At 46.1% G+C, this 230686-nt stretch carries 181 protein-coding genes, 2 tRNA genes, 1 other RNA gene and 2 pseudogenes (2 of these 186 cut by a window edge); 110 read left to right on the top strand and 76 right to left on the bottom strand.

What is annotated here, in order from left to right; genetic code table 11:
- From F608_RS0126985 to F608_RS0126785, 41 genes and pseudogenes are all read left to right on the top strand, one after another.
- Positions 1-355, top strand: the 3' portion of a protein-coding gene (locus F608_RS0126985; RefSeq protein WP_022668878.1) for an exosortase C-terminal domain/associated protein EpsI. The gene continues 278 nt to the left of window position 1, outside the view; only the last 355 of its 633 coding nucleotides appear in the window; its start codon lies beyond the left edge, outside the window; its stop codon occupies positions 353-355.
- Positions 336-1193 (top strand): exosortase/archaeosortase family protein, encoded by an 858-nt coding sequence (locus tag F608_RS0126980; protein WP_022668877.1) that lies wholly within the window; start codon positions 336-338, stop codon positions 1191-1193. The genes F608_RS0126985 and F608_RS0126980 overlap by 20 nt, the downstream gene beginning before the upstream one ends.
- 14 nt (positions 1194-1207) lie before the next feature.
- A complete protein-coding gene (locus F608_RS0126975) occupies positions 1208-2047 on the top strand; it encodes an XrtA system polysaccharide deacetylase (protein ID WP_244154346.1) in 840 nt (279 codons plus the stop codon).
- A complete protein-coding gene (locus F608_RS0126970; RefSeq protein WP_341833819.1) occupies positions 2041-3069 on the top strand; it encodes a FemAB family XrtA/PEP-CTERM system-associated protein in 1029 nt (342 codons plus the stop codon). Before F608_RS0126975 ends, F608_RS0126970 begins: the two co-directional genes overlap by 7 nt.
- The gene (locus F608_RS0126965) at positions 3066-4268 is read left to right on the top strand and encodes a TIGR03087 family PEP-CTERM/XrtA system glycosyltransferase (protein WP_022668874.1); all 1203 of its coding nucleotides are present in this window, start codon (positions 3066-3068) and stop codon (positions 4266-4268) included. Before F608_RS0126970 ends, F608_RS0126965 begins: the two co-directional genes overlap by 4 nt.
- 9 nt (positions 4269-4277) lie before the next feature.
- Positions 4278-5495 (top strand): TIGR04063 family PEP-CTERM/XrtA system glycosyltransferase, encoded by a 1218-nt coding sequence (locus tag F608_RS0126960; RefSeq protein ID WP_022668873.1) that lies wholly within the window; start codon positions 4278-4280, stop codon positions 5493-5495.
- 18 nt (positions 5496-5513) lie between these two features.
- The gene (locus tag F608_RS37425; protein ID WP_022668872.1) at positions 5514-6497 is read left to right on the top strand and encodes an acyltransferase family protein; all 984 of its coding nucleotides are present in this window, start codon (positions 5514-5516) and stop codon (positions 6495-6497) included.
- 55 nt (positions 6498-6552) lie between these two features.
- Positions 6553-8409 carry an asparagine synthetase B family protein gene (locus F608_RS0126950; RefSeq protein WP_022668871.1) on the top strand — a complete coding sequence of 619 codons (1857 nt, stop codon included), beginning with the start codon at positions 6553-6555 and terminating at the stop codon, positions 8407-8409.
- Positions 8358-9203: a polysaccharide deacetylase family protein gene (locus tag F608_RS33575; RefSeq protein ID WP_022668870.1), complete on the top strand. Its 846-nt coding sequence runs from the start codon at positions 8358-8360 to the stop codon at positions 9201-9203. Before F608_RS0126950 ends, F608_RS33575 begins: the two co-directional genes overlap by 52 nt.
- On the top strand, positions 9164-10399 hold the full coding sequence (locus tag F608_RS0126940) for an NHL repeat-containing protein (protein WP_022668869.1): 1236 nt from the start codon (positions 9164-9166) through the stop codon (positions 10397-10399). Before F608_RS33575 ends, F608_RS0126940 begins: the two co-directional genes overlap by 40 nt.
- Positions 10400-11755, top strand: a complete 1356-nt coding sequence (locus tag F608_RS0126935) for a hypothetical protein (protein ID WP_022668868.1) — start codon at positions 10400-10402, stop codon at positions 11753-11755.
- 9 nt (positions 11756-11764) lie between these two features.
- Positions 11765-13237: a lipopolysaccharide biosynthesis protein gene (locus F608_RS0126930; protein WP_022668867.1), complete on the top strand. Its 1473-nt coding sequence runs from the start codon at positions 11765-11767 to the stop codon at positions 13235-13237.
- A gap of 20 nt (positions 13238-13257) precedes the next feature.
- Positions 13258-15105 (top strand): asparagine synthase-related protein, encoded by a 1848-nt coding sequence (locus F608_RS0126925; protein WP_022668866.1) that lies wholly within the window; start codon positions 13258-13260, stop codon positions 15103-15105.
- Positions 15106-15226: 121 nt separating this feature from the next.
- Positions 15227-16777 (top strand): MBOAT family O-acyltransferase, encoded by a 1551-nt coding sequence (locus F608_RS0126920; RefSeq protein ID WP_022668865.1) that lies wholly within the window; start codon positions 15227-15229, stop codon positions 16775-16777.
- Positions 16778-16810: 33 nt separating this feature from the next.
- Complete coding sequence (locus F608_RS0126915; protein WP_022668864.1) at positions 16811-17761, top strand: glycosyltransferase family 2 protein; 951 nt, start codon at positions 16811-16813, stop codon at positions 17759-17761.
- 98 nt (positions 17762-17859) lie between these two features.
- Complete coding sequence (locus F608_RS0126910) at positions 17860-18738, top strand: IS1595 family transposase (RefSeq protein WP_027363168.1); 879 nt, start codon at positions 17860-17862, stop codon at positions 18736-18738.
- Positions 18739-18846: 108 nt separating this feature from the next.
- Positions 18847-20121 (top strand): hypothetical protein, encoded by a 1275-nt coding sequence (locus F608_RS0126905; RefSeq protein ID WP_153307616.1) that lies wholly within the window; start codon positions 18847-18849, stop codon positions 20119-20121.
- A 52-nt stretch (positions 20122-20173) separates the two neighbouring features.
- Positions 20174-22156 carry an ulvan lysase-like protein gene (locus tag F608_RS33570; RefSeq protein WP_153307615.1) on the top strand — a complete coding sequence of 661 codons (1983 nt, stop codon included), beginning with the start codon at positions 20174-20176 and terminating at the stop codon, positions 22154-22156.
- Between the two features lie 490 nt (positions 22157-22646).
- Positions 22647-23594 (top strand): glycosyltransferase, encoded by a 948-nt coding sequence (locus F608_RS0126890; protein ID WP_027363167.1) that lies wholly within the window; start codon positions 22647-22649, stop codon positions 23592-23594.
- A 6-nt stretch (positions 23595-23600) separates the two neighbouring features.
- Positions 23601-24554 (top strand): glycosyltransferase family 2 protein, encoded by a 954-nt coding sequence (locus F608_RS0126885; RefSeq protein WP_022668859.1) that lies wholly within the window; start codon positions 23601-23603, stop codon positions 24552-24554.
- A 26-nt stretch (positions 24555-24580) separates the two neighbouring features.
- Positions 24581-25585 carry a glycosyltransferase family 2 protein gene (locus tag F608_RS35400; protein ID WP_084681293.1) on the top strand — a complete coding sequence of 335 codons (1005 nt, stop codon included), beginning with the start codon at positions 24581-24583 and terminating at the stop codon, positions 25583-25585.
- Positions 25586-25807: 222 nt separating this feature from the next.
- A complete protein-coding gene (locus tag F608_RS0126875) occupies positions 25808-26776 on the top strand; it encodes an acyltransferase family protein (protein WP_022668857.1) in 969 nt (322 codons plus the stop codon).
- Between the two features lie 183 nt (positions 26777-26959).
- On the top strand, positions 26960-27883 hold the full coding sequence (locus tag F608_RS0126870; RefSeq protein WP_022668856.1) for a sulfotransferase family protein: 924 nt from the start codon (positions 26960-26962) through the stop codon (positions 27881-27883).
- Positions 27884-28006: 123 nt separating this feature from the next.
- Positions 28007-28945, top strand: coding sequence for a sulfotransferase family protein (locus F608_RS0126865; RefSeq protein ID WP_022668855.1), 939 nt, complete (start codon positions 28007-28009; stop codon positions 28943-28945).
- Between the two features lie 32 nt (positions 28946-28977).
- Positions 28978-29802: a sulfotransferase gene (locus F608_RS0126860; RefSeq protein ID WP_022668854.1), complete on the top strand. Its 825-nt coding sequence runs from the start codon at positions 28978-28980 to the stop codon at positions 29800-29802.
- 37 nt (positions 29803-29839) lie between these two features.
- The gene (locus F608_RS0126855; protein ID WP_022668853.1) at positions 29840-31090 is read left to right on the top strand and encodes a hypothetical protein; all 1251 of its coding nucleotides are present in this window, start codon (positions 29840-29842) and stop codon (positions 31088-31090) included.
- 18 nt (positions 31091-31108) lie between these two features.
- Entirely contained in the window at positions 31109-32035 is a 927-nt protein-coding gene (locus F608_RS0126850; RefSeq protein WP_022668852.1) for a glycosyltransferase family 2 protein, read from the top strand.
- A gap of 27 nt (positions 32036-32062) precedes the next feature.
- The gene (locus tag F608_RS0126845) at positions 32063-33229 is read left to right on the top strand and encodes a glycosyltransferase family 4 protein (RefSeq protein ID WP_022668851.1); all 1167 of its coding nucleotides are present in this window, start codon (positions 32063-32065) and stop codon (positions 33227-33229) included.
- Entirely contained in the window at positions 33226-34479 is a 1254-nt protein-coding gene (locus F608_RS33560; protein WP_022668849.1) for a putative O-glycosylation ligase, exosortase A system-associated, read from the top strand. The genes F608_RS0126845 and F608_RS33560 overlap by 4 nt, the downstream gene beginning before the upstream one ends.
- Positions 34476-35690 carry a glycosyltransferase gene (locus F608_RS33555; RefSeq protein ID WP_022668848.1) on the top strand — a complete coding sequence of 405 codons (1215 nt, stop codon included), beginning with the start codon at positions 34476-34478 and terminating at the stop codon, positions 35688-35690. The genes F608_RS33560 and F608_RS33555 overlap by 4 nt, the downstream gene beginning before the upstream one ends.
- The gene (asnB, locus tag F608_RS0126830) at positions 35678-37642 is read left to right on the top strand and encodes an asparagine synthase (glutamine-hydrolyzing) (RefSeq protein ID WP_027363164.1); all 1965 of its coding nucleotides are present in this window, start codon (positions 35678-35680) and stop codon (positions 37640-37642) included. Before F608_RS33555 ends, asnB begins: the two co-directional genes overlap by 13 nt.
- Positions 37642-38832 (top strand): Kelch repeat-containing protein, encoded by a 1191-nt coding sequence (locus F608_RS0126825; protein ID WP_022668845.1) that lies wholly within the window; start codon positions 37642-37644, stop codon positions 38830-38832. The genes asnB and F608_RS0126825 overlap by 1 nt, the downstream gene beginning before the upstream one ends.
- A gap of 3 nt (positions 38833-38835) precedes the next feature.
- On the top strand, positions 38836-42120 hold the full coding sequence (locus F608_RS0126820; protein WP_022668844.1) for an exo-rhamnogalacturonan lyase family protein: 3285 nt from the start codon (positions 38836-38838) through the stop codon (positions 42118-42120).
- Positions 42121-42126: 6 nt separating this feature from the next.
- Positions 42127-43224 carry a glycosyltransferase gene (locus tag F608_RS0126815; protein WP_022668843.1) on the top strand — a complete coding sequence of 366 codons (1098 nt, stop codon included), beginning with the start codon at positions 42127-42129 and terminating at the stop codon, positions 43222-43224.
- The gene (locus F608_RS33550; RefSeq protein ID WP_161626898.1) at positions 43127-45895 is read left to right on the top strand and encodes a hypothetical protein; all 2769 of its coding nucleotides are present in this window, start codon (positions 43127-43129) and stop codon (positions 45893-45895) included. Before F608_RS0126815 ends, F608_RS33550 begins: the two co-directional genes overlap by 98 nt.
- Positions 45874-47265: a VanZ family protein gene (locus F608_RS0126805; protein ID WP_022668840.1), complete on the top strand. Its 1392-nt coding sequence runs from the start codon at positions 45874-45876 to the stop codon at positions 47263-47265. The genes F608_RS33550 and F608_RS0126805 overlap by 22 nt, the downstream gene beginning before the upstream one ends.
- Positions 47255-48610 (top strand): phenylacetate--CoA ligase family protein, encoded by a 1356-nt coding sequence (locus F608_RS0126800; protein ID WP_022668839.1) that lies wholly within the window; start codon positions 47255-47257, stop codon positions 48608-48610. Before F608_RS0126805 ends, F608_RS0126800 begins: the two co-directional genes overlap by 11 nt.
- A gap of 4 nt (positions 48611-48614) precedes the next feature.
- Positions 48615-49931, top strand: coding sequence for a right-handed parallel beta-helix repeat-containing protein (locus tag F608_RS0126795; protein ID WP_153307614.1), 1317 nt, complete (start codon positions 48615-48617; stop codon positions 49929-49931).
- A gap of 15 nt (positions 49932-49946) precedes the next feature.
- Positions 49947-52226, top strand: a complete 2280-nt coding sequence (gene cysS, locus F608_RS0126790) for a cysteine--tRNA ligase (protein WP_022668836.1) — start codon at positions 49947-49949, stop codon at positions 52224-52226.
- Between the two features lie 34 nt (positions 52227-52260).
- A pseudogene (locus F608_RS37225) lies at positions 52261-52614 on the top strand (cyclic nucleotide-binding domain-containing protein); the annotation flags it as partial.
- A gap of 54 nt (positions 52615-52668) precedes the next feature.
- Positions 52669-54231 (top strand): patatin-like phospholipase family protein, encoded by a 1563-nt coding sequence (locus F608_RS0126785; RefSeq protein WP_244154362.1) that lies wholly within the window; start codon positions 52669-52671, stop codon positions 54229-54231.
- A gap of 16 nt (positions 54232-54247) precedes the next feature.
- Here F608_RS0126785 and F608_RS0126780 read toward each other — a convergent pair whose 3' ends face one another.
- Positions 54248-54997: a PEP-CTERM/exosortase system-associated acyltransferase gene (locus F608_RS0126780; RefSeq protein WP_022668834.1), complete on the bottom strand. Its 750-nt coding sequence runs from the start codon at positions 54995-54997 to the stop codon at positions 54248-54250.
- Between the two features lie 528 nt (positions 54998-55525).
- Here F608_RS0126780 and F608_RS0126775 point away from each other — a divergent pair.
- Genes F608_RS0126775 through F608_RS0126760 form a run of 4 tightly spaced genes read left to right on the top strand, consistent with a single transcriptional unit; the run spans position 55526 to position 61869 of the window.
- Positions 55526-57802 carry an efflux RND transporter permease subunit gene (locus tag F608_RS0126775; RefSeq protein ID WP_022668833.1) on the top strand — a complete coding sequence of 759 codons (2277 nt, stop codon included), beginning with the start codon at positions 55526-55528 and terminating at the stop codon, positions 57800-57802.
- Positions 57795-58862, top strand: a complete 1068-nt coding sequence (locus F608_RS0126770; RefSeq protein WP_022668831.1) for an adenine nucleotide alpha hydrolase family protein — start codon at positions 57795-57797, stop codon at positions 58860-58862. The genes F608_RS0126775 and F608_RS0126770 overlap by 8 nt, the downstream gene beginning before the upstream one ends.
- Before the next feature lie 18 nt (positions 58863-58880).
- Positions 58881-60710, top strand: coding sequence for an AMP-binding protein (locus F608_RS33545; RefSeq protein WP_084681291.1), 1830 nt, complete (start codon positions 58881-58883; stop codon positions 60708-60710).
- A 37-nt stretch (positions 60711-60747) separates the two neighbouring features.
- Positions 60748-61869 (top strand): SDR family oxidoreductase, encoded by a 1122-nt coding sequence (locus tag F608_RS0126760; RefSeq protein WP_022668829.1) that lies wholly within the window; start codon positions 60748-60750, stop codon positions 61867-61869.
- 79 nt (positions 61870-61948) lie between these two features.
- Here F608_RS0126760 and F608_RS0126755 read toward each other — a convergent pair whose 3' ends face one another.
- From F608_RS0126755 to F608_RS0126740, 4 genes are all read right to left on the bottom strand, one after another.
- Positions 61949-62944 carry a PEP-CTERM sorting domain-containing protein gene (locus tag F608_RS0126755; RefSeq protein ID WP_022668828.1) on the bottom strand — a complete coding sequence of 332 codons (996 nt, stop codon included), beginning with the start codon at positions 62942-62944 and terminating at the stop codon, positions 61949-61951.
- A 365-nt stretch (positions 62945-63309) separates the two neighbouring features.
- Positions 63310-65205 carry an AMIN domain-containing protein gene (locus F608_RS33540; protein ID WP_022668827.1) on the bottom strand — a complete coding sequence of 632 codons (1896 nt, stop codon included), beginning with the start codon at positions 65203-65205 and terminating at the stop codon, positions 63310-63312.
- 52 nt (positions 65206-65257) lie between these two features.
- Positions 65258-66034, bottom strand: a complete 777-nt coding sequence (locus F608_RS0126745) for an outer membrane lipoprotein-sorting protein (protein WP_022668826.1) — start codon at positions 66032-66034, stop codon at positions 65258-65260.
- Positions 66021-68321, bottom strand: coding sequence for a tetratricopeptide repeat protein (locus tag F608_RS0126740; protein ID WP_022668825.1), 2301 nt, complete (start codon positions 68319-68321; stop codon positions 66021-66023). Before F608_RS0126740 ends, F608_RS0126745 begins: the two co-directional genes overlap by 14 nt.
- Before the next feature lie 617 nt (positions 68322-68938).
- On the opposite strand from F608_RS0126740, the pseudogene tnpA reads away from it, so the two are divergent.
- The 3 genes and pseudogenes from tnpA (at position 68939) to F608_RS0126725 (ending at position 72598) form a co-directional block, all read left to right on the top strand.
- Positions 68939-69366, top strand: a pseudogene (gene tnpA / locus F608_RS34220) (IS200/IS605 family transposase).
- Positions 69367-69497: 131 nt separating this feature from the next.
- Positions 69498-70328, top strand: coding sequence for a hypothetical protein (locus tag F608_RS0126730; RefSeq protein ID WP_022668824.1), 831 nt, complete (start codon positions 69498-69500; stop codon positions 70326-70328).
- Positions 70325-72598 carry a tetratricopeptide repeat protein gene (locus F608_RS0126725; protein WP_022668823.1) on the top strand — a complete coding sequence of 758 codons (2274 nt, stop codon included), beginning with the start codon at positions 70325-70327 and terminating at the stop codon, positions 72596-72598. Before F608_RS0126730 ends, F608_RS0126725 begins: the two co-directional genes overlap by 4 nt.
- An 85-nt stretch (positions 72599-72683) precedes the next feature.
- Here F608_RS0126725 and F608_RS37025 read toward each other — a convergent pair whose 3' ends face one another.
- The 3 genes from F608_RS37025 to F608_RS0126710 all read right to left on the bottom strand — a co-directional run bounded on the left by F608_RS37025 (position 72684) and on the right by F608_RS0126710 (position 76411).
- A complete protein-coding gene (locus tag F608_RS37025) occupies positions 72684-74567 on the bottom strand; it encodes an AAA family ATPase (protein WP_022668822.1) in 1884 nt (627 codons plus the stop codon).
- Positions 74568-74572: 5 nt separating this feature from the next.
- Positions 74573-75727, bottom strand: a complete 1155-nt coding sequence (locus F608_RS0126715; RefSeq protein ID WP_022668821.1) for a hypothetical protein — start codon at positions 75725-75727, stop codon at positions 74573-74575.
- Positions 75728-75841: 114 nt separating this feature from the next.
- Positions 75842-76411, bottom strand: a complete 570-nt coding sequence (locus tag F608_RS0126710) for a hypothetical protein (protein WP_022668820.1) — start codon at positions 76409-76411, stop codon at positions 75842-75844.
- 254 nt (positions 76412-76665) lie between these two features.
- On the opposite strand from F608_RS0126710, the gene F608_RS33530 reads away from it, so the two are divergent.
- The 8 genes from F608_RS33530 to F608_RS0126660 all read left to right on the top strand — a co-directional run bounded on the left by F608_RS33530 (position 76666) and on the right by F608_RS0126660 (position 86710).
- On the top strand, positions 76666-76896 hold the full coding sequence (locus F608_RS33530; protein WP_022668819.1) for a hypothetical protein: 231 nt from the start codon (positions 76666-76668) through the stop codon (positions 76894-76896).
- Positions 76897-77032: 136 nt separating this feature from the next.
- Positions 77033-78622, top strand: a complete 1590-nt coding sequence (locus F608_RS0126695) for a peptide chain release factor 3 (RefSeq protein WP_022668818.1) — start codon at positions 77033-77035, stop codon at positions 78620-78622.
- 215 nt (positions 78623-78837) lie between these two features.
- On the top strand, positions 78838-79929 hold the full coding sequence (serC, locus tag F608_RS0126690; RefSeq protein WP_022668817.1) for a 3-phosphoserine/phosphohydroxythreonine transaminase: 1092 nt from the start codon (positions 78838-78840) through the stop codon (positions 79927-79929).
- Positions 79926-81506 carry a phosphoglycerate dehydrogenase gene (gene serA / locus F608_RS0126685; RefSeq protein ID WP_022668816.1) on the top strand — a complete coding sequence of 527 codons (1581 nt, stop codon included), beginning with the start codon at positions 79926-79928 and terminating at the stop codon, positions 81504-81506. The genes serC and serA overlap by 4 nt, the downstream gene beginning before the upstream one ends.
- Positions 81507-81514: 8 nt before the next feature.
- Positions 81515-85102: a DUF3683 domain-containing protein gene (locus F608_RS0126680; RefSeq protein ID WP_022668815.1), complete on the top strand. Its 3588-nt coding sequence runs from the start codon at positions 81515-81517 to the stop codon at positions 85100-85102.
- A gap of 2 nt (positions 85103-85104) precedes the next feature.
- Positions 85105-85818, top strand: coding sequence for a 16S rRNA (uracil(1498)-N(3))-methyltransferase (locus tag F608_RS0126675; protein WP_022668814.1), 714 nt, complete (start codon positions 85105-85107; stop codon positions 85816-85818).
- Positions 85819-85836: 18 nt separating this feature from the next.
- Complete coding sequence (locus F608_RS36600) at positions 85837-85998, top strand: hypothetical protein (protein ID WP_022668813.1); 162 nt, start codon at positions 85837-85839, stop codon at positions 85996-85998.
- A 223-nt stretch (positions 85999-86221) separates the two neighbouring features.
- The gene (locus F608_RS0126660) at positions 86222-86710 is read left to right on the top strand and encodes a cyclic nucleotide-binding domain-containing protein (protein ID WP_022668809.1); all 489 of its coding nucleotides are present in this window, start codon (positions 86222-86224) and stop codon (positions 86708-86710) included.
- Positions 86711-86897: 187 nt separating this feature from the next.
- On the opposite strand, the gene F608_RS0126655 is transcribed toward F608_RS0126660, so the two are convergent.
- Complete coding sequence (locus F608_RS0126655) at positions 86898-88784, bottom strand: ABC-F family ATP-binding cassette domain-containing protein (protein ID WP_022668807.1); 1887 nt, start codon at positions 88782-88784, stop codon at positions 86898-86900.
- Positions 88785-88806: 22 nt separating this feature from the next.
- Entirely contained in the window at positions 88807-89052 is a 246-nt protein-coding gene (locus tag F608_RS0126650; RefSeq protein ID WP_022668806.1) for a hypothetical protein, read from the bottom strand.
- 243 nt (positions 89053-89295) lie between these two features.
- Between F608_RS0126650 and F608_RS0126645 the strand changes: the two genes are divergently transcribed.
- The 4 genes from F608_RS0126645 (at position 89296) to F608_RS0126630 (ending at position 93322) form a co-directional block, all read left to right on the top strand.
- Complete coding sequence (locus F608_RS0126645) at positions 89296-89712, top strand: secondary thiamine-phosphate synthase enzyme YjbQ (RefSeq protein ID WP_022668805.1); 417 nt, start codon at positions 89296-89298, stop codon at positions 89710-89712.
- Between the two features lie 2 nt (positions 89713-89714).
- The gene (locus F608_RS0126640) at positions 89715-90395 is read left to right on the top strand and encodes a response regulator (RefSeq protein ID WP_022668803.1); all 681 of its coding nucleotides are present in this window, start codon (positions 89715-89717) and stop codon (positions 90393-90395) included.
- Positions 90370-91815 (top strand): sensor histidine kinase, encoded by a 1446-nt coding sequence (locus tag F608_RS0126635; RefSeq protein ID WP_244154345.1) that lies wholly within the window; start codon positions 90370-90372, stop codon positions 91813-91815. Before F608_RS0126640 ends, F608_RS0126635 begins: the two co-directional genes overlap by 26 nt.
- Before the next feature lie 97 nt (positions 91816-91912).
- Complete coding sequence (locus F608_RS0126630; protein WP_022668801.1) at positions 91913-93322, top strand: DegQ family serine endoprotease; 1410 nt, start codon at positions 91913-91915, stop codon at positions 93320-93322.
- Between the two features lie 227 nt (positions 93323-93549).
- Here F608_RS0126630 and F608_RS0126625 read toward each other — a convergent pair.
- Positions 93550-93625 (bottom strand) — tRNA-Ala (locus F608_RS0126625).
- 182 nt (positions 93626-93807) lie between these two features.
- Between F608_RS0126625 and F608_RS0126620 the strand changes: the two genes are divergently transcribed.
- Entirely contained in the window at positions 93808-95700 is a 1893-nt protein-coding gene (locus tag F608_RS0126620) for a peptidylprolyl isomerase (protein ID WP_022668800.1), read from the top strand.
- Positions 95701-95807: 107 nt separating this feature from the next.
- Entirely contained in the window at positions 95808-98708 is a 2901-nt protein-coding gene (locus F608_RS0126615; RefSeq protein ID WP_022668799.1) for a M16 family metallopeptidase, read from the top strand.
- Between the two features lie 91 nt (positions 98709-98799).
- Here F608_RS0126615 and F608_RS0126610 read toward each other — a convergent pair whose 3' ends face one another.
- From F608_RS0126610 to F608_RS0126570, 8 genes are all read right to left on the bottom strand, one after another.
- Complete coding sequence (locus F608_RS0126610) at positions 98800-99216, bottom strand: PilZ domain-containing protein (RefSeq protein WP_022668798.1); 417 nt, start codon at positions 99214-99216, stop codon at positions 98800-98802.
- Between the two features lie 396 nt (positions 99217-99612).
- The gene (locus F608_RS33525) at positions 99613-100089 is read right to left on the bottom strand and encodes a regulatory protein RecX (RefSeq protein WP_022668796.1); all 477 of its coding nucleotides are present in this window, start codon (positions 100087-100089) and stop codon (positions 99613-99615) included.
- Positions 100076-100852 (bottom strand): acyl-[acyl-carrier-protein] thioesterase, encoded by a 777-nt coding sequence (locus F608_RS0126595; RefSeq protein WP_022668795.1) that lies wholly within the window; start codon positions 100850-100852, stop codon positions 100076-100078. Before F608_RS0126595 ends, F608_RS33525 begins: the two co-directional genes overlap by 14 nt.
- A 1-nt stretch (position 100853) precedes the next feature.
- Complete coding sequence (locus tag F608_RS0126590; protein ID WP_084681290.1) at positions 100854-104123, bottom strand: DUF3971 domain-containing protein; 3270 nt, start codon at positions 104121-104123, stop codon at positions 100854-100856.
- A 9-nt stretch (positions 104124-104132) separates the two neighbouring features.
- Entirely contained in the window at positions 104133-106202 is a 2070-nt protein-coding gene (locus F608_RS0126585) for a carboxy terminal-processing peptidase (RefSeq protein WP_022668793.1), read from the bottom strand.
- Positions 106177-107046, bottom strand: coding sequence for a ribosome biogenesis GTPase YlqF (gene ylqF, locus F608_RS0126580; RefSeq protein WP_022668792.1), 870 nt, complete (start codon positions 107044-107046; stop codon positions 106177-106179). Before ylqF ends, F608_RS0126585 begins: the two co-directional genes overlap by 26 nt.
- Complete coding sequence (locus F608_RS0126575) at positions 107043-107297, bottom strand: hypothetical protein (RefSeq protein WP_022668791.1); 255 nt, start codon at positions 107295-107297, stop codon at positions 107043-107045. Before F608_RS0126575 ends, ylqF begins: the two co-directional genes overlap by 4 nt.
- Positions 107298-107306: 9 nt before the next feature.
- The gene (locus tag F608_RS0126570) at positions 107307-108092 is read right to left on the bottom strand and encodes an inositol monophosphatase family protein (protein WP_022668790.1); all 786 of its coding nucleotides are present in this window, start codon (positions 108090-108092) and stop codon (positions 107307-107309) included.
- 226 nt (positions 108093-108318) lie between these two features.
- On the opposite strand from F608_RS0126570, the gene F608_RS0126560 reads away from it, so the two are divergent.
- Complete coding sequence (locus F608_RS0126560) at positions 108319-109434, top strand: lytic transglycosylase domain-containing protein (protein WP_022668788.1); 1116 nt, start codon at positions 108319-108321, stop codon at positions 109432-109434.
- 53 nt (positions 109435-109487) lie between these two features.
- Here the strand turns inward: F608_RS0126560 and F608_RS35395 are convergent, their stop codons facing one another.
- The 3 genes from F608_RS35395 to guaA are packed head-to-tail and all read right to left on the bottom strand — an operon-like array spanning position 109488 to position 113667.
- Entirely contained in the window at positions 109488-111116 is a 1629-nt protein-coding gene (locus F608_RS35395; RefSeq protein WP_022668787.1) for a SidJ-related pseudokinase, read from the bottom strand.
- Positions 111117-111127: 11 nt separating this feature from the next.
- Positions 111128-112078 (bottom strand): hypothetical protein, encoded by a 951-nt coding sequence (locus F608_RS33515; RefSeq protein ID WP_022668786.1) that lies wholly within the window; start codon positions 112076-112078, stop codon positions 111128-111130.
- Positions 112079-112137: 59 nt separating this feature from the next.
- Positions 112138-113667, bottom strand: a complete 1530-nt coding sequence (guaA, locus tag F608_RS0126545) for a glutamine-hydrolyzing GMP synthase (protein WP_027363155.1) — start codon at positions 113665-113667, stop codon at positions 112138-112140.
- 171 nt (positions 113668-113838) lie between these two features.
- Between guaA and efp the strand changes: the two genes are divergently transcribed.
- Positions 113839-114402 (top strand): elongation factor P, encoded by a 564-nt coding sequence (efp, locus tag F608_RS0126540; protein WP_022668784.1) that lies wholly within the window; start codon positions 113839-113841, stop codon positions 114400-114402.
- A 75-nt stretch (positions 114403-114477) separates the two neighbouring features.
- Here the strand turns inward: efp and topA are convergent, their stop codons facing one another.
- The 11 genes from topA to parE form a co-directional block, all read right to left on the bottom strand.
- Positions 114478-116763 (bottom strand): type I DNA topoisomerase, encoded by a 2286-nt coding sequence (gene topA, locus F608_RS0126535; RefSeq protein WP_022668783.1) that lies wholly within the window; start codon positions 116761-116763, stop codon positions 114478-114480.
- 2 nt (positions 116764-116765) lie between these two features.
- On the bottom strand, positions 116766-117848 hold the full coding sequence (gene dprA / locus F608_RS0126530) for a DNA-processing protein DprA (RefSeq protein ID WP_244154344.1): 1083 nt from the start codon (positions 117846-117848) through the stop codon (positions 116766-116768).
- Between the two features lie 60 nt (positions 117849-117908).
- On the bottom strand, positions 117909-118466 hold the full coding sequence (ybgF, locus tag F608_RS33510) for a tol-pal system protein YbgF (RefSeq protein ID WP_161626897.1): 558 nt from the start codon (positions 118464-118466) through the stop codon (positions 117909-117911).
- A gap of 141 nt (positions 118467-118607) precedes the next feature.
- Positions 118608-119642, bottom strand: a complete 1035-nt coding sequence (gene secF, locus F608_RS0126520; RefSeq protein WP_022668780.1) for a protein translocase subunit SecF — start codon at positions 119640-119642, stop codon at positions 118608-118610.
- A gap of 12 nt (positions 119643-119654) precedes the next feature.
- Complete coding sequence (gene secD / locus F608_RS0126515; RefSeq protein ID WP_022668779.1) at positions 119655-121226, bottom strand: protein translocase subunit SecD; 1572 nt, start codon at positions 121224-121226, stop codon at positions 119655-119657.
- 17 nt (positions 121227-121243) lie between these two features.
- A complete protein-coding gene (gene yajC, locus F608_RS0126510) occupies positions 121244-121588 on the bottom strand; it encodes a preprotein translocase subunit YajC (protein ID WP_022668778.1) in 345 nt (114 codons plus the stop codon).
- A 32-nt stretch (positions 121589-121620) separates the two neighbouring features.
- Positions 121621-122436, bottom strand: a complete 816-nt coding sequence (locus F608_RS0126505; protein ID WP_027363154.1) for a hypothetical protein — start codon at positions 122434-122436, stop codon at positions 121621-121623.
- Between the two features lie 109 nt (positions 122437-122545).
- Positions 122546-124009, bottom strand: coding sequence for an Rne/Rng family ribonuclease (locus tag F608_RS0126500; RefSeq protein ID WP_022668776.1), 1464 nt, complete (start codon positions 124007-124009; stop codon positions 122546-122548).
- A gap of 93 nt (positions 124010-124102) precedes the next feature.
- Complete coding sequence (mltF, locus tag F608_RS0126495) at positions 124103-125482, bottom strand: membrane-bound lytic murein transglycosylase MltF (protein ID WP_022668775.1); 1380 nt, start codon at positions 125480-125482, stop codon at positions 124103-124105.
- Between the two features lie 9 nt (positions 125483-125491).
- A complete protein-coding gene (gene parC, locus F608_RS0126490) occupies positions 125492-127777 on the bottom strand; it encodes a DNA topoisomerase IV subunit A (protein ID WP_022668774.1) in 2286 nt (761 codons plus the stop codon).
- Positions 127774-129729, bottom strand: coding sequence for a DNA topoisomerase IV subunit B (parE, locus tag F608_RS0126485; RefSeq protein WP_022668773.1), 1956 nt, complete (start codon positions 129727-129729; stop codon positions 127774-127776). The genes parC and parE overlap by 4 nt, the downstream gene beginning before the upstream one ends.
- 92 nt (positions 129730-129821) lie before the next feature.
- Here parE and F608_RS0126480 point away from each other — a divergent pair, with 92 nt between their 5' ends.
- The 5 genes from F608_RS0126480 (at position 129822) to ssrA (ending at position 136844) form a co-directional block, all read left to right on the top strand.
- The gene (locus tag F608_RS0126480) at positions 129822-133691 is read left to right on the top strand and encodes a class I adenylate cyclase (protein ID WP_022668772.1); all 3870 of its coding nucleotides are present in this window, start codon (positions 129822-129824) and stop codon (positions 133689-133691) included.
- Positions 133692-133901: 210 nt separating this feature from the next.
- Positions 133902-134192, top strand: coding sequence for an HPr family phosphocarrier protein (locus F608_RS0126475; protein WP_022668771.1), 291 nt, complete (start codon positions 133902-133904; stop codon positions 134190-134192).
- Positions 134185-135960: a phosphoenolpyruvate--protein phosphotransferase gene (gene ptsP, locus F608_RS0126470; RefSeq protein ID WP_022668770.1), complete on the top strand. Its 1776-nt coding sequence runs from the start codon at positions 134185-134187 to the stop codon at positions 135958-135960. Before F608_RS0126475 ends, ptsP begins: the two co-directional genes overlap by 8 nt.
- A complete protein-coding gene (gene smpB / locus F608_RS0126465) occupies positions 135957-136424 on the top strand; it encodes an SsrA-binding protein SmpB (protein WP_022668769.1) in 468 nt (155 codons plus the stop codon). The genes ptsP and smpB overlap by 4 nt, the downstream gene beginning before the upstream one ends.
- 63 nt (positions 136425-136487) lie before the next feature.
- Positions 136488-136844, top strand: a transfer-messenger RNA (tmRNA) gene (gene ssrA, locus F608_RS35965).
- Between the two features lie 100 nt (positions 136845-136944).
- On the opposite strand, the gene F608_RS36380 is transcribed toward ssrA, so the two are convergent.
- The 7 genes from F608_RS36380 to F608_RS0126440 form a co-directional block, all read right to left on the bottom strand.
- Positions 136945-137187, bottom strand: a complete 243-nt coding sequence (locus F608_RS36380; protein ID WP_153307613.1) for a hypothetical protein — start codon at positions 137185-137187, stop codon at positions 136945-136947.
- A 94-nt stretch (positions 137188-137281) separates the two neighbouring features.
- Positions 137282-138466, bottom strand: coding sequence for an IS256 family transposase (locus F608_RS0126460; RefSeq protein WP_051148546.1), 1185 nt, complete (start codon positions 138464-138466; stop codon positions 137282-137284).
- Positions 138467-138585: 119 nt separating this feature from the next.
- Complete coding sequence (locus F608_RS35390; RefSeq protein WP_022668768.1) at positions 138586-140919, bottom strand: SIR2 family protein; 2334 nt, start codon at positions 140917-140919, stop codon at positions 138586-138588.
- Between the two features lie 48 nt (positions 140920-140967).
- A complete protein-coding gene (locus F608_RS0126450) occupies positions 140968-141570 on the bottom strand; it encodes a hypothetical protein (protein WP_022668767.1) in 603 nt (200 codons plus the stop codon).
- Between the two features lie 387 nt (positions 141571-141957).
- Positions 141958-142662: a hypothetical protein gene (locus F608_RS36375; RefSeq protein WP_022668766.1), complete on the bottom strand. Its 705-nt coding sequence runs from the start codon at positions 142660-142662 to the stop codon at positions 141958-141960.
- A 176-nt stretch (positions 142663-142838) separates the two neighbouring features.
- A complete protein-coding gene (locus tag F608_RS36370; RefSeq protein WP_153307612.1) occupies positions 142839-143396 on the bottom strand; it encodes a site-specific integrase in 558 nt (185 codons plus the stop codon).
- A 242-nt stretch (positions 143397-143638) separates the two neighbouring features.
- Entirely contained in the window at positions 143639-144958 is a 1320-nt protein-coding gene (locus F608_RS0126440; protein WP_022668763.1) for an MFS transporter, read from the bottom strand.
- 117 nt (positions 144959-145075) lie between these two features.
- On the opposite strand from F608_RS0126440, the gene F608_RS33500 reads away from it, so the two are divergent.
- A complete protein-coding gene (locus F608_RS33500; protein WP_022668762.1) occupies positions 145076-145453 on the top strand; it encodes a peptide chain release factor family protein in 378 nt (125 codons plus the stop codon).
- Here the strand turns inward: F608_RS33500 and F608_RS0126430 are convergent.
- Both F608_RS0126430 and F608_RS0126425 read right to left on the bottom strand, forming a co-directional pair.
- Positions 145440-145727, bottom strand: coding sequence for a DUF503 domain-containing protein (locus tag F608_RS0126430; protein WP_022668761.1), 288 nt, complete (start codon positions 145725-145727; stop codon positions 145440-145442). The two genes, F608_RS33500 and F608_RS0126430, sit on opposite strands and share 14 nt — an antisense overlap.
- A 24-nt stretch (positions 145728-145751) precedes the next feature.
- Positions 145752-146183, bottom strand: coding sequence for a hypothetical protein (locus F608_RS0126425; RefSeq protein ID WP_022668760.1), 432 nt, complete (start codon positions 146181-146183; stop codon positions 145752-145754).
- Between the two features lie 81 nt (positions 146184-146264).
- Between F608_RS0126425 and F608_RS0126420 the strand changes: the two genes are divergently transcribed.
- Positions 146265-147110, top strand: a complete 846-nt coding sequence (locus F608_RS0126420) for a pyruvate, water dikinase regulatory protein (protein ID WP_022668759.1) — start codon at positions 146265-146267, stop codon at positions 147108-147110.
- A 91-nt stretch (positions 147111-147201) separates the two neighbouring features.
- Here F608_RS0126420 and F608_RS0126415 read toward each other — a convergent pair whose 3' ends face one another.
- Positions 147202-147999 carry a CheR family methyltransferase gene (locus F608_RS0126415; RefSeq protein WP_027363150.1) on the bottom strand — a complete coding sequence of 266 codons (798 nt, stop codon included), beginning with the start codon at positions 147997-147999 and terminating at the stop codon, positions 147202-147204.
- A 160-nt stretch (positions 148000-148159) separates the two neighbouring features.
- Between F608_RS0126415 and F608_RS0126410 the strand changes: the two genes are divergently transcribed.
- The 3 genes from F608_RS0126410 (at position 148160) to F608_RS36360 (ending at position 149754) form a co-directional block, all read left to right on the top strand.
- On the top strand, positions 148160-148423 hold the full coding sequence (locus F608_RS0126410; protein WP_153307611.1) for a hypothetical protein: 264 nt from the start codon (positions 148160-148162) through the stop codon (positions 148421-148423).
- Positions 148424-148518: 95 nt separating this feature from the next.
- Complete coding sequence (locus tag F608_RS36365) at positions 148519-149313, top strand: response regulator (protein ID WP_022668756.1); 795 nt, start codon at positions 148519-148521, stop codon at positions 149311-149313.
- A 3-nt stretch (positions 149314-149316) separates the two neighbouring features.
- Positions 149317-149754 carry a hypothetical protein gene (locus F608_RS36360; RefSeq protein ID WP_022668755.1) on the top strand — a complete coding sequence of 146 codons (438 nt, stop codon included), beginning with the start codon at positions 149317-149319 and terminating at the stop codon, positions 149752-149754.
- A gap of 184 nt (positions 149755-149938) precedes the next feature.
- Here the strand turns inward: F608_RS36360 and ppdK are convergent, their stop codons facing one another.
- Positions 149939-152653: a pyruvate, phosphate dikinase gene (ppdK, locus tag F608_RS0126395; RefSeq protein ID WP_022668754.1), complete on the bottom strand. Its 2715-nt coding sequence runs from the start codon at positions 152651-152653 to the stop codon at positions 149939-149941.
- Between the two features lie 180 nt (positions 152654-152833).
- On the opposite strand from ppdK, the gene F608_RS0126390 reads away from it, so the two are divergent.
- From F608_RS0126390 to pilB, 3 genes are read left to right on the top strand one after another with little or no spacing between them, the layout of a single operon-like run.
- On the top strand, positions 152834-154672 hold the full coding sequence (locus F608_RS0126390) for an ABC-F family ATP-binding cassette domain-containing protein (protein WP_022668753.1): 1839 nt from the start codon (positions 152834-152836) through the stop codon (positions 154670-154672).
- 9 nt (positions 154673-154681) lie between these two features.
- Positions 154682-154891, top strand: a complete 210-nt coding sequence (locus tag F608_RS0126385; protein ID WP_022668751.1) for a hypothetical protein — start codon at positions 154682-154684, stop codon at positions 154889-154891.
- A 20-nt stretch (positions 154892-154911) separates the two neighbouring features.
- The gene (gene pilB, locus F608_RS0126380; protein ID WP_022668750.1) at positions 154912-157119 is read left to right on the top strand and encodes a type IV-A pilus assembly ATPase PilB; all 2208 of its coding nucleotides are present in this window, start codon (positions 154912-154914) and stop codon (positions 157117-157119) included.
- A gap of 48 nt (positions 157120-157167) precedes the next feature.
- On the opposite strand, the gene F608_RS0126375 is transcribed toward pilB, so the two are convergent.
- The 3 genes from F608_RS0126375 to F608_RS0126365 all read right to left on the bottom strand — a co-directional run bounded on the left by F608_RS0126375 (position 157168) and on the right by F608_RS0126365 (position 159087).
- Positions 157168-157704: an epoxyqueuosine reductase QueH gene (locus F608_RS0126375; RefSeq protein ID WP_022668749.1), complete on the bottom strand. Its 537-nt coding sequence runs from the start codon at positions 157702-157704 to the stop codon at positions 157168-157170.
- Complete coding sequence (locus F608_RS0126370) at positions 157701-158393, bottom strand: YggS family pyridoxal phosphate-dependent enzyme (protein WP_022668748.1); 693 nt, start codon at positions 158391-158393, stop codon at positions 157701-157703. Before F608_RS0126370 ends, F608_RS0126375 begins: the two co-directional genes overlap by 4 nt.
- A 103-nt stretch (positions 158394-158496) precedes the next feature.
- On the bottom strand, positions 158497-159087 hold the full coding sequence (locus F608_RS0126365) for a Maf family protein (RefSeq protein ID WP_022668747.1): 591 nt from the start codon (positions 159085-159087) through the stop codon (positions 158497-158499).
- Positions 159088-159219: 132 nt separating this feature from the next.
- Between F608_RS0126365 and F608_RS0126360 the strand changes: the two genes are divergently transcribed.
- The 4 genes from F608_RS0126360 to F608_RS0126345 all read left to right on the top strand — a co-directional run bounded on the left by F608_RS0126360 (position 159220) and on the right by F608_RS0126345 (position 164098).
- A tRNA-Leu gene (locus F608_RS0126360) sits at positions 159220-159307 on the top strand.
- A gap of 136 nt (positions 159308-159443) precedes the next feature.
- Positions 159444-160697, top strand: coding sequence for a UDP-N-acetylglucosamine 1-carboxyvinyltransferase (gene murA / locus F608_RS0126355; protein ID WP_022668746.1), 1254 nt, complete (start codon positions 159444-159446; stop codon positions 160695-160697).
- A gap of 129 nt (positions 160698-160826) precedes the next feature.
- Positions 160827-163304, top strand: a complete 2478-nt coding sequence (locus tag F608_RS33495; RefSeq protein ID WP_022668745.1) for a DNA internalization-related competence protein ComEC/Rec2 — start codon at positions 160827-160829, stop codon at positions 163302-163304.
- Positions 163274-164098, top strand: a complete 825-nt coding sequence (locus F608_RS0126345; RefSeq protein WP_022668744.1) for a coiled-coil domain-containing protein — start codon at positions 163274-163276, stop codon at positions 164096-164098. The genes F608_RS33495 and F608_RS0126345 overlap by 31 nt, the downstream gene beginning before the upstream one ends.
- Here F608_RS0126345 and F608_RS0126340 read toward each other — a convergent pair.
- Positions 164068-168288, bottom strand: coding sequence for an acyl-CoA dehydratase activase (locus F608_RS0126340; RefSeq protein WP_022668743.1), 4221 nt, complete (start codon positions 168286-168288; stop codon positions 164068-164070). The two genes, F608_RS0126345 and F608_RS0126340, sit on opposite strands and share 31 nt — an antisense overlap.
- A gap of 2 nt (positions 168289-168290) precedes the next feature.
- Entirely contained in the window at positions 168291-168764 is a 474-nt protein-coding gene (locus F608_RS0126335; protein WP_022668742.1) for a hypothetical protein, read from the bottom strand.
- A gap of 215 nt (positions 168765-168979) precedes the next feature.
- On the opposite strand from F608_RS0126335, the gene F608_RS0126330 reads away from it, so the two are divergent.
- From F608_RS0126330 to F608_RS0126310, 5 genes are read left to right on the top strand one after another with little or no spacing between them, the layout of a single operon-like run.
- Positions 168980-169771 (top strand): MlaE family ABC transporter permease, encoded by a 792-nt coding sequence (locus F608_RS0126330; RefSeq protein WP_022668741.1) that lies wholly within the window; start codon positions 168980-168982, stop codon positions 169769-169771.
- A gap of 4 nt (positions 169772-169775) precedes the next feature.
- Positions 169776-170525 (top strand): ABC transporter ATP-binding protein, encoded by a 750-nt coding sequence (locus F608_RS0126325; protein ID WP_022668740.1) that lies wholly within the window; start codon positions 169776-169778, stop codon positions 170523-170525.
- A gap of 50 nt (positions 170526-170575) precedes the next feature.
- A complete protein-coding gene (mlaD, locus tag F608_RS0126320) occupies positions 170576-171031 on the top strand; it encodes an outer membrane lipid asymmetry maintenance protein MlaD (RefSeq protein WP_022668739.1) in 456 nt (151 codons plus the stop codon).
- Positions 171018-171689: an MlaC/ttg2D family ABC transporter substrate-binding protein gene (locus F608_RS35385; protein ID WP_027363146.1), complete on the top strand. Its 672-nt coding sequence runs from the start codon at positions 171018-171020 to the stop codon at positions 171687-171689. Before mlaD ends, F608_RS35385 begins: the two co-directional genes overlap by 14 nt.
- Positions 171686-172540: an MlaA family lipoprotein gene (locus F608_RS0126310; protein ID WP_022668737.1), complete on the top strand. Its 855-nt coding sequence runs from the start codon at positions 171686-171688 to the stop codon at positions 172538-172540. Before F608_RS35385 ends, F608_RS0126310 begins: the two co-directional genes overlap by 4 nt.
- Positions 172541-172587: 47 nt before the next feature.
- On the opposite strand, the gene F608_RS0126305 is transcribed toward F608_RS0126310, so the two are convergent.
- The 8 genes from F608_RS0126305 to F608_RS0126265 form a co-directional block, all read right to left on the bottom strand.
- Positions 172588-173403, bottom strand: a complete 816-nt coding sequence (locus F608_RS0126305) for a nitrilase-related carbon-nitrogen hydrolase (protein WP_022668736.1) — start codon at positions 173401-173403, stop codon at positions 172588-172590.
- A complete protein-coding gene (gene ahbA, locus F608_RS0126300) occupies positions 173400-173876 on the bottom strand; it encodes a siroheme decarboxylase subunit alpha (protein ID WP_022668734.1) in 477 nt (158 codons plus the stop codon). Before ahbA ends, F608_RS0126305 begins: the two co-directional genes overlap by 4 nt.
- Before the next feature lie 123 nt (positions 173877-173999).
- On the bottom strand, positions 174000-174317 hold the full coding sequence (locus F608_RS0126295) for a TusE/DsrC/DsvC family sulfur relay protein (protein ID WP_022668733.1): 318 nt from the start codon (positions 174315-174317) through the stop codon (positions 174000-174002).
- A gap of 172 nt (positions 174318-174489) precedes the next feature.
- Entirely contained in the window at positions 174490-175335 is an 846-nt protein-coding gene (locus F608_RS0126290) for an FAD/NAD(P)-binding protein (RefSeq protein ID WP_022668732.1), read from the bottom strand.
- Positions 175336-175355: 20 nt separating this feature from the next.
- Positions 175356-176408 (bottom strand): 4Fe-4S dicluster domain-containing protein, encoded by a 1053-nt coding sequence (locus tag F608_RS0126285; RefSeq protein WP_022668731.1) that lies wholly within the window; start codon positions 176406-176408, stop codon positions 175356-175358.
- Between the two features lie 15 nt (positions 176409-176423).
- Positions 176424-177371, bottom strand: coding sequence for a 4Fe-4S dicluster domain-containing protein (locus tag F608_RS0126280; protein WP_022668730.1), 948 nt, complete (start codon positions 177369-177371; stop codon positions 176424-176426).
- Positions 177371-177793 (bottom strand): hydrogenase iron-sulfur subunit, encoded by a 423-nt coding sequence (locus F608_RS36355; protein WP_153307610.1) that lies wholly within the window; start codon positions 177791-177793, stop codon positions 177371-177373. Before F608_RS36355 ends, F608_RS0126280 begins: the two co-directional genes overlap by 1 nt.
- Positions 177794-177807: 14 nt before the next feature.
- Entirely contained in the window at positions 177808-180900 is a 3093-nt protein-coding gene (locus tag F608_RS0126265; RefSeq protein ID WP_153307609.1) for a CoB--CoM heterodisulfide reductase iron-sulfur subunit A family protein, read from the bottom strand.
- 244 nt (positions 180901-181144) lie between these two features.
- Here F608_RS0126265 and miaA point away from each other — a divergent pair, with 244 nt between their 5' ends.
- Entirely contained in the window at positions 181145-182056 is a 912-nt protein-coding gene (miaA, locus tag F608_RS0126255) for a tRNA (adenosine(37)-N6)-dimethylallyltransferase MiaA (RefSeq protein ID WP_022668729.1), read from the top strand.
- A gap of 111 nt (positions 182057-182167) precedes the next feature.
- Positions 182168-183877, top strand: coding sequence for a penicillin-binding protein activator (locus F608_RS35380; protein WP_022668728.1), 1710 nt, complete (start codon positions 182168-182170; stop codon positions 183875-183877).
- A 33-nt stretch (positions 183878-183910) separates the two neighbouring features.
- Here the strand turns inward: F608_RS35380 and F608_RS0126245 are convergent, their stop codons facing one another.
- Together F608_RS0126245 and F608_RS0126240 are read right to left on the bottom strand one after the other, a co-directional pair.
- Positions 183911-185239 carry an ATP-dependent 6-phosphofructokinase gene (locus tag F608_RS0126245; RefSeq protein WP_022668727.1) on the bottom strand — a complete coding sequence of 443 codons (1329 nt, stop codon included), beginning with the start codon at positions 185237-185239 and terminating at the stop codon, positions 183911-183913.
- Positions 185239-186219: a KpsF/GutQ family sugar-phosphate isomerase gene (locus F608_RS0126240; protein ID WP_022668726.1), complete on the bottom strand. Its 981-nt coding sequence runs from the start codon at positions 186217-186219 to the stop codon at positions 185239-185241. The genes F608_RS0126245 and F608_RS0126240 overlap by 1 nt, the downstream gene beginning before the upstream one ends.
- 49 nt (positions 186220-186268) lie before the next feature.
- On the opposite strand from F608_RS0126240, the gene F608_RS36350 reads away from it, so the two are divergent.
- From F608_RS36350 to F608_RS35375, 4 genes are all read left to right on the top strand, one after another.
- On the top strand, positions 186269-186625 hold the full coding sequence (locus F608_RS36350; protein ID WP_153307608.1) for a hypothetical protein: 357 nt from the start codon (positions 186269-186271) through the stop codon (positions 186623-186625).
- Positions 186626-186862: 237 nt separating this feature from the next.
- On the top strand, positions 186863-187144 hold the full coding sequence (locus F608_RS0126230) for a HigA family addiction module antitoxin (RefSeq protein WP_022668724.1): 282 nt from the start codon (positions 186863-186865) through the stop codon (positions 187142-187144).
- Between the two features lie 226 nt (positions 187145-187370).
- Entirely contained in the window at positions 187371-188393 is a 1023-nt protein-coding gene (locus tag F608_RS0126225) for a TolB-like translocation protein (protein ID WP_084681287.1), read from the top strand.
- 255 nt (positions 188394-188648) lie between these two features.
- On the top strand, positions 188649-189365 hold the full coding sequence (locus F608_RS35375) for a LysM peptidoglycan-binding domain-containing protein (protein WP_022668722.1): 717 nt from the start codon (positions 188649-188651) through the stop codon (positions 189363-189365).
- Between the two features lie 9 nt (positions 189366-189374).
- Here F608_RS35375 and F608_RS37260 read toward each other — a convergent pair whose 3' ends face one another.
- From F608_RS37260 to F608_RS0126190, 6 genes are all read right to left on the bottom strand, one after another.
- Positions 189375-189533, bottom strand: coding sequence for a hypothetical protein (locus tag F608_RS37260; RefSeq protein ID WP_341833822.1), 159 nt, complete (start codon positions 189531-189533; stop codon positions 189375-189377).
- A gap of 50 nt (positions 189534-189583) precedes the next feature.
- On the bottom strand, positions 189584-190234 hold the full coding sequence (locus tag F608_RS0126210) for a phosphoribosylanthranilate isomerase (protein WP_022668720.1): 651 nt from the start codon (positions 190232-190234) through the stop codon (positions 189584-189586).
- Positions 190235-190309: 75 nt separating this feature from the next.
- Positions 190310-191107 (bottom strand): indole-3-glycerol phosphate synthase TrpC, encoded by a 798-nt coding sequence (gene trpC / locus F608_RS0126205; protein WP_022668719.1) that lies wholly within the window; start codon positions 191105-191107, stop codon positions 190310-190312.
- Position 191108: 1 nt separating this feature from the next.
- The gene (gene trpD / locus F608_RS0126200) at positions 191109-192128 is read right to left on the bottom strand and encodes an anthranilate phosphoribosyltransferase (RefSeq protein ID WP_022668718.1); all 1020 of its coding nucleotides are present in this window, start codon (positions 192126-192128) and stop codon (positions 191109-191111) included.
- Positions 192129-192134: 6 nt separating this feature from the next.
- Positions 192135-192704, bottom strand: a complete 570-nt coding sequence (locus tag F608_RS0126195) for an anthranilate synthase component II (RefSeq protein ID WP_022668717.1) — start codon at positions 192702-192704, stop codon at positions 192135-192137.
- Between the two features lie 4 nt (positions 192705-192708).
- Entirely contained in the window at positions 192709-194226 is a 1518-nt protein-coding gene (locus F608_RS0126190; protein WP_027363138.1) for an anthranilate synthase component I family protein, read from the bottom strand.
- Positions 194227-194612: 386 nt separating this feature from the next.
- Here F608_RS0126190 and F608_RS0126185 point away from each other — a divergent pair, with 386 nt between their 5' ends.
- Positions 194613-196151 carry a B12-binding domain-containing radical SAM protein gene (locus F608_RS0126185; protein WP_022668715.1) on the top strand — a complete coding sequence of 513 codons (1539 nt, stop codon included), beginning with the start codon at positions 194613-194615 and terminating at the stop codon, positions 196149-196151.
- Complete coding sequence (locus tag F608_RS0126180; RefSeq protein ID WP_022668714.1) at positions 196148-197401, top strand: CinA family nicotinamide mononucleotide deamidase-related protein; 1254 nt, start codon at positions 196148-196150, stop codon at positions 197399-197401. The genes F608_RS0126185 and F608_RS0126180 overlap by 4 nt, the downstream gene beginning before the upstream one ends.
- Here F608_RS0126180 and F608_RS0126175 read toward each other — a convergent pair.
- On the bottom strand, positions 197398-198123 hold the full coding sequence (locus F608_RS0126175; protein ID WP_022668713.1) for an alpha/beta hydrolase: 726 nt from the start codon (positions 198121-198123) through the stop codon (positions 197398-197400). The genes F608_RS0126180 and F608_RS0126175 overlap by 4 nt on opposite strands.
- Before the next feature lie 108 nt (positions 198124-198231).
- On the opposite strand from F608_RS0126175, the gene rlmD reads away from it, so the two are divergent.
- Positions 198232-199626 (top strand): 23S rRNA (uracil(1939)-C(5))-methyltransferase RlmD, encoded by a 1395-nt coding sequence (rlmD, locus tag F608_RS0126170; protein ID WP_022668712.1) that lies wholly within the window; start codon positions 198232-198234, stop codon positions 199624-199626.
- Between the two features lie 40 nt (positions 199627-199666).
- Here the strand turns inward: rlmD and F608_RS0126165 are convergent, their stop codons facing one another.
- On the bottom strand, positions 199667-201562 hold the full coding sequence (locus tag F608_RS0126165) for a bifunctional acetyl-CoA hydrolase/transferase family protein/GNAT family N-acetyltransferase (RefSeq protein WP_033399106.1): 1896 nt from the start codon (positions 201560-201562) through the stop codon (positions 199667-199669).
- A gap of 224 nt (positions 201563-201786) precedes the next feature.
- Between F608_RS0126165 and F608_RS0126160 the strand changes: the two genes are divergently transcribed.
- Positions 201787-202416, top strand: a complete 630-nt coding sequence (locus F608_RS0126160) for a TetR/AcrR family transcriptional regulator (RefSeq protein ID WP_022668710.1) — start codon at positions 201787-201789, stop codon at positions 202414-202416.
- Between the two features lie 21 nt (positions 202417-202437).
- Here the strand turns inward: F608_RS0126160 and F608_RS0126155 are convergent, their stop codons facing one another.
- Both F608_RS0126155 and F608_RS0126150 read right to left on the bottom strand, forming a co-directional pair.
- Complete coding sequence (locus F608_RS0126155; protein ID WP_022668709.1) at positions 202438-202983, bottom strand: hypothetical protein; 546 nt, start codon at positions 202981-202983, stop codon at positions 202438-202440.
- Between the two features lie 295 nt (positions 202984-203278).
- Complete coding sequence (locus tag F608_RS0126150; protein WP_022668708.1) at positions 203279-204271, bottom strand: YhdH/YhfP family quinone oxidoreductase; 993 nt, start codon at positions 204269-204271, stop codon at positions 203279-203281.
- A 547-nt stretch (positions 204272-204818) separates the two neighbouring features.
- Here F608_RS0126150 and F608_RS0126145 point away from each other — a divergent pair.
- From F608_RS0126145 to F608_RS0126115, 7 genes are read left to right on the top strand one after another with little or no spacing between them, the layout of a single operon-like run.
- Positions 204819-205961: a M20/M25/M40 family metallo-hydrolase gene (locus tag F608_RS0126145; protein ID WP_022668707.1), complete on the top strand. Its 1143-nt coding sequence runs from the start codon at positions 204819-204821 to the stop codon at positions 205959-205961.
- The gene (gene larC / locus F608_RS0126140) at positions 205958-207178 is read left to right on the top strand and encodes a nickel pincer cofactor biosynthesis protein LarC (protein WP_022668706.1); all 1221 of its coding nucleotides are present in this window, start codon (positions 205958-205960) and stop codon (positions 207176-207178) included. The genes F608_RS0126145 and larC overlap by 4 nt, the downstream gene beginning before the upstream one ends.
- A 7-nt stretch (positions 207179-207185) precedes the next feature.
- Positions 207186-207665, top strand: a complete 480-nt coding sequence (locus tag F608_RS0126135) for a phosphatidylglycerophosphatase A family protein (protein WP_022668705.1) — start codon at positions 207186-207188, stop codon at positions 207663-207665.
- 24 nt (positions 207666-207689) lie between these two features.
- Positions 207690-208718: a recombinase RecA gene (gene recA, locus F608_RS0126130; protein WP_022668704.1), complete on the top strand. Its 1029-nt coding sequence runs from the start codon at positions 207690-207692 to the stop codon at positions 208716-208718.
- A 28-nt stretch (positions 208719-208746) separates the two neighbouring features.
- Complete coding sequence (gene alaS / locus F608_RS0126125; RefSeq protein ID WP_022668703.1) at positions 208747-211365, top strand: alanine--tRNA ligase; 2619 nt, start codon at positions 208747-208749, stop codon at positions 211363-211365.
- Positions 211362-212390 carry an ABC transporter permease subunit gene (locus F608_RS0126120; RefSeq protein ID WP_022668702.1) on the top strand — a complete coding sequence of 343 codons (1029 nt, stop codon included), beginning with the start codon at positions 211362-211364 and terminating at the stop codon, positions 212388-212390. Before alaS ends, F608_RS0126120 begins: the two co-directional genes overlap by 4 nt.
- A complete protein-coding gene (locus tag F608_RS0126115) occupies positions 212387-213439 on the top strand; it encodes an ABC transporter permease (protein WP_022668701.1) in 1053 nt (350 codons plus the stop codon). Before F608_RS0126120 ends, F608_RS0126115 begins: the two co-directional genes overlap by 4 nt.
- A gap of 78 nt (positions 213440-213517) precedes the next feature.
- On the opposite strand, the gene F608_RS0126110 is transcribed toward F608_RS0126115, so the two are convergent.
- Both F608_RS0126110 and F608_RS0126105 read right to left on the bottom strand, forming a co-directional pair.
- Complete coding sequence (locus F608_RS0126110) at positions 213518-214486, bottom strand: TAXI family TRAP transporter solute-binding subunit (RefSeq protein ID WP_022668700.1); 969 nt, start codon at positions 214484-214486, stop codon at positions 213518-213520.
- Between the two features lie 125 nt (positions 214487-214611).
- Entirely contained in the window at positions 214612-215469 is an 858-nt protein-coding gene (locus F608_RS0126105) for a YitT family protein (RefSeq protein ID WP_022668699.1), read from the bottom strand.
- A 398-nt stretch (positions 215470-215867) separates the two neighbouring features.
- Between F608_RS0126105 and F608_RS33470 the strand changes: the two genes are divergently transcribed.
- The 5 genes from F608_RS33470 to F608_RS0126075 all read left to right on the top strand — a co-directional run bounded on the left by F608_RS33470 (position 215868) and on the right by F608_RS0126075 (position 223457).
- The gene (locus tag F608_RS33470) at positions 215868-216167 is read left to right on the top strand and encodes an antibiotic biosynthesis monooxygenase family protein (protein ID WP_022668696.1); all 300 of its coding nucleotides are present in this window, start codon (positions 215868-215870) and stop codon (positions 216165-216167) included.
- A gap of 198 nt (positions 216168-216365) precedes the next feature.
- Positions 216366-217520 carry an ABC transporter substrate-binding protein gene (locus F608_RS0126090; RefSeq protein ID WP_153307607.1) on the top strand — a complete coding sequence of 385 codons (1155 nt, stop codon included), beginning with the start codon at positions 216366-216368 and terminating at the stop codon, positions 217518-217520.
- Positions 217517-219433, top strand: a complete 1917-nt coding sequence (locus F608_RS33465) for an ATP-binding protein (protein WP_022668694.1) — start codon at positions 217517-217519, stop codon at positions 219431-219433. The genes F608_RS0126090 and F608_RS33465 overlap by 4 nt, the downstream gene beginning before the upstream one ends.
- Complete coding sequence (locus tag F608_RS0126080) at positions 219430-220134, top strand: response regulator (RefSeq protein ID WP_022668693.1); 705 nt, start codon at positions 219430-219432, stop codon at positions 220132-220134. The genes F608_RS33465 and F608_RS0126080 overlap by 4 nt, the downstream gene beginning before the upstream one ends.
- A complete protein-coding gene (locus F608_RS0126075) occupies positions 220134-223457 on the top strand; it encodes an AfsR/SARP family transcriptional regulator (protein ID WP_022668692.1) in 3324 nt (1107 codons plus the stop codon). Before F608_RS0126080 ends, F608_RS0126075 begins: the two co-directional genes overlap by 1 nt.
- Here F608_RS0126075 and F608_RS0126070 read toward each other — a convergent pair.
- The 5 genes from F608_RS0126070 to fdnG all read right to left on the bottom strand — a co-directional run bounded on the left by F608_RS0126070 (position 223454) and on the right by fdnG (position 229476).
- A complete protein-coding gene (locus F608_RS0126070; RefSeq protein WP_022668690.1) occupies positions 223454-224095 on the bottom strand; it encodes a peroxiredoxin in 642 nt (213 codons plus the stop codon). The genes F608_RS0126075 and F608_RS0126070 overlap by 4 nt on opposite strands.
- A gap of 19 nt (positions 224096-224114) precedes the next feature.
- Positions 224115-224672 carry a peroxiredoxin family protein gene (locus tag F608_RS33460; RefSeq protein WP_022668689.1) on the bottom strand — a complete coding sequence of 186 codons (558 nt, stop codon included), beginning with the start codon at positions 224670-224672 and terminating at the stop codon, positions 224115-224117.
- 29 nt (positions 224673-224701) lie between these two features.
- Positions 224702-225592: a formate dehydrogenase accessory protein FdhE gene (locus tag F608_RS0126060; protein ID WP_022668688.1), complete on the bottom strand. Its 891-nt coding sequence runs from the start codon at positions 225590-225592 to the stop codon at positions 224702-224704.
- 66 nt (positions 225593-225658) lie between these two features.
- Positions 225659-226372: a 4Fe-4S dicluster domain-containing protein gene (locus F608_RS0126055; RefSeq protein ID WP_022668687.1), complete on the bottom strand. Its 714-nt coding sequence runs from the start codon at positions 226370-226372 to the stop codon at positions 225659-225661.
- Between the two features lie 14 nt (positions 226373-226386).
- Positions 226387-229476, bottom strand: a complete 3090-nt coding sequence (gene fdnG / locus F608_RS0126050) for a formate dehydrogenase-N subunit alpha (protein WP_084681285.1) — start codon at positions 229474-229476, stop codon at positions 226387-226389.
- A gap of 252 nt (positions 229477-229728) precedes the next feature.
- Between fdnG and F608_RS0126035 the strand changes: the two genes are divergently transcribed.
- Together F608_RS0126035 and F608_RS0126025 are read left to right on the top strand one after the other, a co-directional pair.
- Entirely contained in the window at positions 229729-230382 is a 654-nt protein-coding gene (locus F608_RS0126035; protein ID WP_022668685.1) for a LexA family transcriptional regulator, read from the top strand.
- A gap of 117 nt (positions 230383-230499) precedes the next feature.
- On the top strand, positions 230500-230686 hold the 5' portion of the coding sequence (locus tag F608_RS0126025; RefSeq protein WP_022668683.1) for a hypothetical protein. 113 nt of this gene lie beyond the right edge of the window; only the first 187 of its 300 coding nucleotides appear in the window; the start codon lies at positions 230500-230502; its stop codon lies beyond the right edge, outside the window.

Below are 230686 nucleotides of genomic sequence, written 5' to 3'. Positions count from 1 at the left end.
TATACATTCACCGAAAAACTGCATGCCCGGGGCCGGTTGGAACATTATCGACACCTCAATTGAGAGTGTTCAGATAGATCATGGAAAAAGCGTGAAGGTCATCCGCCTCCTATTGGAAAAAGGGACTGAGAAGCAGTTGGTTCTCTATTGGTTCCAGTCAAGGGGGAGGATTATATCGTCCGAGTATGCACAGAAGATATGGCTGGTAGTTGATTCAATAACCAGACAGCGTACAGACGGTTCTTTTGTCCGTCTTATATCCACTGTAAAAGGAAATGAAAAAAGGACACTTAACCGATTAAAAGATTTTGCAAATATCATTTTTCCGATTCTCAATGAATATATTCCTTCTTGATAAGAATAAATTAGGCCAGCTGTTGATTCTCGTTTTTTGTTTTGTATTTTTATACCAGAAAGCTATTCTCAAGCTTATTTCAGACTGGTCCGTAGACCCTAATTTTTCCCATGGCTTTTTAATTCCATTCGTATCGCTCTATATGGTCTGGTATAAGCAAAATGAAATCAAAGAAATTGCCCAAAAACCTTCTAAGATAGGTATAGCACTCATCGCCTTTGGCATGCTGATTCATCTGGCCGGTAATCTCGGCTCCGAACTTTTCTTAATGCGCTTTTCCATGATCATTACCCTTTCAGGGATGATAATATACTACTTCGGCTTTGGGATGTTTAAAGCCGTTGCTGTACCCGTTTTGTATCTGACCATGATGATTCCCATTCCCTACATTATATGGAATAAAATTGCCTTTCCGCTTCAACTTTTTTCAGCAGAAATATCAAGTCAAGCAATTTATCTGCTCCAAATACCCGTATTCAGGGAGGGCAATATTCTTCACCTGGCAAATACCTCACTTGAAGTGGTTGATGCATGTTCGGGAATCAGATCATTAACATCCCTTCTGGCCCTGACGGGTGCATTTTCATTTCTCTCCCCCTTGAACAGGATCAATAAATGGATACTGTTTCTTTCGGCAATCCCAATCGCTGTTGCCGTTAATGTGATCCGTCTTACCATAACAGGTGCCATGGCAGCATGGATAAGTCCAGAAACTGCTCATGGCTTTCTGCATGATATGTCGGGGTTCGTCATCTTCGGTGCCGCACTGGTTATGGTGTACCTGGTCTTTATTGTTCAAATGCGATTTAAAAAAATGAAACTGCAGACCAAGAATTGAATAGGTTTATTCTATTGACATTTGACGTGGAAGACTGGTTCCAGGTTGAAAATTTTAAGCCGTATATTAAATTTTCGACCTGGAGTTCTTTTGAACTTAGGGTGGCAAACAATACTTTCAAAATCCTTGATCTTTTGGATTCGTTTCCATTCAAACCCAAAGCTACTTTTTTCATTCTAGGGTGGATAGCTCAAAGAGTGCCGGACTTAGTCAAGGAAATCCATAAAAGGGGGCATGAAGTCGCCTCCCACGGCTTTTACCACCATCTGTGCAACGATTTGTCCCCAGAAGAGTTGATCAGGGATTTAAAAAAGAGTAAAGATTTCCTTGAAAGTTTAGTTGGAGAAAAAATCTACGGGTTCAGGGCACCGAGTTTTGTCGTCAGTGACAAGGTACTTGGTTTGATAAAGGCAGCAGGGTACTTTTATGATTCCAGTTTTAATTCTTTTTCCGGCCATGACCGGTATGGCATCATAGATTTGTCTGGAGCAAAAAAACAAGGGGTGCTTTACAGGATAAACTCTGATTTTTGTGAATTGCCGGTCAGTAACCTTGAGATTAAAGGCAGAGTTTTTCCTCTGGGTGGGGGCGGATATTTCAGGCTTCTTCCCTTTTCACTTTTTAAGTTAGGCATGGAATTTGTACTGAAAAAAGATGGAGCCTTTATCTTCTATTCACATCCATGGGAGTATGATCCCAGCCAACCCAGGGTGGAACTGGCAGCGAAAACTTTTAAGTTCAGGCACTATGTAAATCTTCATAAAACCGAGAAAAGACTTAATAAATTGCTCAAAAGCTTTTCCGAACACCGGTTTATAACCTGTAAAGACTATGTCAAAAGGAATTCTTGTTGAAGATTCGACTGGCAGACCCTTCAGAATGTGAAACATGGGATCGCTACGTAATGCAGCATCCCTCAGGGACGGTTTTTCATCTAACTGCCTGGAAAAATGTCATTGAAAAAACATTCGGACATAAGAGTTTCTATTTTCTTGCTGAAAAGGGAAACCGGATACTGGGAATATTGCCGGTTTTTGAAATAAAAAGTCTTTTATTCGGCCATTTTTTTGTGTCTGTCCCATTCGCGGAAATCGGTGGTATCCTTGCGGACAATGTGGAAACAGAACAATTCATTTTTAACCATGCGGTAGGGATGACAGAAGCCAAAAAGGCCCAATACCTGGAAATCAGAAACCGAAGGTCGATTGAAGGACTTAAAACTAAAAGTCTCTATTACAATTTCAGAAAAAACATTTTTCCGGATCATGAGGAAAATTTGAAAGCCATCCCCAGAAAATCACGAGCCATGGTAAGAAATGCCATTAAAAAAAGACTTGTTTCAGAAACCGGACATCATCTGCTACCTGATTTTTACAGAATTCTCGCATTAAACTATCATCGGCTGGGAACACCCATATTTCCTAAAGGTCTGTTTCAAAATTTTCTGAAAGAATATAAGGACCTTGCAGATATCCTCATCGTAAAAACCAGCGAAGGAGATCTTGCAGCAGCGGTTCTTTTCTTTGTTTTCAAGGATCAGATGGTGCCTTATTATGCAGGATCTGACTTTTCATTCAGGCGGTTAGGACCCAATGATTTCATGTACTGGGAACTGATGAAGCTGGCGGTTGAAAAAAAATGCACTATATTTGACTACGGCCGGAGCAAAGAAGGAACCGGTTCTTTCAGCTTTAAAAAACACTGGGGATTCAAACCCGAACCCCTTTCCTACCAGTATCACCTCGTTAAAACGGTCAATATTCCCAATTTAAGCCCTACCAATCCCAGATACCAGAAAAAAATTGAGCTGTGGCAGAAAATGCCCCATTTCATGACAAAATTTATGGGACCTTTTATTTCCAGAAATCTTGTATGACCGAAAAAATATTATATTTGTGCCACCGGATACCCTATCCTCCCAATAAAGGGGATAAGATACGCTCTTTCAACGAAATTAAATTTTTATCAAAAGATCACACCATTGATCTTATTTCTCTGGCTGACGATCCTAATGATTTAAAATATGTACAAGATCTCAAAAAATACTGCCGGAAAGTTAAAGTTTTTTTATTAAATAAAAAGGTTGCAAAAATAAAGGGGATTTTGAGCCTTTTATACGGCAAAAGCATATCCCAAGGATATTTTTATCAAAAAAATTTCCAGAAGAGAGTTGATAAATGGAGTGATTTTGAACAATACGATGCCTTTATTTGTTTTTCGTCGCCAATGGCGGAATATATATTTAAATTAAAAAAAAATCGAAAAGATGTTGCCGGGACACTGATTATGGATTTTTGTGATCTTGATTCGGACAAATGGATCCAGTATGCGCGCAAAACACCATTCCCTTTAAATATAGTCTATAAAAAAGAGGCTTTTCGGCTGTTTGAATTTGAAAAAAAAATTAATAAAATATTCAACAAATCAGTTTTTGTTTCCAAGAAAGAGGCCGCACTTTTTATAAAAAGATATCCTGATGCAAAGGATATTCAGATAATTTCCAATGGAGTTGATTACCAGTATTTTGATGCCGAAAAAATCGAAGTTACACAATCCTTTCCTTCCCCTATGATCGTATTTTCCGGCGCTATGGATTATTATGCAAACATAGACGGAGTTACATGGTTTACCAAAGAAATCCTGACGGAAATAAAAAAAGAAATTCCAAATATTAAATTTTACATTGTCGGCAGCAATCCTGATCCAAGCGTAAAAGCCCTTGAGAAAGATCCCTCGGTCGTTGTTACAGGTTTTGTTGAGGATATCAGAGAGTATTACAAGGCAGCCGACCTGTGTATTATACCATTACGGATTGCCAGAGGAGTTCAAAACAAAGTGCTTGAAGCCATGGCTATGGGAAAAGCGATCATATCAACTTCCCAGGCCGTACAGGGGATCAATCCGGAAGTGAGTCGAGTTATAGAGATTGAGGATGATCCAAAGAGGATCGCTCAGAAAATCATTGTTTTTGTCAACGACCGCGATAAGATCGGGGAAATGGGAAAGGCCGGAATACAATTTGTTTCTCGGTATCACAATTGGCAAGTCAATCTTGAAAGATTATACGAACTATAAGAAGGTTCAATGAAGATTCTCCATATTTTAGATCACAGCTTACCTCTTCACAGCGGTTATACGTTTAGGAGCCAAAATATTTTATTGGCCCAGAAAAAAATGGGATTTCAGCCGATTGTTTTGACATCGCCCAAGCACGAGGAAAGCCTAAAAAAAGAAACAGCTTTAAAAGAGGTAATTAACGGCTTTTCCTATTACAGAACAGGTGTTATCTCGACAGTGAGACTACCCTTTTTTACAGAGTTTAAGCTTATGCATCGTTTGTATAAAAGGATATTAGAGGTAGCAGGGGTTGAAAAGCCGGATTTGATCCACGCCCATTCACCGGTGTTAAACGGTATCCCGGCGATCAGAGCTGCCCGTAAATTGAATATTCCGGTCGTGTACGAAATAAGGGCTTTTTGGGAAGATGCTGCTGTAGACCATGGAACTTACAAAGAAGACTCGTGGAAGTACAGACTGACCAAATTCATAGAAACTTGGGTTTGCAAAAAGGTGGATCATATTTTCATCCTTTGCAACGGCTTAAAAAATGACCTTGTAAAGCGTGGCCTTAGCAATGAGAAAATTACCATTGTTTTCAACGGCATTAATCCGGATGACTTCAAGTCTCCCCTTTCTGATGATCTGTATCTTGATGAATGGAGTGTTCAAAGTAAAAGAGTCATTGGATTTATAGGTTCATTTTATCGATATGAAGGATTGGATCTTTTGATCAAAGCATTTGCCAGGATTTCAGTCCAGTACGAAAATTCTGTTCTTTTACTGGTTGGCGGCGGTGAGATGAAGCAGGAATTGACCCGGCTTGTAAAAGAGCGTAACCTTCAAGATAAAGTAATTATGCCGGGACGAATACCCCATGAAAGGGTGCCCGGCGTGTATGCCATGATCGATATCCTGGTTTACCCCAGATATTCCATGAGGCTAACCGAGCTTGTGACCCCTTTAAAACCCCTTGAAGCCATGGCCATGGGAAAAGCGCTTGTGGCAAGTGATGTAGGCGGGCATTACGAACTGATCAATGACAGGAAAACTGGCCTACTGTTTAAGGCTGGGAATGAGGATTCGCTTGTTGATTCAATATCCGAACTTTTGAACGACATCCGATTAATGGATGCTTTGCAGAATAACGGCGAAAAATGGGTTACAGAACATCATACCTGGAAAAATACCACGTCTGTGTATAAAAGTGAATATAAGTGGGTTCTTGAGAACAATACCGGATAAATAGTAAATAGTATTTTGATGTATTTAAACTATATTCATAATTTCCGTGGAATTGCGATATTGTACATCATTATCATTCACACGATCTCGGCTTTTTCTTGGGAAAAAAATCCTGATATTGAACGAGTGTTAAATATTCTATTGAATAACGGATCAATACTTTTTGTTTTTATTGGCGGATATTTATTCCAGCACTTGTCTTTTAAATACAAATACAAAAAATACCTTACAACTAAATTTCGGTTCGTTGTATTGCCATATCTCGTCTGCTCGGTTCCCGCCATTATCTATTTTGTATGGTTTGAACAAAGGTGGGATGTGCCGGCATGGTATTACAGCTATTCAAAGCCTGTGCAAGTCTGTATATTTTATTTAACCGGAAAGCAACTGATCCCTTATTGGTTCATGTCAATGATTTTTATTTTTTACCTCGTATCTCCCATTTTGATTTGGTCGGATAAGAATAAATCGCTCTATTGGCTGTTACCTTTATGGATAATAATTTCAATGAATATTCACAGAGGATTTTATCCTTATGTGAACTTTGCTCATTTTTTTTCTGTATTTGTACTTGGAATGTTCTTCTGTAGATACAGGAAAAAAACAATGGCAGTATTATCGACTAAACGTTATCTATGCTTGTCAAGTGCACTGATCCTCTGCTTTTATGTGCTTTCCTATATGGAAAGTTACATTGTTTCTGGTTATATCGAAAAACTTATCCTCTGCACGGTTTATCTTTCCTTTCTGTATAAATTTGACAATTTCATACCGCGTGGATTTTCCGTTTTAGCAGACCTGAGTTTTGGCATGTATTTCATACACAGCTATTACATCAGCGTAATAAAGCTGTTGTACAAAAGTAATACAGGTAATTATTTTAGTGGAAATCTTATTAGCTATTTTTCCTTCACTACAGCAATTGTCGTGTTTACTTCCTTAACAGTGTTCCTGGTTAAAAAACCATTAAAGAATTACTCCAGATATGTAATCGGAAGTTGAATTCGTTTTCGGCATCAATGATCAACCCTAACGCAGCATTTCAAAAGAGAATTCCATGAGACCCAAAATACCAAGTGGCGGCTTTATCGCTGCAGTATATAGAGACGGAGTCCCTGACAACATACTCAGGCGGTATGAGACATTAGTAGGCCCGTCTCCTTCAATCTTTAAGGAAAAAGGGTTATTAATGGCAGCATGGCCTGAATTCAAAACCCAGGGAATGTGGTCTGAAAACAATATATGTGTTGCTTATGATTTAAACCTTACAAATGAATCTTTTTTACGGACGCTTTTATCTGAAAATAGCATTGATACTGGAAACCCTGGGAAATTAATTTGGCGGTTATTTAAAAAATATGGTCTTGATTTTATAGACAAACTACGCGGGGCATATGCCTTTGCTGTATGGACCGGCAGCGACTTGATAGTTGTGACCGACTGTTTCGGGATCCGGCCTGTGGTCTATACAAAAAGCGAAAGACATTTTATTGTCGCTTCAAGAATCAGACATCTTCTTCTCGATGAAACTGTATCAAGACAGATTGATCCGGAAGCCATTTACCATTATCTTTTTTTCCAGGCAGTCTGCAGTCCTGTTAGCATCTATAAATCCGTAAATAAACTTGAGCCGGGTAAAGGATTAAAGTTTTCAGGTAATTGCCTAACTTCTTTTGTCCATTATGATATCAAATATCGGCCTGTTAAAAATCGCAGTGAATCCTATTGGACACAAACAATACCGAATGAGGTTGAAAAAGCTGTTCAAGCAAGTGTTCTGGAGCGCTCACATGACAACATAGGCTGTTTTCTCTCCGGCGGAACCGATTCAAGCTCAGTGGCAGGGTATTATTCAAAATTTTCGAAAAATCCTGTAAAAACATTCTCCATCGGATTTGCAGAACCCAAATTCAATGAGCTCGATTTCGCCAGAATTGCTGTAGCCAGGTTCGGTACAGAACAGCATGAGTATTGCGTAACTCCAAAAGATGTTATTGAATTGATGGATCTACTCCCACAGATTTATGATGAGCCTTTTGGGAATGCCTCAGTTTTTCCGGCATATTATTGCGCCAGGCTTGCTAGGGAAAACGGAATTAATATCCTTTTGGGGGGTGATGGCGGTGATGAAATTTTCGGCGGGAATGAAAGATATGTGACTAACCTGATTTTTGAAAAATATTTTTCACTGCCCCGTTTTATTCGATCTGCGATTTTGGAACCGGCGCTATCCAGTCTCCCCTCTATTGGCTTGATTTATAAAGCCAAACAATATGTAAGAAGAGCCAATATGAAAAATCCCCAGCGGTTTTATTCGTACAATCTTCTTGCAGAAAATGACCCAAATTTGATCTTTAGGAAAAGTTTTTTAGAGATGATAGATTTCAACTGCTTTATGAAACTAGCAGAAAAATTATATTCAAGCGATTCACACGCCCATGATACAGACCGGCTTTTGTATATCGATATGAAATTTACCATTACAGATAATGATCTTAGAAAGGTTACACAAATGGTAGAAGCTGCCGGAATTCAGGTCCAGTACCCACTGCTGGACAAAGATCTGGTTGATTTTACCACCACCATTCCTCCTTGTTTAAAGGTAAAGTGGGGAAAAAATCGATATATTTTTAAAAAGGCCATGCAGGGATTCCTGCCCGATAAGATAATCAACAAAAGCAAGCATGGTATGGGACTTCCCATATCTCTCTGGTTTAAAACCAATAAACAGCTGTCCGAAGTCTTATATGATAAATTGTTTTCAGCAAACTGTCGTATCAGGGACTATATAAGTGATAATTTTCTTTCAGAGATAAAAAAGGCTTTCGAAACAAATCAGACCTCCTATTATGGGGATAATTTATGGGTTTTCCTGATATTGGAGGACTGGCTTTCCAGTGTTGGAATGAAGTAATAGCTGTGAAGTTTATTATTCTAATGTACCATATGGTCTCTGAACCAGCGAATAAAAAAGAGGGCAGATTCGTCTGTACGCCTGAATTATTTCGCAGGCAGATTGAATACCTGCATAATAAAAAATTCAATGTAATTTCATTGCCGAACGCTGTTGATGCCCTTAAAGGTGGCAAATATATTCCTCAAAAAACAATTGTAATTACATTCGATGATGGCTATTTAGATACTTATCAAAACGCCTTTCCTGTTTTGCTTGAATTTGGATTTCCGGCTACGGTATTTGTCGTAAGCTCGCTTGTGGGCATGACAAATAATTGGATCGAACCTTCAAGCGGAATAGAGCGGCGTTTATGTAATTGGACCCAGCTCAGAGAAATGATTAAATATGGTATTGATATAGGATCCCATACTTCAACGCATCAGGATTTAACAGCTGTTTCTCTTAAAAATGCCATTGCCGAAATACTTCATCCCAAGCTGGAATTAGAACATCAGCTGTCCAAACCCATTGACTCTTTTGCATATCCCTACGGACGGTTTACCCAGCCAATAAAGCAGGCGGTTATAGAAGCAAATTACCAGTTTGCCTGTTCTACCAAATCTGGCTTCAATAATCATGAAACAGATCCTTTTTTATTACACCGGACTGATATTTTTGGAAGTGATACATTTCATGCTTTTAAGCAGAAGCTTTCATTTGGGATAAATGAATATAGTTTATTTTTCCCCTTTAAGTATTATAGTGACAGAGTATGGGAAAGGTTCAATTTCTTACGAAAATTTTTATCATAATTTGTATTTTTTCGGCTTATGGTCCTGTATCTGCTTCGGATACGAGTTGGGAAAATGAACAATGGGGTATTGCCCCATTTACAGATGTACTGGGCGGAGGTCCGTCAACTGGCCCAGCAGAGCAGGCTATTGGCAGTATATACTCTCTGTGTGCCAGCGACGATGGTTATATTTATGCCGCAGGCGGTCAGTTCATTGATGTGATTACGCCTGAAAAGATGCGGTATCACCTTGCAGGAAACGGAGAGGTCGGCTTCAATGACGGTTTTGCCAGCCGGGCAAAATTTGCGATGGGAATCGGTTCGTACTCTGGTGGCTATAACATTGTCTGCGGTCCATCAGGTGATATTTTCGTTGCGGATAACGGCAATAAAAGAGTTCGTCGTATTTTCAGAGACAAAAACGGTGCTTGGCAGGTAGGCACTTGGGCAGGGGGCGGTGATACAAAATTGGAGTATGGGGAGTCATGCCCTGCGAAGGATTTGAAGATGCGGCGTGTATCAGCAATAGCTGTAGATAAGAAAGGAATTACTACTATTGCCTCTTCAAGTGGTTATTATAGAGTCTCTGCTGATGGAAGCACTGCTTTTCTTGTTGCCAGGTGGCCCCCATCACTATCAACAAGACCTGGAAAGCCACCAAAGCTTAATGTCATGATGGGGGATGCTGATGAAATGGGAAATGTTTATTTTGTTTCCAGAACTCCGGACTTTGTTGTAAAAATTGACGCAGAGGGAAAAGCCGTACATGTCGCCGGAGTTTCATATTATAAAAAAAGAAAGCCTTACCATCTTGGCGACGGACATCCCAAGGATGTATTTTTTGATTCCCCATCTAGTCTTGTTGCTGAGCAGGATGGTTCCGCAGTATATGTGTGCGGAGGAGATGAATATGATATCCGACGTGTGCCTGTAAACGGGGGAACGTATACGGCAACCCTGATTCAGAATGGCCGATGGTATAGAGCCTCTGTACATCCGAACAGATCACGTGGCCCGGCGGTTTTTACACCTGAAAAGCTTGGAAAATTGAAGCCGGATGGAAAACTCAGACTTTTGATGATTTCTCATATGGCCGGCAGAAATAAAGACGGTGAAATATATGGCTTGTTAAAAGACTGGGTTGGGATGACTCAGATAATATCTGGGCAGGGGATGTTGGGTACAAAAATATTTCGTTTGAGCCGAAGGCTTTAAATGCTGAGTAAAATTAACCCTGCGTTCGTATTTTTTATTACAGGGTTATTCCTTTTAACTTTTGATGGAGGGCAAAAGGCGCTTTCTTTTCAGTTTTCCATTGGAAAATCTTTTATACTGACTCCAAGAATGGTTGATACCAGATCCCAATTGTATCCCAGGATCGCCAGCGGCAGTAGTGAAAAATGTATGGTAGTATGGCAGCAGGGAAGAAATTATTTTCAAAGTGAATCTGGTGATATTTATGCTACATTGGTTGACTGCACCGGCAAGCCATATTGTGGTGAGGCGATTTCCATCTGTATGGCCGGAGATAGCCAGGAATTGCCTGAGATCGCTTTTGGGCAGGATAGATATTTAATTGTTTGGCAGGACTTAAGAAATCATAAAGACTGGGACATCTATGGAGTATTTTTAGATCAACAAGGTGGCATGCTTGATAATGGTGAATTCAAAATCTCGACTGGTAAAGGAAGCCAGGCAAAACCCATGGTCACAACCTGCGAGAGAGGATTTTTGATCGTCTGGCAAGGTTATTCAGAGCATTTTTACTCAATTTATGTGGCACTAATAGGTTGGAATGGAAAAATACACTATAATGAAAGGCTGAAATATGAAAATAATGCCTTATATGGTGGAGATCCTGAAATATCCTGCATTGGTGACAAATGTATTTTATCCTGGAATGACGAAAAAAGCTGGAAATCGACATCTATGTCCGGAAGGATGACAGGGCGATTTGCGGCAATTAGTGTACAAGACAACGGTGTTACGATTACAGACTGTCAAAAAGCACCAACATATTTTTTAAAGGGAGGCGGTCGCTTCGCAAAAAGCAGGGAAAAATTCCTTTATTGTATATGGGATAACGGTAAAAGAGGGCAAAGCGTTGCGGTCGCAGCACTGTTTGATCCGGATAAAGCCCTACCAAAAAAAAATTTAAATAAGGAGAAACAAAGACACCTATCTGGATGGAATACCCTGCAAATGATTAGTCTAAATCCTTCCGGAGTTTTTCTTGACAGCCCATTGGATGTAAATTTTTATAGAGGAAATTTTCTGGTTGTGGGCCGGTTGTCAATTTTAAAGCACCCCACGCCACCGTTTCAAATAGTAGGGAAGATTCTTTCTAAAGACGGGATTAAGGAAAACGAGGATTTACTACCGGTTTTACATGATTCCCGGCGGCCTGTTTCGGCACCAACCTTGGCAGATACTGGCAATGGATTGATAATGGTTTGGGAACAGGAAGTTTCACCTGGAAAAAATCGAATAATGTCAAAACAAATTGGTATGGAAAAAAATTCTAATAATATGGTTCCAAGGCAGTCGCTATCCAACAGAAACTCTAAATAAAAAAGCAATATGAAAACGGAAAATTTAGGAGAAAGCATAAAAAGCGGTGTTGTGTGGCAGTACAGCAGGACCGCTTTCAACATCGGTTTTACTCTGGTAACCGGTATTATTCTGGCACGGCTTCTGGACCCTTCGGATTTCGGCCTTTTCGCAGCTGTTACTGCTATAACAAATATTATTACAGCACAGATCAATTTCGGTTGGCCGGCTGCGCTCTTGCGCTCAAAAAAATTGGAAGAACCTTTGTTGAGTTCTGTTTTCTGGATAATGGAGGCAACAGCATTATGCATGCTGGGTGTTATCTGGGGCAGTTCAGCCTATTTAGGGGATTTCTATAATGATCCAAGGTTCATGAGTGTAATGATGCTTTTGGGCGTGAATTTTTTTATCATACCTTTCAATACAATAAATGGATCTATGCTCAGGTGGGATATGCGTTACGCACTTGTCAGCAAGATTACCATGGTTGTATCTTCGACGGGAACCTGCTTGGGCATCATTATGGCGTACTTGGGATTTGGAGTTTATAGCCTAGTATTCTCAGGAATCTTTTCAAGTCTTTTTCTTACTCTCGTGATGGCGTATTTTGCCCCGTGGAAACCTTCTTTTGTATTTTCCTTCACTAATATCAAAAAGCATTTCATGTTTGGATTGAGGCTTCATTTAAACAATACGCTAAATCTTTTTGCAAATAGAGTGGATAATCTTTTAGCAGGAAAACTTGTAGGGATGCAGCTATTGGGAATTTATGTCAAAGCCTTTTCTCTTGGCAGAAAGCCTATTAGCATGCTGGGCGCTAATCTTTACCAGATGTTTTTCACGGCGTTATCCCGAATACGAGAAGACAGCAATCACTCACAGTTGATGTATCAAAAGATGATAATGGCTATTACTTTCGCCGTTTATCTTCCACTTACGATTTTGATATTAACTGGAGATGGTTTAATAATAATACTATATGGTGCAAAATGGGCCGAGGCAATCATCCCAATGAAAATAATGGCTTTTGGGTCATTTGCAGGAGTGATTACAATGATTTCCGGTGCATTCTGTGATTCTCAAAATCTTGTCAGGCAAGAAACAAAAGTTCAAATTTTAAATGTGTTGATGACTATAACTGCAGTCATTGTCGGCTCTAAATGGGGATTGATTGGTATTTCATTGGGAATCGTTATAAAAACTTTTGTTTTGTTCGTTTTAATTAAGAATATATTGACATCGGGAATCGGTATAAAGTGGAGGGATATTGGGCACTCGATATGGCCTAATGTGTGCGCTGCGGTGGGAAGTTATTTTTTAGGGATATTGATACTATCGACTTGGTCTGTGTCTGAAAATTTAGTTTACTTGCTCTTCGTAATTCTAATTTGTTCTATCGTATATTTGGCAATATGGGCGGTTATTGGAATGACAATAAAAAACCATACAGAGATGCAAACGCTATTTACACATTTTAAGACGATGCTGTCAAAGCTACGGTAGGAAGGAAGGAGATTCACAGAATGGTTCAACAATCAGATATAAAATCAACACCATTTTATCCCGGAATTATTCTTATCACAGGCGATTATATTGGAAGTGAGACAGAAAAAAAACTATCACGAATTATTGGAGTGGGGACAGAATCCCGGTATGTTACGAACAGCTTTGAATTGAGGGGGAACATCAAAGGATGGTTGATGAACCGGTCTCAAGAAGAAGGAAGTTTCTACTTAGAAGATAATGATCTCGTTGTTTGGGTTGATGGATATATCAGTGATATTTCAGATATTAAAATGGAATATGATTATTTAAAATATCCAGCCTTTTCGTTGGCAATGCTTTATAAAAAAATTGGGATAGCTTTTTTGCGTCATTTAAAAGGATCATATTCTTTTCTACTAATGGAGCGCAAAACAGAAACTATTCATGTTGTAGTTGACAGGCGCGGGTCTCGACCATACTTTTTTTCTTCCTTAAACAAGCGTAGTCTGTTTTTATCTCCCGACATTGAACTCATCATAAGTTCCAACAAAAATAAATGTAAGATTGATTACTCAAGCGCCTGCGCGTTTATTTCTAGTGGTAGATTTTATGATAGGAAAACCCTTTTTAAAGACATTAAAAAGCTTGGTCAGGCAAAAAATATTACGGTTAATAAAAACGGATTCGAGATCAATAGATACTACACATTAAAGTTCAATGAAAACATAGATATTAATGATAAAAAGGCCCTAGTTGAAAGTTTTGACACCGTTCTTCGAAAAGCTGTAAAAAGAATTTTGTCAGCCACAAAGAATCAATTCTTATTCTTGAGTGGCGGAATCGATTCTAGAGTTGTTTTATCATATCTTCTTTCAGAGAATATAAAAATCCCCGTGGTATCGTTTGGCATGAATGCCGGCCCAAAAGATGACCGTGAGATATCAGAAGCTGTAGCTAAAAAACAAGGTCTTGAATTACTCAAATATGAGTTGGAAATCGAAGATTTTGGAAAATATGCTGAGAAAGTTGTGAAATGGACCGGGAGTATTGTTGAAGTTATAGATTCCCCATCTCTTGTCAACATGTGGAAAGATCTTGGAACCCGCTTTGATACCTTTATAAATGGAGATGAATGTTTCGGATGGAAGCCTTATGTTGATTCCTACGAGAAAGCCTTAAATAGCAATATGATATTTAGAATGAATCAAATGTCCAGATTATGTAGATGGTTAAATAAAAACCATAAAAAAGATATAATCAAAAGGATTGATAACAATATTAATTCTTTAATAAAAAATAATAAAATGCCAGACCCTAATAACACAAAAGATTTATTGTACTATAAAGAAAGACTCTATAATGAAGTAAATGCATTCACGGCACCAAAATTGAAAATTTTTGAACAGGCGCGTCCTTTGATTGATGAAGATGTTATTGATTTTATTTCTGGATTACCTCCGAAATATAGATGCAAAAAAGAATTATATATAAGTTTATTGAAAATTAAGTTTCCGGATTTATTATCACCTGGTTTTGCAGCCAAAACGTCTTTGCCCCAACCCGCACATTATCAGAAATTGTTTGAATACTCAAACGAAAATGCATCTTTTATCAAACAAGAATTATTCGATCATATGAATGATGGTTTGGAGGGAATGTTAGATAGAAAAATTTTTCAGGAAGATGTCAGAGCGATCATTAGCAGAGATAATTTAACTCCTTTATCAAATCGTTGGAATCGATTACCGGGTTTATGGCGCTTAAACTGTTTTCAGTTAGAAAATCGTACGGATCCCATACTCCTAGTTTTGCGCATATTGCAATTGAGTATCTATCTGAATAAAATTAATAACAATATGAGTAAAATAAATTCATATGCTCCGTAAATTTTAAAAAGCCAAAATGAGATCAAAAATAATTTTTGGAGAGATTATGCGTGACAGTGTCTGGACAGGGATGAATAATTCAGTCGTGCAAAGGTCTCGCAATATGTTAGGATGAGCTAAGATGCTATTTAATTCGTATTTTTTTATCATTGTTTTCTTGCCCTTGGCTCTGTTAGTATATCTCAGATTAGAGTCGTCAGGCAAAAATAAGATCAGGCTTGTCTGGCTACTATCAGTCTCATTGTTTTTTTATGGATGGTGGAATCCTGTCTATCTTTTTTTATTGATTGGTTCAATTTTAATAAACTATCTACTAGGAGCTATCCTAAGTGGAAGGTATGTAGAGTTAAAAAGGAATTCCCGTTTCACTATACTCTGCATTGGTGTTGTTTTTAACCTTTTTCTTATTGGATATTTTAAATATTATAATTTTTTTATCAACAGCACCAATTGTATTTTCAATCTTGAAATTTCGAATCAAACAATCATATTGCCTTTGGCAATATCATTTTACACCTTTCAACAAATTGCCTACTTGGTAGATACGTTTCGAGAAGAGACAGACAACCACAACATATTGGAATATTCTGTTTTTGTATCTTTTTTCCCCCAACTGATTGCCGGACCTATCGTTCATCATAAAGAAGTAATGCCTCAGCTTCAAAAATTTCAAAAGAGAAACACAGGGCTTGATTTGTCCGTTGGAATAACAATTTTTTTTATTGGACTTTTCAAGAAAGTTATTCTTGCGGACAATTTTGCATTATTGGCAAATCCAATCTTTGTCACAGCTGAGCAGGGAGGAATATTGAGTTTCTTCCAGGCTTGGAAGGGTGCATTCTCATATTCCCTTCAGCTTTATTTTGATTTTTCGGGTTATTCAGATATGGCGATTGGACTCGCCAGAATGTTTGGCATATATATACCGCTAAACTTTTTTTCACCCTATAAGGCTACCGGTATAATAGATTTTTGGAGGAGATGGCACATTACGCTTTCAAGGTTTTTAAAGAATTACTTATATATTCCATTAGGGGGGAACCGTAGAGGAATTTTTCGAAGGTATATCAACATTCTGATAACAATGCTTTTGGGTGGACTCTGGCATGGTGCGGGATGGACTTTTGTCGTCTGGGGAGGATTACATGGTATCATGTTGATTTTAAATAATATCTTTAGACTAATTTGGAAAAATCCATTACAAACTTTCTGGGCAAAGACGGTGTCCCGTTTTTTCACATTTGTATGTGTGACGTGTGCTTGGGTGTTTTTCCGTTCGGAAACATTCGGTGGCGCAATTGAAATATTCAGGGGGATGCTCAATCTTCCCCATACGCTTCCAGGCAGAATTGGCCCGCTCGAAAAAATACTTGAAACAATAGGATTTACTTTCAATGGTCCCGGGATCTCATTATCTGATTATCTTGCAATTCCATGGCTTTTTACCTGGCTGTGTATTTTGTGGTTTTGGCCTAATACAAGTGAATGGTTGGGGAAATATGAACCGGGTTTAAATTCAGAAAAGTACACACAAATAAATAAAAGTTGGCTCTACTATACAAAAATTCAATGGCAACCTATAAAAATCTGGGGGATTGTACTATCAATAATCGGGTTGACCTCCATTTTAAATCTATCGCGACCTAGTGAATTCTTATATTTTCAGTTCTAAAGAAGTCAGAGGCAAGGAATGATACAGCCATCCATGGATCTCTGTAGTCCGAAAAAAATTTCCATTATAATGCCTTGCTTTAACGCTGAAGCGCATATTGAAGATAGTGTAAAAAGTGTTTTGAATCAAACCTATAAAAACTTTGAATTAATTATTATCGATGACGGCTCCACTGATTCATCGTTGTCGTTGGCTACTGAAATTAAAACAACTGATAATAGAATCAAGGTTATTAACCAAAAAAATAAGGGACCCGGGCCTGCAAGGAATAGAGGGCTTAATGAAGCAAAAGGAGACTACATTGCTTTTCTGGATTCTGACGATTATTGGTCGCCAGACTGCCTTCAAAAACTCGAAAAGGCTCTTTCCTCCAATTTTTCATCACCATATGGCCTTGTATATTGTGGATGGCAGAACATGGGTTTGACTATAGGAAAAAGTCAGCCATACATTCCACCAGATTATAGTTCAGTGGATTTATCTGAACTGTTTTTAGGTGGATGCCGATGGCCCATTCATGCTGCTCTTCTTCACAGGGAATGCATAGAACGGGTTGATGGATTCAACGAGCAGTGGACAAGTTGCATGGATTATGACTTGTGGTTGAGAATGACCCCTTTTTTAAAGGTTGTTCTTGTTCCGGAAGTTCTCGCATTTTACAGACACCATAATTCCGGACAAATAACGAAGAATAGAGCCCTGGTTGCAGAAAATCATTGGAAAGTACAAAAGGATTTTCTCTCACAACGGCCTGAAACGGTCAGGCGGATTGGTAAAGAAAAAATTAATAATCTTGTCTACGGTGAGCTGTTAAGAAGAGGGTTTCTCTCTTATTGGGAACGTGATCTTGATGCATCACATAAAATTTTTAGATTAGTAATGAAAGGGCGTTACGGTAGTCTAAAGGATTGGAAATATATGTTGCCTGCATTACTGCCAATGGGTTTATATAAAAGAATATTTAAACTGTTTAGCATCGATTGATAGTAATAATTTCTTTTTATGGCTCTTAACGATTTTCAGCATTTTGATTATAATCTCTTTATGGTTCAAACAGTTGTAAAAAATAAAGGGGCTTTACTATGAAAATGCCTAAAATGTCTTTGCTTGATTGGCAAAAAAAATATGGAACTGAGACGGCGTGTGCAAAAGCACTGTTCCATGTTCGATGGCCAGAAGGTTTTTATTGTCCTCGTTGCGGATGCAAAAAATCCAGTTACATAACCACAAGAAAAATGCACCAATGTTCGAAGTGTAAATACCATGTCTCTCTGACTACAGGCACTTTGTTCCACTCTACGAATTTGCCGCTGGTAAAGTGGTTCTGGGCAATCTATCTGACCGCCGCTGATAAAGGTGGTATTTCTGCTTTGCGTTTGTCTAAGCAGATCGGTGTGTCCTGGCCAACTGCACGCAATATGCTCAAAAAAATTCGAACAGCAATGGAGCATCGGGATAGTATTTACCGGTTGGAAAATATTATTGAGATGGACGATGCGGTTGTGGGCGGCAAACGCCCAGGAAAAAGGGGACGAGGTGCCCAAGGAAAAAAGCCCATAGTGGTCGCCGTTGAAAGGCGAGGGGATAAGGCGGGGTTCATGGCCGCCCAAGTTGCCGGCACGATTAATAAACAAGTTGTCCGAGAGTTTATCAAATATCTTTTTAAGCCAGGTCAAACAGTTAGAACGGACGCTTTCCCTGCTTTGAATTCCATAGCGGAGACCCATAAACACGATAAAAAAGTAACGCCTCCAGAACAGGCTTCTACATGGTTGCCTATGGTTCATATACTGATTGGCAATTTGAAGAAGTTTCTGAATGGTACTTTTCATGGTGTTACTCATAAATATTTGCAGGAGTATGTTTCAGAATTTTGTTATCGTTTCAATAGACGTTTCTGGGAACCTGAACTACCATTGCGTTTATTAAATGCTTGCCTGACTCATTCTCCAGTCATTTAACTGAAAATTGTTTATAGCCATATTTCTTTTTTATTTTGTGATAAATGTGAAGATGGTTAAGGGGTAGGCTCCTTGCTAAAATTATCGGATTCATCGTCAGTAGTTGACTTGAAGCAAAACAAGTTGCCGTTACACTCAGAGAAAGGTTTTCTGAAAACATTTTTTACGGTTGGAATTTCTACTGCTTTAGTTTTTATCATTTTCAATTCTTTTGTTGATCCATTTGGTATCATTGGTGCCCCCCTGATTCAAGGCTTTAATAAAGTTAAACCCAGGGCTCTTTTTAATGCACGAATGGTAAAAGCGCATCAAATAAAACGAATCAAACCCCATGGACTTATTTTAGGAAGTTCAAGAGCAGAAACCGGTATCGATCCGGAGCATCCGGGATGGTTTAAAGATTCTTATCCTGTATATAACGTTGCTCTTCCCAGTGCTCGGATTTTTGAAATTTTTTCTTACCTTCGGTATGCCGAGGCACAGAATCATCTTGCTCAAGTAGTGCTAGGACTAGATTTTTTCAGTTTTGATTCTGATCGTCCCAGTGAACCGGGTTTTGAGGTAGAACGGCTTGAAACAAACTCTATATTAATTCCAAATTTTCAGATGACGAAGGATATCCTTACTTCGGTCCTCTCCTTTGAAGCTACTAAAGCCTCCCTTGATACACTTAAAAAACAAGATAAGGCAGTACATGGATACTTGGATAATGGAAGTCAAGATACAAAACGACGACGGGAGATGGTGCGGGCAAAAGGAGGCCATTTTGCCGCGTTCGAATCTGTTTTACGGTCAACGATGTTAGCTGAAGACGGCATCACCAAATTGGATTACGGTCACGATACAGGACAGAAAGCAAAAGCTTTGAAATGGTTCTCGGAAATTGTCAGTTTTTGTATTGAAAAGAACATTGAACTTTATATTTTTATTTCACCGATTCACTCACAATGGCTTGAAATGATGTGGCAGCTAAATGCCTGGGGCGATTATGAACAGTGGAAAAGAGATATTGTTCGAATTGTGGAGTTTAAAAAGCAAGAATCAAAAGATAAAACAGTCATCGAATTGTGGGACTTTTCCGGGTACAACAATATTTCAATGGAGAAAGTTCCTGCTCCTGGAAATGTTTCACAAGAAATGAACTGGTACTGGGAAGCAAGCCATTATAAGCGTAAAACAGGAGATCTGCTGCTTGACCGTGTTTTATTGGGGATTCAAGGAAGGCCCATAGCAAATTTTGGTGTCAAGTTATCTCTCGAAAATATTGAAACACATTTAAAAACGATCCGAGAAGAGCGGGCAAGCTTTTTGGATGATAATGTCAAAGAAGTTGAATTCTTAAAAAATTTGATTTTTAAAACACTTAAAAAAAAATCTGGCTAGTATCCTGCTATATGCTTCGTAGAATCTCGCAAAATTACCTTGAGGGTGAAAAGTGCTGACGCGTAGGAAATTTTTAAAATTAGGTATCATAGCAGGACTTTCAAGCAGCATGCCCATATGTGCTGGCAGTCATGAATTTGAGATAGATCAAAGACAAAAGTTTCTGTCAATGGCTGAGGACCTTCTTTCCACATGGTGTGAAGGTCTTTTATTGTTTCAGGTTTCCAAACCAGAAGATTCATCCAGGGATGGTGGTTTGTGGAGTCCGGGGGATGAACGTATTTTGGGACGCTGCGGGGATTCGGTATACCCGTTTCTCTGGTATGCCGACCATTACCAAGACGAACGTTTCCTGGAAGCTGCTTTGAAAGTTATGAACTGGTCTCTTCTGAATGTTGCGCATCCTGACGGCTCTTGGCAGAACGATATAAATGAAAAATGGCAGGGGATTACTGTATTTATAACGACAGCGATGGCTCTAGCTATCTTTCACCATGGCAAGATTTTAAACGATAGTACTGTAGACGCCTGGATGGAGCGGCTGCAATTAAGTGGTCAATGGTTGTCTGATACGATTAATTTGAATTTTGCTAATATCAACTATCCTGCTGCCAATGCATTTGCCATGGTCCTCTTGGGGAAAATGCTAAACAACCCGAAATTTGTTGATAGAGGTAAGGAGTTGGCTCACGGTTTATTGTCCTGGTTTACTGAGCATGATAATTTTCTTTATGGAGAGGGCAGAAACAATAAGAAATTTCCTCTAAATATCAGCCCCAATGGATGCTATCCTATTGACCTTGGGTACAATGTTGAGGAATCACTTCCTTCGTTAACACTATACGGCTTGCTTGAAAAAGACACGAAAGTCATAGATAAGGTTGTTGAATCTCTACAGATACACTTAGAATTCATGCTACCGGATGGCGGTTGGGATAATAGCTGGGGCACTAGAAATTATAAATGGACTTGGTGGGGGAGTCGAACTTCGGATGGATGCCAACCTGCCTATGCGCTTCTGGCAGACCGTTCACCGGCTTTCATGGAAGCTGCATACAGAAATACAAAACTTTTGGAGACCTGTACCCATAACGGGATATTAACCAGCGGTCCCGATTTTTATCACCGTGGGTTAAAATCATCTTTACATCACACATTCTGTCATGCTAAAGCCCTTGCAATTGTTTTGGATCACGGCGTGCCCCGATATGAAAAAGGTACAAGGGATCTTCCCTGCCAAAAAGAATATGGTAGCCGCTTCTTCCCGGAGATTAATACTAATTTGGTATCCTATGGTCCTTGGAGGGCTACGATAACTAGCTATGATTTCCCATATAAGAGATGGATAGCAGGACATGCAAGTGGAGGTGCCCTATCTCTTCTCTGGCATCGAGACGTAGGATTATTATTTTCGGGCAGCATGAGTATTTATCACTTAGTAGAACCTGGGGATATGCAAAAAGCAAAGGGGGAATTCGATAAAACTCTGACGCCAAGAGTGGAATTCGAAAAGGATCCTCCTCTTTATTCAAATGTTTTTAACTTGTTTGGTAAGAGTGCGATCGAAAATGGGAAATATACGAATACAATCGATTTATCATCTAAAATGGAATCAAGTTTTGATTCCGAAAGTGTTGCAATTAGGTCTTTTTCAAAATTGGTGAACAGAAATCTTCAATCTCCTGAAGTAGGGGATGTGGAGTGCAGATTGATCTATCGTTTTACAAAGAAATGTTTAGAAATTGGTGTTTTCGTTAAAAATATCCCCAAAAACGGCGCACTCTATTATGTACTTCCTTTGATATCAACGAGCAAAGAACCTGTGTTTTACGAATCCTCAAAGCGCGTGATAATTCAAAAAGAGACCTATAGGCTAATGATAACATCCGATTGTGAACTGGAAGTTCCAAAAATATCTCAAACACGAATATTTAATTTTGTTCCTGGCCTTGAGGCATTGGAAATAAAAGCACAACTAAAAAGCAACTTGAATTTGAGAATAGAGGTCGTCAATAGTTTTTACAAATCAGGGTAGAAATTTAAATTAGTCAAAGGGTTAAGATAATGTGGCGAATAATAACTTGGTTTCTGCTTATTGTTCTATTGAGCCTATCGCTATCCTGCGAAAGCTCTTTTGCGAATAAAAACAAAACAAAACTTCCTAATAGGGGTAATGGCTGGGCCTTCTCAACTGTTGAAGAATACTCAGCATTCCCAAGGTATTGTAAAGCTAGATTCCATCCCAATGAATCTGAAGTGTTCCAATACTGGATAAAGAAAATAGGGCAAGATTTTATACATATTCACCATTACTGAAGAGGATTGACCTTTCTCCGTAGGGGAAAATTTGAGTTCGATTTGAAACAAAGAAAAAAATTGTTAGAAGAAGCATTAAAGCAGATGAACTATACGATAGGACACTCTTCGAATAAAATGAATAAGAAATTTCGGGAAATGATGATAAAGCAACGGATAGAAATTATTCAGCAGTTACAATCCATTGTTTACTAATGGGGGGAATAACATTGATTTCGTTAACGGTAGCTGTGTGCACCTACAATCGGGCTGAAAATCTAAAACCACTGATAAAAGCACTTCGTAGTCAGGACAGTTCTATTAATTATGACATTCTTATTATCAATAACAACAGCACAGATGACACTGAGAAGCGACTGATTGAATTACAAACTCAACCAGGTGTTTCTCTGAGGTTCGTCAAAGAAGTTCATCAAGGTATAGTTGAGGCCCGGAATAGGGCTTTACAAGAATCTTTAGATAGTGAATATTTGATATTTATGGACGATGACGAGTTGCCGAGGGAAGGTTTTATCGAGGCTGCAATTAGATGTTTTGAGGAAAATAATGCTGAATGCGTAGGAGGAAAGGTAAAAAATGATTTTTCTGTAATTAAAAGGCCAAAATGGCTGAATGAAGAGCTTTTGGGTTTTTTAGCAGAAGTTGATTATGGCGATAAGCCTTTTTGGATTAAAGATAAAAGTACACCGTTATGGACGGCTAATATTGGTTATAAGACAGAGCTTTTCAGAGATGGCCTTAAATTTGACAAAAGGTATAACAGAAAGGGTAAGGGCATAGGTGGGGGGTCAGATATGATTATGTTTTCTGAGTTGTTGGATAGAGGTACAAAAATCAGATACTGTCCAGGCATGGTTGTGAACCACTATCCTGAACCATGGCGGTTGAAACGAAGATACTTTTTTAAATTACATTTTATTGCCGGAAGAAAACAGGGGCAATTCCAACCCGTTAATTTTGAATCTACTTTTTTAGGAGTCCCTTTTTTTATGGTCATCAATATGATGAAACATCTTTATAAAACAATTAAAAGTTTATTCTTTCGGGATCTGAATACCGTAAGACAGGCGATGAATGTATTTCATTCTATTGGAATGATATGGGGACGATATCTGAGGTGGAAAACAGCGGATGAAGTCAACCAAAAAACAGGATGAATTCATTTGCCGAAACCCAAAAGGAAACATAAAGCCATTGAAGTTTTAATTTGTACTCATAACCGAGCATCGCTTTTAGCTAAAACTTTAAAGTCAATAAATGAGTCAATAAAACCGAATAATTTCGATCTTAAAATGATTGTTGTTGCAAACGCTTGTAATGATAATACAATTGAACTTGTTCAGTCTTATCAAAAAGAGACAAAAGAAAAGCGCCTGATACCTGTAAAACTGGTTACTGAGGATAAAATCGGTAAATCTAACGGATTGAACAGTGCGATTCCTAATTTATCCTGCCCCATTATCGCTTTTGTGGATGATGACCATAGGGTTGATAAAAATTATTTCTCAGCTATTGTTAAATCGATTCAGTCTTATCCAGAAACCGATTTTTTTTGTGGACGAATATTGCCTGACTGGGACGGTTCAGAACCCTCATGGGTAAGGGATGAGGGTCCTTTTAAAATTTATCCTTTACCTGTTCCAAAATTTGATCTCGGAACAAGCACTAAAAGACTCGGATGTGGACAGGCTGTGCCGGGTGGTGGCAATCTTATTGTTAAGCGTGAAATTCTTAATAAAGTTGGATTATTTTCTAGCCAACTAGGGCCTTCTGGTCATGATTTAGGGGGATCAGAAGATTATGACTGGGTGAATCGTGCATTATCAAAGGGGCTCATTCTTCAATATATACCTGAGATAACACAATATCATTATGTCGATCAAAAAAGATTTAAGCTTAAATATTTAATGGAAAAAGCATTCAAAAGATCAAAAACAGTGGCCAGGCTCAAACATGGCGAGTTGCCCGGAAAATACAAAATTCGGTACGGTGCCACCAATTTGCTGGTATATTTGTCAAGGACAATTATATTTTTGCACAGTTCTACAAAGAGGCGATATTATCTGGTACGGTTATCTGCATCCGCAGGCGAATTATTAGGCTATATCGGTTTTTGAATGTGATTTGTTAATTTGTAATTTTTATGAACTCCATATCAGTAATTGTCCCAACCCATAATAGACCTGATTTATTGCAGGAGGCATTGTCTTCGCTTGAAAAACAAACCGTGAAACCTTCAGAAGTAATTGTCGTAGACGATGGTTCTGTCAAACCGGTGGATGAAAAACTATTAAAAAAACAATTCAGTATAGAATTGAAAGTGCTATTCAATGAATCATCCAAAGGGCTAGCTTGGGCACGGCATCAGGGTGTAGAATATGCTACTTCTGAATTCATTGTCCATCTTGACGATGATGATCTGTTGGCACCAGATGGAATAGAGAATGTAATGGAGCTTTTTGAATCGAATCCTGAGCTTGATATCGTATTTTTGGGAGTGGAGGGTTTCGGTAGTCGGGCCAGATATTTTAATCAGGCGCAAAAAAAATCGCTGGACCAGATTTTAAAACGAACCTTTGGCCCAACAACCAAGGAAAATGTTCATTTTTTTAATGATAGGCTTTTCGGAGAGCTATTGCAGTCAGTACCTATGGCATTCCAAAGGGCCGTGGTCAGGCGTGAGACTTGGCATGCTGTCAGTACATTTAGATTTCGGTGCTACTCTAAAATAAGAGATAAAGATTTCATTGAAGGAAGGAAAAGAATTACAGGGCCTCTTAGAGATTCAGAATGGGCGTTTTATGGTGTGGCTTTAAACAAGAGATTTGCACTCATCAAGAATGGTTTATACCTGCAAAGATGTGAGGGGCAAGGTAAGGTTTCAAATCCAGAACAAAGGCAGGCCCAAATGAATCAGCTTTTGTGCATAAAAAAAAAATTATACGGCGCTTCACAAAAATATGGTCAGTTGTCAGTGTGGGAAAATCAAATAAAAAGCAGTTTGGCTAGATCCTATTTTAATACCTCATATTACCATCTTTCAAAAGGAAGCAGAATTACCTCATTGAAATATTTGATAAAGGCAGTGAAACTAAAACCTAAACCTACTTATATCAAATTTTTTATTAGAACCTTTTTCCCTCTATGATATAGATAAAACGGACCGTGAGCTCCGCTGCGCTACGCTTCACGGTCCGTTTTATCGGCCGCTGTTGAGCAAAGCTCCAGCGCCATTGACAGGCTCCGCTCACGCTCCGCCTATCAATGGCGTTGGAGCCGACTCGACCAAGCGGAATTTAAATCATTATTTAACACCGCTTATGGTCGAGCGGCTCAACAGCGGCCGATAGGTTATCAAAGGTATAAGGTCTTGGAAAGAAAAATTGGCATAGATTTATTAAGAGGAGCTTGCATTCTTTATATAGTTGGCTTTTGGCACTTGGTAGGCTATACTCAAACGGCGTCCAACTCTAAAAACATATTTTCCTACCAGCTTACACAGATCATACTCGGCACGTTTATTTTTTTGTCTGGCCACCTTATTGCTTTAAACCAAGTGGCATTTAAAAAAGACGCGTTGCTACAATTCTATCGTAGAAAAGTTCTTAGGATATATCCTTTATATTTGCTATCTATCATTTTGTTTTGGATTTTTGGTATTTCCTCTACCTTTGATTTAATTAAAGCCGCGCTACTCGTTTCTATGTTCATCAAACCAGCACCCTTAACTTTATGGTTTATAACGATGCTGATGGTTTATTATTTTTTATCTCCTTTGGTACTCACTGGATGTAAAAATGGAAAAATTTATCGGTTGATAATTTGTTATTTTATAATTTCGATAGCAATCTTATTGTTTAATGATTTCCAAAATTTAATCGATATAAGGATTATAATATACTTTCCAGCGTTCCTTTTTGGAATATATTCTGGTTGCAATAATATTATCTATAACACAACCTATCTTTTAATAATTACGTTAAGCAGCATTTTGATGTCTTTCTCCTTTCATGGACAATTCGATGGTATTTTGGCCACCCCAATGGTTGCAACGGTACCATTCTTTTTATTGAAGGCATTTAGTGCTTTTAAAATTACGTCGAGAATCAAGAAAAAAGTTATTTATTATTTAAGTTATTCAAGTTTCTGTATGTATCTTTTCCACCGGCCGATATACACTATTTTAAAGAATATTTATTTTCCAGAAATATATTTGATGCAATTATTTTATTTATTATTTGTCTGCCTACCAAGCATAGGTCTTGTTTCTTTTATTATCCAAAAAAATTATGATGTCGTTGTTAAAATTTTAGCAACTCAAATTCCAAATAAAGATTAGAAATTTCATGATTCAATTCGGAACTATCATCTATCGGGGATGTATTTGATACAAACTGAGATTATATCTAAAAGATTAGAAATTAACGATTTGTTATGACATATTTAGATCGCTTGGTATTTACGGTAATATTGCTGCTAATCGGAAGGATTTGTTTCAATATATTATGCTTGAGGGAATGTTTTGAATAGGAACTCACCAATTTTTATTATTGGTGTTGACAGATCTGGCACTACGCTACTGAATATGATGATAGATGCCCACTCTAAGATTGCTATGCCTTATGAATCAAAATTTTTTACTCGATATTATCTAAACCGTAAATCTTTTGGCGATTTTTCGGAAGTCGAAACACGACGAAGTTTGGTTCGAAATATTCTTAATGAACCGTCTGTTCGGGACTGGGATATACAGGTTAAAGAAGAAGATATTGATCTTAGTTCATGTGATACGCTTGAAAATACAATCAATACCATATATTCAGTTTATGCTGATTCTAAAGGGGCATTGTGGTGGGGGGATAAAACCCCTGCATACATTGATAATTTGCACATCTTAAACACAATGTTTCCAGAATGCAGGTTTATTCATCTTGTGAGGGATGGAAGAGATGTCGCAAATTCCATCATTCAGAGGTGGTGGGGGCCGGATGACTTTACAACCGCAATACGGTCTTGGGACCAGCGTGTGAGTTGCGCCCGGAAAATGTTAGCCATGTTGCCCGCGTATCGTTATATGGAAATTCGGTTTGAAGATTTGGTTACCAAACCGGCATTTGAATTACAACGAATATGTAAATTTCTTAAAATCGATTATGAAAATGGAATGTTGATGTCTTACGGTGATCGTGCTGATACCATGGTGGGGAACCGTATTGATGGAATACATGAGAATCTTAAAAGCAGACCATTAGTCGAGCATACATATAAATGGAAAAAGACGCTTTCACCAGCTAACCAGGCAATTGCATATGAGATCGCCGGTCAAACCTTAAAAAAAATGGGGTATGATACAGGCATCAAACATTGCAGATGGAAATGTTTTGCCGAAATTTTAAACCGGGTAAAAGGATCAATGGCATGGCGATTTAGGACGAGACAACGGTGATGAATGGTTAATAAATTTTTAAAAACAAACAATTGCTTGCCAGAATTGATGCTCAGATTTTATTATGATTCAAATAAAACAATGAAAATTCTGCATGTGCAAAAATAGGATAATGGATTTTACATGGCTGCTGTAAAAAATATATATAAGTTGATTTATCCGGAGATAAGGAGAAAAAATGCTCTTTTGTTTCGTTACTGGCTGAAAGGAATATATTGGGAGTTTACTAAACCGGTTGAGAAAGATCCTGTTTTCCTTATCGGCTGTTCCAGGTCTGGTACAACGGTCACATATGAAACGCTTATGAAATCTAGCAAATTGAAAACTTTTGGATTTGAGATACCACAATTCTGGACCAGTCTCTGGGGACCTAATCACAATGACTGGGAATCGGAAGCTGCTGGTGCTGAACACGTCCAAGACCAACACCGGTATTCGGCCTTGAAGTATTTTTATCAACGCATAGGCCCCGGACAAGTGCTCGATAAGACCTGTATAAATATACTTCGAGTTGGTTTTTTAAATAAACTCTTTCCAAAGGCCAGATTCATATATATCCATCGAGACGGGAGGGATAATATCAATTCGTTGATTGAGGGGTGGAGGTTAGGTGATCATTTCGGATTGGAACAGTTTTATGGGAATTTCCCCCATAAGATTGAGATCAATGACGGGGAATTCACCCAATGGCGCTTTTTCATTCCTCCTGGATGGAAGGGCTATAACAAAGCTCCGATAGAGGATGTGTGTGCTTTCCAATGGATGTCTGCAAATTCAATGGCAATAGAAGCAAAAAAAATAATCCCGGAAAATCAATGGATACAAATTCGGTATGAAAATTTATTTACACATGCAGAGGAAATATTCCGGGATGTATTTAATAAACTGGGGTTACCATTTGAAGACAGTATCCGTAAAAGATGCCAAAGCCTTCTCAAACATCCGACAAGCATTGTAAAAGGCCAGCCCGAACTCGGCAAATGGAGAACCCAGAATCCTAAGGAAATTGAGAAAATAACTGATAAGATTCGACCCATTCAGAAAATACTGGGGTATAATTAGATTTTTTTATTGATTAAAACAGGTCGATGGCCATGGTTAATACCAAAAGAATTAAAAAAGATATTTTTTTAAAGTTAAAAGCCGGATATCAGATTATTAATAATCGTTATTCTGTAGGCATGAAGGAAAGCCCACCGAAAAAAGTTATATTCGTTGCAGGTAACCAGCGGTCAGGGACGAATATGGTGATGGATATCTTTGAAAAGAGCCTGAAATCGGATGTTTACCATGAAACAGATCCAAGAGCTTTTCAAAATTATATTATGCGTGATATTTCCACGATTCAAAGGCTCTTTTCTCAGTCAAAGGCGCCGGTTTTTATCATCAAGTCTTTATGTGAATCCCAACGCCTTAAAACCAATTTGGAAAATTTCCATCACTCCCAGGGCATATGGGTTTATAGAAATTACGATGATGTTGTTAATTCAATGATGCGCTCTTTCAATAACATGGCAAAGCAGGCAAAACGGATAGCGGAAAGTCCTGAAGAGGCAGGTTGGTTGTCTGAAGCCATGAGTGATTCAACATATCAATTGGTAAACTCACTGGTTGATGACTCCATTGATGACGCCTCTGCTTCCGCATTGCAGTGGTATTATAGAAATATTTTATTTTTTGATCAAAAGCTTGATACCAATAGTAGAGTAAGGCTGATAAAATATGAAAGCCTTGTGAGGGATCCACAAAAAGAATTCAAGGGGCTATTCGAATTTTGCGGATTAGATTTTAAAAATAGAATGGTCATAGATGTTTTTAAAAGCTCAATTAAGAAAAAACGGCCTCAAAACATCAGAAAGGACATTCGGGATCTATGCGATGGACTGACTCGACGAATGGATGAGGTGTTTTTTGGATAAACGCTTAATATTGATCATATAAAAAGATTAATTTTTTTTGGATTTTACTTATATCCTGCTAACTATTGTTGTTGGTTTTTGGCTTGTTGTCGCAGTCAGATATTTTTACAGTAACGTGATCCCCCTCTGTCGTGAGCCTGTTTTCCACCGGCCAGTGCTGATTATTGAAAGCGATGATTGGAGCCCAGGGCCTTCAGGAGACGTTGCCTCACTGGGCGAACTTGCCAAAATATTAAAAAACCACACGGATTATCGCGGGCATCCGGCAGTTATGACCCTGGGAATTGTCCTGTCAACTCCTTATGAAATTTATACCAACCGAGAAGGTGTCGATAAAATTCGAAGACACTTTCTTACAAGTTCTTCGTTCAAGGATCTCGTGGCCGTGATGCAAAGTGGAGAACAGGCAGGGTGTTTTTCACTCCAACTCCACGCTATGGATCATTTCTGGCCTGTCTCACTGATTGAGAGTGCAAAAAATAATAATAAAATTTCTTCATGGATAAAGAGCAAACCATTCCCTCGCACTGAGGAGTTACCCCAGCAGTTGCAAGGTCGTTGGACTGTTAATGAACAAATATCGTTGGAAAGAATCTCACAGGCTGATATTAATAAGGCTGTTTGTAAAGAAGTGGAGGCTTTCAGAAGATTTTCAGGTTTGTATCCGATGGTTGTAGTTCCACCGGCATTTATATGGACAAAGGTTGTTGAAAGTGCGTGGGCTAAGGCAGGCATTAAAATTGTTGTTACACCTGGGAAACGGTTTGAATCATATGATTCAAATGGGCGACCGCAACCCTGCGGTGGTAAGATCCGAAACGGTGATAAAAGTAAATCAGGATTAATCTATATTGTAAGGGATAACTATTTTGAGCCTTATTTGGGACACAAACTAGAAAAAGCAATTGGCGCCTTGGTTAAAAAGACGGAGACTGGACGTCCCACCTTGATTGAAACGCACAGGTATAATTTTATAAAAAATTCCTATGAAGCAAATAATGCATTAAAAGAGTTGGATAGATTCTTTGAACGAGCTTTGAAATTACACCCGAATCTTATATTTTTATCTACAGAGAAATTGGCTGATATGATGTCAAGAAAAGATGCAGTCTTGATCTCGAAATCTTTTTTTTATCGATTTCCTCGATGGATAGCGCGCATAGAGGAAGACAAACATAGTTCTTTGGCCGGCTGGTTATCTGGATTAACGCCCTTTTTTATTTTTGTGCATAGTATCATTCAATTGGTTTTGAAGCATCGCAAACAAAAACGACAGTTATTTGATTAATAACAAGAAAATCCATTTATGAATTTTTCTCCGCGTTTTTCAGTTATCATCCCAACTTTCAATTGTTCAGAAACAATAAGCCGAGCTGTGGATTCTGTTTTGAAACAATCCTGGCCAGCGTACGAAATCATCGTAGTCGATGACGGATCTATAGATGATACGCGTGATGTCGTAAGCAAAATGCAGGGGAAAATCTCTTATATTTTTCAAGAAAATTCAGGAGTTTCGGCCGCAAGAAATACAGGTGCCCAAGCAGCATCAGGTGACTGGTTGGCATTCTTAGATGCCGATGATATATACTACGCGGACAGGTTAAAATGGCATGCTGATATGATAAATTCCCAAGTTTCGTTTGATTTTTTAACCGGCGATTTTGAATACAGAGGACCGGATGGTGCTTTGCTTAGACGGTCCATGGAAAGTTCTGGCATTGGCCGTAAATTGCTGGAAAAAAACAAGGGAAAGGTTACTCTTACGATGGAAAAAGAATGTTTCCCTATTTTCATAGAAGAGCATTTTGGGGACACCCACACGATTAGCATACCCAAAAGCACTTTTTGTGCTTTAGGTGGATACTCTACCAATTTTCAAGTGTGTGAAGATGTCCACATGCTAATTCGTCTTTGTGATCGAAGCAGTCGTGCGGGTGTGGTTACAAAACCAATGGCAGTATACAATATTCACAATCAAAGTCTTACCCGGTCAGATCCCATCCGAGCCCAAAAACAGACTGTTGAAGCATTGAACTCATTGAAAGGGAGGCTTAGGACAAAAGGGATGGAAAGAGGATTGGATCAATCCATTCGAAGGGCTAGGTTGGATCTTGCATATGCTTACTTAAAAAGCGAATCCAAAACTAAAGCGATTTTAGCCGTGCTGCCTTTGCTGATTGAGCAACCTAAACTTTTAAGTCTAAAAGACCTTTTGTCCATCATAAAAGGATAATGGATAAAGCAATAAATGGGAAACTAAATGATTAATTCAATTCTTGTGATAACTGAACTGTTTTTGCCCACAAAGGGTGGAACTGCCGTCTGGTTTGATAAAGTGTACCAACTTTTAGGCGGGAAAAATATTCATATTATTACCGCAAAAGTCCCGGGTGCAGAAAACCATGACAAGAACCATAAAAATACAATCCATCGTATTGATCTTTTACGTTTTTCATGGTTAAAACCTGAATCCTTGATTATGTATTTAAAATTGCTGTGGAACTCTTTTCAGCTTGGATTAAAAAATCGATTTCAAATAGTTCATGCTGGTCGTGTCCTTCCAGAGGGGTTTGTTGGATATTGTGTCGCAAAATTGTTTAATATCCCCCTGATTATTTACGCACACGGTGAGGAAATTACAACGTGGCGGCAGCCCGTCAAATTGCGAGTGATGACTTATACTTACAGACAAGCAGATAAAATTATAGCTAATAGTGAGTTCACAAAACAGGAACTTTTAAAAATAGGAGTTCTTGAATCCAGAATTGTAATTCTCTCGCCGGGTGTTGATGTTGAATGCTTTAAACCAGGTGTGGGGATTCAGGATCTGGAAAAAATAATCGGTGGATCAGGAAACTTCAAACTATTGCTATCTGTCGGTCGGCTAACCAGACGTAAAGGATTTGATCATACAATCAAAGCACTATCCAATTTAAAAAAAATGGGATTGGATGTACATTACGCGATTATTGGTATTGGGGAAGATAAATTTTATCTTGAACAGTTGGCTCAAGATAAGAAAATCGTGCAAAATGTTCATTTTCTTGGGCATGTTAGTGAGGAAGATCTTCCCAAGTGGTATAATGCTGCAGATCTATTGGTAATGCCCAATCGTGAAATCAATGGGGATACAGAAGGGTTTGGCATGGTATTTCTCGAGGCCAATGCCTGCGGGAAGCCTGTTATTGCTGGAATTGCCGGTGGAACTGGGGGCGCGGTAATAGATGGAAAGACTGGTTTCAGGATTGATGGTCTTTCCGTGGAGGAATTAACAAATTGTATTTACAAAATACTTGTTAATAAAGATTTATCCATGAAGTTGGGACAGTATGGTTTAAAACGGGTCCGAAAAAATTTTTCTTGGCAATCCATAGCTGAAAAAACAAAAGAAATTAATCAGACAGCTTTGAAAGTCATAAACAGATGAGAGATTTACTAGTCCTCGTCATAACTGGCGCCTCCATCTATTTGGGCTTGTTCAGACCCTGGATGGGAGTTTTGGCTTTAGCCTTATTTACATACCTTAATCCCCATCGATACGCCTGGGGGTATACCAGATCAATGCCGCTATATTTTATTGTATTTCTCTCCGTGATTTTAGGGATGGTCCTTAACGGAAAAGATCGTCAGCCGTTTCCCTGGACCCGGGAAACGATTTTCTTTTTGATGCTTCTATCCTGGTTTACTTTGACGACTCATTTGCATCCCGATGTTCCTTATGCAGCTAAAGAGCAGTGGATAAAAGTTTTAAAAATATACATCAGTATTTTTCCGACTTTCTGGATGATCAATACAAAAGAAAAAATGAAGTGGTTGATTATTGTTTTCGCGGTTAGTTTTGGGTTTGTCGGATTTAAAGGAGGCCTTTTTGCCTTTTCTCACGGATTTGCCTATAAGGTTCAGGGGCCTGACGGAACCTTTTATGCTGGGAATAATGAAATTGGTCTCGCGCTGAATATGGTGCTGCCTTTAATTCTTTTGGGAGCTTCAGAGTTTAAGAGTAAATTTATTAAAAATTCGTTTTATATAGTTTTCTTTTTTTCTATTTGTTCAATAATAAGCACTTGGTCACGCGGGGCTTTAATAACTCTTGTAACTGTTTTATCTGCGATAATATGGAGCACTAAAAAAAAATGGCGGATGTTACCGATTGCAGTTGTTGGGTTGATGATTATTGCTGTTGTCCCACAGGAAGCGCTAATGTCCTTTCTTCCTGAAGAATGGTTTAATCGGATGGAAACAATCCAGACGTATGAACAAGACCAATCTGCAATGGGAAGAATTTATGCCTGGAAATATGCTATTAGCAGAGCAAAAGAACACCCATTCACAGGCGGTGGATTTGAAACTTTTAGATTACATGGACAAGATGTTCACAGCGCATATTTCGAAATTTTGGGTGAACATGGCTATATCGCATTAATTTTATGGCTTTCTTTACTTTTTGGCACCATGTACGTGCTTGGAAGACTTCGATCTTTGTCCAAGTATGTTCAAGGATTTCTATGGGTTCGAGACTATGCTCGGGCAGTCCAGATTTCGTTATTGGCCTATGCGGTTGGTGGGGCATTTCTTGGTGTTGCCTATTGGGATTATTTTTATCACCTCGTATCATTGTGTGTTTTAATGAAAATTTTTCTTTATCGCGGTATTGCTGAACAGAGAAATCAAATATGAAAATTCTTACCCTTTCTTCTGTTTTTCCAAATTTGCAGCAACCTTTTTTAGGACTTTTCATCAAAGAACGGATGAAACACGTCGCAAGGAATGAAATGGTAAGAGTTGTTGCGCCTGTTCCATTTTCACCCATTGATCCGATTGCAAGGCGGTTTAAAAAGGAATTCAGGCCAGCGAAACCGTGTTATGGTCTCATAGAGCCAGAATTTAAGATTGATCACCCACCTTTCCTTTGTTTTCCAGGAACTTTTAAACCGGCCGACAGTGTTTTATATTTTGTAAGCCTGTATCCGTTTCTTAAAAAATTTAGACGGTCTTATGATTTTAATCTGATTGACGCTCATTTTGCCTTTCCGGATGGTGTGGCAGCAGCCTTGTTAGCTCAAGCGTTCAAAGTCCCCTTTACCATCACTTTGAGGGGAACCGAGTTGCCGTATTCCAAAATACTGTCGAGACGGTTTCAGATGAAATGGGCTTTGCAAAAGGCCTCTCAAGTGATTAGTGTTAGCAACTCCCTTGGAAAAGTTGCGCAAAAACTTGGTGCTGGATCCGATAAAATTAGGGTGATCCCAAATGGTGTTGATACAGATAAATTTTCTCCTGTTGGCAAATTAAAAGCTAGATCGGTTTTAATGCTTCCTGAAAAAGCCAGAATACTTTTATCCGTGGGAGGACTTGTTCCCAGAAAAGGGTTTCACAGAGTAATCCGGATACTTCCTGAAATTATTAAAAAATTTGGCAACGTGATTTATCTGGTAGTGGGGGGAGCTTCTGTAGAGGGAGACTATTCCATAGAATTGAAAAATAAAGTTTTTGAGAAAAGCCTGGAAGACAATGTTCGCTTTATCGGAGCAGTTGATCCTGGAAGATTATCTGAATATTATTCTGCCGCAGATCTTTTCGTTCTTCCCACAAGCAATGAGGGGTGGGCCAATGTTTTCATGGAAAGCCTTGCATGTGGTACTCCAGTGATTTCCACGGATGTAGGAGGAAACAGGGAGGTTATCTATAAAGATGAGCTTGGCACCATAGTTCCTTTTGGTGATGATGAGCGCTTTTGTCAGGCAGTAATATATGGTCTTGAAAAGGATTGGGATAAGAATCTGCTTATCAGTCACGCCAGGAAGAGAAATTGGAATCATGTGTCAGATGAAGTTATTTCCGTTTTTAATGAATGTTTGGCAAGGAGTAAAGAGCGATGTGCGGTATAGCGGGTATGTTCCACCGGAGCGGCGATTGTGTTGATATTGACCATTTAGTTAGTATGACCCGTACACTGGCCCACCGTGGCCCTGATGAAGAGGGATATTTCATCAATGCAGATCAAGATGAAGGCACCAGCCGCCAGGACATTCCTCTTCATCACCTATGTATCAAAAGGAATCAAAGGCTCCGGGAAGGCATGACTGGAAATGTTGGCCTTGGGCATCGAAGGCTGAGCATTATAGATCTTGCTACGGGTCAGCAGCCTCTGTGTAATGAAGACGGAAGTATATGGATCGTGTTTAACGGTGAAATATACAACTTTCAGGATTTAAAAGATGAACTGGTCAAAATTGGACATCAATTTAAAACAAATTCCGATACAGAAACCATTGTTCATGGGTATGAACAATGGGGAGAGAAGATTATTGAAAAGCTGAGAGGAATGTTTTCCTTTGCGATCTGGGATCAGAACCGGCAGAAACTTTTACTCGCAAGGGACAGATTAGGTAAAAAACCATTATACTTTTTTGAAGATAAGAACAGGTTAATATTCGGATCTGAAATAAAAGCCATACTTGAGTTGTCAAATGTTGAAAGACAGGTTGATGAAACGGCTCTTTCCGACTATCTCTCTCTTCTATATGTACCGTCGCCCAAAAGTATTTTTAAAAATATCCACAAACTGCCGGCTGCCCATTATGCCGTCGTTTCAAAAGAGAATATCCAGGTGAGGCCATACTGGGATCTTTCATTTTTTCCTGAACATGAATACACTGAAAATCAGATGATGGATGAGATGATATCCATTTTGGAAGATGCCACCCGGATGCGGATGATCAGTGAGGTACCGTTGGGGGCATTTCTTTCCGGGGGAGTGGATTCCTCTGCCGTGGTTGCCATGATGTCAGGATTCTCTGATACGCCGGTAAAAACAAATTCCATATCATTCAGTGTTGCCAAATACAACGAGATTGATTATGCGAGGAAGATTGCCGGGCTATTTGAAACCGATCATAACGAATTTCATGTAAATCCGGACGCATTGTCTGTCATTGAAAAGCTTGCCTGGCATTACGATGAACCCTTTGCCGATTCATCATCAGTCCCCACTTATTACGTTTCACAAATGGCGCGGAAAAATGTGACAGTGTCTTTATCCGGTGACGGAGGCGATGAGAATTTTGCGGGATACAGGCGGTATTATTTTGACATGCGGGAAAATTTTATTCGGAATATTGTTCCCGGCCCTTTACGGAAATATGTTTTTGGCGGAGTTGGCCGACTATATCCCAAAGCAGATTTCTTACCCCAGATATTCAGGGGGAAAGCTTTTATTTCAAATGTCGCCAGAGATCCGGTTGACGCCTATTTCTTTTCAATGAGCGGCTTCCACGAAGAAGAAAAAGGTCACCTGATCAATGATGATTTTAAAAAGTCCCTTGGGGGATATGATACAAAAACATTATTTCACGATCTTTATCGGACTGCACCAGCCAGAGATCACCTTTCAAAGATTCAATACCTGGACATCAAAACATACCTTTGCGAAGATATTCTGACCAAGGTGGACAGGGCCAGTATGGCTGTGTCTCTGGAGGTTCGCTGTCCCATTCTTGATCATGTGTTTATGGAATATGTGGCAAAGATTCCCTCCAAAATGAAACTGGTTGGTACGGATGGGAAACATATTTTTAAGAAAGCCTTAAAAAGTAAAGTCCCGGAAAAAATTCTATATAGGAAAAAAATGGGATTCGGTGTTCCCATACTTGAATGGCTGCGTTCAGATCTGAAAGAATACAGCAGGTCCCTTGTACTGGAAGGACGTGCCAGTAAGACATACTTGGATTCCAAATATCTGAATACCATTTGGGGTGAGCATCAGAAGGGCCTGCGGAACAGGGCCACTGAGCTGTGGACAGTTATGATGTTGAATTTGTGGTATGAAAATTATATGTGATGAAATGGATTGTCACCATTTTTTTTGTTTTGGCCTGTGCTGCTACAGGCCTTTTTTTTCTCGATTCTAAGCCGTTTGTTGGTGTTTTTACTTCAAAAATGATTCTACCACTGGTTTCACCGGGTTTGAAACATCGGAAAGAATTGCCTGCGAATAAATGGGTTGAAATCTACAGAGGGAGATCCTTCATAAGACAGGCTCATGCGGGCATCGCCTATGATTCAAAGCGGCATAATTTGATCATATTCGGATCCAATACCCACGGTTACGACTGGGATAATAGTGTTCATGTATTTGATCCTGTTGACGGAATTTGGCGTTCGTACTATCCGCCTGCGCCAAAAGAAACTTACCGTACAGATGAATCAGGAAACGCCATTTGCGGGAACAAGAAGATTCTCCCATGGGCCATGCATACCTTTGACAATATTCTCTATGATTCCTTAACAGATTCTCTGGTTGTTACAGCAGTCCCAGCACATAATTCTATTGGAAAAACAATTAAAGGCCCCAAAATTCATCCGACTTGGATATATCAACTGGAGACACATCAATGGAGAATTTTTGTAAATTCAAGCAATAAAAAATCTCCGAAATTTTTTGCGGCAGCGTCTTCATATGACAGTGACCGGGATGTTATCACAGCATATAGAAAAGGGATCTGGGAACTTGGTCCGGATCGAGACGAGTGGATAAAGGCAACAAAAGAAAGCCACCATGGGATTCACTATAATATGGAGTATGACAGTAAACATAAGGTTTTTGCAGTGTTCGGAAACTCTCGTTATACTAATGATGTCTGGATCTACAAACCGGGCGATGTTCTGGGAGAAAAAGGTGAATGGGAAAAAAAAATACCAGGAGGAGATACCTGCCCTAAGGATGAGCATTTTCCAGTGGCCTTTGATACTCATAATGGCGTCTTTTTGATTGTCCCGGATAATCGAAAATTCAAAAAGGATAATTCAGAAAAAACCAAATCAATTCCCCCGGAATCTGCCAGCACTTTTGTATACGATTATGAAGAGAACAAATACATTAAGATTGTGGGTGCAGACCTCCCTCCTCAGAAGATGAATTATATGATGGTTTATGATGCCTGGAATAAGGTTTTCCTGCTTGTTACTGGGGACTATAAAAGACCGTTGGTCGTAATGGCATTCAGACTGGATATGGAGAAATTGAATTGAACGATGCGACTTAAGATTTTATTCATTCTTATTGTCGCCTGTTTTGCACTAGCAGCCAATTTTACTGTGTCACATGCGTCCGTCCAGAAATCGTTTGAATTTAAAAACGGAATTTTTACGTTGCCGTTAAGCATTAGAGATAATTCAGGTGTCGGTCGTGTAAAGTGGCCTGTGACCAGTGGTGTACCCCTTCCATACGGGATTGTGCATAAAACTGACGAACTTTCGTTAATCAATAGTGAAGGCAAACAAATTCCCTGTCAGTTCAAGGCACTTAGCCGCTATTATGCGAGAGACAAATCTATTCGCTGGGTGTTGATAGATTTTCAAATAGATCTCAAAGGAAATGAAGAAAAATTGGTTTTTTTAACCAATAAGTCCCATCCATTCAATTTAGAGAATCCCATACAAATTGATGAGAATAACAAACGTTTAATTGTTACGACAGGCAAATTATGTGTCACCATATCAAAAACACGAGGCGGAAGTCTTTTTGATTCAGTCACGGTCAATGATCAAGAGATAATCAATAATAAAGAATACAGCGGACCGTTTATCCGGTCGGGGAATATTGATTATATGGAGCACTTTAAAGGAGACTCATGGAATACACATGGCTGGGTGCATAAAAAAAATTTAGAAGAAATATTTATAAAAGAGGAGAAATATTCGGGTTCCAGAAATATCTATGATGATGTTTTGGTAGAGGATGAAGGTCCATTGCATGCTGTTGTTCTTCTTAAAGGAAAATTTTTATCGCAAAAAACAGGTGCAGGCATTCTCAAAAGCGGATTTTACAACTACACAACCCGCCTTCATTTTTATATGAATAAATCTTTCATAAAGGTAGAACATTCAATCGACAATTCTGAGATAGAGATGCCGTTTTCCAATCGTATGTTTATTGAAGCAGGACTGCAGCATACTTTAAGCCTTAACGGGAATATCTTTGTAACAGCCGGAGGGTATAAGAAAGACGGAGACTTCGAGTTATCAACAAAAGAATATGGTGGAGAAAGCCTTCTCTTTCAAAATTTAGGGGTGAATGTAAAAAAGAAGGGACGTAAATTTGCCGAACCCGGGAAATATGTTTTTTCCGGTGTAAACAGCCGCCACAAAGAAGCTGAAATTTTCAATGAAGGCAGAAAAGCCGTATTCTTAGACTTTTCCAACGAGAAGGGGGGGCTTGGTATTGGTATTAAATACTTTTGGCAGGAAGCTCCTAAAGCAATTGAAATAAAAGACAACAAACTTCGTGTCTTACTCCATGCAAATCCTTCAAAATATATATTGAGTGCCGAATCAAAAGCCTATGATCTGGATTTTGGAGAGCGATCAATCAGTGATGTCCTATACTATTTTCATGATGAAAAGAAAGATAAATATAAAATCAGAGATATTTTTCGGGCATTTAATTTTCCCTTATTTGCGTATGCCCATTCTAACTGGGTGGCTGCAACGGAAACCTGGTATTTTGAGATATCCCCGGATAAAATTCTTCCTGACAAGTCATTGAGAGAATTAAAGCATTTTAAACCTTCTATGATTGGATATAGACTTTACGGGAAAAATCATGGATATAATTCGGGAGGTCATCATGAGAGTCTGAACTCAGGATGGCTCAGCTTTATGAGAAGCGGCGATCTTGTGGATTTTGAGAAAAATATTGCCAAAAGCCGATGGACGATTGCCCATAATCCTGGGTGGGCGTTCAAGAACAATATTCCAGAGTGGAATTCCAATACCAAATCCTTAAAGGAAATCGATAATTTTTTTAAAAATTGGGATCGAATTTCTGGATTCGGGCCCAAGAATTTCTATCTGTGGAGGGATACAGAAAAAAAAGGGGGTGGAAAAACCTATCTAAATATGTACAAGTGGCTTCCCGATATGGAACATTATGCACTTTTCAGACTTTTTGAATATTATTATCTTACGGGTGACAGAAGAGCTCTTGATTCCATTTATGGTTTTGTGAACTGGGCGGTCAATTTCCAGCACAAACATATTTTTAAAAGAAAAACCAGGGGATTGGATTCGGTTGATTATTTTGAAAAAGATCCGGATGCGTTAAGGAGAGGTCATTACAGCAGAGTCTATACATGGATGCTCTACACAACTCTGGCCGGCTATCAGGCCACCGGTAATGAAACCTATAATCAGTATGCAATTTGGCAGATCAGACGGATGCTCGGGCTTCTGCGTCACCGGCACGGTCAGCTCACAAGCTGGAACCCGAAACCATCAAAAGTTCTGGGGATCTTTTCCAAAGAGCTTCAGAACAAAATAAGTCAAAACGTGGATATTGATCTTTTACGTGAGAATCAGGAGGTTATAAAATCAAAAGCCAAGACATGGATGGAAGCCCAAGGGGTCATGACACTGCATGAGGCGTTTAAGGCGTATGGTGATGAACGTATCCTTGACGGGATCTGGGGAATGGCAGACTATTTCAGCCACCATGTATTATTTTTCCCAAGGCTTGGAATGATAAATAAATCGACATCCATGCCGAATCGCTGGTTTGACAATATCGATAAAATTGTTCCACAGCGTCATGACAGGCATATTCAGATGTGGCCGATTTTATTTCACTATACGGGTTGGCCTAGTGTAAAACGAAGATACGACATTTTTGAGGAAAAAAGAAAAAATTCATATCAAAAGGACTGGTTCCTTCAGACCGGATACTGGCAGAAAAAAATTGTACCAAAGAAAACCGATTTCCCTCCTGAAGCTGTCACCGATCTGAAGTTAATAATAGCAGATCGTTCAGGGATTACCCTTTCCTGGACAAGCCCGAAAGATGACAGCGATAAAGGGACTGCCCAAAGGTATTTCTTAAAATACAGCAAGAAACCGATTGTTGAATTTGCACCAACAGATCATCCTGGGCGAGTATCGGAAAAACGCAGAATCGTTAAGCAGGTTGAGGATTCCGTTCTTTTGTCTTTGAATGGCAAGCGGTTAAAACAAAACTATTACAAACCTTCAAGCAAAATTTTTAAACCAGAATTGCTGAAAACAACTCTCTGGGATCCTGACTGGAATGAAATCGACTCTTTTTGGATGGCTGAACATGTTTTTGGAGAACCCATACCCTCCAGGGCGGGGACAAAGGAAGTTTTTACGGTTAAAACTTTAAGCCCGCATAATTATTTTGGAATAAAAAAACATATGGATATCAAAAGTTTAAAGCCTGGAATATATTATTTTGCACTATGTTCATGGGATGAAGACAAAAATCTCAGTAAGCTTTCAAATGTTGTTAAAGTAAAATTAGAATAAAAATCAATGCGCTCAGTTCTGGTTGTCCATATTGTTTATTCTTTTGATACCGGTGGACTTGAAAAGGGCATAGCGACTCTTGTCCAAAACGCTTCCTCTTCTGTGAAGCATACCATTATTTGTCTCTCAAAAGCCGGGGATTCCGTTCGTCTGCTTCCTAAAGACACACCGGTTATTGCCCTTAAAAAAAAGCAAGGCAATTCATTGCGTTTCATTTTTAAGTTGGCCAGGGTTCTTAAAAAACTGAAACCCGATATCGTTCATACCCGGAACTGGAGCGGAATGGACGGGGTGCTGGCTGCACGCCTGGCTAACATCAAGACCGTTGTTCACGGTGAGCATGGATGGGATCTAGAAGATCCCTTTGGGAAAAATTCCAAAAGGGTTTTCGTCAGGCGTTTTTTTTCAAGATGGATTAAGGAATACACTTGCGTTTCTGTTCAGATGAAGACTTGGCTTGAAAGAGAAATCCGGGTGCCTAATCGTGTAACTCAAATCTATAATGGCGTGGATACAGGTGTTTACAGACCAGACGGAGTTGAAGCAGATATACGCTCAAAATATAATATATCGAATAGTGCACCTCTTATTGGAATCGTTGCCCGCCTTGATCCGATAAAGGATCATATGACATTGTTTCATGCCTTTTCTATTGTTAAAAAACAGATACCTGAAGCAAAATTACTCGTAATTGGAGACGGGCCGCAAAAAAAAATCCTTGAAGAAAAGGCAGGGGAGGGGGTAATCTTTTTGGGCAATTGTCCCGACGTGCCTGATATTATGCGATCGCTTACAGTTTTTACTCTAACGTCACTGAATGAGGGAATTTCCAATACTCTTTTAGAAGCAATGGCAACAGGCTTGCCTATAGTAGCAACTCGTGTGGGCGGCAATACAGAAATTATCGCAAACGGTGTCGCTGGAAGCCTTATTGATCCTGGGAATCCAAAGCAGCTGGCAGATGCTCTGCTTGATTATCTAATGAATGAAGGAAAGAGACTGCAGCATGGCCGTATGGCAAGAAAAACAGCAGGCAGTGATTACAGTCTTCAGTCTATGGTTGAAAAATATGAGAAAGTTTATGGCAGGGTTGCCATTGTTTAGACGGCATAGTCTGTTTTTAAAAATAGTTTTTATTCTGTGGGCCTTTTTTTCCTTCTTTCAGACGGCAGTAAATGCAGAATTTAAGCCTGATGGTGCAGCTCCGGATCAGGTGCTTGTCTTATATAATGCAGATTACGATGTGGATACCGATGGGTCTTTGACGGGCCAGGATTCAAAAGAGGTCGCCGAATATTATGCCAGGATGCACGCTGATCCTGTGAGCGGTAAGAGGCCCTATTTACTGGGCCTTAAGTGCAGGCACGGGAAAAAACATTTAAACAACTGGTTTATACAAGAAGACAGCAATGACAATAAAACTGGGGTTGTATTCAAAGGGATGGGGAGAAAACCAGGCCATGCAGATTGTGTAAGGGATTCAAGGAAAGTTGAAATTAATCTGGTTCCAGGTAAAACAGAGATAGATTGGGAGACCGTGGAGTTTTACGTTCAGGATAGAAACAAAAACAGAAAAAAAGTAACACATTTCATGGTTTCCGGAATCCCGGTCAGGAAAAGCAGGCGCACCATATATCCTGAAATTGGAAAAAGTAAAGGCAGATGTTTCCGGTTCGATGCCCATAAGTTATTTTCCGGAACGGTTGATGTTTTCGTAACCGCAAAAAATCAATCAGGCAGAATAATTAAGAATTCTCGTTTTACATTTTGGGATATTGAAGATTTTCAACCATCCATCTATGGTGAAGATGGTATCCTTGATGAAAAAAATTTCCAAGAGGATGTAGCAATACCTGTTAAAACATTTCTGGAAAGCTCCAAGAATTCATTGCCGGACGGGAAATTCTTAAAAGATCATATCCGTTATATTGTGGTTGCACATGGTCTGCCCTTTTCCTGCAAAAGTGTTTTTGGAATTGAAAGGGGCGTTACCAGCAAGTCTAATGATCACGGTGCCCTGGGTTCTCTGGAACAAAGACTTCAGACTCTCTATTATGGATGGGGAAAACAGATTATTCCCCCTGTTGTATCCCGGTTTATGAGTGGCGGTCCAGATTCAGATGCCGGCGTCAGAAATTATAAAATTATCAGTGTGTTGACCTATCCATTGACAGGGCGCCGTTGGAATCCATACATGCATCCGGATACGTACTCTTTCCTTGGAAGAAAAAAAACGCCTGGATTTATCTATCTCCCCTTGTTTGAAGAAGAAAGGATAAAGACACCTTCTTATTTTTTTGGGTATGGCGTAAGCCGTATCGATGGTCAGGGGCCCCGGGAGGCAAAACGAATCATTGATTATTCCCTTTATGCGTCTAAATATTTAAGGCCGGAGATGATAGCTCAAAAGGCAAAGACGGATTTGAAACCATCACTCAAGGAGATTGAAAAAAGGAATCTCTGGGGCAGAGAGGAAATCAGGTTTTTGAATTTTTCTATTATATCAAAGCACAGTAAGGAAGGGCTACCGTTTTTAAAAAGACCGGTCAAACAGAAGGATTTCGTTTCGAATAAAAATGTAGATCCCGTATACCAGGGCTATTTCCCTGGAGGCATGGAACGGACAGTAGTTAGCTCAAATGGATGGAACATAGGGAGGTCTGCTCCCATCTGGAGACAGATTGATCAGGGCGTTACGGTCAGTGCCTGCGGCGGTCCGGCATATGGAGAAGGACCTCATATCACAAATGCAACTTTCTGGGATAACCGTATCCTGATCCGGTATCTGTTCAGGGGGCGGGACCTTGGCGAATGCTTCTTAAGATCAACCTATTATGTGAACTGGGCAACATCTCTAGTGGGCGATCCCCTGTATCATCCGGATCTTTCAAAAACGGTTATCGATAGACTCTCCCCTGCTATTGGATCAAAAGATGACATCAGTATTCAAATAGGGCCCACGATGGATAGGTATTCAGGAGTTTTCAGTGTGGTTGTCCGCACTTCGAAAAAAAATCCTGAGGTGTGTTTGTTAAAGGTGTATTATCAGAAACAAGGGACCCATTCCCAACAGGAAAGCAGTTGGCCTATTTATTCTTCGAAACCCTATGCTATTCTCAGGAATTTGGAGCCGGATGCAGTCTATTCCTGCCGGCCCATACTGACTGATCCTTACAATAATATCACTGACCTGACAGAAACATTTGGACCAATTACTTTTAAAACTGGTCCTCCTATTGTTATAAAGAATATCACCAAACAGGCACGGAAAAGAAAGAAAAATTGGGAAATCGACACCATGGGTATCCCGGGTGTCTCTAAGTCAGCAACATTAATTATCAATTTTATTGCCGGGCAGCAGGGGCTGATTCCAGGTGTTGAGTCCAAGGGTATTCAGCTGAAAGCTGTTAAGTATCCGGATAAAAAACATATCAGAATTTCATATTCATTTGGTGGGCCCCAAATGAAGGAGATGATCCTGTCTCCCCTGAAAAAAGGGGAAACAGCAACATTGATTTTGAGGTGGAGGAGATTCCCACTGACCAGGGAAATTGTATTAAAGGCCAAAGACAATACGGAGTTCACCATTGCAGCAGATGTCAGAACACCATGGGTGAAAATAAATCCGGATCTAAGATTGAAATTCAATCAGAGAAATGGGGTTAAAATCATCTCCGGCAGTATTGTCAGTAATGCCCTGCCGGCTTCCAAAACTGCGTTTGGGTTAGCTGTTAATCCTATTGATGTGTCTTTATGGGAAGCTTCGAACAAGTGATTTCGGATAACGATCATTTCAGAATCAAGTTTTATATTCCGTTATTGTGTTTGCTGGCTATCGTTTACAGCAGTTTTATCCCTTTCCAGTTTAGACTGGTCGAAATGCAAGAGGCATTAGATCAATTCAGGCGTATCCCTTATCTTGATTTGCAAATTACAAACAGAGCAGATTGGATAGCAAATATCCTTTTATATATTCCCTTTGGATTTTCTTTGATCGGATGGATGTTAAAAAAAAAACATTCTTTTTCAGAAAAATTCATTATTTTTTTCGGCGTGTTTCTGTGTTGTGTAACAATTGCAGTTGTAATTGAATTTTGCCAAATTTTTATATCTCCACGGACGGTTTCATTAAATGACTTGATCGCGGAAACAATCGGCACATGCCTGGGAATTGGCCTGTGGATTTTTCCAGGGCAAAAACTGATTGGCCTTTGGGCAATCATAAAAACTGATACCAGGCCAGATATTGTTCTAAATGCGTTTATGGTTTTATATTTAACAGCACTTTTTTGTATTTCTCTTTTTCCGTTTGATTTTTTGATTTCATTAAAAGAAATTAACGATAAATGTGCAATTTGGATGGCCGCTCCATTACTTGGAGGTTTAAACTTTAGTCTTACCTATATTATAAAGACGACTGTGGATGCGGCTTCCTATGCCCCTATTGGGGTGTTTACAGCCTTTAAATATAAGGCTTCAAATCCTAAAAAAAAATTTCTATTAACTTGTTCCTTTTCTTTTATTGTTGCATTCACCGTTGAGGCACTTCAATTTTTTACAGCATCAGGAGTTTCACACTCTCGTTCAATTCCATTAAGAGTTTTAGGTGCAATTGCGGGCTTATTCGTGATTAAATGGATTTTTAACAATCTTAACAATCTTAAATCGTTTATGACGGGTTTACTTTTCGTAATTTCACCGGTTTATATCATAATGGTGATGAAGATAGGTGGCTGGTCGACAAAAGGTTGGCAGTCTGTTGAAAAAGGTGTTTCATCTTTTGACGTTCATATGCTGATACCTTTTTATTTTCATTATTTTTCAACAGAGACACGAGCAGTGCAAAGCTTAATTTTAAATTTTGGAATGTATATACCGATTGGGTTTTCAGGGTGGTTTTTTTACAGATTGCAGCATAAAAATAAAAACATATATTTATCTATAACTGTTCTTTTTGCTTTTCTATTCTCTTTTGTCATCGAATCCGGAAAACTCATGCAAAAAGGACTTCATCCGGATTTTACAAATGTAATCGTTGCTGTTGTGTCTTCAATTATTACATTTAAAATCTCTGATAAATTTATTTTTATATTCCATGATATTTTTGACAGTAATTTTATAACTGGGGGTGGAAATGTACAGTAAATTGGTCAAACATTTAATTTTCCCGCTTCATGAAAAGATACTCGGCAGGGACACATATAATTTTCTGGAACGACTGGAAAATGAACAGTACATGTCTGAAGAAAAAATAGAGGAACTGAAATTTTTAAAACTAAAGGACCTTTTATTACACGCCCAATCAAATATCCCATTTTATCAGAAAAGGTTTTCAGACGCTGGGTTTGAGCCATCAAAAATGCAGAATATTGATGATTTTAAAATAATTCCTTTATTGTCCAAGGAAGAAATTCGTAAAAACGTTGATGATATGAAATGGAACAATTCTCCAGGCGGTCTGCAGCGCTACAATACTGGCGGGTCATCAGGCAAACCATTGGTTTTTTATTTTGACAGGAAGCGGCAGGCTTATGATGCGGCTGCCAGGGCACTGACACACCGGTGGTGGGATATTGATATTGGAGACAAAGAATTATATTTATGGGGATCACCGCTTGAAATAACAAAGCAGGATAAAATTAAGGATATCAGAGATATGCTGACAAATGATCTGTTAATTAGTGCTTTTGAGATTTCTGAAATGCAGATTCCTGACATGGTGCAACAGATTAGAAAGTTTAAACCCAAATGCGTATTTGGATATCCAAGTACCGTAGCACTCTTCTGTGAAATGGCTCAAAAGAATGGATTTAAACTCGATGATGAAGGTGTAAAAGTGGTTTTTTCAACTGCTGAAGTTTTGTATGACCACCAGCGGGAAACTATCTCAAAGAGTTTTGGTGGTGTTCCTGTGACAGATTGTTACGGCAGCAGGGAAGGAGGGTTTGTCAGCCATGAGTGCAAAGAAGGTAAATATCATATTATTGAATCCAATTATATTGTCGAATTTTTGAAAAACGGAAAAGAGGTGAACTGCGGAGAGGATGGTGAGGTGGTGCTGACGCATCTGGACGCATGGGGGATGCCGTTCATCCGTTACAGAACTGGTGATGTAGCACAGCCGGGCACCAACGGATGTGCATGCGGAAGAACATGGAGAACAATTCAGAACATTCAGGGGCGCACTACAGATTTTATTGTAACTCCGGACGGCAGGTGGCAGCATGCATTGTCAGTCATTTATGTCGTTCGGGACATTGAAGGTGTCGATGAATTTAAGATCATACAGCATGCGGTAGATGATATAGAAGTTCTTCTAAAAATTCATGAAGAGATTTATCCCGAAAACGGTAATGAGCGGATTGAAAAAGGGTTTAAAAAGCGAATGGGTGATAGTGTAAATGTAAAAGTTTCAATGACCGACAGTATCCCCAGGGATGCCTCTGGGAAATACCGGTATGTAATATCTAAAGTTGAATCTTTTAAATAATTATATGAAAGCCAGACTTTTATTTTTTTTATATACCTGTTTTTTTATAACCCAGATCAGTTTTGCAGCCAATTATGAATTTGGGGATGATAAAATGTTCTCCAAATTCAGGGAATTTAAATGGAACAGCTTGAAGCCCGGGGATGTGGTTAATATCTATAAGAAGAAAAAACCCTACAAAGAAAAGCTTGTTCTTTCCGTATCCGGGACACACAAGTCTCCTATAATTTTGCGCGGAATCCCAGATGATGAAGGACGCTTGCCGGTCATTGACGGAGCTGGAGCCGTTCATTTTCAAAAAATATGCAAAGACAGTCATTATAACAGGGGACTTATTGTTTTAGGGGACTGCAACCCAGCAAATTATATCCGTATCGAAAATCTTGAATTAAAAAACGCTAATAATACAAGCAGATATAAGTGGGGTAGCAATACTTATGAGTACGCCAAAAATGCAGCTGGCATTTTTTTATGGGACGGCAGAAATTTAAAAGTAAAAAATTGTCATATTCATTCTTGCGGTATGGGAATTTTAACAAACAGTTATCCGAAAACGAGTTATTTTTATCTGGCATTCAGTCGTATCCATAATAATGGTGATTTCACTCGTGAATCATGGGGACACAATGTATACATACAGGCCCGGAAAACCATGATAGAATTTAATCGGTTCGGTGAAATGTTCTCAGACGGGAACAATATTAAAGACAGAAGTAATCTTACGGTCATCAGATATAATTGGATTTCAGGAGGTATGAGTCCTCAGATTGATTTGGTTGAGAACCTAAGATATGGCACTCAGGATGCTTTTGTTTACGGTAATTTTATTACCCATGGGAAAAAGATACGCAATCCGAAAATGATTCTTTTTGGAGGTGACAGGGTTGAGAATAAAAAGCAGTTAGGGAGTCGTTCCGGAACCCTCTATTTTTTTAACAATACCGTTATATCGACTATTAAAACCAAGGAAGGGTTCTTGTATGTGAATCGGTTTGACTGTAAAGCTATTTTGAAAAATAATGTCATGTTAGGTCGAAGATCAATATGGTTTGGCAATGGACAGGTCGCCGGAGAGAGAAATTTTTTTTCATACAACGCAGAAACCTCGGCTTTTCTAAACAGCAGTACTGGAGGGTATGAACAATTTGTAGGAGTTGGCAATTATCCTTACTCCCCCAGAAAAGGTTCTTTGCTGATTAATACAGGTTCATTGGATTTGCCCACAAAGGTAAAATTTGTTCCTTCGATGACTCCCAAGGCAGTTTTGCGGGAAAGGGATGCTTCAATTGATATAGGTGCATTTGAATATAAGGTAAGATGAAAAAGAATCAATTATATGTATGACTCCTTAATAGATACAATCGGAAATACACCTTTGGTAGAAGTTGGACTGTCGGAGAATTCCAAGGTTAGAATTCTGGCAAAACTTGAGTATTTAAACCCTGGTGGTTCTATAAAGGACAGGGCTGCTCTCAGCATGATTGAGCATGCCGAGAAATCAGGGCAACTCACAAAAGATAAAACTGTGATTGAGGCAACAAGCGGCAATACAGGTATCGGACTTGCGTTAGTCTGTTCGATAAAGGGATACAAGCTCGTCTTAACCATGTCTGAATCTGTGAGTCTCGAGCGAAGAAAAATACTTGAGGCAAGAGGGGCTGCGATTATTTTAACCCCAAGCCATTTAAGCTCGGACGGTGCCATTGAAGAGGCCTACCGGTTGACCCGCGAAAATCCTGACGTTTATTTCAATGTGGATCAATACAACAACGAGGCCAATTGGATGGCCCATTACCATGGCACGGCAGAGGAGATCTTGGATCAGACGAAGGGACAAGTTTCCATGGTGATCGCCACCATGGGAACCTGCGGAACTGTGATGGGGTTGTCAAGAAAATTTAAGGAAAAAGCACCAAGCATAGAAATTGTCGGTGTGGAACCTTCGGTTGGGCACAAAATCCAGGGATTGAAAAACATGAAGGAATCCTATCCTCCAGGGATTTATGATAAAAGGCGATTGGACAGAATCGTTACTGTTGAGGATGAAGAGGCCTTTGAAACGGCAAGATTGTTGGCAAAACAAGAGGGGCTTTTTGTCGGGATGAGCAGCGGCGCTGCAATGGCCGCTGCTGTGAATCAGGCAAAAAGCATTAAATCCGGTACTATTGTTGTCATCCTTCCGGACGGTGGAGAACGGTATCTTAGTACAAACCTTTTCTCAACAAGCGACAAAAAAGGGTCTTTCAGACTTTTTAACACCTTGGGGAGAGAAAAAATGGATTTTGTTCCCAGGGAAAAAGGAAAGGTAGGGATATATTCCTGCGGACCCACAGTCCATGCAAGGATGCATCTTGGAGAGGCAAGACGCTTCGTGTTTTCCGATCTCTTGTGCAGGTATCTTGAATACAGCGGCTACCAAGTCAATCATGTAATGAACATCACTGACCTTGATGATAAAACCATTGAAGGAGCTGAAAAATCGGGTCTTGAACTTGAAGCGTTTACAAAAAAGAATATTGATGATTTTAAAAATGATCTCGGGCTTCTTTGCATAAAACCGGCTAATTCATTTCCTTTAGCCAGCGATCATGTGGACGAAATGATTTCATTAACCGAAAAGGTTGTGGGGAAGGGGATGGGATATGAAAAACTACGATCTGTATATTTTGACATTTCTAGACTTTCATCTTATGGCCGCCTTTCAGGGATAAGGCTGGATAAAATCAAAGTCGGATCAACGGTTGATTTGGAAGACTATGAAAAAGAAAATCCCAGGGATTTTACCCTTTTGAAACGCTCCAGACTCAATGAATTGAAAAAGGGAAATTACTGGGAAACCCAATGGGGAAATATAAGGCCGTCATGGCATATTCAATGCCCGGCTATGGCCATGAAATACCTTTCATCAAATTTTGACATCCATACCAGTGCCAGGCATCTGATTTTTCCCCACCATGAAAATGAGATTGCCATTGCTGAGGCGGCCACTGGGCAACTTCTGGCCAACTATTGGATGCACTGCGGCCCGGTGACAATTGACGGAAAGGAGGTAGATGAAGAGAATCGGTTTTTTAATATCCCTTATTTAATGGAACAGAAACTCACCCCGAGGGAAATTCGGTTCTGGCTCCTGTCCACGAATTACCGCAGGCCTGTAATTTATTCGGAGGAGAGATTGGAACAGGTTAGAAAAACCTTAAAACGAATGGATAATTTCATCGAAACCCTTACCCTTTTAAAGGCGGGCCAGAATTTTTCCGAACTGGATCATCTGATCAACAGCATTATCAAAGAGTTTAATGCAGCAATGGATGACGACTTGAATATTGCTGCTGCATTGTCCATTATTTTAAAAAAAATAAAGGAGATTAACATCCTGATTGACAATCAATACATTGATTCACAAGGATCTGAAAAGTTGATCAATGTGTTTAAGCAAATCAATTCGGTGCTGGGAATCTTTTCATTTGAAGCACACTCTCTTGATAGGGATACACAGTCTTTGATCGAACAAAGAGATGCCGCCCGGGAAGAAAAGAATTGGGTTTTGGCCGATGAAATCCGATCCAAACTTGAGTTAAAAGGGGTAGATGTCAGGGATCAAAAAAGTCAATAACTGCTAACTCCAAAAGAGCGAGTTAATTCAGAAGATGGAAAAAACTCTTCAGGATTTGATAGAATTTCTTTTGAACGTCCCGCTATTCTCATCTGTTCCAACTGAACAGGTTATTGAGGCGGCAGGGTTGTTTGAAAAACAGAACTTTCGGAAAGGAGACGCAATCTGTCATCAGGGAGATCCTGGAGATTCCATGTATATTATTCGATCCGGCGTTATCTCTTTGTCAAAGGAGATAGAGGGCCGGAATGTCTATTTGAGTGAATTGAAAAGAGGAGATTTTTTCGGAGAACTTTCCCTCCTGTCCAACGAACCCAGAAATGCAACAGCTATCGTTTCCCTGGACTGTACAGTATACTGCCTTACCAGAGACAATTTTGAAATACTGATTAAAAAAGATAAAAGCATTGGGCTCTATCTAAGCCGTCATTACGCCAAACGAATGGTTTTAGAAGAACGAAAATTTGCGGCCAAGAAAAATATCCCTGTTTTTTATGCTGTATCTGCCACCGGGCCGGAACTGGGTGTTTCTCATTTTCTGTATACGGTTTCCTATCACATATCAGATGAGTCCCGGAAAAGAGTGCTAGTTATAGAACCACACTTAGAGGCTGAAGGGATCATGCATAAATACGGTATGAAAAAGATTGTTTGTCCGGATCCCGGCCTTTTTAAGCTTTTGCCTGACAATAGCTATAACTCAAAAAATATTACCTGGTTTCATCATGAGTCCGGATTTGACGTACTTCAACTGACTACCGGATTTTCAAACAGACTCTCAGAAGTGATTCCTGCACTTATGGAAGGGCTTCAGCAGAGTTATGACATTGTCTTTTTTAACCTGTCACATTACCTTAACTCTATGGAAAGGCTTTTTGTCAGACTATGTGATCGGACATTGGTATTAATGAACAATACCCGGGAGGAGGTTGGAAATGTCAGAAGGCGACTGGATGAGCTGGAAAAGATATGCGGGCCAAGTGCATTCATGGGGAGGATCAGGACAGGAGTAAGTCATCTTTACGGCAATACGGGTATCCCAAGGCTGGAAATAAAAGAAATGCTAGGTCTTTCAGAAACGCCCAATATTTGGGTGGATCAATCGGATGACGCCTTTAACGACCGGATTGATACAATAAAGTGTTTTCCGGTCAGAGGAGCCAGAGCTGTGGCAAGGGAGATTGCGGGGATCCGGCTTGGCATTGCCCTTGGAGCAGGAGCAGCCAGGGGATGGGCACATATTGGGATCCTTAAAGTGTTAGAGGATGCCGGTATTCATATCGACATGATTTCAGGGGCCAGCATGGGGGCATTGGTCGGCGGCATCTATGCCGCAACTGCGTCCGTGGAAAAATTAAAGAAATACACCATTGACCTTTTTCCGACCAAATTTCAGGCAAAGAAAAAAATATTTGATTACACATTCCCCAGACAGGGATTATTAAAAGGGAAAAAAGCTGCTGGCCTTGTCAGAAACGCAGTAAATAATGCAGATTTTCTCGATTTGAAAATTCCGGCTTATATTGTCGGCGTGGATATCTTAAACGGAGAAGAAGTCATTTTTGAAACCGGTGATGTGACCGATGCGGTCAGGTCCAGTATTGCCATCCCGGCCATCTTTTCACCTTTCAAACACCAAGGAAGATGGATGGTTGACGGCGGCCTTTTGAATCCGGTTCCCGTGGATGTCCTGCTGAGAAAGGGCGCCGATATGGTGATTGCCGTCAGTATAGAACCCAGAAGTGGTGGGGGAGTCTTTCAGTCAAAGACTCCGGGCATCAAAAGTATTGTGTCTCAGACAATCAGCATCGTTCATGGCCGGGCAACCGGGGATTTTGTGAAAAAAGCCGACATGGTGTTGTACCCGGATGTAAAAGAGTATGCCTGGGATGATTTTCATCAGGGAATTTCATTAATGCGGTGTGGAATGGAAACATGCATAGGGCGTTTGGAGGATATTCAAAAAATGATCAACTCAAACGAAGGTAAGGATCAAAACCGATAAGTTGACAGAATTTTGATTATCCTTTGAAAAATGCGGGATAGTATTTTTTTTCAAGGCCGGTGAGCATTATTTTGAGCATTTCTGGATTGTTCTTTATCAGATCCTTTTCTACTTCCTCAATAATTCCAAGATAGGGGATCCGTTCTCCATGATACCACACAGGTTCTCCAATTTGATGAAATAAAAAGCCATATTTTTTCAAGGCAAAAAAAACCTTTTCTTCTGTGATCATGTACCAATGAGTAATGCCCCTTCTTCGACTCTCATGGTACATGACCTGGTATAGCCCCAGAACAATAATGGGATTTTTTCTCCCTTTCATTTCATCCGGTATGGATCCGTCATCTGGAAGTACTCCTCCCTCTCTTTTTGTGATATAGGACTCCACGCCGTGCATTCCATCTTCCTTCCTGCGCCTTAGATCTTTACTTACCGTAAGCCTTGAAATTTCAGCAATTTTGCTTCGGTCAGGTTTTTCACCAATAAAGGCTGTCTTGACAGCATGTTCAATTGGAAATCCTTTGGCAGAATTCAGCACAAGCCGAATGGTCCCGACCACTGAATCGCTTTGATTCAGACAAGCAAAATGAAGGGAGTTGTCTTCATATTCATCTGTCTCCAGTCCCTCAGGATGATCCTCTTTTTTTTCAAAGCCAAATTCTTCCGCATACACCTCATACCGCATCCGGAATGTATCTTTTTTTATCGCTTCATCATCGACAATGCCGAATCTGAATTTATCATATTCCATTGCGTTTTTAATCATCTGGCGCCCTCTTCATATTTTCAAGATAGAGTATTGAGGTGCTTACTTATAAACCACATTGATGGGTCTTATTCTAATAATCTTTTCAATACATGTAACTATAATTGGAGTGGCTGTGATAGTCAAGGAGTATGGTTTGCCTGTTAAATCTAAGCAATAGGTTGTATTAAAAAATCGAATCGAAATTTTTAATACTTCTCAAATAAAAACACCTTTACCTGATGGAACAGATTCTCTATTGATTTTTATCCTTGAGCAATTTATCATCCGCTGATGATGCGATTTAGCTTTTTTGTAATATTTGTATTTTAGTTTAAAGAGTGATATTATTAGAGAATCTGATGAGTAACTCGGTCTTATACCATACAAAATTCGGTTCAGAAAAACCGCACTTAACTTTTATTTTTGTTCAAGCAGACTAAAATACAAGGATTTACAAAGTAAAAAAACTTTGTTTTTGAAAAAAAGGCTAATCGTTATGAGGTAAAAGTTTCGGAAGAAGTCTTCATAACTTATAACCGGATCCCCATGGATATCATCACGCGACACAAATGGTTTTTTCTGATACTTTCTCTTCTGATCGCACTGCCTTTTGTTATCCGGCTGCGTGAAATTAAAACTATTGATAATGTAGATTATTTTACCTTGGAAAATGATCCTGATGCTAATTTTTACAAGGAATTTAAAAATATATTTGGCAATGATGAATTTTTTATCATTGCGTTTAATAAAAAAAACCTTTTTACCTATCAGAATTTGACTCTTTTAAAAGAAATTACGACAGATATAGAAGAAATAGAGGGTGTCCGAGAGGTTAAAAGTCTGGCCAACGTAAATGATACAATTGGCGAGAACGATTTTTTCATTGTACAAAAATTTCTTGAAGAAATACCCGAAGAGAAAAAAGATCTTGAAAAATTAAAAACAAATGCTTTGGCAAATCCACTGTATGTTAACAATTTTATTTCACTGGATGGGAAAACGGCTGCCATTGTGGTTTCTGTTTATGAAAGACCAAATGATCCAGGGTACAGAAAGAGGCTGGTTCAAAATTGCGAGAAGGTTCTTCATAAATACTTAGATCAGACCGGTGAAGTTTTTATGGCGGGCTGGACAACCACCAACCTGTATTTGTCCCAGTTTATGAAACGAGATATTTCGGTTTTTATTCCCGTAACCTATCTGTTCATAACCATTTCTGTTTTCCTGTTTTTCAGAAATATTTTGCTGACATGTATTGCACTGTTGAATATATCTCTATGCATGGGCTCCACCATGGGACTTTTTCCGATTCTTGACATTACCCTAAATAATGTTACAACCATTGTACCGCCGGTTGTCATGGCTCTGGCCCTTTGCGATACAGTTCATATATATTCACACCTGGATCAGGGCACGTTAGCTCAGTTTAAAAAAAAGGAAGATGCACTTTGCCATGTGCTAAAAAAAGTAATCGTACCCTCTTTTTTAACCACTCTGACCACGGCAGTGGGTTTCTTTTCTCTGTATTCAAGCAAATTAGTCCCGATTAAGGAGTTTGCTCTGATTGCCTCTGCCGGAATGGTGTTTGAATTCATCTACGCCTTTTTGTTTCTCCCCTCCCTTATTCTTTTTTTTCCAGAACGAAAAATTTTTACTATTAAATCAGAACAGGGCGCGTTTAACATTTTTCTTGATCATATATTCAGAATTATTAATAGCAGATATTTCATGATTTGTTTTTTAAGTATAGGCGTTGTTATTGCTACTGGCTTTGCCGCTTTTAAAATTAAAGTTGACACAAATGTCCTGAACTATTTTAAAAAAGACAGTGAAGTGAGAATTTCCACTGATTTTATTGAAACACAGATATCAGGAGTCAGAACCATAGAGATTGATCTGGTATCTGCAAGGGAGCAAGAAGAACCTTTTAAAGATCCTGTATACCTGACCTTTATTGAAAAGCTCCAGCAGGAAATGGAAGCCATTGAAGGTGTAGACAAAACAATCTCTTTTGTTGATTTTTTAAAAGATATGAACCAGTCATTTCATAACGAAAATCCCTTGATGAGAAAACTTCCCGAATCAAAGCCTCTGGTGGCACAATACCTGCTCCTGTACGGGTCGGATGATATCTATGATTTTGTGAATGAATCTTTTGATCGTGCCAGAATTTCCCTTCGCATTAATCGGCACGGCACCGCAGATCAGAAACGTATCCTTGAGCAACTTACAGAAGTGATTAAAGCCCAGCCGAACCAAGGGCTTGCTGTCAGAATAACCGGGAAGGTGGTTCAGGATATCAATATGATTGAATACCTGGTCAATGGTCAGATTTCAAGTCTTTCCATCGCTGCAGGGGTGATTGCCATAATGATGTTTTTTGTGATGAAATCCTTTAAATTAGGCTTGGTCAGTATTGTCCCCAATTTTTTCCCTATTATATTGAATTTTGGTATCATGGGAGTCGCCGGGGTTCCTTTGAATGCGGCAACATCCCTTATTGCCGCAATAGCATTAGGGATAGCGGTTGACGATACCATACATTTTTTAACTGCATTTAAAAAGAATGTAAAAAAGAATATTCCTATATCTAAAGCCATAAACATGGTCATTCTTGAAAAGGGACGGGCACTCTTTTCTTCATCTCTGATTTTAGTGATCGGATTTATTATTATGGTGTTAAGCTTTTTTGTTCCGACAATATATTTTGGTCTGTTGAGTTCCATTATAATGGTCTCAGCGCTTATTGGTGATGTTTTTATTTTGCCTGCTTTGTTGCTGGCACTAGAACAGTGGAAAATATTGGGAGATAAATATGCGTGAATGCAAATTGTGCACCCTGCCGGCAAAAGTACCGGATGCTGATATCGATCATGCCGGAGTATGCCGGTTCTGCCGGGAATATGAAATTCAGGATACGGGGCCGGATGAAAATATCAGAAAAGAGCGTCAGGAAGATCTTGAAAAAGCTTTGCAGGAGTGCAGGGGACAAGGGCAATACGACTGCCTGGTTCCACTAAGTGGAGGAAAAGATAGTATTTATCTTTTGTATAAGCTCAAAATCGACTACAGGCTCAATGTTCTAGCCTTTACCACCAATGTGAATATTCCTGAAATCGCCTGGGACAACATGAGACGGGCCTTAAAAAAACTGGAGATTGATCATATTTCCTTTTCCCCCTCAGACAATCTCTATGCTAAAATTTTTAAATACCTGTTGCAAAACCAGGAAGAACGGGGTGCTGTATATACCATATCCTATGTCTATGCCCCCTTATTTGAAGGTGATGCCATTAAGATGGCCATGGAAAAGGAGATCCCCCTCATTCTGGCCGGATATTCACCTGGGCAGCCAGAGCCGGAACGAATGCTTTATGAGTTTTCCAGAAAATTGATCTGTGAGACCGATTGGACACCTCCCGGCCTCAGGAGTTCAGGCCTTTTAACCGAGGCAGAACTGGCCAATTTTTTCAATCCTCTATCTTATCCCAAAGGCACTGTATTTCCAAGGTACCTGGCCCCGTTTCATGCCTGGGAATACAACCAGGATAAGGTGATGAAGAGTGTGGTAAAAAACAAGTTGGTAAAAACAGGGAAACATGCCAGTCCGATTTACAGCAACTATCCCATTAACTGGCTGTTGATGTATTCCGACCTTAAACATTTCGGCTTTAATCCCTATCATCCTGAGTTTTCTGCCTTAATCCGGGAAGGCAAAGCAATTCGTCTGTACTGGAAAATCATGACACCTATTGTGAATTTTATGATTAAAAACAAAGTGTTTCTTGGAAAAGATGTTACCCGGAGCCTTAAATGGCTGGAACTGGATGAAAAGGAACTTCGGATCAACATGCCCAAGGGGACCTATGATCCGATATTTTAAAACCTGATAGAAAGGTGCATGATGCAACAACAAGCACAGACCATTCCGGAAATGTTGAAAAAAAGGGCAGAGACAACTCCTCAACTGCCGGCTCACTTTACCCTTGGGGATCAAGGGGAATGGCAGGAAACGACATGGAAATCCTATTATAGATCCGTGAAAGCCATTGCATCGGGATTTCGACAGGCCGGAATTAGACCGGGAGACCATATTGGTATTATGGCCCCAACTTCCCAGACCTGGGAATTTGTCCAGATGGCTGCACTTTTTATGGGCGCAGTAGTGGTCGGCATTGACCCCAATGAGATCCGGGAGAACATTAACCATATCATTCAAAAGGCAAAACTTGAATCTATCGTTGTCCAGAATCCAGAGCTGCTTGAAAAAATAGATATCGAACACCGGTCCGGGTTCAGATGTCTGATCAGTATGGACAGGGTTCACGATTCCGGAGAATGGCTTTGTCTGGAAAGCATGGAATCATCGGAAGGACAAAATCAAATCCTGGCCGGGAATGGAAAACCGGCCACCATTATATTTACGTCTGGAACTACCGGAGCTCCCAAAGGGATTTTGTATACCCATGACCAGGTACTGATCGCCTGCAGATCGATTTTAAGCGGTTTCGATGACATGGATGGGAACTGCAATTTTCCCTGCTGGCTGCCGTTATCCAACCTTTTTCAGCGTATGATCAATTTTTGTGCTATTGAGCTTGGCGCATCCACCTATTTTGTGGAAGATCCCCGTGAAATTATCACTCTTCTTCCACGGATAAACCCCCATTTGTTCATCGGTGTGCCAAGGGTGTTTGAAAAGGTGTATGAAGCCATCAACGAACAGATAAAGAGTAAACCCCTTTGGCAGCAAAGATTAATTCAAAAGGTTATTCGTGTTGGAGACCGGCATGCCGCATCCATCAGGAATCATGAAAAAGGTTCTTTGACTGACCGTATTTGGTATGGACTCATGGACCGCCTAGTGCTGAAAAAAATTCGATCTTTTCTGGGATCCAATATGAGGTATCTGATCAGCGGGTCCGCCCCCATGCCTGAGTGGCTCCTGGAAAAGTACCATGCCCTGGGTATTTTGGTTTTGGAAGCATACGGCATCAGTGAGAACATCATTCCCAACGCCATGAACACCCCAAGTGAATACCGCTTCGGCAGTGTGGGCAAACCCAGACCTGAAAATGAAATCAAATTTTTGGAAGACGGGGAACTGCTTGTCCGGGGTCCGGGCGTTTTTTCAGGATATTACGAAGATCCGTCCGGAAATAAAGATTTTTCAGAAGATGGATATTTTCCCACTGGCGATTATGCGAATGTTGACCGCGATGGCTATTTGTCAGTTACCGGCAGAAAATCTGAAATATTCAAGATTTCCACCGGCCGGAAAATCGCTCCTACTGGAATTGAGGACCGGTTGCGACGGGCACCGTACATAGAACATGCAATTGTTTTTGGAGCCGGAAAAAAATTTATTATCGCTTTGGCTACGATTTCCCGGGACCTTTTATCGAAGAGAATACAGCAGGAAGTAAATTTCGAAAATTCTGGATCTGATATTTTGACAGCACGGCGAAATTTAAAAATTATTGCAGAAGATCTGTGTGACCTGATCAAGCCATTGCCTAAATTCCAAAGACCTGCCGGAATTCTGATCACAGAATATCAACTCAGCGTGGAAAACAAAGAATTGACCGGTAATTTTAAAATTAAGCGAAAAAATATTGAGGCAAAATTCGCCCCGGACATAGATGAAATCTACCATTCCCTTGAGATAGAGGAAGAGAGTGAAAGATATGATTCCATCAGGAATAACGGCCTGCTGGTATGCGCAATTTAAAGGCGTGATAAGTTTTATGGAGTTGTGAGGAATAATTATGAAACATTATTTTGTAACCGGGGCCACAGGCGCCATAGGAGCAGCCCTTATCCCCTTGCTGCTTGAGGACCAGGACAGTTCGATCGATCTTCTGATACGGGCAGAAAACGAAAATCACCTCCAGGAAAGGCTGAATAAACTCTTTGTTTTTTGGGAATTCGATTTTGAAGATGAGAGGAAAAAAAGGGTCAACGGCATCATCGGTGATATCAGCCAAGCATTGTTTGGAATGAATTCCATTGAATATGACCGTCTTTCAAAGAAATGTACACATATCATTCATTCCGCCGGAAATGTAAGAATGAATCTGCCCTTGGAAGAGGCCCGGCGATGCTCGGTGGATTCGGCTAAAAATGTTGTTGAACTGGCAGGAATTTGTCTGAAAAACAAGAATCTGGAAAAGATTGAATTTGTCAGCACTGTGGGGGTAGGGGGAAGAATGCCCGGAATTGTTCCGGAGACCTGGATCGATACAGAGCGAGAATTCCACAACACCTATGAACAGGCAAAGGCTGAGGCAGAAGACTTTATTCGGAAACAGGTCGAAAAAGGAATGCCCATAACTGTTCATCGTCCTAGCATGGTGGTCGGGGATTCTATAACAGGGAAAATCATTCATTACCAGATTTTCTATCATCTTTGCGAGTTTCTTTCTGGTAGGAGAACGCTGGGGTTTACACCGGCCACGGGAACCGCACGCTTGGATATTATACCATCGGATTATGTCGCAAAAGTTATTGCCTGGTCCAGCAAGACGCAAGAAACCTCTGGACTGATTCTTCATGAGTGTTCGGGGCCGGATAACGCAATATTGATTTCTGATCTTAGAAAGAAAATACGAAAAATTATTAAAGCATACAGATACCGATTGGCGCCATGTTTTTTAATTCCTGTATGGTTGTTTAAAACTGTACTGCCAGCAATCAGTCTGTTTGTGTCTGCCGACACCAAGAGGGCTATGAAAGCCCTACCGGTGTTTTTTGATTATCTTTCTACTACCCAATGTTTTGATAATAAACTAACGATAGAAATTACAAAAAAAGTTTTCAGATTCTCTAATACAGATCAATTTTTGGAACGTGTTTTAGTTCATTATTTTGATAAGGTTGATTCAGAATAAAACAGGCGATCGATTTTAAGACGACCGCCTGTTTTATTTTACTATTTTAATTAATTATTGTTTTAGTGAATACAAGTTCTTAATTAAGTTTTTTCCTTCTGCACGCACCTGCAAAACCCAACAAACCAAAACCTAACAGAAGCAGTGTTGAAGGTTCCGGTATAACCTTGGCGCTGAAAATAGCGTCTCCGCCAGCGGCAGCAAAAGGAATTAATAGAGTAGTCTCACCAGTGTCAGAATCCGTACCTACACCCAAGGCATTTATACCGGTAATATTATCGGTAGTTGAAGCAAACGCAAGTTCCAGAGTGATAAGATCCTGCAAAAGCAAACCAGCCGGGTCGTATACATTGTTGTCCCAATATTCGGGATTTGCATAAGTCCATTCGAAAGAGTAAGCAATGTCGTCTCCGACATCTCCACCAGCAAAAACAGTCGGTTCCAGGCTGATATCATCACCACTTAACAGAGTGAAAGTAGCTATGGTATCTTCACCTACATCTTGGACACCGTTGGCATTGGCGTCAACGTAAAGAGTGGCACCCCCGGTATCAAAAACGGATGTGAACGAGGCACTTTGAATGTTTGCATATGTAGTTGCGTTGGTAATGTCAACGTCACCAGCAGCGTTGGAATAATCCTTAATATGTCCGTCAAGATGTACTTCCAGGTTGATCTGAGCACCCTCAAAAGACGCTCCCACGGAGTATGATAATCCGGTCCAGTCAAGGGCGTTCTGTACTGAAAATCCTATATCTTCGTAAAAGGTATCACCGTTTCCGAGAATATCATCACTACCCGCCCCACCGCTTGTGGTTTGTACAGTAACGATATCAACCTCAGCAGAAGTTCCAGATATGATATCTGTAAAGTCTTCTGTATCCTGTCCTTCACCTGCAGTATTATTAGAACCAAATTGGTCATAGGAATATCCATAGATAGGGATATAGCTTGTTCCGTTATCCAGTCCGTCCTCGTCGAAATTAAGGCCTAGGACAAATGAGTAACCTGTGCTGCTTAATAAAAACAATGACGTGAATAACACCAATGCTATTAAATTTTTTCTAAGATTCATTTTCAATAATCTCCTATTTGATTTGTATTACTATTTCATGATTTTCGAATCCGTCTATCGTTTGTAATTCGTTAAATCACCCCCTTTAATCTTAAGTTTGAAATAAGGATTTGCAAGTAAGATGCCATAAACCTCAAAAATTTTATTTCAGGCCTTTAGACGAGTATCGATATCGTATGTTATTGATATTTTTAATGAATCAAACGTTTTTGCGCTGAATTAAATTCTCGATCGAATTAACAATGCGGCGTTTAATTACCACAGGATATGAAAAAAAATACATAATGTTATGTATTTTTTTTCATATCCTGTGGTAATTATGTATTTAATACTATCGATTGAAATAGGGAATTTCCTCTAATCCATTAAAAGTGGTATAAAAGATTCAAAAAGAGAAGATCGGCGGTGTTAAAACTTCCATACCAAGTGTTTTGGTCTCCATGGAACAAGTGAGCCCCGATACGACACTCAAGGTTTGTCACATAGGTATATTTAAGATAGGGTGAAAGGTACCAGGCATTGTCGTTAATCGTTATGTTATATTTTAAGCATGCCTGGAGCCAGTCGGAAACTATTTCTGTCCGGATTTCTCCCAGCAATGAGTAAGTATTTCTTTTAAAGTAGAGCGTTTCCGGGTTATAATTTGTGATGTGATGATGGGAAAACTGCATATTAAAATATGTATTTTTCTGGGTCAAATAGTCTGCTCCAATTACATAATGAAGTGAGGGAGAGCTGACAGATGTCAGGGAAGACGTCAAAAAAGATTGATTATCCTGCCAGGCTATTTCTCCGCGCAGTCCAAAATTTTCGACAATGGTTTCGAACTCAAATCCAAATAGATTGATTTCTTTATATTCCACCTCAATGCTTTGATTTGTCATGATTGCATTTTTCAATAGGTCTGTCAGTCCTTGTGATGAAATATCGCCATCCACCTCAATGTTTTTGACCGGAAAATTTTTAAAATAAGGGGTGTCTTCAATGGCATGATGGAAAATTAGTCCCATGTCAATACCTTTGGTCGTTGTTGAAAGTCTAAAAGCAAATTCTGATTCGTTAACCGGGTCATGTTCATGGATATCCATATTACCGAAATAATTTTTTAAGGAAAGGGGAAGCGATGAATCCAATATCTCCTTCTTAAGATGGCCGAAAATAGACCAATTAGTTCCAAAATAGTCAATTTTAGACTCCTTAAAAAATGGAATAAATACTCCTTCAATGTTAAATTCATCAAAATAATAACTACCCTTTGCCATTAAAACTGGAATTTTCCTTTCTTCATATTCAGGAATGATAAATTGACGCAAATTTTCCGGGTTTAGCGAGTCGACCGGGCTGATCTGGTCAGTCTTGCCCCATCGGACCACCTGGTTTCCAATAGAAAATCCGTATTTTTTATCAATGTGCTGTAATTTTGCCTCGTGAAGGGTCAAATTATAATCCTCAGTTTTGTCAGTCTGATCAAAGTATAGATAGTCAGACAGGGCAGAAACGGTAGCTTTTTTTTTATATTCGGCCTTCAGCAGCAAGCGATTTCTAAAATTATTTTTATTTTCAATCCGATCCTCGTCTTTTAACTGAAAGGTGGTCCTCATATGCAGAAAACCTGAAAAGGATAGATCAGATTCCTTATCGGTATCCTTTGATATTTGTAATATATCTCTTGTCTCATTGTCATCAAAAAGAAGAACGGAAACTTGGCTGTCCTCGGCAATACTTCTATTTTTTTTTGTAGTCTCGATGGAAAATGGTTCTTTGTAAGGGCTTGCTGAGTTAGTGTTTTCGGTTATCGAATGGTCTAATCTATCCGTACAGAGGGAGGAGATAATTTGTCCTGGTTTTTGCACCTTAATAAAAAGAGCCGGTTTCCCATCTATCGATTTTAGCGTAACACTATGTGTATAGACCTTTGTATTAAGATCCACAACAGCGCGTACAGTCTTTTTTTGATTTTGAGCGATACGAATTCTTTTTATTGTTCCACTTTCTTTTTCTTTTGCCATAGATACCTTTGGAATAAATGTATCTGAAATATCGACAACGATCCTTTCGGGATTGTGGAGCGTAAAAGAGCGAGTAATTGGATGCTTATCTAGAAAAACAATGACAATATCACTGTCTTTATCCCTACTTAGAGTAACATTTTGAACTCGGATGGAAGGAAGGGAAAATGAAATCGTCGGCTGGGCAATACACGCAGAAAAGCTGATCAGTATAATGAGTAGAGAAACACGTCTATTTTCGGTTTTTGTCATTATTTGTTCCCTTGTAAGTTCTTAACATACTGGAAGCAATAATGATGCCATTTTAAGGTAACTCAAGGGTTTTTCGAGATATATTTGCGGGATCTATCTGGATATTGTATTCGATTTTATTAAGTTTAATGTAGGTTTTGTGTCCTTTTACAATGTCTTCCATACTTACAGTCGATGCTGTCCATATGTTTTGTATCAATTCTAATTTCAAAACCTTATATGTTTTTATATGGTTGCCTTTTTTATCAAAGTACCTGACAAGCAACGGCACAAAGGACTTTTTGGAAACCAGACTTTCAGTAAGACTGTACTGGGATTTTATGCCTTTCTTTGGACGGGTTTCAAGGATGTGGCAGTCTAACCCTCCAAGATTTTTAAAACCGACGATTTTATAGACATAGTTGTCAACAGGTTGACGCTCCATGTCTTCATAGGTGAAATCGCTGTTTACAAATCGCTGGACTTTCTGAGAACTAACGATTCTCCTAGTTCTTCTTAAAGCAGGCAAGTATAAGAATTGCTCCGTTTCCCATCCTTGTTTTTCAATGGTTAAAAAACCTGTACCATCAATGTCAGCGGGCGAAGTGAAGCGTAATATTTGCTTCTCTAATCCATTAACCATTACGCGCTTGCTAATGAATTCGCGTTTTTTTTCAGTCCCGCTTTTACTCACAATGATCATTAGTGCAACAGAAAAGGAATCTTTCCCTCTGTCTCGATTAAATATTTTTTCTGAAAGCTTCTTCCCGGTAATTTCCTGTCCGCAAAGGTTACAGGACGATGCTAAAACTATAATAACAACACTTATGAAAAGGTTATAGTTCCTCACGGTTATCCTTTTTTAAATCCGATAACAATTTTTGGGCTTTCTTTGCGTATTGGAACGTATCACTGATTTCGAGCGATCTATTCAAAAACTTTTTAGCAAGTTCGAAATCTCCTCTTTTATTGTAGGCAAGACCAAGGTGATAGCATAAGACGGGGTGATTCGGATTTTTTTTGATCGCTTCAGTAAATTCGGCAATAGCATTGCTGTAGAGTCCTTTTTTATAGTAGACAAAGCCAATTGTATCTGAAACGCTAATCTCCTCAGGAAGAAGTTCCTTAGCAATTTTTGCGTATTTTAAAGCCTCATCATATTTATTTGTCCGTTCTGCCAGATGGTAGGCAAGATTATTAGCAGCAGGAGCAAAATCAGCTTTAATCTCAATTGCTTTTCGATAATGATACTCAGCCTCCTTGAACTTTTTTTCTGACTCAAATATTGTACCCAGTATCATATGTGGTGAAGGTAAATCAGGACTTTTTTGAATCATTTTTTTGAATTGCTCTTTGGCTTTCTCCAATTTATCTTGAGATAGGTAAATTTGGGCAAGTAAATTGTAAGAGATCAGGTAACTAGGGGCAGCTTGAATGGCTTTAAGTAAAGATTTTTCAGCCTCATCAATCCTTTTTTCAATTTTAAAGAGATTGGCTTCAATACAAAGGGCAGTTGCTTGGACTATCTTGTTATCGTGGTGCCTTTCAATCATTTGATCACAAAGTGAGTGAGCCTTGTCAAATTGTTTCTGGGTGATCCTATTTTTAACTCTCAGTGCGAAAACATCAAGGTTTGTGCTATTCATTGAATAAGCTTTTTCTAATAATTTTTCTGCTGCTTTAAATTCATTCAGTCTTGATTTTAAAGCAGCAAGACGATAATAGGCAGATCCGTTGTTCGGATTTAATTCTATAATTTTTTTGTATGATTCCTCTGCCTTTAAAAATCGACCGAGGGCCAATTGAGAATCCGCCTGGATCGACAACGCTTGATATGAGTTGGGAACAAGTTTTAATACTTCAGTAGTATGGTCGATAGCCATTTCAAAAGCTCTTTGGTGATAATAGATATCTGCAAGAAGTATTCTCGCTCGAATATACGTAGGTTTCAATTCAATTGCTTTTGCTGCTGAAGCTGTAGCCTCTGTGGTATTGTTTAATGCAATTTGACAAAGACTTTTTAGATAAAAAATTTTAGATTCTTTAGGATTTTCTTTTTCAAGCTTTTCCAATAACAGTAATGCATTTTGATACTTCTTTTTGAGTATAAAAATTTCGCTTTGGAATAGTTTGGCAGCGTAGAGTTGCGGCCTTTGTTCTATAATTTCATCAACAATTGTTAGTGCCTCGTCAGCTTTTTTGTTTATGTAGTGATATCTTGCTAATGATAGTCTTGCCGTAATGTTTTTAGGATCAATTTCTAACGCTTTCTTAATTAGCGGAAGTATTTCTTCATCTTTGTCGATTCTATTGTAAAACCCGGCCAAAGCCAAATAATTATCTACACTGGGATTTATTTTTACAGCTTTCTTATAAGCTTTTTCCGCATTTTTGATATTGTTCGTTTTAAGGTAGTAGTTCCCCAAAATAATTTGATGTGAGGCATTGTCTGGATGTTCTTTTGCAGAAAGTTTAAGTTGTTCTTCTGCTTTTGTGAAATCTTTTTGATTTATATAAAACGCAGCCAGAGCGATTCGAGGTTGAGAAGAGCGTGGTGCTAAATTAATTGCATTTAATAGAAGTATTTCAGCTTCATCATATTTTTTTTGAAAACTTTTCAGTCTCGCTAAGGCCTGAAGTGCTGGGACATGATCCTTTTTAATACTTAGTATTTTTTCTAATATTTTTTCAGCGTTTGAAATCCCATTTTGACGAATTAGTAACTGTGCCTTAAGATAAAGAGCATCTGTATTGGTTTGATTTTTCGTTAAAACCACGTCTATCCGCTTTTTTGCTTCGGAAACCTGTTTCGTCAATAAGAAAAATTTTGCAATATTTAGAAGGGCCACTTCATTTTTGGGATCTATTTTTTCAATACGTCTGTAAGTCTGCAATGCATTCTTGAGCTGCCCCAATTTCTCTTGTGTTTGGGCTATCTTTAAGAGGACAGATGTATCATTATGATCGATTTGTAGCGCATTCCTGAATTCTATTTCCGCTTGTTTGTACTGTTTATCAGCGAAATAATGATCACCTTTTTCGACGTGACTAATTTTTTTATTTTCCTTATTTGTGCAACCTGTGCAGGCAAGAGAGATGACAAGAAAAATCAAGATGAACCTGTGACTGGATTTCATACACTATCTCCGAGTTTTTAAAGTATCCAAATCCAAACGGCGACTTTTATTTAGATTTCTTACTATGTACGCAGAAGCTAATCTTCTAAATATTATGTGATATTAATGATTGTCAATGAAAAATCAATATTTGAAATATGTTTATACAGTCTTTTGAGGATAGAAACAACAGTGATTTTTTAATGTTCCTATCAGAGATAGTTGAATCCCCTTGCCTTCAAGCGAATAGATGACCTATCCTCTTCTGATTTGTTTGATCGTTTCTTTTTTGAATTCTTCTGTATACCGTTTTTCGCTCATAAGCCCATCCTTAAGTCACTTTCTATAGCGTAGAAGTGTCTAAAAAACGAGGGGCGATTCAGTCTCATTTGAGCCCTTATTATTTGATCTTATTGTGTTCTGGGCTGAAGGAATCTCGAAAGTTGAGTTAAAGGGATAAATGAGTGGACAGTTTCTTTCGTTTTATGATATCGGTTCTTGAGCACAACAGTCAAATTCAACGGAATAAACCACTGGCATGCCAGTGGTATGAACAATGGTTTTGCCAGAGATTAGTGCCAAGAAGGGAGAAATCTCCTACAATGAGAGCGCCAGCTACTCAATAGAAGGAGATTTCAGTGGAACGTTTCAATAGATTAGCACATTCAGTTTGGAATTGTAAGTATCATGTGGTTTGGATACCGAAGTATAGGCGAAAAGAATTATACGGAGTCAAGAGGCAGATAGTAGTCGATACGATAAAAAAATGGGCGCGTATAAAAGGGGTTGAGATATTAGAAGGGCATGCGATGCCGGATCACATTCATCTGCGTATTTCGATCCCACCCAAATACTCGGTCGCCCATACGATTGGCCTTTTGAAAGGGAAAAGCGCTTCGGAGGTGATGAGTTTTGCAACCAGAAGCAGTCGAATGATACGAGGAAGAACATTTTGGGCACGAGGATATTGTGTCAGCACTGTCGGTTTGGATGAGGCATGATTCGGACATATATTAAGAATCAAGAACAAAAGGATAAGAATCAGATGTATTTGCCCTTTAAATAAAAAACAAAAAGTGGCTGGTGCGAGCCCCCACCTTTAAGGGGGGGGCATGATGCCACCAATTCACTGGTGGTATTCATTTGGCGAGATGCTTAACGTTTTATCTATAAACACTCAAATTTTTCTGGATTCCGATGATCAGTGTGACAAAAAAAATTATTCTAATTGGGTGCCTTACATTCTTGGCTCCGGTCACCTCTTACTCTTGGTTTTCAATTCGAAAGGAACCTCCTCCTGCCCATCAGTTAGAAATTCCTGAAGGTAGTTCAGAGACCATTTCAAAGCATTATGTCCTCTCGTATAATACGAAGTACAATAATAGAGAATCTTTTTTAATAACATATCCAAAGGGAAAGGTACCTATTGCTGCCGACTTAATTGATATTGATATCCCGTTAAATGTTTTAACTAAAGAGGGCTTCGATCCAACTTCATCCTTAGATAGGCAGATTGCAGCTAACTTGAGAATTAGATCTATTCTTGAAGAGTACCTGGCTTTGAAAAAAAGAACTCGATTTGCTTTAAAACATTTGAACATCTCGTCTTTTGAAACAGAAGAAAAAAAAAAGCCTCAGGCCCAAGAGAAAATACAAAACCTTAATACCTTAAAAATATTGGAAAAAAAGCTTGAAGCTCTAAATTTATATAGTATCGGTTACTTAGACATAGGTAGTAATCAAAGTGGCAAAAAGGATGATATTTTAATAGCATTTCAAAACTTTAAAAAAAAAGAAGCATCGGTCGCTGATTCTGAACAGGTTTCCAATAGGTTAGAAGGAGATGATGAATATCGAAAACCTTCCTCCCAGCGTGTAGGTAATTCACATGCCAGTGAACTACCATGGATATTCAGTTTTATACTTGGTATAGCACGATATGCATATTCGAATAAATTGGAAATCATTCTTTGGTCTGGAGTAATTGTTATCGCCTCTCTTATAGTTACTTTGGTGATTAAAAAGTGATACAAAAACTCAGTTATTTTTTGTTCTTTTTTATTTTTTTAATGGCGGGCTGTTATTCAAAGCCATCCGTTTCAAACGAGGAAAACGGGAACAGGGCCTTTGCTGAAAAACACTATAAGACTGCAATTCAATATTGGATAAAATCTGCGGCCGAAAAACCCACTTCAGAAATATTTCATAAGATAGGTGACGCTCATCTAAAACTTTCAAATATTGATTCTGCTAATAATTACTTCGAAAAAGCTCTGCAATTCAATCCAAAAGCTGAAAATATTCGAAAGGATTTGATACGAATCCTATTGCTCAAGGGCGATAAAACAGGAACCCTGAAAAATCTTTTTGAACTTGAAAAAATTAAAGGGAAGGATTCAGAATTTTTTATCCTTTCCGGTGACACGTCTATGATGTCAAATGATCTTAAACGGGCCGCTATGATGTATGAAAAGGCAGCTATCATGGAGTCAAAAAATCCTAGGCCTATAATAAAATTAGCGATATGCCTAACTATGGCAGGGGAAAAACAAAAAGCAGGAAAATTGATATCAGACTTCTCAAAAGAGGAGGCCTTTTCTCCAAAAGACTCAATGCTTTTGGCAGATTACTATTTCCTTATTAAGGATTATGATAAAACAGAGTTTTATATGGCCCAAGCTGTCAAAAAAGATCCAGGCAATATACTAACAGAAATAACCCTCTGTCGTTTTCTTTTAGAAACAGGAATGAGAAATAAGGCACAAAAAATTTTGATAGATCTGGAAACCCGATATCCAAATGATACGAGGTTTACACTGATGCTTGGCAATCTTTACCTTTCTGAGATGAATATGGTAAATGCGGAAAGGTATTTGGAACGCGCTGAGAATAAAAAAGATTATAAAGCCGACTATGATTTGCTTAAGGGAAAGTATTGGCTTTACAAAGGGAAAACGGCTTATGCCGTTTCAAGTCTGAAATCGGCCATCGAAAAAAACATTGGGCTCATTTCCGGGCACTATTTACTTGGGATTGCTTATTTAGCTGGTGGACAGACTAAACTTGCTGAGAATAGTTTGATCAGAGCCCTGATGTTGAATCCTGATCATGTGGAAACCCTTTTTGCCTTGGCAGGGCTTCATTATAGTAATCGTGAATACAATCTTGCTTTTCAGTATCTTGATCGGGGTATTTCATTGGCTCCACTAAATCCGAGGGGGTATATCCTTAAAGGTCTCTGTCTTATGGAACAGGACAAAAATGACCAGGCAGTGTCTGTCCTTTCCAAGGCCTGGAGTCTGGGAAACAATCTATCTTCTGTTTTTTTTATTGCCAAATCTTTTGAAAAATTAAAAAAGTATGACAAGGCACTTGAATTATATAACTTGCTACTGACTGAACAGCCTGAGTTGACAGATGTCTTATTCAGGTACGCTTCCCTTTTATTTGATATGGGAAAAGGGAACCAGGCAGTTCAAAAAATCAATCAAATCATCGATAGAGAAGGCAATAATCAAGGAGTTGTACATATTGCCGCCTGGCTCAGTATGAATTCAAAAAAACCAAAAGAGGCTTTACAATACCTTAGACCAGTTATGGAAAACCAGGATGTACCTGGTCATTTTTATACACTTCTTGCTCAAGTTTATGAACATTCAGGTGATAAAAAACAGGCAGAACAAAGCTTGAAAAAATGTATTAAAACAAAACCGTCTTTTCGGCAGGCCTGGGTCCGGCTTGCGGATTTTTATGTCCGCAATAATCAAACTGATTCTGCCTTAAAGACTCTAATTCAAGCCATTGATAAATTTCCAGACGATCCGGAACTTTCCGGGAACCTTGCATGGCTTTATATAGAAGAGGGAATTGAATATGACAAGGCTCTTGATCTTGCAAGAAAAGCGTATGAAAAACGACCAAATGAAGCCTGGATCATGGATACTCTGGGATGGGCTTACTTTCATAAACGAGCCTACTCTCAGGCCGAGTGGATACTTGCCGATGCCGAACAAAAGGCCCCTGATAAAGGAATTATAAAATATCATCAGGGAATGATTTTTTATCGGCAGGGAAGGCTTTTAGAGGCAAAGAGAAAACTGGAAACGGCCCTTGGGTGCAATCTTTCAAATAAAGAAAAATTAGAGATCAAAGTTGTATTGTCCGATTTAGACACAAAGAGCAGTGAAGATGAAGACGAGTTTATATTTGATCCTGAAAACCCAGACCCTTTTCCCAAAAATCAAAAGGGTGAGGAAGATGTACTTAAGCCTGACTGGCGCAAAGTTAACCAGGGGTAAGCCCATGAATAAAAAATTTATTCAAAGAGATGAAAATTGGTGGAGTTAAAGTAAGAGGTAAAGAGATAAGGTGAACGATTTACGTTCACTCAAGCACTTCAATCTCGACCCTGCGATTCATCGTTCTTCCCCAAGCCGTAGTATTGGTTTCAATTGGATTCTCTCCGCCTAGACCCCGGATTTGAATTTGATCCTGCCCAATGCCTTTTCCCAAAAGAAAACTCTTAACAATATTTGCCCTGAATTCGGATAGTTTTTTGTTGTACTTGGCATATCCTTGTGAGTCGGTGTATCCGGTAATCATGATTTTGGCTTCAGGGTGCATGGATAGGACCTGTGAAAAATTTTCCAGTTGTTCAAGCCCTTTCGGGGTGAAGTCATTGGTGTTGTATTTAAACCGGAGAATGATTTTCTCTGTGGGCATAGGCAAAAATCTTTTTTCTATGCTATTCGAATCTCCACTTTCCGTTTGGCGAGTATCATAGATTCTTGCAGATTTTTGAGTCAAAAATGGCATGATATTTTCAATATCGCCTACAATGGCTTCTTCTTGGGATTGCGATTTGGGGATTTTTACAATTTCATGAATTAACTTTTCTTGAGAGGGTTCTATTTGAATATTTTCGTTATTGGATGGATTTGAAAACTTTTTTGAAAGAACGGGACTGAGAGACGTATTTTCAATACTTTTTTCTACATGGTTTTTCGATCCTCCAGACTCCTTTTTTTCAGATGTTTGGGATTCCGGTTGATTTTTAAGAGTAGTTACTGGTTTTTGTTTCGAGGCATCAGGGATGGATTGTGGTAAATTCTGGAAGGAAATTTGATCTTTTTCAAAATCAGAGTACTTCAAATATGGCTTGAGGAGCCTATATATTATGGGACTCACCCTTTCTTTTAGCTGGGTGAGATGGTGATCAACTGATGTGGCGGCTTGTTTGAAGTGACCCGGAAAGATTAAAATCCAGATAGAAAAGAAACAGATTGCCAAGGCGAAAATCCATCCCCAGGGCACTTTGATAGCGGCTTTCTGCAGGGGCTGGGAGGGTGTCTGCATATGATTATGGGGTGAGGGGGGGGCAAGCTCAGCCTTTCCCACGTGATTCGGTCGAATCGGCTTTGGTTTCGTGTGAGAAAAACCGTTGATGTCCCTGTTTCGAACATGGGCCGGAATTTTCAGCTCCTTGGCACATTCTCTAACAATGGCCCCATCTATGATTTGCTGTTCCTTTACATATCCTGACAGCAGAGAATGGTCGCAGAGGATGTTAATCCTTCTGGGAAATCCGCCGGAGTACATGAATACTTCCTGGACGGCAGACCGCCCAAATAGAGTTTCTTCAGTTCCGGCGATTTTCAGCCGGTGCCGGATATAGGCCTCGGTTTCATCCGGGGTCAGGGGTTCCAGGTTGTAGTTCAGGGTCAGGCGCTGCCGGACCGCCCGGTTTTGGGGCCGGTTCAGAATTTCATTGAATTCGTTCTGTCCGATGAAAAAAATATTGATCAGCTTGGCATCGGCTTTTTCAATATTGGACAGCAGGCGGATTTCCTCCAGCATCTCCTGGGTCAGGAGCTGGGCCTCGTCAATGATCAGCAGCACCTTTTTGCCCTTTTCATTGGCCTCCAGAAGAAATTCCCTGAAGTGGGCCAGAAAGGTTCCCTTGGCCAGAAATTCCCTGCCCATGCCGAAGGCAGCAGCGATGTAATTAAGAAAGTCCATCTTATCCAGGCTGGGATCCGGGACCGTAGTACAGATAATATCTTCATTCAGACTCTGGACCAGGGAATTGATCAGGGAAGTTTTTCCTGTTCCCACGTCTCCGGTCAAAAGGAGAAAGCCCTTGTTGTCCAAAATGCCGTATTTCAGGGTGGCCAGGGCTTCTTTATGTTTTTCCCCGAACCACATGAATGCCGGATCGGAACTGATCTGAAAGGGTTTTGAATGAAGTTTGTAAAATGAGGTATACATATGGCTTATAAACTGTGGAGAAACTCCATATCCTTGGCTTGGGTATTTTTGGTTCCGATCACCACCACCTCTGTCCGGGTCCCGGTGTTTCTGAAATAGAGTCTTCCATTATAGGCGAATAAGACTTCAAGGCAAGCGGTTTTGTGTTTCTTGCCGGAAAAGACCTTTCTTTTGATGATAACTTTTTCGGGTTCCCTGTCCAGTTGAAGAATAATTTCTTCCGCTTTGATCTGCTGATCTTCCGTCAGGTTCAAAAGTCCGCTCAGGGCTTTGCGGTTCATATCCACATTTTTATAGAGAGCTGAAAATCTTTTGGTTAGAAAATCAAACTCATTCCGCCGGCCTTTAGAGCTTTTTCTTCGTTCATATCTCTCTATGGCTGATTTGAGTTCCTCTATTTCATTTTCCTTGCGCTTTTTAAGTTCCACAGATGAAGTCAGTTTTTCTTCAAGGGAGACGATCTCCTTGAACATTTCATCCTCGTTGATCTTGGCCTTTTCTTTGTCTGCCTGGTATTTTTCGTTTAAAGCCTTGATATTCTCAAATAGTCCCTGGCGCTCTCTGCTGATATCATTGACGATTTCTCGATGAACTTTTTCTTCTTTTTTCAGATTGGTGATCAGTTCCTGCTGATCCCTGCTGTTTTTTTCGGCCTTCCGGGTTCCGGCCCGGTAAAAGATGAAAAAGATGAAAAAAGAAATAGAGGAATAAAGGATCAAAAGCGCATTGGCGATTTTGGAGCCGTGGCTCAGGTCGATTTTTACTTTTACTTCAAGACCGGAATTGAGAATTTCAAAATTTTGGTTAGCAATGACTTCGGGATTAAAATCTTTGCCCAGTTCGTCGGATAAGAGTTCAGGGGTCACATAGGTGGGGTAGATTATTTTTCCCTGGGAGGTGGTGACCAGAATGTCAAGTTTTAAGAGTTTATGCTGAACCAGATAGTCCTGATTTAAAAACGTCTGTATATTCTTGGCTACCTGTTCTTCAATATGAACAGTACCGTTTAAAAGGGGCTGGGAGTTTCCAATGAGGCTGTTTTGAACGGATTGCAGATACCGGTTTTCCAGGGATGATCGGGTATAGTCAAGGGTAACGATATAGAGTATCGGGGTCAATACAAGGCATATTATAACCGTTTTTAAGGGAAAAAATTTCATGCACCGCCCAAGTTTTTCAATTCAATAATCCAAGCAGGCAGACCATATCTTAGAAAAAGTCAATTTTCAAGGCATTAAGAAAATCCTGTGAAAATCCATGGATACCAAAGGATCTTATGTTTTTGACGGTATCATAATGTCATAGTAGGATCTGTCTTCACTCGTTTTCTTATAACTGGCCTCACCCTTTAATTCGGTTCTGATATATTTCATTTCTTTGGTCAGTTGGGACGGGTCTGAAACGGAATCGGAATCCCGGTAAATAATACATAAATGGCCTTGAACAAGTGAAGCGTTGATATAGATCAGGGGTTTGGCATCCTGGGATATCGAGCTTAAGACCAGAGTTCCAATAAGATCGAAAATTTTTTCGTAATCTCCTTGAAACTCTTCGTTTTGAGGATTTGAAAAAGAGATTTTCATCTCGACCTCTTTGAACCGGGCCTTTAGGTTTGCTAATAACTTTTCTATATCGACAATTGCCGGGTTGAAAGGAACACGATGGCTGCCGTATAAGGCACTCATCATCTCTTCTTCAAAGGCGAAAATCCTGGTGCACAGTTCATCCGGGACGATCATGGCCTCTTTGTCCGGTCCGTCAATGGCACCCATCGTAAGCATTCCCTGCTGCTCTTTTATCCAGACGCCTTTTTTGAATCCAGAATCCTGATTGGCCTTATCCATTCATTTTCTCCATAGGATGTTTAATTCGAACTCAAAAGATCTTATCAAACAATTGACCTAAACGACTAAAATTTACCTGTAAATATGAAAAACCGCAAGAAAATTTTATGCGGGGATCATTGAAAACCATGGACAGTATCAAGGAAAAACTTTGTTCAGTGTTTGTTTTTAGCATCTTTTTTCTTGCTTCTCAATTAAAATGAACTATGATAAATAGAAGGAAAAATTGGATTAAAGGAGATCGTAAACCCAATATGAAAGAACAGGAAACAATAGAAAAAAAGACGCCAAGACCTCCCCAGATGAGTCCCTATGTGTTTACCTTTCTGCTGTTGGGATTCGGGCTGTGGTGTTTCTGGGACGGGTGGTTGACCTCGGATCCGGAAATGGCGGAACACGCCTTGTTTAACCAGGTGTTGAGTGCGGTCCTGATTCCCTGGGCAATCTGGGATTTTTTTAAGGTTAAAAAGAAATACAAAAAATAAACCCTCCCTGGCGCGGTTGATGTTTTACCCTTTACCGCGCCACGATTGTAAAAAACCCAAAAGAAAAAATGAATAATATCTAATAGACCCTGTTTATTGGATATTTCGTTTTTATAGATAATGAGATAATACGAATTTGGATAAAGTACTTTTAAAAGAAATAAATAAACGACGAACCTTTGCCATCATCAGCCATCCCGATGCCGGCAAAACCACCTTGACGGAAAAACTGCTTCTCTTTGGAGGGGCTATTCAGCAGGCCGGGGCAGTCAAGTCAAGGAAGGCTGATCGTGCCGCCACCTCTGATTTCCTCTCCATTGAACAGGAAAGGGGGATTTCCGTATCTTCATCGGTGATGAAGTTCAATTATAAGGATTATGAGGTTAATCTTCTGGACACTCCCGGACATAAGGACTTTTCCGAAGATACCTACCGGGTGCTGACCGCCGTGGACTGCGCCGTCATGATCATTGATAATGCCAAGGGAGTCGAGCCCCAGACCCGGAAACTCATGGAGGTCTGCCGCATGCGCAACACCCCCATCATTACTTTTATCAACAAGCTGGACCGGGAAGGGATGGAACCCCTGGATATCTTTGAGGATATCGAAGAGAAACTCCAGATCGAATGCATCCCCCTGACCTGGCCCATCGGCATGGGCAAACGGTTCAAAGGGGTCTATGATCTGGAGAACAGTGAGTTGGGCATATTTACCCCGGGCTATACCCCGAGAGACGATGACAGCATCCGGATTACGGATCTATCTGATCCGAGGCTGGATGAGCTGATCTCTGACACCCAGGCAGACCAGCTCAGGGAGGATGTGGATCTGATTCAGGGGGCTTCTGACCCCTTTGATCTCGACCTCTTTCTCAACGGAACCCAGACCCCGGTATTTTTCGGTTCCGCCATCAATAATTTCGGTGTCCGGGAAATGCTGGATGCATTTATCAAGATCGCGCCCAGACCCGGAAAGAGGAGGGCGCTCACCCGGGATGTGGATCCATTGGAGTCAGATTTCAGCGGCTTCACATTTAAGATCCAGGCCAATATGGACCCGGAGCACAGAGACAGGATCGCCTTTTTCAGAATATGTTCGGGAAAATTCTCCAAGGGGATGAAAGTCCGCCACCACCGCCTGGGAAAGGAGATCAAGCTTTCCAATGCCACCATTTTCATGGCCCGGGAAAGAAACAATATTGAAGAGGCCTTCCCCGGTGACATCATCGGTATTCACAACCACGGCACCATCAAGATCGGAGATACCTTTACCGCCAAGGAACCCCTCAAGTTTCTGGGCATTCCCAATTTTGCACCGGAGCATTTCAGACGGGTGATCCTAAAGGATCCCATGAAGGCCAAGGCCCTGAACAAGGGACTGACCCAGCTGGCAGAGGAGGGCACCATCCAGGTGTTCCGGCCCTTGATGGGAAATATGCATGTCATCGGTGCCGTGGGGCTTCTCCAGTTTGAGGTGACCATGGCAAGGCTTGCGGCCGAATACAAGGTAAAAGCCGGGGTGGAGACCATTGATCTTTCTGTGGCCAGGTGGGTCACCTGCGAAGATGAGTCTCTGCTCAAGGATTTTAAACGGAAAAACGAATCCAGCCTTGCCATGGATGCGGAAGGATGGCTCACTTTTTTAACCACCAGTGAATATCAGCTTGGGTTTGCCATGGAAGAGTGGCCGGCTATCGAGTTTCATAAAACCCGGGAGCACAATTGATGTCTGCCTCAAAAACGCATCCATCTTAATTTGTGGATGGTTGCAGATGATCAAAACTTTCGTTAAAATTTCAGGCATCAATTATAAAATTTCTTGCGCCTTGTATCTGGATACGTTTTCAGCTACTTAATGGAATATTGGATCGGTTTGAATCAGGGGGAAGGATCTTCTTCAACCTCAAAACTTACAACCCTAACATCTGAAAGGAAAAGAAAATGACAGATCAGCGAATTTTCAATTTCAATGCAGGACCGGCAGCCCTGCCGCTGCCGGTTTTGGAGGAAATCCAGGCATCTTTCCTGAATTTCAACAATTCAGGCATGTCCATTACGGAAATCAGTCACAGATCTTCCTATTTTGACGAGGTCATCAATGATGCGGTGGAAAGGGTCAAACGCCTTCTTCATATCGATGATCAATATCACGTTCTTTTCATCCAGGGCGGGGCTTCCATGCAATTTGCCATGATTCCCATGAATTTCCTTTCAGATGGACAGAGCGCCGACTACGTCAACACCGGCACCTGGTCCACCAAGGCCATCAAGGAAGTCCAGATTCAGAACAAGGGCGTCAAGGTTGTGGCCTCCTCCGAAGACAAGGATTTTTCCTATATCCCCAATGAGATCGAATTCAGCAAAGATGCCAGATATGTCCACATCACTTCCAACAACACCATTAAAGGAACCCAGTTTGCCAAGTTCCCGGATACCGGCGGAATCCCCATTGTCTCTGATATGTCTTCGGATATATTTTCCCGGCCTCTTCCCATGGACCGGTTCGGCATGATTTATGCCGGAGCCCAAAAGAACCTGGGACCTTCCGGAACCTGCCTGGTGATTATCAAAAAAGATTTCCTGGATACGGCCAATGAGGACCTGCCCTCCATGCTCAAGTATTCCACCTATGCTGCGAAAAACTCCATGTACAATACTCCGCCCTGTTTCGGTGTATATACAATTGACCTGGTTCTCAAATGGATCGAAGAGGAAATGGGCGGTTTGGAGAAAATGGAAGCATTTAACCTGGAAAAAGCCGGAATCCTGTACGATTTCATGGACTCCAGTGATTTCTACCGGGCCACGGCCAAAAAGGATTCCAGGTCCCTGATGAATGTGACCTTCCGCCTGCCCGACGAGGATCTTGAAAAATTATTCATTCAAAAGGCGACGGACCAAGGGTTAGGCGGCCTCAAGGGGCACAGATCCGTGGGCGGCTGCCGGGCCTCCATCTACAACGCCACCACCATGGAGGCCATCAACGCCCTGGTTCAATTCATGGAGTCCTTTCAAAAGGAGGCCAGGCCATGAAGGTTCTGATCAGCGACAAAATGGATGAGGCCGGCATCGATATTTTCAGAAACCAGGCCGGCATTGATGTGGACGTGAATATCGGGCTTTCACCCGAAGAACTCAGGGAAATCATCGGTCAATACGATGCCCTGGCCATCCGCAGCTCCACCCGGGTCACCCAAGAGCTTTTATCGGCCGCCGATAATCTCAAGGTCATTGCCAGGGCCGGCATCGGCCTGGACAATGTTGATATTGAAGAGGCCACCAAAAAGGGGGTGGCCGTCATGAACACCCCCGGAGGCAATACCGTCACCACGGCGGAACACGCCATTGCCATGATGATGGCCCTGACCCGGAACATCCCCCGGGGCACGGCCTCCATGAAAGCCGGGAACTGGGACAAAAAGCTTCTCCAGGGCAGGGAGATATTCAACAAGACCATTGGAGTGATCGGGTTTGGAAACATCGGCTCCATTGTTGCCGGACTGGCCAAGGGACTGAAGATGAAGGTGATTGTCTATGATCCCAATATTTCTTCAGATCACATTGAAAAGGCCGGTTTTGAATATGTCAGCCTGGACGACCTTTATGCCCGGTCCGACTATGTCACCATTCATGTGCCCAAGATGGACTCCACCATCGACCTTCTGGATGCCCAGGCCTTTGAAAAGATGAAAAAGGGGGTCATGATTATCAACTGCGCCCGGGGCGGAATCGTCAACGAATCCGCACTGTACGAGGCCATTCAGTCCGGACAGGTGGCCGGGGCCGCTCTTGACGTATTCTCCACCGAACCCCCCGGGAATCATCCACTGCTGGAGCTGGAACAGGTCATTGCCACCCCCCATTTGGGAGCCTCCACCAAGGAAGCCCAAACCAATGTTTCCGTGGCTGCAGCCAACCAGATCATTGCCTACCTCCTCCATGACACCGTGATCAATGCCGTGAACGTACCCTCGGTGACCGGTGAGGTGCTGCGCCAGCTCAAACCCTTTCTCTACCTGGCGGAAAAAATGGGCAAGATGCAGTCCCAGATCACCAGGGGCGGGGTAAAACAGGTGGATATCGAATATATCGGCAAATTTCCGGATCTTGATCTCAAGCCCATCACCATCGAAGGGATCAAGGGAATTTTAAATCAATTTGTCAGGTATGAGGTCAATTCGGTCAACGCCATTTCCCTGGCCAATGAAATGGGGATTAAGATCTCCGAATCCACCGCCCGGGAAGCCGGGAATTTCCTCAATCTGATCCGGATGACCGTGGTAACGGATACCCAGACCAATATCGTGGAAGGAACCATATTTGGAAAAGATGACGCCAGAATCGTACGCATCAACAAGTTCCGCCTGGAGGTGATTCCGGAAGGCCACCTGGGACTGATCCACAATGTGGACAAACCCGGCTCCATCGGCTCCATCGGCATTACCCTGGGGAAACACAAGATCAATATCGCCAGGATGATGGTGGGCCGTGAGGAAGACGGTGACAGGAACATCATCTTTCTCCAAACCGATACTCCTGTACCACCGGATGTGGTGGAGGAAATTGCCAATCTTGACCTGGTGGTCAGCATGACCACCTTTGAGCTATAGAATAAGAAATGTCAGACCCAAAAAGAAAGATACCTTACAACTACACCTCTGCAGACGATGATCAGATAATCCGCCATCTTTTTGGATCTGGCATTCTAAGGGAGATCCGCTCCCTTGACCGGAGCACGGACACGGGCAGGTCTTCCCGGCTCCTCCACAGGTTCATGGGAGACCTGTTTATCATCCAGCGCAATCCTTTTCTTTTCCAGGAACTGGCAGAGCATCCTGTTCAGCGCAGAAGGCTCTTTTCAGAGTTTGAAAATGACCTGTCCATTATCCGGGACCATGCCCGCCACCCCGGGGTTCTGGTTGTTCTGGACGCCTGCGGCCGGGCTCTTAGTGATCTTTCCCGTCAGATCCAAACGGTTTTTTCACACCAGCAGCAGATTTTGAGACGGCTGGGACCTGTGATCGGAAAGGAGAATATCTATTTTGATCCTTTTAACATAACGGCCCATATCACCGATGCCACTGACTGGCGGAGGTTCGCACCCCTGGCCGTTCTCCGCCCGGACCAGGAAGACCAGGTTCCCTTGCTCGTGAAGGGGATAAAAGACCTTGGGTTTGAGATCATCCCCAGGGGGGCCGGAACCGGTCTCACCGGCGGGGCCACCCCGTTGACCCCCACCTGTGTCATGATCAATACGGAAAAGCTCAATAAGATCTTTCCGATCACCCATGAAAAGAACGGGCAGGGAAAGACCTTTGCTTCCATGGAAGTCCAGGCCGGGGTGGTCACCCAGGACGCCAAGGATGAGGCTAAAAACCAGGGCCTGATATTTGCCACTGACCCCACATCCGCCTGGGCCTGCACCATCGGAGGAAATCTGGCGGAAAACGCCGGAGGAAAGACAGCGGTTCTTTTCGGAACGGCCATTGACAATGTCTTGTCCTATAAAATCACCATGCCCGACGGAATTTCCTACACGGTCCGGCGTCAGGATCATCTCCTCAGGAAAATTCTGGCCGGAGATCATCTGGTCTTTCATGTCTACGACGATAGAGACCGGATTGTGGAGACCATAGAGCTTTCCGGTGATGAAATCCGGAAAAAAGGTCTGGGCAAGGACGTGACCAACAAAACCCTGAACGGACTGCCCGGCATCCAGAAAGAGGGGTGTGACGGCATTATCACCTCTGCCAAATTTGTTCTCTACCCTGAATTTCAATACAAGAAGACCTTTTGTATTGAATTTTTCGGAAACGACATGGCCGAGGCCGGTAAGGTGATCATGGCCATATCCAAAGAGTTTTCTGACCAGGATCCGGCCCTCATGGCCCTTGAACATCTGGACGAAGAATATATCAAGGCCATCAAATATAAGACCAAACAACCGGCAGGCTCCAGGCTCAAGGCCGTCCTTCTCATTGATATGGTGGCCGATGACCCCCAAAGTCTGGCCAGGGGCATTGAAAGGCTTGAGGATATTCTCGAACCCTATGACCGGACCAGCCTGAGCATTGCCGGGGACGAAAAAGAGGCAAGGCGGTTCTGGGACGATAGAAAGCGTTTGGGCGCCATTGCCGCCCACACCAATGCATTTAAGCTCAACGAAGATATTGTTCTGCCCATGGACAGCCTGGCTGATTTTGTCCGGTTCATCGATCAGACCAATCTGGAAGAAAAAAAATACAACCAGATCCGGATCATCCAGGCCATTGTGGATTATCTGACCACGGCCAAACCCCTGGCCGATCCGGAATGGCTGACCCGGAAAGTCTCCCAGGCCAGGAATTTGGCCTATGAGTTCAAAAAAAAGCTGGATATCGCCTCCAGGGATGCCCTGGAAGCGGAAATTCATTCCAAGAATTTTTACGGCCAGGTGGTTGAAAGCCTCAGGGGATACAGCAGACTCCTTGAAAATATAGACCGGATCTACAGGCAGACCCGGGCCAGACTCATTGTTATTGCCACCCATATGCATGCAGGAGACGGTAACGTTCATGTTAATATCCCGGTATTTTCCAATGACAGGGAGATGATGGAACGGGCATCCATGACCGCAGACAGGGTCATGGAAAAGTCCGTTGAACTCCAGGGGGCGGTATCCGGGGAGCACGGCATCGGCCTGACCAAGTTCAAGCACCTATCCCCGGATATTATTGAGGCCTTTGAAGCCTATCGGAAAAAAATCGATCCCCACAGGATCATGAATCCCAACAAACTATCCGAACCGGACATCATTGACAAGGTATTCACTCCCTCCTTCAACCTGCTGGAACTCGAAGCCCGGATTCTAAAACACGGGTCTCTGTCCGAACTGGCCATGAAGATTGCCAATTGCGTGAGGTGCGGCAAATGCAAACCCCTCTGTCCCGTGTTTAACCCGGGGGGGAATATGTTTTTCCATCCCAGGAACAAAAACCTGGGAATCGGTGCACTCATCGAAGCCATGCTTTACATTGCCCAGCGGACCCATTCCACCGGGTTCAAAGTGATGAAGAATTTGGAGGAAATTGCCGATCACTGCACCATCTGCCACCGCTGCCTGATCAAATGTCCGGTAAATATCGATTCCGGTCATATCTCCATTGAGGAGAGAAAAATTCTTAAGGCCATGGACTTTAAACATACACCTTTGTCCACCCGGATGACCCTCTCTTATCTCGGAAGTAAAAAGGAGTCGGTTAACCGCCTGATGAGGCCTTCCCTGCTGAATGTGGGTTCCGCCCTCCAGAGAACCGGATCCAGGCTTTTCTCCCCTCTGACCGGCCTGCAATCCGTAAAACAGACCCGGACTGCACAGATATTGAGGACTCCGGTTTCAATGCCGCCTCTTCAGACCCTGCGGGCCTTTCTACCCAATTCACAAAAAAATCAGGCCCTGTTGCTGGAACCGGAACAAACCGCCGTTTCAACGGTTTTTTATTTCCCGGGCTGCGGCAGTGAACGGGTTTTTTCCAGGATTTCCATGGCCGGACTTTTTATCCTTCTCAAGGCCGGGTGCCGGGTTATTCTGCCCCCTCCATATCTTTGCTGCGGCTATCCTTTGCGTGTAAATGCCAGAAAAGAAGAGGCCGACCGGATCTCCCTGGAAAATATCATTATCATGACCCAGATCAGGGATATGTTCCACGATCTGGAATTTGACGCCTGTGTCGTTTCCTGCGGCACCTGCATGGAGTCCCTCTCAGATCTGGGAATTGAATCGGTATTTGACTGCCATGTTGAAGATGTGTCCGGGTTCGCACTCAAAGGCCTGGAAGGAATCGGTTCCGACCAAAGATATCTTTACCACGCCCCCTGCCACGACTCCCTTAAGGAAGAAGGGGCTTTTCTGCTCGGGCAAACAGGCATGGATGTGGTCGAGGTCCCTTATTGCTGTTCCGAGGCCGGAACCCTGGCCCTGTCCAGGCCGGATATCAGTCATTCCATGCTGATCCGAAAAGGAAAGGCCATTCAGGAAACAGGGGCTTTGAGGGGAATGAAAATTCTTACCAACTGCCCCTCCTGCGTCCAGGGCCTGGGAAGACATACCCATCTTAAACTCAAACCGGTTCACCTGGCCGAGGAGCTGGCCCTTCTCATGGGAGGGAAAAACTGGGTGGAAGAATTCAGGGAAATGGTCAGGTCCGGGGAACAGGTAAATTTTTAAGCATGAACCTGATTCTTTTCAAAGACCGGGATTTTATCAGCCCGGACAGGGTGGAACTCTCTGGCCGCCGTTTTGATCATATCACCCGGGTTCTCAAGGGAAAACCGGGACAGAAAATCCTCTGCGGACGGCTCAACAAAAAGATCGGCCAGGCAACCATCCTCTCCATCAGGTCCCGGAGTATGGAGATGGAGGTGGACCTTACCCTGGAACCTCCGCCTCCCTTGCCACTGACCCTGGTCCTGGCCCTTCCCCGTCCCAAAATGCTCAGAAGGATCATTGAAAGTACCACCAGCCTCGGAGTAAAACAGATCTATCTGGTCAATTCCTGGCGGGTGGAAAAAAGTTTCTGGCAAAGCCCTCTGCTTGAGGATGAAAACATTGAGAAGTCAATGATCCTAGGACTTGAACAGGCCAGGGATACTCTCCTGCCCAAAGTCTATAAAAAACGGATCTTTACCCGATTTGTCAAACAGGAACTGCCCAACCTGGCAACGGACAGATTCTGCATCACGGCCCATCCAAAAACTTCACAGATCTGCCCTAGTGGGGTAAATCAGGAGACCGTGCTGGTGATCGGACCGGAAGGGGGGTTCATCGACCTTGAGGTAAAGACCCTCGAAGACCATGGATTTTCCACCTTCAGTCTGGGCCCAAGAATTTTAAAGGTGGAAACAGCGGTCCCCTATTTGATTTCCCGCCTGTGTAACGGATAATAAAAGGAATCCCATAAAATGGATAAAAAAAATTTAAAAGAAAGAAAAGAGGCTTTCGAGAGCCTTCCGCCTGTAATCAGAGAGAGTTTGACCCAGGAGGAAAAAGAAGTTTTTCTCACTGCCGAACAATGGCCGGAGGAGCTTTTCAACAAACTGGATGAGTTTATCGTAAAGGAATAGTCCCTATAATTCTGATTTTTGATTGAAGAATGTTTCGGCGGACGCCAATGTAAAAGCCCGGCCTGAAAGGCCATCCACCAATCGAAAATCTTCAATCAAAAATCAAAAATAATTCTCCCTTCCTGGGATATCTTGAAAGCACCTTTGAACACTCCCGGTTGACAGGTCCGGCAGAACCCATTACTATTTATGAATCAGTCCCCGTAAAGCATGGAGTTCTAACATGACCATGGAACCCGATGAAAGAGTGACCCAGGAAAAATACGCCAAATATGCCCAGATTCTTGAAAAGACCAAATGGGCCAGCGAATTTTCTTGGGACCATATTTGCAAGCTTTGCCAGTATATTGACCCGGTAATGGCCAAAAAGGGGGCTGTGGTATTCAAGGAGGGCAATAAGGACAAAAGTCTGGGCATCATTGTCAAGGGTTCCATAGATATCATCAAGCAGCAGGACGGGAAGAAGAGCCTGATCACCACCCTGAGAAGCTCCCAGACATTCGGAGAAATGGCCCTTCTGGACGGAGAACCCCGATCTGCCACCGGTGTGTCAACAGAAGACACCATTATTTTTTTTATCAGCGAAAAAAATCTTCTGGCCCTGACCGATGATGATCCCACCCTCGGATTTAAGCTGGTTTGGAAAATCGCCAGGCTGGTCAGTCAGAGGCTGCGGAAGACTACCGGCATGCTCGTGGACTACATGGGGTAAGCCGTCGAAATTTTATCCATCTACTTCGTTGCTGCAAAAATCTAAGATCCTCATGTACAAAAGTATGCTCCGGTCTTTGATTTCCTTGCGTCTTGTCTCTGGATAAATTTTCAACCGCTTCCCAGTGCAGGTAAGGGATGGGAAGAGGGGAAGATGCAGGACAGTTAAAAGCAGGTCTATATTTCAATTATTCAGAGTTCATTTTCAGGGTTTCCAGCTCCTCCCAGCGGTCATAAAGATTTCGAACCAGGGATTCCGCCTGTTCAAGCCGGGTGCATAGTTCCGTCATCCGGGCCGGGTCGTTGAGGGCTTGGGGGGACTGAATTTCTCCGGTGATCTCCTCCACCCGGGTTTCAGCATCCAGGATCTTCTCCTCCATGTGCTCCAGCTCAAATTTGTCTTTATAGGAAAAGGCTTTGGCCGTTTTTATGGCCGTTTTTGTTTTCTGCTTTTTTTGAGGCCGGCCCCCACCCGGTTTTAAGGCCTTTTTCGTCTCGCGGAATTTCAGGATTTGATTGAAATCTTTGAAAAAAGCAGGACCCGGTCCCTGGAATGCCTGGTTGGATGACGGGCCGTCATCCCGAGCCAGGTCCGGATCCAGGTAGAGTATCCTGTGGCAGACCCGGTCCATGAGAAACCGGTCATGGGAGACAATGATCACCCCGCCGGTAAAATCCTTGATGCTCTGTTCCAACACCTCAAGAGAGAGAATATCCAGATCATTGGTCGGTTCGTCCAGCATGAGGATATCGCAGGGCTGGAGCATGAGATTGGAAAGAATGATCCTGGCCTTCTCCCCTCCGGACAATCGTTTTACCGGCATGTCCAGCTGGTCGGGCATGAAAAGAAAGCGTTTGGCCCAGGAAACCACGTGGAGGGGGGTTCCCCTGTAATTTACGGAATCTCCTCCGGCCGGGTTCAGGGCCTGCCTCAGGGTCTGCTCCGGATCCAGCCGGGTACGGTTCTGGTCAAATACGGCTAGTTTGAGGCCCTCGGCCCATTTGATGGTGCCGGAATCGGGCAGACTCTTCTGTTCGAGAATGGATAAGAAGGTGGATTTGCCCGAGCCGTTGTCTCCGGTAACCCCCAGGCAGAATCCAGGTCCGATTTCAAAACTGATGCCGGAGAACAAAGGTTTTTCCTCAAACCCCTTTGAGATATTATGGGCCCGGAGCAGTTTCCGGGTCTGGCGGCCGGTGCCGGAAAAGTCGATATCCACCCGGGCGGTCTGCCGGTTTCTTTTCCGGATCTCATCCAGGCGGTTCCGTAAAGCCTCGGCCTGTTCAATACGAAATTTCGCCTTTGAGGTCCGGGCCTTGGGCCCCTGTCTGAGCCATTCCTCCTCCCGTCTCATTTTATTGGCCAGGGAAGACTGCTGTTTGAGCTGGGCATCGAGAAACTTTCCCCTTTCCCGTTCAAACTTTACATACTGGCCGGAAATTTTAAAGTATCCCTTGGCATGGTAGGGACCGATTTCCATGATATTCAGACAGACATTTTCCAGAAATGCCCGGTCATGGCTGACCAGAACAAAAGAAAAATCTGCGTTCTTGAGGATGGTTTCCAGCCAGAGGATACCGCTCAGATCAAGGTGATTGGTGGGTTCGTCCAGCAGAAGCAGATCCGGGTTCATGCACAAGGCACGTGTGATGGCCAGGCGTTTCTTCCATCCACCGGACAGATGTTTGGTCTTTACACGAACATCGGGAAATCCCCCTTTGCCCAGGGATCGGTTTACCCTTCGATGTTTTTCCCGGTCGTCAAGAACGCCCGGGCAGGATCCTTGGGACTCTTTTTCAAGGCTGTGGTAAAGGATTTCTTCAATGGTCTGCTCCGGATCAAACCGCTCCTCCTGGGCCAGATAAACCAATCGTTCCCCGGGTTTAACCCTGATTTCACCGCTGTCGGGAAGACTTTTTCCGGCAATGAGTTTGAGCAGGGTGGATTTTCCGGAGCCGTTCATGCCGATGAGTCCCATCTGCTCCCCGGCTTTAAAGTCAAAGGAGAGATCCGAGAACAGGGTGTCGTCCCCGTAAGCCTTGGATACCTCTTTTATACTGAATATGACGGACATGGGCACCCCCCGTGAAAGAATATCAGGTCTTTTTTTGAACTTTTTTGTAGACCCTGACCATCTTTATGACAAAGGAAATCCCTAAGGCAACGCTGATCAACAGGATAAAATTGGCGGCAAAAAAAGTCATGATAAAAGAAAAGGGATCGTCCAGCCTGTAGGAGGCCATGAGCAGATCAATGCCGAATATCAGGAAAAAGACGGATACCAGGATGAGCACTGCCTGGAAAATCCACCAGCCGTATTTTATTGAAAAAAGTGTATTCATGATCAAAATGTCCGGCAAGTGTATAGACATATATAAAAAAAATCAAATCAATATTGATTAATGGCGGGGGGGCATATAGTATTTTAGATTTTAGAGGTGGGAATTTAGATTAAAGATCGCCCTGACGGGCGCCAATTTACAGAATGCCGACCTGGAGGGGGAGCCGCAAATCTAAAATCTTAAATCGAACATCAAAAATAATTATCAATACAATATGTTTCAGAACCGAACATGGAGAGCATCATGAAACACCATCGAAAAGAACTCTGGTTTGAAGTGCCGGAAAGAAGGGCCCTGATCAATATCACCCCCGAGGTTGATAAGGCCTTAAAGGAAAGCAAAATTCAAAACGGACTTCTCCTTTGCAATGCCATGCACATTACGGCATCGGTGTTCATCAACGATGATGAGCCGGGCCTTCACCGGGATTATGACCAATGGCTGGAAAAACTGGCTCCCCACGCCCCTGTGGACCAGTACCGGCACAATGTGGGAGAAGACAATGCCGATGCCCATATGAAGAGACAGATCATGGGGCGGGAGGTGGTGGTGGCCGTGACCGACGGACACCTCGATTTCGGCACCTGGGAGCAGATCTTCTACGGCGAGTTTGACGGCAGGAGAAAAAAACGGGTTTTGATCAAGATAATCGGAGAATAAACATGAGAATTCTGCTGGTTGAAGATGATGAAAAAATTGCCGGTTTCATTGAAAAGGGGCTTAAATCCTCGGGGTTTGCCGTGGATATCGCCGGAACCGGCACACAAGGCTTTGATATGGCATTTGACGCTCCCTATGATACCTTAATTGTCGATATTATGCTGCCGGAACTGGACGGCCTTTCATTAATTCAAAAAATCCGGTCCCATGAAAACAACACCCCCATCATTATCCTGAGTGCCCGGGGCAGGGTGGATGACCGGGTAAAGGGGCTGGAGGCCGGGGCCGATGATTATCTGACCAAGCCCTTTGCCTTTTCAGAACTTTTGGCCCGTGTCCAGGCCTTGATCCGGCGGGCCGGGAACATCACGGATCCGGTCAACCTATCCTATGCGGATCTGTCCGTGGATATTGTCAAACGCCAGGTGTTCCGCGGCAAAGATCCCATTGATCTTCAGCCGCTGGAGTTTTCCCTCCTGGAATACCTGATGCGGAACCGGGAACGGGTGGTGTCCAAAACCATGATCATGGAGCATGTCTGGAACTATAATTTCGATCCCATGACCAATGTGGTGGAGGCCAGGATCTGCCGCCTCAGGGACAAGGTGGACAAGGGGTATCCCAACAAGCTCATCCACACGGTGCGGGGAGCCGGGTATGTCCTTAAAACCGATAATGCCTGATGTTTTCAGGACCATTGCCTTCAGGCTGACCCTCTGGTATGCCGGCATCTTTTCCATCTCCTCCTGTGTGGCCTTTGGTCTGTTCTACTATATTGCGGCCCAGAGTCTTCAGGACGAGACCGATCGGGATCTTCTGGACAAGGCTGCCTATTTTTCCAGCGTGATCAAGAGAAACGGCCTTGTGGGAGCCGGCAATCTGGCCGTTCTTGAGGCCCAGGCTTCCGGGGAAAAGAGGATTTTTTTCCGACTTCTCTATCCCAGCGGGGAAGTGTTTGCTTCCTCTCACATGTCCTATTGGAAAAATGTATCCGTGGATCAGCAGGCCATAAAAGTCCTTCTGGAAAAACAGAGCCCTGTGTTTGAAACCCTGCTGGGCCGGCCGGAAAAACAGAAATCCGTATTCAAAACCCAGAAAGCCAGGGTACTTTATGCCTTTGTGGCCAGAAACGTTATCCTTCAGACCGGAATTGACATGGATTTCCAGTCCAGGTTTTTATCCGCATTCAGGCTGGTCTTTCTGGTGGCCATGGGATTTATTATTGTTTTTTCCGGACTGTCCGGATGGTTCCTGGTCAGAAAAGCCATGACCGGAGTGGACCGGATCCGGAAAACGGCCCAGAGCATCACGGGATCCAACCTGGAACAGCGGGTAACCCAGACCGGAAATCAGGATGAGCTCGACCATCTGGCCGCCACCTTTAACCGGATGCTCGACCGGATTCAGGATCTGGTTACCAGTATAAGGGAGATGAGCGACAATATTGCCCATGATCTGAAAAGCCCCCTTACAAGGATCCGGGGATTTGCCGAGCTTGCTCTGGTCGAGAACGCCTCGATTGAAGAGTATGAGACCATGGCGGCCAGCACCATTGAGGAGTCTGACCGGCTTCTGGACATGATCAACACCATGCTGGTCATCTCCAGGGCGGAAGCCGGGGAGGGGGAGTTCGAATTCAGGGAGATTGACCTCTCCTCCATGATCATTAACGCCTGCGAGCTATTTATCCCCGTTGCAGAGGATAAGAATATCCTGTTTTCTTTTGAGGTTGATGAAAACCTTAAAATTCATGCCGATATCCGAATGCTCCAGAGGGCATTTTCCAACCTCCTGGACAATGCCTTGAAATATACACCGGACAATGGCGAGGTTTCTGTCCATGCCCGGGACGGTAAAGACGGAACCCTTTATATCCGGGTCTTTGATACAGGGCCGGGGATTGATTTAACTTGTTCCGAAAAGATCTTTGAGCGGTTCTATAGGACAGATTCCTCCCGGACAACCCAGGGGACCGGACTGGGGTTGAGTCTGGCCCGAACCATTGCCCGCCAGCACCGGGGGGATATTAAACTGGAAAGCTCCTCAAACATGGGATCGGTGTTTTTGCTCACATTACCTCATCGTAATCTTCAGGTAATTTAAAAATTATTATTCGGTATTATTATCTTTATGAGGAAAGAACAGCGGAATTCGCTGGATGAGCCTGAATTTTTTTACGGACTAAATTTGGAGGAAACCCATGAAACATTTTAAAGTATGGATAATCGTATGGGTGGTTTTCAGTCTGACCGCCCTGCCGGCCCTGGCAGCCAAAGATCATGGATCCGTCATGATCCCGGCAAGTTTTTCAACCCTTGCGGAAAAGGCAAAAACCGGTGTGGTCAACATTCAGACCGTCAAGACCGTACAGGGGGGCGGAAGGGTTTACCGCCATTTTTTCGGTAATCCCTTTGGCAACCAGCAGGGAATGGAGGACTTTTTTGCCCCATTTTTTAACCAGCGTCCCATGAACCGCAAAGAGCAGAGCCTGGGCTCCGGATTCATCATCAGCAAGGACGGCTATATCGTCACCAATAACCACGTGATCAAGGACGCCGACCAGATCAAGGTGATTTTATACGACAGCAAGGAGTATGATGGAGAAATCGTGGGTACCGACCCCATGACCGATCTGGCCCTGGTCAAAATCAAGGCCAAAAATCTCGTGCCTCTCAAGTTCGGAAAATCCTCCAAGGCAGATATCGGTTCCTGGGTGGTGGCCATTGGCAGTCCCTTTGGTCTGGAACAGACCGTGACCGCCGGGATCATCTCGGCCAAGGGACGGATCCTTGGGTCGGGTCCCTACGATGATTTCATTCAAACCGATGCCTCCATCAACCCGGGCAACAGCGGCGGCCCTTTGCTCAATCTTGAGGGTGAAGTTATCGGTATCAACACCGCTATCATCAAATCCGGCCAGGGCATCGGCTTTGCCATTCCGTCTGATCTGGCCACCGGTATCATCGATCAGCTCACAGAGTCCAAGCAGGTTTCCAGGGGCTGGATGGGTGTGGCCATCCAGAATGTCAACGAAGAACTGGCCGACTACTATGGCATCAAAGATACGGGTGGAGTTTACGTGGCCAAGGTTTACGAGGATAACCCGGCTGAAAAGGCAGGGATAAAGCCCGGAGACGTCATTACAGAAATTAACGATCAGAAAATTGAAACTTCCAGGGATCTGACCCTTACCATTGCCAACCTTGGCGTTAATGAAAACATTAAGGTCAAGCTGATCCGGGACGGAAAGGAGAAAACCCTCAAAGTCAAGCTGGGCAAAAGGCCTGATAATGATCCTGAAACCCTGGCCAGCATGGACGGGTATGATACCTTCGGGTTTCAGTTCAAGCCGATGGACGATGAACTCGCCCGCCATCTGGGGTATCCCCAGGGCATCAATGGACTGGTGGTCACGGAAATCAAACCTGAAACCCAGGCTGCCAGATCCGGCGTCCGCCAGGGAGACCTTCTGGTGGAGATCAACCACCGACCGGTTACCAATTTTGCCGGGTATGAGAAGGAACTCAACAAAATCAAAAAAGGCTATGTTGCCCGGATGCTATTCAGAAGGGGAAACAGCCACGTTTTTGTGGTCCGGTTTGAAAAATAGAAGATAGCGAAAGTGAACTTGCCCATGGACAAGTTCACTTTCGCTGAGTTACAGGCCTTTTCGAAATTAACGATATATTTATGATCTTGCGCAGTCAGACTGCTATCCTCAAAAAAATCTCCTCCATCAGGGAAAATGGTTCAGAAAAGTGTTAAGGGATAGAGAATGGATTTTACAGGTTTTGAGATGAAAAAAGTCACTGGGATTACAGTGACCTATTTTGAAATTGGTGGAGCTGAGGGGGATCGAACCCCTGACCTTACGGCTGCCAGCCGTACGCTCTCCCAGCTGAGCTACAGCCCCACGTCAGAAGATGCTGATGTATAATCGAAACCCGGGATCATGTCAATAAAAAAATTGGTTTTTTTTAGAATTCATGGACAGAATCAATAATTCATTGACATGGAGTTTTATGAAGATATAGTATGGTTTGTTTTTTTAAAACCCGTACTTAAGTTTATTTCTGGAGAGGTAAGGAGAGAGTGATGCTGCGTTATCTGCGTGAAAATACAGGCAACTGGATTATAAAGTTTTTTCTTGGGATCATTGTGATCGTGTTCGTGTTCCTGGGTATCGGTTCCATGAAATCTAACAGAAATGATACGGTTGCCACCATCAATGATGAGCCCATAAGTATCAAGGAGTTTCAGAGCGCGTACAGAAATACGGTTGAGCAGATGAGGCAGCGTTTCGGCGATAACCTGAACCAGGAACTTTTGGATGCCTTAAACGTCAAGCAGCAGGCCCTGGATAACCTGATTCAAGAAAAGCTCATCGCCGCTGAAGCTGAAAAATTAAAGGTCCGGGTAACGGATCAGGAGCTTCAGGATTCCCTTTTGTCCGTTAAAGCCTTCCAAAGAAACGGGTCCTTTGATATCGCCCTGTACCAGAAAGTCCTGGGCATGAACTCCATGACTCCTGAAAGCTTCGAGATCCTTCAGCGGAATTCCTTGATGCAGCAGAAGGTCAGGGATCTTGTCCTGAGCAGTATCACAGTATCGGATGTGGAAGCCAAGGAATGGTATGTTTTTCAGAACACCCAGGTAGCGGTGGACTATATTCTGACCCGGCCGGAATCTTTTACTGAAGTTCAGCCCACGGAAGAGGAGATCAGAAACCAATACACGGGGAACCCGCATCTTTATCAATCTGAACCCAAATTAAAGGCGGTCTATATCAAATTTTCCCCCGAGGATCACCAGGGCGAGGTTGAGGTGTCTGAAAATCAGATCCAGGAATTCTACAATCAAAATCCGGACCGGTTTAAGATCCCGGAAAAGGTTGAGACCCGGCATATTCTGATTAAAGTCGCGGAAAACGCAGATGAGAAGGCAGTGGAATCTGCCAGGGTCAGAGCGGAAGAGATCCGGAGTAAGGCTGAAAACGGGGAAGATTTCAGCAAACTGGCCAAAACATTTTCCGAAGGCCCTTCAAAAACCAGCGGCGGGTATCTTGGGTCCTTTGCAAGGGGGAGCATGGTCAAGCCCTTTGAAGATGCAGCCTTTTCCCTGAAGGCCGGTGAGATCAGCCAGCCGGTCAGGACTCAATTCGGCTGGCATCTGATTAAGGTGGAGGCTCATTTTGACGCCACCGTGAAAACCCTGGCAGAGGCATCTGAAGAAATCAGAAAAGAGCTTGCCAATCAGGAAATGACCAATATGGCCTATTATCAGGCCGGCGAGGCATTTGACTCCGTAGTTGACGGGGATGACCTGGAACAGGTGGCCCTGATTGCAAAGAAAAAAATAATGGAAACCAAGGCTTTTACCCAATCCGGCCAGGGGCTCGATTTGGTTAGAAGAGCAGAGTTTGCAAAGGCGGCTTTTGAGCTTCCTCTCAATGAAATCAGTGATGTTCAGCAAATGGGCGATGACTACTATATTATCCGTGTGACTGAGAAAATAGAGCCGGAACTTCTCTCTTTTGAAGAAGTAAAGAGCCGGATCGAACTCGAGCTAAAGTCCAAGCTCCAGAATGAAGCTGCCAAAGCAGCCGCAGAGGCACTTGTGGAAAAGGCAAAAACCGCCTCCACCCTCGAACAGGTGGCCAAAGAGAATAACGTAAAACTTGAATCCACCCCTTTGTTTAAAAGAAATGAACAGATCCAGGAAATCGGAAATTCCCAGGAATTGACAAAGATTGCCTTTGGCCTGGGGAAAGATAAACCGATTCATCCAGAGGTGTTGGAAACTTCCAAAGGATTCGCCGTCATCGGATTTAAGGAAAAGCAGAAACCCTCAAGCGAAGACATGGCCGGCCATCTCAAAGAGACCCGGGATCAACTGGCATGGATGAAGCAGGGGCAATACTTTCAGGCCTGGATTGATGATCTGAAAACCAGGAATGAAATTGAGATTGACGAGACTTTTTTAAACTAAGCTCCAGAAGGGATACTTGTTTTAGGATCTCAGGAATGGTTTGCCAACCAAACCTTCAGACCGGGCCCCGATTCCTGGATATTATACAGAATTAAGATCTATTGATTATGAAATTCAAATCACTTGCCATACTGATTCTGTTAACGGGATTTGTGCTGGGCGGTTGCGGCCCGAAACACCCTCTCAGTTTTTCAGACCCATCATCCGGGACAAAGAGCGATCCTGCACTGGTTCAAGGGGTTCTTGGGAACGGGTTCCAATATGTGCTCATGGCAAATCAGACCCCCAAAGACCGGGTGAGCCTTCACCTGAACGTCTTTGCAGGCTCGGTTCATGAGTCAGACCAGGAGCAGGGCCTGGCCCATTATCTGGAACACATGCTTTTCAACGGTTCGGAACACTTCAAACCCGGGGATCTTGTGGAATACTTCCAGTCCATCGGCATGGATTTCGGAGGGGATGCCAACGCCAGCACCTCTTATTTCAAGACCGTATATGATCTAAACCTGCCCAAAGGGGATAAGGCCTATCTGGACGACGGCCTCCTGGTCCTCCAGGATTATGCCCGGGGGGCACTTCTGCTTGAAGAGGAGATAGAACGGGAAAGAGGAATCATCCTGGCCGAAAAAAGGGAACGAGACTCTGTTTCCTATCAAAGATTCAAGCATGAACTTGCTTTTGAACTGCCCGGGGCCATCTTTAACCGGCGTCATCCCATCGGAGTTGATTCGGTTATTAAAGGGGCAGACAGGAAATTACTGAAAAATTTCTACGACAGGTGGTACAGACCGGATAACATGGTTCTTGTTGCAGTTGGGGATTTTGATATCAAAGAGATGGTTTCCCTGATATCGGCAAGATTTTCCAAACTCAGACCCAGGACCGGGGAACCGGTACAGAAAACTCCCCGGATTTCCTGGAAACCCCACCAGGGAATCAAGGCCTTTTACTATCACGAGCCTGAAGCCGGAGAGACCGAAGTAACCATCGAGCGGATAACCCGTGCCAAGTTTGCTCCCCAGACCCTTGAAAATATGAAAGAGCAACTGGTGCTGACCGTGGCGGACCAGATCATTCAGAATAGACTCTCCAGATTGATACGGGAGCAGACTGCGGCTTTTTCTTCGGCCTCGGCCTATTCAGGCCAGTTTCTACACAATGTTACCATTACTGCCCTCAATGCCAGCTGTAGACCGGAAAACTGGAAAACCAGCCTTCATCAATTGGAAAAAATGCTCAGACAGGCCTGTGATTTCGGATTCAGCCAGAGGGAACTGGACCGGGTTAAAGCAGACTATATTTCTTTTCTTAAGGCCCGTGTGCTCCAGGAAGATACCCGGAAAACCGAGGATCTTTCCAGGGCGATTCTTGAAGCGATCAACAACAAAAAACTCTTTTTGTCCCCATCCCAGAAATTGAACCTTCTTGAGCCATTCCTTGAATCTCTGAGCCTGGATCAGGTCAACCAATCCTTCAAAAATGCCTGGGTTCAGGATCACAGACTGGTTCTGGTCTCGGGAAATCTGAAAATAAATCCTTCAGGAGATGTAAAACCGGAAGAGATCATTTCCCAGACTTATGTTGACGCTACCCTGGAACCGGTTTCTCCCTTTGAAAAATCCGAATCCAAGTCTTTTCCCTACCTTGAAATCCCCGGCCCGGACTCCGTTGGGTCCCAGGATACAGATTCCAGCAACTTTCAGATCGTCAAAAGAAAGGATGATGTCAAAGGCTTGGGCATCACCACTATTGATCTCCGGAACAATGTCCGGATCAATCTGAAGCAAACCGGGTTTCAAAAGAACAGGATACTCTTCAAGCTTGTTTTCGGTCCGGGACGCCGGTCCCAACCGGCTGCCAAGCCCGGGCTCGACTGGATCGGTCAAACCACGGTTCAGCAGAGCGGATTCGGGGCCATGGACATGGATCAGCTGGAGGAAGCCTTGGCAGGACGGAACGCTGATTTTGAGTTCGGGATTGAGGATGAGTACTTTAGTTTGACCGGATCGGCCGATCCCAAAGAGTCAGAACTGGTGTTTCAGTTGCTCTATACCTTTTTAAAGGACCCGGGCTTCAGACCCCAGGGCCTTGACCTTGCCAAAACCCTTTACCGGCAGATGTACAATAATCTGAAAAACACTCCTGACGGCATCATGCGCATAAAAGGAAGCCGGTTCCTGGCCGGCAATGATACCGGATTCGGCCTGGATCCTCCTGACAAGATCGACCAATTGACCATGGAGGATGTCCGGGACTGGCTTCTGCCTTATATCCAGTCTTCCCCCGTTGAATTGTCCGTTGTCGGTGATTTCGATATGGATCTTGTCATTGACCAGGCCGCTGCCTGTCTGGGTTCTCTTGGTGAGCGCAGGCAGGTGTCTTTTGTAAAAAACCGGTCCATTGTTTTTCCAAAAGGAAAAGAACTTAACATCGCTCTGGAAACCAGAATTGAAAAAGGGATGGTCCGGATCGCTTTCCCCACGGATGATTTCTGGAATATCCGTCAGACCCGCAGATTATCCATGCTTGCCCGGGTGTTTTCCGAACGCCTCCGGAAAAAGGTAAGGGAAGACTTGGGCGCCTCTTATTCTCCCTATGTATATAACCATCCTTCCATGATTCACAAAGGGTACGGGGTCATGCACGTTGTTGCGGCGGTGGACCCTGCCTCATCGGATCGGATCCTGGCCGTTGTCAAAAAGATCGCCCGTCAACTCAATGAAACAGGGGTAGATTCCAGGGAGCTTGATCTGGTCAAAAAGCCGGTAATGATTCACCTCAAAGATCTAAGGGAAACCAATTCATACTGGCTCAATTCAGTCATGGCAGATTCCCTTTCCCATCCCGAGCGTTTTGAATGGGCCCGTCAGATCATCAGCGATTACGGATCTATCAGTGCGGATGAATTGAGCTCTCTGGCCAAAAGATTTTTGAATATTAAGGATGCTGCCAGGATTCTTATCGGGCCCGAAAAAAATGATTCAGCAGACGCCGGATCTGGAGAATAGACAAATTAGATTCTAAAAATTTGGGGGATAGGACAAGAAATTGATTGCCCCTGTATCTGCTGGCTAATCAATCGGGTCCATTGAGAAGGGCTCAGGATTTATACTGATCCGGAAGCTTTTCAACCTGCTCGGACACGTTGTTCCTGAGGTAATAGTCAAGATCAAAAAGCTGTTTAAAGCTTAAATCCGTGAATTGAATATGCCGCTTCCTGACCTTCATTGAGCTGAAAGAGGGCACATTGGTAACCTCGTAGTCTGAAACGACATTAAAAGGAAGGTCACCCACATAGTAACCCATGCTGCTGAGAAAAACGGTTTTTTCCGGCTGGATCTCACCGTCTTCATCCCCGTTTTTGGTATCAATATATTTGAAGGAAAGCCCTCCCATGCTGATATCGATGATCTGTCCGAGCTTGTGGGAGTTCGGGCTTATGGCAGCGTAGGCACCTTCCACTGCTTTATACCTCTTATGTTTCCTTCTTTCAATAGTTCGCTTTCTGCCAACCATGGAAAATATCCTTTTTGACTGGTTAAATCTTCAATGAATAATGCACATATTATGCCATCTCAATTACCACCAATATATTAACCATTCCTGTTTCTAGAGTCAAAATCTTTTATTTTTTATTTCAATTGGTTAGGAAAACCCGTCATTTTTATAGTTCAGTAAAATCCGTGAAAAATTGTTTCCTGTTTCAGAATATTCCACCGGGAAGCAGGAAAATAAAGTTATAAAAATAGGTATTTTTTTGCCCAATAAATAACATTTTTTACTTATATTCCTGGGAAGTTTCGTAAACTTCCTAGGAAATTTTCCGGAACAAATTCCTTTTGTTCCCATATCATCAATTTCGCCAGAATTCCATACCTGGTTTGTCAAAATTTCGACAGCCCGTAGTTTTATTCATTCCCCCATGGTGCCTTGCCAGATTCCATGAATGACCTCATAGGTGAATCCCCGGTAGGACAGATAATTAAAAATTTTTGTCTTCACGGCTTCTTGATCAAGGGTCCTGGTCCAGGTTTCCAATTTCCGGCTGACTGCGGATAAGGCCAGTTCATGGTCATCCAGTTCTTCAAGGAATTCATCGAAAAGGACAGGAGAAATTCCCTTGTTTTTCAGCTCAAGGCCCAGGGCAAATTTGGATTTAGGATTGTTTCTGATGCGGCTGGATATAAATAATTTGGCAAATGCCCTGTCATCCAGATACCGGTCCTGTTCTAATATTCCTAGGACAGACTGGATGCATTTGTCGTTAAATCCTTTTTTCAAAAGAAAAGTTTTCACTTCCAGGCTGGTCCTGGGACGGATGGAAAGATAATGAACAGCCTTGTTCAGCGCTTTAGATACACCGGGATCCAAAGTTTCAAAAAGGGCCATGGGAAGGCCTTTTTTCCCAATGGACAGTCAGGTTGGCAAGCCTGGAGTTGTCCCGGGCATGGGTAATGGAATGAAAACTGGTCAGTTCCTTTTCCCTGGAGTTGATTTTTATTTTGGAAATGATCATGTCCGGATAAAAGGATTCTTTTACAAATGAGATGACCAGACGGCAGGGGGAAAAATCAAAGATATCCGGAGCCGGAAGGGCTTCCATGGCCCATTTTACGTACACGGAATTATTGACGTGCTGGTTTAAATCCAGATCATGGTATCTGATTTTAAACCGGGTCTGATAGTCATATGTGTCCAGATCATGGTCATTTTCCCACAGATCCGGGGTATCCGCCGGAACTGACATCAACTCGGCGGGCAAATGGGGTGTCAGCCGGACCGGTTTTGAGGTTTTGGCTTTAAGCAAGATCCATATCCCGAGTGCGGAAACGAGCTCTTTTCCTGTTAAATCAAAAACGGAAAAATAGCGTAACTCATATAGATTTTTCCAGGGCCGGCGCCAGGTTTTTAACAAGAAGGGGTCAGACAGGGGCAGGCCCTGTATAATCCGGATTTGATACCTGGATACCACCCATTTCAGCCCCTTGGGAGCCAGGTCAAATCCGGAAATACCCAATTCTCGACTATGGGTGGAGGCCGCATCCTGGAACAGGTTCAGCAGGCTGTCGATCTTGATCTGCCCCGTCGCGCTGATGGCGGAGTAGGGCAGTTCGATTTCTCGAACGTGGATAAGGTCCGTGTCAGATTCCATGTCAGGGGGTCCCTTTCAATAATCTTATGGGGGTCTTGAGAATGTCTCCCATCATATTGATCAGTCCTTCGCCAACGGCTGAAGGATGAAGCGGGGTTACCACCGGATCGTTCAGCGGGCCCTGGACCTTTGCCGGGAAAGAGACCAGTCTGCCCTGGAGGGCCGTATTGATCACGGGGATATACTTTATTATGGTGTCAATGGTCTTAAAAGGGGCCACAAGGCAGGTCAGATCCATTTTGTTTTCAAAGGGAGAGATCCATCCTGTAAAGGTCATGGCCATGTTTTCTCCGTCGATCACTGCCTTTTCCAGATGGATCACCCCATCTTTGATTTTTCCCTGGACATCAAAGGAATCATAAGCAAATCCTTCCTGTTCAAGATCCGGCAGGCTTAAGATGTTAATGACGGATAAAATCCTGGACAAGAGTGTCGCCTTATAGATTCTGCCGTTTTGGGACTGAAAACTGAGTTTGCCGGTCAGGGTTTTTGTAAAATTATCCAAAGGTCCTTTTCCGTTGAGATCGCAGGAAAAAGAATAGGGTCCTTCAATAAGGCGGGTGTCCTTGAAAATGCAGGAAAGCATGGGAAGAATATTTTCTCTTTCACCGGAGCGGATCTTTACATCCATTTCCACCAGGGTCTGGTCCGGTGTACCGGTAAGGGAGGCGGTCCCTGAGGACTCCAGGTCACATAAATCCAGGTTCAGAATCTGGATGCTCTTCCCCTTTTTACCGGAAGAAACATCTGCCTTCAGATTCGTAAAGTTAAGGTTCTTATATCCCAGACTTTCTGCTTTGATTTGAGCTGTTTTTGGGAAGATCAGAGGCTGCCTTTCCGATTTGTTCTTCCGGGGACCGTTCTTTTGAATCAGGGGATCCAGATTAAGGTGGCCGATATCCAGGTGAAGGGTTGAAACTTTATCCGTGTATATCCGGATCGGGTTGCCGCCTGTAAAGGCGTGGACGGTCTTGTAAAGAAAAGAATCTTTTTGAAGGATATTGTCAAAGGTCCGGGTATTGACAAACCCCTTGAAATCGAACAGAGGACTGACCGGATCATAGGAAAAGCCTATCTCGGCACGGGTCAGTTCCCCATCCCTTAACACAAGGGTTTGAGGTTTCAGAAGTTCCAGGCTTTTCCCGGAAAGAACAAAATCGAGACCGGCCCCGGAAGGAAAAAGAATGGTGCCGGAGATCCGGTTCTCTCCGGACTTCAGGTCTATATTTTTCAGAACGGCATCCAGGGGAGTTCGAATGCTGTCCAGCTTCCGGGAGTCTATGCTCCCGGACAGCCATCCCAGATCATGGACCTTGGCCCGAAGGGCGCTGACATGAACCTCCTTGTCCGTGAAGGAGAATTCACCACTCAGGTTACGGATGGCCCTGGGAGAGGAAAATCCCAGATCCATGCCCCTGGAAAATCCTTTTGCCAGGAAGGTCCATTCCTCGGGATGAAAGAAAGGTCCTGTGATATTCAGGTTTTCTATATTTACTAGACCTGACAGATTTTTAACCGGCTCGATTCGTTCCATGATCCAGGGGGTTGATTGAATCCAGTCCATGAAATCTCCGGTTTTAAGACTGGCCCGGGCGGACTGGAGGCTGAATTGAAACCTGTCTGATGTCTCTATCATGGCGGATAGATCCTCTATGGGATTGTCATTGATTTTTCCGGACAGTTCATCCAGGGTAATTCTTTCTGAAGTATAGGTAAACTTTCCCTGGTTGATCTCCAGGGGCAGGGGGATCCGTTTATATCTTCCCTTGGCGGCGATGTTTTGGGCAAATACCCTTACCCTTGGATCAGAATCTCCGGTTTCCATATTAAGAATCAGCCTCACCTCAGCCTCACCTTCGATTTTGTCGATCTTTTTCAATTCTTCTGCAAGCCGGGTTCCGGGCATAATTGATATCAGGGTTGCCGGCACCCCTGAGAGATCGGCATGAAGGTTGAATTCTCCTTTGAAGGGGACATCATCATGGTTGAGCAGATCGAGTTCCAGCCAGCCCTTTTCAATCTTAGATCCGTAAATGCTCCCGGATTGGGAACTGATCTGAAGCAGACCCTTCTGAATAAAGGCGCGCCCCTGAATCCCATGGACAAGGAGAGAGGTTTCCGGGATTTTAACCGATCCCTGCTGAACCGATCCTTTGAGCACCATGGAATGGGCGTCAAACAGATCCTGGAGAGTGTCATTCTTAAATGAAATTCCGATCTCTTCTACTTTTCCGTTCCTGAGAATATCGAACAACCGGGTAATGAAACGACTGTCCCTTCCAAGGGCAAGGCAGACCTGCCTTGCCTCTTTGATCTGAATTTCAGAGCCCGTGAAGGCGATGCTGGATTTTCCCGAAACCGGGTCATGGGAGAATGTCATTCCGGCCCTTCCTTGCGGATAGGCCAGGGCAAAAGGCTTGAGTTGGAAAGACCAGGACTTGTTTGAAATATGAAAATCCGCCATGGCCTGTTCCACCAGAATCCTCTTCCCGGAAAGTTGATCCGACTCCATGGAAAAATTCCCCAGTTTTACGTTCCCGGAGATCCCGTTGGAAGCCGACAGCGCACAGGAAAGCCGGATGGTTTCAAAACCCATGGATTGAATGTGCATGGAATTGAGAACGGGAATCTCCAGAATCCTCGATTCTGGAATTTTTGCCACCTGGCCATTCAAATCCAGGGTCAGGGTCTGTGCAGATCGGGATACTGAAAATATTCCGTTCACTGATTTGAAATACTCGGATTTGAGATTACTCAGGGCAAGCTCAATTTCATCCGAGTCGTCAGGCAGAAAAGCGAAAAGTCGCTGAATCTCTTTTTCGCTCAAATCAATATCCTCGAACCAGGAAGGTTCGGCAATTTGCTTTTTGTCCGGTTTGGCTTCCTGTGGGGGCCGGGATATAAATTGCAGCTTTGGGGTGTCCACCCGAATTCCACGGGGAATAATTTTGCCCCGGATAAGACCTAGGGTGTCCAGTTCAACATAGGCAGCTTTGACTTGAATGGAAAGCCCGTCGTTTAGAAAAAAGGGGGTATCCTTTATACCGATGCTGAGCATTGGCAATAAACGGGCGATCTTTATCTGGAACTTAATTTTATCCGGATCAATTTGGATTCCGGTCTTTTGGTGGGCACGGTCCGCAATTTCCCGCTTAAACGGGGCGGAGTTGAGGCACAGTTCTGTGACAAAGGGAAAGAGCAGCATCAAAGCGATAATAGATGCGGCCCCGTACAGCAGGCTCCTTTTTGTCCTATTCCCCAATTTCAGCATGGGTTTGGATCATTGCCAGCTGTATCCCTTGTCCTGGGCAAGGGATATAAAATCCGCCATCACGAGATGGGTTTGATTCATGATGATGTCTTTGTATTCTTTAATTTTAGGATCAATGTCGTCAAGGGAATCCAGGGGTTTTTCTCCCATGGCGGTCAAATACTCATTTTCGATCTCAAGTTCGCCTGCCTCATCCCTGGCCCGCTTCTCTTCCCTCTGTTTTATATTTAACGAAAGACGGTTCTGGCTGCTCAAACGGGTGGTCATCTCAATCCGCTTTTTAAGATAGATCATGCCCGGTGCATGGCTGGATCTATCTTGATACCGTTCTTCAAGGGTGGTGAATAACGGCTTTAAGGAAGGATAGGCCTTGTACCGGGTCCGGAGAATGGTATCCCAGGGCAGGGCGCCGTCCAGGCTGCTCTCTCCAATGTTTTCAATTTTATAAATCCGGGGATAATGGATATCCGGCTCAATGCCTTTGTTCTGGGTGCTTTCACCGGATACCCGGTAAAATTTGGCACTGGTCAGTTTCAGTTTCCCATCCCCAATGGTTTTGAGTTCCTGAACTGTCCCTTTGCCGAAACTCCGGGTGCCCACGATGATTCCCCGGTGATAATCTTTTATGGCCCCGGCAAAGATCTCGGAAGCCGAGGCACTCATCCGGTTAATCAAAACGATAAGGGGGCCCGTGTATTCTATAGACCTGTCCTCGTCGTAGAGCCTTGTAATTCTATGCTTGGTCTTGATCTGGACCGTGGGGCCGGTTTTAAGGAAGAGTCCGGTCAAATCGTTTGCCTCTTTCAGGGAACCGCCCCCGTTGTCCCTCAGGTCGATGATGAGTCCGTTGATTTTTTCTTCTTTGAGTTCAAATAAAAGCTTTTTTACATCGAAAGTTGTACTTTTATAATTTTTATCCCCCCGGTGATAGGCGGCAAAATCAATATAAAAATTGGGAATTTCAATGATCCCGATCTTATAGGTCTTGTTGTCTTTTTCCAGGGAGACCACCTCTTTTTTGGCAGACTGATCCTCCAGTTTAACCCTGTCCCTTTTAATGGAGATGGTGGCCGTGGAATCGGCTTTTTTAGCCGGGATGATCTTGAGCCGGACATAGGTGTTTTTGGGCCCTCGGATCTGCTGAACCACCTTGTCAATCCGTTGCCCAATGGTATCCTTGATCTCGCCGTCTTTTCCCTGTCCCACACCGATAATTTTATCGCCGGGCATCAAAAGGTTGGATTCGTCGGCAGGCCCCTTGGGAATCAGGCGGACCACCTTGGTGTATTCGTATTCATTTTGAAGAACAGCACCGATCCCCTCCAGGGAAAGACTCATGTGAATATCAAAATCTTCGGAGGCCCGGGGCGGAAAATATTGGGTATGGGGATCAAAACTTGCCGTTACGCTGTTCATGAACAATTGAAACACATCATTGGAATTGGTCTGGGAGAGTCTTGTCAACCTGGAAGAATATATTTTTTCAAGGGTTTCGCTGATCTCTTTGTTCTCTTTTCCATCCAGTTTCAGGGTGATGATATGATTGATCAGGTCATCTTTCCAAATCCTTTTTAAATCTTCCAGGTTCTCCTGGAAAGGACGATTCTCGTTGTCAATGATGATTTCCCTATTTGAATCCACCGGGATGCTTTTTTCCCAGGTCTTGGCAAGACCCAGGATGGTTTCCAGCCGCTTAACAGCCCTGGACTGGTATAGGTTGAAGATTTCAAAGGCCAGGTCCAGATTTCCCTGGACAAGATCATTGTCCAGGCTGTACCGGAACCGGTTCAATCTGTTTAAATCCGACCGGGTCAAAAGGGAGCGGGAAGGATCCAGTCTTTTGATATATAAATCAAAGATCTGGGAAGACATCTGGTTGTCCAGTCTTTTATTGAGATAGTGATTTTTTTCAAGGGCATTGACGATCCGGATGCACTGGTTTTCCTGGGTTTTTTGGGGTAAAAGCCCCTCTGCCTTGACCAGTCCTGTCCAAAGCAGGATCAGGGACAAAAAAAGACAGGAAACGAACCGGAACCGAATTCCGAAAACAGAGTCAAGGTGTATATGATTTAATCTCATTTTCATTTTCCATTTCATCTAAATCAGGTGTTTCAAAGCTTATTCTTCCTATCTTACCGGATCGAAGGTCCTGTATCAATAGCTGGGAGGCCTTTTGGATATTCACGATTCCCCCTTTTTTCAGGCAGCCGCTGGACGCGCCGATAGCTTCAACCAGATCCCCGGCCTCATCGGGAATTTTGGTCAAAAAAGAATATCTTTCAAGCAGCCGGTCTGGATAATGGGCCATCAGAAAATCAGCCGCAAACAGGGCGACCTCGTAATGGTCCAGGGCTGTGTCTGCGATGGCTCCGCTGGCAGCCAGGGATAAGGCCCTTTCCCTGGGTTCAATCACCGGCCAGAGAATACCCGGGGTATCGTAAATGTCAATATTGTTTTTCAGGCTTGTCCGCTGCTGGTGACGGGTCACGGCCGGTACATTCCCTGTTTTGGCGATTTTCTTACCGGCCAGGGTATTCAGGATGGTGGATTTACCCGTATTGGGGATCCCGACCACCATGACCTTTATCTTCCGGGCCTTGTTCCGTTTGATTTGACTGACACAGGTGTTCAGTGCCTTGGCAGTATCTTTTTTTTGGGATCCGCAGACGGCCAGGGCCCGGGTGTTTGAACGGGTATTAAAGTAGTCCAGCCACAGGGCCGTAATTTCTGGATCCGCAAGATCGCTCTTGTTCAGAACTTTAATCCACGCCCGGTCCCGGCACAGACTATTGACAAGGGGGTTGGCACTGCCCTGGGGAAGCCTTGCATCCAGGACCTCAAGAACCGCGTCCACCTTGGAAACAGAGGCTTTTAACAATTTCTTTGTCTCCAGCATGTGGCCGGGAAACCATTGGATGGTCATGATTCAATCCTCTTCACGGGCCTTTTTTTCATGGCCTTGATTTCTTCCTGGAGCCTCTCAATTTTCTCCTTGTCTGTTTCCTTGTGAAAAAAATAAAGAAAAACAAAGACAAGGGCAATGATGCTGGAACCGGCAAACCCAGCTCCGGCCAGGCAGGCAAGGGTTCCGGAGGCGGACAATTCCATGAAACGGGCAAGGGTCCAGCCTGCGGCCAGGCTCAGGATAAAAATAAAAGTGAAGACATAGATCATAGACTTACACTAATGCCTGGAATTGAGCTGGTCAATTAATAATCCGGACAAAAATGGGTTGGCGGCAACAATTCCCTGGTCTGGAAAATGATTTCCACCTGAAAAATCTGAGACCACGGCGCCGGCTTCCCGGGCGATCAGGGCTCCTGCGGCGATATCATAGAGATTGAGTTCCATTTCCCAGAATCCGTCAATTTTGCCGCAGGCCACATAACAGAGGTCAAGGGCGGCAGATCCGAACCGGCGGATATCCCTCAGCAAGGGAACGATCCGGTTAAAATAAACAAGGTTGTTTTTTTTCAGTCCGGCCCTGAGGCAGGCAAACCCCGTGGCCATCACCGATTCTACAAGGCATTCGCATGAAGAAACCCGGATGGATTCGTCGTTTAAAAATGCCCCCCCGTCCTTTTTGGCGAAAAACATCTGGTCAAGTACCGGTGCATAGACCCCTCCCAGAAGGGTTTCATCCCCCCTGTTAAGGGCAATGCTTATGGAATAAAAGGGCTGACCGTGAAAAAAAGAGGTGGTACCGTCAATGGGGTCAATGATCCACAGGTATTTTTCAGAATTTTTTGAAACGGAGGCCGGTGATCTGCCGGTTTCTTCGCCTAGGATATCGTGGCTGGGATGGCGGTGCCTGATCCTTTTAATGATCAGATCCTCCACCTTTTTATCGGTAACCGTGACGATATCCTTTTGACTTTTAAATTCAATATCGTTCCGGTTGAGTCTTCCCTGTTCCTGAATGCAAATCCGGCCGGCTTCCCTGAGCAGATCCTTTAAAAATGAGTCCAATTTTATACCTGAAAATGATTAAATTTTATGCACTGGCCAAGGATATACCATGGGAGATTTTAAAAGGCAAAGACACACCAGAAAGGATTTTGTTTTTGTGATTTTATTTTTTTATCCCAATCCTGTGCCTAGGCGGTAAATTGACTTTCAAATTCTTTTTTGCAATGATTGGTTGAAAATGATCCGACATTGTTCAATACCAAAATTATGTTAGGGACGATTTTCCATGGCCAATAAATTTTTCTCCCGGGCAGTGCCCTGGCTTTCCCTGTTCATCCTGGTGATGGGCCCGGTCAGGGGAATTTGCGAGGAACCGGAAAGCCCCTCCCAGGTTCTGGAGCAGATCCCTTCTCTCATCCAGAGTATCCGATTCCAGGATGAACTCCGATTCTGCGGAGTAAAGATTCCCCTTGAAAACCATGAGGTAAAACAGAGGCTTGAAAAAGAGATGCTCCTGGCATTGTGGAACCGGCCCCAGGTGATTCTGTGGATCAAAAGAGGGGCCCGGTACTTTCCCCATATCGATGCCATTCTGGCCAAGGAGAATCTTCCCCTGGATTTAAGATATGTGCCTGTTATCGAGAGCGCACTTCGGCCCCATGCCAGTTCACCTGCCGGCGCCGTCGGATTCTGGCAGTTTTTAAAGCATACAGGCAGAAAATACGGTCTTACAATCAACTCCAGAATCGACCAGCGCAGGAATATCTTTGAATCCACCCGTGCTGCCTGCCAATACATTAAAAAACTCAATTTAGAATTCGGTTCCTATCTTCTCGCTCTTTCCGCCTACAACATGGGAGAACATGGGTTAAAGGCCGAAATAGAATCCCAGGACACCCGGGATTATTTTTCACTCTATCTCTCCCTTGAAACCCAAAGATATATATTTAAAATCCTGGCAGCCAAACTGATCCTGGAAAACCCGGAGACCTACGGATTCCATCTGAAACACTCGGACCTCTATCCTGTTTTCAGCTTTTCAAAACTGGAATTCAGTTCCAATAAAGAGATTCCTCTGACTCTGATTGCCGGGGCGGCTGATGTCTCCTTTAAAATCATTAAAGATATGAATCCGGAAATCCGGGGTTATTCCCTGGGTCCCGGAAAGAGTGTTGTTCTGGTGCCCCAGGGCCGGGAAAAGGGATTTAAGGAGAAGTTTACCGATCTCCATAAATCCTGGAAGGCCGGTCAGCATCTGCGATTCCATGTGGTCAAACCCGGTGAGAGCCTGACCGGCATTGCCAAACAATACAACGTTTCCATTGCCTCCCTGCTCCGGCTCAACAATCTGACCCTGAAAAAGGTGATTCATCCTGGGGATCGGTTAAAGGTCAGATATTGACCGGGTTCACTCGGTTACCGGAGGCAAATGGTCTGTAAAATAAGCCTTTGCAGTCATGATAGGCTATGTTCACTCAGATAGCGGTCTGACACGCACATGGCAGAAAAGGTGAATAAGAATTCAATCAGCTCCGGCACGGATATGCCCTGGTTGAATCCGCCCAGATGGGGACCGGTAACAAGGGTGATCTCTTCTTCAGCCCGTATGAAGACTTCCGGTTTCTCAACCCCCCGGCTTTCCAGGAAAAAAACAAACTCCTTGTCGCTCATGCGCTCCTGATCCGCAATCCTGAGTCTCTCTTCCATGTGTTCGTCCATTCCCATCCGTTCTATCAAGGAGCAAACCAGTTTTTTAACAGGCAGGATACTACCGGGCTTTTTCCCGGCGACGGACCTGTAATAGGCTTCAGCCACTCCCTGAATCAAATCTGAGAACAGATCCGGATCAAAACAAGACCTTGTGTCCCTCGGATCTTCCTGTCTTTCTTTTGCCTTTTTCTCCGTGGTTCTGTTTCTAAAAAAACTTCCCATGACCAGGATAAAGCTTAAGAGATGCTCCCCGATATAATGGGCCAGATCCCTTGTGTTTTCCAATAAACTCAAGTGCTCGAAATCCCGGATTCCGGATCGGGCAAAATTGGGGTAGCGGCAGGATTCCAGCCATTGATCCAGCCTGCCGCCGTGCTCCCACAGGTATATTCCCTGGTCCTGACGCCGGTTCTGCTGGACCCGGTTATGGAAGAGGGGGATCAGGGCGGTATGGACAATGCCCATGGAGGTCAAAGATCCCAAGAGCATGGCATTTCTGCAAAAAATCTCCTTGATGGAGTCTTGTTTTTCACTCAACCCCAGATGGTTGGGATAATCAAAGTAGTCCCTGTGCACAAAGTAGGCAATGGCCCTCAAATTTTCATGCAGATGTTTTTGGGGCTTGATATGTTCAGGAATGGAATCAAGGATAAAAAGGCTTTTTCCCCGGACCTGGATCGGAGAGGGCAGGCGGAACTTACACCCGAAACCGGAGCGGATCCTGGCAAGTTCGGTCATCCAGGATGCTTCCTGTGCCAGCTCAGGGATATTGTCACAGGAGTTGGCAAATTTGACAACTCCTTTTCGTTCCGGGGCAAGGTTAAAAACAAGACTGCGCCCCTGCCATACACCTGAAAGCAGATCTGCCCTATGACCGGATTGCCTGCTGAACTCATCAATAAGAGCTTGAAATGATATTGGGTATGACACTAAAGGGTGTATGATTATCGGTCCAGGAGGGTTCAAGCGGATGGGCAGGCTTCCCAGGGCCTGGGCGGCAGCCCTTTTTTTCCTCCCTTTGCTGGATATAAGAATTTTCTGGAGTTTGGGAATGATCCCTTCTGAAAACTCAATCCCTGGCTGGACTGCCATCTTGACCATGGCCAAAAAAATATCCCGGTATAGAAAAAAGGCTTGTTTTCTGGTTTCAAATTGCCTGGATTCAGCTGTGAAGACAAGGGCTTGAAAGGTTTGACGGGTCAGCGTTTCCGGAAAGGATTCAATCTGGGTGTTCAGGTATTGAACTGCCAGAAAGGCCCCGGAAAAGCCCAGCTTCTGACCCAGGAGCTGGGCTTCGGTATGGATGCGGGTGAGAGAGCCCGTTACTGGGGGTGGATGTCCTTTGTTCTCTCTTGAACCTGCCGGAGAATCCATGAATTTCCGGCCTACTGGGTCAGGGTTTCTTCTGAAATACCCTTGGTCGACGGATCCGTGTCAATGGTGAGTTTGGGCTTGATGGCCTGGGATTCTTTTGCGGCTTTATCGGAACTGGTTACCGGATTTTTAGAGTCTATATTTTGAATCATTTTTTCCACAGAGGATTGAAAAGATGTCAGGCGGCGGTTCAGTTCCTGTGTGGAAACCGCAGATGATTCCATCTCCTTTATCTTTTTGTCCAGAAGACTCAGGTCTTTTCTCAAAAGGGCAATCTCCTGGTCATAGGCGGCCAGCTCAAGAAGACGGGCGTCAAATTCCTCTTTAAAAAGCTGGATCTCCTCTTTTACCTGGCCCACAGCCTTTTTAAAGTTCACATTGTTTTCACCGATGGCATCCTGGAGCTGGGTGTTGATTCTCTCCATGGTTTCAAGGGCGGATTTGTTCTGGGCGGCATTGTTTTGGATCCGTTTGTCGAGTTTGGCCAGAAGGGACTCGGTCTTTTTCAGACGATTGGTGACGCCGGAAATGGAGGTTTGAAGCTTGTCCATTCCTTGCTTCATGTTTTTGTCATCCGCCTTTGTGGTTTCCATTTTTGCCACCTGATTTGCCAGAGTCTGTCCTTTCTGGGTCAGTTCCGGGACCTGCTGATCAAAGTCAAACCTGTTTTTGGCAATCCGGATATCCAGGGCATTCACCTTTTCTTCCAACTGGCGGGAGACCAGGTCCATCTGGTTCTTTTTGATTTCATCCGTCTCCAGGACCTGTTCTTTCATGTCCATATAGGCAAAAACCAGAATGGCAATGATCAGTACGGGAATGATGATGGAGATAATGGTCACACGGTTGGACAATTTATCTATTTTTAAGGTATTGATTTCCTGGTGGTAATCGGAAGAAGGGATGTCGGTCTCTTCTTCGGGAAGATCCAGGTCGTCACTTCTGAAGTCTTTCAGACTCATGGGAATTTCCTATTTTCTGACGATTGATGCAATTAAGGGTTTTAACCACTGCTTCCAATTTATTCCCACTCAATGGTTCCGGGGGGTTTGGAGGTGATGTCAAACACCACCCGGTTGATTTTTTCCGCCTCATTGATGATCCGGTTTGAAATTTTTCCCAGAAGGTCATGGGGAAGCTTGGCCCAGTCGGCGGTCATGGCATCGGAGCTGGTTACGGCCCGGATGGCGACGCAGTTGGCAAAGGTTCTCTTGTCTCCCATGACTCCCACACTTTTTACCGGGAGAAGCACGGCAAACGACTGCCAGAGTTTTCTGTAAAGCCCGGCGGCCTTGATCTCCTGAAGGAGAATGTCATCGGCGGTCCTTAATACATTAAGCCGCTCCTCGGTGATATCCCCCATGATCCGGATGGCCAGACCGGGTCCGGGAAAGGGCTGCCTCCATACCAGATCTTCGCTGATTCCCAGCTCTAGCCCCAGTTTTCTGACCTCGTCCTTGAACAGAAGTTGAAGAGGCTCAATGAGTTTGAGTTTCATTTTTTCCGGGAGGCCGCCCACGTTGTGGTGGGATTTGATGATGGAGGTAGGCCCGCCAAAGGCGGACTTGGATTCGATAATGTCGGGATAGAGGGTTCCCTGTCCCAGAAAACTGGCCCCTTGGATCTTGCCGGCTTCCGCCTCAAATACTTCGATGAAAAGGTTCCCGATGATTTTCCGTTTGGTTTCAGGATCTGTGACTCCTTTTAAAGCATCCAGGAATTTTTTCCTGGCATCTACAAACTTGATGTTCATATCCAGGTTGCTGGTAAGACTTTTTTCCAGCTGTTCCTTTTCATTGAGTCTGAGCAGGCCGTTATCCACAAATATGCAGAAAAGGTTTTTCCCCACAGCCTTGTGGATCAGGGTGGCGGCCACGGAGGAATCCACCCCGCCGGAAAGACCCATGATCACCTTCTGGTCCCCCACAGCATCCTTGATCTGGGCAATGGCACCTTCGGAGAATGACTTCATGGTCCAGTTCTGTTCGCATCGGCAGACGTCAAACAGGAAGTGGCGGATCATCAGGGAGCCGTTGACGGAATGCTCCACTTCCGGGTGAAGCTGAAGACCGTAAAATTTTCTGTCATGGTCGGCTATGGCGGCAATGGGCGTATTCTCCGTGGATGCCGTCACCTCAAAGCCCGGAGGCAGTTCCTTGGCTGAATCTCCATGGCTCATCCAGCATTGGAAAAGATTATCCATGTCTTTGAAAAGGGGCAGGGCGTCCTTGACCTCTAAGTTGGCAAATCCGTATTCTCTTTTCTCAGCCCTTTTGATAACGCCTCCCAGGGCATGGACCATATAGTGCATGCCGTAGCAGATCCCCAGGACAGGAATGCCCAGGTCAAAGAGTTCCGTATCAATGGAAGGGCTGTTTTCTTCATAAATACTTGAGGGGCCACCGGAAAGGATGATGCCTTTGGGGTTGATTTCCCGGATTTTATCAATGGAAATGTCGGCGGGCTCCACCTGACAATAAACGTTGTTTTCCCTGACCCTTCTTGCAATGAGCTGATTGAACTGTGACCCGAAATCAATGACAATGATCATATTTTGGCTTCCATTCTGGTTTTGATTCAAATTTTACTAAATCATAATATTTCCTATAAATGGCCTAAAAAAGCAAGCTGTTTTTGGCCTGACCTTGCCAATCCGCACTGATTATGCTTTACTGGGCCCAAAGAATCACACAAATTAAATACCATAGTTTAGGAGCGTCGGATGTACCTAGCCAGTGACCTGAGAAAAGGCCTGAAATTTGAGATAGACGGGGATCCCCACATCATTGTCGGGTTTGAATTTAAAAAGCCGGGCAAGGGCCAGTCCCTTTACAAGTGCAGGCTTAAAAACATGATTACCGGAGCCCAGTTTGAACGGACCTACCGGTCAGGAGATAAATTCCCCAAGGCAGACCTGGAAGAGCAGGAAATGGAGTACCTGTATTCGGACAGGGATACCTTCTGCTTTATGAATTCTTCCAATTACGAACAGATCTTTCTGACCCAGGAACAGCTGGGGGATGTCATTGATCTTTTAAAGGAAAACACCGTTTGTACGGTCCTGCTGCACAATGGAAATCCCATTGGGGTCACCCTTCCCAATTTCATCAACCTGGAGGTCACCCAAGCCGATCCATGGGCCAAGGGGGATACGGCAACGGGTTCCACCAAACCGGCCACCCTTGAAACCGGTTTTGAGATCCAGGTCCCGCCTTTTATCGAAGAAGGGCAATTGGTCAAGATCGATACCCGGACCAAGGAGTATGTTGAAAGGGCTAATGAATAACCCGGTTTTTGATTTTGGAACTTAGATTTTTGATTTGGGTATGAATATACGGCTCAAATCAAAAATCTAAGATCATCAATCTAGATGTTCTTTATATCCGCAGGCCCGGTCCGGGCACTTTAAAAATTTCCCGTCCCGCTTGGTTTCCTTTTCCACAAGGAATTTACCGCCACAGTCCGGGCATGCCTTTTCCACGGGTTTGTCCCAGGACGCAAAGGTACAGTCCGGATATTTTGAACATCCGTAAAAGATCTTACCCCGCTTGGATTTTTTTTCCAGGACAGTTCCTGTACACCCGGATTCAGGACATTTGACCCCGGTATCTTTCTTGGAATTTTCCTGATTAACCGATTCCGTATGCTTGCAGTCCGGGTATCCTGTACAGGCAAGAAAAATACCGAACCGGCCCTCTTTGGCCACCATGGGCTTTCCGCATTCAGGGCAGTCCTTGACCGGGGTATCGTCCACCTGCTTTTCCACAATGGCGATTTCCCCTTTTTCATCCCGGTCATAGTTTGAGGTAAAAGAACAATCCGGATAGGCAGTACAGGCCAGGAAATGGCCGTTACGCCCGATTTTAATGTTCAGGGGCTGGCCGCATGTCGGGCATTTCAGGCCGGTCTCAAGCCCGACTCCCTTGACGCTGACCATGTTTTCCCGGGCATTCTCCAGGGTCTGGCTGAAGCCGTCGTAAAACCGGGTTAAAAGATCCACCTCGTTAAGGTTTCCGCTTTCAACATCATCCAGATTGGTCTCCATCTGGGCCGTGAAGGAGATATCCAGAAGTTCGGGAAATGAGGCCACCAGCAGGTCATTGACGATAAATCCAAGCTCGCTGGGAATAAAGGACCGGTTCACCAGGTCCACATACCCCTTATCCCGGATCACGGTGAGAATGGATGCATAGGTGGAGGGACGGCCGATGCCGTTTTTTTCCAGTTCCTTGACCAGGGATGCCTCGGTAAACCTGGGCAGGGGCTTTGTAAAATGCTGGAGCGGATCAATTTTTTCACAGGTGAGTTTTTCTCCCTCATCCACCCGGGGAAGGTTCTGAATATCTTTGTCCCCGGTGGTGTCCGGAACTTTATACAATTTCATAAAGCCGGGAAACTGAACGGTGGAGCCGGAGACCGAGAAGCCGTATTTCTCTCCTGCCTTTATGAGAATCGATTTCTGGTCGATCAGGGCCTGGGCCATCTGGGAGGCCACAAACCGTTTCCATATCAGGTCATAGAGTTTGAACTGATCGGGTGAGAGATGGGCCTTGATTTTATCAGGAGTATTGTATACCGAGGTGGGGCGGATGGCCTCGTGGGCATCCTGAGCCTTGTTTTTATTTTTGAAAAAACGGGGTTTCCCCAGACCGTATTCCTTGCCGAATTCCCCTGTGATATACTCCCCGGCCTCCTGGGCCGCTTCGGGAGCGATGCGGGTGGAATCCGTACGCATATAGGTAATCAGACCTTCCGGACCGCCGCTTCCGATCTCAATCCCCTCGTATAGCTGCTGGGCAACTACCATGGTTTTCCGGGCCGAGAATCTGAGACGGTTAATGGCATCCTGCTGGAGCTTACTGGTGATAAACGGAGGCAGAGGATTTCTTTTTACCGTTTTATTTCGAATTTCATCGACAATAAATTGGGCCTTGGACAGATCATCGGTGATCTGGTCGGCCTGGGCCTGGTTTTCTATTTTATTTTTTTTGTTATCTATTTTTTTTCCGTCTATCCGTACCAGGGAGGCATTGAAGAGAGGAGGAGAGCCTGCCATGAGATCCGCAGTAATGGTCCAGTACTCCTGGGGGATAAAGGCCCGGATTTCCCTTTCCCGGTCACAGATGATCTTAACGGCAACGGATTGGACCCTTCCGGCGCTCAAACCCCGCTGAACCTTCTGCCAGAGCAAGGGGGAGATCTGATATCCCACAAGACGGTCCAGTTTCCGCCGGGCCTGCTGGGCATCGTACTTGGCCCTGTCCGGCTCCATGGGATGTTCCAGGGCATCGGTGATCCCTTTCTGGGTGAGTTCATGGATGAGCACCCGATGAAATTTCCGGTCCTTTTTCTTGAGGATATCCATGATATGAAAGGCAATGGCTTCCCCTTCCCGGTCCGGGTCAGGGGCAAGAAAGATTTCGTCCGTATCTTTTGCGTTCTGTTTCAGATTGGCGATGACCTTTGATTTGTCCCGGATATTGACATATTTGGCTTTAAAATTGTCCTCCACCTCAATTCCCAGGTTCTTAACGGGAAGATCCCGGATATGGCCGGCGCTGGCTGCCACATTATAGTTTTTTCCAACATATTTTTTCAGGGTCTTGATTTTGGTTGGGGACTCAACAATGATAAGGGGTTTTGCCAATTTTACTCCTCCGAAATCGAATAATAATTGCCGGGGTGCCGCAGGACAAGACCTTTTAACTCAAGGTCCAGCAGGGCCGCCAGAACCTTTCCGCTTTCCAGCCGGCTGGTCTCTACGATCCGGTCAATATGTCTGGGATAAGGGTCGAGCATCTTATATATGATGCATTCCACTTTGTCCATTCTTGGTTTGTTTTTTTTTGCCTTAACCGGCGTCTCCGGGCTCTGAACATGGACAAATTGGTGGAGTTCGTCCAGGATGTCCATTTCATTTTCCACCAGCTTGGCGCCCTGTTTCAGCAGGGCATGGGTTCCCTCGCTCCTCCTGGACCGGATGGAACCGGGAACGGCAAATACTTCGCGGTTAAACTCTCCGGCCAGCCGGGCCGTAATCAGCGATCCGCTTCTTTTTTCCGCCTCCACTACGATGGTTCCCAGGGAAAGTCCGGCAATGATCCGGTTTCTTACAGGAAAATTACGCCCCAAAGGCTCGGTGTCAAGTTTGAACTCTGATATAACGGCTCCGTTTTCACATATTTTTGAGAATAAAACTTGATTCTCCCGGGGATAAATTTTTTTCAGTCCCGAACCCAGAACGGCAATGGTTTTTCCCTGGCCGGCCAGGGCTCCCTGGTGGGCGGCTGAATCGATACCCCGGGCCATTCCGCTGACAATGGTAAATCCGGCCCGAACAAGTTGACCGGAAAGATGACGGGAGGTGTTCATCCCGTAGGAAGTGGCATTTCTCGATCCCACGATGGAGAGACATGGACGGGAGTTTGAATCTTCAAAACGGCCGAGATAGGTGATCACCGGAGGTGGGTCAGGTATGAGTTTAAGAAGAGGTGGGTAGGATTTCTGATCCAGAGTCGCAATTTTAACGCAGTTCTCTGCAACGGCCTTAAGCTCTCTTAGGGCAGCTTTTTTATATCTGGATTGATTTTTAATGCCTTCAATGATTTTTTTGGAAATTCCTTTAACCCGGCGCAGTTCTGTTTCAGGGGCGGATAAGATATTTTCAGGGGTATTGAATTCCAGGATCAGTTTCTTGCAGGCCCGGTTTCCCAGGAAGGGAATTTCTCTCAATATAAACCATGGCAGGTGTTTTTCTGAATCCTGATGCATTCCTTACAGATTTGATGTGTTTTATTCAATTGATTTTAACTTAATTTCAGCCTTTTCGGCAGCGGGCGAGAAGGGGTACTTCTTCAAGACCTGCTTGAGAAAATGGCCGGCACGATTGATATCATCCATGGACAGAAAGGAGTATCCGATTTTGAGCAGGGCATCGGGCACTTTTTCAGCCTTTGGATAGGTTTTTACAAGGTTTTTAAACTCTTCAACGGCTTTGGTGTACCGGCCAAGGGAGTAATAGCACTCCCCCAGCCAGTAAAGGGCATTGTCTGCCAGGCTGTGATTGGGGTGATGATCTGCAAAGGATTGAAACAGCTGGGCCGCATTGACGGCATCCCCTTCCAGCAGGAGATTCCGGGCCTTCTGGTACAATTGGACCGGTTCGATATACTCCAGTTGGATCACGGCAGGTTTTTTCTGGGCAATGAGTTTTTCCAAGTCCCTGACCTTTAGTTCCAGGCCGTGGATTTTCTCTTCAAGTTCTGAAATGGTTTTGTCTTTTATGCCCTTTTCCTGTTCTGCCTTTTCAAGGGCCCGGGTGAGGCGTGCCAGTTCAAGATCTGCATCCAAGGGCTGACCAGGATCCTCCAGGTCCTGTTCCGGGTCTGGATTTTTGCCAAAAAGGTCCAGGCCGGAACAGGATGAAATAAGCGCGCAGCACACTAGCAAAACTAAAAATTTCAGGAAAAGAGACCTTGAACCCTTCATCTATCAGGCCTTGTTATGGGCGGCAAGAACAATGGGGCTTGCCACAAATACGGAGGAATAGGTTCCGATGAGCACCCCTACGATCATGGCAAAGGCAAAGTTGTGGATGATTTCACCTCCAAGAAAGTAAAGTGCAAACAGAACGATCAGGGTGGTCAGAGACGTCAGCAGGGTACGTGAAAGGGTCTGGTTGATGCTCATGTTGAACAGCCCGGGCAGCTTTTCCCGGGAGTTCTCCCCTTTGATATTGTCCCTAATCCGGTCAAAAACGATAATGGTATCGTTCAGGGAATACCCGATGATGGTCAGCAGGGCCGCAATAATGGGCAGGGAAAAATCGAGATTCAGTAGGGAAAAGATCCCCACGGTGATGAGCACATCGTGAATCAGTGCCACAATGGCTCCCATGGCAAACTGGAGTTTGAGGGTCCAGAACAATGCCAGGGTGACCACCATGGCTGCGGCGATGAGAAAGGGCATGCTCACGTTGAAAAAAGAGAGAAAGTACACTGCGGTCATAAGAGCCCCTGCCGTGACGCCGGACAGAATCCATTTGAGTTCGAATCTGCCGGAAATATAGATGGTGATAAAGAGCAGGGAATAAAAAATGGCCAGCAATGCCTTTTTCTTAAGGTCCTGGCCCACCTGGGGCCCGACCATTTCCACCCTCCTGATTTCAGGAGTTATGCCTGTGCCCTTGGAGATGGCGGCAGAGACGGCTTCTGATAATCCGTCTCCGCTTATATTGGAACTGGCCGTCCGGATGAGAAACTCATGGTCTTGGTCCTCACCGAAATCCTGAACGGAAATTCCCTTGAGGTCCAGGCTGCCGAGACTGTTGCGGATGTCTTCAATGGACACGTTCTGGGCGAATTTCACCTGAACCAGGGTTCCTCCGGCAAAATCGATCCCGTAATTGGGTCCCTTGTGGTAGATCAGGGATCCCAGGCTGGCAACAAGCAGGATCAAAGAAAACAGAAAAGCGATTTTCTGTTTTCCGAGAAAGTCGATATTGATATCAGACTTGATAAGCTGCATTCTTCGTCTTCCTTATATACTAAGTGTTGAGGATTTTCTGTTTTGAAGCATGAAATCAAAGATGCTCTTTGACAGAATCAGTGCCGTGAAAAGGCTGGCTACGATACCCAGACCCAGGGTTACTGCGAACCCCTTAACCGGTCCGGAACCGAACTGGAACAGAACAATGGCGGCGATCAATGTGGTGACATTGGCATCCAATATCGTCAGGGTGGCCCGTTCAAAACCTGCATGAACGGATGCCAGAGGGGTTTTTCCGGCCCTGAGCTCTTCTTTTATTCTTTCAAAGATGATGACGTTTGCGTCAACCGCCATGCCAATGGTCAAAATAATTCCCGCAATGCCCGGCAGGGTAAGTGTGGCCTGAAATGCGGCCAGCCCCCCGCCGATGAGAAGGATGTTCACAAGCAGGGCAAGGTCGGCGATAAGCCCGGAACCCTTATAAAAGATGATCATGAAAAAGATCACCAGGCCGCCGCCAACAATCATGGAGATCATGCCCATGCGGACGGAATCCGCTCCCAGGGTCGGCCCCACGGTTCTTTCCTCAATGATCTGGACCGGGGCAGGAAGAGAACCGGCCCGCAGTGCAATGGCCAGGTCCTTTGCCTCTTCTGTGGTAAATCTGCCTGTAATCCGGGCTTTCCCACCGGCAATCCTGTCCTGGATTACCGGGGCCGAATACACGGTTTTATCCAGAACAATGGCCAGTCTCTTCTTGATATTGGCGCCGGTGATTCTTTCGAAAATCCGCGCACCTTTCCGGTTGAATTCTATACCGACCTGGGCCTGCTGGTACTGGTCAAACTCGACCCTTGCATTGGTGAGAAGGCTTCCGTCCAGAAGGATCTGTTTTTTGATCACATAGGGTATCTTTGAAGTTGACCCGGAAACCGGATCTGTCTTGGTTTCATAGAGAACCTCGCTGCCCACGGGAACCGTACCTTTTACGGCAGACTCCAGGCTGGCATCCTCATTGACCAGCTGAAAGGTGAGCTGGGCGGTCTTCCCGATCAGTGCCTTGGCCCGTTCCGGATCACTGATGCCCGGCAGTTGGAGGAGTATCCTGTTGTCTCCCTGAATCCGGATGTCCGGCTCGGACACGCCGAATTCGTCTATCCTGTTTCGGATGGTTTCAAGGGCCTGTTCCGTGGCCATTTTCTTGATATTGTCTGTCTCTTCATCGGGAAGACGGAGTGTGAAGATATACTCTTCTCCGTTCAGGGCAGGGGATGAGACTTTGAAGTTGCCAAACTCCTCGGTCAGGATCTTTTGAAAGCCTTCCTTGTTTTGTGTGCCGCTGATTTTGGCCAGAATGGTGTTGTTTTTTTGACGGGTGATTCCCAGATGCTGAACTTCTTGTTTTCGAAGTTCTTTTTTAAGCTCATGGACATTTCTTTCGATCTCGGCTTCAACCGCCTTGATGTTCTGGACTTCCAGTACCAGATGCATGCCTCCCTGGAGATCAAGCCCGAGGTTTATCTTTTTATGGGGCCAGGTATTGGTGAAGGTCGGCAGCAACCACACAACGGCCGCAATAATAATGCCCAGGATGCACACGCGTTTCAAGGTAAATGATTTCAATTGAGGATACTCCACTTTTATTTCTTTTTGTCTGATTTCTGGGCAGGTTCTGAATCTGAGATCAGGGCCGCAACGTTTCCACGGGAAATTTTAATTTTTACCTTTTCCGCTATTTCAAGGCCAATGGTGGTATCATCAACGGTCAGGATGGTGCCGTAAATGCCGCCGGAAGTAACGATCCGGTTTCCCTTCTTGAGGTTCCCGATCATTTCCTTATGTTCCTTGGCTTTTTTCTGCTGGGGCCGGATTAAAAGAAAATAAAAAATGGCAAAAAGAATGATAATGGGCAGGAATCCTGCCAATCCGCCTCCCTGGGCTGCCTGGCCTCCGCCGGCTCCCATTGCATACGCTGTGCTAATCAAAATAACGCCTCCTTAAAAGTATTAAAAATAAATTAATTTTTATTTGCCGGTATCCAGATATTTCTTCCGTCAAACTGAATCCGGTCTACATTTTCATAGTTGAATTCCCGGAGCAGGGAAAAGACCTCGCTCATATTGTAAACCACAACCTTGCTCAGGGGACGGAGCAGATTGATATCCCGGGACACCTTCCGGTCGATGAGATTGTAAATGATCACCATGGTTTCGGAAAATTTCAGAATTTTGCCCACACCGGAACTGAATCCCATGTTTTTAGGCTCGTCTGCCTTGGATTCCACCTCAATTCCCCTGGACGCGTAATATTCCCTTAGGATATTAAAGTGGATGTTCCAGAGATTGTCCCCGGGTCTGACCACGTAGATGCCGTACTCCTTGATGTCCTGGGCAACCTCTTCCCCCGAAGCTTTGATTTCTTCCTGGTATACCTCGCCCCGGCCGGTAAATGCTTTTTCAAGGATCTCCTGCATGGAGATCTTTTGACCCCCCACAACGAATTTTTCATCGGATCGAACAATCATATCCAGGCTTTCCTTGATACCCAGGTTGTCTTTTCTTTCCACCATAAGTTCATCCAGGGCCGGATCTTTTTTTAAGTTTTTGAAATCAATGGCCGGCCTGTCTTCTATTTCTCCCTGGACAATTTTTTTCTCGGGTTTCCCGGTATCCGTTTGGATTTTTTCTTTTGGCTGGATCTCCTGTTTTTCTTGGGATGGAAAGCTGTCTTGCTCTTTCATCGGCTTTTTGGCCATGTAAAAGCCCAGGGCGACTAGTGTACCAATGATCAGAGCGGCTGCAACAATAGTCTTTCCATCTTTTTTCAGGAGCATGTCTTCCCCTCTGCAAAAATTTAAGTTAACCGGTCTCAGATACACAAAACCAGGGATTATGTCAAGAAACCGGCCCATATTCCGGGCTTTTTCGGACAAAACCCATGGATCAGGTCGTGCAGGTGATGCTGCTCTGACCAAAGACCATTTCCGGATCGATTTTAATACTGATGGAGACCTTTCTCTTGGCCTCTATGTCGAGCAGTTCTTCCCGTTTCTTATTCAGGATATAATAGGCCACTTCCCTGGGAATCAGGCCGGTGACATGTTTGATTTCAGGTTTCAGGGTTTTCAAATTGATCTGGCGTAAAAAAGCAAGCCCCTGGGTTTCAACAGAAGGAACCGTGCCCCTTCCGTTGCAATGCCTGCAGGTTTCATAACTTCCAAAGGTGATGGAGTGGCGGATTCTCTGCCGGGACATTTCCAATAGTCCGAAGGTGGTGATTCCTCCCACCTTGGTCTTGGCCTTATCCCCCTTGAGGTTCTTTTTAAGGGTTTTTGTGATATCGGCCTTGTGGCGGCGCTCTTTCATATCAATGAAATCCACGACAATCAGTCCGCCCATATCCCTGAGTCTGAGTTGACGGGCGACTTCTTCAGCCGCTTCAAGGTTGGTGTGAAAAGCGGTCTCTTCAATATTTTTTTTCTTGGTGGACTTGCCCGAATTCACATCGATGGTCACCATGGCCTCGGTCTGTTCAATGACCAGGAATCCCCCGGATTTAAGCTGGACCTCCCGCTTAAAGATGGAGGCGATCTGTTCCTCCAACTGGTATTTTGTGAAAATGGGCTTTTCCCCTTTGAAGAGACGGACAATCTTCTTCTGTTTGGGAGCGATCATGGCCATGAAATCCTTGACCTCTTTAAAGGTCTCGGGGCTGTCAATGAGTATTTCCTTGATATCCGTGGTGAAATAGTCCCTGAGAGATCTGACGGCCAGGGTCTGCTCTTTGTACAAAAGGCAGGGGGCCTGGTTTTTCACAGCCAGGGTATCGATGTTTTTCCATACCCTCATGAGATATTTCAGATCCAAAGTCAGCTGGGCTTTTGTGGCTTTTTTCCCGGCGGTCCGGACAATCATTCCGAATCCTTCCGGAACGTTGATTCCTTTGAGGATCTTGACCAGGCGTTTCCGTTCTGCTTCTTCGTCTATTTTTCTGGAAACCCCCCGGGTGGTATTGCCGGGCATGAGGACGCCCAGGCGGCCGGGCAGGGAGATAAAGGTGGTCAGCATGGCCCCTTTCTGGCTGATGGGATCTTTGACCACCTGAACGATCATCTCCTGTCCTTTTTTGATCAGGTTGAACAGGGACTTGTCCTTGGTTTCAATATCCTGAAAATAATCCCGGTGGATTTCGTTTTTTTGTAAAAATCCGTTCTTTTCCATCCCGTAATCGACAAAAACCGCCTGAAGACTGGGTTCTACCCGGGTAACGACTCCCTTGTAGATATTTCCCTGGGTGACCTGTTTGGCCCGGGTTTCAATGTGAAACTGCTCCAGCTTGTTGTCGATGACAGCCGCAATTCTGCTGACATCCGGGTCCAGCGCGTTAATTAAAATTTTTCGTGTCATTTATTCACTCATTTTAAAGTTTGGTTAATCCCGGCCCTGATTATTGAAGGTTTATGCTTGCTTAATCTTATAAAAAGGGCAAGGTAATTTTTTTTAAGAGGCATTTTTTTTCAGGATATCAAAATAGGTCAGGACCTGGTCCACGTACTGGACCGGTTCCCAGCCCCTGGCATATCCGTGCTTTGTTTTTTTATAATACCGGGCCTTTGACAAAAGGGGGAGAACGGTTTTTACATCCTGCCAGTTGTTGTCGGCCAGGCCTTTTTTTCTCGTGATTTTCATGGCGTCTGTCACATGGCCGTATCCCACGTTGTAGCTGGCCAGGGCAAAGAGCATCTGCTGGTGTTCATCTTCCATGTGATCAAACTTGCGAAACATCTTATTCAGATATTTGATTCCGGCCTTGATGCTCTGGCCGGGTTTTTTATGATTGGCAATGCCCAGTTCCTCTGCAGTTGCCCGGGTAACCTGCATCAGCCCCCTGACATTGGTAAAACTCCTGGCATTGGCGTCAAACTGGGATTCCTGGTAAATAACGGCAGCCACCAGGCGCCAGTCAAACCCGTATTTTCTGGATTCTTTCTGGATAAGCTTTTTATATTTGGGAAACCTTGATTTCATCCGGTCATGGAATTTTTTAATTTCAAACAGATCCACATCCTGGATATTGTGGTAGTACTTCTGTGTGATTCTCTTTAGAATTCCGGTTTCATTGGCATGGAGCAGAAACCGGTTGATGGCCTTGAGCATGTCGTCATCATTTTTGCGGATGGCCCAGGCCAGGGATTCTCTTTCCTGAACCGGGATTCCGATCCGGATATCCGGATAGTACCGCTGGCAGAGCAGGGCGATATTGGAATCGGCAATGGTAAATTTGATTTTCCGGTCATTGACCATGGCGATCAGGTCTTCGGTGGGGGTGTTGTCATGGAGAATATATTTGAAATCCACCCCGGATCTTTTTATCTCTTCCAGCCTAGATTGGTAGGATGTTCCCCTTCTCACGTGGATGGTCCTGAACTCCAGATCTTGGATGTTCTTGGGCCCGAAGATCAGATTGTGATGAACCACACGCTGTTGAATGGTCATATAGGGAATGGAAAAAGCCACCTGCTCAAGCCTGTCCTTGGTAATGGCGAGACCGGCCGCAATGAAATCCCCTTTGCCCTGTTTTAAATAGGAAAACATATTGTTCCAACCCGGAGTGACAACGTCCAGGTCAACGTTCAAGTGTTTTGCAAATTCTTTTGCCAGATCATATTCGAACCCGTCGGGCTTCCCTCGATAGAGGTAAAAGGTGTTCATGCTGTTGCTAGTGATCAGGCGAAGGGTTCCAGATTTCTTTATCCGCTCAACGCTGGAAAGGGTTTCACCCAGTTTTTTTTCCTGAATCAGGACACAGACCATTCCAAAGATCAGGCAGAGAAGAGAGAGCAGAAGAAGGAGAAAATATTTATGTAAAAAACGGTTCATGAATGGGTTTTATTCAAATTCCTCTGTCCCGTCCCGGCTTTCAAGTGAATTAATCTCAATTCTGTCAACCTTTCGATATCCCCTGGGAAGCAGTCTGCCCCGTCGGCCGCGCATACCTGTGTAGTCCTCCTGATTTCCCGGACTCAGCCTCAGGAAATGCCTGCCGGAATGTATAACAAGATTAGAATTTAATGGCAATATTTTTAGGAACTTAAGAACTTCATTCTTATCCGGACCTGCCCCTTTGTTGGGAATGGAGATGATCTTGTTGCCCAGGCCCTTTTTCAGGCTGGGCAGCTGATTCAGGGTGAAGATTAAAAGCCTGCCCTGATTTGTAATTGCGGCAACCCGGTCGGTTTTCATATCATTCACCAGCCGGGGGGCAAGGGGTTTGCTCCCGGGTTTCAATGAAATGACGGCCTTCCCGTTTTTATAGGTGGTGAAAAAATCGGAAAATTTAGTGATAAATCCGTATCCCCTGTCCGACCCGACCAGAAAATAGTCATCCTCCTGGGCGGTGAGCATGTAAGAAATCTGTGCCTCGGGCTGGAGGGAAATATGACCGGTCAGGGGTTCGCCGTTTCCCCGGGCCGAAGGAAGCACATGGGTTAAGAGCATGTAGCTCCGGCCGATATCATCCAGGAAGACAAGGGGCTTGTCGCTCCGGGTCCGGGCGTGACAAAGCAGGGAATCCCCGGACATGAACTTGAGCTTTTCCGGGTCGATTTCGTGACCCTTTGCCGCCCGGACCCATCCGTTTTTTGACAAAATAACGGTGACGGGCTGAACATCGATGACGTCCGTAGGTGAAAAGGCCTCGGCCTCTTTTCTTTCCTTGATGGGGGACCTTCTCTTGTCCCCGTATTTTTTGGCATCTTCCCGGATCTCATCGATGATATAAGATTTAAAAGCATCCTCATTGCCCAGAAGCTCTTCAAGGTCTTTGCGCTGGGCTTCAAGTTCTTCCATCTCTTTGAGGATTTTAATTTCCTCGAGACGGGCCAACTGGCGCAGCCGGATTTCCAGGATGGCCGTTGCCTGGATTTCGGAAAGAGCAAAGGCATCAATAAGGGCTTTTTTCGGATGATCTGATTCACGGATGATTCTGATGACCTCGTCTATGTTCAAATAGGCGATCTTGAACCCTTCCAGTATGTGAAGCCGGTTTACCACCTTGTCCAGACGGAATTCAAGTTTTCTTTTGACCGTGTCCGCCCTGAACTCCAGCCATTCCCTTAAAATGGTCAGCAGATCCTTGACCTGGGGCCGGCCGTTGATGCCGATCATGTTCATGTTGAAAGAGTATGATTTTTCCAGGTCCGTAGTGGCAAAGAGATGGTCGGCCAAGGAATGGAGATCCACCCGGTTTGACCTGGGGATGATCACCAGTCTTGTGGGATCTTCGTGGTCGGACTCATCCCGGATATCACTGACCATGGGCAGCTTCTTTGCCTCCATCTGGGCTGCGATCTGCTCGTAAATTTTTTCCGTGGATGCATGGTGGGGAAGGGCTGTATATACGATTTCCCCGTCTTCGATCTCAAAGACCGCCCTCATCTTAATCCGGCCCGTTCCGGTCTGGTAAATCTTTTCAATTTCTTCGGGGGGGGTGATGATCTCCGCCCGGGTGGGAAAATCCGGACCCTTGATGTGTTTACAGACATCTTCCAGGCCCGCATCTTCGTTCTCAAGAAGATGGATCAGGGCCTTTGCCACTTCCCGCAGGTTGTGGGGGAGAATGGAGGTGGCCATTCCCACGGCAATGCCGGTGGTTCCGTTTAGCAGAAGGTTGGGCAGTCGGGCCGGAAGGATTCTGGGTTCGTCCATTGTTCCGTCAAAGTTGGGCGTCCAGTCCACGGTTCCCTCGGACAGTTCATCCAGAAAAATCTCAGCGTATCTGGACAGCCGGGATTCGGTATACCTCATGGCGGCAAAGGATTTGGGATCATTGGGATCCCCCCAGTTGCCCTGGCCGTCCACCAAAGGGTATCTCAGGGAAAAGGGCTGGGCCATGAGGACCATTGCCTCGTAGCATGCCGTATCCCCGTGGGGATGAAATTTACCCAGCACGTCCCCAACGGTCCGGGCGGATTTTTTGAATTTGGCCGTGGCGGAAAGCCCGAGCTGGCTCATGGAGTAAACGATCCTTCTTTGAACCGGCTTGAGCCCGTCTCCGATATGGGGGAGAGCCCGGTCCAGGATCACGTACATGGAGTAGTTTAAATAGGCTTTCTGGGTAAATTCCTGGAAAGGAATCTTTTCATAGTCATTTGAAACCAGACTAGTTTCTTTCATGATTCAATCTCTTCTATGCTGCCGTTGGCTTCAATCCATTCTTTTCTGTCCTTGGCCCGTTTTTTTCCCAGGAGCATGTCCATGACCTCAAAAACCCGCTTCAGGGAATCGGATTCGCCTTCTTCGGATTCCGGGTCAACAGACAGCTGAACCAGCCGCCGGGAATCCGGGGCAATGGTGGTTTCCTTGAGCTGGGAGGGGTTCATCTCCCCCAGGCCCTTGAACCTCTGGATATTGATTTTGGTTTTCCTTTTCCTGCGGTTCAGGCGTTTGATAATGGCCTCTTTTTCCGAATCATCCAGAGCGTAAAACACTTCTTTGGCCGCATCGATCCTGTAAAGGGGAGGCATGGCAATAAACACATGTCCCTGGCGGACAATCTTGGGAAAATGTTTGAGAAAAAGGGCGCAGAGCAGGGTGGCAATGTGCAGACCGTCAGAATCCGCATCCGCCAGAATACAGATTTTGGAGTACCTGAGTTTGGAGATGTCTTCTTCCCCGGGCAGGATCCCCAGGACCTGAGAAATGTCCCGGATCTCCCGGGATTCGATAATAGAGGAAGAGGACAGATCCCAGGTGTTCATGATCTTCCCCCTCAGGGGCATGATGGCCTGAAAACGTCTGTCCCTGGCCTGCTTGGCAGATCCGCCGGCGGAATCCCCTTCCACGAAGAACAGCTCTCTCAGGTTCTGGTCTGCACTGGTGCAGTCCGATAGTTTGGCCGGAAGGGTAATGCCGTTGGAAGTCCGCTTCCGGGTAATTTTTTTCGATTTTTTTACCCGGGTTCTGGCGTTTTCAATGGCAAGATTGGCCAATGCCTCCCCCTGGGCGACGTTCTGATTCAGCCAGAGACTGAACCGGTCCCGGACCTTGGGGTTGACCAGGTTGGCGCAGTGGCGGGAGGAAAGCCTCTCCTTGGTCTGGCCGGAAAACTGTGCCTCGGAAAGCTTCACCGACAGAACATATCCCACATTGGACCAGATATCTTCAGGAGCCAGGAAAAGGCCCTTGGGCAGAAGGTTCCTGAATTTGCAGAACTCCCGGACAGACTCCAGCAGGCCGGAACGAAACCCATTGACATGGGTTCCCCCCAGCCGGGTGGGGATCAGGTTGACATAGCTTTCTTCAATGGTCCCCCCTCCCTCACTGATCCAGTTGACTGCCCAGACCGCTTGGAAATCATCATTTTCCGATTTCCCGGTAAAGGGCTGGTCAAAAAGGCATTTTCTCTCCTTTAAATGTTCGTTCAGGTACTCATCCAGACCATGGTCGTAAAACCAGGTCTCTTTTTCCCCGGTGGCCTGAACCAGAAAAGAGGTGGTCAGGCCTGAACAGAGAATGGCCTTTGATTTTAAGGCGGCCCGGATGGCGGATTTTGAAAATTTGGGAGTGTCGAAAAATTTCGGGTTGGGAAAGAATTCAACCGAGGTGCCGGTGTTGTTTTTCCCCACACTGCCGATGTTTTCCAGTTCCCCGGTTTTTACCCCGTCCTGAAACCCGATCTCATACCGGGAGCCTTCCCGCTTGATCATGATTTTCATGGTTGAGGAAAGGGCGTTGACCACGGATACGCCCACGCCGTGCAAGCCCCCGGAAAACGCATAATCCTTGTTTGAAAATTTGGCCCCTGCATGGAGCCGGGTCATGATCAGCTCCACCCCGGAGATGCCTTCCACAGGATGGAGGTCCACGGGCATGCCCCTGCCGTTGTCTTTGACAATAACAGAGTTTTCCTCCGTGAGGATCACCTCAATGGTGTCGGCAAAACCGGCTATGGCCTCATCCACACTATTGTCTATGACCTCAAAGGCCAGGTGGTCCGGACTGGTGGTGTCCGTATACATGCCGGGCCTGCGCCGTACCGGGTCCAGCCCCTTGAGAATCTCTATGGATTCAGCGTCGTAACTCTTGCCGGAATCTGATTTGCCGGCACCGTGATCAAATAATTTCATAAATTATTTTATATATGCTAATCTGGTTGAAACTTAATTTTAAACATGCTTGTATATCATTTTTATTCATAAAAGTAAAAACACAAGTCACTATGTCTTCTGCCCCGGAAATTGAAATCAGTCTGAACAACTTTGACATCATCTGGAACAAACTCGATGAAGAAGCCAGGATCGAAACGGTGAAAAAGGCCGCCCAACTCGACCCTGCCCTTGCAATTTTGCCTGTGATCCAGGGACTTTTATCCTATCATTTTAAAATGCGTTCTGAATCCAGACGAATTCTGGGTCTGATTATTGAGAAAATAAACCTCCTTTTAAATGAAACCGATGACCCGGATAAATACCTTAGGGGCCTAAAAGAATCCGGCCGGGTATCTGCCAGAATCTATCAGCAGATCCGGCCGGAAATGCAGTTCAACGAGCAGAGTTCTTTATTTCAATCCCTGCTTCAACTGGGGGAAAGAGGGGCCTATTTTGCGCTGAAAACCGTGTTAAGGGGGACCATCACCCTGGAAACCATGAAAAAGGTTCTCTTTGCCGCCGAAGATGTACACCGCCTTTATTTCATTGACCAATATCTTAAAACTTCCCCGGATATCCGTCTTGACTACGGACCGGTATGCAAGACCATTCTACAAAAAATAAGCCATCGGGATCCGGTGGTAAAATTCTATGCCGGACTCTTTGACAGAAATCAGGATGCAGACCCTTTCCTGAATCATATTGATTTTAACTTGAGAAACCCGGACCTTGTTCTTGAAAAGGAAATCGCCTCAGCCTCCCCAACCTTAAAAGTAATGGGACTCAAAGCCCTCGCCATGATGCAGGACAAGGTACCCTGGGAAATCCTGGCCCAGACTCTTGAAGGCCAGGAAGTTAAAAAGCTGCGGTCCGTTGTGTACCGGATCGTTGAAAATTCCGCCGTCGGCGTTTATCCGGAAATGTTTGATCCTATTTTGGAGCAACTGGGCCGGTGTAAAGGCCCGGAGGCCGTACATGCATTCAAAGCCCTGGTCGTTACCGGATCCATGCCCCCCTTCGGACTTGTCAACCTGGTACGGAAAAGATTTCCTCAACTTTTGCCGGGAATATACAGGGAAATTGCCAGCCTGTCCCGGATCTCCTTCTTTTTTGTCCAGGATATCGCCCTGAACAAGGACCGGTACCTGGAAAATAATTTTCAGATCAACCTGGCCTGTGTCCTGGGGATGATACAGAAGCGGCCGGAACGGGTGGTCAGGATCATGAAGGAGGTTACGGACAAGAGAGGCAAAAAACCGGCCCCGGATTTCAGAAAGTTTGTTGAAAAGACAAAAGTTCTTTTGGCAAAGGAAAGAGAGGATATCGAAAAACCGGACAAGCTTATTGTCCAGCAGACAAAGCTGAAAAAAGAATCCCAGCCCAAGGGTCTGTTTCATGCCCTTCTTAAATCCTCCGAAGAGAAAAAAATAGATGTGCTGAAAAGCAACCTGAACCAGGACACCATTGAATTCCAGGATCAGGTGATTGAGGGGCAAGCCCTTACCAATCGAACCTTTTTCAGATCCCGGATTTTTTTTAACCGGGCTGTGATCAGGAACTGCGACCTTTCCGGATCCTATTTCGGGAATACCTGTTTTAAAGACTGCGTGCTTCTCAATGTCAATATCAATGATGCAGAGTTTGAGTCCATTGATTTTGACCGTGCCGTTTTGATTAATGTGACTGCCCTGAAAACCGTATTCAGAAACTGCAGTTTCCAGGGAGCCAGAATGCTGAACTGCAATTTCGCCAGGGCAGAGCTTGAGGATGCAGTGTTTATTGACGCCCGGATATCCAAAACCGGATTTGACAATACCCGCCTGGGATTTGCCAGCTTTGCCCATGCGGTCATATCCGGGGTTTCCTTTGTCTCGGCCGACCTTGATCAGGCCGATTTTACCGGGGCCAGGGCCAGGTTTTCCCGGTTTCCTGCCCATTCAAAAGCCCTTTTCGGAACACAGAGTCTGGATTACAATGCCAGACGATACCAGCTGGAAATGGAGGACCTGCCTCAAATTGATAAGGCTCTGGTTCACGAGATCAACCAGTTGATCTTCTGTGAGTTCATCCACCATGGGGAGATGATGTTTTTCAAGCAGAACCGAATCAGTCTCTTAACGGCCTTTGATATTTTCAGGCCTTCCCAGGCTGAATTTTTCCAGATCGTTCCCCTGCTGATCCATGAAAACATTGAATTTATCGGCTCCGGCTCCATTGATCCCGGAACCCCCTGCGGCATTGCCGATTACCTTCCTTCGGTGCGAACTGGACAGCTCCTGGGAAAATATACGGGGATGAACCGGTTCGAGCTGAGAAGAAGCCAGACCCCCTGGATTGAAGGTCTTTTTACCATGGGCAGTGTGGGCTCCCTGGCCCAGACCTCTGAATCTGATATCGATTATTGGGTCTGCATCAATGAAAATCTCATGTCCGGAGATGAGATTCAGCTTCTGGACAAAAAACTTAAATCCCTGGAACATCTGGCCAGGGAACGGTTCAGAATCCACGTCACCTTTTTCCTTGTGGATGTATTGCGGGCCAGAAACAACGATTTCGGAGGCTTTTCCCAGGAAAGCTCGGGTTCTGCCCAGGCCAGGCTGCTCAAGGAAGAGTTTTACCGGACCATGATTCATGTGGCGGGCAGGCTCCCTCTCTGGTCGGTTCTGCCCACGGCCATCAGCCTGAATTACTATAATCTGATTTACGGCCAGGTGACCCATTTTTCTTCCATGTGCCGGTATATCGACCTGGGCGACATCCACGCCATCCCGGTGAATGAATACTTCGGAGCATCCATATGGCAGATGTTCAAATGGCTGAAAAGTCCCTTTAAGTCCATCATCAAAATGGCCCTGCTGGAAAAATACATTGCCTCCTACGGCAAAGAGGCCCTGTTGTGCAACCAGTATAAAAACGAATGGATGAATTCAGGCACCCACCTCAAACTGACCCAGAACGATTCCTATATTATTCTCCTGAACCATCTTCTGGCTTTCTACTCCCTGCTGGATGACCCAAAATCAATGAACCTGGTTCTCACCTGTTTTTTCCTTAAACTCGAAATCTCAAAGAAAAAACAGATTGATACCGCCCCTTTGGGCCTGCGCAAGATTCTGCTGGAAAAATGCCTTGGGGACTGGGGGTGGGATGAAAATAAAGTATTTGAAATCGGCAGGTTCAGAGAATGGAAATATTCATGGGTTCACCGGCTTTCCACCACCCTGGAAAAATACATGGTGGCCAAGTATAAAAAGGTAAAAGAAGAGTTTAAAAGCCGCTCCCAGGGACTTAAAATTTCAGAATCAGACCGGAAAGTCCTTGAACGCAAGGTTCAGATCGAATTCCAGGACAAGCCCTTTAAAATTAAAAAACTTTTGTTGGTGTCCCGGGGCCACCGCCATTTCCCCAGGCTCTATATCCGGAAACAGGAGGACCCGGGCTCATTGGGGCAGTGGGAACTTCTCCACTCGGAGTCCAAGACCCGTCTCAAAGGAGAAAAACCCCTGTTTACCGCGGACAGTATCGAGGTGATCGGAGCCTGGCTGATCACCAACAGACTCTATACAAACCAGTCCATTATCTATCTGATTCCCAATCCCAGTCCGGTGACCCATGATGATATCAAAAAACTCTATGATTCCATGCATGATTTCTTTTCAACCGGCCTGAACAAAATCACCAGCTTCAGGGATCTGGAAAGAACCTCCTCCGTGGTCGTCAGCCTCTTTGTTTCTCTTAATTTCTATGAGAGACGGCGCAGTCCCTTTATTACCGATTATTGTGCAGCCTATGTGAACGCCTGGGGGGAGATGTTTTTCCGGAGCCATGAAATCGGCAGAAAATTTAAAAACCTGGATGAAGCCAAAAAAGACATTCTGACCCGGATCGGGTTAAAATCTTTTCCTACGGATACCATGTTCTATTTTTCACGGGGCCAATAATTTCTCTTAAATTCTGTTGATCCGTCCAGATTCCTGTAAGACCTTCCCTGCAACAGAGACTCTGGCCTAATTCCCATAAATATGATATAGTCCCTGACTAAAATTAGCTGGCCAAATTGCCGTTGCGGCTCAAGTGCCCCCTGCATTAGATTGACTTTTCAAATAGAAAGATATAAAGAGATAAAACTTTTTTCCAGTAAGGGCTTGAGATTGAAAAAAAAAGCTGTAGTGTGTCTGAAGACCGCCATCATAAACGATTTGGGAATGCATGCCAGGCCGGCCGCAAAAATAGCAGAAATGGCCATGGAAGCCCAGGGCGAGGTCTGGATTTCCAAGGGCTCATCCCAGGTGGATGCTTCCAGCATCATCGATATTCTTACTTTGAATGCGGTCAAAGGCACCTGCGTTGAAATTCAGGCGGAAAACCAGGGTGATGAACCCATCTTAAATCGGATCAAACGTTTTTTTGAACAGGGATTCGGAGAATTAAACAATGAGTAACACCACTCCCGGACAAACCATTCTCAAGGGGATCAGTGGATCCCCCGGAATCTGCATCGGCAAGGCATACCTTGTGGAGAAGGAAGGGGTGAACATCATTGAGCGGTACCCTGTTTCCGATGCCATGGTCCAGGGAGAAATCGACCGGTTTAAAAATGCCGTTTCCAAGGCCAAAAAAGACCATGCCAAGATCATAGAGGCCCTGGACGACGACCTGAGTGAAAACCTGAATATCCTTGAAGCCCACATGATCCTGTTCAAGGATAAGATGCTCTACGGCAAGACCATTGACACCATATCCCGGGACAAGATCAATGCGGAATGGGCCCTTAGAAAGGTTTCCCGCCAGGTCAAACTCATGTTCCAGCAGGTGGATGACCAATACCTCCAGGCCCGGGTCAACGATATTGTCCAGGTCTCGGATAAGATCATGTCTTATCTTATCGGGGCCCGGGACATCAACATTGCCGATATTAACAAGAGGGTCATCCTGGTGGCCCATGACCTGTCTCCGGCCGATGCCAGTCAGATCCAGCTGGAAAGGATCAAAGGCTTTGTCACGGACAGGGGAGGGCGGGATTCCCATACGGCCATTGTGGCCAAATCCCTGAAGATTCCTTCCGTATTCGGTCTGGGCAGGGCCACCATTGACATCAACAACGACGATATTCTCATCATAGACGGCTCTTCCGGCACTATCATCGTCAATCCAGATGAAGAAACCCTGTTTAAATATGAAGAGCGGATGGCCCGATTTGCCGCATACCAGGCCGACCTGGAAAGGGAGAGCCACCTTCCGGCCGTGACCCGGGACCAGGTTCCCTTAACCCTCATGGCCAATATTGAGCTGGTGGAAGAGGTGGTGGCTGCCAAGGACAACGGGGCCATCGGCATCGGTCTTTTCCGGACGGAATTCCTCTACCTGGATCTGAAACGGTATCCCACGGAAGAAGAGCTGCTCCAGAAGTACAAGGAACTGGCGGAGCTCATGACTCCGGAGCCGGTGACCATCCGGACCCTTGACATCAACGGGGACAAGTTCAACCCCTATATCGATCCTGTGGAAGAGGCCAACCCGGCCCTGGGTCTTCGGGCCGTGCGGTTTTGTCTTGAAAACAGACATATCTTCATTACCCAGATCAAGGCCATTCTCAGGGCCGCTGCCTTCGGCAACATCAAGCTTCTGATTCCCATGATCTCCTGTGTGGAGGAAATCATCCAGGTCAGGGAAATCCTTAACCTGGCCGTTGAAGAACTCAAGGCCGAGAGCAAGATCTTTAACAAGGATATCCCCCTGGGCATCATGATTGAAGTCCCTTCCGCCGTGATGATGGCCGAAGAACTGGCCGGCCATGTTGATTTTTTCAGTATCGGCACCAATGATCTGATCCAGTACTCCATGGCCATTGACCGGAGAAACCGGCGGGTGGCCCATTTATACCAGGCCCTGAACCCTGCGGTATTGAAAATGATAAAGATCACCTGTGATGCGGCCCAGAAAAACGGGATTGAAGTTGTCATGTGCGGCGAGATGGCCGGGGATCCCATCAATATCCCCGTGCTCATGGGGCTGGGCCTGAGAAATCTTTCCATGAACTCGGCCTCCATTCCGGTAATTAAAAAACTGATCCGGAACCTGGATATGGAGGAGAACCAGAAGATCGTGGACAAAGCCTTAGAGTTTTCCACGGTTGAAGAGATTACGGAGTATGTCCGGACTGCGTATAAGGACATACTTCCCTACCGGGAAATTGAAGAGACCGCATGACCTCAGAGGAATACATAAGGCTCATCGCCACCAATAAAAAAGCCAGGCACAACTATCACATTGATGATGAGTATGAGACCGGAATCGTTCTGAAAGGCTCTGAAGTCAAATCCATGCGGGAGGGCCGGGTCAGCTTCAAGGATTCCTATGCCGACATCAAAAACGGAGAGGTATTTCTGCGACAGCTCCATATTTCCCCTTACAAGTATGCCTACAATGACAACCATGAGGCTCTTCGGACCCGGAAGCTTCTGCTTCACCGGTATGAAATCAAAAAACTCATCGGCAAAACCAAGGAAAAGGGCTATACCCTGGTTCCCCTGAAGATCTACTTTAAAAACGACAAGATCAAGGTGCTGATCGGGCTCGGCAAGGGGAAGAAACTCTACGACAAGAGGGAAACCATCAAACTGCGGGACGTAAAGCGGGATCTTGACCGCCAGAGAAAAAAGTACTCCGGCTGAAACCCTGTTGACTTTCAGCGGTGCAGGCTTATAATAGTATTACCTTTTGATCTTTTACAATTTGGGGGCGAAATGGCTTCGACGGAGATTTTGAAGCCCAAGGTAGCATACCGAGTTTTTTGTCAGCTCGTTAACTTGGCAAAGCATTAAATATAATCGCAGATGATTATAATTACGCTGTAGCTGCTTAAACCAGCTTCCGTTCTCCCGGCATCCTTTCTGCAGATCCGGATCAGAACGTCATAATTGCAGGACCGCCTTTACAGATGCCTGTTCTTTAAAGGTTGAATTTCTCAGGCTATACCGGAAGATACCCATCCTGAAGGGGCTCCGCCGGCCAATATCAAAGTTCAGGATAAGTATGTAGAAGCCTGGGTAGATTGTTTTCGGACGCGGGTTCAACTCCCGCCGCCTCCACCAATTATTATTAATAAATTCAGAGTGTTGTAACGATAAATGCCGTGGCCGTGGTGGTGTAAAGGTGGTGTGAGAAACATTCATTTGTACCCACAACTCAACATTACGCTGCTTTAACTATTTCAAGCCCTTCTAATAAATCTTTCCGAATTGCAGGCCAATTTTGGTATTCAAAATATCTTATAAATTTCGCTTCTATTGTCTTTTTAATTAATCTTCTTGCGTCTGTATCATTACCCAAAATTGCGAAAGCACATATTTTAACGCCATCATCCTCAGATTGTGCAGTTAGATTTCTTAGTATTACTTCAGCATAGCATTCAGAATCAATTTTTTTGGAAGCCAACTGCCAATTTATAACAACGGGTTCAATTTTCAGTTGATGGTAGTGTCAAATATTTTTCGCACTTTTGATTCTGGTCTCAACTCAGTTTCATAATTTAAGCTGCATATTCTTTGTTAATTTTCATTTCTTTTAATAATTCCATATTCAGGTATTTTTTCGATCCCCACTTGGTGCCTGCAATATGTCTGAGTCGAGCTCCAACCAGCATAATAGCAGAGTTCCCATCAGGGAAAGCACCCACCACTCGCGTTCGTCTACGGATCTCTTTCATAATCCTCTCGAGAGGATTATTGGTCCGGATCCTCCGCCAGTGCTTACTTGGAAAATCATAATATGTGAGCGTTTCTAAAATGTTTTTTTCAACTTTTTCGGCAGCAGATCTGAGTTTTTTCTCTTTTAATTTCAAAACCACAGCCTTTGCCTTTTCAATTGCTGCCTGTTTATCTTCAGAAGCGTGAATAGCCTTGAGCATTCTGGATACTTCATTCATTTTGCCGCGAGGGACGACACTGAATACATTTCTATAAAAATGAACTGTACACCTTTGCCATTTGGCATCAGGATAAAAGTCACCCAAGGATTCAACCAGGCCAAGGCAGGCATCACTAATTACGAGTTCAACACCTTTGAGACCCCGTTGCTTTAAATGCTTTAGGAAACCACTCCAGCCTGCTTTATCTTCTTTGTGGCCTTCCTGGACACCTATTACCTGGCGATATCCCTCCTGGGAAACGCTGACGGCCACGAGGACAGATACATTACGGACTTCATTTGCCCAGGTTCTTTTGAGAACAATGCCGTCCAAGTATACATATGGATGATTACCTTCAATCGGCCGGTTCCGCCAGTCTTCTATATGTTTATAAATCTTTTTGTTCAGATTGCTCACAGTGCCGGGACTGACCCGAGTTCCCCAAAGCGCCTGGGTGATATCTTCAACCCGTCTTACAGACACACCCGCCAGATACATCTCTATCATGGCTTCTTCAACTGAAGATTCTCGGCGTTTATACCGTTCGATGATAGCGGTTTCGAATTTCTGTTGTCTCAGCTTAGGCACGTTCAGTTTAACCTCGCCTGCCTTTGTATGGAGGTTTCTTTGATAATAACCGGCTCGGGTATCAGTTCTGGATTGGGTGCGTTGGTAGCGCTCTGCATTGCAAAGTTTGTCAGCTTCTGCATCCAACATTTTATTGAGCGTCTCTTCAACTGTGCCTCTTACCATTTCTCCAAGGTGATCTTGAATCTTTGATTCATCAATTTTAATGACTTTATCCAGCTTTTGTGTATACTCTTTTTCCAAGATGGTCTCCTTTCTTGATTATTGTTTTTTCTTGGTCGATTTAACAAATAACCAAGTTGAGACCATCTTTTCAATTTTTAATTGTGCGAAATTATTTATACGTTATCCAGTTGATTGATAACGTCATTGTGGAGGCTATACATTTCTAAAACCTTTTCATACTCTTTTGCACGAAGGTAAATATATGAAAGTTCTGTTAAATAACTAACTATTGAGAGCCCCATATCATAAGCTTTTTTGATAAATTTTTTAGATTTAGAATAATCCTTTAATTGCATACAAATTTCAGATTTACATTTTGAATAAAATTGGGGTGTTATTTTATACTTCTCATCTTCTAAAAGTTTATCAATTTTTTCAAAATTATTTTTACCTAAAGCCATCGAAACTTTAATCAGTTCGTCAAAGGCAGTGAAAGGTTTTGGAGTGGAGATAACTTTAAGGAAATATTTTTCAGCCATTTTTAAATTTTGTTGAATATTAATAAAATATAAACCTTTACTTATTAATAGGCCGCTGTTTTCGTTTATATCAATATCTTTCAAGTGAATTTCATAAAAATCTTTTGAAAGTGATTTGTATCCATTATTGTTTGGAAAATCCGGAAGTGAAACCATTATTTCATTAATCAATTCATTTAAACTGTTCCTTTTAAGCTTGGAACATTTTGATTTTAGTTGATATATTTCTTTGATTAAATCTTTTGAATTCTGAAAATTTTTTTTAGCTATGCCCTGGCTAACTCTTAAATTCAATGCGTTAAAATCTTTAGGATTTATATTTACAGCATTTTTTATGTGATTCTTAATTCTCTTTTCATATTCTGTTTTATCCTTCACCTTTTCACATTTGTATTCCAAAATATCTAGTTTGTAGTTCCAAGCAATATTAGATAATGATGGATGTAATTTTAAGCTTTTCTCCAAAAGGAGGAGAAGGTCGTTTAAATTGACCGCACTGTACACAGGATCATTCTTGAAAAGCATATAACCAGTTTTGGCGGTTTCATTATAAATTTCATATCGATATGAAAAGGCATCTATTAGTCCATGAATATATTCATATCTTTTTCTCAGATCAAAAATACTATTCGCTTTCTTTAAATTGTAAACTACATTGTGCCTGTCTAATTCAATTAGACGATCACTCCAATTTAGTGATAATTGATTATTATTGAGATATAACGATATGGAAACCATTTTGGAGGCATATTTTGATTTTGAGTTATTTTTTTGTGAATTTTGATAGTAAGCTTCACACAAATCATATGCTCCTTGAAAGTTTTTTTTATTAATCAAATCTTCTATCTCTAAAAGGTTTCTTAAATCTGACAAAGGCAAATCCGAATCATTGTCTTTTGAAATATCATTGATAAAATTAGAAATATCATTTTTGCGATTTGAGTTTTTTATTAATTCAATTTCTTCTTTAATAAAATTATTTTTTGATAAGTTATACTTGTCTTTAGTTATGTTATTAATGGTTTTTTGAAGTTTTGATTGCTTAATATTAGATTCGATATCAAGACCTCCGCCAATCAGGTCATTGTAAGCTCGTGCTAAAAATTCATCAAATCCATCTATTAATACGGGGTAAACTTTATCTTTCCACAACAAGTTACGCAGAACCCTACTAATATGATCTTCCTCTCTGAAGCACCAATAAATTCCATTTTTCAAATAGTTATCCTGTTTTGTTAGAAACTCTAAAACATCCATCACCGAGCGATCATTCCCTGAGTAACCAATTACAATTAGTCCAAATTCTTTACAAAATTCAATCAACTTTTCTTTTGTGTTTTGCTCTAAAGACTCAGTTTCTTTAAGAGTACTTTTAATATCATCGAAAAGGTAATCGCCATGTAGTTTTAATATTTTGGGTCGTTTTGATGTGATCGAAATAGAATGGATTGAAGAGTCATGAGCACAATAAATCGGCCTATTATTTGAAAATTGATAAAAAGCCTCATTTACTAGATCATCAAAATTAGTTGTAAAAATGGTACTAAAAAAATGTTTATCTACAAGTGAAACTAAATATGCGTAGCCTATAGAAGGGACTCTTTGATCAACTTCTTTTTCAATAAATCTTCGTCGCTGACTTGGCAAATCATATTTTTTTTCAAAAAGAGAAGAATATGGATTTATTGAATTATACCAATTGGAATGTTCCTTTTTAAAGTATTCAATTGCTTCATAAGTATCTTTGGGTAGTGTGTGGTTGAATCTTTCAAAAAGTTCAAATAGCCATTCTTTAATCAATTGATGTGCTGTTCTTATCCCAGAATTTATTGATGCTCCAGCACCCAAAAATAAACTATAATTAGCGGTTTCACCTTCACGGGTTTGAATATGGCGGATAATGTCGGATTCACTTCGTAATTTATGAACAAGATCGCCACCATCTGCAAATAAATCTTTCGCCTTCATAGTCACCTCATATAAAAAATTAGGCTGAGCAAAATTTTAAATTTCGAACTATTTTTTTCTATATTGTTTAATAACTTGCAATTTTTTGCCGTTTATCATTTGGGCCATTTTAAAAGAAGTATCATCTTGGAACTGACAATAGCGATCAAAAGCCTTATTAATCTCATGAGACGAGGCCTTTCTGGCATTATCGGTCCCAGCCCGCCTGGCTATTTCTGTAGTAGTCGTATGCCGTGTTCCACCATACAAATCCAATCCTTGAACGCCTAATTCATCGCAAGCCCGATCCCACCATTTTTTGAAATATTTTTGACCAAACGGCTGATTAGGCTGGACGCTTTGAATCCCGCCATGATGACGAAAAAAGGGAATATCAGGTAAAGCTAAAAATTGTTTTTTTAGTTCCTGGAAAGTTTCAATATGGTGGTCAAGCAAGCGGACGGTTTTAAATCTGAGACCATAAAGAAATTGAAGGGCCTCTTTGGCATTGGAAAAGGTTTTGTTCACGGCAGTGCCTAAGCGGACAAAACAGGAACCGGAATCAGTTTTATTTTTATGGGAGGGACAGATGAATAGTTCTTTGCGTTCATTGAATTTGAGAGAGTTTCCACAGAGTCTGCATTTTTCGCGTGTATAAATGCCACCTTTCATACAAAGCCCTCCAATGATGTTGATAGAGGGTTTAGTATTATTTCGAAGCGCGATTGTCAATCAATTCAATAGAATATAGAATTAAAAAGCTGTTGAAGTTTGGAGATCAACCTGATTTACAATTTCATTGCAAGCCTATCCTAAAGATTAAAGTTTTGGACAGAAAATTAAAAATATAATATACTGATTTTATAGAAAAAAATGGCGGAAGCACCTGGGGATCGAACCATGGTTTCTCGACAAAAGCTTATTAAAATTCAAGCTGTTATAATATAGTTTTTGGAGGATTGACGGAGTTTGTCGAGTAGACTTTTAGGCAGTCAATTTTATAATGAATGAGTAGAATTTTCATCAGTTTCCCACCAGCCGATCAAGCCTCCAACTAATTTAGTGCCGCGCTTCTGACTTTACATGAACAACCCCTGAACTATTCCGTACCCTTTGTTCAATTGTATTTACAGTTGTTCCGGTATCAGATCTGCGTATGAGCATTTTTAGGTTTCTTAAATCCTTGTCCCAATCTTTCAATACTCTCTCGGTTGTTGTATTGCTGTATCTTTTTATGGATAATTGCTCTTTAATTCTAACTGAACTCTTGCTCAGAATTGAATGTATTTTTTCAAAAGCAGGTCTGAATTGATTAAATTTGGATTTGTTATGCCATGAAAGATCTTGCGCACAATAAATCGTTCGGCTGATGAGAGATCGTGCGGTTGTAGAAAAATCTAAGATAAATCCTTCTCTATCGTTTATATTCTCTGTTAAATATAAATTACTAAAATAATCTGATTCAATGTCTAAATGATTATAACCAGGAGGGTTAAAATAAAAGCTGTCTTTGCCACTCTGGAAGTATATTGGACTGTAATAGCCTTCCTTATATATCAAAATTTCCCTTAGACCGCTGGATGGAAAAGTCCACTTAAAATATGAAGGAAGTTTGAAATAGCCATTACTATCAGTCGCAGTTATGTGTATCGCCAAATAATCAGAATTGGGTCCCCCTACATTGATGGCTTCGATGAATTTGTAGTATTTGTCAATGCAAATAACATGTGCTCCCTTTATCGGAAGCTTTGTATTACTGTCCAATAATGTGCCGGACAATCCCGGAAAACGTACTGGCATTGCGCATGAACACATCAGTAAACATAAAATAGAAACAAACAGTAGGCATATTACTTTTCTTGTAGACGGGAGATCCATTTTTTCACCAAGTGCAAATTCAATTTAGGGTTAAAAATATAAAATTCAACTGGAGATTATCCTTATTTTTTTGCCATTTCAAAAGAAGTATCATCTTGGAATTGACAGTACCTGTCAAAGACTTTGTTGGTTTCATGGGCAGATGCTTTTCGGGCATTGTCACTACCGGTCCGCCTGTCTATTTTTGTAGTAGTCGTGTGCCGCGTTCCATCATATAAATCGAAACCTTGAACGCCTAATTCATCACAGGCCCGATCCCACCATTTTTTAAAATATTTTTGACCGAATGATTGATTTGGCTGGACGCTTTGAATCCCGCCATGAAGGCGAAAAAATGGAATATCAGGCAAAGCTAAAAATTGTTTTTTTAGTTCCTGGAAAGTTTCAATATGGTGATCAAGCAAGCGGACGGTTTTGAATCTGAGACCATAAAGAAATTGAAGGGCCTCTTTGGCATTGGAAAAGGTTTTGTTCACGGCAGCGCCGAAACGGACAAAGCAAAAACCCGAATCAGTTTCATTTTTATGGGAGGGGCAGATGACTAGTTCTTTGCGTTCATTGAATTTGAGAGATTTTCCACAGAGTCTGCATTTTTCGAGTGTATAAATGCCACTTTTCATACAAAGCCCTCCAATGAGGTGATTGGAGAATTTAGTAGTATTTTATAGTGGGATTGTCAATCAATTCACCAAAATTTAAAAAGGAATAATGGTGAGATTGAAAGAGCAGCGGCCCCGGATTATCCCCACCATATTACACAGAAGGGTGATCAAAGGCAGTAGACATTCTTTTCAGATGAAGATTACCAGGCCATATATTGCCCAATGGTGCAATGCAATGCAATGCAGAGATCTTTATATCCTCAGACACAGACATTCCGGCAATGGGTTTCCCGGACCCGGAAAGATGCGGCCAGGGCCAGAAGGGCAAAGATGAACATGGCAATAAACCCGTTGTGGTAATCCGAGGCCGCGTAAATTCTGACCCCGTTTTCCAGGGTGCCGGCCCAGGTTTGGTCGGCAAGATAGCCGAATAACGGCTGCATCAGAGCCGTGCCGATAAAACATCCCGTGTTGACCACACTCACGGCCATCCCTGAAAGTTCGGGATGGATAATCTCCTTGGCACAGGCAAAGGTCAGGACAAATCCTGATCCGGCAAAGCCCATGAATCCGAAGAGCAGATATCCGGGAAGTCCGGGAGACCAGGATGTATACATAAGCAGAATCCAGGACAAGCTATAAAGTGCTACGCTGGCAATGAGGATGGGTTTGCGAAGGCCCATTCTATCGGAAAACCACCCGAAAAAAAGCGCTCCCACGGCAAAGCTTAAGAGCATCACGGTCATATGATCGGCGGCCGTTCCCCGGGTCAGTCCGTGAACATCCCTCAAATATGGGATTCCCCACAACCCCATAAAGGAATAAAGCCCGCCGATCATCCCGAACTGCACCCAGAATCCCGGCCAGATTCTCAAGACCATGATCACCGATCCCAGGTTTTTGATCCAGTTTCCGGGTCTGGGTTGGGTTTTGTTTTGATCCGAATAGAGATTGGGCGGAGCAAAGCCCATGTCCTCAGGTCTGTTCCTGACCATGAGAAATCCTAGAAAAGCCAGACCCAGCGAGAGGCAGCCGATACCCATGAAGACCATTCTCCATTCAAAAAAGGTCAGGAGAGAGGAAAGGGGGCCTGCTGCCAGCACGGAACCCAGGTTGCCGAAGAGCAGGGTCAGCCCGCTCATCAGGCCGAAGACCCGTTCATGGAACCATACCGAGTTGTTTTTCATGATACTGACAAATACCACGGAGACCCCAAGCCCCACCAGGAAACGGCCGGCACAGGCCATTTCAAAGGAGCCTGCCATTCCAAATACAATGGAGCCGATACCGGCCACCAGATTTCCGGAGACAACGGATGTCCGGGTTCCCAGGGTGTCTGCGATGACTCCGGAAGGGATCTGCATACATGCATATACAAAGAAATAAATGGCCGACAGGGTTCCCAGCCGGGTTCCCGTGGTCTTGAATTCGGCCATGAGGAACTCGGAAACCACACCCGGGGCCATGCGGTGGAAATACACCAGGATATAGGTCAGGATCAGGATGAAAAAAATGGACCACTTTGCCATTTCAAATCCAAGGGGATTGGGCTCACAGGTTCCGGCTGCTTCCTTTGTCATATCAGATACCCTTTATCAATTTAAAAATTCATCCTAATTATCATCTTTCAAGCCAATATGCTATATAACAGCTTTACATTTCCGGCGGGCAGGGAAAAGGAGGATGTTTTAGAGGCAATGGGACCGGACAAGAAAAAACTGGACGCCCTGGAAAAACGGATGGCTGATTTGGGCATACAAAGACAGGACCTTGAAGAAAAATTCATCCGATCTTCGGGCAGGGGAGGGCAGAAAGTAAATAAAAGCTCTTCTGCCGTATTTGTCCGCCACATTCCCACCGGGATCTTTGTTAAATACGGAAAGCACAGATCCCAGCATCTGAACCGGTTCATGGCATTGCGCAGCCTGGTGGACAGGCTTGAGGAAAAGAGTACCGGAAAGATGAGCCGGGAAACCCGGGAGATTGAAAAACTGCGGAAGCAAAAGCTTCGGAGGAAAAGAAAGAGCCGGAAAAAGGCAGGGATCTCAGACCAAATGCCGCCTAAAGATGAATGATTTCCATACTTGTATCGGCAACCATGGCCAGGCCCATGTCGTCAACCTGGTTGAACACCTTGTCTATCTTGGAGTTGATTTTTCTCACATCGTTGCCCACCAGGGCGAATCCGATCTCGGCCCAGTCGTGACTGTCGTTGAGCCGGGTTTCTGCGACACTGATATTGAACCGGTTCTGCAGTCTTGTGACAACGGCTTTGACGATCTTCCGTTTGGCTTTCAGGGAATTGACATCAAATAACCTGAATTTTATTTTTCCGATTCCCACCACCATGGGTTTTTCTGCTCTTTTGAAGGGCTAAAATGCTCCCAACTGGCAGGGCTTGACCCGAAGCCCCAGTTTTTCGCAGGCCGATCCGATATCGAGTTTTTTCATCTTGAATTCCAGGGCGATCTCCCAGCACTCGGCACAGGAGATCCTGCCGTTTTTTCCGGTTTTTTCCAGCCTTGACCAGAGTGCCTCATCCACCTCAATGGACGGGTCTATTTTTTTGTGGTCTTTGCCGTGACCAAACAGCCCCATCTGGCATTGGGAAATTCTAAGTTCCATAAGATCGGTCTGGATTCCGATCTCGGCCGGGCTTACCGCCAGATCGCCTGCGGCCCTGTGGGCATCTGCACAGGTGAGGCTGCCTTTGCCGGCCAGTAATTTGATCTTTTGATTGATCTTTGGATCCATCTGGACACCCGGATGTTTCCGGGCATAGTGCCCCTGGTCTTCATGTGTCATATTTGCCTGGTTTCCTGTTTTGGGTTATATAGCCTGTATGATATATACCCCAAATTTTGAATCGGATAAAGGACTGAATCCATGATTGATGAAATCGGATCCAAAGAGTTCCAGATGATCTATGTGGCCTCCTGCGGCCAGGGCATCAACGGTTTTCATTTGGTTGAATCCACCCTGGTACAATTTCCGGACAATGGAATCACCGTTGTCAAAGTTCCCCACATCCGGACGGAAAGTCAGGTGGATGAACTCATTGAAAAGGTAAAAGATGTTGAAAGCCTCATCGTTCACACCATTGTCAATACGGAACTGAGGAAATACCTGACCCGGAAGGGGATTGAGTACCGCATCGTCACCATCGACCTCATGGGGCCAGTACTCTCCAAAATTCAGACTTTTCTGAACCAGGATCCCCTTGAAAAGCCGGGGCTCTACCGGGAGACCCACCATGTGGACCTCAAGCAGGTCTCGGCCATAGATTTCTCCCTGGCCCATGACGACGGGATGAATCCGGAAACCCTGACCGGTTCTGAAATCGTCCTGGTTGGGCTTTCCAGGGCCGGTAAAACTCCCTTGTCCATGTACATGGCGGTCATGGGATGGAAGGTGGCCAATATCCCCTTTGTTCCCGGGGTCCCCATGCCGGAAGCCCTGGAGGATGTGGACCGGCGCCGGATAATCGCCCTGAACATCAATGTGGAACAGCTCCTGTCCCACCGGAAAATGCGCCAGGAAAGCCTGGGGGCGTCGGATATCTACGCATACTCCTCCCAGAAGGCCATAGAAGAGGAAGTCCTGGATGCCCAGAAATACTATATCACCCGGGGATACTCCATGATCAATGTCTCCAGCAAACCCATTGAAACCAGTGCCGAGGAAATCATCGAGATGATCACCCGGAGATTCCGGGGCCAGGCCCATCTCTGAATGGAAAATTGATGATAAGGAATTCAAAAAGACAGGGGATACCGGGAATTGACTCTCCCGTCCTTTTCCCCCTCGCTTGAACCGGTTTTCCTTATTTTTTATAGAGGCTGGGCACCTTGGGAACCGACTTGAACCGATGGTTCAGGTTCATGAGGCTTTCGGCATTTCCAATGGCAAAATATCCCCTGGGCAGAATGGTTTCATAGAGTTTGTTGACCACTTTCTCACTGGTGTCATGGTCAAAATAGATCATGACATTCCTGCACAGCACAGCGTCAAATTTATGCGAAGGAGCCGGATCATTGATCAGGTTGAATTTCTGGAACCGGACATGGTCTATGATCTCTTTTTTCACCCGTATATATCCCTGGTACTTGCCCGAGCCTCTTTGAAAATAGTTGTGAAGCATGGGTTTGGGCACATTTTTGATCTTGTCGTTTCTATATATCCCCCGAACAGCCGTGGCCAGAACGGAATGGGAAATATCCGTGGCAAGGATCTCAAAGTTGAGTCCCAGGGATTTGAACTGAACCGCCAGGGAATAGGGTTCGTCTCCGGTGGAACAGGCTGCGCACCAGATTTTAAATCGGTGTGTTTTTTTATCCGGTCGGGAATTGAAGTCCGTGAGAATCATTTCAATGCTGTTGTTCTCCCGGAAGAAAAAAGAGTGATTGGTGGTAACCGTATCAATGAACTCTATGATCTCTTTTTCATCTGCCTTCAGAAAAGAGAGGTACTCTTTAAATGATTTGCCAGTGAACCGCATGCGCTTGGCAAGTTTGGATTTTAAAAGCTCCAGCTTTCCTTCATGGAGATTGATGCCGGAAGCCTCGTACACCAGCTGCTTTAAATTCTGATACTCTTTTCTGGAAAGGGCTATGGCATTCATTCCACAAAAATAATATATTAACCGGGCAAAAGCAATTATAAATATATGGGAGAAACCGCACATCAATCCGGAAAACAAAAATTCAGACCGTCGACGCACAGCGGATTTCAGGTCCCGGCTCTTTATTTTTCTGAGTTTTGCCGCCTGGGTGATCCTCTTTGTGAGCCTTCTGGTGTTTCACCGTGCCCAGCCGGAGTTTGAGACCTTTTTTGACCGGTTTTACCGTCTGAGCCTGAGAACCGCATGGGATTTTCAATTTTTAAAATATCTGGCGTATACGGTTATCCTGGGCCTGGCTGTTTTTTTGTTCAGTTTTGCCCTGAGCCTGTCCCGGGCACGAAGGCGGACAGACCATAAAAATCATTTAATCCTGCTCGGTTTTCTATACCTTATTTTAATCGTTCTCACCTGGCTTTTTTCCTGAAACTCCAGGATCTTCCCTCAAGATTTGATCCGGTTCTGTCGATCCCCTTTTTAAATCAATTTTTAGCAACAGCCCATGGTTATTCAAGGTGGTTCATGAAAAAACAAGCCATATTCAGTTTTCTTTTATTTGTCCTGGCATTCACCCTTTTCCTGCCCGTTAAAGTTCTTGCAAGGGACTATATCATGGAATTTCTCGAAGAAAATTACAAAGAGATCCAGGAAGATTTTTCCAGAACCCCGTTGATTTACCATTCCATTCAGGTCCGTACCTCAGCAGGGCCCAAGCTGCTGATTCTCAAAGGGGACGACCAGGGACGGTATCGACAATGGCTCAGGCAGTACATTGCCAGGAACAAAAAATTCATTGCCAAGGTCGAAGATGATGATAATGACAATTTCATCTCCTCAAAAGCCTATGAGATAGAGGTGACCCGGCTGCATCCCTTTGAAGGACGAAAATGGCCCTATGGGGGAGATATCGATGATGCAGACGGGACGGTTCTCCTCGGGGACCGGTATGTACTGGTTATCGACTCCAACGATACCCGGGCCCGTCTGATTTCCTCTGTGATCGAAAAGATGGGCTACACCCCCATGGTTGCCCTGAACGGCAAACAGGCCCTGTCCGCCTTTAAAAATCAGCCGGGAAAATTCAAATTGATCATCGCCAACCATAAGGCCCCGGGCATGAGATCCGGTAAGTTTATCCATCGGATCTTAAAAATAGATCACCTGATTCCCATTCTGGTGGAAACAGGGTATCAGAACGATACGGTCAGGAAAGAGCTTTTGTCCCTGTTTTCAGGGGCCGGGTCTGTGCTGCTGAAACCCGTGGTACTCCAGGATCTTCAAAACACCATCAAAACCCTGGTCATGGAAGAGGGCTGATCCATGAAGCAGATTGGGTTTATTTTTTTTCTATTATCGGCCATCCTCTTTCAGACCCTGTTTTCAGATCCCTTAGCTGCCGGCGAATATGAATTTGCAGGATATGAGGCCAGGTTCAGAAATTTTGTCACCTGCGAGCTGACCCGGACCGGGGCGGTCTCCCCTTTCAAGGGCAAGGCCTTTAAGATCACCATGATCGATCTTTTCGATGTCAGGGATGAAGGAGATCTGACCATTGTTACCGGAGCCGTCCGGTGCAGTGTGGAAGACGGTTTCCAGGTCCTTTACGTTGCCCTGGGCGTTGAGACCCTGAGCGGCAAGGAACATGTGGTCTACTATACCATCCGGGAAAAAGATTTTACGATTCTTGCCACGGAATTGATGAAGTTCCCTTACAAGGAACGATGCCCCTGGACACGGTACTGGATCGATCTCGATTAACCGGGATCAGATCGTTTGGATTTCTTCATCCCATGCAGCAGGGCAGGGGGCTGGAACTGTAAAGTCCGCTCAAACCATCCCATGGACGGGAAGTTTCGGGTCGGCCTTCCCCGGGTCCGGTCATGACCGGACCCGGGGAAGCAGTGAAAGCCCCCTTACCTGCTTCTAATTTACCTCCGATGGACTAGGCCCCGTTTTTAATGGCTGCCTGGGCTGCTGCCAGCCGGGCAATGGGGACCCGGTAGGGGGAGCAGGACACATAGGTCAGACCGGCCCTGTGGCAGAACTCCACCGAGGCCGAATCTCCGCCGTGCTCACCGCAGATGCCCAGCTTGATATCGGGCCGGGTCTTTTTTCCCCTTTCCACAGAGATTTCAATGAGACTGCCCACTGCCTCCTGGTCCAGGGTTTCAAAGGGGTCAGAGGCCAGAATGGCATTGTCTATATAGTCGTTCATAAAGGATCCGATGTCATCCCGGGAAAATCCGAAACACATCTGGGTCAGATCATTGGTTCCAAAGGAAAAGAACTCGGCTGTTTCAGCCATCTTATCGGCGATCAGGGCGGCCCTGGGGATTTCAATCATGGTGCCGAATAGATAGGGAAGCGTCTTTAGACCGTATGTTTCCAGGGTCTGTCCATGGCAATCCTCCACAATTTTCCGGGTGAACTCCAGTTCTTTTTCATTGCAGGTCACAGGCACCATGATTTCAGGCAAAGGAGATCCGCCTTCTTGGATCAACTGGGCAGAGGCCTCAAAAACCGCCATGACCTGCATTCTCGTAATTTCAGGAAAGGTGATGCCCAGGCGGACTCCCCTGTGGCCGATCATGGGATTGGACTCCTTGAGCAGCACGGACCGGCGGACTACCTCTTCCGGGTCTATGCCCAGGGCCCTGGCGATCTCCTCCTGATTTTTCTCGGACTGGGGCACAAACTCATGGAGGGGCGGATCCAGCAGTCTCAGGGTTACCGGCAGATTGTCCATGACTTTTAGGGTCTCATAGATTTCCTTTTTCACATGGGGGAAGAGCTCGTCCAAAGCCTGCTGCCGTTCGTCCCGGGACTGGCTCAGGATCATTTTCCGCAGAAGGAACAGGGCCCTGTCAGAGTCAGCCCCGTAAAACATATGCTCGGTACGGAAAAGGCCGATGCCCTGGGCACCGAACTCCAGGGCGGTTCTGGCATCCTCCGGGGTATCGGCATTGGTTCGGACCTGCATGGTCCGGTACTTGTCCGCAGCGGTCATGAATTGTTTGAACCTTGAATTTTCGGTTGCATCCTTCATTTTGAGCCGGCCTTCATAGACCATCCCCTTGGTGCCGTTGAGGGTAAAGACATCCCCTTCATTGAACACCCGGGTCCCGGCCCTGACCTGGCGGGTTTCCATGTTGATTTTCAGGGCACCGGCACCGACGATGCAGCACTTTCCCCAACCCCTGGCCACCAGGGCCGCGTGACTGGTCATGCCTCCCCTGGCCGTGAGGATGGCCGAGGCGGCCCTCATGCCCTCAATATCCTCAGGATTGGTTTCCTCCCGGATCAGGATGACGTTTTTCCCGGTTTTGGCCCATTGCACCGCATCCTCGGCCGTGAAAACGATTTCCCCCCAGGCCCCTCCGGGTCCTGCCGGAAGGCCCTCGGCAACCTTGGCGGCCTTCTGCTCCTCGGCCGGATCCACAATGGGGTGGAGCATATCATCCAGAACCCTGGGGTCCAGGCGGCAGACCATGGTTTTCTCATCGATCATTCCCTGGTCAAACATATCCATGGCCATGTTCAGGGCCGCTGTTGCGGTCCGTTTGCCGTTCCTACACTGGAGCATGTAAAGACGCCCCTCCTGAATGGTGAACTCAATGTCCTGCATATCCTTATAGTGGCTTTCCAGACGGTTCCGGATCTCAAAAAGCTGAGCATAAAGGTCGGGCATGGCCTCTTCCAGGGAAGGCAGATGTTTGTTCTGGCGGTTTTTCGTGTCATTGTTCAGGGGGTTGGGGGTCCGGGTTCCGGCCACCACATCCTCTCCCTGGGCATTGACCAGCCATTCCCCGTAGAATTTATCCTCCCCTGTGGCAGGATCCCGGCTAAATGCCACCCCGGTGGCCGAAGTATTTCCCATATTGCCGAACACCATGCTTTGGACGTTGACAGCGGTTCCCCAGGAATCCGGGATATGCTCGATCCGCCTGTAGGATACGGCCCGTTTCCCGTACCAGGACTTGAATACCGCACCGACGGCACCCATGAGCTGATCATAAGGATCATCAGGGAAATCCGTTTTCAAGTACTCTTTGATCTTTTTCTTGAACCGGTCACAGAGCCCCTTCAGGTCATCGACGGAGATATCCGTATCATTTTCATATCCCCTGTCGTTTTTCAGGTTGTTCATCATCATTTCCAGGTTGAGGCGGATTCCCATGCCGTCTTCGGAAATGACCTGATCGGCCTTTTCCATGACCACATCAGAGTACATCATGATCAGACGCCGGTAGGCATCATAGACAAACCATTCATTTCCAGTTCTCTGGATCAGCCCTGGAATGGTCTTTGAGCACAGCCCCACGTTTAGGACGGTTTCCATCATGCCCGGCATGGAAGATCGGGCACCGGACCGGCAGGAAACCAGAAGAGGATTTTCCCTGTCCCCGAATTTCATGTTCATCTCATTTTCCACATTGGCCAGGGCCTTGAGAATTCCGTCTTCCAGGGTATCGGGAAACCTCCCCCCCAATTCGAAATAATGGTTGCAGCATTCAGTGGAGATGGTGAAACCGGCAGGAACGGGAAGCCCCAGCCGGGCCATCTCGGCCAGATTGGCGCCTTTCCCGCCGAGAAGATCGTTCCGGGTGGCGTCCCCTTCGGTCCGCCGGGGACCGAACTCATAAATATATTTTGTCATATCCGCCTCTGAAGTAAATTTTTGAAATTAGTGTTCATTGAATAACTTTTAACTATTAAAAAATTAAAAATTCAAGTCAAGAAAAAAACTTGGGTTTATAAAAAAACCGTACAATGGTATTGTAGACCGAAACAAAACCAATGATGGGAATTTCATGATACGGAAAAAGGAAGTAGAGAAATGTTAAATATCGAGTCTATATCCAAGGGGTTTGGAGACCAGATTCTGTTTGACAATACCGGGTTGCAGATCAATCCCGGGGAAAGGGTGGGGCTTGTGGGCAGGAACGGACACGGAAAGACCACCCTTTTGAACATGATCGCAGGCATGGATCATCCGGATGAGGGAAGGATCACCTGTCCTTCGGGCTACAGGATGGGGGTTTTGTCCCAGAAGATCAGTTTCTCAAAAGAGAGTGTTCTCAAAGAGGCCATGCTGGGGCTTGCCGATCACGAAAGGGATCATTATTGGAAGGCGGAAAAGATCCTCGCAGGCCTGGGTTTTTCCAATCCGGACATGGAAAAGGACCCGGCCCTGTTTTCAGGGGGATACCAGGTCCGGCTTAATCTGGCCAAGGTCTTGGTATCGGATCCGGATCTTCTGATCCTGGATGAGCCCACCAACTATCTGGACATCACCTCGATCCGGTGGATCTCCCAATTTCTGATTTCCTGGCCCAGGGAAGTCCTTCTGGTGACCCATGACCGGGGGTTCATGGACAATGTGGTCACCCATATTGCAGGGGTCCACCGGCATAAGATCCGGAAGATACAGGGGAATACCCAGAAATACTATCTCCAGGTGGCCCAGGACGAAGAAATATACGAGAAGACCCGCCAGAACGAAGAAAAACGGAAAAAGGAAATCGAGGAGTTCATCACCCGGTTCCGGGCCAAGGCCAGGCTGGCCAACATGGTTCAGTCCAGGATAAAAACCCTGGAAAAGACCGATACCAAAGATAAACTCCAGGAACTGAAAAATCTGGAATTCTCATTCAACCATCTTCCCTTTGACGGAAAACAGGTGTTGATCGCCCAGAATCTCAATTTTTCATGGGACCCGGAGACCCCCCTGATCCAGGATTTTTCCCTCACCGTCTATCCCCGGGACCGGGTGGCCATTATCGGGAAGAACGGCCGGGGCAAGACCACCCTGCTCAAGCTGCTGAGCCGGAACCTGGAATCCGGATCCGGAGAACTCCGGCTCAATCCCGGGGTCTCCCTGGGGTATTTTGAACAGACCAATGTCCAGACCCTGAATGAAAATTTTACCATTGAAGAGGAGTTGATCAACTCCCACCCGGATTTTGACCGCCAGGCCTGCCGGAATGTCTGCGGAGCCATGATGTTTGAAAAAGATGCCGCCTTGAAAAAAATCTCCGTGCTTTCCGGCGGTGAAAAATCCAGGGTCATGCTGGGAAAACTTCTGCTCAGCCCCCTGAACCTGCTGCTGCTGGATGAGCCCACCAACCATCTTGATATCGAAGCCTGTGATTCCTTTGCCGCAGCCCTGGAAAATTTTCCCGGTGCCGTTGTCCTGGTGACCCATAATGAGCTTTTTCTTCACGCCCTGGCCACGCGCCTGGTGGTCTTTAAAAGCGACGGGATCAGCCTGTTTGAGGGAACTTACCAGGAATTTCTCGAAAAAGAAGGCTGGGAGGAAGAGGAGACTTCGACCGCAAAAAAGTCCAAGCCGGCCGGCCCCAATAAAAAGAAGCTGCGCAGGCAGAAGTCCGCCATTATTGCTGAGCGCTCCAGGGTGCTCAAGCCTGTCCAGAAAAAAATAGACAAAATTGAAAACAAAATCGAAAAAAAAGAAGCCCTGACCCGGTCGATCAATGAGAAGCTTCTGGAGGCATCCATGGAACAGGACGGGCCCGGTATTCAGGAGTTTTCAAAGGAGCTGGCCGGACTGGAAAACGAGATAGAGAACCTGTTCACAGACCTGGAACGGTTGACAGAGGAGTTGGAAACCAAGAAACTGAAATTTGACACTGAATTGACAGCTTTGGAAAGGTAAGAGTTTAAGATGGACAAAAAAAGATTGGCATTCTATTATGGTATATTGTTGATCGCGGTGGGTCTGGGGGTGTTTTACCGCATCCCCCAGGTCATGCCGAGGGTAGGGGAGATAGAATTCTTCAGCCAGAAGCTCGGCCTGGTAAAATTCTGTTTCTATACCCTGGGCGTCCTTCTGGTTATGGCCGGGGGAATCAGAGTGTTTAAGAACTATAAGTAAAAAGGGTCAGGAAAGATTGAATGGCAAAATCAGCCTCAAGCCTTAAATCCACCATCAAGGACCAGTCCGGGGCCGGCAAGACCCGCATCGGCGAAATCCTTTCAAAAGAGGGCCAGATCACCAGCATGCAGCTGGACGAGGCCCTGAGTGTTCACAAAAAAACCCAGGAAAGACTCAGTTCCATCCTGCTCAACAAGGGATATATCGATCCCGACACCATTATCAATGTCCTGGGCCGGCTTTACAACTACAACGTAGTCCGGTTTTCCGAGATCAAACCCCAGGCCGAAGCCCTGGAACTCCTTCCCTTTGACCAGGCCAAGAATCACATGGTCTTCCCCCTGAAACTGAAAGGGGACGATCTTTCCCTGGCCATGGCAGAGCCTACAGACACAGATCTGGTGGAGATGCTGACCAAATCCACCCAGAAAAACCTCCAGATCTTTGTGGCCACTGAAAACGATATCATCCAGGCCTACCGTGATTTTTACAAGATCAGCGATGATGAGTACAAGAGTTTTCTCCATTTTGAAGATGAGGGTGAAGACGATGAGCCGGTCACTTCAGTGGATGATTTCGGTTCCCTGGTTTCCGAAGCGGCCGAGGAAGTGGAAGTCGGCATCACCGATCTCCAGGATGATCAGGATGAGTTCATGGCTTCGGATGCCCCCATCATCAAACTGGTCAACGGTATCCTTACCAAGGCCATCAATGACGGGGTGTCCGACATTCATATCGAGCCCTTTGAAAAGTCTTTCCAGGTCCGGTACCGGCTGGACGGGGGCATGTACAAGGCCATGAATCTTCCCGTTTCCATTAAAAATGCCGTGGTGTCCCGGCTCAAGATCCTGGCCCAGTTGGATATCGCCGAAAGAAGAGTGCCCCAGGACGGCCGGATCAAGCTGAGGCTGGGCCGGCGCAAATCCGTTGATTTCCGGGTATCCACCCTTCCCACCCTGTTCGGGGAAAGCATTGTCATGCGAATCCTCGACCAGAGCGCCCTGAGTATCGACCTGACCCGCCTGGGTTTTGAATCTTCCACCTTTGATATGCTGAAGCGCTGTATTTCAAGGCCGTACGGACTGCTGCTGGTTACCGGCCCCACAGGCTCGGGCAAGACCACCACCCTTTACTCCATTCTCAACCGGCTCAACAAGGACGACATCAAGATTCTCACGGCCGAGGACCCTGTGGAGTTTAACTTCAAGGGCATCAACCAGGTCCCGGTAAGGGAAGATGTGGGCATGACCTTTGCTGCTGCCCTGAAAGCCTTTCTCCGCCAGGATCCGGACATTATCATGGTGGGGGAGATCCGGGATATCGACACGGCCGAGATCGCCATCAAGGCGGCCATGACAGGCCATCTTGTCTTTGCCACCCTGCATACCAATGACTGCCCGTCCACCATTGGGCGTCTCGTGGATATTGGAATTCCCCCTTATATGCTGGCCTCTTCGGTCACCATGGTGTTGTCCCAGCGCCTGGCCCGGAGGCTGTGCCCGGAATGCAAACAAAAGGTCACCGGCCACAATCCCGAGGATCTGGAACTTGACGGATTTTCCAAGGATGAGGTCGATGATCTGGAAATTTACGGGCCCAATGGATGTTCAAATTGCAACGGAACCGGATACAAAGGCAGGGTAGGGCTTTACGAACTCATGGAAGTGACCGAGGAGGTGGCCAAGGCCATCAGTGCCGAGGTTGCCGAGGACCAGCTCAGGAAGGTGGCTGTCCAGGAGGGAATGGTCACTCTGAGGGATGCCGGGCTCCAGAAGATCAGGACCACGGAAACCTCTCTGGAAGAGGTGCTCAGGAAAACCGTTATCACCAAGGAGGCCCTGCCGGCCTACCTGGTTAATCCCGATGTGGAACAGTACGAGGACAAGGACGTCATTATCCGGGAAGGCAATACAGACATTGATTTTTTCAAACTGGTCCAGGGTGCCCTCTACGTGGTCAAGGGCGGAAAGAAAATCGCCGAAATCACCCAGCCCGGGGATTATTTTGGTGAGATGTCCGCCATTACCGGGGATCCCAGATCCGCCTCCATCGTTTCCAAGGGAAGATCCAAAATCAAACGCTTCCCCGGCGACAAGCTGGAAGAGATCATTGAAAAGTATCCGGAAGTGGCCAAGCACCTGTTCTCCGTGCTTGCCGCACGCCTCCACCAGACCGACAGACGGATGATCAACATTATCAATCAGATCCAGAAGAAACCCATGAACTGAAGTTTCAGCCAAAGTTCAAACATGGGGGTCAACAGAAAATCCAATAAACTATTTTGAGGGTTTAAAGTATCTGTCCTTTTCGCTGTAAATGCAGCCGCAGTATTGCTGGCGGTACATGTCAAGCTGTTTGGATTTTTCGATTCCAATTTTCCATCCGTCCCTGAAATCCTGGTAGAAAAATTTCAGACCGTACCGTTTTCCCAGGGCTTCCCCGATTTCCCGGATCTGTTCGTGGTTCTGGAATTTGGAATAGAGCAGGGTGGAGGAAAAGGCGTCGAACTTTCCTTTTTTCGCCACCAGGGCCGCAGCCTTGAGCCGCTCGTGGTAGCAGGTCCGGCATCGGTTGTCCTCCCTGAACACCACGGACTGGATAAAGCGTTCCAGTTCATAGCCCTGCTGCCAGATCATTTTCAATCCGATGTCCCGGCTGTACTGACGCAGGGTATCTTCCCGGCGGATGCATTCGGTATAGGGATGGATATTGTGTCGAAAGAAAAAGCCCATCACCTCGATGCCCTTTCCCCTGATGACCTCCAGGGGATAAATAGAGCAGGGTGCGCAGCAGGTATGGAGGAGGAGCTTCATTCCCGGCTCCCGAAAATGGCGGTTCCCACCCGGACCATGGTGGAGCCTTCTTCCACAGCGACCCTGAAGTCATTGCTCATGCCCATGGACAGATCTTCCATGGATATATTCGGAATGTTGGCCTCCAATATCTGCTCTTTGATCCCAACCAGGCGTTTAAAATAGATCCTGGCATCTTCGGGATTCTCAAAATAGGGGGGCATGCACATGAGACCCCGGACCGACACATTCTCAAATTGACTGATCTCCCGGGCCAGGAATAGCATATCCTCGGCCTGGGCCCCGGATTTGGTGGTTTCCTCGGCAATATTGACCTGGAGCAGAATCTTCTGAATTTTATCTATTTTTTTGGCCTGTTTGTTGATTTCCCTGGCAAGCTTGAGTTTGTCCACGGTATGGATATAGTCAAAATACTTGACTGCGAATCTGGCCTTATTGGACTGGAGATGACCGATGAAATGCCAGCAGGCCCGGTCCTTTCCGATAAGATCAATTTTTTCAACCGCCTCCTGGATATAATTTTCCCCCAGGTTCTCGGCACCGGCCTCAATGGCCCGGGTGACAATCTCAGCACTTTTGCGTTTACTCACGCCGATGAGGGTGAGGGTTTCCGGATCCCGTCCGCAGGCAACCGCCGCTTCTATGAGCTGTTGTTTCACTAGTTCAAGATTCTCTTTCACAGGGGTCATTTCGATATTCCTTTGTCCCTTATTCTTATGGAAAAACCAGTCTATCACAAAGGATTCATGGGATCAGCAATTAAATACCCAATGGGGTGTCTGCGATCTTTTTTTAGAATTGAACGGCACCCAATTTCACCAAGGTTTCCATGACCTCACACAAAGGAAGTCCGACGACATTGGAGTAAGAACCGCAGATGGATTCCACCATGAACCCGCCCATTCCCTGGATCCCGTATCCCCCTGCCTTGTCATAGGGTTCGGGGCTCTTGGCGTACCAGAGAATTTCATTGCCGGGCATGGACTTGAATTGCACCCGGGTTTCAACGGCCCTGGTGATCTCTTTATCCTTTTTTTTATGGCCGATGGTAAATCCGGTCAGCACCGAATGCTCCCTGCCGGTTAAAACTTCCAGCATTTGAACGGCCTCCTGTTCCGACCCGGGTTTCCCCAGGATCCGGTTGTCAACCACCACGATTGTGTCGGCTCCGATGACCCAGGCATCCCGGCACTTGGAAAGAACAGCCCGGGCCTTGAGCCGGGAAAGATCTTTCACAAGGGCGATGGGTTCCAGATCCTTTCCATTGGCTTCGTCAATATCGGCCGGAAGGATCTCAATTTTCAGTCCCATCTGCTCCAAAAGCTCTTTTCTCCTTGGGGACTGGGAGGCCAATACGATTTTGTCCTGGAAATATGGTTTCATGGGGCCTTTTTTAACAAATTTTTAAATCCATGACAATGGGGAAGCCTGGATCCTGTTTCATTCCGCAGGGGGAAAAATTCAAGAAATCACCTTGAATATTTGGCAAAAATAATATAAATATTCCAGGATTATGCCTGGGTGGCGGAACTGGTAGACGCAAGGGACTTAAAATCCCTCGGGGCTGAGCCCTGTACGAGTTCAATTCTCGTCCCAGGTACCAAAAAGATACAGGGGCTTTGGCATAATCCAAAGCCCTTTTTTTTCAACCTGAAGCCAAAAGCTGAAAGCCGGTATAAGGTTGTTTCAGCCTGTGATATTCTACTAAATATTTTGAAATAGGTCTAGAGAATTTTTTTATGGATAAGATTCAGATCAACGGCAGCAGAAAGCTTCAGGGAGAGGTCCGGATCAGCGGGGCCAAAAACGCGGCTCTTCCCCTGATTGCATCGGGCATACTGGTCAAGGGAACCACCGTGTTCACCAACGTGCCCCGGCTCATGGACATCACCAGTATCCGGAATCTGCTGGAGGATCTCGGGGCAAAATGCAGTTTTGAGGACAATGTATTTACCGTTGACGGGTCGGGAATCCACAAAATCGAGGCTGAATATGATCTTGTCAGGAAGATGAGGGCCTCCATCCTTGTTCTCGGTCCCCTGACCGCCAGGTTCGGCCATGCCAAGGTCTCCATGCCCGGGGGATGCGCCATCGGTGCCAGACCCGTGAACATGCACCTGTCCGGGCTTGAAGCTCTCGGGGCGAAGATCACAATTGATCACGGATATATTGAAGCCAAGGCCCGCCGGCTTGTTGGCAATGAAATTTATTTTGATATTCCAACGGTAACGGGAACTGAGAATCTCATGATGGCTGCGGCCCTGGCCAAGGGCCGGTCCGTGCTGAGGAATGCTGCCCGGGAACCTGAAATCATATGCCTGGCCGATGCCCTGAACAAAATGGGCGGAAAAGTATCCGGGGCCGGCACGCCCATCATTGAAATTGAAGGAGTTGACTCTCTTGAACCCGCCGAGGTCAGGGTCATCCCCGACCGGATTGAAACCGGCACGTTCATGGTCGCTGCAGCCGCCACCGGCGGAGATGTGACCATAAAGGACTGCAATCCCGAGCACATCGGCGGAATTATCAGTAAACTCAAAGACACGGGTGCCGAGGTGATCCTTCAGGAAAAGGGAGTCCGGGTAAAAGGCGGACCCCGCATCAATAGTGTGGACATCAAAACCCTGCCCTATCCGGGATTTCCCACAGACATGCAGGCCCAGTTCATGGCCATGGCCACAATTGCAGAGGGCAACTCCATCATCCATGAGTCCATATTTGAGAACCGGTTCATCCATGCCAATGAACTGCTTCGCATGGGTGCGGATATTAAAATCTCCAATGGGAATTACGCCATGGTCAGGGGCGTGGAAAAACTCCAGGGAGCTCCGGTCATGGCTTCGGACCTGAGGGCATCGGCTTCCCTGGTCATTGCCGGACTGATTGCCAAGGGCACCACGCTGATCTCCAGGGTCTATCACATGGACCGGGGATATGAAGCCATTGAAGAAAAATTCTCCTGTCTTGGCGCGGACATCCAGCGGATAGAATAGTCCAATTTCTGAACAAGAGAAACTCATCTCCGGGCGCCTCACTTCATTTGCATACCTGCCGGGAATCCTTTATGATTTAATATAGCTGTTAAAGCCAAAATCCATCAAAACGGCAAAAGGATTCGGGGTATGAAAATCAGACGGATTCCAATCCATCCCCCCTTGTTTTCCGTGGTCGTTCCCCTGATCATCGGGATAACGGCCGGAAACGTCCATGGATTTTTTCCTGGATCCCTTTTCATCGCCCTGTTCCTGCCCCTTTATTTCCTCTTTACCTGTCCTGCACTCAAAACCAATCGGATCGTCTTTGTCTGGCTGGGCAGTCTGGCCTGTATCTATGGATTTTATTCCATGTTCCGGATGGAGCACAGCACTTTGCCTCCCCTTCATATCAGTCGTTTTTGTGATGGCTCGGTTTACCGGATAAAAGGCAGAATACTCTCCTTTCAACACCATTATCCGGAAAAAATCCGCCTCAAGTTTGAAGTCCAGGGCCTGTCCGGCAATCAGGGTCCTGAATTGTATCAAAAAGTTAAGGGGTCCATTTTTTTAAATATTTACAATCATGAAAACTTCGGGGCAGGGTACGGAGACCGGCTGTTTTTTAAAGCCAGGCTGAAACCGGTACGCAATTTCAGCAATCCCGGCGGATTCGATTACCAGACCTATTTAAAGAGAAGGGGCATTACCGGTTCCTCTTATATCAATGCCGATCAGATCCGGGTTGTTCCCTGCAGGGTCTGGCCCTTTAACAGTATCCAGGCGATGGAAAACCTGAGGAACCGGTTTTTCCGATTTATCCGGGATGTCCTGGGGCCTTCGGACAGAGCAGATATTTTATGTGCACTGATCACAGGAAAGAAAAAAATGATCCGTACACAAGTCCGGGATGATTTCAGCCGGGCCGGCACATCCCATCTTCTGGCCATTTCAGGCCTTCACATGTCGATCCTTGGATTTGTGTTCTACTGGATCTGGTTTTATCTCCTGTCCCTGTCCAGATCTCTACTGATCTCTGGGCGGGCAAAAAAAACGGCCATGGTTCTCACCCTGGCCCTTTTATTTCTATACGCTTTTTTTTCCGGATTTTCCCCATCCATCCAAAGGGCATTTATCATGACATTGATTTTTATGCTTTCGTTTATGATGGAAAAAGAAGCCCAGCTTCTCAATACCCTGGCCCTGGCGGCCATTCTCATCCTCATTCTGGATCCCCCGGCCCTTTTTTCCATTTCTTTTCAACTCTCCTTTGCCGGGGTCCTGTTTATCCTGGTCGGGTTTGACCTGGTCAGGCAAAGGGGCTGGCTCGAAAAAAATGGATTGAAAATAAAACTTTTGTCTGCCGGTCTGGTTCCCCTGATGGCAGGACTGGGAACAGCTCCCCTTGTGGCTCATTATTTCAACATGGTCTCCCATGTCCAGGTTCCGGCCAATCTGGTCCTGGTGCCCATCCTGGGAGGTCTATGCCTTCCCCTGGGCTTTGCCGCCCTTTTTTTGTTTTTTATCCATGCCGGGGCCTCTGCCATGATCATCCAACTCTGTGGAAGACTGATCGATTTAGGCCTGGGCGTTACCGATTTTTTAATTTCTCTGCCCTTTTCATGGTCCAGGACCGTTACCCCGGACAGGTCTGAACTTTTGTCTATCTATCTATTCCTGGGAACTCTTTTCTGGCTGGTAATGAGTCGAAAAAAAAGGGGGCCCATGCTTTTCCTGATTTTTCTATCTTTGGCGGCCGGAATTAATACAGGCCTGAAGATAAAGAAAAGATTAGATCCCGGACAACTCATGATCACAATCCTGGACGTGGGCCAGGGCAGTGCCGGGTTGATCCAAACCCCGGAAGGGCATACCATCCTGGTGGACGGGAGCGGGTTTTCCGGCCTGTCCTCCTTTGATCCGGGCCGGTATATAGTTGGACCCTTTTTGTGGCATAAGAAGATATTGACCCTGGACATGGTTGTCCTGACCCATCCCCAGTCCGATCATATGAACGGCCTGGTATTTATTCTGAATAATTTCAAGGTCAGAAAGCTATTGAAGAATAAGGATTCCCGCAAATCCAGGGTCTATGAGAAAATGATGGCCACATGCCGAAAAAAAAAAATCCCGTTAATTCTGCCGGATTGTGTCCAAAATCATTTTTTTCTTGATCAGGTAAAGATAAACTTTTTCCACTGTTCCAGTCTGGTTCCGGGAGATAATTTCAACAATAACTCCCTGGTCTTTCAGGTTCATTTTCAAAATTTATCCATGCTCTTTCCCGGAGACGTGATGCACGGGAGGGAAATCCGCCTGGCAGAGTCGGCCGGTCCGGCCCTCAAATCATCCATACTCCTTGCCCCCCACCATGGCAGCTCAAGTTCCAGTCATGATTTTTTCCTTGATCAAGTGAAGCCGGAAAGTGTAATAGTATCCTGTGGATTTAAGAACCGGTATGGTTTTCCCCATGGTGAGGTTTTGGAAAAGTACAGGGAAAGGGGATACAATGTTTATCGGACAGATCTCAACGGAGCAGTCACCATTACCTCAAACGGCCGCCAATATGAGATCTCAACCCATATAAAGGACGGCCCGTGTTTTTCTTCTACTTTCCATATGTTCTGATCCTGTCAGGTCTCATGCTCTTCGACTGTCACAGGAGAAACCAGCCTCTCTGGTGGGCCGCCATGGTGCTTTTTGCCCCTGTGACTGCTCCCTATTTTATCTTTAAATCGAGGAAGGCCGAGGGGATAACCCTCTTCATGATTTTCCTGGCCAGTTTTTCCTTGATCGTCGGAATCGAGTTTTATACCTGGGAAAAGGAAAGAGAGGCAAACAAGTATGCCCATCTGCCCCCCATTACCCGGCAGACCATCCGGTTCAGCCAGGTTTTAACCCAGACCACCGCTGACCTGGACCAGGCCCTGGTAAAGCTGGAAGAATTGTCCAAGGTAGAGTCCAGGGTCACTGAACTCAAGGCCACCATTGATTATATTGAAGAACTCAGGGGTATTATTGCCTTGAACCGGGATGCCATAGACCGGTTTGTCCGGTTTACAAACGACTACAAATCCTATTTTGTGAAAAACCAACTCAACTGGGTCTATCATATCCAGAAGTTCTATACCAGCCGGGAGGTGATTCTTCACTACAAAAGTCTTGGAGACTACCTGGACAATTTTGAAGCTTTGCTCAAGTTCACCTATGAAAATTTCGATGCCATCAACGAGGTCAAGACCCCGTCGATTTTGAAAAATTATGACGAATACTATATCCGCTACAGACGGGCCGTGGACCGGCACAATAAGTTCAATGTGCTGCGCATTGAGTTTCAGAACCAATTCTTACATAAATACCCCGATGTCAAACCCTATCTGCCCGGAATGCGTCAGACCGATACCTTCCGGCTCTGGCAATAGTCTTTATTCTTGTAGTACTTGAGAAAGGGGACAATGACCTTGTTTTTATTTCCCCCGGACAGGTCATAGGTAATGGTGGCAATGGGCACCCCGGTCTTCTCCTCAAGCTTGGCGGCCATGGCTTCGGTCACCAGGCCGGGGCAGCAGAACGCCGGATTGGTCTGTACCAGCAGGGCAAGGTCGGGATGTTCATTGACAATATGATGGATCTTTAAAATATTGTCCATGGATTCACCGGTATGTTCCGGGAGGATACCGTACTGCTCCAGAATATTTTCATATCCCTGGCCCACCTCCAGGTCTTTTTCATTCAAGATGGGTTCAAAGTACTTATAATATTTTTTCTCCATGGCATTCATGGCAACAAAAAGAGCTCTGTTTGAGATCAGGCTTAAATACTTGCCCTCCTTAAACCATTTTCTAAAATAGGAATTGGCAATAATCTTGATATACTTGTAATAGGGGGTGATGACCACCTCTCCTCCGTTCTTTTCGATGAAATGGATCAGATCCTGGTTCATCAGATCATTATCCCGGACGTAGAGATCACCGAATATCGCCACCTTTGGCCGTCCTCCTTTCTGCCGGGTCTGGACCTTGGAAATCAGGGAAACCGCCTCTTTCAAAGCCTTTTCCTTGGAACCGCCGGTAAGAAATGCCGCGGAAATGATGGCCAGGGCCTGATCCAGGGCCTGGTCGGTTTCTCCGGCATGGATCTCATAGGGTCTGATCTTGCATCCCATGCTTCTCAAGAGGCCGCCGAACATATAGGCAAAATAGGCATTGATCGAGGCTTTAAAGGAGATGTCAAACAGGGACAGCTCTCCAAGATAGATACCGGCCTGTTCAAATCCTCTCCCCTCCCTTTCAAGGATCTGTTTGATATGAAAGGGGTACATCTTGATATTGCAGGCAATGTCGGATTCATTGAGCCATAGAATGGTATTTTCCGGATCCAGACCGTTTTTTTCCACCGTATGGATGAACCCGGCGGCCACGGCATTGAGGGGGATGCATTGGCCTGTATTGGTCAGCATACATCTTTTCAATGTTTCCCGGGTTTCCTCCATGAGCAGGGCATGAATACCTTCGTTCTTAAAGGTGGAGACAATGAGTTCACCGCTGAACCGGTCCCAGTTGGGGAAGATAATGGTCTTGTTGTCCAGGGATCGGGCGCATGCATTGTCAAACAGGGGACCGGCCAAGGCTTCGGGTTTGGCCGGCTGAACATGGTGATTGGTAAAGGCCCTGACCGCCGCCTCGATGCGGGTTTCATATCCCACACTTGAATCGTGCTCATCCAGTTCAAGCACGAGATAGGGCTTGTTGAACTTCTCCATGATCTTTTTAAAATAATCCACGGCAAAGGAATCCGGGGAGCATTTAAACGAGGTGACATAGACGGGAAAGAGCCCCGGAGTGTTTGCCGCCATATAGGCCGCTTCCAGGATTCCGGCAGCGTGCTTCCAATGGATCTCCCCGAGCAGGGGGCGGAGCATGGAAAGATCATGGTCTTCCCTGGCCAGCATGTCCTGGAAGAAAACAGGTACATTTAAATTTTCAAAAATCCTGGGGATATTGTTGTTCATGGAATCGGACAGGACCGTATAGGGACGTCCCAGGAGAAGAACTTTGATTCCTTCCGTGGTATCCATGGTCTTCTGAAAATATTCCCTTAATTTGAGTTTGTTTTGATTTTTGAATTCAACGGCCTTATCCCAGGCCGAACCGATGTCAAAAAAGGAAAAAAGAAAATCAGGGGAAATCTTCTTCAAAGCCCTGTAAAGTTCCATTTTGGTATGAAAATTGGTGTACAGGTACCTTATGGTCGGGGAGAGGATCCTTTCCCCGTCCATGTTTTCCAGACAGGAGATGGTGGAGGGGGCAAACTGGGTATAGTAGCAGTGCTGGCGCCGGGTCCCTTTGACCCGGGTTTTGTCTTCAAAATAAAAGGGGAGAAACACATAATCCGTGCAATCCAGAAGATGGGAAATATGGGCATGGAAAGCCGTGACCGGAGCACAGAACTCGGCAGCGGCAATGTTTTTTCCGATTTTTACCGGCTGTTTTAAATTTAGACTGGTTTTGGTTTTAATGCCCAGCCTGGAAAAAAAGAACTGCCAGAATTCAAGGTCTTCAAACATGTGCAGGGCAGCCGGAAGGCCGATGGTGAAATCGTGTTTCGGCGGAGGGCTGTCTGTCTGGCGGGTGATTTTTTTCCGGTCTTTGAGCAGGTTAAACCGGGTTTTTCTGGGTACCATTTTCTGGGTGTCGTAATCCCGGCCGCATAAAAACCCATAGGCCTGGGGGCCGTCTTCCAACTCAGCTATGGTCAGTTTGCAGTGGTTGGTGCAGAGCCGGCATACTTCCTGGCGGACGGGAATCTCAAGTTTCCAGAGGTCAAATCCCCTGAATTTGGAAAGAGAGACATTCTCTTCCATGGCCAGCAGGGCCACACCCAGGGCTCCTGTGAGATGGCAGAACCTGGACACATGAATGGGCCGGTTCAGTTTCTGTTCAAAGGCGGCAACCAGGGCCTTGTTTCTGGCAGTGGCCCCCTGAAACAGGACGCAGCTGCCGATTTTGCTCTCCGTGGCCACCTTGGTTAAATAGTTGTCCCTGACCGAATGAAGGACCGAGGCCAGAATTTCATCTTTACCGTATCCTTCGGCAAAATAATAGTTGATGTCCCTTTCCATGAACACGGTGCACCGGTCACTGGAAACCGGGGCCTTAACCCCCTCGGCCCGGGCGGAGTACTCGGAAAGGGGACAGTTGAGTTTCAGGGCCTGCTCTTCGATAAAGCTTCCGGTTCCTGCTGCGCAGACCGTATTCATCACCGAAGAGGTGACCATTCCGTCCTTGAGCAGGGTGAACTTGGCGTCCTGTCCTCCGATCTCGATAATGGTGTCCACATTACTGTTCAGGTTCACGGCGGCCGTGGCATGGGCCGTAATCTCATCGGGTTCGATATCTGCCCCGATGATCCTGCCGGAGATCCGCCTTCCCGAACCGGTTGTACCGCAGCCTTTAATCGGAAAATTCAATTGAAAATCCCTTAAAAAATGGTGGCAGGCCTTAAACAGTTTCTGGACGGCCTGGACCGGACGGGAAGCGGTTTTGGTATAAAATCCGGCAATGGGCGCACCGTCCTGGTTGACAATAATGCACTTGGTACTGGTGGACCCCACATCGAGTCCCAGATATCCATGGGATATCTCCAAAGTATTCGGATCCGTGTATACATCGGATTCAACCCCTTCAAATTCATAGGACTTAAAGGAAGAAAAATCAGGGTAATCCGACAGATTGAGTTCAAGGGGCGGATATTCGTAAACGCTGTTCCGGGTATCTGAAAGGAAAACCGCACCGGGAAGGTCCTTGGATATAGGTGACAGATTCGTGTCGGCAAGCTCATCCAGAAGACAGAAAGCCGCTCCCATGGCCCCGTAAAAACAGGAGAACTCATCGATGAAAAGGTCATGCCCGATGATCTTCTCCAGATGGGCCGTCACGGCCCGGTTCTGGGATACCCCTCCGCAGAAGATGAGTTTCCCCTTGTTAATCTTTTTTTTAAACAGGGTGTTGGAGATGTTTTTTGCAAGGCCGTAGCAGAGGCCGTCACAGATCTGTTCGATATCATACCCTTCCTGCTGGGCATGGATCAGGTCGGTTTTTGCAAACACGGCACACCGGGTGGCAATGTCCGGTCTCGATTTGGTATTGGCCAGGGCCTTGAGGCTGATCTGCTCGGAGCCGGCAAGATTAAGGCGCCTGGCCTGTTGATCCAGAAAACTACCGGTACCGGCGGCGCAGGAGGTGTTGTGCCTGGCCCCTGTATAATTACCGGCTTCATCAAAAAGACTGAGTGAAAATTTTTCCCCGCCGATGTGTAAAAGTGTGGCAAAGGAATGTCCGTGGAAATGCCTGGCTGCCCGGATCACAGCTACCTGTCCGTCGATACGGGACTGGGAGGCTACAAAGGAAGGGGTGGAATCCGTTGCGGCGATATAGTGAATATCCTTTAGGGCGGGATCTTCCAGGAGAGAGGAAAGGGTGTTTTTGACCTCTCCGTTGTGAAAGGCGGCCGCAGTATATGTAATGTGTGCGCTTTTGTTTTTCGTGACGGCAATAGCCGCGATATGGACGGAAACCGATCCGATGTCAATGCCCAGTATGTTTGATTGCATGGCTATATTTTCTCCCTTACCTGATTCCAGAACTCGGCCACCCCTTTGAACCAGCCTTCCACAAATTGTTTCTCATGGTCAATGCCGCCGCCAACCGCATATCTGGCCAGGTCGTGCTCCTGGTAGATTTTTTCAAAATAGGTTTTATACTGGTTGTCCTTGATGAGTTGATACGTGTCTTCAAGATGTAATACGTGCATGAGATCTTCAAAATGGGCGGACCTGGCCCAGCGTCCCCCTTCCTTTTTACCTGATTTGAAGAATTCTTTCTCCCAGAGCATTTTCTCCTGTTTCAGGCGCCGGATGATATCGGGCATATCCAAATCCTCTGAAAAGCGTTTCTTGAATTCTTCTTTTTTTTGAATCGCCTCGGTTACGGCTTCCTGAAACATCTGGGAGAAATTAAATGAATCCCGCCATTCTTTCAGTTTTTCGTGGAGCATGTCCGGAATGCTCAAGGTAATTTTCTGGGCCATGACTGCTTCCTGGGTTTTTGGTTTCGAGTTTAATCCGTATCACATCATTCTATACGTAATGATTTTTAAGGTACGTGTCAAATAAATTATTTACACGAAGAGTTGTTTTCTTCTTTATCATTGCCCGGGTTTTAGTATAAGGTAGCCCAAAACCAGGTTGATTCAACTCTATTCCTTGTTTTTTAACGTCAAACCAGATATATAAAAATGCCATTATGCCCAGCGAACTCATTGCAAATTTAGGTTCTTTCACACTCAGGCTCATTGAATCCTTTGGCCGGTTCTGCCTCTTCTTTGTCTCTGGTGCGGCCCAGATATTTGTCCTGCCGCTCCAGTCCGACAAGATCCTTGAACAGGTCTGGTTCATCGGGGCCAAATCCATCTTCGTCATTGTACTGACCGGTCTGTTTACCGGCATGGTTCTGGGACTTCAGGGATATTACTCCCTGGTCAACTTCGGATCCGAAGCCGCCCTGGGATCTGCCGTGTCCCTGACCCTGATCCGGGAACTGGGCCCGGTGCTCAGCGCCATTATGATCACGGCCAGGGCCGGGTCTGCCATGGCCGCAGAAATCGGTGTCATGCGGATATCCGAACAGATCGACGCTCTCATGACCATGCAGATCAACCCCAAGCGTTTTGTATTTACCCCGAGACTTGTGGCGGCCGTGATCAGCTTTCCCCTGCTTACCGCCCTGTTTGATGTGGTGGGGATATTCGGGGGGTATCTGACCGGATCGGTGATGCTGGGAATCAACAAGGCGGTTTATATGGATAAAGTCATCTCCAGCGTGGTCATGGAAGATATCAACGGCGGTTTTGTAAAAGCTTTTGTCTTTGCCGTCATCGTTACCAGCATCTGCTGTTTCCAGGGATATTACACCCATCTGGGAGGCAAGGGAGGCAAGGGCGCCAAAGGCGTTTCCATGTCCACGACCAACTCCGTGGTTCAATCCTGTGTCTATATTCTGATTTTTGATTATATCATTACTTATTTTTCGGTTTAAAAAAATGGAACCTGCTCTGATAGAATTCAAAAATATCAAGAAAAGCTTCGGCACCAACCACGTGCTCAAGGGGATCAATCTCTCCATCACCAAGGGACTGATTACCGCCATTATCGGTAAAAGCGGTACGGGGAAATCTGTCCTGCTCAAACATATCATCGGTCTCATCCAACCCGATTCCGGACAATTGTTGTTTGAGGGGCAGCCCATTGATCATATCTCCCGGAAAAAAAAGAATGCCCTTCAAAGGGATCTCAGCTATATGTTCCAGGACAATGCCCTGTTTGATTTCATGAACATATACGATAATATTGCCCTGCCCCTGAAGGAGGCTCGCAGACAGGCCGGACAGACCGACATCTCCATTCGGGATAAAGTAGACCAGCGCATGAACCAGCTCGGCCTGGAAGGGATCCAGGAGAAGTTCCCCCAGCAGTTGTCCGGCGGGATGAAAAAAAGGGTGGCCCTGGCAAGGGCCCTGGTCACAAACCCGAAAATCGTCCTTTTTGACGAACCCACCACAGGTCTTGATCCTGTGAGAAAAAGAAATGTTCATACCATGATCCAAGAGTATCAGGAAAAATTCGGGTTTACGGCTGTAATTGTGAGCCATGATATCCCCGAGATATTTGATGTGGCCCAGAAAATCGCCATGCTGGATGAAGGCTTGATCATCTTTGAAGGGACCCGGGATGAACTTTTCACCTCAGATTCTGATCGGCTGAATCATTTTATTCATGGCCGGGAATCCTGAGACGGCTCAAATTTATCATGCATCAAACAGGAAACAATATTTAGGAATTCATGATGGAATCTAGGAAAAAAGAATTTTACGTGGGTTTTTTTGTACTGATCGGCCTGCTGGCTTCAGCATATCTTTTTATATCCCTGGGGGAAATCAAGCTTTTTTCAAAGGACCAATATTCGGTTTACGGATATTTTTCATCGGTCTCCGGGCTGAAGCAGGGTGCCCGGGTGGAAATGGCAGGGGTCCCCATAGGAAGCGTTTCCTCTATAACCATAGACCGGGAACGTCTGGTGGCAAAAGTGAGTTTTGCCGTCGATAAAAAAATTGAACTGACCGAAGATTCCATTGCCTCGGTGAAAACTTCTGGTATAATAGGTGAAAAATACGTGGACATTTCACCGGGCGGGTCTGAGTTTCCTTTGGAAGATGGTGATGAAATAGAGAATACGGAATCCTCCCTTGACATTGAATCTCTGGTAAGAAAATTTATTTTTAGTGATGAAAAAAAATAAACGTATAGACGAAATAAAATATCGGTTTCTATTGAGTGTTCTGTTGATCCCATGTCTTATTTTCTTTATGGGAAGTCACTCCCTGCTCAGGGCCCAGGAATCGACTCCCCAGCCATATGAAGCCCAGGCACGGGAAGAGCTTGAAAAATTTTTAAACGACATGATCTCCCTGATCCAGGAGACCAATCATTCCGTTTCCGCCGAGGAGAGAGAAAAGCGGCTCCATGACAGGGCCATGGAGAACTTTGATTTTTCAACTTTTTCCCAACTCTCCCTGGGCAGGAAATACCGGTCTTTTTCAAAGAAGCAGCAGGAGGAGTTTATCCTCTATTTTTCCCGCCTCATTTCCAAAACATATGTTTCCCGGCTTGAGGGTCAGAATGTGGACAATATCAAGGTCCAATATGATGAGACCCGGTCCCTGAAACCCAGGAAAAATATATTGAGGGTCGATGCCTCCACCCGGCTCATTCAATCGGATGTTTCCATCCCCATCATTTACAGACTGATCCAAAAAGATCAGACGGACTGGAAAATATACGATGTCCAGATCGAAGGGGTAAGCATGGCGGCCAATTACCGGGACCAGTTCCGGCAGGCGGTCTCAGATTCACCCGAAAAAATTATCAATGACCTTAAAGAGAAGTTAAAAGAATGAAGAAAAAACTTCCCTTCCTTATGACCTTGGCCATGGCAGGGCTATTGTTGATCTCCGCTCCAAAAGGAAATGCAGAGGAACTCAATCCCATTGAACCTGTATTGATTGAATCTTTTCGGACTCAAGAAGGAGTTTCAGCCAGCTCATCTTCCATGATTTTACTGGCACAATCCGATGGTTCAGCAGAGGAAACCGAAGACGAACTGGATCTGTTTGAAGAATATGAAGAGGGAAATGATCAGACCATTTCAATTGCAGATCCCCTCTACGGTTTTAACTATGCCATGTACACCTTGAACGATTTTTTCTATTTTTACGCCCTCAAGCCGGTTGCCCGGGGGTATGGGGCCGTTGTCCCGACGATTGCCAGAAAAGGAATCAATAATTTTTTTCACAATCTTCTCTTTCCCGTCCGGTTTGTCAATAATGTTCTCCAGGGAAAATTGGACCGGGCCGGGGATGAGGTCGGTATTTTCCTGGCCAATTCCACTGCCGGTGTACTGGGATTCAACCCGGTGGCCCAGAAGCATCTGGGAATGAAAACCTCGGAAGAAGACCTGGGCCAGACCCTGGGATCATGGAAAATCGGAAACGGGTTCTATATTGTTTTGCCCATATTGGGTCCGTCCACCCTGAGGGACGCCCTGGGCGATATCGGAGATTCTTTTATCACGCCGGTAAATTATGCAGAACCCTGGGAACTCTACTGGGGAGCCACTGCCACGGATAAGATAAACCGGACCTCCTTTAGAATCGGTGATTACGAAGCCCTGAAAGAGGCCTCCCTGGATCCCTATGTGGCCATCCGCAACGCCTATATCCAGAACCGCAGCGCCCTGATCGAAAAATAGATCAAGACTGGGGATGGATGGATTCCCTTCCATCCCGTTCAACCCTCTTACAGGGGAAAAAGATCTCTTCTCCGGTTGGGAAGAAAATACCGCATCCTGTGGGAGCGCACATGCTCCAGGATTTCAGGGTCGAGTTCAACCCTGTGGATCTGCTCTTTGTTGTCAAGGGACCGGGATACGATATTCCCGTCAGGTCCCAGGACCAGGGCGAGTCCCGGAAAATTCAACCCGGTCCCGTTATCGCCGGTCTGGTTAACAGCGGCGATAAAGATTCCGTTGTCAAAGGCCCGGGCACTGAGGTGACGCATCCAGGACTCGTATTTCTCCCGGGAGCTTCCCCTGGGTGAGGCATGGGGAAGAAAAATCACATCTGCCTCCTGCTCGGCCATGGCCGTGGACAATTCCGGAAAATGAGCGTCGTAACAGAGCTGGATCCCGAATTTCAATTGGCGGCCCGAAAAAATCCGGGCCTCATGTCCGGCAGAGAAATAAGGTTTTTCATTGGGAGCCGTGTGAATTTTCCGATAGATTTCCACCGGTTTACCAGGATGAAACACGAGATGACTCGCGTAAATGCGGTCTTCATCACCTGACACCTGTTCCGCAAGACCGGTGAGAATGGTGATCCCCAGATTTCCGGCCAGGGATGAAAACTTTTCCGTGATTTGATCGCTGAGGGGACGGGCAATCTGCCTGATCTTCTTGCCGGCGGTATATCCGGTGAGGTTCATCTCCGGGAAAATGATGATATCAGCCTTGTCGACGGCCGCCCTGGAAACGAAGTCGATTGTGGAGTTTAAATTTATTTCAAATTCCCCTGCAACACAGTTTTGAACGACAAGGGCAAGGGTCAGCTTTTTCATAGCCTGAAATTGGCGGAAATTTTGAAGAGTCGGGTGGCCGGCAGGTTGAGAATGGTATCGACTCCTGTTTTACGGGATATCTCCTCAAGACTCTCCTGGATCATTTCCCTTGACGGGGCAATAAAGGTAAACCAGATATTGAAGGAGTGGTCCCGCTGATAATTGTGGGTCACTCCGGAATAGGCATTGACGGTCCGGGTGAAAAGATCGACTTTCTCCGGGTCCACCTTTGCGGCGCACAGGGTGGAATAATATCCCAGACGGTCCGGGCTGAAATTCCCGCCGATTCTCCGGATGATCCCTTCATCCTTGAGAGCCTTTATCCGCTTTATCAGCTGGTCCTCGTTCATGTTCAAGCGGTCTGCCAGGATCCTGTAAGGTCTGGCATCAATGGGAAAATCCGTCTGGATGGTGTTAAGTATCCTCTTATCCGCCTCATCAATGGGCGAAGGAGGGGAATTTTTCAGGGACATATGAACTCCTGGGGGTCTTTTCTGCCGGGTCCCAGCATACAACAAAAGGGGCTCTGTTTACAGACAGAGCCCCTTTTATTTAGATGGATCTAGAATTTCTTTGCTTGGTTTTGTTCAGATGTACTATACACATCCGGTCGGTTTGGGCAGACCAGCCATTTTACAGGCGCCTTTACCCGGTCCTGAGGGGAAGAGTTCGTAGATGTGTTTCAGTTTGAACTTGGTAAGTTTGGACAGTACCCGTACCATGGGTGCGATACCGTTTTTCTCGTAGTAGTCCTGGAGAACCTTAACGACCTGCCAGTGTTCGTCTGACATCTCTTCGATGCCTTCCTGGGATTTAACGTATTCTACCCATTCTTCTGAATAAAGATTGTAGTCGAGAAGGAAACCGTCTTCATCAATTTCGAAACTCTTCCCGTTAAACTCGATTGTTGCCATTTAAAAATTCCTCCTGTAAAAGTTTTTTTACTATCATCTTAAGACATAGCCGTCTTTGCTTTAAAGGTTAGCCTATGATAATTGAGAACTTAACATAGCTCAGCAATCTACTATTGTCAACAAAGAATCCTGGTTCTTTTTAAAAATACTCACCATTAAAAACACCGGTATATTAGTATTCTTTGGGGGTGAGATTGATCTGTTCCAAAGTAAAAACCGGACCGTCTTTGCAGACCAGTTCCTTTCCGATATTACACCTTCCGCACATTCCGATTCCGCACTTCATCCGGTTCTCCAGAGACATGATGATCTGATCGGGTTTGTATCCCAGCTGGGTGAGGGCCGGCTGGGTAAATTTGATCATGATGGGAGGCCCGCAGACAATGGCATAGGTATCTTCATCGGCCTTGGGAGCATTCTGCTCCACGACCTGGGGAACGAATCCCACATGGTATTTCCAGTCCGGATCATCGGTGCCGTCCACGGTGATATGCATATTTATGTCAGACCGTTTTTCCCAGTCGTAGAGCTCTTCCCGGTAAAGAAGCATGCCAGGAGACCGGGCCCCGTATACCACGTCTATATTCTTAAACTTATCCCGGTTGGCCGGATCAAGCATATAGACGATGGAAGAGCGCAGGGTTGTAAAGGCAAATCCGCCGCCGATGATGACCACGTTTTTGTTTTCAAGGGTTTCCCAGGGATACCAGTTGCCCATGGGGCCCCGGATGCCCATGATATCTCCCTTTTTCATATTGTGCAGATGGGAGGTAACCACACCGGTCCGAAACACGGTGAATTTAACAAAGCCCTTTTCAACCGGGGAAGAGGCGATTCCAATGGGAATTTCTCCCACCCCGGGGATGGACAATTCGGCAAACTGGCCGGCTTTATAGGCAAACTTTTCTTCATCTTCCGGGTTCAGAAAAACAAATGTAAAGGTTTTCAGGGATTTGTCTTCCGTTGCCACCTCTATATCATCAATGCGAACCGGGTAGGGCAGATAGGGGTTTTCCATGGTGTTTCCTCCTTTGTTCGCTATTCAGCTTTCTCGTAATTGTTCATGGTCTTGCATACCTGGCGGATGTCGATGTTCACGGGGCAGCTCTTGACACACCGGCCGCATCCCACGCACATGATCCCGGCATCATATTTGTCCAGAAAGTATTTCAGTTTGTGCATGAACCGCTGCCTCACTCTCTGGACCTTGACCCCCCTTGGATTGTGGCCCGAGGCGTGGTGGGTGAACAGAGGAGACATGCAGGTGTCCCAGTTTCGAAACCGGCTTGATTCTTTGAGTTTGGTCTCGTCCTGGATGTCAAAGCACCAGCAGGTGGGGCAGACAAAGGTACAGGTGCCGCAGTTGATGCATGAAAAGGCAATATCGTCCCAGAATGGGGCCTCGTGGAGATCCAATATGGTCTTTTCCTTGAGTCCGCCGGTTGGAACCTGGGAGGTAATTGACTTTTCAGCCTCTTTCCTGAGAATGTCGAACAAAGCCCGGCTCTCTTTTTCATCGGCTGCCCCGGAAAACCCGCAGGCCGCGGCATAGGCCTCGCCCTTGGGGGTGAGGATCTTTGCCAGGTACTTGTCGTCCATATCGGCCAGAAGAATATCCAGACCCTCTTCGGAAAAGGGTCCTGTGCCGGCGGAAAGGCTGAAATCAAATGGGCCGGGTTTGTTGACGGCCAGGCCCACAAAGGTGGTGGCTTCATAGGCGTCGCACCAGTAAGGGTCCCGGTAATCCTCGGTGTCAAAGTTCATCTTGACTAGCTGAACCGCCTTGGCATCATAGGGCCGGATTCCCAGAACAGCCCTTGGGGAGAGGTCGTTTCCGGCCCGTTTCATGATATGATGGTCATCCTTGGATTCATCCAGGGTGGTGACCAATATTTTTTCCGTCTGGGGAAAGAGAACGGATTTGGCCGACATGACCGTATCCGGGGCGTCCATTTCCGGCTGGGTATCGTTTTCAAGTTCTTTGAATATACAGCCGTTGTCACTGGTCACCGGACCGAATAGGCGATAGCTTCCCCTGGATTTATCAATGCCCTGGGCCCAGTCTTTTTTATCAATATTTATAAAGTTCATGGCAATCCCTTTTCTCTACTTGATAAAATCATTTGGATCTTCCGGACTGTACGCATCCAGAGGAGGACGTTTACTGAGATCAAGGCCGGCTTCCCAGCCGAAGAGATCCAGGGCGTCCTTGTTGAGCTTTCGGGTAAAATCCCGGACGTTGATGCCCATGGGGCAGGCCTCCACGCAGGCGCCGCAGTCGGTGCAGCGGCCGGCACAATGAAATGCCCGTAAGAAATGAAAGGTCTGAACATCGGTCTTGTCCTGGCCCTTGCCCACCCACTGGGGGCCGGATTCGTCCACAAAACAGGTGGGGCAGTAACAGAGCGGGCAGGCATTCCTGCAGGCGTAACAGCGGATGCAATTGGCTGTTAATTCTTCAAAATGGGCCCACCGGGCTTCAGTATCCAGGGCCTCTATTTCATCCACATCCGGGAACGGGTTGTCCAGGGCCGGCGTTTCAATCTCCTCTCCGGCCATGACGTCAAAGAGAACCGGATTGGGATGGGTGCAATATCTGCAGTTGTCCCGCAGAACATCCGCCTTTTGAAGTGTCTCTTCCTTTGAAGCCGAAGTAACAATGATCTTCCCGTCTGCCTCTGTGAAGCCTGTGATCTCATCCTCAAAAAGGGCGGCGATCTTTCTCTTGTCCACCATGCCCGTGCAGGGCACGCCGATGATGTAGATCTGATTCCGCTGGACCTGGTTTTCAACGATGTGGGTGACAATGTTTCTGGAATCGCACCCCTTGGCGATCACGCCTGTCTTTCCCTTGAGTCCGCGGATGTAATTGGCAAGGTTGAGCCCGCATGTGGAATTGAAGGTCAGTTTTGCCACATCTGCACCGGATCTGACGGCAACGGGACTTGCGGCCATGGGAATGGTTCCTTCAGCAAAACCGATCACCTGATCCACCTCACCCTTTTCCAGCAGGTCGGCAGAGAGCTGTCTAATTTTTTCGATGCAAGTATCCATCAGCTGTAGTCCTTTACAAATTTTTTGTTGGGTCCCAAAGCCCGGACCTTGTCCGTAATCTCTTTGACCACATCCACGAACTTGGTGGCTTCGGCGGAAGAGATCCAGGAAAAATGAACCCGGTCCCTTTCGATCCCCATGTGTTCCAGTAGATTTCCCATCAAAGCAAACTTCCTGCGTGCATAGTAATTACCGTCCAGGTAATGGCATTCGCCGGGATGTCAGCCGGATACCCAGACCGCATCTGCCCCTTCCCGCAGGGAGGAGAGGATGAATTTCGGGCTCATCCGTCCGGTGCAGGGAATCCGGATCACCCGGATATCGGCCGGGTATTCCATCCGGCTCACCCCTGCCAGGTCGGCGGCCCCGTAGGAACACCAATTGCACAGGAAACTGACGATTTTAATATTTTCTTCAGACATGAATTTTTTCTCCTTTATCCTGCTTCACCCAAAGCGTAAATTTGTGAAAAAATCTGATTGGTATCAAATCCTTTAAGGTGGATGGCGCCCGACCGGCAGGAAGCCACGCAGAGTCCGCAGCCCTTGCACAGGACGGCATTGACTTCGGCCTTGCCCTGGAACCGTCCTTCGGCCACAAAACCGGGAGCGGAATAGGGACAGATGGATACGCATACCCCGCAGGCAGAGCATTTCATCTGATCCACCCTGGCAATGGTGCCCGAGGTGAACAGGCTGTCCTTTTTGGCCAGCAGGGTCAGTGCCCTGGATGCGGCAGCCCGTCCCTGGGTGGCAGCCTCGTTGAGGGGTTTGGGATAGTGGCCGGAACCGGCGACAAAAACCCCGTCAGTGGCAAACTCGGCCGGGCCCAGTTTGGCATGTTTTTCAACGAAAAAGCCCTCATCATTGAGGGGGACCTTGTAAAAATTGGCCAGCCGGTCATCCCGATTGGGAATGATGGCCGTAGCCAGAGTCAGAAGATCCGCTTCAATGGTGACGGGTCGGTTCAGGACATGGTCAATGAGGTTAATCTTTACGCTATCCTTATCAAAAGAGACCTCGGGTTTCCTATCCCTTTCATACCGGATAAAGATCACCCCCATTTCCCTTGCCTTTTTATAGAGAAGTTCCCGTTCCCCGTAGGTCCGGATATCTCTATAAAGGATAAAGACATCCATGCCGGGATCTTTCTTTTTCAGTTCTAGGGCGTTATCAATAGAATGGGTGCAGCAGACCCGGGAACAATAGGGCCGGTCCGGCTGCCTGGAGCCCACGCACTGGATAAAGACGGCGGATTTTACCTGGTCCAGCCGGCTGTCCTTTTCCATGAACATCCTGTCCAGGTCCAGGGTGGTGATGATCCTGTCGTCCTTGCCGAATTGATACTCGTCCGGTTCAAAGGCACGGGCCCCGGTGGCCATAACACTGACCCCGTATTCGAGTTCAAAGGGCTTTCCGTCCTTTTGCAGGCTGGATTTAAAATTGCCCACAAATCCGTCCACTGATTCAAGTGTGGTGTTGGTATGGACCGTGATCTTGTCATTGGCCTCGATTTCCCGGACCAATTCCGTGAGCTTTTCCTGGATATCCTCACCCTGGGGGGTCTTATACAGGTTCAGGGCCTGTCCCCCGAGTTTTTCTTCTTTTTCAACGATGTGGGTTTCATACCCCTGGGTGGCCAGACTCTTGGCCGCTGTCATGCCGGCGAGTCCGCCGCCGATGACCATGACCGTATCGTTGACGTTGATCTTTTCCTCGTTGAGGGGCTCGGCCAGGGCTGCCTTGGCCACGGCCATTCTTACCAGGTCCTTAGCCTTGGATGTGGCGATCTCCGGGTTGTTCTTGTGGACCCAGGAGTTGTGGTTCCGGATATTGGTCATCTCAAACAGGTACTTGTTCAGTCCTGCGTTTTTCAGAGTTTCCTGGAACAGAGGCTCATGGGTTTTAGGGGTACAGGCCGCCACCACGATGCGGTTGAGGTTCTTTTCTTTGATGTACTCCACCATCTTGTCCTGGGCATCCTGGGAGCAGGCATACATGGCTTCGTCGGCAAATTCCACATAGGGCAGACCGGCCGCATATTCCGTGACATGGGCGCAGTCCACCACGCCCTTGATATTGGATCCGCAGTCACAGATAAATACCCCGATTCTCGGCCGCTCCCCGATTACATTGGTCTCGGAGATGGTCTCCACTTCCTTGGTCAGGGTGTTCCGGGCCTCGCTTAAGGCATCCCCGGCAGCCGAGGCAGCCGCACTGGCATCCAGGACAGATTCCGGGATATCCTTGGGGTTGTTGAATACACCGGAAACGTAGATACCGTCCCGGGTGGTGGACACCGGTTCAAAGGAATCGGTCTTGCAGAAACCGCTTTCCGTAAGTTCAATCCCCAGACGGTCGGCAAGATCCTTTGTCTGCTGGGTGATTTCAAGGCCTACGGAGAGAACGATCATATCAAAGGCGTCATTGACCATATTGCCCTGTTCATCCACGTACTGGATGTTGAGATCGTGGGTATCCCGGTCTTCGGTCACCGTGTGGACCCGGGAACGGATAAAGTTGATCCCGTGTTTGTCCTTGGCGTTCTCGTAATATTTTTCAAACTCCTTGCCCGGGGTCCTCATGTCCATGAAGAAGATGGAGCAGTCCAGGTCTCCTCCGGCATGTTCCTTGGCAATGATGGCTTCCTTGACCGCGTACATGCAGCAGACCGAAGAGCAGTATGCATTGTCGCATTTATTCACATCCCTGGATCCCACGCACTGGAACCAGGCGATCTTCTTGGGATCTTTCCGTTTTTCCGCCAGGGCCTTGTCCTTTTTCTTTTTGGGCTTTAAGGGCAGCTTGGGGAATGTGGTCACATGTCCCATGGTGGGGCCGGAGGCGGAAAGGATCCTCTCAAACTCCATGGAGGTCACCACGTTGGGATAATTTGCATACTGGTAATTGTCAAACCGGGTGGGATCAAAGGGGGCAAATCCCGGGGACAGAATAATGGAACCTGCATTGACAGTTAGAGTTTGTTCGGTCTGGGCGTAATCAATGGCGTTTGCCGGACAGACCTCCTCGCAGGTACCGCATTTGTCCTTGGTCAGCTTGAGGCAGACATCCGGATTGATTCCGTATTTCAGGGGGACTGCCTGGGGATATTCCACATAGATGGCGGTTCTTGTGACCAGATTGGCATTGTACTGGTCCTCGAATTTACCCGGGCACTTCTCTGTGCAGGCCCCGCAGCCCACGCAGAGGTCCTCGTTCACATATCTGGGCTTTTTCAGGATTTCGACCTGAAAATTGCCCTTTTCACCTTCAACTTTTTTAACCTCTGAAAGGGTTAAAAGTTCAATATTTAAATGCCGGCCGACCTCGACCAGTGTGGGTGAGATAATTCACATTGCACAGTCATTGGTCGGAAAGGTCTTGTCCAGCTGGGACATGACCCCACCGATGGACGGACCTTTTTCAACCAGGTAGACATAAAATCCGGAATTTGCAAGATCAAGGGCAGAAAGCATGCCGGATATACCGCCGCCGATCACCACCACTGATCCGGTTGTTTGAGTTCCCATTATCAATATCTCCTGTTTGGGTTCGTGGAACTAAGCACAAATAGCCAAAGGGTTTAACGTATGATCCCCCGGGCAAAAGCCGGTTTTTCATCCCTTAAACCGTTGTTCGTGATTAAAGATTTATGTTATAAGGCACTATTTCAGCCATTGTCAACCTCAACCTGGTATAAAGGCAGGACTAAATTCAATTCAGTCAGTTATCCGGGTTCACGGGAAACCGGGACCGGATCAGGCTCTACTTGATATGAAGAAAATACTTACCATCTGCGGCCCTACAGGGATCGGAAAAACCGGTTTTGCCATCCGGCTTGCCCGGGCCTTTGACGGGGAGATCATCGGGGCCGATTCCATGCAGATCTATAAGCATATGAATATCGGCACGGCCAAGCCCGATGAAGAGGAAAGGGAACAGGTGGTCCACCACATGGTTGATTTCCTGGATCCGAAAATCGAATTTGATGCGGGTCAATACGCCCGGCAGGCCGGCCAGGTCATTGATGAACTGGCAAAAAAGGGGAAGATGCCCATTGTTGCCGGGGGCACGGGTTTTTATATCCGGGCCCTTCTTTACGGTCTGTTCCGGTCCCGGCCGGTGTGCGAGAAAACCATTTCCAGGCTTACGGAACAGCTTCATGAAAAGGGGAGTTCATATTTGTATGAGCAACTCAAGGCCTGTGACCCGGCCGCCGCCCAAAAGATTCACCCCAATGACAGCTTCAGGCTGGTCAGGGCTCTTGAGGTCTATTCCACCACGGGCAAACCCATTTCACACCAGCAGCAGGACCATGATTTCAAGGATCAAAAATTTGAAAGCCTGACCCTGGGGCTCTCCATGGACAGGGAGAGGCTCTATGAAAGGATCAATAAACGAGTGGACATGATGATGGACCAGGGCCTGCTCAGGGAGGTGGCGGATCTTGTGGAAAAGGGGTATTCCCTGGATCTCAAATCCATGCAGTCCATCGGCTACCGCCATATGGGCATGTTTTTAAAGGAAGAGGTCGATCTTGACGAGGCTGTCCGTCTGCTGAAACGGGATACCCGCAGATATGCCAAACGCCAGTTCACCTGGTTTAAAAAAGAACCCGGAATCATCTGGGTCAATCCCGAAGAGTTCTCCAGGGCTCAACAGATTGTGAATGATTTTTTGACATAAGTTCGGTTTTTACATATAGTTCGGTTTTTGAAATTTATATCCTTTGGATAGTAAGAGGTAAACCCGTTCATTGGAATTGAATATACAATGAGTAAGAAAAGAAGATTTTGCATGAGAACCGCAGCGGTTCTGCTCGGCTTAATGGTTATCGGATGTGCCCAGAAACCCGTTAAAAAACCCATGGAAGAGCACCCGGTTGTCCAGGAAGAAAAAGAACCCGGAATCAAGGCTGAAACTGCGAAACCAGAGGAAAAACCGACCCTGGTAGAGGTGCTCACAGCCCAGGCAGACCTGTTTTCATCCCAGGGAAATTTCATGGATGCCCTTCTGGTGTACAACCAGGCCCTGGCCCAGTCCCAGGACAAAGAATGGGACACCATTCTTTCAAAGATCGAAATCACCCTGGCCCGGGCAGATTCCGCCTTGATCCAAAAGGTCCTCTCCATCGAGAACCTGACCATTCCCGAGCCCCTGCTTCTCTACTGGCTCGGGTTAAACCTCTTGTCCGAAGGGAACAAGCCCGGCGCCAAAGAGGCTCTAACCCAGTTCGTGGGACATTATCCAGACCATCCTTACGCCCTGGACGCCATTGATCTCATTGACGGCATCACCCAGTCGGAAATTAAAAAGGATACTCTTGGATGCCTGCTTCCCCTTTCCGGTAAATACGGAGTCTTTGGCCAGAGGGCTCTCAAGGGAATCGAGCTGGCAATTCAGGATCTCTCCAGAACCCACGGCAGAAATTTCAATGTCATTATAAAGGATACCGGATCAGATCCCCAAAAGGCGGTGACCGGTCTGGAAGAACTTGTGAAGGATAAGGTCATTGGGATTCTGGGGCCGCTTCTGGCCGTTGAGGAGGCCGGAGCACGGGCCCAGGAACTGGGAATTCCCATGATCGCCCTGACCCAGAAACAGGATTTTCCCCTGCAGGGAGATTATCTGTTTTCCAATTTCATTACCCCGGAGATACAGGTCCAGGCCCTGGGTACCTACGCATTCAGAGATCTTGGCATTGAAAAAGTAGCCATTCTTTATCCGGATGAGCGGTATGGAAAAAAATACATGGAATTGTTCTGGGACATGGCCGATGAATTCGGGGTGGATGTGGTCGGGGTGGAAGCCTACCAGGGAAACGAAACCGATTTTACACTTCCCATTCAGAAACTGACCGGAGAGGTTTATCCGCTTCCGGATGAGTTAAAGGAAAGATTTGCCGCCGAGAACCGGGAAATGGGCCCGGAGGGTGAGGTCCTGCCCCTTGAGAATTTTGATTCCCTGGAGACGGACTCAAGGAATTCCCTGACAAAATCTGAAGACAAGATCGAAATCGATTTTCAGGCGGTTTTCATTCCCGACTCAGCCTCCCGCCTCAATCTTCTCCTTCCCCAGCTTGCCTTTTATGATGCCAAGGGGATCGTCCTTCTGGGCACCAATCTCTGGCACGACAAAAGCCTGCTCAAGGGATCCAAGGGATATAACAGGAATGCCGTTATCACCGACGGTTATTTCGGAGACTCTAACCGGCCCGAGACCGCCCGCTTTGAAAAGGAATTTTCAGACCTCTACCAGACCCGGCCCGGATTTCTCGAGGCGGTTTCCTACGATACCATGAAGATTCTTTTTGAAACCAGCCTGGATGAAGCGGTAAACACAAGAAAGGCCTTGAGAGATGCCCTGCTGACGGCCAGGATATTCGAAGGGGTTACGGGAAACACGATCTTTGACCAATCCGGGGCGGCCCGCAAGGAACTTTTCCTGATCACGATCAAACGGGGCCGGTTCATGGAGATCGATAAACAGGGCATCCCGAACAATTAAACTTTTCTAAAATTTTTCTGGAAGGCCAACGGCTTAATCTGAAAAATAAGCGTACTGCCCCGTGGCCTCGAGTACGGACTGCCAGAGCCGTCCATTGGGATCCAGGGTCTTTCTCTTGCCGGCCGAGGCTTCCATGGGCACATGGATATAATGGTTGCTCCAGAAGCTGATGAGCACCTTGGTCTTTCCGGCCATGCCGGCATGGACCGCATCCCTGGCCAGAAGGCCGCAGAATACACTGTCGTTGGCATTGGCCGGCAGGCTCCGGATAATATAACTGGGATCGATATACTTCAGGGAAATGGGGATATCCTTTTCCTTGAAGTATTGACTTATGTTCTCTTTAAGGAACTTACCGATATCCTTTAAAATCACGTTGCCGGAAGGGTCGTATTTTTTTTCCCTGTCCTTGAAGAAGTTCTGTCCCGCACCTTCGGCCACGATGACCACGGCATGGCGCCTCTGCTTGAGCCGTTTCTCAATGGCCTGGAGAAGCCCGTTTCTTCCATGGAGCTGAATATCCACCTCCGGGATCAGCACGAAATTGGCATCCTGCTGGGCCAGGGCGGCAGTGGCGGCCAGAAAACCGGAATGCCGACCCATGAGTTTGATGAGGCCGATGCCGTTGGGATAGGCCTCGGCCTCATTATGGGCTCCTTTGATGGCCATGGTGGCCACATCAACGGCCGTGTCAAACCCGAAGGATCTGGACACCAGAAATATATCGTTGTCAATGGTTTTGGGAATGCCCACCACGGAGATCTTCAGCTCCCGGGCAGAGATCTCATCCACGATTTTCTTGGATGCCATAAGGGTGCCGTCCCCGCCGACCATGAAGAGAATTCCCACGTTCATCCGTTCCAGGCAGTCCACCACCTTGCCAATGTCCTGGCTTCCTCGGGAGGAACCCAGGATGGATCCGCCCTTATCCTGGATTCCGGAAACCGCAGCCGGATCCAGGTCCATGACCTCATGGCCGAATTCCGGGATAAATCCCTGGAGACCGTGGCGGATTCCGTAAATATTCCTGACCCCGTAATTGTGGTAAAGCTCCAGCACAATGGCCCGGATGATGTCGTTGAGGCCCGGGCAGAGGCCTCCGCAGGTCACAACGGCGCATTTAAGCTTGCTGGGATCAAAATAGAGATATTCCCTGGGCCCGGCCAGTTCAAAGCTGGGCAGTTCTACCCCCGCAGCAAAGGCATCCTTGAATGCCTCGGGCCGGACATCGGCCAGGATCCTGGCATCGTCGGAGATAAAATGCTTCTGGGCCCGGCCGGCCTGATCCTCCCTTTTCATGGGAGAAACAATGTTGGCCTTGCCGAGTGTGGAAATTTCAGTTTCAAACTCCTGGACATTCATTAACTGCCTCCATTGTATTTAAAAGATCCTTTCCCTAGAATGTCGTGAAGGTGAAGAATTCCTTGCAGCCGGTTATCCCTGCCGGTGATGGGAAGAACCGTGATCTGATACTTTTCCATGATGTTGAGGGCATCGTATAAAAAAGCATCCGGACTCAGGCTGTGGGGATCTTCCGTCATGATATCCTTGGCTTTGCACTTGCCGAGCATGCCCGTGCCTTCGGCGGCATGATGCCGGATATCCCCGTCTGTGATAATGCCCCTGACCCTTTGCTCCCGGTCCAGAACTATCACAGCTCCCAGCCGGTGGCGGTCCATTTCCCCAAGGGTGGAAACCATGGGATCCTCCTCGGACACGCAGGGGGCCTTTGCTGTTTCAAACATGATCTCTTCAACTCTGCAGGTCAGCCTCTGGCCCAGGGCGCCGCCGGGGTGGGACCGCATGAAATCGCTTTTTCTGAAGTTTTTCTCATTGATCAGAACCACGGCAAGGGCATCTCCCATGGCCAGCTGGACCGTGGTGGAGCAGGTGGGAGCCATGTTAAAGGGACAGGCTTCCTTTTCCACTCCGGTGTCGATGACCAGATCGCAGAACCCGGCCATGGTGGATGAGGGGTTCCCAGTGAACCCGGCCAGGCGGCATCCAATGGCCCGGATCTCGGGAAGAAGCTGGTTGAGTTCACTGGTCTCCCCGGAGTTGGATATGGCAATGAAGACATCTTCGGGCCTGACCATGCCCAGGTCACCGTGGACCGCTTCCACAGGGTGGAGAAACATGGCATTGGTGCCGGTGCTGCTCAGGGTGGCCGCTATTTTACGGCCGATGAGCCCGGATTTACCGATGCCCGAGATAATGACCCGCCCGGTGGAGGAACAGATATCCTTAACAAGAATTTTAAAGGAGTCATCCAGGTTTTCGGCAAGTTTTAAGATGCTTTCGGCTTCCAGTTTCAGTACGTCGATTGCGCTTTCTATGATCATATTTCCATTCTAACTTTCAAATTAAATTTTTGGACGTGTTTTATCGGTTTTGAAATTTCAAATTCGATTGTGCCTTAAGTTTGGTTATACAATAATCCCGGGGTTTTTCCCATTAAAAAAATTTTCGGACATGGGTGGATATACCCGAGATGCTGGGAAAAGGTTGCTGGATATTTCAGGAGGATGCTGGCTCGGAATTTTCCTCTTTGGTGCATTGGAGCAGGGTAGCGAGGTAGTATTTTTTTCTGATTTTGAACATTTTACAGCTCTTAAAGGTTTTAAAGATTTTGATCTTACCCGGCAGCAGGAGGGGATGGAGATTCCGCTTAATCCCAGCCCCCCGTCCTGGGCGGCTGGGAAGCTGAAATGCCCGGAGGTTTTCCGTCCTGGACCTCAGCGCATTTAAGCCGCTCCACCCCCATCCCCTCCTGCTGCCTGATCGGCCTGGTTTGCCATGGTTGTAATTTTCTAATCTTGTATCAATGGATTGCCCTTTTGGGCATTCGGCTTTTTTCAGAACATCTTAATTTTGTATAAAAAAATACGCTTGAAATTTTCTTGACACCTGCCCATAGCCGGGTTACAGCTTATCATGTTTAAAACATTCAAATACAAGAGGCTGAAGATCCTTAAGGAGCTAAATATGGGTATGTATAATCCTCCCCATCCCGGCCAGGTCTTAAAAGAACTTTGCATTGAACCCTTAGGTTTGAGTATCACCGAGGCAGCAAAAGGCCTTGGGATTTCCAGGAAGACCTTGTCAGCGCTTTTAAATGGCCGCTTCGGCATTTCGCCTGAAATGTCCATACGGCTTTCTAAAGCCTTTGGAGGCAGTGCTGAAAGTTGGCTTATTCAACAAACCCAATATGACCTTTGGCAGGCAAGGCAAAATGAAAGTCACGTTAAAGTCAAAACTTTTACGTAATGATAATATCATTGCTTTTCCTGGGGCGAAACCCATTTGAATTCAATTTGATTGTATATAAAATTAACAGTTGCATTTTCGGACCGGTAATGATTATCTCCAATTAAGCTGATTTCCAGTTAGGATCAGCCTATCTTAAAAATAGTTGGATAATATTCATTTTTTACACTCTATACAGATCTGCATAATCACTTGTTATGTCTTCCAAATATCAAAGGAACTTAAAATGAAACAATTTCTGATAATATGTTGTATGCTAATATTGTGTTCTTGTGGATCATTGCAGTCTCAACTTCTAAATGAAAAGCCTTCATCACGTTATTACGGTGTAGAATTGCATACGCCATCATTTTTACCTGACGGAAAAAGTTTGCTCTTTTGTATTCAAAATAAAAAAGGGACAACAATATATAAATTGAGTATTGAAGGAAACTCACAACCCATTTCTTTAAAAAACTATAGTAAATTTGACTATAATCCTGTCTGCTCTCCTATCGGAAATAAAATCGTTTTTGAATCAGGGAATGGGGAGACAGCAGCAGATATTTGCTTAATGGATATAGATGGTTCGAACAAAATTGCAATTACAAAAAGCCCGGATCATGATTATAACCCTATTTTCTCACCAGACGGCTCAAAAATTTTCTTTATTAGGGCAAAGTCTTTTAAAAAATATTCTCCAATTGCAAGGAAAGGTTGGCATGACTCTGACATTTACTCTATAAACCTCGATGGAAGTGGATTAACAAGGATAACAAATGGCAATTATTATGCCATTAATGACCTGAGCGTAGACCCCAAAGGAGAAAAACTGTTAGCCTATATGATGGGTAGAAAATTTGAATGTTGCACTATTTTTGAAATACCTATTAAGGATCCCGACAATATTAAGCCTATTAAACCCATAATTAATCCAAAAGATACAAAACTAAGGCTACTCCGTCCTTTTCAAAGAAGATCTTTTGATTATGATAAATTGTATAATCCCAAATTTTGCCCTATCAACGCAGACATCTTATTCATGCCTAACTTTGATGAAATACATATTATGAGTTCCAAAACGGGCCTTTCAAAAAAGATTATTCATCTTGATGAAAATGAATATACAGGGATATATGATCCTCCATCTTTTTCTTTTGATGGGGAAAAAATAGTTTTTATTGAACAAAAAACTATCAGTTTTAGAAAAGATTCCTATACTATTTGGATTAGCAATGCCGATGGTTCAGGCAAAAGAAATGTGTTTTAGAGATTATCGTCTTAATGAAGTTTAGAACTGAAATTAAATTAAAGTTTGAGGTGCGACGGCATCAGACATAACAATTCGGTGTAGCATACCGCTTGGGGCTCCTCCTTTACATCAGATCGGGAGCCCCTGACATTACAGTCAACTTAATACATTATTCTCCTGACAACCGGGGAAAATCAACTATCAAGTTTGTTAAATGGCAAATTGAAGCCCTGAAATTCAAAACAATGCATTAATAAGTAACAGGAGCAACCAATGAACCAGAAAAAAGGCATAAATCAGCAGCAGATCGAGCCCAGAAAAACTGCGGCTTCAAATAAGAAGAAAATTCAGGACCAGGCCTCCATGGGATCTTCTCTTTTGAAGAAGAATGAATTTACCCTCATCATTGCCGGGGCGCTGGTGGTTACGGCCATTGTGTTTTTTCTGTTTTTCCGGAGTTCAGGGCCAGGTAAGGTTGAACCGGTTTCTGATACCGGTTCTTCGGCAAAGCTTGAGGAGCGGATCAAGAATATGGAATCTGCTCTGGAAGAGCTGAAAATGATGAAAGAGCAGGTTGGATTGTCCGGGGAAAATTCTGAAGCGGATCCATCCGTGAAAAAGGATCTGGTTGAGGTCCGGCAGAACCTGTCCCGCCTTGAGAACTCGGTTACCCTTAAACTCGACTCCCTGATCCGGCGCATGAATGTGCTTGAGAAACAGATGGTGGGAATCAAGGAAGCAAAAGCCCCGGCAACGAAAGCGCCGGTCAAGAAGGTGGAGAAAAAAGCCGTTGTGGCATCCAAGCCTCCGGTGAAAAAACCGGCCGTGAAAGCCACCAAAAAAACGTCCATGTTCCATACCGTGAAAAAGGGGGAGACCCTCTGGTCCATTTCCCAGAAGTATAAGACCACGGTGGCCAAACTGAGAAAGCTGAATAACCTGACTCCGGAGACCAAGATATATCCGGGCACCAATATTCTGATCCGTTAGGTTTTCAGGTTAAAGGTCAGGAAGACCCATTATTATCTGTAGGTTTTTTCCCAGGCGGTCTTGATCTTTTCCGGAAAGACCGCCGATTTTTTTAATGATGAGGCGGCTGTCCAAGGTGAAGAGTTTCATACGGATTTTTGAAGGGGCAGGGAGCCCCGCCTTCTTCAGGCTGCCGATGGGGACATCAAGGGGCCATTCCGGATTTTTATCACTGGTGATCAGGTATGTTTGACAATATCGATAAGGTCCTTCACTTTTTGAACGTCCTTGATGCCGGGCTCTTTTTCCACACCAGAAGAAACATCCAGTCCCCAGGGCCGGGCCTGGTCAAGGGCCTGCCGGACATTTTCCGAAGAGAGTCCTCCGGCCAGGATCACGGGTTTATCCGTTTTTAGTCCTGAGGAGACCGAGTAATCCCAGGTTTCGGCATTGCCTCCGGGGAGAATGCCTTTCCCGTACTCAACCAGGAAAGCGGAGGCGTCCGGGTATTTTGCCGCATCTGTCAGAAGGGGGTTTCTCGCGGCAAACAAAGCTTTGATAACGATGAGGCCCTGTCCAGTCAGCTTTTGCACCAGTTCCGGGGATTCGCTCCCGTGGAGCTGGGCCGCCTTTATTCCGCAGATCTGCTTTACTTCCATGATAAAATCAAAGGTTGCATCTACAAAGACCCCGCAGAAAACCTGATCCGGGGGCAGGGCACGGGTGATTTCTGCGGCCTGGGATATGGAGACGTTCCTGGGGCTTTTTTCAAAAAAGACCAGACCGATGGCATCTGCTCCGGCCCGGACGCAGTCGACTGCATTGGAAGGATCGGTAAGGCCGCAGATCTTAATGAAGGGCGGCCGGGGAACGTGGATTTTGGAAATCATCTGGTTTTTCCTTTCTTCAGGGCTTTAGGCCCCATACCGGTGGCCGGTAAAACCATTAACCATTTCAATTCCCGGCTACTCTTCCCCCCTGAGAGATCGGATAAAGGCACGGGTGTCGGCGGCCCGGACAATGCTTTCCCCGACCAAAAAGTTGAATATCCCGTTTTCAAGACCTTTTTCCACTCCGGCCCGGCCGGAGATGCCGGAGGCTTCCACGGGAATAATATCATCGGGGAAAATGGCCGCGATTCTCTGGGCCGCGGTCACGTCCACCTCCAGGGTGGACAGATTCCGATTGTTGATCCCCACTACTTTGGCACCGCAGAACAGGGCCTGGTCCAGTTCGAATTCCGAGTTGATCTCCACCAGGGGTTCCATGCCAAGTTCCCGGGTCAGAAGGGTGAAATCCCTTTGCTGGTCCCGGGAGAGCATGGTGGTGATGAGGAGGACGGCCGAGGCCCCGGCTTTTTTGGCTTCAAATATCTGAAAAGAGGAAATAATAAAATCTTTTCTCAGCACGGGCAGGTCCGTGGCCGAGCAGGCAATTTCAAGATCCTTGAGGCTTCCCTTGAAATACCGGGATTCCGTAAGAACGGAAATGGCTCTGGCCCCGGCCCGGGTATACTCTTTGGCATAGGATTTTGGATCCAGGTCCGGCCGGATGTCTCCCTTGGACGGGGAGGCTTTCTTGATCTCGGCAATGATGCCGGGATCCTTGGGGGAGCTTTTGGCCATGACAGGTTCAAAACTGGCCGGTATGGGAGTATCTTCAGCTTCCCTGCGGAGGATGGCCAAAGGGATGGCCGTCTTGCCTGCGGCCACCTCTTCCTGTTTGATTTCAAGGATGGTCTTTAAAAATCCGGAAACGCCCATCTTATCCGTTCTCCCGGGTGTACTGGGCCAGAAGTTCCAGTTTTTCCAGGGCCTTGCCCGAATCAATGGAGGTTTCAGCCAGGGCGATTCCCTCTTTCAGGTCAGGGGCGGCCCCGGCAGCCACCAGGCCGCAGCCGGAATTGATCAGGACAATGTCCCGTTTGGGTCCTTTTTCCCCCTTGAGCACGGAAAGGGTGATGGCGGCATTCTCCTTTACATCTCCCCCTTTGAGGTCTTTTGGATCAGCATATTCGCCAAAGTAGTTCATGGGATCCAGGTCATAGGATTTGATGGCGCCCTGGTTGAGTTCGGATACCCGGGTCAGGTCCGTGGTGGTGATCTCGTCCATGCCGTCGTGGCCGTGGACCACGAAGGCCCGTTCCACTCCCAGGATTTTCAAAGCCCGGGCAAACATCTCGGTCAGGGCCGGGGCATAGACCCCGAGGATCTGGCAGGAGGCCGCCGCCGGATTGGTCAACGGTCCCAGCATGTTGAATATGGAACGGATGCCGCAGTCCTGGCGGGCCTTGCCCGCATATTTCATGGAACCATGGTAAAGGGGGGCAAACATGAAACCGATGCCGATCTCGTTCACGGCCTCTTCCACGATTTCAGGGTCCACCGCGAGGTTGACCCCCAGTTCCTCCAGAACATCGGCTGATCCGCATTTGCTGGAGATGGAGCGGTTGCCGTGTTTGGCCACGGTGATCCCGGCTCCGGCCACCACAAAGGCCGTGGTGGTGGAGATGTTAAAGGAGCCGGAAGAGTCCCCGCCCGTACCGCAGGTATCAATGACCTTCTTGGACAGGGCCTGGATCCGGACGGCCTTGCGCCTCATGGCCTGGGCTGCACCGGCCAGTTCCTCAAAGGTTTCCCCCTTGGTGGCAAGGGCAGCCATGAAAGCCCCGATCTGGGCCTCTGTGATCTCCCCGGAAAAGATGTCCATGAGCATGGAAGCGGCAGATTCCCGGTCAAGGTCCTTGCCCTGTATGATCTGGTTTAGATTTTGGGTGAAGTTCATTTGGATCTAAGCTCCTTTGATAAAGTTACGGATCAATCGTTTGCCCACAGTGGTCATGAAGGATTCCGGATGGAACTGAACTCCCTGGGTGGGATGCTCCCTATGGCGGATACCCATGATTTCTCCGTCTTCTGTCCTGGCCGTTACCATAAGGCAGTCGGGCAGGTCAGACTCCTGTACAGCCAGGGAATGGTAGCGCATTACGGTAAAGGGCTTGTTCAGGCCGGTGAAGATATGCTCCCCGTCCGCCGTGACCACGCTGGTCTTGCCGTGCATAATTTTTTTGGCGTGGATCACGGTTCCCCCGAAGCTCTGGGCAATGGCCTGGTGGCCGAGACAGACCCCCAGGATGGGAATTTTCCCGGAAAGGGCCTGGATGGCATCCATGGACACGCCGGCATCCTCGGGCCGTCCCGGTCCCGGGGAGATGACAATGGCCCCGGGGTTCATGGTTTCCAACTCCTGTACGCTGATCTTATCGTTCCTGAAGACTTCCACTTCCACACCGGTGTGGAGAATATAGTGGACCAGGTTGAATGTAAATGAATCGTAATTGTCAATGATGGCGACCTTCATTCCTCTATCTCTCCTTTGAATGGGATAATGCCAGTTTCAGGGCGGTTTCAACGCTTTGGGCCTTGTTCCGGCACTCTTCAAGCTCTTTCTGGGGATCGGAATCGTATACAATCCCGGCCCCGGCCTGGACCACCAGGCGGTTTCCTTCCATGACCGCCGTCCGGATGGTTATGGCAAAATCCATGTTTCCTGTAAAGGAAATATATCCTGCCGCACCGCCATAGACGTTCCTGGGACGGTTCTCCAGCTCTGCTATGATCTCCATGGCCCGGATCTTGGGGGCACCGGAAAGGGTTCCGGCCGGGAAAGTGGCCTTGAACAGGTCAAAGGCGTCCACCTCCTGTTTGAGGTCACAGGTGATATTGGAGACCAGGTGCATGACATGGGAGTAGCGCTCAATGACCATGGTGTCGGTTACCTGGACGGTTCCGGCCTCGGCCACCCGGCCCAGGTCGTTCCGGCCCAGGTCAATGAGCATGACATGCTCGGCCCTTTCCTTTTCATCGTTGAGCAGCTCATCGGCCAGGGTCCGGTCTTCCTGTTCCGTAGCTCCCCGGGGCCTTGTCCCGGCAATGGGACGCAGGGTGGCCACGTTGTTTTCCAGGCGGACCATGGTCTCCGGGCTGGATCCGGCAATGACCCGGTCTTTAAAGTTCATGAAAAACATATAGGGAGAGGGATTGATATACCGCTGGGCCCGGTAGATCAGGATGGGGTCCACCTCTGTTTTGCAGGTAAAGGGCTGGGAATAGACGGCCTGGAAGATATCCCCCTCCCGGATATGGTGCCGGATTTGGTCCACATTGTTCCGGTAGACCTGTTCCGGAGTTTCAGACTCCAGGGTGAAGTCGTTTCCCTTTTCCGGATATTTGGTTTCAAAGGGGCGGTTGATGGTGGAAAGGAGATTGTCCAGGTCTGCCCGGGCCGAATCAAATACCGCATCGGGATCCGAGTCCGGGGTGAGATAGCAGATCTTCATGCAGGTCATGGTCTGCTGGATATTGTCGAAGATGACCATCTGGTCCGGGATGATAAAATGGGCATAGGGGGTGTCCCCGGGCAGGGACACGGGGATGTTTTCGAAAAACGAGACCATTTCATAGGCCATATACCCGGTGATTCCGGACCAGAACCTGGGAAGATCCTCCATTTTGGCCGGGGTATAGGCCTTGATAATGGTTCTGACCACGCCCAGGGGATCGTTGTTATGGGGAATTTTTTTTACTTCTTCCTGTTTTTCCCCGGTGCCGGGATCCATTCCCCGGGTGCGGACCTCCACATGGTCCCTGAATATCTTCAGGGTGCCAAAGGCGGACACCCCTAAAAAACTGTACCTGGCCCAGCGTTCTCCCCCTTCCACACTTTCGAGAAGAAAGCTTTCCATTTCATTTGAATAGGTTTTCTGGAGAATGGAGACCGGAGTATCTGTATCTGCCAGCACCCGGGTGCAGATGGGAACGACATTGCAGGTTTCGGCCAGTTCGCTGAATTCCGACTTATTTGGAAACTCTTTTAAGATCATGATGTTCACTCGGTTTCAATGGGTTAAAACTAAAAAAGGCTGCATGGGCAGCCTCTTGTGTTATCCTGGGTCTGCAGCAAAGGTTCGGCTGCTGCAGTTGAACAGGTCATAACTGCAGCAGCAATGGCCAGTTATGCCATTGGCAGGAATTCATTTTTATGGTGGCGGAGTCTGTGTTCATTTTTCCTCTCAAGGTTTAATTTATCTGGACATATCCCAAACTCCACCAACTTGTCAAGACAAATGTTTCTCTTGATAGAAACAAAACCATCGGCATGGACAAAGGCATGGACAAAATCTCAATTTATGGTACAAAAGATCCGGAATTTAACAGGATAAGGGCGGCTCCTTCAAGGTAGGGATCCAGCCCGTACGGATCACATTTTATGTTTTTAATTTTTCCCCCAGTGGCAAAACCCAGCGAACCCCCGGCCGGAGTAGCACTTCTGTCTGCGGCCCTGAAAGAACACGGCCTGGACTGCAGGGTCTATGATGCCAATATTGAAGGTCTGCTTTTTCTGATCCAATCGGATCTTGAATCCAATCTGAGCCCCAGGGACTCCTGGTCCAGAAGGGCCCTGAAAAATAGGGAAACCATCCTGGAAGACATCCGGACCCTTTCCCTCTATACCAATGAGGACCGGTACCACCAGCGGGTTTATGATCTGAACCGGCTGCTGTCCATCTCCGTGGATCCGGACCGGTTCCGCATCACCCTGAGCGATTATTCGGACAACCGGCTTTCCTCTGTCTCTTCCCGGGATCTGCTCAAAAGTGCCGAGCAGTACAGGGAAAACCCCTTTTATCCTTTTTTTGAAGAAAAACTCAAATCCCGGATCCTGGACTGGGACTCCGAATACATAGGAATCTCCCTCTGCTACCTGAACCAGGCCCTGGTCAGCTTTGCCCTGGCCGGCTGGATACGGGATAATTTCCCGGAAAAGAGACTGGTCATGGGCGGAGGCCTGGTCTCCTCATGGATGGCCCGGCCCGATTTTGACAATCCCTTTGCAGATCTTGTCCATGTGATGATCCGGGGAGAGGGTGAGCAGCCTTTGCTGGAACTTCTCAATGTTTCCGGCACCACAAAAAAGCACTATATTCCGGACTATAAATTTGCCGGGGAGCATGATTATCTGGCCCCGGCCAGGATCCTGCCCTTCAGGGCCTCCATCGGTTGTTATTGGTCCAAATGCAGGTTCTGCCCGGAAAAGGCAGAGACCCGGCCCTATGCCGCCCAGAGGGCCGCCAAGGTGCTGGAGGACGTCCAAACCATGGGCCGGCGCCATCAGCCGGATGTGGTTCATTTCATCGACAATGCCATGACTCCGGCCTTTCTCAGGGCATTGTCCGGTCAGCAACTTGATTTTCTCTGGTATGGCTTTGTCCGGTTTGAAAAGGATTTTTCAGACCCAAGGTTCTGCCGGGACCTCAAAAAAAGCGGGTGTGAAATGCTCAAGCTGGGCCTGGAATCCGGGGATCAGGAGGTTCTGGACTGGATGAACAAGGGGACCCGGCTGGAACTGGTCTCAAAGACCCTGAAGAATCTGCACCGGGCCGGGATTCTCACCTATGTCTATCTTTTATTCGGAACCGGGGCCGAGGACGAGGACGCCGCCCGCCACACCCTCGATTTTGTCAAGGCCCACAAAGAGTACATCGATTACCTGAACCTGGCCGTATTCAACCTGCCCAGGTTCAGTGAGGATGCAGATGACATGAAGACCCGGGAATTTTACCACGGGGACCTTTCCCTTTATCTCAACTTCACCCACCCGAGAGGATGGGACCGGAGAAAGGTCAAGCAGTTTCTGGATAAAACTTTTAAAAAAGAGCTGGCCATCGGATCCAGGTTCAGGAAAAATCCGGCTTTTTTTTCATCCAACCACGCTCTGTTTTTTAATGAGGAAGGGGAAGAAAAATGATTGCACAAATTCTGTCCACCGGAGATGAGATCCTGCTGGGAGATCTGGTGGATACCAATGCCAATTTTTTATGTGACAGACTCAAACAGGCCAATATCCATGTAAAAAAACTTTCAGCCGTGGGAGATGACCTGGATTTGATCGTAGAAACCCTTAAGCAGATTTCCCGGGATACGGATCTCTGCCTGGTCACAGGCGGCCTGGGCCCCACCCAGGACGACCTGTCTTCCGAGGCCTGTGCCAGGGCTGCCGGGGAAGAACGGGTCTTCAATGAAGAGGCCGGTTCATCCATGGAGGTTTATTTTAAAAAACGGGGCTTTGAACTCACCCAGGAAAACCAAAAACAGGCCCTTTTACCTGCTTCTGCCGGGGTTTTGGTCAACCATCACGGCACGGCCCCTGGATTTTATATGCGGATCAACCAATGCCTGTTTTTCTTCATGCCCGGGGTCCCCTCTGAGATGAAACTCATGTTTGAAAATGTGGTTCTGCCCAGGATTCAGAAAGAATTCGACCTGGATATTCATCTTGTCATTGAGCGGCTCACCCTGTTCGGCCTGGGCGAATCCATGGTCGGAGCCCGGCTCAAGGCTTTTTCCGACCTTTTTCCCGGCATCCGCCTGGGGTTCAGGGCCAGTTTCCCCTGTGTCGAGGTCAAATTGGTGATGTCGGACACCGGTACCAGGACCCGGCCCGAATCCCTGGAAAAAATGGCCCGGGCCAAGGCCTGGGCCGTTGAACAGCTTGAGGGGAAAGTTTTTTCCCTTACCGGATCTTCCATCCAGGCGGAGGTGGGCAGGATCCTGCGGGATAATAAACTCACCTTGGCTGTTGCAGAGTCCTGTACAGGGGGACTGATTTCAAACTGGATCACGGATGTAGCCGGAAGTTCCGATTATTTCCTCTTCTCCGGAATCACCTATTCCAATGAGGCCAAGGTCAGGATTCTGCAGGTCAGTCTAAAAACCCTGGAAGAACACGGCGCGGTTCATGAGGAAACCGCCCTTGAAATGGCCCGGGGAGCCAGAAAGGCGGCCGGGTCTGACTGGGCCGTCTCCACCACCGGCATTGCCGGGCCCGGCGGAGGAAGCGATGAAAAGCCCGTGGGCACGGTCTGTATCGGCGTGGCCGGGCCTAAGATTTCCCTGGCAAAACGGTTTCACTTTACATTCGACAACAGGGACAGGAACAAGAAGATCTTTGCAGCCACGGCCTTGAACTTTCTCCGGCGGCAGTTGTTGAAGGGTTAAGCCTTACATATGGACAAAAACCAGGACAGGGTTTCTCGTTCAAACTCATCCTGATCCCCTTTGTCGGTCATCTGGTGGTCCCCATTTTTATGGATGATCAGTTTTTTCGGGGACCGCATCCGGTCATGGAGTTCCAAGGCATTGGAAACCGGAACCACTTCATCCCTGTCTCCGTGGAAGACAAGTACATGGTGAAGATCTTGGGCCTTGTCCAGAATATCAAAAAGCAGATTTTCCGCAAAAAAGGTCAGGGGCAGGGCAGGGCGGCTGTCATTGGCCTGGACCGGGATGTTTTCAATGGTCCGGCTTCTCACCGGAGCGGAACAGAGCACCCCTCCGCGAAGATTCACCTCCATTTGTTCCAGAAGGTTCCAGGCATTGATGCAGGTGGCCCCTCCCATGCTGGAGCCGAACAGGCCGATATCTCCGGAAAAAAGATCCAGGTCAATAAGGTGCTGGACTGCGGCCAGATAGTCCTCTGTCCTTTTTTCAAGGGAGGTCTCTTTGATAAAATCCCCGTCACTGCTTCCGCATCCCCGGTGATCAAACCGGAAAAAGGCGATTCCGTTTTCCGGCAGAAGCCGGGACAAGACCATCTGCTTGGCCGAGTTCATGCTGCCTTCAAGGCCGTGGGAACCGATGACCAGGGCAGGGCGCTTGTTTTTTGGCAGATGGAGTTTCCCCCTGAGACAGAAATCCCGGACTTTGAATTCAATGTTCAATTTTGAAACCTTATTGTTTTAAATGACAATCTGTCGTATAATATCTGGTTTGCAATTAATATTTAAATCGATTACCGATTCAGAATAACCCTGGAAGAATACTATAGAATGACAATAAAAAAAAGAAAGACCTACGAGCTTGACATCATCGATCTGGCCTTTGGGGGCAAGGGGCTGGCCAAACCCGAAGGATTTCCGGTATTTGTGGACCGGACCCTGCCTGGGGACAAGGTCTTTGTCAAGGTGGTTAAAAAAAAGAAATCCTGGGCAGAGGCCAAGCTGATTAAAATCCTGGAACCCTCCCGCCTCAGGGGAGATGCCAGGTGCGCCTATTGCAATTTCTGCGGAGGATGCCGGTGGCAGGAGCTGGATTACGATCAGCAGCTGGCCTATAAAAAACGCCATGTGGAAGAATCTCTGGCCCATATCGGGAAGCTGAAACAGGTAAGGGTTTTGGACGTAATCCCCTCGGATCCGATTTTCGGATACCGGAATAAGATGGAGTTCTCCTGTTCCCAGAAGCGATGGCTCATGCCCGACGAACTCGAGGATGAGAGTATTAAAAAAGACCTGGGTATCGGCCTTCACGTGCCCGGCACCTTTGATAAGGTTATCGATATTGAGAACTGCAGCATCATGCCGGAAAAGGGAAATGAAATCCTGGCCGCTGTCCGTGAATTTGTAAAGGCCTCCGGGCTGCCGGCCTATCATTTAAGATCCCATGAGGGTTTCTGGCGTTTTGTCATGCTCCGCCATTCCGTGGCCTTTGACCGCTGGATGGTCAATATCGTGACCCGGGAGAAAAATCCTGGGATTCTCAAAGCCCTGGGAGAGCACCTCTCTGAAAAATTTTCGGAAATCGAATCCATTGTCAACAATATCATTGATACAAAATCCGGGGTGTCCACGGGACAGGAAGAAATACTCATCCACGGCCGGGACCATATCCGGGAAAAGCTGAAAGGCCATGAGTTCAGGATTTCGGCCAACTCCTTTTTCCAGACCAATACCCGGGCCTGTGAGAATCTTTACGCCAAGGTGGAGGAGTATGCCGATCTCAAAGGAGACGAACTGGTTCTGGACCTCTATTCCGGCACCGGCACCATTCCCATCTGGCTGTCCGGCCGGGCGAAAAAGGTAATCGGTATTGAAATCGTAGCCAGCGCAGTCATTGACGCCAGGAAGAACGCCGAATTAAACGGGATCCTGAACTGTGAATTCCTGGAAGGGGATATCAAAAACGTTCTTCCGTCTCTTGGCCGGACCCCGGATGTCATGATCATTGATCCGCCCCGGGTGGGCATGCACAAGGACGTGGTGGCCCAGGTCCTCGGAATTCATCCGGAAAGAATCGTTTACGTATCCTGTAATCCCGCCACCCTGGCCCGGGACCTTGAAATGCTGGCCCCGGTGTACGAAATCGAGGAGGTCCAGCCCGTTGACATGTTTCCCCATACCTATCATATCGAGTCGGTGGCCCGGCTGAAAAGAAAGCATTTCTGAGGCGGCCGGAAAGGGTTGGGTTTCCTGCCGCCTCAAAGAATCAGGCGGATTCCTCCGCCGGCATCTTGGGTTCGGAGAAAAGACAATTGAGGATGATCATGTCATCGTCTTTTTCCTGTTTAACCACATAGGGAAGTTTGTTGAACAACCGGATCATCCCCTTGTTCTGGGGGGAGGTATAGGCGATGAGTCCCTTGATTTCATTGTCTTTGGCCGCCTTGGCCAGCTTGTCAAGGAGAACGTTGGCAATGCCCATTCCCTGGTACTCCCTTGAAACGGAAAAGGCGATTTCCGCCATGTTGATAATGGTGTTCCGGAAATATTCACCCACGGCGATGATCTTTTCAAATCCCAGCTCCCCGATGGTGGCCACGATGGTCAGGTCATTGACATAGTCGATCTCAAATGTGGTCTCGATCTGATCGTGAACAAAGCTTTTCTTTTCATGGAAGAACCGGGAGATAATATCCCCCCGGTTCATGGAGTAGTAATGTTCCTGGATGCCCCGTTCATCCACGGGTTTTGCCGGTCTGAAGGTGATGGGGATATCCTTGATGGTAATGATCTCCTCGTACTTGAGGGGATAGACTCCCTTAATGGCCTGTTTGAATTTCCGGCCGGAGTCAATGAGGTCCTGCTCCTTGGCCTTGGAAAAAAGCTCGTCCCTGTAATCGGGATGGGCAATACTGATCAGGGCCATGGCCCTTTCCTGGAGGGTTTTCCCGAACAGGTTGACCACCCCGAACTCTGTGGCCACAAACTGGACATCCCCCCTGGGCACAACCACGGCAAAATCCGAAAGTTTTGGAATAATCCGGCTCCTCTTTCCATGGTCCGAGGTGGCGGTCATCATGAGTATGGATTTTCCATTCTTTGACATGGCCGCCCCCCGGGTAAAATCGAGGAGACCGTTGATGCCGGTGTAGTTGTTGAAGGGAAGGGCATCGGCCGCCACCTGGCCGGTGAGGTCAATGGCAATGGCCGTATTCAGGGATACCATGGAGTTGTGACGGGCAATGATGGCCGGATTGTTGATATAGTCTGAGGGATGAAATTCAATGGAGGGGTTATCGTCGATAAACTCATAGAGAAGATCTGAACCCACGGCGCTTCCGGCAACCAGCTTGCCCTCGTTAAATCCCTTTTTCTTGTTGGTGACAACCCCCATGGAAAAAAGCCGCATCATGGTATCCGAGAGAAACTGGGAATGGATGCCGATGTCGTTTTTATCGGCCAGGCATAGCATGGTGGCCTCGTTGGTCACCCCCAGGCTGGTCTGGACAGTGGAACCGTCATCGATGAGCCTGGAGATATGCTTGCCGATGGTATTGGCCTCCTCGGTCTCGGGAAGGGGCTGGATGGTGAGCAGGTCTTCTTCATGCTCCACAATATAGTCCACATCGTTCACATGGATGAAGCTTCTCCCCAACACCCTGGGCATGGAGGGATTGACCTGACAGATGACCATTCCAGCGGACTCACAGGCCGCCATGTTGATATCCACGGAAACCCCCAGGCTCATCCAGCCGAAATCATCCGGCGGGGAGACCTGGATCAGGGCTGCATGCAGGGGCATGAGCCCGGTTTTAAAGAGCTGGGGAATCTGGGACAGGTTGATCGGGGTAATGAAACGCTGGATCCTGGAGATCTTTTTGGGTGAGGCAGATCCCAGGTAAAAGGACCGGATATTCATCTGCTGGGAATGGGACTTGTTGGCGATCCGGGTCAGAGGACCGCTTTCAATGCTCAGAAGCCTGACAATTTCAAGATCGGTAAACCGGTTGGAGATCCGGGACAGCTCATTGACAAGATGCTGGGGTTCACCGCAGGAAGATCCGATAAACACCCTTTGGCCGGGGCGGATATGCTGTAATGCCCCCTGTGCATCGGTGAGTTTTTCCACAAAAGAATCTGCCCAGTAAGAAGGTTTGGTAATCATATATAGCACTCCCTTAAAATTCTAAATTGTTAAAGGTATAATAGTAAAAAAACCGATTAAAGGCCACCTCTAAAACTGAGATCCCTTTCTATAATCAAAACAGGCATGTTGAAAACCTGATCCGGTTTTAAAGTTTAGCCTTGCGGTTTTTTATAGAATTTTGTATTTCTGCAGGGTGTCAGTAATTTTATGAATCATATTCAAAAAATAAAGAGGAAAGAATGGGCATATATGAACGCAAGCAACGGGAAAAAGAACTGAGACGGCAGGAAATCCTCCATGCCGCACGCAAAGTTTTTTCCGCCAAGGGGTTTAACTCCACCACCATGGAGGAAATCGCCTCCCAGGCAGAACTGAGTCCCGGCACCCTCTATCTTTATTTCAAGAACAAGGAAGAACTCCATACTTCCCTGTCCATAAACATACTTGCCTTTATCTCCTCCCAGATTAACCGGGTCGTGGAGGAGAGCATTTCCGTTGACGACAAAATTGAACGGTTCAGGGATATTTTCATTGAGATCTATGAACAGGATCCCCAGATTTTAATCAACCTGTTCCACCTTCAATCCGGTGAGACCCTTCACAATCTTTCCGACGGAGTGATGCAGCAGCTTAAAAAATATTCCACAGAGGCCCATGGCGCCATAATCGCCGTGGTAAAAGAGGGGATTGAGTCGGGTATTTTTATTGAGGAACATCCTGTGGCCCTGGCCGATGTCATCTGGGCGACCTATTCGGGGGTGGTTCTCTGGGTGGACTCCAAACGTCTTTTAAATGATCAGAAGGATTTTGTAAAATCCACCCTGACAACGGCATTCAGGATCATGCTCCAGGGATTCAAAGCCAAGTAAAAACATCCCCGGCCCAAAAACCTACTTACAGAGCCGGTGTATGGTCTGGGCATGCCAGTCTCCCCTTCCGGAGAAAGTGGGAATGCCCTTTTCCTTTAGATAATCGGCAATGATGGCAAAGGTGGCCCCCTGGGTTCGCATATTCCGGATCATCGCCAGCACATCATCTTTGGTATAGTGGGTTCCGGAGGCATAGGAGGTGGTCGCCATGGGCCGCGGGGCTGCAGAAGAAGCTCCAACAGTGAGATCACTGGAAAGAAAATTATTGAGTGATTCAAAGAAACCGGCCACGGCATCGGCCTGACGAATATTTGCCTCTGCAAGCTTCTCGTTTGAGGCAGTCTGTTTTTCAACCTGTTCGGTGAGATTGGCGATATGTTCGATGATTTCAGGCAGGATTTCGTTGATTTTTTCGGACAGGCCCTCTGAGTTTCCTGTAAATCCGGCTCTACGATCTTTGACGATCCTCCGGTCATTCTGGGGATAATAGTTGCCGTCCATGGATTTTCTGGGGTGGGCGGATTCCTTTTTGTGGGAGCTTCTCAGATTTCTTAAAAAATCACTCATAATACTGCCTCCTGTCAGGGGTTAGCCGTATATATCTCTTTCGCGTGGGCACGGCCCCGCGAATGAATTAATGGGGTTAATAGATTGAATTCGATTTATTGTATTAATCCATATTAATATTTTTTCCAGGCCCAAGTCAAGCACGGGAATCATATAATTGAGCATGAAATATTCAATTTATGAATGCAAGACTCGTGTCTGTTCTGTATTTTTTGGATTCGTTTACTGACCCTTGTGAAACCGAGGAAAAAATAGCACATCTACCCTGATAAAGTCAAAATTTTTTCGCATCCAATTATCTTAGGTTGACAAGGGTCCTTCCGGTTAGCTTCCCGTTCAGGATAAGGCCTATTTTATTGTCCAGGTCATTTAAATCGATTTCGTCGTAGATCTTTTCGAGCATGGGGAATTTCCAGTCACTGGCAAGCCTTTCCCAGACCGTTTGCCTCAAATTCATGGGACAATGCTGGGAATCGATTCCCAGAAGAGAAACCCCCCTCAGTATAAAAGGAAACACGTTTATGGGCAGGTCCGGGGATGCCACGTTGCCGCAGCAGGTGACCACACCGTCCTGACCCGTGGCCTTGATGGCCGTTGCCAGGATTTCTCCTCCAACCGTATCAATGGCACCGGCCCAGGAGGCCTTTAAGATAGGCGGCTTGCTGTTTTCAAGCAAGGACTCCCTGGAGATGACCGCCCGGGCGCCCAGGGAATCCAAAAGAGTGGTGTCGGTCTTTCCCGACAGAGCCGTGACCTTGTATCCCAGATGGGAGAGAATCCCCACACTGAGGCTTCCCACCCCGCCCGTGGCGCCGGTGACCAGGATATCCCCCTGGTCGGGCCCTACGGTCCGGATCAGTTTATGAACCGACATACCGGCCGTGAATCCGGCGGTTCCGAAAATCATGCTCTCCTTCATGGTCAGGCCCTGGGGCAGTTTAACAGCCCAGTCTGCCGGGACGCGGATGTACTGGCCGAATCCGCCCCAGGTATTCATTCCCAGATCGTAACTGGTGACGATGACGGCTTCTCCCTTTGGAAACCTGGGGTCCCGGCTCTCTTCGACAACTCCGGCCGCATCTATCCCGGGTGTATGGGGAAATTTGCGGGTCACTCCGGGGTTCCCGGTTGCAGAAAGGGCATCCTTATAGTTCAGGGATGAATAATGGACCCGGATTAAAAGATCGCCCTGGGGAAGATTTTCCAGGGGGGTTTGTCTGACCTGGCCTTTAAATTCTTTTTTTCCAGTTTCCTCTACGATATAGGCCTTGTAAGAAAGATTTTCCATTCTGCCGTCCCTTTGAGTGAAAAGGTTCACGATTTTTTTCAGACTCTGTAAAACGGATCGTGGCCGACGGCCTTTTCCTGCCGTTGTTCGACCGCCCGGACTGCCAACCCTCTATTAATTTAACAGAATTGCATTGGATAGCCAATGGTTTTAACTCTATTACGATAAATTGATTTTTGAAATAAACGGCCCTTGATAAGATTGGACACGACTTTTTTCAGATGCCGGTCAAAAGTTTTTGTCCGTGATCTGTGGAGACAATCCCCAGGCGCCATGAGCCTTTTCTGTGCTTTGTCCTGTCCGGGACCCGGAACCTGGGTTCCCGGGTTTAATTTTTTGAGGTGGACAGCGAAAGTTGAGGAAATCCTTTAATCCCGTCGTGAAAGACTATTCAAAACCGAAAAATTCTAGTATAAAAATTCATTTATTCCAGGGTTCCGCAAAAAGGCAGAGACAATGCCGGACCGGGATCAGAACAGAAACCGACTGCCCAGGATCTTCTGCTGGAAAAGATGGGCTTTAAAAATAATGACTTAAGGATACAAAAATGATCAATTCAAAAAGACTCGGCCAGACCTTTACCAAACTGGCCCAGATCGATTCCATTTCCAGACATGAGGCCGGGATCGCCCGGGAACTCGAGCAGATTTTAAAATCTCTGGGCGCATCAATCTGTTTTGATGATGCCGGGGAGAAAGTAGGGGGGGACTGCTCCAATCTGGTGGCCAAATTCAAGGGCAACCGAAAAGTTCCTCCCATGTTTCTGTCCGGCCATATGGATACGGTTGAACCGGGGAACGGGGTAAAGGTGGTGTTTGAGGAAGGGGTATTCCGCAGCGACGGAACCACCATCCTGGGAGCGGACGACAAGTCCGCCCTGGCCATCATCCTGGAGGTGCTGGAGGTGATCAAAGAAAATGATCTTCCCAGTCCCCCCCTGGAGATCATCTTTACCGTGTGCGAAGAAATCGGCCTCATGGGGGCCAAGCACTTTGACCACTCTCTCATGGATTCAAAATTCGGCTATATCCTTGATTCAACCGATACCGAGGGGATCGTGACCAAGGCCCCTGCCGCCAATAAGATTTCAGCCACAGTGTACGGCCGGGCCGCCCATGCCGGCGCTTCTCCGGAAAAAGGGGTGAGTGCCATCTTTGCCGCTTCACGGGCCATCGCCGGAATGACCCTGGGACGAATCGACCCTGAGACCACCTGCAACCTGGGAACCATCTGCGGGGGCATGGCCACCAATATTGTTCCGGAACAGGTGGAAATCCACGGGGAAGCCAGGTCCCATAGCCCATCCATGCTGGAGAGAGTGACCCGGGACATCGTAAACGGATTCGAGGACGCAGCCAGAGAGCTTCGGGGAGATGATGAGTTTCCCAGGGTGGAGGTCCGGGTGGAAAATGATTTCCCCAATACGGATATTCCCGAGGATCATATAGCCGTCAAACTGGCCAGAAAAGCATCGGCCAACCTGGGCCGGGATCTTGAATCCAAGACCACCGGGGGCGGGGCAGACGCCAATATCTTTTTCGGCAAAGGCATCGTGGCCGGGGTTCTGGGGACTGGCATGACCGACGTTCATACCCTTCAGGAATCCATCCGTCTGGAGGATATGGTGAATTCAGCCAACCTGATCCTTGAAATCATAAAGCTCCATGCATCAGGGGTGAGTCTCGGATGATCCTCTACCTGGATATTTTTTCCGGTATCAGCGGGGACATGACCCTTGGTGCTTTTGTGGATCTCGGGGTGGAGGCAGCCTGGATCGAGGAGCACCTTACATCCCTTTTTGCAGGATTCGGACTGAAGACCGAGACGGTTTACAGACATCACCTCAAGGCCGTGGATCTCTTTGTTGAGGTCAGGGATGATCAGACCTCCCGTCAGTACACGGATATTAAAAAAATTATCATTGAGTCTGATCTTTCAGAGTTTGTTAAAGAGAAGAGCCTGGAAGCTTTTGAAAGAATCGCCCGGGCAGAATCAGCCATCCACGGGCATGATATGGACCATATCCACTTCCATGAAATCGGCGGCATTGATTCCATGGTGGACATTATCGGCAGTTTCTTATGTGTGGAAAAGCTCGGGATCACCCGGGTTGTGGCATCCAAAATCCCCCTAGGCTCAGGCTTTATCAAGTGCGCCCACGGACGGATTCCGGTTCCCGTGCCGGCCGTGGCAGCCATACTCAAAGGAGTCCCTGTTACGGGTTCGGATGCGAAAACCGAGATCGTCACCCCCACCGGTGCCGCCATTGCCGTTACCCTGGCCCAGGAGTTCGGCCCCATACCGGAGATGGAGATCCAGGGGGTGGGGTATGGTGCCGGAAAAAGGGATACCGGTTCCGGCCTGCCCAATCTTCTGCGCATGGTTATGGGAAAGCCTGTAGAAAAAAGCCGGGAAGATAACGAAAGATATAGGGATCTGCCTGAACCGGAGGACCCGGTATTTGTGATTCATACCCATTTGGATGACACCAGTCCTGAAATCCTGGGATTTGTAATGGAGCTTCTTCTGGAACAGGGGGCCCTGGACGTATCCTACACCCCGGTACAGATGAAAAAAAACAGACCCGGAACCCGGATAGAGGTTCTAACCAAACCAGAAGATCTCCACCGTTTAAGTGACCTTGTCCTTGCCCAGACCAGTTCCATCGGCCTCCGGTATTTCCCCTGCCAGCGCAAGGTATTAAAAAGAGAGCTTGTATATGCAAAAACAAGTTTCGGCCGGATCCAGGTAAAAAAAGTCTATGCCCCGGATCATTCCCATACCCTGGTTCCGGAGTACGAGGTCTTAAAGGCCATTGCCATGGAAAAGAATCTTCCCTTGAAAGATGTCTATGCCAGGGTCATGGCAGAGGCTAATTTTCTTGACACTGAAGGGCCTAAAAGATAGATATCAAATGGACAGGATGAACAAGGATCTTTTGGATAAGCTGATACTATTTACCGCCACCGGGTTCGGCCTGGGCCGGGCTCCGGTAGCGCCGGGCACCTTCGGTACCCTGGCAGCACTGCCCCTGGTCTGGATCATGGCTCTGCTGAACCCGTTGCATACCGGGTTTTTCCTGATCTGCCTTGTCCTGGCTGCGATCTCCATTGCCAACCGGGCAGAGATCCTCATGGGCCAAAAGGATCCGGGCGCCATTGTCATAGATGAAATGGCCGGGTATTGCGTAACCCTGTCCCTGGTGGTTCCCGGACCGGTTTCAATCGGGGCAGGGTTTTTGGCTTTCCGGTGCTTTGACATACTCAAACCCTGGCCGGTCCGGTACTTTGAAAAAAAATATTCAGGCGGAGCCGGTGTGGTTCTGGATGATATCATGGCAGGTGTGATGGCCGCAGTTGTATTGAAAATATTGAATTTAACCGGGTTGTTATAACCCATTGGTTTAGGAGAATTGGGAGTGGAAAAAAATATGGAAAAACAAAAAGCGGTTCAAACCGCAATGAGCCAGATTGAGAGACAGTTCGGCAAAGGCTCGGTCATGAAACTGGGGGGCCGGGAAATTGAAGCGGTTCCCGTGATCCGTTCCGGTTCCCTTGCCCTGGACAAGGCCCTGGGTGTGGGCGGATATCCCCGGGGACGGGTGATTGAAATTTACGGTCCCGAGTCTTCAGGAAAGACCACCCTGGCCCTCCATGCCGTGGCCCAGGCCCAGAAGGACGGAGGCATTGCCGCATTCATCGATGCGGAACACGCCCTGGATGTGTCCTATGCCAAACGACTCGGCGTGGACTGCGACGAACTTCTGGTCTCCCAGCCCGATACCGGAGAGCAGGCCCTTGAAATCGCAGACATGCTGGTCAGAAGCGGGGGCATTGACATCATGGTTGTGGACTCCGTGGCCGCCCTGGTGCCCCGGTCCGAGATCGAAGGGGAAATGGGCGATTCCCACATGGGTCTCCAGGCCAGGCTCATGTCCCAGGCCCTGAGAAAACTGGCCGGAACCATAGGAAAGACCCATACCACCATCATCTTTATCAACCAGATCCGAATGAAGATCGGAGTGGTTTACGGGAATCCCGAGACCACCACCGGGGGCAACGCCCTGAAGTTTTACGCTTCCATGCGTCTGGAGATCCGGAAAGCCGCCGCCATTAAAGAGGGCCAGGATATCATGGGGAATAGAACCAAGGTCAAGGTGGTGAAGAACAAGCTGGCCCCCCCCTTTAAAAGTGTGGAGTTTGATCTCATGTACGGGGAGGGAATCTCCCGGACCGGTGATCTTCTGGACATGGGTGTGGAACTCAACATCGTAGACAAGAGCGGATCCTGGTATTCCTACGAAGGGGAAAGAATCGGCCAGGGCAGGGAAAACGTCAAGGTATTTTTAACGGACAATCCCGATATCTTTGAAAAAATTGAAACCAGGGTCAGGCAGGAACTGGGCATTCCAGGTTCCAAAGAAAATCCCCCGAAGACAGCTGAATAATTCCCTTTGTGAGTGAGGAGAGCGCAATATGACAGGAAACGAAGCCAGGAAAATTTTTCTGGAGTATTTTAAGAAACAGGATCACCAGCATGTCAGATCCTCTTCCCTGGTTCCCCAGGACGACCCTACGCTTTTGTTCGTCAATGCCGGAATGGTCCAGTTCAAACGGGTGTTCACCGGCGACGAGAAACGGGACTATTCCATGGCCGTGACTGCCCAGAAATGCGTCCGGGCCGGGGGAAAGCACAATGATCTTGAAAATGTCGGATACACGGCACGCCACCATACTTTTTTTGAAATGCTGGGGAATTTTTCATTTGGTCACTACTTCAAGGACAAGGCCATTGAATACGGATGGGACCTTTTAACCAACGGGTATGGGTTTGATCCTGAGAAACTCTACGTATCTGTCTTTCATGAGGATGACGAGGCCTATGCGATCTGGAGGGATCAGGTGGGCGTTCCCGAAGAGCGAATTGTCCGCCTGGGAGAGGAGGACAACTTCTGGGCCATGGGGGATACCGGCCCCTGCGGTCCCTGCAGCGAAATCCACATTGACCGGGGCAAAGAATTCGGATGCGACAACAAGGACTGCGCCGTAGGATGCGACTGCGACCGGTGGCTGGAGCTGTGGAACCTGGTCTTCATGCAGTTTGAACGGGACGAGCAGGGCAAGATGACCCCCCTTCCCAAACCCAGTATCGATACGGGTCTGGGGCTGGAGAGAATCATCTCGGTTCTCCAGGATGTGCCCACCAATTTTGATACGGATCTCTTCATCCCCATCATGGAAAAGGTCGGGGAACTGGCCGGAAAAGAGCGCAACGAATCCAAGGAAGTGGAAGTGGCCATGAAGGTCATTGCCGATCATTCCCGGGCCAGCGCCTTTCTTATCTGTGACGGGGTCCTGCCCTCCAACGAGGGAAGGGGGTATGTGCTCCGCCGGATCATGCGCCGGGCCATCCGGTACGGACGCAGTATCGGCCTGACCCGGCCCTTTCTCCATGAAACGGTTCAGGTCGTTTTCTCCATTATGGATGAGGCCTATCCCGAACTTAAAGATTCCGCCGCCTTTATCCTCAACGTGGTGAAGAATGAAGAGGAGAAGTTCCTGGAAACCCTGGGCACTGGCATGAAGCTGCTGGAAGGCACCCTTGAAGATCTTCGGGCCGGAAAGGAAAAGATCCTTCCCGGGGATGTGATCTTCAAGCTCTACGACACCTTCGGCTTTCCCGTGGATATCATCGTGGACCATGTCAAGGAAATGGACATTGATCTCGATCTTGACGGGTTTGATGCTGCCATGGCCCGGCAAAAGGCCAGATCCAAATCCAAGAAAAAATTTGCCGGTGTGGGGGATGCCTATAAACCCCTGACCTCGGCAGGCGTAAAAACCGTATTCAAGGGATATGAGAGCCTGGAAACCGAATCCGAACTGCTCATTGTGGTCAAGGGGGATAAAGAGGCAGATCTGGCAGCAAAGGGGGATGAGGTGGAAGTGGTTACCCCTGAGACGGTGTTCTACGCAGAATCCGGGGGCCAGGTCGGAGACCGGGGCAAGTTTGAGAATTCAGGCTGCACCATTGAAATATTTGATACAATTTCAGACCCCTCCGGCCTGGTGATTCACAAGGGCAGGGTGGTTTCAGGGCAATGCAGAAAAGGAGACAGATTCAGTCTCAAGGTGGATCAATCCCGCAGACAGGCAACGGCCATCAACCATTCAGCCACCCATATTCTCCATTCCGCCCTAAGAAAGGTTCTCGGGGACCATGTGAAACAGGCCGGGTCCCTGGTGACGCCGGACCGGTTCAGATTCGACTTTACCCATTTCAGTGCCGTGACATCCGAAGAACTGGCAGCCATTGAAACCCTGGTAAATTTGCGAATCCGGGAAAACCATGGGATCCGGACGGAAGAGATGGGCATGGACGCGGCGGTCAAGGCCGGAGCCACCGCCCTGTTTGAAGAAAAATACGGGGACGTGGTCCGGGTGGTCTCCCAGGGCGATTACAGCCGGGAACTCTGCGGCGGGACCCATACCCGGGCTTCCGGAGATATCGGGCTGTTCCGGATCCTGTCCGAGGGGGGGATAGCCTCGGGTGTCCGCCGGATTGAAGCGGTCACCGGACAGGCTGCCCTGGACACGGTCCATGCCGATCAGAAACTCATCGAATCCACGGCCGGACTGCTCAAAGGGGCCCGGGACGAAATCGTGGACAAGGTGGAAACCCTGATCTTTGAAAAAAAGGATCTGGAAAAACAATTGGCCTCCATCAAGGCCAGGCTGGCTTCCAAGTCTGTGGAGGATATCCAGGAAAATACCCGGGAAATCAACGGGATTAAAGTTCTGGCCAAGCGGGTGGAAATCGAAAATCCCTCCCAGCTCCGGGATCTGGCAGACAAGTTCAAGACCCGTCTGGGATCGGGTGTCCTGCTGCTGGGGGCAGAGTCCGGTGGAAAGGCATTGCTCATTGCCATGGTCACCGAAGATCTGACCTCGACCTACAAGGCCGGGAATATTGTCAAAAAAGCCGCCGGAATCGTGGGCGGCGGGGGCGGCGGGCGGCCGGACATGGCCCAGGCAGGCGGCACAAAGCCTGAAAATTTAGACCAGGCACTTGAATCGGTTTTTGAAATGGTATGACCGCATACTTCATTAGAAGGCTTTTACTGGTAATCCCGACCTTTATCGGGATTACCATCATGGTGTTTACCATTACCCGCTTTGTGCCCGGAGGCCCCATTGAAAGAATCATTGCCCAGGCCCGGGCTCTTCAAATGGGCCAGGGAAGCTCCTCTGTGCGGCCCGGGGCAGGAGCGGGTCAGCCCCTGTCCCAGGAGCAGATCGACAAACTCAAGGAGTACTACGGGTTTGACAAACCCGTGCTCCAGTCCTACCTCATCTGGCTGGGCAGGGTGCTCAAGGGGGACCTGGGCCGCTCCACCCGGTACCAGGACCCGGTCTGGTCCATGATCAAAGAGAGGATCCCCATTTCCCTCTACTTCGGGACCCTGAGCCTTGCCCTGGTCTACGGAATCTGCATCCCCCTGGGGGTGGTCAAGGCGATCAAACATAAATCCGGATTTGATAATCTCTCTTCTGCCGTGATCTTCACCGGCTACGCCATTCCGGGCTGGGTGGCCGGAGTTCTCATGCTGGTCCTGTTTTCATCCAAGATCGATCTATTTCCCCTGGGAGGCCTTACCTCGGATTTTTTTGATGATATGAACATGGCTGAAAAGATCTGGGATATCGGCCGGCATACGGTTCTGCCCCTTTTCGCCTACGTGGTGGGCTCCTTCACGGTCATGACCCTGCTCATGAAAAACACCCTCATGGACAACCTGGCCTCTGATTATGTCAGGACCGCCATTGCCAAAGGCCTTCCCTTTCAAAAGGCCGTGTTCCGTCATGCCATGCGAAACAGTCTCATTCCCATTGCCACCAGTTTCGGCAACAATATCTCCATCATCCTCATGGGATCCTTTCTCATTGAAAAGGTATTCAACATCGACGGCATGGGGCTTTTGGGATACGAGTCGGTCATTGACCGGGACTATCCCGTGGTCATGGGAATCCTGGTGATCTCTTCTCTGCTCTTTATGATCGGGAACATCCTCTCGGACGTGTGCGTGGCTCTGGTCGACCCCAGGGTGAGGTTTAAATGAAAGGAAAAATTTTCAGCCCCATTACCCTTCAGAAGATGAAGCGGTTCAGATCCATCGGCCGGAGTTTCTGGTCCTTTGTAATCATTTTGACCATGATCCTCCTTTCTTTTTTCGCCGAGGTGTTTATCAACTCCAGGGCTGTGCTGGTCCGGTATGAGGGAAAATTCTATTTTCCCACCTATTCCAACATGATTCCGGGTTCTGAATTCGGTCTGGATTACGAGTATGAAACCGATTACAGGGAACTGGGGAAAAAGTTCAAACAGGAACAGAGAGGAAATTTTCTCATTCTGCCGCCCGTGCCGTACAACCCCTATGAAAACGACCTGAGGCTCAATGCCTATCCTCCCTTTCCCCCCTCTTTTTCCGACAAGCATTTCCTGGGCACGGACAATGTGGGCCGGGATATCCTGGCCCGGCTGGTCTATGGGTTCCGCACCGCCATTCTTTTTTCCTTTGTTCTGCTCCTGCTCAACTATACCGTGGGCATTACCATTGGATGTTCCATGGGCTATTTCGGGGGGAAATTCGATCTGTTCTTCCAGAGAATCATCGAAATCTGGTCCAATATTCCCTTCTTATACGTAATCATCATTGTATCCTCCATCCTGGTGCCCAGCTTCATGATCCTTCTTCTGATCATGGCCTTTTTCGGCTGGATCGGCATTACCTGGGTCATGCGCACGGTGACCTACAAGGAAAAGGAAAGGGAGTATATTCTGGCCGTCCGCTCCCTGGGGGCCTCCCATTTCAGGATCATCTTCCGCCACATCATTCCCAACACCATTTCCGTGATCGTGACCTATGCTCCCTTTGCCATATCCGGGGGAATCGTCTCCCTGACCTCCCTGGACTACCTGGGATTCGGCCTGCCGGCCCCCACCCCGTCCTGGGGGGAACTGCTCTCCCAGGGATGGCAGAACATGGAGGCCTGGTGGATATCCGCATCCGTGGTGGGGGCCTTGATTCTCACCCTGGTAACGGTCACCTTTACCGGGGAGGGCATCCGGGAGGCCTTTGATCCCAAGCTGCACACCATTTACGAATAAAGCCTGCCTCAAATCATTCTCTTCTGGCTTGATCTTCACCTTTCAAAAAAATTCATAGGGATCGGAAGGCCTAGGAAATCAGTCGGTAAAAAAATCCAGGGCTCCTGGATGCAGCTTCAAACCGAGGTCTGTGATCTCTTTTCGACCTGTCTTTTTAAGATATAGTGCCGGATGGCTGGCTGAAAGGCGCCGGCGATATCTATACAGGGTTTCCAGAATGGCGGTTACGGTCTGGGCATCCAGGTCCGGGGAGGCCACCAACAGGGTCTGAGTGCCAAAAGTGTATACCTCTTTGTCCTGACCCGGGTAGATCCCGGCCGGAATGGTGAGCCTGAAAAAGGCGGGATGATCCCGGACAAGCCCATGAATATACTTATCGTCCATGTCCACGGCAGATGCATTGCACAGCCTGAAAAGCTGCTCCAGGGAAGGATCGGGATGAGCTCCGATGTGGAGCATGGCATCGATGTTCCCGTGACAGAAGGCCATGGTGTCCTGGGAATGGGAATCTGAGATTTCATAGACCAGGCTGAAATCGCTTCTGTTCCAGTGCTTGGCCTTCAGAATGGTTTCAAAGGCAAGACTGGCAGGGGACAGGGGATATCCGGCGTTTACCCGCTTCTCCCGGATATCGTCCAGCAATCGAATCCGAGTTCCTTTCCCTGCGATAAGAAGAATGGGCACATCATAGAGGCGCGTGAGAATTGTCAGGTGTGAATAATCCACGTCAAGGAACTCAAAATTTCCGGTTTTATTGACTGCATCATGGAGCATCCTTGAATCGATTAAGGCCATATCCAGGGAACCCTGGGAGAGGTTGGTCAGATTGTGCATATCTCCGGCCCCGGCCAAAACCCTGAGTTGAATCCCGGGAACTGCCCTGTTGATAATTCTTTCCACCATCCGGCCGGTAAAATGGGAAAGGGTGCCCGAAGGGGAGGTTCCCATGAGAATATCAAAGCCGTATACCGGAGCGAAACAGGAAAAGATGATGATGAATGCGATGAATAAAGGTCGGACAGGTTTTAAGATCCTGCAATTATCCATTGTCTTTCTCCCTGCCTTGAATAATTGTCGGCAAAATCCGGGTGAAAGGAACGAATCTGCCGATATCTAGGATTCACTTTAAATGAAATCAAACCATAAAGTCAAGAAAGCCGGGAATAGTCTCCTTAATACACTTTCCGTTTTGAGAACCCTTTTCCAAGGACATTAAAGGTGTTTTCCGTGATGAGAAAGGCCTCGGGGTCAATGTTAAAGACAATTTCTTCAATGCGTTTGATCTGGTAGGTATTCACAACGGTCAAAAGGATGTTCTTGTCATTTCCTGTATAAGCCCCCTGGCCCTTCAAGAAAGTGGCTCCCCTTTTTAAACGTTTCATGATCTGCTTGGCGATTTCCCTGGGGGCCTCTGAAATGATGATGACCATCTTTCTCTGGTTGAACAGGGCCATGCAGCTCTCCAGAACCTGGGAAGAGATATAAGAAGTGGCCATTGAATAGAGGATGATATCCGTATCAAGGGAACTGAAACTGAAGAAAAACAGGACAAAATTGAACAGGAAAATATAGGTTCCGATGCGGATGCCGAATTTCTGGTTCAGTATAATGGAGATAATGTCATTTCCCCCTGCAGATCCCAGGGACCTGAAAATAATGCCGGCACCGGTCCCCACAAGGGTACCGCCGGCCAGGGCTGCCAGCCAGTGGTCTTTTACGGCAATCTCAAAGCCGACCAAATCAATGGCCAAGGTCACCACCAGGGTTCCGTAAAGGCTGTAAAGCAGAAAACGCCGGCTGATGAACGTCCACCCGACGATAAACACGGGAACATTGAGAACCAGGTACCACAGCCCCGGGGTCATTACCTTGGAAGAGTAGAACAAGAGAAGTCCCAGACCTGAGAATCCGCCCATGATCATTCCGTGGGGAATCAGAATGGATTTAAGGCCGATGGAGAGGATGATGCTTCCGGCGGTGATGAGAAAAAGGTTCCAAGGAACGGAATAGGTGATATTTTGAATTTTCATGGGTATCCTGTAAGGAAGTTATCTAAAAAAAGAGCACGTATATACCAAACAAATTTGGATATCAAGTTAATTCTAAGGAAGTTTTTGTTTTTGGTCAAAGATTCTTTTTATTTGAATTTTTTTGACTTCAGGGCCGAGTCTATCCTATAATTATTTTTAAATCGGGAGCAGTTGACCAAACTCAGGCCCAGGCTGAATCCTGAGATTGTTTTTTCCGGATTTCATCCTCAGTTGAAAACCAAATCCAATCCCTTTGAGTTCTTCCCACAGATTCCCTGGAACGGGAATCATTTTCCGGCCCGATTCCTCTGGTGCAATTCCATGGTTTCTTTTCCGGCTCTGCCTGGAACCATCAGACTGCCCCCTGCTTTTCAACCCAAAGTCAAAAGGAGGTCCCTATGCCGGTAAAAGTCGTGATTAAAAGAAAGTTCAAAAATCCTGATATTCCAAAAATTTCCCAGATGCTGGTCCAGGCCAGGACCAATGCAATGCATGAACAGGGATACATCTCTTCAGAAACCCTGAGGGGGTGTGAAAACCCCAATGAAATTGTGGTTCTTTCCATGTGGGAAGAAAAAAAAGACTGGGACAATTTCAAGGACTGCAGTACCCGCAGGGAACTGGAGGCGGTCTTTGCTGAAATGCTGGAAGCTCCGGCAGAGGCCGTGGTCTACCGGATGGGTATGGGGGCCCCGTAAAAAACAGGAAATTCCAAGGCCGGATCCTTTAAAGGCTGTCTCCAAACTTTGCCCGGGATTGCATGCCTTTGGGGTCTGCAGGGGAAGTTGGATTGACATTCGGCAGGGGGTATTTTATTGTTTCCGGGTCTGAAACTGAATTAAGGGGATCTTCACAGGATGGGGCAGGTACAAAAAAGGGCAATTCTGATTTTAATCATGGGTTTATTCCTGTTTTCGGCCTGCACCGGGACCGATCCTTCTGATTTACCCAGCGAAACCCGGACCGGCATCACCCAGAATGAAATCAAAATCGGATCCTCCCTTGCCCTGGGAGGGCATGCCGGTTATCTGGGCACCCAGATGCTCCACGGTGCCAATGCCTATATCCGGCACATCAACTCCCAGGGGGGCATCCACGGCAGAAAAATCAATATCATCGCCCTGGATGACGGGTATGACCCCTCCCGATGTCTTTACAACACCCAGCGGCTCATCGTTGAAAAAAAGGTATTCTCCCTGTTCTGTTACGTGGGAACCCCGACCACGGTGAGAATCATTCCCCTGATCAATGAAGCCGGGATTCCCCTGGTGGGCATGTTCACCGGTGCCCACCGCCTCAGGGATCCGGTCAACCCCTTTCTGATCAATGTCCGGGCCTCATACTACCAGGAAACCCGGGCCGCAGTCGATCTCATCGTAAAGGAAAAAGGCTTTGCCCGGGTCGCTGTCTTCTACCAGTATGATGAATACGGATTCGACGGTCTGCGGGGGGTTGAGATTGCATTGAAAGAATACGATATGATTCCCGTGGCAAAGGGTTCCTATGTCCGGGGAACCCTGGACGTGGAGGACGGGCTTGATAAGATCATCGCCTCTGATGCCCAGGCCGTGGTCATGATCGGGACCTACGACTCCTGCGCAAAATTTATCCGCCTGGCCGGGGATCTAAAATTTACTCCTCTGTTTTACAATGTCTCTTTTGTGGGATCCAAGGAGCTGGCCAGACGTCTGGGCAGAATAGGTGAGGGGGTCATGGTCACCCAGGTGGTGCCGCCTCCCCAGGAAAATGATGCCCGTCCTCCCCTTCCCGGCGTCAGTGAGTATATCCGGCTGCTGGATATCTACTATCCGGAGAGCCTGCCCAGCTTTGTGGGGCTTGAAGGCTATATCAACGCCAAAATACTGGTGGAGGGAATCCAGCGGGCAGGAAGGGATATCACCCGGGAACGATTTATCCGGGCCATTGAGTCCATTGATGACTTTGATCTGGGGATTGATAATCCCCTCTCTTTCGGAAAAAACGACCACCAGGGACTGGACCGGGTCTATTTTACCCAAATCAGGCAGGGTGAACTGGTATTGATCCAATGAAATTTTTCAACGAACTCTCCCTGAAGAATAAGATATTTGTTTCCTGCCTGGGATTCACCCTGATCGTATCGGTTCTGATCGCCCTGTTCACCCGGGCTCTTTTGATCACGGGCCTGACCAGCGAACTTCAGAAAAGGGGAATCGGCATCGCCCAGGCCATCGCTGACAGCTCCCGGGTTTTTATCCTCACTGAAAACCGGGCCGAACTGACCGGTCTGGCCTACGACGCCAGGATGGGAAACCGGAAAAACATCGTTCTTTATCTTGTCATCACCGACAAGGCCGGTCAGATCCTGGCCCACACTTTTACAACGGGCCTGCCCGATAATATTCTTACACTTGTTAAAAACCAGGATCCGGCCGTCCAGAAGGTCCTGGATCTCAATGTCAGGCGTCATTCCGTGTTCCATGTGTCGGTTCCCGTTAAAGAGGGGATCTATACCATCGGTTCCGTCCATGCAGGGCTGGCCAAACAACACATAGAAATCCTGATTTCAAGACTTCGGTTGATTTTTTTCAGTTTTTTATCCGTGGTCTCCATCCTGTTTTTCTTTTTAAGCCACAGGCTCGCCCTTCACATCACCAAACCGGTGGCAAACCTGATCCGGTATACCGACCAGATGAGCCGGGGCGGCCTGGTTTCAAAAAAGGATCTGGAGGCCATGTCCAGGGATATCCGGGCCAGGGATGACGAGATCGCCGCCCTGACCAATTCCTTTATCCGGATGACCTCGGAACTCAAGCTTTCCACGGACCGGCTCAAAGAATCCCAGGAAAAATACCGGTCCCTGTTCCGGAGCGGTCCCAACCCCATATTTGTCATACACAGGAAAAATTTTGAAATTCTTGATGCCAATCCCAAAGCCACGGAACTTTTTGGATATGAAAACCGGGAACTTATCGGCATCAGTATGCTGACCCTGGGGGACCTGGAGAACGATAAGTTCAATTGTCATTTCCCCATGGGGGAATCGATCCTGATTTCTTCCAAGGTTCGATTCTTTAAAAAAAACGGGGAGACCATCTTTGTCAACATCCATGCAAGTCCTGCAGAGTACAGAGACCGTGATGTGATCATCGTGGCGGCTACGGATATATCGGAACTTGTGGAAAAGGACTCCCAGCTTATCCAGGCCTCCAAGATGACCAATATTGAAAAAATGTCCGTGGGCATTGCCCATGAAATCAACCAGCCGTTGAATGCCATTAAAATGGGCAGCGAATACCTCTCCATGATGAAAGAAAAAAAGCAGAATGTGGACCCGGCCGATCTGGAAACGGTTCTCACTGAAATCTCCGCCCAGGTGACCCGGGCATCGGAGATCGTGGACCGGTTAAAGACCTTTTCCAGGAAGGCGGATTTTGCATGGGAGGTAATTGACATCAACCAGTGTATCCGGGCCGTTCACAGGATCATCGGCCGCCAGATCACTCTCCAGAACATTGAAATCAAACTCTGCCTTGATAAGACCATTCCCCATATTCTGGCCCACAACAACCGGATGGAACAGGTGATCTTCAACCTGATTACCAATGCCCGGGATTCCATCAATGAAAAGGTGGAATCCATGGCGGATTCAAGCCCGGGACAGATTCAAATATCCTCTTTTTCCCATGGAGACCGGGCCGGGTTTATGGTCCGGGACAACGGGGTCGGCATTGCACCGGACCAGGTGGAGAATATCTTTGAGTCATTTTATACCACCAAGCCCATGGGAGAAGGACTGGGACTGGGACTGCCCATTATCAAGGGCATTGTCCAGGACTACAACGGTACCATTACCGTGGAAGCAGAATCAGGTAAAGGCGCGGCCTTTACCATAGAATTCCCGGCCCACGCAAAAACCGGCCCGGTGAACCGTTCCCGGAACAAGCTTTCAGACCCGGATAAAATCAAGGAGACCCTTCAATGAAAATACTGGTAATTGACGATGAAAAACCCACACTTTCCATGTTCAGACTTTTTCTGGCTGCCTACGGATATGAGGTTTTCACGGCAGAGGATGGAGAAACCGGCCTGGCCCGTTTCCGGGAAATCCGGCCCGGGATCGTGTTCACGGACATTAAGATGCCGGGCATTGACGGTCTCCAGGTCCTGGGCCGGATACGGGAAATGGATCCCCATGTCCAGGTCATTATCATCACAGGTCATGGAGATCTGGAAAAGGCTATAGAGGCCCTGGATCTGGATGCTTCCGATTTTATCAATAAACCCGTGGAAAGACAGGCCCTTAATTCCGCCCTGGCCAGGGCCGAGAAAAGGGCCGGGATAACCGAGCCCCCTGAATTTTCCTGTAATTTTTCAATAAAACAGGGTCAGGCAAAAATCCTTTTCAGGGGCAGATTGACCGGCAAGGCCGACAAAAAGATCACACCCATGCTGGAATGGGATGAATGGCCCAAGGCAAGTAAGGCTGATTTTTCCTTTGACGAGAGTTTTTCTATTGACCGGGAGGGCATCAGGCTGCTCATGGATATCCTCATGAAAATTAAATTGAAAAAGCTGCCGGTTCTGATGAAAGGGCTTTCCTACAACTATATCCGATTTTTTCAGATGGCCGGCATGGACAAGCTGGCCGAGTTTCAGACCCGTTCAGAGGAAACAGGGGGCTGATGAGCACAAGGTACAGCATTCCCAAGGTGAGTGACATTGTCCGCAGACCCAGGCTATTCAGACGGATTGACCAGGATTCAGCCACACGGGTATTTCTGATCCTGGGACAGGCTGCCCAGGGCAAATCCACCCTGGCCGCCTCTTTTTTGAAGCAGAAGAACCAGGCATGTATCTGGTGCCATCTGGCCCATGAAGCTTCCGACCATACCCGGCTTTTTGAAATTCTCATGACCGGGATCCAGGATCAATTGGAACAGACCGGATCCCTCCTTGAAACCCAGATTCCCCAGACCACCCTGGGCACCCGGGAAGATCTACTGCGCCAGGCCGAGACCCTGTCCACCCTGCTTGAAAAAATCGATTTTCCATTCAATATTGTCTTTGACGACCTGGAGTCCCTGGATACCGGGGCGAGCTCATTCATCCTGATGGAAAAGATCATCCGGGAAAATTCCGGAAGGACCCGGTTTTTCCTCTTATCCCGGGTAATGCCGCCCCTCAATTTACGGCGACTGAAAATGGAAAACCAGGTCCTGGTTCTGGACAATGAAGACCTTGCCTTTACCAACGAAGAAACCCTGAATTTTTTCCAGCTTAAACTCAATTCACCTGAAAAACCGGGGGACAACCCGGGACTGGGCCCCCTGGAGATCGCCAAGATCCTCAAGGTCACGGAAGGATGGGCTGGAGGACTGACCCTGGTTTCCGAATCATTTAAACGGTTCAGGAGCCTGGAAAAACTGCCGGACCGCATGTCTTCGGATGCCTTTTCCTATTTCAGCCAGGAGATCTATCAGGCTCAGCCTCCCCCTATCCGGAATTTTTTAAAAAAAACATCCATATTCAATCACCTGGACACCCGGGTGCTTCATGCCTTTTTTGAGGATCTCGATCCCACACCCATCCTGGAAGACCTGGAAAATCGAAATCTTTTTATCCAGAAAATAGATTCCCACCCGTCCTGGCCCATATATAAGTACAACAGGCTGTTCAGAGATTTTCTAAAGTCAGACCTGGTCAATACCCTGGAATCTGAAAAACTTGCTGCCCTGGACCGGAAAGCAGGCGATATCTTCTGGGAGATGAAACGCCATGAAGATGCCGCACACCACTATATCCGGGCCGGGGCCTTTGAACAGATGGCCAGGATCATCCGGATTAAGGGAACCCATTATATCGTTACCGGACAAACTGCCGGTCTGGCCGAATGGATAGAAAAACTGCCCGAAGAAATGATCCGGGAGGATGCCTGGCTATTGTTTTTTAAGGCCATGACCCTGAGGATCAAGGGGGGCAAAAAAAACCTCAAGACTTTTTCACAGGCATTGGAAATGTTCAAGAATGCCCGGGACCACCGGGGAATGATATTGAGCATTGCATTTATCATCGAGGCTGGCGTGTTCATCCGTCAGCCTTCTTCAAAGATCCTGAAATGGATAGAGAGAGGGGAGGCCATTCTCAGGGAGCGCAGGGGCAGCCATAAATATACCTGGGCCCGGACCATCCTCTGGCAGCATATCGGCCTGGGATATATTGCCGGCACCGGAGACATCCCAGGAGGCATATCCGCCTGCCAGAACGCCATCCTTCTGGCAAACGGCATAAAAAATCCCGACCTGCTCCTCAATGCATCCATTATCATGACCCTGGGTCTTGTCGAATCAGGTGACTTTAAACGGGCCAGAAAAATGCTGGATAAGATCCAGACCATTACCGGCCACAGCCCCCACCCCGAATACAGGGCTCTCAAAAGAATCACCAGTCTGGATTATGCCCTGAAAAGAGGGGACTTTGATCAGGCCCGGATTCTTCTGGAGAAATCAGAGGCAGACATTGATAAATTCGGGTTGATTTTCCTTTATCCGGGATTTGTGGAGGCCCGGTCGGTCTTCTTTGCCTCAATTGGTGATTATACCCAGGCCCTGCAGGCAGCAGATCACCTTTCGGATTTCTCCATCCTCGAGGGAAATGATTTTTACCTGGGAATATCCCATCGTTTAAAAGCCACGGTTTTCCTTCTTCAGGAGGATTATGTCGGGGCCGTAGAGGAAGCCAAACAGGCAAAAAATGAGCTTGGGCTGTCAAAACGGGGGGATATCCATTATTTTCTGGCCAGGCAGATCCTGGGAGTTTCCCTTTTTTTCAACAATGACCTTGAAGGGGCAGATCAGGAGCTGGGTCAGGCACTTTCATACTTTAAGAAGATCTCTTCGGATCTCTTTTTCTGCGAAACCGCATTGATAGCCGGCCTGACAGCCTGGGAATTAAAAGACCGGTCCAGGGCTGTACTTCTTCTGAACCAGGGCCTGGACAAGGCCGAATCCAATCAATACGCCTATTTTCCCTTGATCAATGAAAAAACCCTGGCCCGGATTCTGGTGACCCTTGATCTGGCGGGAACGGACCGGTCTCAGTTCCTTTTTGCCATGATGTCAAAGGAAAAAGGGGATGTTCTGAGGGAAGAGGTCCTGAAAAACATAAGCGCCATACCCGCCAAAAAGAGAGCGGCCCAGGCAGATACTCTCAGGCCTCTCTATAGGATGAGCCTGCCCAAAATCAGGATCAACACCCTGGGAGAGTTCAATGTTGAAATCAATGCCGTTCCCCTTGATCCGGGTGTCTTTGGAGGGTTAAAACCCAAATCTCTTCTCAAGGCGATTATTCTCTACGGGTTGAGGGAAATTCCCAGGGAGATGCTCATTGAGACTCTCTGGCCCGAAGCCCCTCCGGCAGCCGGAGAGAAAAATTTCAAGATCAATCTGCATCGGTTGAGAAAAGCCCTGGAACCCTGTCCGGATAAAGTTTTCGGTTATTCTTATATCCTATTGAAAGCCGGTCTGGTCTCCCTGGACCCGGATTTGGTCAGCCTCGATGTTGACCAATTTTTGACCCTTGCAGACCAGGCCGGGATCTTGGAAGAAGAAGGCAGGCTGGACCGGGCCATTGAAATCTACGACCAGGCCGCTGGGCTTTACCGGGGAGATTATTTTACCGAAGATCCTTATCTGGAAGAGGCCATCGGTCCCAGGGAATCCTTCCGGTCCAAACTGATCGACATTCTGGGACAAAAGGCCCGGCTCCATGAAGACCTGGATCAATGGGGGCAGGCCGTAGAGGCTTGGAACAGGGTATTAAAAATCGATCCCCTGTTTGAGGAGGGATATCAGAACCTGATGATCCTTCATGCCGACGCAGGCCGAATTAACAAAGCCATGCAGATTTTCAGAAGAGGCAGAACAATTTTAAAAAAAGAACTGGACGCAACCCCGGGCGCAAAGACCCTGGCCCTGTACCGTAAAATAAAGAACCTGCCGACAGATTAAGGTTTCAGACCTTTTATTGCCTGGATAATATACCCCAGTTCAGGTCGGATATTGATATCCGATACATGGATAAACCGCAGAATTCCTTTTTTATCCACCAGGAAAAGGGCCCGTTCCGAGGTTCCGTCCGTCCGGAGCACCCCGTAGGAATCACTGACCTTTCCATGGGGCCAGAAATCGGAAAGCACCGGAAACCAGAGCCCGTCCATCTCACGGGTCCAGGCAAACAGGGTGGGCCGGTTGTCCACGGTAATGCCCAGCAAAATAGTATCTTGGGCTTGGAACAGGGGTTTTGCGATATTGTATCCGGGCCACTGATCCGAACATACCGGAGTCCAGGCAGCCGGAACAAAGGAAATCAAAACGTTTTTCTTTCCCCTGTACTGGCTCAGGGTAACGGTCTGACCGGACAGGGACTTGAGAGAGAAATCAGGAGCCTGCTGCCCGATTTTGACTTTGAGTTTACTGTCTACAGGTTTAAGATGCCCCGGATCAAAGATTTTTCCTCCAAAGGCGTTTGATACGGCGTGCCCGGAAGTCGGGAAAAGACATATAAACAAAAAGAGAACAAGTACAAGTCTTACGCTTGTCCCTGTTCCATTAAAAATTTTCGGTTTTTCGTTACATCTGTTTTTCATCTGTTCTGCCTTTTGGGAACTATTTAAAATCGAGACCCGAGGCCGAGAGGATTTCCTCCAGAAACCCTTCATGATTTTTTATTTCTCCGGCATGGGTGAAAAAAACATGAAAGCCCTCTTTCTTAAGTTCCAATCCAATAAAAAAAGGGGTTCTGACCTCTCCGATCTTTTTATGAATGGTAAAATCCGAGTCACTGAACAATGGAAATTGAATCCCATAGTTTTCTTTGAAAAAGGCCACCTCAAACTCTGAGTTGCCCGCACCGATCCCGATGAGTTTGACTCGACGGTTCAGCTCTTTTTTCTGCCGGATCCGGTCAAACAGGGCATTGATATTTTTGGCTTCCCGCTGGCATACCGGACAGTACATGGAAAAGATCTCAACGATGAGGATGTCCGCCCGGACCTGATCCAGGGAAAAAGATTCGGCCCGGTCCAGTCCGAGATATTCGAGCTGGACCGGATCTTTGGGTGAGGACAGTTTAAAATCCAGGTCTAATTTTTCAGCTTCCCCAAACCCCGGCCCGGCAGCAGCCAGGAAAATAAAAATCGCCCAGATGAATATTTTTTTTTGCATAAAGACTCCTGGTCCCCTCCAATTGAGGCTTATAAGTCGTGAAAACCCGGTAAGGCATTTTTATATCCCTTTTCCCTGGCCTTCATATCCAGGTGGAGGGTGGCGATCTGTTCGAGCCTGGGAACAAAGGTCCGGTTCAGGACCCTTAAATCGATCACCTTGAGGTAATTCTGGCAGTTGTCACATAGATAGACCCGGTATTCTTTTTCTTCTTCATTGAAAAAATAATGCTGAAGCCGGGTATCGTTGGAATCGCAGAATACGCATCCCATTCTCCGGGTATGCCATTCATGGGCACAGAGGCTGCACATGAGGACCCTTTTTCCTTCCGGGTCCAGAAAAGCGGCATTGGGATGGCTGCCGCAAACAGGACAATATCCTTTTTTGGGTTCTGAAGAATCCTTGAGATAAACAGCCAATTGAGAAGCACAGGTCTGAAGGGACGGGGCCATGGAGAGAAAAACAAAAAACATCAGAACATGGACAGGCATGTTCATGTCAAGGGCTGCTTTTTCAATGGCGGTTTCCCGGTTTTCAAGGATACCTTGAAAAAGCAGGTCCAGGTCCAGCCTGTCCAGGCCGGCTTGAAGTTTCCGGGCATGGGAGGCAAGTTTGGGGGCATGGTTAGACGCCAGGCTGCAGAGTGTTTTCAATAACGATTCTGCCCGGATCCTGTCAATACGAAACTGGGAAGGATCAATCAGGGGCATGCCGTTGTCAAATTTAAGTTTCAAAAGTTCGGAATCGATGAGGATGGGGTCAAGCTCAAGTGCCTGACGGCTTTTTTCCTGGGCAATAAAGACCTGGCCGTAAAATTCAATGATGGGCCCGTAGGAAGGCCTGGCCTTTTGAATCAGCCGGGCGGCCTGGTCGATATCTTCGATGGAGGGTTCAGGTCTGATCATATCATTTAAATTCATGGAATTTCCTTGGAAAATCCGGGGGAAGCGTACGCCTCCCCCGGAGGATTTACGGGTAAGAATCAACTATACTTTCATGAGCCTGGCAAAGGGCCCCATCATTTTCCGCATGGCCACACTCCGGCTGATACCTCCCCGGTTCACGCCGGCTACTGCGTATTCGGCGTAAAGACCCGGATCCTGGGCCACCAGATAGATGACATTGACATCATCCGGATCGAGCAGGGAGGCCTTGGGAAATTTCTTCTTTACCATGGCAAGTCTTTTCCGGGCCAGATCCAGCATCTCATCCCGGTCCCCAAAGTTCATGGCACCGGTGGGGCAGGTATTGACGCAGGCCGGCTTTAGACCGTTATGAACCCTGTCATTGCACATATCGCATTTGGCCAGGGTGCCGTCGGCCGCCTTCCTGGGAATATTATACGGACAGGAATCAATGATTTCATCCGCATCCAGGCCCTTTGTTTTTATTGTATAGAGTATCGCCCCGGTTGCAGGATCCTGGTATATGGCATCGGGATCCATGGCGGTCTCCAGACAGGGGGCATCAATACAATGCCGGCACTGGTCCGGAAAGAACAGCCAGTTGAGCTTGCCGTTAATGATCTCTTCATTCATCCTAACCAGTTTATAGGTGGAAAAACTCAGGTCCGGAGGATTCTGATAGGTTCCGGTATTCACCGTGGCTTCCGCCGGAAGGTCATGCCATTGCTTGCAGGCCACCTGGCAGCCTCTGCAGGCCGTACACAGGGTTACGTCAACAAAAAATGCTTTACTCATTTGGGTTCACCTCCTTAAAGCTTTGTCACATTGACCATAAAGGCCTTGGTTTCCGGAATCCGGGTATTGGGATCTCCGGCCGGCGGGGTGAGAAGGTTGGCACTTTCTTCGGTCCCGGTACTGGGCCAGCGCCAGCCGTAATGCCATGGAATTCCCACCTGGTGAACAACAGCATCTCCTACCTTAAAGGGTTTGAACCGTTTGGTGACAACTGCGGTACATTCAAGGGAAGCCCGGGCTGAACTGACCTTAACCCGTTCCCCGCTGTCAATGCCCCGAAGCTTTGCCAGTTCCTCGCTCATCTCTACAAAGACATTGGGCTGCAGTTCCATGAGCCATTCCTGGGGGCGGGTCATAAGACCGGTCTGCCAGTGTTCGGATACCCGGTAGGTGGTACCCACAAAGGGGAACCTGGGATCGCAGGTGGCATGGGAATCCGCCTTGGTTGAATAGACCACGGCCGTGGGGTTGACCATCTGGGAAGAGAAATAATTCTTTTCCACCGGACACTCCAGGGGTTCGTAATGCTCGGGAAAGGGCCCGTCGGCCCGGCCCGGCCCGAAGATCTGGCCGTGACCGTGTTTTCTCATGATAAAGGGATACTTGGAATCGGAACGCTTTGATCCGTCCGGATTTTCCAGAGGATACCATCCTCCGTCCGGCACGTCCCCGGTCCATTTTTTGGAAACGTACTTGCCGTCTTCCGCCTTTCCTTCAAACCGGATAACCCAGTCTTTTTCATCCCAGGGCCGCCCCTTGGGATCCACAGAGGCTCGGTTGTAAATAATCCGCCGGTTCACGGGCCAGCACCAGGCAAATTCCGGAAAAAGCCCGATCTTGTTGACCGCATCTTTTCCGCTTCTCCGGGCAGACATATTTCCCTTTTCCGTATAGGAGTTGCAGTAGAGCCAGTTGGCCGACGAGGTGGACCCGTCATCCTTAAGAAAGGCGAAACTGGGTACCAGGCTGCCTTTTTTGTACATTTTGCCCTTGATCTCCACATCCTTGAGAAAATAGCCGTTGACCTCCTTGGCCATCTTGTGGGGATCATAGACACCCATGGTTTCATAGTCCCATTTGAGATTGAGAATGGGGTCAGGGAATTTTCCCCCCTTTTCATACTCTTTTTTGATCCGATGCCCCAGTTGCATGATGATGTCGCCGTCGGGCAGACTGTTGCCCATGGGTTTGGGTCCCTGGTACCGCCACTGCATCCACCGGCCGGAATTGGTGATGGAGCCTTCCTTTTCAACGGACACGGCAGCCGGCAGCATGAACACCTCAGTTTTCACCTTGGAGGGATCCACGTCCGGACCTTTCCAGAAAGAGCCGGTTTCATTGTCAAAGATATTGACGTTCACCATCCAGTCCAGGTTCTCCATGGCCTTTCTGATCTTGGATGCATTGGACCCGGAACAGGCCGGATTCTGGCCCCAGGCAAAAAATCCGTTGACCTCGTTTTTATACATGGCGTCAAACAGGTCAAACCAGGAATAGCCCATGCCGTCATCCACCTTGGGCAGCCAATTGTATCCGAACTGGTTGGCTTTGGTGGCGGTCTCCCCGAAAAAGGATTTTAAGAGGCTGACCGAGTATTTGGGATAGTTCTGCCACCAATTGGCAGACAGGGGATCCTTGCTCTTGGGGGTCCATTTGGCGTTATACGCATCCAGGCTTGTGTTCGAAGACCGCGGGGTTTTCAGGTATCCCGGCCAGATATGCCAGAGCAGGCAGTGATCCGTGGATCCCTGGACATTGGACTCGCCCCTGAGGGCGTTGACCCCGCCCCCGGCCACGCCCATATTGCCCAGAAGAAGCTGGATCATGGCCATGGTCCGGATGATCTGGGTGCCCACGGTATGCTGGGTCCAGCCCATGGCATACATGATGGTACCGGCCATGCCCCGGGCACCTGTGGCCGTATAGGTCTTGTACACTTCTACAAGGTCTTTTTTGGGGGTTCCCGTGACCTTGGAGACCGTATCCAGATCATACCTCTTATAATGTTTTTTCAGGAGTTGAAACACACAGCGTTTGTGTTTCAGGGAACGATCCATCATGGGGACGCCCTTGGCATCTGTCTCAAAGGCCCAGGTGGATTTATCGTAACTGCCCAGGCCCGGTCCCTTTGTCCCGGCTTTGTACCCCGAGAAAAGGCCGTCATCAAATCCAAAGGCTTTGCCCACGATAAAAGGGGCATTGGTGTAGGCGGCCGTATACTCCTGGTTGTAGAGATTGTTGTCCAGAAGGTATTTGATCATCCCGCCCAAAAAGGCGATGTCCGTGCCTGATCTCAGGGAGGCATAGATGTCGGCCTTGGATGAGGTCCGGGTAAACCGGGGATCCACCGAGATAAGCTTGGCCCCCTTTTCCATGGCCTGGGCCACATATTTAAAGGATATGGGATGATTTTCGGCAGCATTGCTGCCCATGATGAGAATACAATCCGAGTTCTTGATGTCGATCCAGTGATTGGTCATTGCACCGCGTCCAAACGACTCTGCCAGAGCCGCTACAGTTGCGCTGTGTCAGATACGGGCCTGGTGTTCTACGTAAACCAGTCCCAGGGAACGCATCAATGCCTGATAGATCCAGCACTCCTCATTGTCCAGGGCAGCCGAGCCCACCGAGGCGATATTGGTGACCCGGTTGACCACCTGGCCCTTGGCATTTTTTTTCGTAAACCCCTTATCCCGGGTTTCCTTGACATTTTTTGCGATTTTTCCCAGGGCCCATTCCCAGGACACGGTTTCCCATTTATCTGAATAGGGGGCCCGGTACATGGGTTCGGTGAGCCGGTTCTCGTTTTCAACCAGCTGTTTTATAGATGCCCCTTTAGAGCAGAGGGAACCGCGGTTGATGACATGGTCGGGGTCACCTTCAATATTGATGACCCGGCCGTCTCCCCGCTTGCTGGTGTGGACGATGGCACCGCAACCCACGGCACAATAGCAGCAGATGGTGGTGGTCTCCTTGGCATACTTTGTCTTCAGGATCTGGGCGTGGGATTTGACCGGTGAAAGGTCAAACCCGAGTCCGCTGACCGCGACCCCTGCTGCGGTTGCCCCTGAAATCTTGATAAAATCTCTTCGGTTGAGTTTCATCTCACTAACGCCTCCTTAAGATGTGTTGAGGTTCTTGTTTACCCTGGTCCAAAGATTTCGCCGAAGGCCTTTGGACCTTACCATTCTTTAAGATTTTATTTCCTTACCACAGGGCAGGTTACAAAAAGGTTACAGCGGATTTTTTTCGGTTCTGGAAAAGAGATTTTTTAAGGAAAAAATTTTTTTATAAATTTGTTGCATTTTTTAAACAAACATGAAAAAGATAATATATTCAGAATGAGGAGAAAATAAATGGCGGAAAACAAAATAGACACTTTAATCAACCGGATCATGGATGTCACCGGCATACACTCCCAGTCGGAACTGGCCAAGGAACTGGGGATCAACCGGTCGGGCATTACCCATGCCCGGAATAAAAACAGGATTCCGGACAATTGGATTGTACGGCTTTACCGCAGGTACAGACTCAACCCCCAGTGGATTGAAACCGGTATCGGAAAGGTGTTTCTCAACACGGAGACCAGCGATGATGTCATGTTCAAACAGGTCCCCAAGGTGGAAGCCCGTCTGTCCGCCGGGACCGGTTCCTTTGAATGCGGAGAGAACGTGTCTGAATTTCTTTCCTTTCAGGCATCCTGGCTCTCAAAAAAAGGTTCTCCTGCCAGTATGGTGGCCATGGAGGTGTTTGGCCGGTCCATGGAACCGGTTCTCAGGGAAGGGGACACGGTTCTAATTGATCAGTCCCGGACAAGGATTCTGGCCGGAGCCATCTATGCCGTAGGAGTAGACGATACCATCCTGGTAAAGCGGCTGGAAAAACTACCCGACCGGCTGGCGCTTTTGAGTGAAAATACGGATTTTCAGCCGATCTACATCAGCATGGACGAAGTTTCCAAGGTCAGGATACTGGGAAAAGTCATCTGGAGCTGCAGGGAGTATCGATGAAGATAAAAAAAAGGCTTGGGCCCGGAAGCGGGCCTGACAAAGGACAAAAAAAATTTAACCGGACTGTTTACTTTTTTCAACAAGTGGTGAGTTTTATAAATTCGAGGAGACCGTAAAATGAATAAAAAAGAGAAAAAAAATAGAATTTGGGTTGTTTTGGCAGGTATCGCCTGGAGCGCAGGTCTTTTAATTGCCGGGAGCGAAAGCCCCCACATGCCCTGGGTCAATATAATGGGGGCCCTTGTTTTTTTCGCGGCCAGCCTGATGCTCGGAAAAATCCTGCCGGACCTGGAGATCAGCCCCG

Source organism: Desulfospira joergensenii DSM 10085 (assembly GCF_000420085.1).
Lineage (GTDB): Bacteria > Desulfobacterota > Desulfobacteria > Desulfobacterales > Desulfobacteraceae > Desulfospira > Desulfospira joergensenii.
This window is presented reverse-complemented; position numbering and strand designations above follow the sequence as displayed.

Bases quoted from the DNA above. Each gene is read 5' to 3' on its own strand.
- F608_RS0126980 (WP_022668877.1), top strand. From the start codon at position 336: ATGAATATATTCCTTCTTGATAAGAATAAATTAGGCCAGCTGTTGATT.
- F608_RS0126965 (WP_022668874.1), top strand. From the start codon at position 3,066: ATGACCGAAAAAATATTATATTTGTGCCACCGGATACCCTATCCTCCC.
- F608_RS0126960 (WP_022668873.1), top strand. From the start codon at position 4,278: ATGAAGATTCTCCATATTTTAGATCACAGCTTACCTCTTCACAGCGGT.
- F608_RS37425 (WP_022668872.1), top strand. From the start codon at position 5,514: ATGTATTTAAACTATATTCATAATTTCCGTGGAATTGCGATATTGTAC.
- F608_RS0126950 (WP_022668871.1), top strand. From the start codon at position 6,553: ATGAGACCCAAAATACCAAGTGGCGGCTTTATCGCTGCAGTATATAGA.
- F608_RS33575 (WP_022668870.1), top strand. From the start codon at position 8,358: ATGGGTTTTCCTGATATTGGAGGACTGGCTTTCCAGTGTTGGAATGAA.
- F608_RS0126940 (WP_022668869.1), top strand. From the start codon at position 9,164: ATGGGAAAGGTTCAATTTCTTACGAAAATTTTTATCATAATTTGTATT.
- F608_RS0126935 (WP_022668868.1), top strand. From the start codon at position 10,400: ATGCTGAGTAAAATTAACCCTGCGTTCGTATTTTTTATTACAGGGTTA.
- F608_RS0126930 (WP_022668867.1), top strand. From the start codon at position 11,765: ATGAAAACGGAAAATTTAGGAGAAAGCATAAAAAGCGGTGTTGTGTGG.
- F608_RS0126925 (WP_022668866.1), top strand. From the start codon at position 13,258: ATGGTTCAACAATCAGATATAAAATCAACACCATTTTATCCCGGAATT.
- F608_RS0126920 (WP_022668865.1), top strand. From the start codon at position 15,227: ATGCTATTTAATTCGTATTTTTTTATCATTGTTTTCTTGCCCTTGGCT.
- F608_RS0126915 (WP_022668864.1), top strand. From the start codon at position 16,811: ATGGATCTCTGTAGTCCGAAAAAAATTTCCATTATAATGCCTTGCTTT.
- F608_RS0126910 (WP_027363168.1), top strand. From the start codon at position 17,860: ATGAAAATGCCTAAAATGTCTTTGCTTGATTGGCAAAAAAAATATGGA.
- F608_RS35400 (WP_084681293.1), top strand. From the start codon at position 24,581: ATGAACTCCATATCAGTAATTGTCCCAACCCATAATAGACCTGATTTA.
- F608_RS0126865 (WP_022668855.1), top strand. From the start codon at position 28,007: ATGGCTGCTGTAAAAAATATATATAAGTTGATTTATCCGGAGATAAGG.
- F608_RS0126860 (WP_022668854.1), top strand. From the start codon at position 28,978: ATGGTTAATACCAAAAGAATTAAAAAAGATATTTTTTTAAAGTTAAAA.
- F608_RS0126850 (WP_022668852.1), top strand. From the start codon at position 31,109: ATGAATTTTTCTCCGCGTTTTTCAGTTATCATCCCAACTTTCAATTGT.
- F608_RS0126845 (WP_022668851.1), top strand. From the start codon at position 32,063: ATGATTAATTCAATTCTTGTGATAACTGAACTGTTTTTGCCCACAAAG.
- F608_RS33560 (WP_022668849.1), top strand. From the start codon at position 33,226: ATGAGAGATTTACTAGTCCTCGTCATAACTGGCGCCTCCATCTATTTG.
- F608_RS33555 (WP_022668848.1), top strand. From the start codon at position 34,476: ATGAAAATTCTTACCCTTTCTTCTGTTTTTCCAAATTTGCAGCAACCT.
- asnB (WP_027363164.1), top strand. From the start codon at position 35,678: ATGTGCGGTATAGCGGGTATGTTCCACCGGAGCGGCGATTGTGTTGAT.
- F608_RS0126825 (WP_022668845.1), top strand. From the start codon at position 37,642: ATGAAATGGATTGTCACCATTTTTTTTGTTTTGGCCTGTGCTGCTACA.
- F608_RS0126820 (WP_022668844.1), top strand. From the start codon at position 38,836: ATGCGACTTAAGATTTTATTCATTCTTATTGTCGCCTGTTTTGCACTA.
- F608_RS0126815 (WP_022668843.1), top strand. From the start codon at position 42,127: ATGCGCTCAGTTCTGGTTGTCCATATTGTTTATTCTTTTGATACCGGT.
- F608_RS33550 (WP_161626898.1), top strand. From the start codon at position 43,127: ATGGCCGTATGGCAAGAAAAACAGCAGGCAGTGATTACAGTCTTCAGT.
- F608_RS0126805 (WP_022668840.1), top strand. From the start codon at position 45,874: ATGGGAAGCTTCGAACAAGTGATTTCGGATAACGATCATTTCAGAATC.
- F608_RS0126800 (WP_022668839.1), top strand. From the start codon at position 47,255: ATGTACAGTAAATTGGTCAAACATTTAATTTTCCCGCTTCATGAAAAG.
- F608_RS0126795 (WP_153307614.1), top strand. From the start codon at position 48,615: ATGAAAGCCAGACTTTTATTTTTTTTATATACCTGTTTTTTTATAACC.
- cysS (WP_022668836.1), top strand. From the start codon at position 49,947: ATGTATGACTCCTTAATAGATACAATCGGAAATACACCTTTGGTAGAA.
- F608_RS0126785 (WP_244154362.1), top strand. From the start codon at position 52,669: ATGGTTTTAGAAGAACGAAAATTTGCGGCCAAGAAAAATATCCCTGTT.
- F608_RS0126780 (WP_022668834.1), bottom strand. From the start codon at position 54,997: ATGATTAAAAACGCAATGGAATATGATAAATTCAGATTCGGCATTGTC.
- F608_RS0126775 (WP_022668833.1), top strand. From the start codon at position 55,526: ATGGATATCATCACGCGACACAAATGGTTTTTTCTGATACTTTCTCTT.
- F608_RS0126770 (WP_022668831.1), top strand. From the start codon at position 57,795: ATGCGTGAATGCAAATTGTGCACCCTGCCGGCAAAAGTACCGGATGCT.
- F608_RS33545 (WP_084681291.1), top strand. From the start codon at position 58,881: ATGATGCAACAACAAGCACAGACCATTCCGGAAATGTTGAAAAAAAGG.
- F608_RS0126760 (WP_022668829.1), top strand. From the start codon at position 60,748: ATGAAACATTATTTTGTAACCGGGGCCACAGGCGCCATAGGAGCAGCC.
- F608_RS0126755 (WP_022668828.1), bottom strand. From the start codon at position 62,944: ATGAATCTTAGAAAAAATTTAATAGCATTGGTGTTATTCACGTCATTG.
- F608_RS33540 (WP_022668827.1), bottom strand. From the start codon at position 65,205: ATGACAAAAACCGAAAATAGACGTGTTTCTCTACTCATTATACTGATC.
- F608_RS0126740 (WP_022668825.1), bottom strand. From the start codon at position 68,321: ATGAAATCCAGTCACAGGTTCATCTTGATTTTTCTTGTCATCTCTCTT.
- F608_RS0126730 (WP_022668824.1), top strand. From the start codon at position 69,498: ATGATCAGTGTGACAAAAAAAATTATTCTAATTGGGTGCCTTACATTC.
- F608_RS37025 (WP_022668822.1), bottom strand. From the start codon at position 74,567: ATGTATACCTCATTTTACAAACTTCATTCAAAACCCTTTCAGATCAGT.
- F608_RS0126715 (WP_022668821.1), bottom strand. From the start codon at position 75,727: ATGAAATTTTTTCCCTTAAAAACGGTTATAATATGCCTTGTATTGACC.
- F608_RS0126710 (WP_022668820.1), bottom strand. From the start codon at position 76,411: ATGGATAAGGCCAATCAGGATTCTGGATTCAAAAAAGGCGTCTGGATA.
- F608_RS33530 (WP_022668819.1), top strand. From the start codon at position 76,666: ATGAAAGAACAGGAAACAATAGAAAAAAAGACGCCAAGACCTCCCCAG.
- serC (WP_022668817.1), top strand. From the start codon at position 78,838: ATGACAGATCAGCGAATTTTCAATTTCAATGCAGGACCGGCAGCCCTG.
- serA (WP_022668816.1), top strand. From the start codon at position 79,926: ATGAAGGTTCTGATCAGCGACAAAATGGATGAGGCCGGCATCGATATT.
- F608_RS0126680 (WP_022668815.1), top strand. From the start codon at position 81,515: ATGTCAGACCCAAAAAGAAAGATACCTTACAACTACACCTCTGCAGAC.
- F608_RS0126675 (WP_022668814.1), top strand. From the start codon at position 85,105: ATGAACCTGATTCTTTTCAAAGACCGGGATTTTATCAGCCCGGACAGG.
- F608_RS36600 (WP_022668813.1), top strand. From the start codon at position 85,837: ATGGATAAAAAAAATTTAAAAGAAAGAAAAGAGGCTTTCGAGAGCCTT.
- F608_RS0126660 (WP_022668809.1), top strand. From the start codon at position 86,222: ATGACCATGGAACCCGATGAAAGAGTGACCCAGGAAAAATACGCCAAA.
- F608_RS0126655 (WP_022668807.1), bottom strand. From the start codon at position 88,784: ATGTCCGTCATATTCAGTATAAAAGAGGTATCCAAGGCTTACGGGGAC.
- F608_RS0126650 (WP_022668806.1), bottom strand. From the start codon at position 89,052: ATGAATACACTTTTTTCAATAAAATACGGCTGGTGGATTTTCCAGGCA.
- F608_RS0126645 (WP_022668805.1), top strand. From the start codon at position 89,296: ATGAAACACCATCGAAAAGAACTCTGGTTTGAAGTGCCGGAAAGAAGG.
- F608_RS0126640 (WP_022668803.1), top strand. From the start codon at position 89,715: ATGAGAATTCTGCTGGTTGAAGATGATGAAAAAATTGCCGGTTTCATT.
- F608_RS0126635 (WP_244154345.1), top strand. From the start codon at position 90,370: ATGTCCTTAAAACCGATAATGCCTGATGTTTTCAGGACCATTGCCTTC.
- F608_RS0126630 (WP_022668801.1), top strand. From the start codon at position 91,913: ATGAAACATTTTAAAGTATGGATAATCGTATGGGTGGTTTTCAGTCTG.
- F608_RS0126620 (WP_022668800.1), top strand. From the start codon at position 93,808: ATGCTGCGTTATCTGCGTGAAAATACAGGCAACTGGATTATAAAGTTT.
- F608_RS0126615 (WP_022668799.1), top strand. From the start codon at position 95,808: ATGAAATTCAAATCACTTGCCATACTGATTCTGTTAACGGGATTTGTG.
- F608_RS0126610 (WP_022668798.1), bottom strand. From the start codon at position 99,216: ATGGTTGGCAGAAAGCGAACTATTGAAAGAAGGAAACATAAGAGGTAT.
- F608_RS33525 (WP_022668796.1), bottom strand. From the start codon at position 100,089: ATGGCCCTTTTTGAAACTTTGGATCCCGGTGTATCTAAAGCGCTGAAC.
- F608_RS0126595 (WP_022668795.1), bottom strand. From the start codon at position 100,852: ATGGAATCTGACACGGACCTTATCCACGTTCGAGAAATCGAACTGCCC.
- F608_RS0126590 (WP_084681290.1), bottom strand. From the start codon at position 104,123: ATGCTGAAATTGGGGAATAGGACAAAAAGGAGCCTGCTGTACGGGGCC.
- F608_RS0126585 (WP_022668793.1), bottom strand. From the start codon at position 106,202: ATGAGATTAAATCATATACACCTTGACTCTGTTTTCGGAATTCGGTTC.
- ylqF (WP_022668792.1), bottom strand. From the start codon at position 107,046: ATGACCATCCAATGGTTTCCCGGCCACATGCTGGAGACAAAGAAATTG.
- F608_RS0126575 (WP_022668791.1), bottom strand. From the start codon at position 107,297: ATGATCTATGTCTTCACTTTTATTTTTATCCTGAGCCTGGCCGCAGGC.
- F608_RS0126560 (WP_022668788.1), top strand. From the start codon at position 108,319: ATGGCCAATAAATTTTTCTCCCGGGCAGTGCCCTGGCTTTCCCTGTTC.
- F608_RS35395 (WP_022668787.1), bottom strand. From the start codon at position 111,116: ATGGATTCTCCGGCAGGTTCAAGAGAGAACAAAGGACATCCACCCCCA.
- F608_RS33515 (WP_022668786.1), bottom strand. From the start codon at position 112,078: ATGAGTCTGAAAGACTTCAGAAGTGACGACCTGGATCTTCCCGAAGAA.
- guaA (WP_027363155.1), bottom strand. From the start codon at position 113,667: ATGATCATTGTCATTGATTTCGGGTCACAGTTCAATCAGCTCATTGCA.
- efp (WP_022668784.1), top strand. From the start codon at position 113,839: ATGTACCTAGCCAGTGACCTGAGAAAAGGCCTGAAATTTGAGATAGAC.
- secF (WP_022668780.1), bottom strand. From the start codon at position 119,642: ATGCAGCTTATCAAGTCTGATATCAATATCGACTTTCTCGGAAAACAG.
- F608_RS0126505 (WP_027363154.1), bottom strand. From the start codon at position 122,436: ATGCTCCTGAAAAAAGATGGAAAGACTATTGTTGCAGCCGCTCTGATC.
- F608_RS0126500 (WP_022668776.1), bottom strand. From the start codon at position 124,009: ATGACACGAAAAATTTTAATTAACGCGCTGGACCCGGATGTCAGCAGA.
- mltF (WP_022668775.1), bottom strand. From the start codon at position 125,482: ATGAACCGTTTTTTACATAAATATTTTCTCCTTCTTCTGCTCTCTCTT.
- parC (WP_022668774.1), bottom strand. From the start codon at position 127,777: ATGAAAGAAACTAGTCTGGTTTCAAATGACTATGAAAAGATTCCTTTC.
- parE (WP_022668773.1), bottom strand. From the start codon at position 129,729: ATGAAATTATTTGATCACGGTGCCGGCAAATCAGATTCCGGCAAGAGT.
- F608_RS0126480 (WP_022668772.1), top strand. From the start codon at position 129,822: ATGTCTTCTGCCCCGGAAATTGAAATCAGTCTGAACAACTTTGACATC.
- ptsP (WP_022668770.1), top strand. From the start codon at position 134,185: ATGAGTAACACCACTCCCGGACAAACCATTCTCAAGGGGATCAGTGGA.
- smpB (WP_022668769.1), top strand. From the start codon at position 135,957: ATGACCTCAGAGGAATACATAAGGCTCATCGCCACCAATAAAAAAGCC.
- F608_RS35390 (WP_022668768.1), bottom strand. From the start codon at position 140,919: ATGAAGGCGAAAGATTTATTTGCAGATGGTGGCGATCTTGTTCATAAA.
- F608_RS0126450 (WP_022668767.1), bottom strand. From the start codon at position 141,570: ATGAAAGGTGGCATTTATACACGCGAAAAATGCAGACTCTGTGGAAAC.
- F608_RS36370 (WP_153307612.1), bottom strand. From the start codon at position 143,396: ATGAAAAGTGGCATTTATACACTCGAAAAATGCAGACTCTGTGGAAAA.
- F608_RS0126440 (WP_022668763.1), bottom strand. From the start codon at position 144,958: ATGACAAAGGAAGCAGCCGGAACCTGTGAGCCCAATCCCCTTGGATTT.
- F608_RS33500 (WP_022668762.1), top strand. From the start codon at position 145,076: ATGGGACCGGACAAGAAAAAACTGGACGCCCTGGAAAAACGGATGGCT.
- F608_RS0126430 (WP_022668761.1), bottom strand. From the start codon at position 145,727: ATGGTGGTGGGAATCGGAAAAATAAAATTCAGGTTATTTGATGTCAAT.
- F608_RS0126425 (WP_022668760.1), bottom strand. From the start codon at position 146,183: ATGACACATGAAGACCAGGGGCACTATGCCCGGAAACATCCGGGTGTC.
- F608_RS0126420 (WP_022668759.1), top strand. From the start codon at position 146,265: ATGATTGATGAAATCGGATCCAAAGAGTTCCAGATGATCTATGTGGCC.
- F608_RS0126415 (WP_027363150.1), bottom strand. From the start codon at position 147,999: ATGAATGCCATAGCCCTTTCCAGAAAAGAGTATCAGAATTTAAAGCAG.
- F608_RS36365 (WP_022668756.1), top strand. From the start codon at position 148,519: ATGAAAAAACAAGCCATATTCAGTTTTCTTTTATTTGTCCTGGCATTC.
- F608_RS36360 (WP_022668755.1), top strand. From the start codon at position 149,317: ATGAAGCAGATTGGGTTTATTTTTTTTCTATTATCGGCCATCCTCTTT.
- ppdK (WP_022668754.1), bottom strand. From the start codon at position 152,653: ATGACAAAATATATTTATGAGTTCGGTCCCCGGCGGACCGAAGGGGAC.
- F608_RS0126390 (WP_022668753.1), top strand. From the start codon at position 152,834: ATGTTAAATATCGAGTCTATATCCAAGGGGTTTGGAGACCAGATTCTG.
- F608_RS0126385 (WP_022668751.1), top strand. From the start codon at position 154,682: ATGGACAAAAAAAGATTGGCATTCTATTATGGTATATTGTTGATCGCG.
- pilB (WP_022668750.1), top strand. From the start codon at position 154,912: ATGGCAAAATCAGCCTCAAGCCTTAAATCCACCATCAAGGACCAGTCC.
- F608_RS0126375 (WP_022668749.1), bottom strand. From the start codon at position 157,704: ATGAAGCTCCTCCTCCATACCTGCTGCGCACCCTGCTCTATTTATCCC.
- F608_RS0126370 (WP_022668748.1), bottom strand. From the start codon at position 158,393: ATGACCCCTGTGAAAGAGAATCTTGAACTAGTGAAACAACAGCTCATA.
- F608_RS0126365 (WP_022668747.1), bottom strand. From the start codon at position 159,087: ATGAAACCATATTTCCAGGACAAAATCGTATTGGCCTCCCAGTCCCCA.
- murA (WP_022668746.1), top strand. From the start codon at position 159,444: ATGGATAAGATTCAGATCAACGGCAGCAGAAAGCTTCAGGGAGAGGTC.
- F608_RS33495 (WP_022668745.1), top strand. From the start codon at position 160,827: ATGAAAATCAGACGGATTCCAATCCATCCCCCCTTGTTTTCCGTGGTC.
- F608_RS0126340 (WP_022668743.1), bottom strand. From the start codon at position 168,288: ATGCAATCAAACATACTGGGCATTGACATCGGATCGGTTTCCGTCCAT.
- F608_RS0126335 (WP_022668742.1), bottom strand. From the start codon at position 168,764: ATGGCCCAGAAAATTACCTTGAGCATTCCGGACATGCTCCACGAAAAA.
- F608_RS0126330 (WP_022668741.1), top strand. From the start codon at position 168,980: ATGCCCAGCGAACTCATTGCAAATTTAGGTTCTTTCACACTCAGGCTC.
- F608_RS0126325 (WP_022668740.1), top strand. From the start codon at position 169,776: ATGGAACCTGCTCTGATAGAATTCAAAAATATCAAGAAAAGCTTCGGC.
- mlaD (WP_022668739.1), top strand. From the start codon at position 170,576: ATGATGGAATCTAGGAAAAAAGAATTTTACGTGGGTTTTTTTGTACTG.
- F608_RS35385 (WP_027363146.1), top strand. From the start codon at position 171,018: ATGAAAAAAAATAAACGTATAGACGAAATAAAATATCGGTTTCTATTG.
- F608_RS0126310 (WP_022668737.1), top strand. From the start codon at position 171,686: ATGAAGAAAAAACTTCCCTTCCTTATGACCTTGGCCATGGCAGGGCTA.
- F608_RS0126305 (WP_022668736.1), bottom strand. From the start codon at position 173,403: ATGAAAAAGCTGACCCTTGCCCTTGTCGTTCAAAACTGTGTTGCAGGG.
- ahbA (WP_022668734.1), bottom strand. From the start codon at position 173,876: ATGTCCCTGAAAAATTCCCCTCCTTCGCCCATTGATGAGGCGGATAAG.
- F608_RS0126295 (WP_022668733.1), bottom strand. From the start codon at position 174,317: ATGGCAACAATCGAGTTTAACGGGAAGAGTTTCGAAATTGATGAAGAC.
- F608_RS0126290 (WP_022668732.1), bottom strand. From the start codon at position 175,335: ATGGAAAACCCCTATCTGCCCTACCCGGTTCGCATTGATGATATAGAG.
- F608_RS0126285 (WP_022668731.1), bottom strand. From the start codon at position 176,408: ATGAACTTTATAAATATTGATAAAAAAGACTGGGCCCAGGGCATTGAT.
- F608_RS0126280 (WP_022668730.1), bottom strand. From the start codon at position 177,371: ATGGATACTTGCATCGAAAAAATTAGACAGCTCTCTGCCGACCTGCTG.
- miaA (WP_022668729.1), top strand. From the start codon at position 181,145: ATGAAGAAAATACTTACCATCTGCGGCCCTACAGGGATCGGAAAAACC.
- F608_RS35380 (WP_022668728.1), top strand. From the start codon at position 182,168: ATGAGAACCGCAGCGGTTCTGCTCGGCTTAATGGTTATCGGATGTGCC.
- F608_RS0126245 (WP_022668727.1), bottom strand. From the start codon at position 185,239: ATGAATGTCCAGGAGTTTGAAACTGAAATTTCCACACTCGGCAAGGCC.
- F608_RS0126240 (WP_022668726.1), bottom strand. From the start codon at position 186,219: ATGATCATAGAAAGCGCAATCGACGTACTGAAACTGGAAGCCGAAAGC.
- F608_RS0126230 (WP_022668724.1), top strand. From the start codon at position 186,863: ATGGGTATGTATAATCCTCCCCATCCCGGCCAGGTCTTAAAAGAACTT.
- F608_RS0126225 (WP_084681287.1), top strand. From the start codon at position 187,371: ATGAAACAATTTCTGATAATATGTTGTATGCTAATATTGTGTTCTTGT.
- F608_RS35375 (WP_022668722.1), top strand. From the start codon at position 188,649: ATGAACCAGAAAAAAGGCATAAATCAGCAGCAGATCGAGCCCAGAAAA.
- F608_RS0126210 (WP_022668720.1), bottom strand. From the start codon at position 190,234: ATGATTTCCAAAATCCACGTTCCCCGGCCGCCCTTCATTAAGATCTGC.
- trpC (WP_022668719.1), bottom strand. From the start codon at position 191,107: ATGGGCGTTTCCGGATTTTTAAAGACCATCCTTGAAATCAAACAGGAA.
- trpD (WP_022668718.1), bottom strand. From the start codon at position 192,128: ATGAACTTCACCCAAAATCTAAACCAGATCATACAGGGCAAGGACCTT.
- F608_RS0126195 (WP_022668717.1), bottom strand. From the start codon at position 192,704: ATGAAGGTCGCCATCATTGACAATTACGATTCATTTACATTCAACCTG.
- F608_RS0126190 (WP_027363138.1), bottom strand. From the start codon at position 194,226: ATGATCTTAAAAGAGTTTCCAAATAAGTCGGAATTCAGCGAACTGGCC.
- F608_RS0126185 (WP_022668715.1), top strand. From the start codon at position 194,613: ATGTTTTTAATTTTTCCCCCAGTGGCAAAACCCAGCGAACCCCCGGCC.
- F608_RS0126180 (WP_022668714.1), top strand. From the start codon at position 196,148: ATGATTGCACAAATTCTGTCCACCGGAGATGAGATCCTGCTGGGAGAT.
- rlmD (WP_022668712.1), top strand. From the start codon at position 198,232: ATGACAATAAAAAAAAGAAAGACCTACGAGCTTGACATCATCGATCTG.
- F608_RS0126160 (WP_022668710.1), top strand. From the start codon at position 201,787: ATGGGCATATATGAACGCAAGCAACGGGAAAAAGAACTGAGACGGCAG.
- F608_RS0126155 (WP_022668709.1), bottom strand. From the start codon at position 202,983: ATGAGTGATTTTTTAAGAAATCTGAGAAGCTCCCACAAAAAGGAATCC.
- F608_RS0126150 (WP_022668708.1), bottom strand. From the start codon at position 204,271: ATGGAAAATCTTTCTTACAAGGCCTATATCGTAGAGGAAACTGGAAAA.
- F608_RS0126145 (WP_022668707.1), top strand. From the start codon at position 204,819: ATGATCAATTCAAAAAGACTCGGCCAGACCTTTACCAAACTGGCCCAG.
- larC (WP_022668706.1), top strand. From the start codon at position 205,958: ATGATCCTCTACCTGGATATTTTTTCCGGTATCAGCGGGGACATGACC.
- F608_RS0126135 (WP_022668705.1), top strand. From the start codon at position 207,186: ATGGACAGGATGAACAAGGATCTTTTGGATAAGCTGATACTATTTACC.
- alaS (WP_022668703.1), top strand. From the start codon at position 208,747: ATGACAGGAAACGAAGCCAGGAAAATTTTTCTGGAGTATTTTAAGAAA.
- F608_RS0126120 (WP_022668702.1), top strand. From the start codon at position 211,362: ATGACCGCATACTTCATTAGAAGGCTTTTACTGGTAATCCCGACCTTT.
- F608_RS0126115 (WP_022668701.1), top strand. From the start codon at position 212,387: ATGAAAGGAAAAATTTTCAGCCCCATTACCCTTCAGAAGATGAAGCGG.
- F608_RS0126110 (WP_022668700.1), bottom strand. From the start codon at position 214,486: ATGGATAATTGCAGGATCTTAAAACCTGTCCGACCTTTATTCATCGCA.
- F608_RS0126105 (WP_022668699.1), bottom strand. From the start codon at position 215,469: ATGAAAATTCAAAATATCACCTATTCCGTTCCTTGGAACCTTTTTCTC.
- F608_RS33470 (WP_022668696.1), top strand. From the start codon at position 215,868: ATGCCGGTAAAAGTCGTGATTAAAAGAAAGTTCAAAAATCCTGATATT.
- F608_RS0126090 (WP_153307607.1), top strand. From the start codon at position 216,366: ATGGGTTTATTCCTGTTTTCGGCCTGCACCGGGACCGATCCTTCTGAT.
- F608_RS33465 (WP_022668694.1), top strand. From the start codon at position 217,517: ATGAAATTTTTCAACGAACTCTCCCTGAAGAATAAGATATTTGTTTCC.
- F608_RS0126080 (WP_022668693.1), top strand. From the start codon at position 219,430: ATGAAAATACTGGTAATTGACGATGAAAAACCCACACTTTCCATGTTC.
- F608_RS0126075 (WP_022668692.1), top strand. From the start codon at position 220,134: ATGAGCACAAGGTACAGCATTCCCAAGGTGAGTGACATTGTCCGCAGA.
- F608_RS0126070 (WP_022668690.1), bottom strand. From the start codon at position 224,095: ATGAAAAACAGATGTAACGAAAAACCGAAAATTTTTAATGGAACAGGG.
- F608_RS33460 (WP_022668689.1), bottom strand. From the start codon at position 224,672: ATGCAAAAAAAAATATTCATCTGGGCGATTTTTATTTTCCTGGCTGCT.
- F608_RS0126060 (WP_022668688.1), bottom strand. From the start codon at position 225,592: ATGAATTTAAATGATATGATCAGACCTGAACCCTCCATCGAAGATATC.
- F608_RS0126055 (WP_022668687.1), bottom strand. From the start codon at position 226,372: ATGAGTAAAGCATTTTTTGTTGACGTAACCCTGTGTACGGCCTGCAGA.
- F608_RS0126035 (WP_022668685.1), top strand. From the start codon at position 229,729: ATGGCGGAAAACAAAATAGACACTTTAATCAACCGGATCATGGATGTC.